The 230686-nt window shown below is 32.3% G+C and carries 184 protein-coding genes, 1 tRNA gene and 2 riboswitches (2 of these 187 only partly in view); of the genes, 117 read left to right on the top strand and 68 right to left on the bottom strand.

The window, feature by feature from the left end; translation table 11 throughout:
• Window positions 1-175, bottom strand: partial view of an App1 family protein gene (locus tag PQF96_RS16450; protein WP_271767428.1) — the start only. The gene continues 827 nt to the left of window position 1, outside the view; the window shows 175 of its 1002 coding nt (coding positions 1-175); its start codon is at window positions 173-175; its stop codon lies off the left edge, out of view.
• 78 nt (window positions 176-253) lie between these two features.
• Complete coding sequence (locus tag PQF96_RS16455) at window positions 254-2653, bottom strand: sodium-translocating pyrophosphatase (RefSeq protein ID WP_271767430.1); 2400 nt, start codon at window positions 2651-2653, stop codon at window positions 254-256.
• A gap of 184 nt (window positions 2654-2837) precedes the next feature.
• Between PQF96_RS16455 and PQF96_RS16460 the strand changes: the two genes are divergently transcribed.
• A complete protein-coding gene (locus PQF96_RS16460) occupies window positions 2838-3608 on the top strand; it encodes a hypothetical protein (RefSeq protein WP_271767432.1) in 771 nt (256 codons plus the stop codon).
• A 61-nt stretch (window positions 3609-3669) separates the two neighbouring features.
• Here PQF96_RS16460 and PQF96_RS16465 read toward each other — a convergent pair whose 3' ends face one another.
• The 3 genes from PQF96_RS16465 to PQF96_RS16475 all read right to left on the bottom strand — a co-directional run bounded on the left by PQF96_RS16465 (window position 3670) and on the right by PQF96_RS16475 (window position 7990).
• On the bottom strand, window positions 3670-4200 hold the full coding sequence (locus tag PQF96_RS16465; RefSeq protein WP_109435515.1) for an inorganic diphosphatase: 531 nt from the start codon (window positions 4198-4200) through the stop codon (window positions 3670-3672).
• A 199-nt stretch (window positions 4201-4399) separates the two neighbouring features.
• Window positions 4400-6895, bottom strand: a complete 2496-nt coding sequence (locus PQF96_RS16470; RefSeq protein WP_109435514.1) for a DUF5686 and carboxypeptidase-like regulatory domain-containing protein — start codon at window positions 6893-6895, stop codon at window positions 4400-4402.
• Between the two features lie 117 nt (window positions 6896-7012).
• Complete coding sequence (locus PQF96_RS16475) at window positions 7013-7990, bottom strand: pyruvate dehydrogenase complex E1 component subunit beta (protein WP_109435513.1); 978 nt, start codon at window positions 7988-7990, stop codon at window positions 7013-7015.
• A gap of 163 nt (window positions 7991-8153) precedes the next feature.
• On the opposite strand from PQF96_RS16475, the gene PQF96_RS16480 reads away from it, so the two are divergent.
• From PQF96_RS16480 to PQF96_RS16520, 9 genes are all read left to right on the top strand, one after another.
• Window positions 8154-8900: an electron transfer flavoprotein subunit beta/FixA family protein gene (locus PQF96_RS16480; protein WP_109435512.1), complete on the top strand. Its 747-nt coding sequence runs from the start codon at window positions 8154-8156 to the stop codon at window positions 8898-8900.
• Between the two features lie 64 nt (window positions 8901-8964).
• Window positions 8965-9933: an electron transfer flavoprotein subunit alpha/FixB family protein gene (locus PQF96_RS16485; protein ID WP_143917287.1), complete on the top strand. Its 969-nt coding sequence runs from the start codon at window positions 8965-8967 to the stop codon at window positions 9931-9933.
• A gap of 86 nt (window positions 9934-10019) precedes the next feature.
• Complete coding sequence (locus tag PQF96_RS16490; RefSeq protein WP_109435510.1) at window positions 10020-10637, top strand: bifunctional nuclease family protein; 618 nt, start codon at window positions 10020-10022, stop codon at window positions 10635-10637.
• A 56-nt stretch (window positions 10638-10693) separates the two neighbouring features.
• Window positions 10694-12397 carry a NupC/NupG family nucleoside CNT transporter gene (locus PQF96_RS16495; protein WP_271767434.1) on the top strand — a complete coding sequence of 568 codons (1704 nt, stop codon included), beginning with the start codon at window positions 10694-10696 and terminating at the stop codon, window positions 12395-12397.
• Between the two features lie 150 nt (window positions 12398-12547).
• Window positions 12548-13372, top strand: a complete 825-nt coding sequence (locus PQF96_RS16500; protein WP_109435508.1) for a thymidylate synthase — start codon at window positions 12548-12550, stop codon at window positions 13370-13372.
• Window positions 13373-13395: 23 nt separating this feature from the next.
• On the top strand, window positions 13396-13821 hold the full coding sequence (locus PQF96_RS16505; RefSeq protein WP_271767436.1) for an energy transducer TonB: 426 nt from the start codon (window positions 13396-13398) through the stop codon (window positions 13819-13821).
• A 102-nt stretch (window positions 13822-13923) separates the two neighbouring features.
• Window positions 13924-15090, top strand: a complete 1167-nt coding sequence (gene egtB, locus PQF96_RS16510; RefSeq protein WP_271767438.1) for an ergothioneine biosynthesis protein EgtB — start codon at window positions 13924-13926, stop codon at window positions 15088-15090.
• Between the two features lie 12 nt (window positions 15091-15102).
• Entirely contained in the window at window positions 15103-16077 is a 975-nt protein-coding gene (gene egtD, locus PQF96_RS16515) for an L-histidine N(alpha)-methyltransferase (RefSeq protein WP_271767440.1), read from the top strand.
• A 34-nt stretch (window positions 16078-16111) separates the two neighbouring features.
• A complete protein-coding gene (locus PQF96_RS16520; RefSeq protein ID WP_109435504.1) occupies window positions 16112-16393 on the top strand; it encodes a DUF427 domain-containing protein in 282 nt (93 codons plus the stop codon).
• 51 nt (window positions 16394-16444) lie between these two features.
• Here PQF96_RS16520 and PQF96_RS16525 read toward each other — a convergent pair whose 3' ends face one another.
• The 4 genes from PQF96_RS16525 to PQF96_RS16540 all read right to left on the bottom strand — a co-directional run bounded on the left by PQF96_RS16525 (window position 16445) and on the right by PQF96_RS16540 (window position 20450).
• Window positions 16445-17389 carry an NHL repeat-containing protein gene (locus PQF96_RS16525; RefSeq protein WP_271767442.1) on the bottom strand — a complete coding sequence of 315 codons (945 nt, stop codon included), beginning with the start codon at window positions 17387-17389 and terminating at the stop codon, window positions 16445-16447.
• A gap of 206 nt (window positions 17390-17595) precedes the next feature.
• Entirely contained in the window at window positions 17596-18309 is a 714-nt protein-coding gene (locus PQF96_RS16530) for a helix-turn-helix domain-containing protein (protein WP_271767444.1), read from the bottom strand.
• Window positions 18310-18970: 661 nt separating this feature from the next.
• On the bottom strand, window positions 18971-19267 hold the full coding sequence (locus PQF96_RS16535) for an isoamylase early set domain-containing protein (RefSeq protein WP_109435501.1): 297 nt from the start codon (window positions 19265-19267) through the stop codon (window positions 18971-18973).
• Between the two features lie 100 nt (window positions 19268-19367).
• Window positions 19368-20450: an aminotransferase class V-fold PLP-dependent enzyme gene (locus PQF96_RS16540; protein WP_271767446.1), complete on the bottom strand. Its 1083-nt coding sequence runs from the start codon at window positions 20448-20450 to the stop codon at window positions 19368-19370.
• Window positions 20451-20617: 167 nt separating this feature from the next.
• Between PQF96_RS16540 and PQF96_RS16545 the strand changes: the two genes are divergently transcribed.
• The 3 genes from PQF96_RS16545 to fabD all read left to right on the top strand — a co-directional run bounded on the left by PQF96_RS16545 (window position 20618) and on the right by fabD (window position 23474).
• A complete protein-coding gene (locus tag PQF96_RS16545) occupies window positions 20618-21556 on the top strand; it encodes a dihydrofolate reductase (protein WP_271767448.1) in 939 nt (312 codons plus the stop codon).
• Between the two features lie 89 nt (window positions 21557-21645).
• The gene (locus PQF96_RS16550; protein ID WP_271767450.1) at window positions 21646-22497 is read left to right on the top strand and encodes a fructosamine kinase family protein; all 852 of its coding nucleotides are present in this window, start codon (window positions 21646-21648) and stop codon (window positions 22495-22497) included.
• A gap of 95 nt (window positions 22498-22592) precedes the next feature.
• The gene (fabD, locus tag PQF96_RS16555) at window positions 22593-23474 is read left to right on the top strand and encodes an ACP S-malonyltransferase (protein ID WP_271767451.1); all 882 of its coding nucleotides are present in this window, start codon (window positions 22593-22595) and stop codon (window positions 23472-23474) included.
• Window positions 23475-24193: 719 nt separating this feature from the next.
• On the opposite strand, the gene PQF96_RS16560 is transcribed toward fabD, so the two are convergent.
• From PQF96_RS16560 to PQF96_RS16625, 14 genes are all read right to left on the bottom strand, one after another.
• Window positions 24194-25084, bottom strand: coding sequence for a haloalkane dehalogenase (locus tag PQF96_RS16560; protein WP_271767453.1), 891 nt, complete (start codon window positions 25082-25084; stop codon window positions 24194-24196).
• A 148-nt stretch (window positions 25085-25232) separates the two neighbouring features.
• Window positions 25233-26507 (bottom strand): alpha/beta hydrolase-fold protein, encoded by a 1275-nt coding sequence (locus PQF96_RS16565; RefSeq protein WP_271767455.1) that lies wholly within the window; start codon window positions 26505-26507, stop codon window positions 25233-25235.
• Window positions 26508-26512: 5 nt separating this feature from the next.
• Complete coding sequence (locus tag PQF96_RS16570; protein ID WP_271767457.1) at window positions 26513-27796, bottom strand: alpha/beta hydrolase-fold protein; 1284 nt, start codon at window positions 27794-27796, stop codon at window positions 26513-26515.
• A 40-nt stretch (window positions 27797-27836) separates the two neighbouring features.
• Complete coding sequence (locus PQF96_RS16575) at window positions 27837-29096, bottom strand: alpha/beta hydrolase-fold protein (protein ID WP_271767459.1); 1260 nt, start codon at window positions 29094-29096, stop codon at window positions 27837-27839.
• Between the two features lie 120 nt (window positions 29097-29216).
• Window positions 29217-29984, bottom strand: a complete 768-nt coding sequence (locus PQF96_RS16580; protein WP_271767461.1) for a LytR/AlgR family response regulator transcription factor — start codon at window positions 29982-29984, stop codon at window positions 29217-29219.
• 16 nt (window positions 29985-30000) lie between these two features.
• Window positions 30001-31008 carry a sensor histidine kinase gene (locus tag PQF96_RS16585; RefSeq protein WP_271767463.1) on the bottom strand — a complete coding sequence of 336 codons (1008 nt, stop codon included), beginning with the start codon at window positions 31006-31008 and terminating at the stop codon, window positions 30001-30003.
• Window positions 31009-31045: 37 nt separating this feature from the next.
• Complete coding sequence (locus tag PQF96_RS16590; RefSeq protein WP_271767465.1) at window positions 31046-31684, bottom strand: LysE family translocator; 639 nt, start codon at window positions 31682-31684, stop codon at window positions 31046-31048.
• 112 nt (window positions 31685-31796) lie between these two features.
• The gene (nudK, locus tag PQF96_RS16595) at window positions 31797-32378 is read right to left on the bottom strand and encodes a GDP-mannose pyrophosphatase NudK (protein WP_109435489.1); all 582 of its coding nucleotides are present in this window, start codon (window positions 32376-32378) and stop codon (window positions 31797-31799) included.
• Window positions 32371-32826, bottom strand: a complete 456-nt coding sequence (locus PQF96_RS16600; protein WP_143917275.1) for a DUF1801 domain-containing protein — start codon at window positions 32824-32826, stop codon at window positions 32371-32373. Before PQF96_RS16600 ends, nudK begins: the two co-directional genes overlap by 8 nt.
• A 116-nt stretch (window positions 32827-32942) precedes the next feature.
• Window positions 32943-33713, bottom strand: a complete 771-nt coding sequence (locus PQF96_RS16605) for a nuclear transport factor 2 family protein (protein WP_271767467.1) — start codon at window positions 33711-33713, stop codon at window positions 32943-32945.
• A 390-nt stretch (window positions 33714-34103) separates the two neighbouring features.
• Window positions 34104-35645 carry a serine hydrolase domain-containing protein gene (locus tag PQF96_RS16610; RefSeq protein WP_271767469.1) on the bottom strand — a complete coding sequence of 514 codons (1542 nt, stop codon included), beginning with the start codon at window positions 35643-35645 and terminating at the stop codon, window positions 34104-34106.
• Between the two features lie 61 nt (window positions 35646-35706).
• A complete protein-coding gene (locus tag PQF96_RS16615; protein ID WP_271767471.1) occupies window positions 35707-36465 on the bottom strand; it encodes an AraC family transcriptional regulator in 759 nt (252 codons plus the stop codon).
• Between the two features lie 137 nt (window positions 36466-36602).
• Window positions 36603-36887: a hypothetical protein gene (locus tag PQF96_RS16620; protein WP_271767472.1), complete on the bottom strand. Its 285-nt coding sequence runs from the start codon at window positions 36885-36887 to the stop codon at window positions 36603-36605.
• A gap of 41 nt (window positions 36888-36928) precedes the next feature.
• On the bottom strand, window positions 36929-38203 hold the full coding sequence (locus tag PQF96_RS16625; RefSeq protein ID WP_271767474.1) for a metal-dependent hydrolase family protein: 1275 nt from the start codon (window positions 38201-38203) through the stop codon (window positions 36929-36931).
• A 489-nt stretch (window positions 38204-38692) separates the two neighbouring features.
• On the opposite strand from PQF96_RS16625, the gene PQF96_RS16630 reads away from it, so the two are divergent.
• Complete coding sequence (locus tag PQF96_RS16630) at window positions 38693-40345, top strand: glycosyl hydrolase family 18 protein (protein ID WP_271767475.1); 1653 nt, start codon at window positions 38693-38695, stop codon at window positions 40343-40345.
• 288 nt (window positions 40346-40633) lie between these two features.
• On the opposite strand, the gene PQF96_RS16635 is transcribed toward PQF96_RS16630, so the two are convergent.
• From PQF96_RS16635 to PQF96_RS16645, 3 genes are all read right to left on the bottom strand, one after another.
• On the bottom strand, window positions 40634-43531 hold the full coding sequence (locus tag PQF96_RS16635; protein WP_271767477.1) for a DEAD/DEAH box helicase: 2898 nt from the start codon (window positions 43529-43531) through the stop codon (window positions 40634-40636).
• A 100-nt stretch (window positions 43532-43631) separates the two neighbouring features.
• On the bottom strand, window positions 43632-44801 hold the full coding sequence (locus PQF96_RS16640; RefSeq protein WP_109435481.1) for a DegT/DnrJ/EryC1/StrS family aminotransferase: 1170 nt from the start codon (window positions 44799-44801) through the stop codon (window positions 43632-43634).
• Window positions 44802-44950: 149 nt separating this feature from the next.
• Complete coding sequence (locus PQF96_RS16645) at window positions 44951-46756, bottom strand: T9SS type A sorting domain-containing protein (protein ID WP_271767479.1); 1806 nt, start codon at window positions 46754-46756, stop codon at window positions 44951-44953.
• Between the two features lie 190 nt (window positions 46757-46946).
• On the opposite strand from PQF96_RS16645, the gene PQF96_RS16650 reads away from it, so the two are divergent.
• On the top strand, window positions 46947-48188 hold the full coding sequence (locus tag PQF96_RS16650) for a 3-deoxy-D-manno-octulosonic acid transferase (protein ID WP_271767481.1): 1242 nt from the start codon (window positions 46947-46949) through the stop codon (window positions 48186-48188).
• Between the two features lie 35 nt (window positions 48189-48223).
• Here PQF96_RS16650 and PQF96_RS16655 read toward each other — a convergent pair whose 3' ends face one another.
• The 4 genes from PQF96_RS16655 to PQF96_RS16670 form a co-directional block, all read right to left on the bottom strand.
• Window positions 48224-48880, bottom strand: coding sequence for a DUF2461 domain-containing protein (locus PQF96_RS16655; protein ID WP_143917266.1), 657 nt, complete (start codon window positions 48878-48880; stop codon window positions 48224-48226).
• Between the two features lie 16 nt (window positions 48881-48896).
• A complete protein-coding gene (locus tag PQF96_RS16660; protein ID WP_109435477.1) occupies window positions 48897-49511 on the bottom strand; it encodes a deoxynucleoside kinase in 615 nt (204 codons plus the stop codon).
• 174 nt (window positions 49512-49685) lie between these two features.
• On the bottom strand, window positions 49686-50366 hold the full coding sequence (locus PQF96_RS16665; RefSeq protein ID WP_271767483.1) for a response regulator transcription factor: 681 nt from the start codon (window positions 50364-50366) through the stop codon (window positions 49686-49688).
• Entirely contained in the window at window positions 50359-51870 is a 1512-nt protein-coding gene (locus PQF96_RS16670; RefSeq protein WP_271767485.1) for a sensor histidine kinase, read from the bottom strand. Before PQF96_RS16670 ends, PQF96_RS16665 begins: the two co-directional genes overlap by 8 nt.
• A gap of 122 nt (window positions 51871-51992) precedes the next feature.
• Between PQF96_RS16670 and PQF96_RS16675 the strand changes: the two genes are divergently transcribed.
• From PQF96_RS16675 to PQF96_RS16685, 3 genes are all read left to right on the top strand, one after another.
• Window positions 51993-52820, top strand: a complete 828-nt coding sequence (locus PQF96_RS16675) for a GLPGLI family protein (protein ID WP_271767486.1) — start codon at window positions 51993-51995, stop codon at window positions 52818-52820.
• Between the two features lie 120 nt (window positions 52821-52940).
• Window positions 52941-55685: a carboxypeptidase-like regulatory domain-containing protein gene (locus tag PQF96_RS16680; RefSeq protein WP_271767488.1), complete on the top strand. Its 2745-nt coding sequence runs from the start codon at window positions 52941-52943 to the stop codon at window positions 55683-55685.
• A gap of 42 nt (window positions 55686-55727) precedes the next feature.
• A complete protein-coding gene (locus PQF96_RS16685) occupies window positions 55728-56249 on the top strand; it encodes a DUF302 domain-containing protein (protein WP_271767491.1) in 522 nt (173 codons plus the stop codon).
• A 107-nt stretch (window positions 56250-56356) separates the two neighbouring features.
• On the opposite strand, the gene PQF96_RS16690 is transcribed toward PQF96_RS16685, so the two are convergent.
• Entirely contained in the window at window positions 56357-56698 is a 342-nt protein-coding gene (locus PQF96_RS16690) for a hypothetical protein (RefSeq protein ID WP_109435471.1), read from the bottom strand.
• Window positions 56699-57100: 402 nt separating this feature from the next.
• Between PQF96_RS16690 and PQF96_RS16695 the strand changes: the two genes are divergently transcribed.
• Complete coding sequence (locus PQF96_RS16695) at window positions 57101-58285, top strand: heparan-alpha-glucosaminide N-acetyltransferase domain-containing protein (protein ID WP_271767493.1); 1185 nt, start codon at window positions 57101-57103, stop codon at window positions 58283-58285.
• A 79-nt stretch (window positions 58286-58364) separates the two neighbouring features.
• Window positions 58365-58787, top strand: coding sequence for a DoxX family protein (locus PQF96_RS16700; protein WP_109435469.1), 423 nt, complete (start codon window positions 58365-58367; stop codon window positions 58785-58787).
• Between the two features lie 55 nt (window positions 58788-58842).
• Here PQF96_RS16700 and PQF96_RS16705 read toward each other — a convergent pair whose 3' ends face one another.
• The 3 genes from PQF96_RS16705 to metK form a co-directional block, all read right to left on the bottom strand.
• Window positions 58843-59193: a hypothetical protein gene (locus tag PQF96_RS16705; RefSeq protein WP_143915867.1), complete on the bottom strand. Its 351-nt coding sequence runs from the start codon at window positions 59191-59193 to the stop codon at window positions 58843-58845.
• Window positions 59194-59692: 499 nt separating this feature from the next.
• Window positions 59693-60058, bottom strand: a complete 366-nt coding sequence (locus tag PQF96_RS16710; RefSeq protein ID WP_271767496.1) for a hypothetical protein — start codon at window positions 60056-60058, stop codon at window positions 59693-59695.
• Window positions 60059-60270: 212 nt separating this feature from the next.
• Complete coding sequence (metK, locus tag PQF96_RS16715) at window positions 60271-61527, bottom strand: methionine adenosyltransferase (RefSeq protein ID WP_271767498.1); 1257 nt, start codon at window positions 61525-61527, stop codon at window positions 60271-60273.
• Window positions 61528-61859: 332 nt separating this feature from the next.
• Window positions 61860-61968: riboswitch (SAM riboswitch) on the top strand.
• A 123-nt stretch (window positions 61969-62091) separates the two neighbouring features.
• On the opposite strand from metK, the gene PQF96_RS16720 reads away from it, so the two are divergent.
• From PQF96_RS16720 to PQF96_RS16745, 6 genes are read left to right on the top strand one after another with little or no spacing between them, the layout of a single operon-like run.
• Window positions 62092-63381, top strand: coding sequence for an O-acetylhomoserine aminocarboxypropyltransferase/cysteine synthase family protein (locus PQF96_RS16720; RefSeq protein ID WP_271767500.1), 1290 nt, complete (start codon window positions 62092-62094; stop codon window positions 63379-63381).
• 28 nt (window positions 63382-63409) lie between these two features.
• The gene (locus PQF96_RS16725; protein ID WP_271767501.1) at window positions 63410-64372 is read left to right on the top strand and encodes an alpha/beta fold hydrolase; all 963 of its coding nucleotides are present in this window, start codon (window positions 63410-63412) and stop codon (window positions 64370-64372) included.
• A 10-nt stretch (window positions 64373-64382) separates the two neighbouring features.
• Window positions 64383-66797, top strand: a complete 2415-nt coding sequence (gene thrA, locus PQF96_RS16730) for a bifunctional aspartate kinase/homoserine dehydrogenase I (RefSeq protein ID WP_271767502.1) — start codon at window positions 64383-64385, stop codon at window positions 66795-66797.
• Entirely contained in the window at window positions 66797-68008 is a 1212-nt protein-coding gene (locus PQF96_RS16735; RefSeq protein ID WP_271767504.1) for a cytochrome-c peroxidase, read from the top strand. The genes thrA and PQF96_RS16735 overlap by 1 nt, the downstream gene beginning before the upstream one ends.
• A 30-nt stretch (window positions 68009-68038) precedes the next feature.
• A complete protein-coding gene (locus tag PQF96_RS16740; protein ID WP_109438851.1) occupies window positions 68039-68464 on the top strand; it encodes an OsmC family protein in 426 nt (141 codons plus the stop codon).
• Window positions 68461-69639 carry a trans-sulfuration enzyme family protein gene (locus tag PQF96_RS16745; RefSeq protein WP_271767506.1) on the top strand — a complete coding sequence of 393 codons (1179 nt, stop codon included), beginning with the start codon at window positions 68461-68463 and terminating at the stop codon, window positions 69637-69639. Before PQF96_RS16740 ends, PQF96_RS16745 begins: the two co-directional genes overlap by 4 nt.
• 44 nt (window positions 69640-69683) lie before the next feature.
• Here the strand turns inward: PQF96_RS16745 and PQF96_RS16750 are convergent, their stop codons facing one another.
• Both PQF96_RS16750 and PQF96_RS16755 read right to left on the bottom strand, forming a co-directional pair.
• A complete protein-coding gene (locus tag PQF96_RS16750) occupies window positions 69684-71342 on the bottom strand; it encodes a hypothetical protein (RefSeq protein ID WP_271767508.1) in 1659 nt (552 codons plus the stop codon).
• 219 nt (window positions 71343-71561) lie between these two features.
• Complete coding sequence (locus PQF96_RS16755) at window positions 71562-72107, bottom strand: lipocalin family protein (protein ID WP_271767510.1); 546 nt, start codon at window positions 72105-72107, stop codon at window positions 71562-71564.
• Between the two features lie 319 nt (window positions 72108-72426).
• Here PQF96_RS16755 and PQF96_RS16760 point away from each other — a divergent pair, with 319 nt between their 5' ends.
• The 10 genes from PQF96_RS16760 (at window position 72427) to PQF96_RS16805 (ending at window position 82823) form a co-directional block, all read left to right on the top strand.
• Window positions 72427-72693, top strand: coding sequence for a DUF2061 domain-containing protein (locus tag PQF96_RS16760; RefSeq protein WP_109438848.1), 267 nt, complete (start codon window positions 72427-72429; stop codon window positions 72691-72693).
• A 15-nt stretch (window positions 72694-72708) separates the two neighbouring features.
• Window positions 72709-73335 (top strand): phosphoadenosine phosphosulfate reductase domain-containing protein, encoded by a 627-nt coding sequence (locus PQF96_RS16765; protein WP_109438847.1) that lies wholly within the window; start codon window positions 72709-72711, stop codon window positions 73333-73335.
• Window positions 73336-73356: 21 nt separating this feature from the next.
• Complete coding sequence (gene cysD, locus PQF96_RS16770) at window positions 73357-74316, top strand: sulfate adenylyltransferase subunit CysD (protein ID WP_271767512.1); 960 nt, start codon at window positions 73357-73359, stop codon at window positions 74314-74316.
• A 117-nt stretch (window positions 74317-74433) separates the two neighbouring features.
• Complete coding sequence (locus PQF96_RS16775) at window positions 74434-75681, top strand: sulfate adenylyltransferase subunit 1 (protein ID WP_109438845.1); 1248 nt, start codon at window positions 74434-74436, stop codon at window positions 75679-75681.
• Between the two features lie 122 nt (window positions 75682-75803).
• Window positions 75804-77894: a HEPN domain-containing protein gene (locus PQF96_RS16780; RefSeq protein WP_271767514.1), complete on the top strand. Its 2091-nt coding sequence runs from the start codon at window positions 75804-75806 to the stop codon at window positions 77892-77894.
• A 66-nt stretch (window positions 77895-77960) separates the two neighbouring features.
• The gene (gene cobA / locus PQF96_RS16785; protein WP_271767516.1) at window positions 77961-78728 is read left to right on the top strand and encodes a uroporphyrinogen-III C-methyltransferase; all 768 of its coding nucleotides are present in this window, start codon (window positions 77961-77963) and stop codon (window positions 78726-78728) included.
• A gap of 20 nt (window positions 78729-78748) precedes the next feature.
• Window positions 78749-79351 carry a precorrin-2 dehydrogenase/sirohydrochlorin ferrochelatase family protein gene (locus tag PQF96_RS16790; RefSeq protein WP_109438843.1) on the top strand — a complete coding sequence of 201 codons (603 nt, stop codon included), beginning with the start codon at window positions 78749-78751 and terminating at the stop codon, window positions 79349-79351.
• A complete protein-coding gene (locus PQF96_RS16795) occupies window positions 79338-80393 on the top strand; it encodes an NAD(P)/FAD-dependent oxidoreductase (RefSeq protein WP_109438842.1) in 1056 nt (351 codons plus the stop codon). Before PQF96_RS16790 ends, PQF96_RS16795 begins: the two co-directional genes overlap by 14 nt.
• A gap of 86 nt (window positions 80394-80479) precedes the next feature.
• Window positions 80480-80800 carry a 2Fe-2S iron-sulfur cluster-binding protein gene (locus PQF96_RS16800; protein ID WP_109438841.1) on the top strand — a complete coding sequence of 107 codons (321 nt, stop codon included), beginning with the start codon at window positions 80480-80482 and terminating at the stop codon, window positions 80798-80800.
• Window positions 80801-81293: 493 nt separating this feature from the next.
• The gene (locus tag PQF96_RS16805) at window positions 81294-82823 is read left to right on the top strand and encodes a T9SS type A sorting domain-containing protein (protein WP_271767519.1); all 1530 of its coding nucleotides are present in this window, start codon (window positions 81294-81296) and stop codon (window positions 82821-82823) included.
• A gap of 64 nt (window positions 82824-82887) precedes the next feature.
• On the opposite strand, the gene PQF96_RS16810 is transcribed toward PQF96_RS16805, so the two are convergent.
• Entirely contained in the window at window positions 82888-83319 is a 432-nt protein-coding gene (locus tag PQF96_RS16810; RefSeq protein ID WP_271767520.1) for a hypothetical protein, read from the bottom strand.
• Window positions 83320-83883: 564 nt separating this feature from the next.
• On the opposite strand from PQF96_RS16810, the gene PQF96_RS16815 reads away from it, so the two are divergent.
• The 7 genes from PQF96_RS16815 to metF all read left to right on the top strand — a co-directional run bounded on the left by PQF96_RS16815 (window position 83884) and on the right by metF (window position 93169).
• Window positions 83884-85437, top strand: a complete 1554-nt coding sequence (locus PQF96_RS16815) for a family 16 glycosylhydrolase (RefSeq protein ID WP_271767522.1) — start codon at window positions 83884-83886, stop codon at window positions 85435-85437.
• A 308-nt stretch (window positions 85438-85745) separates the two neighbouring features.
• A complete protein-coding gene (locus PQF96_RS16820; RefSeq protein ID WP_271767524.1) occupies window positions 85746-86594 on the top strand; it encodes a hypothetical protein in 849 nt (282 codons plus the stop codon).
• A 234-nt stretch (window positions 86595-86828) separates the two neighbouring features.
• Window positions 86829-87470: a hypothetical protein gene (locus tag PQF96_RS16825; RefSeq protein WP_271767526.1), complete on the top strand. Its 642-nt coding sequence runs from the start codon at window positions 86829-86831 to the stop codon at window positions 87468-87470.
• A gap of 108 nt (window positions 87471-87578) precedes the next feature.
• A riboswitch (SAM riboswitch) is annotated at window positions 87579-87682 on the top strand.
• 164 nt (window positions 87683-87846) lie between these two features.
• Window positions 87847-88848 carry a homocysteine S-methyltransferase family protein gene (locus tag PQF96_RS16830; RefSeq protein WP_271767528.1) on the top strand — a complete coding sequence of 334 codons (1002 nt, stop codon included), beginning with the start codon at window positions 87847-87849 and terminating at the stop codon, window positions 88846-88848.
• A 3-nt stretch (window positions 88849-88851) separates the two neighbouring features.
• Window positions 88852-91545 carry a methionine synthase gene (metH, locus tag PQF96_RS16835; protein WP_271767530.1) on the top strand — a complete coding sequence of 898 codons (2694 nt, stop codon included), beginning with the start codon at window positions 88852-88854 and terminating at the stop codon, window positions 91543-91545.
• Between the two features lie 21 nt (window positions 91546-91566).
• Window positions 91567-92037, top strand: coding sequence for a DinB family protein (locus tag PQF96_RS16840; RefSeq protein ID WP_271767532.1), 471 nt, complete (start codon window positions 91567-91569; stop codon window positions 92035-92037).
• 178 nt (window positions 92038-92215) lie between these two features.
• Window positions 92216-93169, top strand: a complete 954-nt coding sequence (gene metF / locus PQF96_RS16845) for a methylenetetrahydrofolate reductase [NAD(P)H] (protein WP_271767534.1) — start codon at window positions 92216-92218, stop codon at window positions 93167-93169.
• A 23-nt stretch (window positions 93170-93192) separates the two neighbouring features.
• On the opposite strand, the gene PQF96_RS16850 is transcribed toward metF, so the two are convergent.
• A complete protein-coding gene (locus PQF96_RS16850) occupies window positions 93193-93873 on the bottom strand; it encodes a haloacid dehalogenase type II (RefSeq protein ID WP_271767536.1) in 681 nt (226 codons plus the stop codon).
• 454 nt (window positions 93874-94327) lie between these two features.
• Here PQF96_RS16850 and PQF96_RS16855 point away from each other — a divergent pair, with 454 nt between their 5' ends.
• The 5 genes from PQF96_RS16855 (at window position 94328) to PQF96_RS16875 (ending at window position 100959) form a co-directional block, all read left to right on the top strand.
• Entirely contained in the window at window positions 94328-95269 is a 942-nt protein-coding gene (locus tag PQF96_RS16855) for a hypothetical protein (RefSeq protein WP_271767537.1), read from the top strand.
• A gap of 311 nt (window positions 95270-95580) precedes the next feature.
• On the top strand, window positions 95581-96678 hold the full coding sequence (locus PQF96_RS16860; RefSeq protein ID WP_271767539.1) for an acyloxyacyl hydrolase: 1098 nt from the start codon (window positions 95581-95583) through the stop codon (window positions 96676-96678).
• Between the two features lie 78 nt (window positions 96679-96756).
• Window positions 96757-97500, top strand: coding sequence for a head GIN domain-containing protein (locus tag PQF96_RS16865; RefSeq protein WP_271767541.1), 744 nt, complete (start codon window positions 96757-96759; stop codon window positions 97498-97500).
• Window positions 97501-97832: 332 nt separating this feature from the next.
• Entirely contained in the window at window positions 97833-100562 is a 2730-nt protein-coding gene (locus PQF96_RS16870; protein WP_271767543.1) for a PAS domain S-box protein, read from the top strand.
• Window positions 100549-100959 carry a response regulator gene (locus tag PQF96_RS16875; protein ID WP_109438826.1) on the top strand — a complete coding sequence of 137 codons (411 nt, stop codon included), beginning with the start codon at window positions 100549-100551 and terminating at the stop codon, window positions 100957-100959. Before PQF96_RS16870 ends, PQF96_RS16875 begins: the two co-directional genes overlap by 14 nt.
• A gap of 13 nt (window positions 100960-100972) precedes the next feature.
• Here PQF96_RS16875 and gldA read toward each other — a convergent pair whose 3' ends face one another.
• Window positions 100973-101869, bottom strand: coding sequence for a gliding motility-associated ABC transporter ATP-binding subunit GldA (gene gldA / locus PQF96_RS16880; protein ID WP_271767545.1), 897 nt, complete (start codon window positions 101867-101869; stop codon window positions 100973-100975).
• Between the two features lie 313 nt (window positions 101870-102182).
• Between gldA and PQF96_RS16885 the strand changes: the two genes are divergently transcribed.
• On the top strand, window positions 102183-103496 hold the full coding sequence (locus tag PQF96_RS16885) for a glycoside hydrolase family 1 protein (RefSeq protein WP_271767547.1): 1314 nt from the start codon (window positions 102183-102185) through the stop codon (window positions 103494-103496).
• Here PQF96_RS16885 and PQF96_RS16890 read toward each other — a convergent pair.
• Window positions 103479-103940: an Lrp/AsnC family transcriptional regulator gene (locus PQF96_RS16890; protein ID WP_109438823.1), complete on the bottom strand. Its 462-nt coding sequence runs from the start codon at window positions 103938-103940 to the stop codon at window positions 103479-103481. The two genes, PQF96_RS16885 and PQF96_RS16890, sit on opposite strands and share 18 nt — an antisense overlap.
• A gap of 180 nt (window positions 103941-104120) precedes the next feature.
• On the opposite strand from PQF96_RS16890, the gene PQF96_RS16895 reads away from it, so the two are divergent.
• From PQF96_RS16895 to PQF96_RS16920, 6 genes are all read left to right on the top strand, one after another.
• A complete protein-coding gene (locus tag PQF96_RS16895) occupies window positions 104121-105095 on the top strand; it encodes an NAD-dependent epimerase/dehydratase family protein (protein ID WP_271767549.1) in 975 nt (324 codons plus the stop codon).
• Window positions 105096-105158: 63 nt separating this feature from the next.
• Entirely contained in the window at window positions 105159-106346 is a 1188-nt protein-coding gene (gene kbl, locus PQF96_RS16900) for a glycine C-acetyltransferase (RefSeq protein ID WP_143915890.1), read from the top strand.
• Window positions 106347-106741: 395 nt separating this feature from the next.
• On the top strand, window positions 106742-107572 hold the full coding sequence (locus tag PQF96_RS16905) for a prephenate dehydratase (RefSeq protein WP_271767551.1): 831 nt from the start codon (window positions 106742-106744) through the stop codon (window positions 107570-107572).
• A complete protein-coding gene (locus tag PQF96_RS16910) occupies window positions 107569-108726 on the top strand; it encodes a pyridoxal phosphate-dependent aminotransferase (RefSeq protein WP_271767553.1) in 1158 nt (385 codons plus the stop codon). Before PQF96_RS16905 ends, PQF96_RS16910 begins: the two co-directional genes overlap by 4 nt.
• Entirely contained in the window at window positions 108723-109571 is an 849-nt protein-coding gene (locus PQF96_RS16915; RefSeq protein ID WP_271767555.1) for a prephenate dehydrogenase, read from the top strand. Before PQF96_RS16910 ends, PQF96_RS16915 begins: the two co-directional genes overlap by 4 nt.
• A 64-nt stretch (window positions 109572-109635) precedes the next feature.
• Window positions 109636-110718, top strand: a complete 1083-nt coding sequence (locus tag PQF96_RS16920) for a bifunctional 3-deoxy-7-phosphoheptulonate synthase/chorismate mutase type II (RefSeq protein ID WP_109438817.1) — start codon at window positions 109636-109638, stop codon at window positions 110716-110718.
• Window positions 110719-110773: 55 nt separating this feature from the next.
• On the opposite strand, the gene PQF96_RS16925 is transcribed toward PQF96_RS16920, so the two are convergent.
• Window positions 110774-111229, bottom strand: a complete 456-nt coding sequence (locus PQF96_RS16925) for a hypothetical protein (RefSeq protein WP_109438816.1) — start codon at window positions 111227-111229, stop codon at window positions 110774-110776.
• A 136-nt stretch (window positions 111230-111365) separates the two neighbouring features.
• Between PQF96_RS16925 and rsgA the strand changes: the two genes are divergently transcribed.
• The 17 genes from rsgA to dnaG all read left to right on the top strand — a co-directional run bounded on the left by rsgA (window position 111366) and on the right by dnaG (window position 132359).
• Window positions 111366-112316 carry a ribosome small subunit-dependent GTPase A gene (rsgA, locus tag PQF96_RS16930; RefSeq protein ID WP_109438815.1) on the top strand — a complete coding sequence of 317 codons (951 nt, stop codon included), beginning with the start codon at window positions 111366-111368 and terminating at the stop codon, window positions 112314-112316.
• Window positions 112317-112484: 168 nt separating this feature from the next.
• Entirely contained in the window at window positions 112485-112937 is a 453-nt protein-coding gene (gene dtd, locus PQF96_RS16935) for a D-aminoacyl-tRNA deacylase (RefSeq protein ID WP_143915893.1), read from the top strand.
• 26 nt (window positions 112938-112963) lie between these two features.
• Window positions 112964-114880: a DUF3857 domain-containing protein gene (locus PQF96_RS16940; RefSeq protein ID WP_271767557.1), complete on the top strand. Its 1917-nt coding sequence runs from the start codon at window positions 112964-112966 to the stop codon at window positions 114878-114880.
• Window positions 114881-114897: 17 nt separating this feature from the next.
• Entirely contained in the window at window positions 114898-116919 is a 2022-nt protein-coding gene (locus PQF96_RS16945) for a transglutaminase (RefSeq protein ID WP_271767559.1), read from the top strand.
• 2 nt (window positions 116920-116921) lie between these two features.
• Window positions 116922-117248, top strand: a complete 327-nt coding sequence (locus PQF96_RS16950) for a nucleotide pyrophosphohydrolase (protein WP_109438811.1) — start codon at window positions 116922-116924, stop codon at window positions 117246-117248.
• Window positions 117248-117502 (top strand): hypothetical protein, encoded by a 255-nt coding sequence (locus tag PQF96_RS16955; RefSeq protein WP_143915896.1) that lies wholly within the window; start codon window positions 117248-117250, stop codon window positions 117500-117502. Before PQF96_RS16950 ends, PQF96_RS16955 begins: the two co-directional genes overlap by 1 nt.
• 1 nt (window position 117503) lies before the next feature.
• Complete coding sequence (locus PQF96_RS16960; RefSeq protein ID WP_271767560.1) at window positions 117504-118730, top strand: 3-phosphoshikimate 1-carboxyvinyltransferase; 1227 nt, start codon at window positions 117504-117506, stop codon at window positions 118728-118730.
• Window positions 118731-118971: 241 nt separating this feature from the next.
• Window positions 118972-120021 (top strand): tRNA preQ1(34) S-adenosylmethionine ribosyltransferase-isomerase QueA, encoded by a 1050-nt coding sequence (queA, locus tag PQF96_RS16965; protein WP_109438808.1) that lies wholly within the window; start codon window positions 118972-118974, stop codon window positions 120019-120021.
• Between the two features lie 290 nt (window positions 120022-120311).
• Window positions 120312-121235 (top strand): chalcone isomerase family protein, encoded by a 924-nt coding sequence (locus PQF96_RS16970; RefSeq protein ID WP_271767562.1) that lies wholly within the window; start codon window positions 120312-120314, stop codon window positions 121233-121235.
• Window positions 121236-121359: 124 nt separating this feature from the next.
• Entirely contained in the window at window positions 121360-122400 is a 1041-nt protein-coding gene (gene rlmN, locus PQF96_RS16975; protein ID WP_271767564.1) for a 23S rRNA (adenine(2503)-C(2))-methyltransferase RlmN, read from the top strand.
• A 54-nt stretch (window positions 122401-122454) separates the two neighbouring features.
• Window positions 122455-122988, top strand: a complete 534-nt coding sequence (locus tag PQF96_RS16980) for an alpha/beta hydrolase (protein WP_271767565.1) — start codon at window positions 122455-122457, stop codon at window positions 122986-122988.
• A gap of 120 nt (window positions 122989-123108) precedes the next feature.
• Window positions 123109-124086, top strand: a complete 978-nt coding sequence (locus PQF96_RS16985; protein ID WP_109438804.1) for a polyprenyl synthetase family protein — start codon at window positions 123109-123111, stop codon at window positions 124084-124086.
• A 115-nt stretch (window positions 124087-124201) separates the two neighbouring features.
• Window positions 124202-124771: an RNA polymerase sigma factor gene (locus PQF96_RS16990; RefSeq protein WP_109438803.1), complete on the top strand. Its 570-nt coding sequence runs from the start codon at window positions 124202-124204 to the stop codon at window positions 124769-124771.
• On the top strand, window positions 124752-125588 hold the full coding sequence (locus PQF96_RS16995; protein ID WP_271767566.1) for a hypothetical protein: 837 nt from the start codon (window positions 124752-124754) through the stop codon (window positions 125586-125588). Before PQF96_RS16990 ends, PQF96_RS16995 begins: the two co-directional genes overlap by 20 nt.
• An 80-nt stretch (window positions 125589-125668) precedes the next feature.
• Window positions 125669-126736 carry a PorT family protein gene (locus tag PQF96_RS17000; RefSeq protein ID WP_143915900.1) on the top strand — a complete coding sequence of 356 codons (1068 nt, stop codon included), beginning with the start codon at window positions 125669-125671 and terminating at the stop codon, window positions 126734-126736.
• Window positions 126737-127244: 508 nt separating this feature from the next.
• Window positions 127245-130262, top strand: a complete 3018-nt coding sequence (locus tag PQF96_RS17005; protein WP_271767567.1) for a T9SS type A sorting domain-containing protein — start codon at window positions 127245-127247, stop codon at window positions 130260-130262.
• Window positions 130263-130394: 132 nt separating this feature from the next.
• Window positions 130395-132359: a DNA primase gene (gene dnaG / locus PQF96_RS17010; protein WP_109438799.1), complete on the top strand. Its 1965-nt coding sequence runs from the start codon at window positions 130395-130397 to the stop codon at window positions 132357-132359.
• Here the strand turns inward: dnaG and PQF96_RS17015 are convergent.
• Together PQF96_RS17015 and nadE are read right to left on the bottom strand one after the other, a co-directional pair.
• The gene (locus PQF96_RS17015) at window positions 132356-132988 is read right to left on the bottom strand and encodes a response regulator (RefSeq protein WP_109438798.1); all 633 of its coding nucleotides are present in this window, start codon (window positions 132986-132988) and stop codon (window positions 132356-132358) included. The two genes, dnaG and PQF96_RS17015, sit on opposite strands and share 4 nt — an antisense overlap.
• Window positions 132989-133132: 144 nt before the next feature.
• Complete coding sequence (gene nadE, locus PQF96_RS17020) at window positions 133133-133921, bottom strand: NAD(+) synthase (RefSeq protein ID WP_271767568.1); 789 nt, start codon at window positions 133919-133921, stop codon at window positions 133133-133135.
• Window positions 133922-134096: 175 nt separating this feature from the next.
• On the opposite strand from nadE, the gene gldB reads away from it, so the two are divergent.
• From gldB to PQF96_RS17035, 3 genes are all read left to right on the top strand, one after another.
• The gene (gene gldB / locus PQF96_RS17025) at window positions 134097-135068 is read left to right on the top strand and encodes a gliding motility lipoprotein GldB (RefSeq protein WP_109438796.1); all 972 of its coding nucleotides are present in this window, start codon (window positions 134097-134099) and stop codon (window positions 135066-135068) included.
• Window positions 135065-135403 carry a gliding motility protein GldC gene (gene gldC, locus PQF96_RS17030; RefSeq protein ID WP_109438795.1) on the top strand — a complete coding sequence of 113 codons (339 nt, stop codon included), beginning with the start codon at window positions 135065-135067 and terminating at the stop codon, window positions 135401-135403. Before gldB ends, gldC begins: the two co-directional genes overlap by 4 nt.
• Window positions 135404-135501: 98 nt before the next feature.
• Window positions 135502-135810 (top strand): GTPase, encoded by a 309-nt coding sequence (locus PQF96_RS17035; protein ID WP_143915903.1) that lies wholly within the window; start codon window positions 135502-135504, stop codon window positions 135808-135810.
• Window positions 135811-135821: 11 nt separating this feature from the next.
• Here the strand turns inward: PQF96_RS17035 and yihA are convergent, their stop codons facing one another.
• The gene (yihA, locus tag PQF96_RS17040; RefSeq protein WP_109438793.1) at window positions 135822-136427 is read right to left on the bottom strand and encodes a ribosome biogenesis GTP-binding protein YihA/YsxC; all 606 of its coding nucleotides are present in this window, start codon (window positions 136425-136427) and stop codon (window positions 135822-135824) included.
• Between the two features lie 13 nt (window positions 136428-136440).
• On the bottom strand, window positions 136441-137211 hold the full coding sequence (locus PQF96_RS17045) for an alpha/beta fold hydrolase (protein ID WP_109438792.1): 771 nt from the start codon (window positions 137209-137211) through the stop codon (window positions 136441-136443).
• 301 nt (window positions 137212-137512) lie between these two features.
• On the opposite strand from PQF96_RS17045, the gene mraZ reads away from it, so the two are divergent.
• The 23 genes from mraZ to PQF96_RS17160 all read left to right on the top strand — a co-directional run bounded on the left by mraZ (window position 137513) and on the right by PQF96_RS17160 (window position 176307).
• Window positions 137513-137980, top strand: a complete 468-nt coding sequence (gene mraZ, locus PQF96_RS17050) for a division/cell wall cluster transcriptional repressor MraZ (protein ID WP_109438791.1) — start codon at window positions 137513-137515, stop codon at window positions 137978-137980.
• Between the two features lie 89 nt (window positions 137981-138069).
• A complete protein-coding gene (gene rsmH, locus PQF96_RS17055) occupies window positions 138070-138966 on the top strand; it encodes a 16S rRNA (cytosine(1402)-N(4))-methyltransferase RsmH (RefSeq protein ID WP_109438866.1) in 897 nt (298 codons plus the stop codon).
• Window positions 138963-139274 (top strand): FtsL-like putative cell division protein, encoded by a 312-nt coding sequence (locus PQF96_RS17060; RefSeq protein ID WP_109438790.1) that lies wholly within the window; start codon window positions 138963-138965, stop codon window positions 139272-139274. Before rsmH ends, PQF96_RS17060 begins: the two co-directional genes overlap by 4 nt.
• 6 nt (window positions 139275-139280) lie before the next feature.
• On the top strand, window positions 139281-141275 hold the full coding sequence (locus PQF96_RS17065) for a penicillin-binding protein (protein ID WP_200825175.1): 1995 nt from the start codon (window positions 139281-139283) through the stop codon (window positions 141273-141275).
• On the top strand, window positions 141272-142735 hold the full coding sequence (locus PQF96_RS17070; protein WP_271767569.1) for a UDP-N-acetylmuramoyl-L-alanyl-D-glutamate--2,6-diaminopimelate ligase: 1464 nt from the start codon (window positions 141272-141274) through the stop codon (window positions 142733-142735). The genes PQF96_RS17065 and PQF96_RS17070 overlap by 4 nt, the downstream gene beginning before the upstream one ends.
• 43 nt (window positions 142736-142778) lie before the next feature.
• Window positions 142779-144008 carry a phospho-N-acetylmuramoyl-pentapeptide-transferase gene (gene mraY, locus PQF96_RS17075; protein WP_109438787.1) on the top strand — a complete coding sequence of 410 codons (1230 nt, stop codon included), beginning with the start codon at window positions 142779-142781 and terminating at the stop codon, window positions 144006-144008.
• 1 nt (window position 144009) lies between these two features.
• A complete protein-coding gene (gene murD, locus PQF96_RS17080; RefSeq protein WP_271767570.1) occupies window positions 144010-145344 on the top strand; it encodes a UDP-N-acetylmuramoyl-L-alanine--D-glutamate ligase in 1335 nt (444 codons plus the stop codon).
• Between the two features lie 59 nt (window positions 145345-145403).
• Window positions 145404-146609 (top strand): FtsW/RodA/SpoVE family cell cycle protein, encoded by a 1206-nt coding sequence (locus PQF96_RS17085; protein WP_271767571.1) that lies wholly within the window; start codon window positions 145404-145406, stop codon window positions 146607-146609.
• Window positions 146606-147718: an undecaprenyldiphospho-muramoylpentapeptide beta-N-acetylglucosaminyltransferase gene (murG, locus tag PQF96_RS17090; protein WP_143915906.1), complete on the top strand. Its 1113-nt coding sequence runs from the start codon at window positions 146606-146608 to the stop codon at window positions 147716-147718. Before PQF96_RS17085 ends, murG begins: the two co-directional genes overlap by 4 nt.
• Window positions 147719-147726: 8 nt before the next feature.
• Entirely contained in the window at window positions 147727-149073 is a 1347-nt protein-coding gene (gene murC, locus PQF96_RS17095) for a UDP-N-acetylmuramate--L-alanine ligase (protein WP_271767572.1), read from the top strand.
• On the top strand, window positions 149070-149789 hold the full coding sequence (locus tag PQF96_RS17100; RefSeq protein WP_271767573.1) for a cell division protein FtsQ/DivIB: 720 nt from the start codon (window positions 149070-149072) through the stop codon (window positions 149787-149789). Before murC ends, PQF96_RS17100 begins: the two co-directional genes overlap by 4 nt.
• 7 nt (window positions 149790-149796) lie before the next feature.
• Window positions 149797-151152: a cell division protein FtsA gene (gene ftsA, locus PQF96_RS17105; protein WP_109438781.1), complete on the top strand. Its 1356-nt coding sequence runs from the start codon at window positions 149797-149799 to the stop codon at window positions 151150-151152.
• Window positions 151153-151351: 199 nt separating this feature from the next.
• Complete coding sequence (ftsZ, locus tag PQF96_RS17110; RefSeq protein ID WP_271767574.1) at window positions 151352-153334, top strand: cell division protein FtsZ; 1983 nt, start codon at window positions 151352-151354, stop codon at window positions 153332-153334.
• 126 nt (window positions 153335-153460) lie between these two features.
• Window positions 153461-153910 carry a GatB/YqeY domain-containing protein gene (locus PQF96_RS17115; RefSeq protein WP_109438779.1) on the top strand — a complete coding sequence of 150 codons (450 nt, stop codon included), beginning with the start codon at window positions 153461-153463 and terminating at the stop codon, window positions 153908-153910.
• An 18-nt stretch (window positions 153911-153928) separates the two neighbouring features.
• Window positions 153929-154002, top strand: a tRNA-Arg gene (locus PQF96_RS17120).
• Between the two features lie 129 nt (window positions 154003-154131).
• Window positions 154132-154983 carry an alpha/beta fold hydrolase gene (locus tag PQF96_RS17125; RefSeq protein WP_271767575.1) on the top strand — a complete coding sequence of 284 codons (852 nt, stop codon included), beginning with the start codon at window positions 154132-154134 and terminating at the stop codon, window positions 154981-154983.
• A 1479-nt stretch (window positions 154984-156462) separates the two neighbouring features.
• Window positions 156463-157197, top strand: a complete 735-nt coding sequence (locus PQF96_RS17130; protein WP_271767576.1) for a thioesterase II family protein — start codon at window positions 156463-156465, stop codon at window positions 157195-157197.
• Window positions 157198-157202: 5 nt separating this feature from the next.
• The gene (locus PQF96_RS17135; RefSeq protein WP_271767577.1) at window positions 157203-162275 is read left to right on the top strand and encodes a non-ribosomal peptide synthetase; all 5073 of its coding nucleotides are present in this window, start codon (window positions 157203-157205) and stop codon (window positions 162273-162275) included.
• 31 nt (window positions 162276-162306) lie between these two features.
• Entirely contained in the window at window positions 162307-165231 is a 2925-nt protein-coding gene (locus PQF96_RS17140) for a beta-ketoacyl synthase N-terminal-like domain-containing protein (protein WP_271767578.1), read from the top strand.
• Window positions 165228-166481 carry an MFS transporter gene (locus PQF96_RS17145; protein WP_109438766.1) on the top strand — a complete coding sequence of 418 codons (1254 nt, stop codon included), beginning with the start codon at window positions 165228-165230 and terminating at the stop codon, window positions 166479-166481. Before PQF96_RS17140 ends, PQF96_RS17145 begins: the two co-directional genes overlap by 4 nt.
• Before the next feature lie 11 nt (window positions 166482-166492).
• Window positions 166493-168241, top strand: coding sequence for an acyl-CoA dehydrogenase family protein (locus tag PQF96_RS17150; protein ID WP_271767579.1), 1749 nt, complete (start codon window positions 166493-166495; stop codon window positions 168239-168241).
• Between the two features lie 562 nt (window positions 168242-168803).
• Window positions 168804-175388, top strand: coding sequence for a BspA family leucine-rich repeat surface protein (locus PQF96_RS17155; RefSeq protein ID WP_271767580.1), 6585 nt, complete (start codon window positions 168804-168806; stop codon window positions 175386-175388).
• A gap of 4 nt (window positions 175389-175392) precedes the next feature.
• Complete coding sequence (locus PQF96_RS17160; protein WP_271767581.1) at window positions 175393-176307, top strand: PorP/SprF family type IX secretion system membrane protein; 915 nt, start codon at window positions 175393-175395, stop codon at window positions 176305-176307.
• 273 nt (window positions 176308-176580) lie between these two features.
• Here PQF96_RS17160 and PQF96_RS17165 read toward each other — a convergent pair whose 3' ends face one another.
• Both PQF96_RS17165 and folE read right to left on the bottom strand, forming a co-directional pair.
• Window positions 176581-176751: a Lacal_2735 family protein gene (locus PQF96_RS17165; protein WP_109438762.1), complete on the bottom strand. Its 171-nt coding sequence runs from the start codon at window positions 176749-176751 to the stop codon at window positions 176581-176583.
• 103 nt (window positions 176752-176854) lie between these two features.
• On the bottom strand, window positions 176855-177553 hold the full coding sequence (gene folE, locus PQF96_RS17170) for a GTP cyclohydrolase I FolE (protein ID WP_271767582.1): 699 nt from the start codon (window positions 177551-177553) through the stop codon (window positions 176855-176857).
• Between the two features lie 287 nt (window positions 177554-177840).
• Here folE and PQF96_RS17175 point away from each other — a divergent pair, with 287 nt between their 5' ends.
• Window positions 177841-178335, top strand: a complete 495-nt coding sequence (locus PQF96_RS17175; protein WP_200825174.1) for a CIA30 family protein — start codon at window positions 177841-177843, stop codon at window positions 178333-178335.
• A 132-nt stretch (window positions 178336-178467) separates the two neighbouring features.
• On the opposite strand, the gene PQF96_RS17180 is transcribed toward PQF96_RS17175, so the two are convergent.
• Together PQF96_RS17180 and PQF96_RS17185 are read right to left on the bottom strand one after the other, a co-directional pair.
• On the bottom strand, window positions 178468-178899 hold the full coding sequence (locus tag PQF96_RS17180; RefSeq protein ID WP_109438759.1) for a hypothetical protein: 432 nt from the start codon (window positions 178897-178899) through the stop codon (window positions 178468-178470).
• Window positions 178900-178949: 50 nt separating this feature from the next.
• On the bottom strand, window positions 178950-179171 hold the full coding sequence (locus PQF96_RS17185; protein WP_109438758.1) for a hypothetical protein: 222 nt from the start codon (window positions 179169-179171) through the stop codon (window positions 178950-178952).
• 1275 nt (window positions 179172-180446) lie between these two features.
• On the opposite strand from PQF96_RS17185, the gene PQF96_RS17190 reads away from it, so the two are divergent.
• From PQF96_RS17190 to PQF96_RS17220, 7 genes are all read left to right on the top strand, one after another.
• Window positions 180447-181406, top strand: coding sequence for an FHA domain-containing protein (locus PQF96_RS17190; protein WP_143918422.1), 960 nt, complete (start codon window positions 180447-180449; stop codon window positions 181404-181406).
• Between the two features lie 54 nt (window positions 181407-181460).
• Window positions 181461-185549, top strand: a complete 4089-nt coding sequence (locus PQF96_RS17195) for a TOMM system kinase/cyclase fusion protein (protein ID WP_271767583.1) — start codon at window positions 181461-181463, stop codon at window positions 185547-185549.
• Between the two features lie 11 nt (window positions 185550-185560).
• On the top strand, window positions 185561-186427 hold the full coding sequence (locus PQF96_RS17200; RefSeq protein WP_271767584.1) for a hypothetical protein: 867 nt from the start codon (window positions 185561-185563) through the stop codon (window positions 186425-186427).
• Between the two features lie 262 nt (window positions 186428-186689).
• A complete protein-coding gene (locus PQF96_RS17205; RefSeq protein WP_271767585.1) occupies window positions 186690-187604 on the top strand; it encodes a hypothetical protein in 915 nt (304 codons plus the stop codon).
• 67 nt (window positions 187605-187671) lie between these two features.
• Window positions 187672-188229, top strand: coding sequence for a hypothetical protein (locus PQF96_RS17210; protein ID WP_271767586.1), 558 nt, complete (start codon window positions 187672-187674; stop codon window positions 188227-188229).
• Window positions 188230-188379: 150 nt separating this feature from the next.
• Window positions 188380-190638: a TOMM precursor leader peptide-binding protein gene (locus PQF96_RS17215; protein ID WP_271767587.1), complete on the top strand. Its 2259-nt coding sequence runs from the start codon at window positions 188380-188382 to the stop codon at window positions 190636-190638.
• A gap of 15 nt (window positions 190639-190653) precedes the next feature.
• The gene (locus tag PQF96_RS17220) at window positions 190654-191949 is read left to right on the top strand and encodes a KamA family radical SAM protein (RefSeq protein WP_271767588.1); all 1296 of its coding nucleotides are present in this window, start codon (window positions 190654-190656) and stop codon (window positions 191947-191949) included.
• A gap of 9 nt (window positions 191950-191958) precedes the next feature.
• Here PQF96_RS17220 and PQF96_RS17225 read toward each other — a convergent pair whose 3' ends face one another.
• Window positions 191959-192102 carry a hypothetical protein gene (locus tag PQF96_RS17225; RefSeq protein WP_271767589.1) on the bottom strand — a complete coding sequence of 48 codons (144 nt, stop codon included), beginning with the start codon at window positions 192100-192102 and terminating at the stop codon, window positions 191959-191961.
• 373 nt (window positions 192103-192475) lie between these two features.
• On the opposite strand from PQF96_RS17225, the gene PQF96_RS17230 reads away from it, so the two are divergent.
• The 4 genes from PQF96_RS17230 (at window position 192476) to PQF96_RS17245 (ending at window position 198023) form a co-directional block, all read left to right on the top strand.
• Window positions 192476-192835, top strand: a complete 360-nt coding sequence (locus tag PQF96_RS17230; protein ID WP_109438751.1) for a hypothetical protein — start codon at window positions 192476-192478, stop codon at window positions 192833-192835.
• Between the two features lie 442 nt (window positions 192836-193277).
• Window positions 193278-193859: an RNA polymerase sigma factor gene (locus PQF96_RS17235; RefSeq protein ID WP_271767590.1), complete on the top strand. Its 582-nt coding sequence runs from the start codon at window positions 193278-193280 to the stop codon at window positions 193857-193859.
• Between the two features lie 3 nt (window positions 193860-193862).
• On the top strand, window positions 193863-194603 hold the full coding sequence (locus PQF96_RS17240) for a tetratricopeptide repeat protein (RefSeq protein WP_271767591.1): 741 nt from the start codon (window positions 193863-193865) through the stop codon (window positions 194601-194603).
• Between the two features lie 189 nt (window positions 194604-194792).
• Window positions 194793-198023: a CHAT domain-containing protein gene (locus PQF96_RS17245; RefSeq protein ID WP_271767592.1), complete on the top strand. Its 3231-nt coding sequence runs from the start codon at window positions 194793-194795 to the stop codon at window positions 198021-198023.
• Between the two features lie 115 nt (window positions 198024-198138).
• Here the strand turns inward: PQF96_RS17245 and PQF96_RS17250 are convergent, their stop codons facing one another.
• The 4 genes from PQF96_RS17250 to PQF96_RS17265 form a co-directional block, all read right to left on the bottom strand.
• Window positions 198139-198291 carry a hypothetical protein gene (locus PQF96_RS17250; protein ID WP_271767593.1) on the bottom strand — a complete coding sequence of 51 codons (153 nt, stop codon included), beginning with the start codon at window positions 198289-198291 and terminating at the stop codon, window positions 198139-198141.
• A gap of 267 nt (window positions 198292-198558) precedes the next feature.
• Window positions 198559-199056: a hypothetical protein gene (locus tag PQF96_RS17255; protein WP_271767594.1), complete on the bottom strand. Its 498-nt coding sequence runs from the start codon at window positions 199054-199056 to the stop codon at window positions 198559-198561.
• Complete coding sequence (locus tag PQF96_RS17260) at window positions 199049-204982, bottom strand: Ig-like domain-containing protein (protein ID WP_271767595.1); 5934 nt, start codon at window positions 204980-204982, stop codon at window positions 199049-199051. The genes PQF96_RS17255 and PQF96_RS17260 overlap by 8 nt, the downstream gene beginning before the upstream one ends.
• Before the next feature lie 35 nt (window positions 204983-205017).
• The gene (locus PQF96_RS17265) at window positions 205018-208611 is read right to left on the bottom strand and encodes an RNA-binding protein (protein WP_271767596.1); all 3594 of its coding nucleotides are present in this window, start codon (window positions 208609-208611) and stop codon (window positions 205018-205020) included.
• Between the two features lie 530 nt (window positions 208612-209141).
• On the opposite strand from PQF96_RS17265, the gene PQF96_RS17270 reads away from it, so the two are divergent.
• From PQF96_RS17270 to PQF96_RS17280, 3 genes are all read left to right on the top strand, one after another.
• Window positions 209142-210047: a helix-turn-helix domain-containing protein gene (locus PQF96_RS17270; RefSeq protein WP_271767597.1), complete on the top strand. Its 906-nt coding sequence runs from the start codon at window positions 209142-209144 to the stop codon at window positions 210045-210047.
• Window positions 210048-210241: 194 nt separating this feature from the next.
• Window positions 210242-210808: a hypothetical protein gene (locus PQF96_RS17275; protein ID WP_271767598.1), complete on the top strand. Its 567-nt coding sequence runs from the start codon at window positions 210242-210244 to the stop codon at window positions 210806-210808.
• A 793-nt stretch (window positions 210809-211601) separates the two neighbouring features.
• Window positions 211602-212201: a Crp/Fnr family transcriptional regulator gene (locus PQF96_RS17280; protein WP_271767599.1), complete on the top strand. Its 600-nt coding sequence runs from the start codon at window positions 211602-211604 to the stop codon at window positions 212199-212201.
• A 2-nt stretch (window positions 212202-212203) separates the two neighbouring features.
• Here PQF96_RS17280 and PQF96_RS17285 read toward each other — a convergent pair whose 3' ends face one another.
• Window positions 212204-213082, bottom strand: a complete 879-nt coding sequence (locus PQF96_RS17285; RefSeq protein ID WP_271767600.1) for a sterol desaturase family protein — start codon at window positions 213080-213082, stop codon at window positions 212204-212206.
• A 119-nt stretch (window positions 213083-213201) separates the two neighbouring features.
• Here PQF96_RS17285 and PQF96_RS17290 point away from each other — a divergent pair, with 119 nt between their 5' ends.
• The 4 genes from PQF96_RS17290 (at window position 213202) to PQF96_RS17305 (ending at window position 216397) form a co-directional block, all read left to right on the top strand.
• A complete protein-coding gene (locus tag PQF96_RS17290; protein ID WP_109438864.1) occupies window positions 213202-213414 on the top strand; it encodes a YgaP family membrane protein in 213 nt (70 codons plus the stop codon).
• 65 nt (window positions 213415-213479) lie between these two features.
• Window positions 213480-214544 carry a YncE family protein gene (locus PQF96_RS17295; RefSeq protein WP_271767601.1) on the top strand — a complete coding sequence of 355 codons (1065 nt, stop codon included), beginning with the start codon at window positions 213480-213482 and terminating at the stop codon, window positions 214542-214544.
• Window positions 214545-214757: 213 nt separating this feature from the next.
• On the top strand, window positions 214758-215624 hold the full coding sequence (locus tag PQF96_RS17300; protein ID WP_160114358.1) for a zinc-dependent peptidase: 867 nt from the start codon (window positions 214758-214760) through the stop codon (window positions 215622-215624).
• 71 nt (window positions 215625-215695) lie between these two features.
• Complete coding sequence (locus PQF96_RS17305) at window positions 215696-216397, top strand: Bax inhibitor-1/YccA family protein (protein ID WP_109438739.1); 702 nt, start codon at window positions 215696-215698, stop codon at window positions 216395-216397.
• 83 nt (window positions 216398-216480) lie between these two features.
• On the opposite strand, the gene PQF96_RS17310 is transcribed toward PQF96_RS17305, so the two are convergent.
• The 13 genes from PQF96_RS17310 to PQF96_RS17370 all read right to left on the bottom strand — a co-directional run.
• Window positions 216481-217443 carry a YpdA family putative bacillithiol disulfide reductase gene (locus PQF96_RS17310; protein WP_271767602.1) on the bottom strand — a complete coding sequence of 321 codons (963 nt, stop codon included), beginning with the start codon at window positions 217441-217443 and terminating at the stop codon, window positions 216481-216483.
• Between the two features lie 123 nt (window positions 217444-217566).
• The gene (locus PQF96_RS17315; RefSeq protein ID WP_271767603.1) at window positions 217567-219336 is read right to left on the bottom strand and encodes an FG-GAP-like repeat-containing protein; all 1770 of its coding nucleotides are present in this window, start codon (window positions 219334-219336) and stop codon (window positions 217567-217569) included.
• A gap of 84 nt (window positions 219337-219420) precedes the next feature.
• The gene (locus PQF96_RS17320) at window positions 219421-220551 is read right to left on the bottom strand and encodes an AraC family transcriptional regulator (RefSeq protein ID WP_143918938.1); all 1131 of its coding nucleotides are present in this window, start codon (window positions 220549-220551) and stop codon (window positions 219421-219423) included.
• A gap of 9 nt (window positions 220552-220560) precedes the next feature.
• Complete coding sequence (gene rpe / locus PQF96_RS17325) at window positions 220561-221223, bottom strand: ribulose-phosphate 3-epimerase (RefSeq protein ID WP_109438735.1); 663 nt, start codon at window positions 221221-221223, stop codon at window positions 220561-220563.
• Window positions 221224-221273: 50 nt separating this feature from the next.
• Window positions 221274-221681, bottom strand: a complete 408-nt coding sequence (locus PQF96_RS17330; RefSeq protein WP_109438734.1) for a BLUF domain-containing protein — start codon at window positions 221679-221681, stop codon at window positions 221274-221276.
• A gap of 170 nt (window positions 221682-221851) precedes the next feature.
• Window positions 221852-223558 (bottom strand): GMC oxidoreductase, encoded by a 1707-nt coding sequence (locus tag PQF96_RS17335; protein WP_109438733.1) that lies wholly within the window; start codon window positions 223556-223558, stop codon window positions 221852-221854.
• Window positions 223555-224097 carry a gluconate 2-dehydrogenase subunit 3 family protein gene (locus tag PQF96_RS17340; RefSeq protein WP_271767604.1) on the bottom strand — a complete coding sequence of 181 codons (543 nt, stop codon included), beginning with the start codon at window positions 224095-224097 and terminating at the stop codon, window positions 223555-223557. The genes PQF96_RS17335 and PQF96_RS17340 overlap by 4 nt, the downstream gene beginning before the upstream one ends.
• 280 nt (window positions 224098-224377) lie before the next feature.
• Window positions 224378-225361 (bottom strand): aldo/keto reductase, encoded by a 984-nt coding sequence (locus PQF96_RS17345; protein ID WP_271767605.1) that lies wholly within the window; start codon window positions 225359-225361, stop codon window positions 224378-224380.
• 196 nt (window positions 225362-225557) lie between these two features.
• Window positions 225558-226421, bottom strand: coding sequence for a sigma-70 family RNA polymerase sigma factor (locus PQF96_RS17350; RefSeq protein WP_024772554.1), 864 nt, complete (start codon window positions 226419-226421; stop codon window positions 225558-225560).
• Window positions 226422-226880: 459 nt separating this feature from the next.
• Entirely contained in the window at window positions 226881-228326 is a 1446-nt protein-coding gene (locus PQF96_RS17355; protein WP_271767606.1) for a hypothetical protein, read from the bottom strand.
• Entirely contained in the window at window positions 228319-228873 is a 555-nt protein-coding gene (locus PQF96_RS17360; protein WP_271767607.1) for an RNA polymerase sigma factor, read from the bottom strand. The genes PQF96_RS17355 and PQF96_RS17360 overlap by 8 nt, the downstream gene beginning before the upstream one ends.
• A gap of 261 nt (window positions 228874-229134) precedes the next feature.
• Window positions 229135-230208, bottom strand: a complete 1074-nt coding sequence (locus PQF96_RS17365; protein WP_271767608.1) for a hypothetical protein — start codon at window positions 230206-230208, stop codon at window positions 229135-229137.
• A 181-nt stretch (window positions 230209-230389) separates the two neighbouring features.
• Window positions 230390-230686 carry the final stretch of a helix-turn-helix domain-containing protein gene (locus PQF96_RS17370; protein WP_109438728.1) on the bottom strand. Its footprint extends 672 nt past the window's final position, so 297 of the gene's 969 nt are visible here — the last part of the coding sequence; its start codon lies beyond the right edge, outside the window; the stop codon is at window positions 230390-230392.

Below are 230686 nucleotides of genomic sequence, written 5' to 3' on the forward strand. Positions count from 1 at the left end.
TTCTGATTTCGTCACTTTCAAATTGTCTATAAATATTACGTAATGTTTTGAAGACGCTCTGATTTGTACTAAAATCAACATTTTCATCTTCAAGGGCTCTTCCGGTGGCACGAAAAAGAGTGCTTGTGCCATACCCCAGATACGTATTAATTCGTAAAGCTTTTTTCTTGAACATGAAAAAATATAGATTTTAAATAAAAATAAACAACCTCGCCCAAAGAGCGAGGTTGTTTAGACATTAATTTTTATGTTTTTACTTCAAAGAAGCTCTTATTGCTGCGATTTCGGCTTTTATTTCTGATTCAGATCCTTGTAATTCTCTTACTTCACGTTTTATTTTTCCGTTTTCTGAAGTATTTATAGTTACTGTAGCTATTGCCAAATTATTTTCCACTTTCATAGTTACTTCCATTTTCTTTTCAGAAGTATTGTCCTTAGATTGTAGTACTTCAATTTGATCTTCAGCAACAGCAGTTTCTGAAGTATGACCTCCTAAAATAGGTGCAATTACGAGACCAATAAGACATGTCAATTTGATTAAAATGTTCATTGATGGACCAGATGTATCTTTAAATGGATCTCCAACAGTATCTCCGGTAACGGCTGCTTTATGAGCATCAGAACCTTTATATGTCATTTCTCCATTAATCTCAACACCAGCTTCAAACGATTTTTTAGCATTATCCCATGCACCACCTGCATTATTTTGGAAGATGGCCCATAATACACCACTTACGGTAACTCCTGCCATATATCCACCTAGCATTTCAGCAATTGCTAAGGTGTTCATTCCAAATAATAAAGGAACAAAAGCTATTACCAAAGGAAATCCGATGGTTAATAAACCGGGTAACATCATTTCTTTAAGAGAGGCTTTAGTAGAAATAGCAACACATTTATCATATTCTGGTTTTCCTGTACCTTCCATAATTCCGGGGATGTCCTTAAATTGGCGACGGACTTCCTGTACCATTTCCATAGCTGCTTTTCCTACTGCATTCATAGCTAAGGCAGAAAATACTACAGGTACCATACCTCCAACAAATAACATGGCTAAAACCGGTGCTTTAAAAATATTAATACCATCAATTCCTGTAAAGGTAACATAAGCAGCAAATAAGGCCAAGGATGTCAATGCCGCAGAGGCAATTGCAAATCCTTTTCCTGTCGCTGCTGTTGTATTACCAACAGAATCTAATATATCTGTACGTTCTCTTACTATAGGTTCTTGTTCGCTCATTTCTGCAATACCACCAGCATTGTCTGAGATAGGTCCAAAAGCATCAATGGCTAATTGCATTGCTGTAGTAGCCATCATTGCAGATGCTGCCAATGCAACTCCATAAAATCCTGCAAAAGCATAAGATGCCCAAATGGCTCCTGCAAACAATAATACAGAAGGGAATGTAGAAATCATACCTGTTGCTAAACCAGCAATAATATTGGTTCCAGCACCTGTACTTGATTGTTGTACAATTTTAAGGATAGGTGACTTCCCTAATCCTGTATAATATTCGGTTACTGATGAAATTACTGCTCCTACGATCAAACCAACTAAAGTTGCATAAAAAACTCTCATCGAAGAAATCTCTACAAGTCCTTCTCCAAAGAATTCCATTTTCATTGTTTCGGGTAGCATCCAGGTACACAGTGCAAAACAAGCTGCTGCAACTAAGATAATTGATGTCCAGTTCCCCACATTCAGCGCTCCCATTACTTGAGCTTCTTTGGCATCATTACTTTTTATTTTAACAAGCATTGTACCTATTACTGAGATAACGATACCAACACCTGCAATTGCCATAGGTAATAGAATCGGTCCAATACCTCCAAAAGCATCTGTAATAGAGCCTCCCATATCCTTAATTACATAATTTCCTAATACCATTGCTGCAAGAACAGTTGCTACATAAGATCCAAATAAATCAGCCCCCATACCAGCAACATCACCTACATTATCTCCTACATTATCTGCAATAGTAGCAGGGTTACGAGGATCATCTTCTGGGATACCTGCTTCTACTTTACCAACAAGGTCAGCTCCAACATCTGCAGCTTTTGTATAAATACCTCCACCTACACGAGCAAATAAAGCAATGGATTCTGCACCTAGAGAAAACCCGGCCAATGTTTCTAAAACTATGGTCATTTTATCTGTAGAAACCCATTCACCTCCCATAAAGACATGATAAAATATAATAAAGAATGCGGTTAAACCTAATACGGCTAATCCTGCAACTCCCAGTCCCATTACCGTACCTCCTCCAAAAGATATTTTAAGTGCATTTGGTAAACTAGTACGAGCTGCCTGGGTAGTTCTAACATTTGTTTTGGTAGCAATTTTCATTCCTATATTTCCTGCAAAAGCAGAAAATACAGCTCCAAAAACAAAAGCGATTACAATTAACCAGTGTGTTGTATCAACTACGATAGAAACAATAAATAATAATATACTGACTATTACGACAAATATTGCAAGAAGTTTATATTCTGCATTTAAGAAAGCCAAGGCACCTTCATAAATATGATCCGAAATTTCTTTCATCTTGCCATCACCGGCATCTTGTTTCATTACCCAAGATTTCTTAATAAGCATATAAATTAGCCCTAATAGTGCCAAAACAATTGGCACATAAATCATATTTGATTGCATAAATGTCTTTTTAGTTTAATTAGTCGCTAAATGTAGTAAAAATACCCTAAATACAAAAGTATAGTTAAATAGTAGAGAAAATGATAATCGAACGCTGGAAATATTGATAAAACTACGGTTTTCAGGGAGTTTTTCTATGGTAAAGATATTTTAATTTTATCAACATTTTTAAAATATGTTTAATATGCGTATACCTATTCAAAGAACTTTGTTTCTAATACTATTTTTCACTTTTTTTTCAGTAAGCTTTGTTGAAGCTCAGTATCCATTTGAGAGTTATTCGTCACCGAACTATACAATGCATAGAGATTGGAAAATTTATGATAGAATAGACACAAAAGGAAGGTATGATTGTACTTTATCTATAGATCATTTCTTTAGTAATGAAGATAAACTCACTATTCAATTAACTTGGTTAGAGAAGACGACAGCTATGGGAGAGATTAGGGTTTTTAGAAATAAAAGTCAAATTCAGAACATAAAACGACCGGGTTCTTTTTCGCCATTAACGATGAATGGGACACTTGTGATTGTTTCAGATATCAATGGAGATGGTCTTAAAGATGTGAAATTGGTGCATCAAGGTACAGGAAATGGTATAATGGGTATGCTGGTTAAGGTGATGTATTTATTTCAAAGGGAAGATGGTTTGTTTAAAAAAGTGTCTTTTTATGATATGATGATTGATGAAAACCGAGTAGAAAGAGATGTTGATAACGATGGAAATTATGAGATTGTAACGATGAATCTAGAACGTACTAATGCCCATAGTTATTGGGCTTTTAATGTTTTTGAATATGATGATGGAAATCTGATCAATGTAAACTACAAGATAAATTATCCAATACTTATCCAATATAAATATAAAAGAAATTATAATATTACAGAGCATATGAGTAGATCTCAAATGAAATTATATGAACGGGAGTTTCCAGATGAGTATGATGTAAAATAAAAGACGTGATATTTCATCTGAAATATCACGTCTTTTATTTTAAAGATTGTATATAGCTTACTTAAGAAATGCTAAATAATCCTTCTGGTCTATTTTCAATTTCGTCAAAGCGTTTAACACATGCTTTGATAATTTCTTTAGCTTCGTCAATATTACCCCATCCACCAACATCAACTTTTTTTCTTTCCAGATCTTTGTACACTTGGAAAAAATGCTCAATCTCTTTGATGAGGTGAGGGTTCATTTCCTTAAGATCAGCAAGTCTACTTGCTATTGGATCAGCAATTGGGACACATATAATTTTTTCATCAGGTCCTTTTTCGTCGGTCATGTGGAAAACACCAATAGGTTTTACTTCCATTACACAACCAGGGAATGTTGGTTCTGTAACAAGTACCAAAACATCCAGTGGATCTCCATCTAATGCCAGAGTTTCTGGAATAAATCCATAATCTGCTGGATACATCATAGATGAAAAAATCATACGATCATATCGTATTTTTTTTATATCAAAATCATATTCGTATTTATTTCGACTTCCTTTAGGAATCTCGATAAGTACATCAAAGCTTTCGCTGTTAGCTGCGCTCATAAGTTTATTCTCTTTTTATTGGGCGGCAAAGATAGGTATTACAAGGGGTTAGTTAAAATTTATAAGGAAAAATTATTATATTTCTTATGAAATCTTAACGTAGAGATAAACTATAACGTTTTCAGAAAAAAGAACCTATACTTTGCTAAGTAAAAACAATAGTTTATTATTTCTATATTATAATTTGATTCCCTTTGTTTTAGAAGTAAAAACCAAAAGACCCTGTAACTCCAAATTTACGTGCGTCAGGATTATCAAAATAGTTTCCTCTAAAATGAAAGTCTATTCTAAAAATTTTAAAAATATTTCCAACACCCAAACTATACTCCCAATAAGCCTCGTCTTCTGGAGCGATTAAGATTTCATTGGATGGAGCACTTAATAAAATATTGTCATTTGATAACTGGCCCCATGCTGCACGTACTCCAACTAACTCTCTAAGATTTAACTTTCTTAAGAATGGAATTCTTGAAAATATTCTTCCGTTGAAATTATGTTCTAAGTGTAACGTAGCATAAGTATCGGTTACAAATTCATAAAAATTAAGTAAAGGAAATGTATTGTAAATAGATAAGTAAGTTTGATTTCCAGGGATAACACTTAATAACCCAAGAGGCACATCTCCAAATGTTTTACCTACTTCTAAAGTACTATTTAATCGTCCAAAACCACCTATGTTCCAAGGTTGTTGATATAAGAATTGAATTTTTTGATATTCAAAATCACTATCGATAATACCTTGTAAACCTGCGCTGTAATTAAGGAATAAAGTAGCAAAATCACCTTCATTTACGGTTACTCTATCTACACCATACCCTGTAGTCTTTCGACCCGGGAAATACGCGAGTGACGTTGCTATTTCGGTCTGTTGTATTTCAGATTGAAGTTCATTAGTTTCTGGATCTACAAAATCGAGACTAAATAACGATCGATCTGCAGGTTTTAAATTTCGATATGAACCAGTGACTCCAAAAATAAGATTCTTTCTGGGTTCAATAGCCAACGAGAGCGCTGATAAATTGATAGAAGTTAACCTGTCATTATCACCAGTTGCTATAATAGATGATGAAGCAAGACTTCTACCCTCTACATCATTTGTGTTTGTTAAACTTGCTCCTAACTGTTCTACATCCCTTCGATTTCCTCCAGAAACAATAAGTCTGGACTTTCGATCAATAAGGTATTTACCAGAGATACCGTATTTAAATTTTTGGTCCTTAAATCCATATGCTCCATATCCTTCTATACGCCATCTGTCATTAGATGTAAAATAAGTTCTACCACCTGCTCTTAATCTAAATCCTTCAATATCATTATATCCAATAGTGGAAAATAGAGGACCAAAATCAAAACCATTAAATTCTACATATCCCGTAGCTAATATGGTTCCTATATTATAAAGACGTTTAAAAGCTTTTACAGTTCTAAGCGTGTCTAATAATTTATATACTTTTTGTTCATCCTTGTTCAATTCTTCCATTCTGGCATTTTCCCAGAAAGAATCTTCGCGATTATAAATATCCTGATCATAGGGATCTACCTGGGTTTGGTAAAATTTTCTATCCTTTTTTATGTCAAATTTATACTTGTCATATAGGGTCGTCCTTTTACCATAGACTCCACGAGATTTTTCTTTTTTACTAAAAGCAAAATCGGATTGGAAATAGTCTTTGGTGATTAAAAAAATTGAATCGTTTAATACATCAAACTCCTGTTCAATATAAAGGTCCTTTACCCAGTTAATATTTGCACTTTTTGTGATTTCCAGATTTATTTCTTTAATAGCCCATGTAGTATCATTTACCCAGAAATCTCCTTTAAAGGTTAGTTCATTTTTCCTTCTAGGGTAATATATGATGTTATAACACCATTTGTTACCAATATAAGCGCTATCTGAAAGGACATAATTATATACACCAACACCAGTTCTAGATAAAGGACTAGTAAAACTTTTATCAAAGAATTTTAGATAATTATCATAAATGTCGTAGTCTGAATACAAATCTTTAACAAAAGCAATTAATGTTTGGTTATCACTAAAACCTGCATTTTTATTTCCTGTTAGAACTTCTTTAGATTCATTAAGGATATTATCTCCATACACTTTTGAACTGGCTTCATTCAGGAAAATAGGTAAATAAGTCTTCCCTGTTATTCGAGAAGTATCTACATCATCAAAAATGAATTCCATACCATTAAAAATTCTGCTATTAATCAGAGAGCTATCTATGGTATTTAAATCAAATTCTAGTTTCTCGTATTTATCATAAGTGTATTGCTTAAACTTTTTTACACCATTTTCTCTTCGGTTATCCCAGATTTTCTTTAGAATATCTATTGCAGGATTATTTTTTTTAGAAGTTTTTCCTTTGTAAATAACAACCTCGTCTAATGTTGCAGCTTCCTCTTCAAGAAGGATTTCCATTTTGTATGTAACTGCTTTGGTGAGCTTGATAGTTTTGGTTTTAAAACCAATAAATGAAACCTTTATACTAGAATAGTTATTTTCAGATTCCATATAAAATCTACCATTCTCATCTGTAATCGTACCAATTGTAGAGTTTACAAATACGATATTGGCAAAGGGTACAGGTTGTTTATTACTATCGAATACCTGTCCGCCTATTTTAGTTTGTGAATGAATGAAAGTTGAGCAAAAAAAAGTGAGAAATACTCCTAAAATCAAATGTCTCATCTAAAGATGTTAAGATTAATACTTGTGATAATTAGTGGATCACCTCAATTTTTAGGCCATTTTTTACATTTGGTGATGTTCCTGAAATTGAAGAAACGCAAAATAAAGGAGTTCATTTTATTTATACATCACTTTTTTGACAGCTTTAACAACATCTTTACTATTTGGTAACCATTCTTCTAATAATACAGGAGAATAAGGTGTTGGTGTATCTGCGGTATTAATTTTTACAATTGGTGCATCTAGATAATCAAAAATATTTGCTTGAACCTGATAAGTAATTTCAGAAGAAATATTAGCAAGAGGCCATGCTTCTTCTAAAACAACTAAACGATTGGTTTTTTTTACAGAAGTAAATATAGCTTCAAGATCCAAAGGCCTAACAGTTCTTAAGTCGATAACTTCACAAGAAATATTTTCTTTTGCCAGTTCATCTGCAGCTTTGTAAGCTTCTTTAATAATTTTTCCAAAGGAAACGATGGTGACATCACTACCTTCTCTTTTAATTTCTGCTACTCCAAGAGGGATTGTATATTCTCCTTCAGGAACTTCTCCTTTATCCCCATACATTTGTTCGCTTTCCATAAAAATAACAGGATCGTTATCTCGAATTGCAGATTTTAGTAAACCTTTGGCGTCTTTAGGATTAGAAGGAACGACTACTTTAAGACCAGGTGTATTGGCAAACCAGTTTTCAAAAGCTTGAGAATGCGTAGCTCCCAATTGACCGGCAGAAGCTGTTGGACCTCTAAATACTATTGGGATATTAAATTGACCACCTGTCATTTGACGCATTTTTGCTGCATTGTTAATGATTTGGTCAATACCTACTAATGAAAAGTTGAAAGTCATAAATTCGATAATAGGCCTATTACCGTTCATTGCACTTCCTACACCAATTCCAGAAAACCCTAATTCAGATATAGGAGTGTCCAAAACACGATCAGGACCAAATTCATCCAACATTCCTTTACTGGCTTTGTATGCTCCGTTATATTCTGCAACTTCTTCACCCATTAAATATATGGATTCATCTCGTCGCATTTCTTCACTCATTGCTTCGCAAATTGCTTCTCTGAACTGTATCGTTTTCATTGACTTTATAATTATTTTGTGCTACACGAAAGGCAAAAGTAGCAATTAAAACCCTTTAGTAGGGGTGTAAAATTGAAAAATTTATTATGCACGCATAGTAAATTTGACTTTTTATTTGTACCTTCGCTTTTATTATTAAATTCTCAAAAAATACCTATATAAAATGAAGATATTAGTTTGTATTAGCCATGTGCCGGACACAACTTCCAAAATTAATTTTACGGATGGTGATACTAAATTCGATACTAATGGGGTACAATTTGTAATCAACCCTAATGATGAATTTGGATTAACAAGAGCAATGTGGTTTAAAGAAAAGCAAGGTGCGTCTGTAGATGTCGTAAATGTTGGTGGTCCAGAAACAGAACCTACTTTACGTAAAGCGTTGGCTATTGGTGCAGACAATGCAATTCGCGTTAATGCAGAAGCTACAGATGGTTTTTATGTGGCTAAACAATTGGCAAAAGTTGTACAAGATGGAGGATATGACCTTGTGATCGCAGGAAGAGAGTCTATAGATTATAATGGAGGAATGGTGCCTGGTATGGTAGCTGCGATAACAGATGCCAATTTTGTAAATACATGTATTGGATTAGAAATAGAAGGAGATACTGCAACTGCGATTCGTGAGATTGATGGAGGGAAAGAAACTTCTACTGCCAAATTACCTTTGGTTGTCGGAGGGCAAAAAGGATTAGTTGAGGAAAGTGATTTGCGTATTCCTAATATGCGTGGAATCATGATGGCTCGTAAAAAACCACTTACAGTAGTCGAACCTATCGAGGCAGGTCAGGAAACAAAGGCTGTCCAGTTTCAAAAACCAGCTCCCAAAGGAGATGTAACATTGGTAGATCCTGAAAATATTGATCAATTAGTTTCTTTATTACACAATGAAGCTAAAGTGATCTAATCCGGCTTAAAAACAAAATTTAAAATAAATACTGAGATCAGATCAGTAGCAAAAAATAAGAAATATGTCAGTTTTAGTATATACAGAAAGTGAAGGCGGAAAATTTAAAAAAACCGCTTTTGAAGTGGCTTCTTATGCAAAAGAAGTTGCTAATATGCTTGGTACAACGGTAACAGCAGTGAGTGTTAATGGTGGTGATAGTAATGAACTAGGTGCCTATGGAGTAGATAAGGTGTTAGAAATTAAAAATGATAAACTTACTGCTTTTAATGCAAAAGCATATGCAGATGCAATTAAGCAAGCAGCAGAAAAAGAAGAAACAAAAGTAATTGTGGTAAGTTCTACTGCGGATAGTAAGTTTTTAGCACCGTTATTAGCTGTGCATCTTGATGCAGGATATGCATCAAATGTAGTTGCATTACCAGAAAGTACTTCTCCTTTTAAGGTTAAACGTACGGCATTTACAAATAAAGCCTTTAATATCACCGAAATGACTACTGATGTTAAGGTAATAGGATTATCTAATAATGCTTTTGGACTTAAAGAAAATTCTGGAGCAGCAGCTGCAGAAGCATTTGAACCAACACTTTCTGATAATGACTTTACAGTAGAAATAACAGCAGTTGATAAAGCTACTGATAAAGTTTCTATTGCAGATGCAGAAATTGTTGTGTCTGGAGGTCGTGGATTAAAAGGGCCAGAGAATTGGGGGATGATAGAAGAACTTGCAGGTGTACTTGGCGCAGCTACTGCTTGTTCTAAACCAGTAAGTGATATGGGATGGAGACCACATGGAGAACATGTTGGCCAAACAGGAAAACCAGTCGCTTCAAACTTATATATAGCAATTGGAGTTTCTGGTGCTATTCAACATTTGGCAGGGATCAATGCTAGTAAAGTAAAAGTGGTAATTAATAATGATCCTGAAGCCCCTTTCTTCAAAGCGGCAGACTATGGAATAGTGGGAGATGCTTTTGAAGTAGTGCCAAAACTTATTGAAAAATTAAAAGAATTTAAAGCGAATAACGCATAATTTTCATAAATTGTGCCCAATTCAGGGCTGTTTGAACTGAGGTAAAAGTCCATATGTTCAAACAGCCTTTTTTTATTGAGAGCAATATGAGTTTAGTTCGTCTGAACATAAAAGGAATATCATACAGTCAAACCCAAAATGGTGCATACGCACTAATTTTAAGCGAGGTGGATGGAGAAAGGAAGTTACCAATTGTTATAGGAGCTTTTGAAGCACAGTCTATAGCTATTGCTTTAGAAAAGGAAATTAAGCCGCCTAGACCACTTACCCATGATCTTTTTAAAAACTTTGCAGATCGATTTGACATTGTTGTAAAACAAGTGATTATTCACAAGTTGGTAGATGGTGTTTTCTACTCTAGTATTATCTGTGAGCGTGATAAGATAGAAGAAATTATAGATGCAAGAACAAGTGATGCAATTGCTTTAGCATTGCGATTTCAAGCACCCATATTTACGTATAAGAATATCTTGGATCAAGCGGGGATATATCTTAAAGTAAACCCGAAGAAGGATGATGAAAATGATCCTGAAAGCTTATTAGTAGACGAACTTGTATCTGATGATATTGAAATGGTAGGCAAAGAAACTAGCTATAAAGATTTGTCTCTGGAAGAACTTAACCGAATGCTCGACCAAGCTGTTAATAATGAAGATTATGAATTAGCGGCAAGAATTCGAGATGAGATTTCTAAAAGAGGATAGTTTTATATGTCGATATAAAAAAATCTAATATGTTTTTTTAAATGATTTCAATATTTATGAAGAAAGGAGTACTTACTTTTCTGTTTTCACTATTTATTTTTACTGTATTATCTGCACAATCAATAGAGAAAAGATGGGTTTTAGAAAAAATTGATGGAGCTTCAGAAGAGGTTTCTAATGTTGGGAAAGATGATTATCTTCAATTAGAAAAAGGACAATTTTCATATTCTTTTAATGAAGCTTCAGAAATACTCCAGGGGGATTATATTCAACAAAATAATATCCTTTTGCTTTTTCCAGAGACTGCTCAGGATTCTCTAATTCGTTATAAAGTAACTACTTTAACAGATTCTACATTAGTAGTTATAAAAAAAGGAATTACATATACTCTTACTACTCAAAAAGAAATAACTGAAGTAGCGCCTGTAGTGGAGGTAAATCAACTGATATCTAACCAGGGTTTCTCTTTTAGTAGTTTATGGAGAGGTGTTTTGGGAATGATAGTACTTCTGATAATTGCATTTTTATTTAGCAGTAACCGAAAAGCTATTAATTGGAAAACAGTTGGATTAGGTGTTGGATTTCAATTAATAATTGCTATTGGAGTTTTAAAAGTACCGTTTGTTCAAACGATATTTGAATGGGTTGGAAGCCTATTTGTTAGTGTTTTAGACTTTACTAGAGCAGGAAGCAAATTTCTGTTTGAAGGTTTGGTTGTAGATATGGATACTTTTGGTTTTATATTCGCTTTTCAAGTATTACCAACTATTATATTCTTTTCAGCTTTAACTTCTTTATTATTCTATTTAGGTATTATTCAAAAAGTAGTAAAAGGTTTGGCTTGGTTGTTGACCAAAGCACTCAAGATATCTGGAGCAGAAAGTTTAAGTGTCGCTGGTAACATCTTTTTAGGCCAAACAGAAGCGCCTCTGTTGATTAAAGCGTATTTAGAAAAAATGAATAAATCCGAAATGTTATTGGTTATGATCGGTGGCATGGCAACTGTTGCTGGAGCTGTACTGGCGGCATATATTGGGTTTTTAGGAGGAGATGATCCGGTTTTACGATTACAATTTGCAAAACACCTATTAGCAGCATCAGTAATGGCAGCTCCCGGAGCAATTGTTATTTCTAAAATACTATTTCCGCAAACGGAAGAAATTAATATAGATGTACATGTTTCTTCAGAAAAAATAGGATCTAATATTTTAGACGCTATAGCAAATGGAACAACTGAAGGCTTAAAGCTAGCTGTAAATGTTGGTGCTATGTTATTAGTGTTTGTAGCTTTTATTGCTATGCTGAATGGTATATTGGGCTGGGTTGGAGATATCACTTCTATAAACACTTGGATAGCATCAAACACAGCTTATCCAAGCTTATCTCTTGAACTGATTTTAGGCTATCTTTTCTCACCATTAATGTGGCTGATTGGAGTCGCTAAAGAGGACATAGCCTTGATGGGTCAACTCTTAGGAATAAAACTAGCAGCTAGTGAGTTTGTTGGATATATACAATTAGCAGATTTAAAAGATGTAACAAATGCAACACATTTAACCTATAATAAATCGGTTATTATGGCAACATATATGTTGTGTGGTTTTGCAAATTTCGCCTCAATAGGAATTCAGATTGGAGGGATTGGCTCTCTTGCTCCAGGACAACGAAAAACCTTGTCCGAATTTGGTATGAAAGCATTACTTGGAGGTACTATAGCCTCTTTATTGTCAGCTACTATTGCTGGAATGATAATAGGGTAAAATACACTCATTTTTTTTATTGAAAATATAATTTATGAACTTGTTTAATAACTATTTCATAATCTATATTGTAAACAATATCTCAATACCTATTTTTTGTATATTTGACTTACATTAGAATAATTTTAACAAATATCGAAGGAGTAAAAAATGAAACAATATCTTGACCTGGTACATCATGTATTAGAAAATGGGAATGAAAAAGGAGATAGAACAGGGACGGGGACAAAAAGTGTTTTTGGATATCAAATGCGTTTTGATCTTAGCGAAGGCTTTCCTATGGTTACCACAAAAAAACTCCATCTCAAATCTATAGTTCACGAACTATTATGGTTTTTAAAAGGAGATACAAATGTTAGTTATCTACAAGAAAATGGTGTTCGTATATGGAATGAGTGGGCAGATGATAAAGGGGATTTAGGTCCGGTATATGGCCATCAATGGAGAAATTGGGATGGTAATGAGATTGATCAGATTCAGGAAATAGTAGATACCCTTAGAGAGAATCCTAATAGTCGACGTATGTTAGTGTCTGCTTGGAATCCAAGTGTCTTACCTGACACATCAAAATCTTTTTCAGAGAATGTAGCGAATGGTAAGGCGGCCTTGCCTCCATGCCATGCCTTTTTTCAGTTTTACGTTGCAGATGGCAAATTATCTTGTCAGTTGTATCAACGTAGTGCAGATATTTTTTTAGGAGTTCCTTTTAATATTGCATCTTATGCCTTATTTACTATGATGATGGCGCAGGTTTGTGGTTATGAAGCAGGTGAGTTTATTCATACTTTTGGAGATGCACACATATACAATAACCATAAAGAGCAATTAGAATTACAGCTATCAAGGGAACCTCGAAAATTGCCTAAAATGATAATCAATCCAGAGGTGAAAAATATTTTTGGCTTCGTTTTTGATGATTTCAAGTTAGTAGACTATGATCCTCACCCACATATTAAGGGAGCGGTCGCAGTTTAAGCCCAAATTTTAAATGAACTACAATGAAGAGACTATTACTAATATTAACAATTTTGTTTTCAACATTCTCCTTCTCTCAGGATGCGATAATTTTATCACAGGAGAATGCAAATGAAAAGGGAATTACGCCAATTTGGCCAAAGTGCGATAGATCAAGATTGGGACCTGCAAATTGCTTTGATCAGAAATTAAGAAATCATATCATTCAGAATTTTGAGTATCCTGATGCAGCTCTAAATGATGGTCTTAGTGGAACAGTTACTGTAGAATTTATCATAAACAATAAAGGTAAGGTAGAAGTACTTGAGGTTACAGGTGCTCATCGATATTTACAAAGAGAAGCTATTAGAATTATAAGAGCAATTCCTAAAATGCAACCCGGTAAATGGGGTAATAAACCTATAGCTATAGCGTATACTGTGCCAATTACTTTTAGAAAACCACAGTAATTATATGTTAATTTTAACATTGGATTAACCTTGTTAAAGGATCAGAAAAAATAAAAATCAGTAAATTTGAGTGTATTCGTAAGTCGGATACACTCTTTTTTTATGATCGTTACAGATAATTTACTCACTACCTTTTTAAAAACACGTTCTGATACTGAAGAAATATGTGCACCTCTTCAGATAGAAGATTATGTAATTCAACCCATAGTAGATGTTTCCCCACCAAAATGGCATATGGGGCATACAACATGGTTTTTTGAAGAATTTATTTTATCTAAATATGTTGAAGGCTACAGGCGTTTTCATCCAGAATATGCTTACGTTTTTAATAGTTATTATGAAAGCATTGGAAAACGAGTGGTACGGACTAATAGAGGTAATCTTTCTAGACCCACGGTAAGTGAAGTTTATGAGTATAGAGATTATGTTACCACACATTTACAAGCTTTTTTAGAAGAGAATGACGATCCAGAAATTTATAAACTTTTGGAAATTGGAATTCATCATGAAAAGCAACACCAGGAACTACTACTTACTGATATAAAATTTATATTGGGTAATAACCCATTGCTTCCAAAATACAATGATACATTTACAGAAAATCCTGTATCAGAGCAAATTTCAGAATATATAAGTATCGAAGAAGGGATTTATGAAATTGGATATACTGGAAATGAATTCTGTTATGATAATGAATTAGGTGTACATAAGGTATTCCTTAATAAATATGCAATTGCCAATACTCTTGTTACAAATAAAGAATATCTGGACTTTATTAATGATGGGGGTTATAAGAACAGCTTGTTTTGGCATGCCGAAGCCTGGGATTGGATACATACCGAAAAAGTGAAAGCTCCATTATATTGGCATGAAATAGATGGTAAATATCATCAATATAATCTTAGAGGATTAAAAGAATTGAGGATGGATTCTCCAATAACTCATATTTCATATTATGAGGCATTTGCTTTTGCTCAATGGAGAGGAGAACGTTTGCCTACAGAATTCGAATGGGAAGCTGCTCAATCCTTTTTTAAATGGGGAGCACGATGGGAATGGACAGAAAGTGCATATTTACCATATCCTAATTACAAAAAAGCTCCAGGAGCTCTTGGAGAATACAACGGAAAATTTATGGTCAATCAGAAAGTACTTCGAGGTGGTTCTGTTGCCACTCCACAAAATCATACAAGACCAACATATCGCAATTTTTTTCACCCTCACTTAAGATGGCAATTTACTGGATTGCGGTTGGTGAAAGATTTATAATCTATATTTTCAATGAATTCCAAAGATCAAAAAGTTTTAGTTTCCACTTTTGAAAAAGAAGTGTGTGAAGGCTTAACTGCTTTTCCAAAATATCTATCCTCAAAATTTTTTTATGACGAGGTAGGAGATGAGCTTTTTCAACAAATAATGGCTCTGCCAGAATATTATCTTACACGTGCAGAATATGAAATTTTTGAAACACATACATCAGATATTCTTCAAAGTTTTGATGCAACCAAACAAGGCTTTGATCTTATCGAATTGGGAGCAGGAGATGGAAAGAAAACCAAAGTGTTATTAAAAGAGTTGCTTCATCAGAAGTATGATTTTAATTATAAACCTATAGATATTAGCGAAAACGCTGTTGATGGATTAGTTAAAAATCTTAAAGAAGAAATGCCTAAAATTGTTGTGCAGGGGCAAATAGGAGAATATTTTGAGATTTTAGACCGTCTTAAACATATGAGTGATCGCAAAAAGGTTATTATGGTTTTGGGATCTAATATCGGTAATTTATTGCATTCTAGAGCAATTCAATTCCTTAAAAAATTATACAATGCAATGCATTCTGGAGACCTTCTTTTTATGGGATTTGATCAAAAGAAACACCCGCAGAAAGTTTTGGATGCTTATAACGACAAAACTGGTGTAACAGCAGCTTTTAATAAAAATGTTTTAGCCAGGATTAATAAAGAACTGGATGGTAATTTTGATTTAGATAAATTCATGCACTGGGAAACTTATGATCCCGAAAGTGGTACCGCCAAAAGTTATTTGGTAAGTAAAGAAAAACAGACCGTAGATATAAATAATTTGTCTTTACAGGTCCATTTTGAAGCTTGGGAAAGTATTCATACAGAGATTTCTCAAAAGTATGATGATGATACCGTAAAGTGGTTAGTAGAAGAATCAGGTTTAAGCATTGTTCAAACTTTTTCAGATCAAAACAATGATTATAAAGACTATTTGATTACAAAGACTAAATAGTAGAAAATATAAAAAGAATTTTAAAATATAGTATATGAAAGCAATATGGAATGGCCAGATAATAGCAGAAAGTAATGACACCAAAGTAATAGAAAATAACCACTATTTTCCGCCTGAGGCAATAAAAAAAGAATTTTTTAAATCAAGTGCAACTCATACAAATTGCCCTTGGAAAGGAATGGCTTCGTATTATACGGTTGAGGTAGATGGAAAAGAAAATCAGGATGCAGCATGGTATTATCCAGAAACTAGCGATTTAGCAAAACAGATCAAAGGATATGTTGCTTTTTGGAAAGGTGTTGAGGTTGTAGAATAGTATACAACCCCAACATTTTTTAATATGCTATAGCAGAGATGCTATTCTAAGTTATTTTCTTTTTAGAACTCGTATTACGGTAGGAGATAATTCGTTGCTGTTTCCAGAGTTAGCTACACAATTAATATATATGTGCTTACCGTTAGGGCTAAATGCTAAATCATTTGGTGTTCTTAATCCAGAAGTTTTGGCATTTCCATCAGTATTAACAGCACTACCATCTCCAGCAATTACTTCTACTGATTCACCATCCAAACTTACTTTGTAAATTTGACCTAAAGAAGCAGCTGTAAGATACAGTCCCCCCTGAAATGAAGTGATGTGCGCATTTCCGGTAGAATTTGGAATTGCTGCAAGTATAGAAACATCACCAGTAGGTGTAATCTGTAATACATTACCATCACTGAAATTTACGACATATAGATTACCAGTGTCTTTTACCCAGGTAATTCCGTTTGCGCAAGCAAAATCACTACTGCTTGCTAATACATTAGAGTCTCCATTTGGTGTAAATTTAGTAATTGTACCATTTTGACAACTTAAAATATAAATATTTCCTCTGTCATCTATAGTTATCCCGGTGGGCAAAGCTACTGCTTCAGTAAAAAGCTCAGAATTTCCATGGGGATCTATTTTAAATACTTTACTTGATCCAAAATTTGACTGGTACAGATTACCCTCAGTATCAAAATGATTGCCTGTAAGACCAGAAGGTTCTAAACTGGCAAAAACTTCTGAATTTCCAGTATAAGGATTTATTTTATAGATATCAGAACCATTAATGTTAGCTAGCCCTACTCCAAAATTTCCAGCGTAGATATTTCCATAGGAATCAACGTCTAGCCCTCCTGTTCCTATAGGCAATGTGGTAAGGGTGGATAAGGTATACTCGATGGGCGGTATAGAATCATCATCAGAAGGAATGAAATCGTCAACTCCGCATGAGTAAAGCGAGATTGATACGATCAATACTAATGTAGTTACTGTTTTCATCATGTTTGTTTTTTTAAATTTTCAATAAATGATTTGTATTGTTACAAACAAATGAATATAAAACTTGAAGATGATGTGTTACTTTTTAGAAGCGTTTTATACTTCCCGCTAAGGGTTTACATAATTAGTTTACAAGGTCATAAAATAAATAGATGTATTAATTAGGTCTTATATAATAAAAGAGGTTAAAGATTATTTTTTGAAGCCATTTATAAGGACTCTTTTGATTTGAGTAATTTGTATTCTGATGGTGTCATTTTGGTGAACTTTTTGAAAGCTTTGTAAAATGATACTCTATTGTTAAAACCACATGAATATAGTATTTCAGTCATATTTAGGTTATTGTCTTTGGTTAGCATATGTTTAGCTTGATCCACTCTATATGTATTGATGAAATCAAAAAAACTAAGATCAAAATGTTCATTAATAACTTGCGACATATGATGTTTTGAGATATTAAGTTTTTTGGCCAAATGACTTATTCTTATTTGGTTGTCTAAGTAAGGTTTGTCTTCTTTCATAAAATCGATCAGTATGGTTTTTAATTCTAAAGAATATTTTTTAGAAAGCCCTGTCTTTTGATACTTTTTAAATGGAAGCACTTTGTCCATTGATAAACCATCAAAAACTTGAGGTTGTAGAAAACCAAAATATGAAAGTAATCCAGTAAAAAAGATCATAGAAAAACCGATAAAATAATCAGATCCAGGGTTTAGTAAATTAAAATAAACCAAAACAAAATAAGAAGAAAAAGAGAGTACATAACCGCAAAAAGAATAGCTTAACCAATTTAACCACCTGGAATTATTAAAACTTTTAATAACAGGTCTAAACGAAAAAAATAGTAGTCCGCAATAAAAGAGCATTAATGCCACAATAATTGTAATAGAATATGGGGTGTAGAAATATATGTAATCTCCCATTTTACCGTTTATAAGTGTTTCGATTTTTTCATTTACAGTAAGAAAATAAAAAGGAGAATAATTTATCAAAGCATAGAATAGAGGTATAAAGTGAAGGATGTCAATAGGTCTAAATTTATTTTTGTAAATCACCCTTCTTATATAAAGAAACAAAATTGGACCATATAAAACCCATAGTATTCTATTGGTGTACGTTAGATGTATATATTGGAGTGAGTTGAGGAGGTTGGTCCAATATAATACATTGTATATAATGTTATAACTAAATAACAATATGTAGGTACCCAGCAATATATTAGCAATTCTATCACCTTTCTTTTTGAGGAAAAACAAAATTGAAAATACAAAAGCCTGAAAAGCAAAAAACAGAAAAATGGTTTCCAAAAAATTCATGACTTAAAACTAAGACTATTAATTTAGATTCTTAAAAAAAGTAATATCCATTGTATTAGCCTAGGTGTATGGTCAATACCTTTATTATGGTAGGGTAGTGCTTGTGAAAATGATAAGGAGGTGTTGTTTTATGGGTGTAAGGAAAGTAAACAGTAATAACCCTATGAGCTACTAAAAAAAGCATAAGGTTTATCAAAATATATCAATGATATATTTGTTTTGAGCAAGGTGCTGAGGGTATAAAATACCCCCAACATCTCCATTTTTTTTATAAAATCAATAAACTATTATCAGCTGCTGCAAAGTCATTCCACAAATACCCATCAGCTTCCTCTTCATTGGTCCATTCGCCATCAACAAGATATTTGAATTCAAAATTATTATCTTTTGGAAGATCAATCGTTCCTTTAAAATTCCCATTCTTTAGTTTTTTAAGAACAGTAGCTTCTGCGTTCCACTCGTTAAACTCTCCGGCTACACTAACATTAGTTGCTTCTTTTGCAGGAACAATAAAGGTAACTTTGCAAATAGGTTTAGATTTTAAATATTGTTTTGTAATCGCCATAATTTTAAATACTATTTATATTGGTTAATAAAAATCAGCATTAAATTAATACAAAACTTTATAATTAAAAAGAGAGAAGCATCAGATTGTCAGTTATTTATTAACGATAACGATGTAGTGTGTTAAATAATTTATCTAGATCTTCAATAGTGTTAAAAAAGTGAAGACTTATACGAATACCAGATCCTCTTAATGAGGTGATAATATGATCTTTTTGCAGTTGATTAAATAACCTATGATCGCCTTTTAAGTTAAAAATAGAACTATGTTTGGACCGTTTGATAACGTCCTCTTCTAAGAGTTGTAAGTTGGTAAGTTCTGATTTGGCATAATCACATAATTCATGAATATGTGTTTCGATATTTGGCAATCCTATTTTAGTGAGAAAATTGAGAGAATATTGTAAACTTCCAAAATTGAATGTATCCAGATGACCACATTCAAATCTTGCTTGTAAACTGGTGTAAGAGGAATCGTAGTCAGTATTGGATGCAGCATTTTTATAATCAGAAGGCGTGATGTTATCGAGGATGTTATTTTTGAATAACATAAAACCATTACCATAACCACCTAATAGCCATTTGTAACCACTACATCCCATAATATCAATTCCCGAGGTATCAAAGTTAAAGACCTTTGTTCCGCAAAATTGTGTAGCATCGGCAATAATGAGAATATCAGGGTATTTATTTTTTAAGGAAGCAAGAAATTCATGATCAATTGCAATACCATTAATATATTGTACTAAACTAAATGCAAAAATATCAGGCTTGTGTTTTTTTATGGCATTTTCAATGTTTTGTTCCAGAGTTGCATTCACTTTTGCATAACAAATTTTAAACCCTTTATTAGCAACCGCAAAATTAATTGATGGATAATCTTCATCTAATAAAAGTACTTTTTTACTCTTTTCAAGTCCGTTTAAGATCGTATTAAACCCGAGTGAAAAATTAGGAGTCAATATTGTATCACCTTCAGAATTCTTAAAAAAAGTAGCTATGGTTTTACGCACATTAGATAGAAAAGTAGCTTGAGGATCTCTAAATATGCTACCCGAAATCAGAAAATCTAAATCATGTTCTTGTCTAAAATCAAGGAGTGAGTCATATAGTAAACCAGAAGAAGCTGTGTTGAGATATGTATTCTGAGCTAAAATTGGAAATTCTTTTCTTAAATTCTTCATAAGTAACTTTAGGGCATTTTACTAAAAACTATATCTTTACTAAGTGAAACTTTATTTTGAAGATTTGCTGTAAGCAACGCATTCAAAATGATTAGTTGAACTTATCCCGCTATAGAGCGGGATCTGTTTTAATGTTGTTTATTTACAGATACTAAGTTAGCATTAATATGTTTTCAAAAAAGAAAGAAACTTTACAAATTGATCCTCAACAACGAGAACTTTATGAACATGCACGTAAACGTGTTATTCAGAAGAAAAGACTTTTTCAGCATTTTATAGTTTTTGCAGTAGGATCTGTTTTTTTTGCCATTTTAAACCTGGCATTTGGTTATGGAAAAGATATTACGTTTTTTGGTGTATCATGGTCTGTTGTAGCCATAATATGTTGGTTTTTTCTTTTAGCTATTCACTTTTGTAATGTATGGTTGTTTAGTACATTTATGGGACAAGAATGGTCTGATCGCCAGATGGAAAGATTGATTACCAAACAAAAAGAAGAGATAGCTTTAATCCAAAAAGATGTGGATTTAATGTATCCTAAAGAAGAACTCATAAAGAAAAAAGAAGAATTCATTAAGGGAAAGACATCTGAGATTGTGGGAGAACTAAAAGCAACTAAGAATATGGTTACAATGATTGCCGCTGCAGGAGAAAATAATGCCTTGGGAAAGGATAATGATTTGGTTTGGCATTTGCCAGATGATTTCAAAAGATTTAAGAGCCTCACTTCTGGGCATAATATTATTATGGGACGTAAAACCTTTGAGACTTTTCCAAAATTACTTCCAAACCGTGTGCATATTGTGATTACCCGAAATACATCATATCAAGCAGAAGGTGCAATTGTGGTTCACACCATAGAAGATGCTCTGGAGGTTGCTAAAGGAGATGCGCAACCTTTTATTATTGGTGGTGGAGAAATTTATACAATGGGAATGGATCACTCTGATTGTATCGAACTCACCCGAGTACATGAATCTTTTGATGCAGATGCTTTTTTTCCAGAAATTGATACCGAAATATGGAAACTAGAAAAAGAAGAGTTTCATGATATCGATGAGAAACATAAGTATCCTTTTACCTACTTAACGTATAAGAAAAGATAAATAATATCAACTTTTTGTCGTATTTAGTAGATTCCAGGTATAGTTGATCATAAAACCTCTAGATTTTACTGGAGACTAAAGAGTTCGTTATGATATCAATAGAATTCAAAAAGTATTTAGAAGATCTCCTTTCAGAAACCATTATATCTATACAGCCCTTATCTGGTGGCGATATTAATGATGTCTACTTATTGATAACGAAAACACAAAAGTGTGTAGTTAAACGTAATACTGCTTCAAAGTTTCCAGGGATGTTTGAAGCCGAAGCTTATGGATTAAAAATTCTTAAAAACTCTAATACGTTTACAGTTCCTGAAATTCTTGATTTTGGTAGGCATGATGACAATGGTTTTTTGATACTGTCCTATATTGAAACCGCACAACCAACTACTAATTTTTGGGAAGTATTCGGAAGAAAATTAGCTGCGTTACATCAATGTGATATGTCGTATTTTGGCTTAGAACAACATAATTATATAGGAAACTTACCTCAATATAATTCAAAATGTAATTCTGCGGCAGAATTTTACATCTCTCAACGTCTACAACCTCAATTTAAATTAGCAATCAAGAAGGGTTATGTTTTTTCAGGTTTGGATAAGCTTTATCAAACTATCGAAAGTGAAATTCCTAATGAACAACCTAGTTTAATTCATGGGGACTTATGGAGTGGTAATTATATAATAGATAAAAATGGAAGCCCTTGTCTTATCGATCCAGCAATTGCATATGCCCCAAGAGAAATGGATATCGGTATGATGCATCTTTTCGGAGGTTTTAATGCGAACCTGTTTGAAACGTATAATGAAGTTTTTCCGCTTGTTGATCATTGGAACAATAGATTACCTATCTGGCAATTGTATTACCTTTTAGTACACCTTAATGTATTCGGGAGTTCCTATTATAAAAGCATACAGAAGATTTTAAGTCGATATATATAGAATAGAAAACCTATGTTGTTTAGAGACTTTATATCTTTAACCATTTATGACTTTTAATCCTTACTTTTGTCAAAATTTTAAACACACAATTTCATATGAATGCATATGTATTTCCAGGTCAAGGTGCCCAATTTTCAGGAATGGGTCTTGATCTATACGAAAACTCAGAAATTGCCAAAGAACTTTTTCATAAAGCCAATGATATTTTAGGTTTTGAAATTACTAAAATCATGTTCGAAGGTTCTGCAGATGAGCTAAAGCAAACCAAAGTTACTCAACCAGCTATTTTTTTACATTCTGTTATTTTAAGTAAAGTATTAGGAGATAGTTTTAAACCAGATATGGTTGCTGGACATTCATTAGGAGAATTTTCTGCCTTAGTTGCAAATGGAACTCTTACTTTTGAAGATGCACTACAATTAGTATCCAAACGTGCGATGGCAATGCAAAAAGCATGTGAATTAAAACCATCTACAATGGCAGCTGTATTAGGGTTAGAGGATGAGGTTGTTGAAGAAACTTGTGCCGAAATTGATGGAGTAGTAGTAGCAGCAAATTATAATTGTCCAGGACAATTAGTGATTTCGGGTGAAGTTGAAGCAATCAATAAAGCTTGTGAAGTATTAAAAGAAAAAGGAGCTCGAAGAGCATTGGTATTACCTGTTGGTGGAGCATTTCACTCACCCTTGATGGAGCCTGCAAGGGAAGAATTGGCCGCAGCAATAGAGGCTACTACTTTTAGTACTCCAAACTGCCCGGTGTACCAGAATGTAACTACAAAAGCGGTTACAGATCCTTCTGAAATTAAAAAGAATTTAATTGCTCAACTTACTGCTCCAGTAAAATGGACGCAAAGTGTGCAAAATATGATTGAAGAAGGAGCAACAGTTTTTACAGAAGTTGGACCAGGAAAAGTATTATCTGGATTAGTGAAGAAAATAGATCGTTCTATGGAAACGATTTCAGCTTCAGTTTAAAATAATATTCAACTTAGGATAAGTTTATTGTCATAATATTTTACCCCTAAAGATTAAAAAACTTTAGGGGTTTTTTGACCCAAATTCTATGATGTAAAATGATGGTATATTATAGTATTAATACTACTATTGTTATTAATGAAGCGATACTGCATAATAGGCAAAAGCTTGCCAGAAACATATAATTCAATTTTATTTTGGTATCCATAATTGAAAATTTTAATAAAGTGTGTAGTTATCTATGAATAGCATGACTACAAGCTTTAGGAAGCTCTGACAATATATCCATGATAGCTTTTAAATTAAACCTGAATTTAGTTTTAAATGAGTTCATAGTATTTCTTTTTTATAGTTTATGATTTTAGCTATTATTAATTAATGAAACAAAACTATATCATATTCTCATAAAAAAATATTTCATCCTATTGTATGAGAAAACCATTTCGTTATTTTTGAAATGCACAATGGTTGTTTTTAAGAAATAAAAAAAGAGGTTTAAGTACTTGAAAATAAGAATTTTACAAATCTTTTTTGATGAGCTTATTTTGACTTTTTCTTTTCCCTAAAAATGCTAGATTTTCTACTTAAAACCATCATCAAAAATGAGTTAAGTGCTAAAATAGGTGCAGTTTAGTATGATTTATAATCAAATTATATAGCAATTTAGGAGTACAACAATTTGATTTTAATTAGGAATATAAAGGTAGGTTGGTGATCATTTAAGTTATAATTTTTAGCTCATCTTTCATGAACTGATCTATGTATTGTGCTATTTCTTCTCCTTTTTCTTCTTGTAAAAAATGCCCTGCATTTTTGATTATAATTTTTTGTTGTTCTGCGCTAGAAGGGATTAATCGATAAAAGAATTTCTCAAGTCCTCCCAGGATTTTATCCTTATCAGAAAACAATACTAATGCAGGTTTTTGCCATTTAGAAAGTACATCTCTCGCTTTTTGTATAGGTTTAACCGCGGGATCATTAACATTAGCAGGAACCAGTAAAGGAAAAGCTACTGCTCCTCCTTTATGTTTCTTATTCGGGAAGGGAGCGTTATAGGCTTGAAGCACTTTTTGAGATAATTTTTGATATGAACCATGTTTAAGAATACTCGGTATGGACAGTGATGGATGATATTTTGCATATGCTCTCCAGATTTTAAAAAAGAAAGACATCTTTTTACCTACTGGTAAAAAAGTATTTAGTATAACAACTCTTTTAAATTTTTCTGGATATTCTGCCAGAAGAGATAACCCTAATATCCCTCCCCAATCTTGCACTACTAATGTAATATCATTAAGGTCTAGTTTCTGAATTAGATTTTCAAGAGATTTAAAATGAAGATCGAAGCTATAGTTTTTATAACCAACAATTTTATCAGACTTCCCAAATCCAATAAGATCTGGAGCAATAAATCGATAGTTTTTTAAAATGGGTATAAACTTTCTATAAAGATAAGACCAGGTAGGTTCTCCATGAAGTGCCAGAATAGTTTCACCTTGCCCTTCATCAATATAATGCATTTGTAAATTATCAAAACGTATAAAATTCTCTTTATAAGGAAAATCTTCAATTGATTCAAAACGAGAAAAATCAGGTTGTACTATTTGCATGAGTTTGTATTATTAATGATGAACCCAAGGATTAAAGATATGTAAAAGTGATATTTTAATCCAATATGGTTTTTAGTCGTACATAATATAGTTACCTAATGAAAATAATAAGATTAATCGGTATTAAGCAAAATGCTAATGATCAATATCAGTTGTTTTTTAAACCAGATAAATCTTTTTCATATTCTTCTAATCTCCAGTCAGAATTTTTCTTTGCAAGGGTGATTGCTTGTTTGTAGTACGCTCTTGCTTTGTCTTTATTTTTTAAAGTTAGATAGACATCTCCCAATCCATTAATGGGTCTTGCCAACTCGGGAAACTTAGTACTAAAAAACAGATATAGCTCTTCGGCTTTCTTGGATTGATTATGTTTGAGGTAAAATTCTGCAAATACACATCCCCAGTTTGTTCTTAATTTTTCTAGAAACCCTTTTGATTTAAATTGGTTTATGAATGTGTTAAATGCCGTATAATCATCTTCATCTGAAGCCTTTTTAACAAGATTCCACATGGTGCCTTGTGCAATTCCTTCAGGAAAATCAAATTGTTTTGCTCTTTTTTTGTAGTACGTAATAATATTATCCATTCCTCCAGAGGACTCATACTCTTTTAAAGAATTAAACTGGAGTTCTGGATAGTAATGATAATAGCGTTTTAATCCATGATATAAAGTGTGATACGAGGTAGAACGATGTTCTTCATTTTGTAGATAAATATATTCCCAACGTAATGTTAGTGGAGCTTCAGATTCTAATTTCTTTTTAAGATATTCAGTACCTTCGGTAACCACACCTTCATTGTTGCTAGATGAGAAAAATAAAAAAGTATCAAACTTCTTTTTTACTCTAAGTATACTATCTAATGACTTCATTCGATTTGCAGATATCGGAAGGCCAGGGTCATGTATTGGAAAAGGACTGGCAGCCAAGTAGCCATTAAACAATTCAGGTTTTTTAATCATTGCTTCGATGGCAAAACCTCCTGCATATTCCCATCCAAATAATAGGCGTTCGCTAGAAGTTCTATATTCTTTATCTAGGTATGGGATAACTTCTGTAGAAAGGAAATTAAAAAAAGGCTTTGTACCCGAGCTAAAATGACCAAATCGTTGGGGGTATGAGTTACTTATACCTACTACGATAAACTCTGGAGTGAGTTTAAATTGTTTAAATGAGTGCAATAAACTTACCGTATGAAGGAAAAGTCGTTGTCCATCTAATACATAAATAACTGGATATTTTTTTGAAGAATCTTTGTAAGTATCAGGTAGAAAGATTTGTATTGTTCTTTCCTCTTTTAGAATTGAAGAATTGATAATTATGTTTTTTCCAACAATATTCTCTGTCGTTTTAATTTGTGTATACGCAGTATAATGGCCAAAACCATGTAGAAATAGAAATAGGAAAATGGTTTTGATATTCATAAATTTTATTTTTCTAGTTTATCTTTAAGTTTGGATAATTGTTTTTGATATTCAGATACATATTGGCTGTCATACTCTTTGGCTAATTCAACAGCTTTTTGTTGTGCTTCTATTGCGGCTTTGAGTTGATTATCTTTTTCTAATGCTTCTGATAAGCTATTATATGCCCATGGGGACTTAGGACGATATTCTACTCTTCTTTTAAAAACTTCTATAGATTCCTTAATTCTTCCATCTTTTAATAATTTTCCTCCTATAAACCGCAGAGAATTTACACTATTCCACCTTTCTGCTTTCGGAAGAATAGGAAAACCATACATGGTGGAAAGTTTTTGGTGAAAAACATCTATATTTTCTAAGGCATTTCCTGGTTGTTTTATGATATCTCTGAATTTTGGAGACCATTCTTCTATTGGAAAAATCATTTCTATTGAAGATAGCATCGCTTTTATAATACAATCATAATGTTCTTCGTTGGGTATAGTTTCAACCTTTAACATTAGGTTTTTTGATTGAAACGGGGCCAGACGTTTTTGTAGTTCATCAAGGTTGTTTTGGTATTGCTGCTTTTTGCCTTTAAGATCTGATGATGCTATCCCAAGATATAATTGCCCTTTACGATTAGGGTTTTTAATAAAACTTTCTTCAAAGGCATCTATAAATGTGGTATTGGGTCGATATCCCATGCCAATCATATCTGCAGAAGCAACAGTAATATGTGCCCGAAACAGATCAGGTTCTTTTGCAAACGTATGTAAAGGAAAAACACTACTTCCTGATACGCCAATAATCATTCTGTAGTCATTAGCACGATACTGTTTTTTTAAATAAGGAAATAACTCTTCTTTAAGATGTTTTACAAATTGATCAGGGTCTGCATTGAATTCTAGTTCCTCTGTGCTTCCCCACATACCATTAGTATACACATTTGGGGCATAATGTTTTTCTTCATCAAAACTAATAACGATGGCTTCAGGCATACGAGTGACAGAACTAAGATGTTTTACAACACCAGATATCATTTGAAAAAACTTAACCCCGTGAGAACCACTTATCATGATTATTGGGTATGTATGATCTTCAGAAGCGTCATGAAAACTTTCTGGGAGATATATGTTCATTACTCTCTTCTCATCAAGAATTTTAGAATGAAAAGTAATTTTTTCAGCATGCGAAATAGGTACAGTAGAGATTTGTGTTAATGGTGAGTTATTAGCTTGTTGAGCTCTTCCAGAAAAAACAGATGCTAATAGAAGAGTGATGATTATAAAGAGACTATTCGTTTTCATAATGTGATGAATTCTTGATTGTGATGTTAAATGATATATATTATTTTTTAATGTTCTGCTCTAATTCTTCTAGCGACTTTTTGTATGTAAGCAACTCAGGATTTGATTCTTGTTTTGCAATTTTAATAGCTTTTTGATAATGTTTTTTGGCTTGATATCTATTTCCTATTACTTTATAAATATCTGCTTTACCCTTATGTAAAAGAGAAGATTCTGGGAACTTTTCTAATCCAATGCTATATATTTCTTTGGCTTCATCAATATTATTGTGTTTGAGGTAATACTGCGCATATCGATGAAAGAGGAAGTGATTTTTGTGGTAATTTTTCCAAAATACTTTGGCGTCAAATTCTTTAACAAAAAAGGTAAAAAGGTTATAATTGTCCTCTTTTAAGGATTGTAAAAGGAGATAATGTTTGGTGTCGTTATGAATATCTGTTTGCAGATCATATCGTTCTCCTCTTTTTTGATAATGTTGTTGTAAAGGTATAATTCCACCAAAATCTTCAAATTCCTGAAGACTATAAAATCGGATAGGCTCAAAATCTTGAAAAATAGTTTTAAGTCCTTGATTTATTGTGATTAATGGGGTTGAGTAATGATTGTCATTTCCCAGTAATTTATACTTCCATTTCAATCCTTTTACTGTATGTTGTTCGAAGATTTTTGCAAGTGTATTTATTCCTTCGAAAGACCAGGATTCTACTGATCCAAGAGAGAAATAAATGGTGTGATTTAGTTGTTTTTTAGTTTTCAGAAGCTCTAGAACGCCATCTGTACGATTCTTGGTGATATAAGTAGGACTTGATAAAATAAAGGCATTAAATAGAGATGGTTGCTTAGCAAATATTTCTAGGCCAAGGGATGCAGCCATTTCCCATCCAAAATATACTCGTTCATTTAAAGTCCTGTAGTTGTTATCTACATGGGGAACTATTTCTTTCTCAATAAATCGAATGAATTTTTTAGACTCTTTATATAATAGTTCCCGTCTTCTTTTTCCCAACGTATTGGTTTTTATGCCGACTACAATAAAACTTGGAGAACTATTCTTATGAGCAAGGTTTTTTTGATAAGTAATTCCGTTTAAGAAATAACGTTGCCCATCCAAAACATATAAAACGGGGTATTTTTGTGTTGAGATATTATAATTTTCTGGGAGATAGATCTGAATTTCTGTTTTTTCTTCGAGTATTTCAGATTGAAAAATAAAAGTCTTACCGAATATGTTTTCTGTTTCGTTTTTTTGCCCATAAAATGATATATGGGATAGGAGTAGGATAAGAATATAATTTTTCATCTTAATGTTTGATATCTGCTAAATCATAAATATAGCTTGTAACCAAAACTCTAATTATAGAATACTGATGAATGAGGAGAAAAAAGAGGTAAAGCGTTTCTTTTTGTCGTTAAAGATAAATTAAAATTGCACCCACTTCCTGAAGGCCGGAGTTGTGTTAGAACTGGTGATAACTCCTTGTTCTATACCGTCAAGAATGATTAGTAGTCTATTTTTACTATGACTATCCATTACTTTAATATGATTAATATTTATTATTTGGCTTCTATTGATTCTAAAAAACATTTTAGGATCTAATTGATCACTCAAAGTACCAATGGTCTGTGATATACTATTGATATTTCCGTTATGATCAGTAATTTTACAAAAATCACCACAAGCATCAATTAGGGATATTGTTTCTGTATCAATTAACTTAATGCCATTTCCTTTTTTGACAACAAAACGTTTTAAGAACTGCTTATTTTCTGGAGTAATTAGTTCTTTAAGCTCTTTAAAAACTTCTTTATTTAACGATCGTGAGTGTTTGGGTAATGCAATGAGTGTTTCATATTTTCGAAGTGCCTCAGAAAGTTCTTCTTTTGAGTATGGTTTTAGGATGTAAGCAATCCCATTAGTTTTAAAAGCATCTAATAAAAATGTATCATAAGCAGTGCAGAAAATAATAGGAGAGGATATATTTATATGGTCAAAGAGGTCAAATGCAATACCATCTAATAATTGAATATCTGAAAGGATGAGGTCATATTGGTGCTCAGACAACAATACTTTTGCTTCTACTACAGATCTTGACCAGTCCTGCATAAAGTCAGTTCCAAAATACTCAGCAAGATATAGCGTAAGTTTTTCGTAAGCCGGAATCTCATCTTCTAAAATCAGGATATTCATGTATGTTGTATATTATTTAATGTTCCAAATTGAGAAGAGGCAATAGAATAGTAAAATGTGTATCATCTTCTTTTATAGCAACTTCTTTATCAGAAAGTAAAAGGTATCGTTTTTTTATGTTTTGTAATCCATTTCCCGAATAATGATCTGTTTCAGAACTTTTTGAGGTATTATTTTTAACTAATATATCGTTTTTACTAATGGTGATTTGTGTGGTAATAATTAGATCATTAGTTGGTTTGTTATGTTTTACAACATTTTCAATAACCGTTTGTAAAGCTCCTGTGGGTAAATATTTGTTTTTTGGAAGATCAACCTCTGATACGTTAAACTCATAGGAATGTCCAAATCGTGTTTTAATAAGAAAGAAATAATTTTGAGCTAATTTCATTTCTTCTTCCAAAGATGCCACTTCTTGATCTTTGGTTTGCATAAGATATCGATATAAATATGCTAATCGAGACAGGTATACTTTTGCTTTTTCCGGAGAGATATCTATAAGTGCGTCTAAAGTATTTAGACTATTGAACAAAAAATGAGGATCAAATTGTGAACGTAATACTTTAAGTTCTGTTTCTCGTTGTTCCTTTGCAATTTGATTGATCTGGATAGAATTTTCGTAGTATTTTTTACCAAGTAATAAACCAAGAGGTATGGCAACATCTACAGCAGAATTGTAATAGCTTTTGAATACTAAATTAGTAGTCATTTCTGATATCTTTAATGGGTTGCCAGACGACCAAAATTGAAGAAGAAGTGAGCCAAATCCTATGATAATAACACATCCTAAAGCAGTAATAAAAAACAAGTAGTATTTTTTGTTTTTAATCAATAATTCTATAATTAAATACCTAAAAACAATAAGGAGTAGTATCGTTTTTATCCAAAATAGTGGTATGTCCACGGTGTATTTTAGTATAGGTTTTTCTAAAATATAAAACTGAGCAGCATCCCAGACACTTGCTAACAAAAAGTAGAACCCTAGAAGTCTATAATCTGATGAGTTAAGTTTTAGATATGTCATACACTATTATCTAGTTTTTATCCAGGTAACTCATTTTTTATTTTGCTTTTGCGAAAGCAATTTTTACTGCCAAGCCACTTAATATAGAAGCCATGAACCACTTTTGAATTCTAACCCAGATTGGATTTTTGGCAAACCAGGAAGCCATTTTTGCTGCAGAAATAACAATGAGAAAATTAATACAAAAACTTATAATGATTTGAACGATTCCTAATTGAAAACTTTGTGAAAGGATTGAGCCGTATTCTGGTTTAATAAACTGAGGAAAAAAGGATAAATAAAATAGAGCCATTTTTGGATTGAGAATATTGGTTAGGAATCCAATATTAAATAGTTTAAAAGGATTGTCTTTTTTTAGGTTGTGATTTTTTGTGTCAAATATTTTATTACCATCAGACTTAACTGTATTGTATGCTAAATACAGGAGATAGCCCACACCCAAAAATTTCACAACTATAAACGCATAAGGTACAGCAAAGAATATAGCAGTTAATCCAAATGAAACCATGAGAATATGAAATAGAAATCCACAAATCACACCAAATAAAGAAATAATTCCTGCTTGTTTACCTTGTGATAAAGATCTTGATATCAAATAAATCATATTTGGTCCAGGAGATAATACCATAATAAGCGAGGCTAAAGCAAATACTAATAGTTCATGTAAGGGTATCATATACAAGTTTTATAAATTAACTGCTTAAAAGTATTATTTTTTTTAATGCTGAAAATCAAATTAACACGATCTTTAGATATGCAGACTCCTCAAACACTTAATTAAACACTATTTATATGATATTATGAATTTTTGCATGTTGTAATAACATAATGGTTTTGCCATCTTTTATTTCTCCTGAGTAAATCATCTTATATGCTGTGTCAAAGTCTAATTCTAGTACTTCTATATTTTCCTGTTCTTCTGATAATCCACCTCCATCACTTACTTTCATTTCTTTAGTATATTCTGCAATGAAAAAATATAATATTTCTGTAACTGATCCAGGAGACATATAAGATTCGAATATCTTTTTAACTTTGGAAATTTTATAACCTGTTTCTTCTTCAGTTTCTTTACGGATGCAGTCCTCTGCATTGTCCTGATCCAGTAATCCGGCACAAGCTTCTATCATCATACCATTTTTGTTTCCGTTTACATAGGTTGGTAATCTAAACTGTTTGGTAAGAATAACTTTTCGGGTATTAGCATTGTAAAGCAAAATAACAGCTCCATTTCCTCTATCATATGCCTCTCTCGAATGTGTTTCCCATTCACCATTTTTGTTTTGATACTCATAGGTAACTTTATTGAGGGTATACCAGTTATCTGATAATACTTCGGTTTTGGTAATTTTTATAGCGTCATTAGTCATTCCTTGGTAGTTGTTTTTTTATTTTTGAAATTGTTTTTCCACTAGATTTAGAAGGCTTGTTCATATCATTGATAGCAAAATTTATTGCTGATTTCACTAAGTTTTCTACATCGTCGTTTTGATAATCTCCTTTTTCTGTAATAGGTATATGCCGTATTAATTTCCCTGTTCCGGTAAGTAATGCATGAGGGTCATCGATTAAAACCCCTTTATTAAAACCAAGATTAAGATGGTTTGTGTATATAGGAATCATACAAAAAGCATCAGATAATTTCTCTGAAATTGAATATACAGTGGTTAAAGCATGTGTGTGGTAAAGTAGTTCGTTACTATCTGGATATATCGACAAGATATAGTTTCTTACATCCTTAAAGAGGTCAATTAAATCAGGTTCTTTTAATGCTAAGAAGTAAAGAAAATCAGGATGTATTTCTCTGTTCTTATTCATGTTTTCTTTTTGTATGAATGATATAAAGTCACATTTACTGATTTGTAAAGGTAAACATAAAGGGTGCGAAACACACCCTTTAATATTTTGTAATATGCTTTTATTAAGCTAAAAAATCAAAACATTCCATTGAGATGTGCCATCTCTTTAGGAATTTTTTGAGATACAGACCAATGCTCGGTTATTATTTTATCTTTTAACCTATAAATATCGTATACTACAAAAGGAACAGTTTCAAAGAAGACTTCGGATTGAGTAACAACAAAATTTCCTTCCCCTAATATTCGATAAACTTTTTTGACATCAATTTTTTTATAATATTGAATCAATGCTTCGCGACCATTCTCGATTTTTGGATTATGTTGAATCAAATTTGTTGATATATAATCCACCCACAAGTCTGAGGACTTATCCAGTAGTACATGTTTTGTATACTTATGAATGATGTTCTTGTTCTCCTCAGTTGAATTTATGTTCTCAATAGTTGTTGTTCCCTCAACAACAGGATTAGGGTTTGCACTGAATCCAGTTATATCTTCTGAAGCATCCCAATGTTCTGCAAGAAGACCATCTTTTAGCCTATACAAATCTAATACAGCTTTTTGTTGCCCCATAAATTTGATACTTAAATGAACAGCAACGAAATTTTCATCACTAATCAACCGCATAAAAGGTTTAACAGGGTTTTTGGGTTGAGGTAACTGTTTTAGAAAAGACATAAACTCTGTAAAGCCATCCTTTCCTGTTTTTACCGTTGGACTATGTTGTATATATTCGTTTGTAAGTATATCATCTATTAGACTTGTATCGCCTAGACCAAGTACTTTGTTATAAAAATCTAATACTACTGTTGTATTTGAATTAAATGGTTCTATTCTACTATCCATTTTTTATGTTTTTTTAGTTTTTAATTGCATGATATTATACATATCGTGCATATCAATGTTCGGATTGACGTCATATTCAATCTCATTTTGAATGATTAAAAAAATTTGAATTTAGATCAGAGTGGACACAACTATGCCATTACATTAAACTTAGCATAGTCTAATACAATATCTACCCCAAAAAAGAGGGAGTCTTTTGGAAAGACTTAAATGATATGTAAAAACGAATAATCAGATGATAAAAATACTAAATAAACATGAATGTTAGGATAGCTTTAACGATTAAGGTTGTATTTGTTTTTGAGATATAATTGTAATCATCATGGTATAAAGAAAAACTTTTCTTTCCTCTTTATACCATAATGATTTTAATGGAATGACTATGAAGTATTAGTTTATTACTCTAGTATATATTTGATCTTCCCAAATAGCCTGTTCTACTTTTCCTTCATTGACAATAAATTGGATGCCAGAACCAGACCCTGGAACCATCTCTACTCTTATCGAATTCGCATTTTTATAGGGTGTAGCATCAACAGATTTTAAATTTCCAGAACTGGCAATTAATCGATTTTCCCCAAGATGTTCGATTATTAATGTTCCAAATAAATCACTAGTATACTTTCCTGCATAAGAAGAAAAAGGTAATTCTAATTGCCATTGTCTTTCTGCTAGTTTTACATAGTGTTCTTTAACGTTCTCTTTGAATGTAGCTATAGTCTTGCTATATTCTTTTAATTTATTTTGATAATAAACATCAATATCTTTTCGTCCCGAAAAATAATCAATAGCATAAGATGTAAGTAAGAAACTGAGATATCTACCTGTGTCAGATTCGTTTGCCATGACTACAACTCCAACTTTTTTGGATGGCATAAATGAAACTTCAGAATGGAAACCTACATATCCCCCAAAATGATGAACTAAGGTATCTCCATGATTAGTGGTCCCTTGATTCCATCCGTATCCATATCCAAATCGTTTTAGCTCCATATATTTTCTATCTTGACGGACATGAGATAACACACTTTTTTTTATTAAATCGGTATCAAAGATTTGCTTATTACCTATTTTTCCGTTGTTAAGCTCCATAATCAACCATCGAGCCATATCGCGAGAGGTTGTAATCATACCTCCGGCAGCGTGCATTGTATTATCTTTTTTTTCTAATAAAAGTCGCTCTAACTTATTCTGATCATTTAACTGACTATGAGGCTTTGCAACTTCCCATCCATTCTGATCTGCGGTCGACATTCGTGCAGTTGTACGGTTCATTTGTAAAGGATTAAAAATTTCTTTTTCAAGTACAGATTGCCAATCCATATTCAGTTCTCGCTCCATAATCATACTTAAAATATTATACCCAAGATTTGAGTATTGAAATTTTCCGTGAGGTGCTTTTTGGTTAACTTTTGTAAGTTGAGATAATTGTTCTAATAGTTGATTTTGATCATGAATTCCTGTGTATGCTGTTGAATTTATGATTGGCCAGTTTTTTATACCTGAAGTATGTAAAAGTAAATCGTGTCCGGTAATATGATCTGCTTTGAGTTCTGGGGCAAAATTCACTTCGGGGAAGTATGCCGATAAAGATTTATCTAAATCTAGCTTACCTTTGTTTTCAAGAATCAATGCAGATAAGGCTGTAAATGATTTGGTAGCAGAAGCAATGTAAAATAAGGTATTCTCATCTACTTTTATGCCTTTATCTATGTTTGCAAGCCCATGATAGTGTTCAAAAATAACCTGGTCATCTTTGACTACAGCAAGAGATAATCCATGCTTTGTTCCTAATTCTTTTACTGCTGATTTCAGGAATTCTGAGTATGACGTATTGAACTCAGAATAATCAGGTTTTTTGGGTGTAGTACTACAGGATAAAAAAAATAGTGATAGCGTTAATAGGCTAATTGAAAAGATCTCTTTCTTCATTGATATAGAATTTACATTTCAAACAAAACTATATGCTGTAAATGTTAAAAAATAGAACAAATTAAACATTCAATAAGGAAGCAATTTTTTTTGGAGAAAAATCGGTTGATTTTTTAAACTCTCGTGAGAAATGACTTTGGTCTGCATATCCCGTCGAATGTGCTATTTGGGTGAGATTGTTATTTTGGGAAATCATTTGAGAAACAGCAAAATGCATGCGTAATTGCTTTTGATATGCTTTAATATCTACTTTGTAATAGTTTTTAAATGTTCTTCCTAAATGTACAGGGTGTACATTGACTTCTTTGGCTAGCTCCGAAATTTTGAGAGGCTCTAAAAATTGAGTATCAATAATGGTTCGAATATGTTTAACCCATTCGGGGATGCTTTCTTGTATATGTTTTGTATCCGCGATAGGTGATAGATTAGATTTTAATGCACTCAGGCTTTGTTTTTTATCTTTATCCTGAATAATTCTTAAGAAATATTTCAACAACATATGCTGTTGAATGATATTCCAGTTTTTATAATCAAATTTATAATACTCCCAATCATATATATTTAGTGATAAAATGGTGCAACTCTCTGTGAAAATATTACTATGTTCGAGTAGAGCAGGTTTGATCAAAATACTCCCTGGTTTTACGATTCTTGTCCCTTTTTCTGTATGTTCTATTAAACTACCAGACAACATTAGACTTACAGATAGGAAATCATGATCATGTGGAAGCATGTTATTTTCGAATTTCACGTAATTTTTACGAGTAATTCGTATAGAATTATCTTCGTAATACATAACATCTTGATCTCTTTTTTTCAATTGATTGAATGTTTTGGTAAACTATAAAGAGTACCACTATTGATTGAGGATTAAAGTTAGTGTTATTTTTAATTATAGATTAGAGGTTTGAATATGTTTTGTTACAATTTATTAGTTCAATGTAACATCCAGGTACTTTAACACCGCGGGGAAAAGAATATTTTTGTAAATTTTTTGATTGGACTTCGAGCAATTAGATCACTATACCCTGCGGTTCCAGTCCATACAATGCTATCACTTTTTCCGATCGCGATAGAAATTCCAGGAATACCTAAAGCAATACCATTGGTAAGTCCTTTTTTAAGAGGAGTATCGTCGGATTGAGATTGGATACTGTAGGGTATACATAAAAGAAGTGCAAAAAAATAGAGTGTCAATTTCCTTCTGCAAGGAATAGTAGTATATATTTTTTTGAGTTTCATTCTTTTTGCTGGATTAATAGAACGGACTAAATAGATGTTCCCTATTTTTTATACACCCTCCCGTCTTTCATTACAAAAACTATATTTTCCATAGTCTTTATTTTTTGAGTAGGATCATCATTTACGGCTACAATATCAGCCAAAAAACCTGGAGCAATTTGTCCAAGTTGATCATCCATATTCAAAATTTTAGCATTGGTAGTGGTTGCACTTTGTATAACTTCTATAGCTGGCATTCCCGCTTCGACCATATAGCCAAATTCTCTTGAATTTTGTCCGTGCTTATACACTCCGGCATCTGTACCAAATGCAATACCAACACCACGATCATACGCTTTTTTAAACGTATTTTGAATTTTTGGTCCGATCTCTAATGCTTTGGGAACGATAATAGAAGGGTAATATCCTTCTATTGCTGCTTTTTCTGTAACCTCTTTTCCTGCTGTTATAGTGGGTACAAGGTATGCATCATGTTGTTTCATGAGATCCATAGTTTTCTCGCTCATGAGTGTTCCGTGTTCAATGGTTTTTACTCCACCTAGGACTGCACGTTGCATTCCTTCATCTCCATGTGCATGAGCAGCTACATGAAAACCATAATCTTTAGCTGTTTCACATATAGCTTTAATCTCTTCTACAGTAAATTGCGGATTAGAACTGCTCTTTGCTACGCTAAGTACTCCTCCAGTAGCTGTAATTTTGATAAGGTCAGCACCATTTTTATAGCGTTGGCGTACAGCTTTTTTGGCATCTTCTATGCTATTGACAACTCCTTCTTTTGGACCTGGGTCACCTGCTAAAGCTTTTTTACTGCCATTAGTTGGATCACCATGACCACCCGTACTTGATATTATTTTTCCAGCAGTAAAAACTCTTGGGCCATCAATTTTATTTTGTGCAATAGCCTTTTTTAAGGCAATATTTACACCACTACCACCAAGATCTCTGACTGTAGTGAATCCAGCCATAAGTGTTTTTTTTGCAAGTCCAACAGAATTATATGCAACATCGGCTTCATTATCTGTATATCGCTCAAGGTAAGCTTTTGGGTTTGACTCACTTTCGATATGAACATGCATATCAATCAATCCAGGCATTACCGTTTTATCTTTCAGATCAATAGTGGTGTCATTTTTTTTACCAGTAACATAACCATTTTCAATTTTTAGAATTTTATTTCCAGAAACAACAATAGTTTTTTCAGTCAGTATTTTACCTGTTTTGGTATCTATAAGTTTACCACATTGAATATAGGTGTCTTGAGCAGAGATGGTTAAACATATTAATGTAATAAACAAAGTATAAAAATATTTCATGAGTGAGCTGTATTAAAAGATTGTATGAGTTACTTAATGGGATCAATTTAGTATAATTACTTGTATCCATTAATTGTATTAAGATTTTTTTTAGAATCTAAACGATGAAAATACTGTAATTCAGAATTGTTTCAGCGATTCTCATAATTCCTCATTAATGAAATCAGGGATGGTAGCTGTGTTTATTTAGAATTTAAAAGTCAAGATCGATATTTAAAAGAATTCTTAAACTAGTGCTTCAAAATTTTGTCGTTAAGCTACAAATTTTAACCGTTTAGCTAAAAAAAAGGTTATAGTGAGTCTTGCATATTACCTTTATGTGATTTGTACCAGTAAGCAATTATATGATGACCAATATGAATTTAAATATAACAAACTTACTATAGGTTGTTTTTGTTTGAGCCCACTAATGAGGGGATATTAGATCCCATTAATTGAGGTTTGTTATTCTTTTTCCTAATTAATATTAACTCTAAAAACCATATTATTATGAAAAAAATTTATTATCGTTTCCCGCTAATCTTTTTGATGACGTGGATGTTTGTCCAGCCAATCTATGCACAGAAAAGAGTTGGTTACATGCAGAGTTGGAAAGCTCAAATCACTGCTGATCAAGCTTCGAAATTAACACATGTTATTTATTCTTTTGCGACTATTCATCCTGATTTAGATGGTAAGTTAAATGCTATAGATGGTGCTTACCTTAGTACCATGACATCAATAGCTCATGCTCAAGGTGCTAAAGCTATTCTTGCAGTAGGAGGTTGGTTTCCTTGTAGCTATGCGAATCAGTCTGGTCCCTGTGCTGCTGATGCCAATCCAGAAGCATTCAATTCGGTCGCTCAAGGGAATTCAAAAACAAATTTTGTAAACAACCTTTACAATATGGTTGTGCAATACAACATGGATGGCATTGATGTGGATTGGGAATACCCTAGTGCCAGTAGTCAAGGACTGTATGTTGATCTACTGGCGGCACTTAGAGCTAAGATGAATACACACCCAACAAAACAATTAGAACTTTCTACAGCTGTTCCTGCGTCAGCATTTCGTGGTCAACATTTTTCATCTGCCGCTTTTCAATATCTTGATGGTATTCATATTATGGCTTATGATAATAGTCCTCGAATAAATCATTCGACGTATACTTTTGCTGCTGGAGGTATTGATTATTGGCAAAGTCGTGGAGTCACTAACTCTAAACTACAATTAGGTCTTCCTTTTTATGGCTGGAACTCTAGCGGAGCATCAATGGCATACAAAGATATTGTAGCTGCGGATAGCAGTGCTCCAAACAAAGTCTATCCGAACAATAATACTTGTGATCAATCAAACGGTTATGGTTACAATGCAAAGAAGTTGATTGAGGACAAAGTACAATTGACTTTAAATGAGAATATTGGAGGCGTTATGATCTGGGCCGTTGATCAAGATCACCCTAATCCTTCCTATTCTTTGCTTAATACAATTGATGCCAAATTAGACGGGGGAAGTGGCCCTGGCGGACCTGGTGGAGGTGGTTCTTGTACGCAATGGTCAGCTGGTACGCAATATTATGTAGGTGATATCGTAACATATCAAGGTAGTAATTATATCTGTGTAAACGACAATCCAGGTTATGATCCTGTAATTAGTCATTGGTTCTGGGATCCTTCTTCTCAAAATTGTGATGGCGGTTCTGGTGGTGATGGTGGAGCCTGCGCACCTTGGACTGCGGGCACTCAATATTATACAGGTGATATTGTATCCTATGGTGGGTCTAACTATATCTGTGAACATGATAATCCAGGTTATGATCCTGTAATTAGTCATTGGTTCTGGGAACCTACATCTGCTAGTTGTAGCAAAGCTACTCGTTTGAATACTGCCAGTCAAGCAAGCAAAAATATGAATGTACGTATTTATCCAAACCCATTGAGCAATAATGTTCTCAACTTAAGTGTTGAATCAAATAAAATCTCTCAAATTGACGTGAGGATTTTTGATATTCAAGGAAGAATGATCAAGGAAATAGATTTGGGGAAATTAAATATAGGAGGTAGTAATTTTCAGTTGGATGCTTCTGATTTGGGAAAAGGTTCTTATTTAATTTATATTATTTCTGATCAGGCCACAAAAATTAAACGATTTAACGTGATATAATTACCCATAAAATAAAAATAGATTGATATAAAGAAGGTGCTCTTTTCAGGCACCTTCTTTTCTGAAGATTAAAAATGCGAGTTTTATCCAAGAGAATTTGTGTTAGTCTAAATGGTTTTCTATCGAAAATTATATTGAAGACAAGGAATTTTCTCTTTCAAATAGTCATATCTCTATTGTGAGATTGATATTAAAAAACAAAAGCTTTTATCATTATTTCTGTATAAAAACAATGATAAAAAGACATATTGAATAAACCTTCTCGAATACTTGAAAAATTAGAAGACATTATGTTAATAATTCTTCCAAATCCTGTTCTACATACTGTGGGATGGCATTTACATCAATAATTTCATCAGATAAGTCTTTTTTCTTTTCTTGTAATTGTAATATCTTCTCTTCGATGGTATTTTTAGTAATAAATCGAGTAACCATAACATTACTGGTTTGTCCGATTCTATGTGATCTCGCAATGGCTTGTTTTTCTATAAACGGATTCCACCATGGGTCTAATAAAATTACATAAGAAGCTTTTGTAAGATTAAGACCAACTCCACCAGCTTTTAGAGATATAAAAAAGACAGATGTCGATTCGTTTTCCTGAAACTGATTAACAACTTGTTCTCGTTCATCCCCTTTTGTTTGCCCGGTTAAAGTAACGTATGTAATATTTTGAGTATCACACCATTTTGTATATAATTGTAAATGAGACACAAAAGAACTGAAGATCAATACTTTTTTATCCGCTTTAACCAATGTTGTGATATAATTGGTTACATCTTCGAATTTTCCTGATGAGCTATCAGTATCTGAGTTGATTAACTTAGGATGGTTTGCTAATTGTCTTAATTTGTTAAGCGTGTTAAGGATATGAATTTTATTACTGGTTTGACTATCAATTCCTAACAATAGATTTCGTGCTGCAGATTTTTCAGATACATATTGTTTTTCCTGACTAGAGTGCATTTCTGTATATATAATCTGTTCTGTAAGTTCAGGTAAGTCTTTGGCAACTTGTTCTTTGGTACGTCTAAGAATAAAGGGGTCAATAAGTGTTTTGAGCTCTTCTATTCTTTCCTGGTTTCTATGTTTTTCAATTGGAATTTTAAAATATTCTTTGAAAAAAGGAAAGCTACCTAATATACCAGGGTTTATAAATTGCATTTGGGACCATAGATCAGATAATGAATTCTCTATTGGAGTGCCACTTAAGGATATTTTATGTGCCGAATTAATTTTGTTTATAGCCGAGAATAATTTAGAATCTTTGTTTTTGATTTGTTGACTTTCATCTAAAATGAGGTAGTTGAAATTAATTTTTTCTAAGACACTTATATCTTTGGTTGCGGTAGTATACGTGGTAAGAATAACATCATAACTTTCTAAATAAGGAGCTATTTTTTTTCTATCAGAACCGGTATACTTTATAATACTGAAATGTGGCGCAAATTTTAGAATCTCTTGTGCCCAGTTAAAAATTAAAGAAGAAGGCAATATAATTAAAGCTTTAAGAAAGGTTTTTATTTCTAACGGATTACTAAATAAATCTAGCTTTATCTTTTCTACTTCATTTTCCTGTGGAGTAAGTTGGTCTTTGGTGAAAGCTAAAGTAGCAATAGTTTGTAATGTCTTCCCTAACCCCATATCATCTGCCAGACAAGCCCCTAAGTTATTGCTGTTATGTTGTACCAGCCATTGCACCCCTTTTTCCTGATACGGGCGTAATCTAGCTTTAAGTAATGGTGATTGGGTATATGAAGTTTCTGTTGGATTTTGTATGTCAATTTCTTCTGGAGTTAATACCTCCTGTAGTATAGTATAATTACTCTTGTTAATAATGATTTTTTCTTCTTCTACTTTTCCAAAACTAGCTAACTTTCTATATCGGGTCATCCAAGAATCCGGAATTAGAAAAATAGTATCGTCATCAACAGAAAAAAAACGATTATTCTCTTTGATATGATTTACAAATTTTGAAAACGGAATTTGTAAATCTCCAATAGTGATCACTCCTTTTATGTCAAACCAATCACTTTGTTGTTGATTATCAAACTGAATGGCATGAGGAGCTAGAAGAATATTTTTATTATCAATTTTAGGAATTATAGATTTAAAACCTTCTTCAGAAAGTTGTGACTCATGATTTGTGTACCATTGAAATATAGAAAAAGAATCTTCTGTTGCTGTTTCTAACAGTAAATTATCATTTAAAGACAATCCTTTACTTGTAAGTAAGTCAATAATCTTATTTTCTGCACCAGTATCTCTTCTAGTCTGAATAATCTGCAACTCCTCTTTTTTACCAAAATGTACATGAGAAGCAGTGCTCTTTTGGCTATAATGATCAAAAATATCAGTATCATACTCAAAAATAACTTTAGCTACATAATTTCCTTTGATAAAATCTTCAATAATTTCAATAGTATAACCGGTAATGCTATTTTTTATCTGGATATCAAAACCAACAGCAGAGATATCTATATTTTTGATCACCGGAATAATGATTTTTTCTACATACGTTTTAATATGTTTTTGAGCAATGGTAATTACTTCTTTGGTAAAAAAAGGTTTTAGCTTATTCGCATTAATATTATTAATTTGATATACTTTTTTGTTTAAAACAATCCATGCCGGATCATTTAACAGTATGGTTATTTCATTTTGCGAAGGAATATATTCTTTCTCGTGATCACTGAGAGAGAAAGAATATTCGATACCATCATTAGTTTTTTTAAAGGTTAATAATGGATCTAACGCAGTATTTGAAAAATGAATTTGAGATACTGAAACAGGATCTTTTCTATCTGCTCGAAAACAAAGGGGGTATTGATTTTCATAAACCAGATTATAAAACAAAGCTAATTTTCTATTGATGAAAGCAACTATAATTTCTTTAGTTTTTTTATCCTTTACTAATTCTGATAGCTTTAATTTTTTTCTACTTTTTTTAGGTTGAAATCTTTGCTCTAGATTTATAGATTTTAAAAGATTACATATACCTAGTATTTGTTCATGAGGTGATTCATAATAGCTGATATTAAAGCTTTCTAAGGTACTTGGAATCGCCTGTTTTTCTATATAGCCTAAATGGTTTTCTTTTATGGCTACTATATATGCCTCTGGCAGAGGAGGGAGTTCAATATTGGGATAAGAAACAAGGTTGTAACAGATGCAAAAAGAATCCATTTTTTGAGCAGGTTAGGGGAGAAATTCAGTTAATTTATAATGTTATGGTTTAGATAATATTATCTAAACCATAACATATGGTATATATTATGAGTATGATTTATTTTGTTACAAAATCAATAACAGTTTTAGTAATAAAATCTATTTGTTCATTATCTAGTTCTGTATGCATAGGTAAGGAAATAACTTCTGTAACCAGCTGATTCGTTACAGGAAAATCAGCTTCATTATATCGTGAGTCTTGATATGCCTTTTGACTGTGTAATGGGATAGGGTAGTAGACCCCACAAGGAATTGCATTATCATTAAGATGTTTGACTAAAGCATCACGATCAGTATTAATTACTCTAAGGGTATATTGATGAAATACATGACAATTACAAGTATTGCAAATTTTACCTTGGGACACATCACAAGTATTTCCTTTTGCTGATGGAGTTATGATATTTTTAATTCCTTCAAACGCTTTATTATATTTTCTTGCGGCTGTTCTTCTTGCATCATTGTAGCGATCTAAATTAGGTAATTTTGCCCTTAAAACTGCTGCCTGTATAGAGTCTAAACGAGAATTTACACCAACAACATCATGATGATATCGCTTGTACATTCCATGATTTACTACTCCTCGAATAATATGCGCTAGCTCATCATCATTAGTAAAGATCGCACCTCCATCACCATAGCATCCTAAGTTTTTAGAAGGAAAAAAAGAAGTTGACGCTACATGGCCAATAGTCCCTGTTTTTACAGATTTCCCATCTTCAAATGTATAACTTCCGCCAATACCCTGAGCATTATCTTCGATTACGTATAAATTATGGTCTTCTGCAATTGCCATTATTGCATCCATATTGGCTGCTTGACCAAACAGATGCACAGGCACAATAGCTTTGGTCTTTGGTGTAATTGCTTTTTTTATGGCTTCTGGATCAATATTAAAGGAATCAGGCTCTACATCTACTAATACTGGAGTAAGTTGAAGCAATGCGATTACTTCTACAGTTGCGGCAAATGTAAAATCTGCTGTAATCACTTCATCTCCTGGTTGAAGACCAAGTCCCATCATGGCAATCTGCAATGCATCTGTCCCATTCGCACAAGGAATTACATGTTTTACATTTAGATAATCCTCTAGTTCTTTTTGAAAACTATGAACCTCGGGTCCATTAATAAAAGCTGTGGAATGTATAACGTTAAGTACAGATGAATCTACTTGTTCTTGAATTTGCTCATATTGACCCTTAAGATCAACCATTTGTATTTTCTTCATGAATGTGTTTATTGTAACCTCACGAAAGTACAAAATATTGATACGATTGCCAATGTGAACTATAGTTTTGATATATTTTTTATTAACTGCAAATAATAAAGTGAAATGTATCTAGACATACATTTCACTTTACATATATATCAACTCACTTATTCTTTATTAAATTTTATAGTTTTAAAATCATCAACGTTAAGAAGATAAATGCCACTACTTAATGTTTGTAATTGTTCAGAGATATTATATTGTAAACTCTGATTTGTTCTTATCGTAAAGCTTTTAATATCTTTTCCTGTGATATCATATATCTTTACATTTAGCCAATTATTTAGAGTAGTGTGTCCTTTTATAAATAAAACGGCTTGGTCTTTAACCGAGTTTGGTGTAATCTGAATTGATTTCTCTGGTTTTTCTAAAGTATTTTCATTTTCTATAGTAGTTAAATTATTTTTGATATCTCCCACAACGAATCCCGAAATAATACTTCTTCTAAAATTTCCTTTATTTTCTGAATTTAGAAATAAACTATATACCCCTTCTTCCAGATTCCTGGTGTCGAAATAAAAACCATCTTTATCTTTCTCAAATATGATTACTTTAGAATCATTTTGTAAAGGTGTTCCATCAATTTTTGAAGTTTTGGTTATCACAGCTCGTACTTCAGTATTTAGAAGCGACAAAAAATCTTTTTTATCAGAATAAATCTTAACTTTTAATATTTGATGATTCTTTTCTATAATATGTTCTAAAGACATTTTTACTCCGCTATTTTGTTTTACAAAAGCTGCGAATCGAGAGTCACTTTTTAATGTTAAGTCATGTTGTGAAACCGGAATAGTAGTTTTATGACTTTCTGTACTAAAGCTTTTTGATAGATTTAATTTTTTATGATTTTTATCAAAAACCTTAAATTCTGCAGTTGGATTTTCATGAATAACTTCGGTTACTGCATAACTAGAGTTTTTATCTAATACGATGCGATCATATTCATTTTCAGATTGGATAATATAATAATTACTTTCTATCTTAGAATTATTATGGTTGGTATCAGGAGTGATGGTGTTTTTTGGAGCACGATTTTCGATATATGATTTTATATATGACCAACTAAACTGTCCCAGACTAACATCAAGGTGATCAAAAATAGCTCTCGAATCATTTTTTCTAAATACATACTCGGCACCGGGTCTAAGTGTACTCCTGTAAGGAGCCACACCATCATTTATTCCTTGGACTGGAAACAAAATCCCTCCTGTAAGTAAAAAAGCAGGAGCTGCAATAGTAGACCCTTTATAATAACCTGACGCTCCTAATACAACAAACTTTTCTGGTTCATTATTGGGATGATTATCTAAAAAAGGTCTTATAACATCTCTACAATAGTATGTTGTTGAGGTTCTGGCGCCTTCATTTAACCCAGTAAGTTTCCAAGCCCAATTTAACCAGGGCATCTGTGAAATATCTGCTAGATATGTACCCCAAAAAGGAGTGCCAAGAGCAAATGCTTGCGCTACTTTGTTCTTTTTTCCATAATGAAACATTGCGGCTTCTGAAGCTTTTCCGCCATTGCTATGTGCTATTAAATATAATTGGTCTACGTTGAATTTTTGAGTAACAATATCAATAGACTCGGCTAATAATTTTCCATTAATCCAAATTCCCTCTCCTCGCGTAGTCGCTACAAAAACAGCTTGGTACCCTTCATTGTAAGTTTCTTGATAAAAAGAATTGTCAAATAAGAATTGGGATTGGTTGAGATCAATATATCCATGATTAAATAGAATTACTTTACCATTAAAATTTGGAGGTGTAACTCCATAATGAATTGTAGACTTAAGTAGAGGGCCAATAAAAAAAGAGCTTAGGTTTTCAGGTTTAGGAAGTTGTACCTCGCGGAAGCTTTGAGAGCATAATATAGCACATGAGAATAGCGCAATTAAAGTAGTTTTTAATTTCATAAATATTGAGTTTGTGTGAATATTGATATCAAGTTATTTAATTTTTAAGACAAATAATAGATTATACGCATAATATTTAGATTTAAATTGTTGATTCTTTAAAAGAATTAAGAGGCTTCTTTTGAAATTTTCCATGTTGTTTTACAACAAAGAGCTGTATTTTAGCAATTCATAAAAAAAATCATCATTCTTGAGCGTTTTATACAACTTCTTTATTGCGATATTTGAAAATATACTTCCGATTATAGGAATGTTTAGTCCTAAACTAAAATTGTTTGTAGAAGGAAGGAAAAACGTTTTTCAAATAGTAGATGAAAAAATATTCGCCGAGGATCGTGTCCTCTGGTTTCATTGTGCATCTTTAGGTGAATATGAACAAGGAGTGCCTGTGATGGAAGAGTTAAAAAAAGAATATCCAAATCATAAGTTATTGGTTACTTTTTTTTCTCCTTCAGGATATGAAGCTAAGAAAAACAGTACGCTAGCTGATCTCATAGTATACCTTCCGATAGATACCAAACGCAATGCCAAGAAATTTATAGAATATGTACAACCAGAATTGGCAATTTTTGTAAAGTATGAATTTTGGCCTAATTACCTTAAAATGCTACAAACAAAAAATATTCCTGTGGTATTTATATCAACAACATTTAGAGAAGATCACTCTTTCTTTAAGTGGTACGGTGGTTTTATGCGTAAAACACTATTGATGGTGGATCATTTTTTTGTTCAGGATACAGAGTCCAAAAATTTGATCGAAGGGCTTGGTTTTAATAATGTTACATTAAGTGGAGATACGCGTTTTGATAGGGTATCGCATCAGATAGAGATGGATAATCATGTAGATTTTATTTCAGAATTTATTAATGATCGACTCTGCATTGTAATGGGGAGTTCCTGGCCTCAAGATGAAGAGGTGTTTATAGATTTCGTAAATGAAGCATCAGATAAAATTTGTTTTATTATCGCTCCTCACGAAATTAAAGACAGTAGTGTGAATGGATTGAGAGGGAAAATCAAAAAGAAAACTGTTGTATATTCAGAAAAAGAAGGTGTAGATCTAAAAAATCAACAGGTTTTTATTATGAATACAATAGGGTATTTATCAAGAGTATATAGTTATGGAGATATTGCATATGTAGGAGGCGCTATGGGAACTGGAGGATTGCATAATATTCTAGAGCCAGCTACTTTTGGAATTCCTATCATAATTGGTAAAAACTTCGAAAAGTTTAGAGAAGCAAAACAATTACAAAAACTAGCCGGACTATTTTCCATTACTAATGCTGTCGAATTTACCAATGTGATTCTGAAACTTGCAGAAGATAAAAAGTTTAGAGAGAAGACAGGAATGATTTCTGGACACTTTGTTAATAGCAATACAGGAGCGACAAATATAATTGTCGAATATTTATCTAAGAAAATAGATTAGATTTTTCAGAATTGTTGCTTTTTAACGGGGCTACGTTATACAGTTACCGCCTCATTAAAATATCGTCGAAAAGGAAGCATTTCTTTATAAACTTCTATGACTTTATCCATAAAATCATCGCTAAGAATATCTTTTTTGGTTAAGGGATGAATAACTGCAAAAGTTCGATGACGAAGTAAATCAATATGCTCATGATCTACAGTATAACCTTTTGGAGCTTTTTTTAGTTTATCTTCATCAGGAAGCATTCCGCCAAAAGTACGCTTGAAACTTTTTTTATTTATGATTTTCACTAATTCTTCTCCATTATAATCAATGGCTTCTCGAATACTATTTAAAATCTTATTATCAGGTTTCCAGTACCCACCAGCTAATAAACACTCTGAGATTCCGATATGAACATAAAAATCTCCTTGTTTGGTACGCTGATCGAGTCCTGCCCCAAAATGATCCTTATATACAGGCTTGTTTGGGTGAAAAAGTAAGTTATTATTGATGCGATTAATCCCTTTTTTTCCTGGAGTTGGAAAGTAGTTAGGGTCAATACCTGCTAATTTCGAATCCAGATCATCTAACCATTGAACAAATGAATTTCGAATGGTTTGATACTGTTTTCTATTAGCATCCATCCATTCTTTATGATTGTTGTTTTGTAAATCTTCAAGGAATTGAAAGAGCAAATTAAAATCCATATCGCTACTCAAAAGATTAAAATAATCCGTTTAACTCTGCATCGATACGATTAATAATACTTCCTAAATCTTCAGGGTTATCTACAAAATTGATATGGTCTACATCAACGATTAAAAGGTTTCCTTTATCATAATCATGCGCCCAGGCTTCATACCTCTCGTTAAGTCTACTTAGATAATCAATACTAATTGTATTTTCATATTCTCGACCACGTTTATGAATTTGGTTTACGAGATTAGGAATACTACTTCTCAAATAAATAAGAAGATCCGGACCTTCAACAACATTTTCCATAAGATCAAAAAGTGACCTGTAATTTTCAAAATCACGATTGGTCATCAATCCCATTGCATGTAAGTTAGGAGCAAAGATATAGGCATCTTCGTATATAGTTCTATCCTGTATAATATCTTTTCCGCTTTCGCGAATATCGAGTATTTGTCTAAAACGACTATTCAGGAAATAAATCTGAAGATTAAAAGACCAACGTTCCATTTTGTTATAGAAATCTTCTAAGTAAGGATTTTCTAATACATCTTCAAAATGGGCTTCCCATTTATAATGTTTAGCAAGTAATCGGGTCAATGTAGTCTTTCCGGCACCGATATTTCCAGCTATAGCTATATGCATATTCGATTATTTTTCTCGGGGTGTTCTTGTAAAAAACGTTGGTTCAAGTTTGGGCGTAAATATAATAGAATTTATGAGGAACATAAAAAGGATGGAAAAGAATTTCAATAAGATTTATGTTTTGAAACCTAGTTAATTACCTAATTGTGGATATAGAATCTAAGAGAATTAGCACTAACAGACGAGTTTATATCCATACCCTCTTACATTAATGATCTGTATAGAATCGTCGTTTTTTAATTTTTTGCGAAGTTTTGTTATAAAGACATCCATACTTCGTCCATTAAAAAAATCATCATCACCCCATAATTTTTTGAGTATCATGGATCTATCCAGTACCTGATTTTTGTTTTTTACCAAATGAAATAACAGATGTGCTTCTCTATGAGTAAGTTGTTGATTTAGTTCTTGATAAGTGAGTGTTTGTTTTGGGAAATCAAATATATAGGCCCCAATAGTAATTATCTCTGCACTTTGTTGTAGAGTGATACGGTGTAATAAATTATTGATTCTCACGATCAATTCTTCCATACTGAATGGTTTTTTAAGATAATCGTTTCCGCCAATAGTAAATCCTTCAACTACATCCTGAGTTTGTGACTTGGCTGTTAGAAATATAATAGGAATTGCATTATCCTCTTGTCTAATTTCTTTGGCTAGTGTAAAACCATCTTTTTTAGGCATCATTACATCCAGGACTAATAGTTTAGGAGCTTTTGCTTTGTATAATGTGTATGCTTCTTCGCCATTTTGGGCAAGATATACTTTGAAATTTCTAGTTTCTAGACTCTCTTTGATGATTTGACCTAAAGAAGGTTCATCTTCTGCAATTAATATTTTGATGATCTCAGCCATTAGGTAATATGATTTTGAAATTTGTTACTCCTTTATCTAAAGATAAATGTATGGTTCCGCCATGTTTTTCGATAATGGTTTTGGTATAGAATAATCCAATTCCAAAACCCTTAACATCATGAGTGTTTCCTTTAGGTACACGATAAAACTTTTCAAATATTTTCTCTTTATGTGCCTTAGTAAGCCCTTTTCCATTGTCTTCAATTTCTATCAAAATAGAAGAAACTATTGCGTTAATATTTACCTTAATCAAATTCCCTCCATATTTGATGGCGTTGTCAATTACATTATTAATAGCATTCTCAAAATGAAATACATCAATTTTTAATCGTATATCTTTTTGTGTACTGTTGAAGATGATTTTTTTTTCTGGTGAATTTACCTGATGTTTATCTGTAATCGTTTGGATATAATCTGTGAGATATATTTCTTCTGTGTTTAATTGTAGTTTATCACTGTCTAAAGTGGCAGTTTCAAGGATTTTTTCTACCATTATATTAAGCTTGCTCAATTGATTTGAGGATATCGTTGCATATTTTTTAGTCTTTCCTGGATCGTTTTCCTGATTAAAGTTTTGAATGCCTTCAATTGCAGCGCTTATGGTAGCAATGGGTGTCTTAAATTCGTGTGTGATATTACTAATTAGATCATTTTTTAGTTCTGCTAATTGCTTTTGGTGATTAATGATTCTTAGTAAAAAAAGCAGGCATCCAATTACAATACCCATTAATAAAAAAGATAAAAGAATACCTAACAGATTTTTTTTAAAAATAGTTAGTTTTTCATTAGTGAAGAATAATTCTAGAGAGCTTACTTTAGGGAGATATATGGATTCTGAAGAAGTGCTTAAGACAGCAGTATCTACAATTTTATTTTTAGTTTTTGTTTCCTTACCAAATGGGTCAATATATTTTAAACCGTAATCTACAGTAATGTTTTTTCTAAGAAATTCTTGTTGTATTAAAGTATCTATTTTTGGAAGTCTAAGAGAATCCTGAGTAATTGAAATCACAATTTTAGATGTTAATTGTTCGAATATCTCTTTTTGGTGTATACTGTCGTGTTTTCGTAATAGAGTCAATTTTGCTCTGTCAGATGAATTATTATTTGCTGTAATAAATAAGCGCTTAGGAGGGTTGGATATACTTTCTTTTGATAAACTTCTAATTATTGATATATCAGCCGTATCAATACTATCAGAAAAATTATAAGTTTTAAAATCAATACAATCAGAGTCCATATCTCTCATAAGATTTCTAAAATTCCCTTTTCTTAAAAATTTTCTAAGATTAGCAGAGTCTGAAGCAAAGCGTATTGTGTTTTCTTCTGCGAGTTCAGTGTAATATTGGTTTACTGCATTGTCCAAACTGATTTGTACTTCATTAATCAGTTGTTGTTTTCCAGATTCATAGTTTTTTAAATTCCAGTATATCTGAATATCAAGTGTAATAACAATTACAGCAATGATAAGATATAGTATATTCTTATAACTTTTTCTTCGCATAATTCAAAAGTAAGACTCTTATCTTATATAAAACGAATCGGTTAACACACGTTAACACTGGTTAACTGTTCTATTAATGTTTGGTTTACATATTTGTACAGTAATAATCAAAAACAATAGTTATGGTACGAATTTTAATATTGATATTCCTTTTTGTATTTGAAAGTTTGTTTGCTCAGGATTTTCAAGGTATAGCAACGTATAAGACAAATCGCAAGGTAGATCTTAATATGGATGATTCCAGAATGAATGCAGATATGCAAAAACAACTTCAGGAAATGCTCAAAAAACAATTTCAGAGAGAATATACTTTAAACTTTAATGGTACAGAATCTGTCTACAAAGAACTTCAAAGCTTAGAAGGGCCAAAACCTGCTAGCGGTGTACGGGTTATGATAGCGGGATCTGGGCCTTCTAATGTTTTATATAAAAATAGTAAAGAAGGAAGATATGTAAGTAAACAAGATATGATGGGTAAATTATTTCTGATAAAAGATAATCTAGAAGAGCTAGATTGGATATTAGAAGATGAAACCAAAACTATCGGAGCTTATACCTGTTATAAAGCAACTGCAAAACGTATGGGGCAACGTTTGAGAAATATAAGAATTGCTACTGATAATAATGAGGAGAATACTGATGAATCCGAAGAAGAAGAGATTACAATTACTGCATGGTATACTCCAGAAATCCCTGTATCTAATGGTCCAGGAAATTATTGGGGATTGCCAGGTTTGATATTAGAAGTCGGTGATGGTGATGAAAATATATTATGCTCTAAAATTGTTCTCAATCCCAAAAAGAAAATAGAAATCAATGAACCGATCAAAGGCAAAGTAGTTTCTGAACAAGAATTTGAAGAAATTATGGAGAAAAAAATGGAAGAAATGAGGGATCGTATGTCAAGAAGAGGTGATGGAGACGGTTTGAGAATTCGAATTGGAGGATAAGAATTTTAGGTAAAGCAATAATCTGATGAGCATATACATTAGATTATTGTTTTACAATAGGAACTCACAATGTTACGACTATGATTTCTGCACATAGAAACGGATAAAATCAATCATAGAATGAGTAAAAAAATACAAGTAATGGTATTCCTTTTCGGAATAGCACAGGTAGTTAATGCCCAAAAAAGTCAGATTATAGGATTTGTAAAAGATTCAATTGGCAATTCAATAGAAATGGCAAATGTAATTGCATATAAAAAATCTGATAATACAATGGTTGGATATGGGATTACTAACGCAGAAGGAAAGTATAAAATTTCGGTACCGCAAAATAATGTTTACCTTCTTAAAGTTAGTTTTATTGGACTTTCTACAGAAGTGAAGTCAATTGAGGTAAACGCTAATAATGTTACTGTGGATTTTGAGATGAAATCTCAGGAAAATAATTTGGATGAAGTAGAGATTGTATATGAAATACCTGTGGTTGTTAAAGGAGATACATTGGTTTATAATACAGATTCTTTTGTAAATGGAACAGAAAAAAAGTTGGGTGATGTTTTAGAAAAACTTCCAGGTGTTGATGTGAATGAAAATGGTGAAATTGAAATAGAAGGAAAAAGGGTCTCAAAAGTGATGGTAGAAGGAAAAGATTTTTTTGATGGAGATTCAAAATTGGCAACCAAGAACATTCCTGCTGATGCATTGGATAAGGTAGAAGTGCTTCGTAATTATGAAGATGTAGGACAGATGAGAGGTCTTCGCAATTCACAAGATCAGATTGCAATTAATATTAAGCTTAAGGAAGGAAAAAAGAATTTCTGGTTTGGTGACATTACTGCAGGATCCGGAGTTGGAGAAACAGAACGTTATATCATTAAACCCAAACTGTTTTATTATAGCCCGTCACATAGTTTAAATATTATTACTGATTTGAATGATATCGGTGAAGTTCCGTTTACAAGAAGAGATTATTTTAATTTTACAGGAGGATTTAGAAATTTGGGAAGAGGAGGAACGTCATTCACAATTTCTACAGATGATCTTGCTTTTGCAACACTACAGAATAATCGTGCAAATGAAATAGATACCAAATTTGGAGCTGCTAATTTTAGTGTTGTTGCCAACAAAAAATTAGACCTTAGCGGTTATGGTATTGTAAGTAATACCGAAACAGATTTAATTACGAATACACGCAGAGTTTATATTGATGATACTCCAGACGCTTCAGATAATACTGTTGAAGAAACTTTAGAAAATACGCAGCAAAAAAGCACTTTAGGATTACTGAAATTAAGCGCGAGTTATAGGCCCAATACCAATTTTAGATTAGATTATGATATTCTTGGAAAAGGTTCCAGGCAACAAGAAAATGATATTTTCCTTTCTAGAAGATCAACCATTTCTGAAGATATAAATGAAAGGCTCGAAAATACTCCGTTTTCTATACAGCAGAATGCAAATGCATATTATACGCTTAACACTAAAAATATATTTTCTCTTGAAGCACAGCATCTTTTTCAAGAAGAGGATCCCTTTTATAATGCGATTCGAACAGAAATTCCGTTTAGAGGTATTTTTACTCAAATTAATGATCCCTTAGATCCTGCCTCGGATATCTTTGATCCTTTAGAAGAATCAGATCAGTATAATATCAATCAGGAAAAAAACACGAAAACCAGCAAATTAGATGCAAAACTGGACTATTATTATGTGTTGAATAAAAAGAGTAATCTCAATTTTACCTTAGGAACTATACAGAGTGCACAAAACTTTAATTCTAATATTTTTCAAACTCTTAATAATGATAGACGTAATGATTTTGAAACCGAAGAATTTGGTAATCGAGTGAAGTATAATTTTAGTGATGTTTTTGCAAGTATGCATTATAAATTTATTACCGGTATTTTTACAATTAACCCTGGTGTCAGTCTTCATAATTATGACTTAAGAGACCGACAATTAGGAACTGTTATTCACCAAAATGAGTGGAAGATACTACCAGATTTCTTTGTTTTGGCTCAGTTAAAAAGTAGTGAAAGTTTTAGGTTGAATTATTCGATAACGGCAGAATATACAGATGTCAATAGATTGGCAAGGGGATATATATTTAATAATTATAACTCCTTAATACAAGGAAACCGTAATTTAGAAAATGCTTTGTATGATAATTTTTCTCTAAATTATTTTAGCTTCAATATGTTTAATTATACCAATGTTTTTGCTAGAATCAGTTATACTAACCGACGTAATCCAATTAAAAACACAAGTGTTATTAATGGAATTAATAGAGTGAATACTTCTGTGAATTCTAATTTGGCTGATCAGGTGTTTTCTGCTAATGGAAGGTTTAGTAGAACATTTGGTAAAATGAAAGGGAAATTAGATGTAAATATAAACTGGTCTAGCTTTAATAATATTATAAACACCCAGCCTAGCGAAAGTGTAAGTCTTACCCAAATGTATAGGACAGAATGGTCAACTAATTTTAAGAAAGGACCAAATTTTGATATAGGGTATAGTCTTACAATAAACGGCTATGATAATAATGGAGCAGAAACGACATTTTATACCAATCAACCCTTTGTTCGTTTAGACTGGTCATTTGCCAAAAGTTTCTTGATAAAATCTTCATATAATTATTATAATTATAAGGATACCCAAACTACACTTAATGAATATAGTTTTTGGGATATCGATATGTTGTATCAGCAATCCGATAGTAAATGGGAATATAAATTTTCTGTAACTAATGCATTAGATACAAAAAGTATTAATAGGGATAGTTTTAACGAATTGTATAATAGTACCTCTAGCTATGTTGTTCAGCCTAGATACTGGATATTAAGTATAAAATATAATTTGTAATTATCGTATAGGTTGTTACGACCAATAAAAAAACAAACCACCATGGCCATTTATAAAATATTTGGATTTCTTTTGATAGTATTAACAATTACTTCTTGTAATCAAAGTCAAAATGATACGTCTAAGTACAAAGAACAGAATCCTAAACAAGAAATGGAAATAGATAAAGCGCAAGGTGTAATTACAAAAGTAAGCTCTCAAAATTTTGAAGATACATATAATACATTAGTAGAAATTATTACTAATAATCCAAACCTTAAGATTGTAGCTCAATTGGATCATCAAGCAAATGCAGCATCTGTTGGTTTAGAGCTAAACCCTACGCGAGTGATTATGTTTGGTAACCCTAAGTTAGGTACTCCCTTGATGCAAAACTCGCAAATCACAGGGTTGGACCTTCCACAAAAAGTACTGGTATGGCAAGATGATGAAGGAGTTGTAAAGGTCTCTTATAATGATCCGGAGTTTTTAAGGCTTCGTCACGATATTAATGGAAATGAAAATATATTACAAACAATTACGAAAGCTTTGGATAATATTTCAAAAGGAGCTGCGGCTTTGTAGTATAAGATAATAACAATTTAGTTGAGTTAGCCTATATTTTTCTGATGTTATTATCAGGTTTTAAGTATCCTCTTGAAATAGCTAATATTTTAGCTTTTTCAAGAGGATTAATTTTGAATTTTCACTTTGATAGGTCCTCCACTAGATACATAACTACCCCCTATTTCATCAATATTAATATTTAGTTCCTTGTCTGTATTGATATCTGTCAAATCTACTTTGAGTTTATCATAAGTGTCAATGCTTTTGATGTTTACATCAATTTCATCTGTATTACTTAAACGAACAGTGATAGTGCCGTCGTCATTAATTGGTAAAATACCATATTTTGACTCAGAGCTATTATTGGCATGAGCTTTTGGAATGATATCCATATCTCTAACTACTATAATAACTAGGCAAATAGCAATTATACTCATTATAAATTTTGTATAAGAATCAGTTTTCATATTATGTTGTTTTTATTTATAAAAATGCACCAATAAAGATGCCAAAATAGAAAAACATACTTGGTTTGATTTTATTAATTAGTTATTATTCTTCAAATGTTGATATTTGATTTTGAGAACTCTATCAGTATAGCGTGACATTATCAATCAATAATTCTGAAAATTCTTCCTTGTCAGAATGTTTTTAATATAATGTACATCGATAAGTTTTTGAAGTATATCCGAATTCTTTGAAATTCAAATTTTTAGGACATTCAATTCTTTAGTCCTGCTAGATTTGTATGATTAAGTACAGAAAACAACAGAAATGCACTGTGAATTAAATGGTTTACCCTTTTTTTTAAGTAATATTATCATTCAAAACCCGTTTTGAGGGAAACAAACTAACCAAACATTTCAATCATGACTAAACAAAGTAGTCGGTTGCATTTTCTTGATGCAATACGAGCATTCGCTATTATTATGATGCTTCAAGGGCATTTTGTACATACTCTTTTAGGAGATACATATCGAGATAGAAACAATTTAATATATTCAATTTGGGAATACTTTAGAGGAATGACCGCTCCTACATTCTTTACCATTACAGGTTTTATTTTCACGTATTTGTTACTCAAACAAAACTTAACCGGATTAGAAAACCCTAGGGTGTTAAAAGGAATAAAACGGGCAATTAAAGTGATTTTTTGGGGATATTTATTACGTCTGAGTTTTTATGCGATCTTTAAAGGAACGGTAAACCCTTCATTTTTCTTTGTTGATGTATTGCAGTGTATGGGAACGTCTTTGTTGCTGTTGATAGGAATGTATCTTTTATTATATCGAACAAATAATGCTTGGTTTCAAAATACTGTATTAGGTATGGGAATCATTATCTTTCTATTGCAACCAATATATGGAAGTTGTATTTTAGAATTTTTACCAAAAACTGTAGCAAACTATTTTACGAGTAAAAATGGATCAGTTTTTACATTGTTCCCATGGTTTGGTTATGTATGTTTTGGTAGTTTTATAGCTAGTCTTTTTCTTAAGTATGGAAAGCATAAAGTATTTTATCCATTTGCCATTACGTTACTTTTTTCTTTAGGAGCAATATTAGTTTTTTATTCTTCAAGCATATTAATGTTGTTTTATGACTTGAGTGGTATTACTGTATTTAAATCTGTCGCATATAATAATTTTTTATTTATTAGATTGGGTAATGTGTGTATGCTTTTCTCTGTATTTATTCTTATGAGAAATTATTTTACAGGTAAAATAATGACCAAAATAGGAGGTAGAACACTCTCTATCTATATTATTCACTTTTTTGTGCTTTATGGAAGCTGGTTTGGGTTAGGGCTTAACAGTTTCTTTTACCGCACATTAACTCCACTACAAGCTTTTATAGGTGCATTATTATTTGTTTTTGGTATTTGCGCATTGGTTTTGTATTATTATAAATATGAAGAACAATTAAAGCTTCGTTTGCATTATATAGTGGATTTAATTACCAAAAAAGTAATAATGTCTCTACCAGAAATACTTCTTTTACTTAAAAATGATATTATTCGTCTTTACAGAAGTATTCGATATGCGAGGCGTTAGTGTTGTTTGATTTTATTACTTTTTTTTATTAGGTTATAAATCAGTATCTTATAGAGGTGTAATCAATATATGTATTATTATGCCAACAATAAAATCATTAAATAAATGGGCTAATGCACATACGTATTATCCATTAGATTTATTAAGAGTTGCTCTTGGGGTATTTTTATTCATAAAAGGAATAAATTTTATTAGCAATAGCCAAATTCTTGTTGACCTTATCAAACCTGTTCAGAATCTTGCAGGTTCTATGATTATTATTCATTATGTTGCTCCCGCTCATTTAATAGGAGGGATACTTATCGCATTCGGTTTACTCACTAGGTGGTCGGTAATGGCTCAACTTCCTTTACTTTTTGGAGCTGTTATTATTAATTTCATAGGAGAAATGAATACAGCAAATTTAATTGTTGCCAGTACAATTTTACTGTTATGTGTATTTTTTCTGTTCTATGGATCAGGTAAACATTCTGTAGATTATTATTTAAAAATGGAGCAGTAGTGTATATAAAAAGGCTACTCATTATGAGTAGCCTTTTTATATATGTTATTAAATTTTATAAGCCTGATAAACGGGGTTTTCTATTGTTAGATGGAATATCTATATATATAGTATCTATTATTCTTGAGGTGTAAACACTGTTTTTGTTATGAGAAGCTCTTTTCTTATTTCTTTTGATCTGTCTTTTAATTTTTTTCCATTCTCTTTCTCTGTTTAAACTTATTTTTTTGTCTTCGTCATTATTCTTATCATTAGGTGTTGATATTTCTGAAGGTCTGTTTACTTTTGTAATAGATTCTTGTTGAGAATTGGATTTGATAGGTTGGTAACTTGTTTGTTGTCCAGTTAATAAAAATGATATACATAACAATACAGTAGTAGTAATAATTCTCATTCTAATTTTCATTTTTTTTTTGGTTTTTGCGCATTAATAATTTTGATTCTAGGTATAGTAGGGGCGATTTATAATGGTATGGATATGACCAGTTTTATAATTAAGATAAATTATTAAGTGGTTGATATCCAGTTACTAATATAGTAATACTATTTGGTTTTGTATTACGGAAAAACCACAGTGCTATATGGGGATTTTTCCCCCTGTAAAAGCTGAGAGCTGTTGTTATTACAAGAGTTTTTTTTCGATATAATGGAGTAGAATTTTTTTTATTTTTTTTAGATGAAAAAAGCATAAAAAACTGAGAAATCAATAATACAGGCTTGTCTGAGGGATTTTGATAAATTAGTTAAAAGCACAAAATCTATAGAAAAAGAGCTCTTTTTCTATAGATTTTGTGCTTTTTTATTTTAAAAAATATTAAAAAACGTCAGTTTTGAAAAAATAACTAAAGTTAATTGATAAAATTAAAGATAGATATAACCTAACTTTCTGTTTTAAAATATTCTAGTTACCACCCTGATAGGCGAGATTCATTATTATTATTATTATTTACAGGAATATTTAAATATATAGTATCAATAGTTCTGGATGTATAGATACTATTTTTGGTATTAGAAACTCTTTTTTTATTTCTACTTAGTTGTTTTTTGATTTTTCTCCATTCCTTTTTGCTATAAAAACGTTTATCTTTCTTCTTTATAGGAGTTTTTACAACTAACCGATCCGACATGGCAATTTTATCTGTACTATATTGTTCCTCTTGGATTTGAGTGTCAATAGTTTTTACAGAAGAAAAGTCATTTTTAAAGTCCTGACCAAAAGACATACCGCAGACCAATAAGAAAGCGATATTTAATGTGAATTTTAATTTCATTTCCCTAAATTTTAATGTATTGATTAATACTGATACACTGAAATTCTCAAAAAAACATATCAAAATTATTTTCCCTTAAAAAAGATATGTTGTGTGTCTTAATATAAACAGGATAAAAGTAACGATTATACTCGATTTTAGTATACGGTAAAACCTCATTTTTTAAGGGTTTAGCCTATTTTTCGATAAAGTACTATAAAACCCAGATGAAATTATATCCCAAAGGCTTTTTGTACCGTTTCTACATAGTCTAATTTCTCCCAAGTAAATAACTCTACTTCTTTTTCAATTTTACCAGAATAAGGGCTTTCAAAAACTTTAGTGATAATTTGTGGTTCCTTACCCATATGTCCATAAGCTGCAGTTTCCTGATAAATAGGGTTACGTAATTTAAGACGCTTTTCTATTGCAGCAGGACGCATATCAAATATTGCACTTACTTTTTCTGCAATTTCACCATCGGTTAAACCTAATGAACTGGTTCCATAAGTATCTACAAAAATTGAAGTAGGTTCAACTACACCAATAGCATAGGATACTTGCACCAATGCTTCACTAGCTACTCCAGCGGCAACAAGATTTTTTGCAATATGTCTCGACGCATAAGCGGCAGATCTGTCTACTTTACTAGGGTCTTTACCAGAAAAAGCGCCTCCGCCATGTGCTCCTTTTCCACCATAGGTGTCTACGATGATTTTTCTTCCTGTAAGACCAGTATCTCCATGAGGTCCACCGATAACGAATTTTCCGGTTGGATTAATATGATATGTGATTTGATCATTAAATAATTGCTGAACGTATTCTGGTAACTGAGCAATTACTCTCGGTATTAAGATTGAAACAATATCATTCTTTATTTTAGAAAGCATTCTATCATCATCAGTATCAAAATCATCATGTTGTGTGGACACAACAATCGCAACAATACGCTGAGGTATGTTGTCATCACTATATTCTATAGTTACCTGGCTCTTAGAATCTGGACGTAAATAAGGAATTTCATTGCCTTCTCGTCTTAATTTTGCCAATTCTATTAATATTTTATGAGAAATATCAAGAGCCAAAGGCATGTAGTTAGAAGTTTCTTTAGTAGCGTATCCGAACATCATTCCCTGGTCACCAGCTCCCTGCTCTTCTTTAGTTTCACGATCTACACCTTGATTAATATCCTGAGATTGTTCATGAATTAAAGAAATTACTCCACAAGAATCTCCACTAAATTGATATGCTCCTTTGGTATATCCAATAGTGTTAATTACATCTCTTGCTATGTGTTGCACATCGAGGTATGTTTTGGATTTTACTTCTCCAGCAAGAACTACTTGACCTGTTGTAACTAGTGTTTCACAAGCTACTTTAGAATCTGCGTCAAAAGCCAAAAAGTTATCTAATAATGCATCACTGATCTGATCTGCTACTTTATCCGGATGTCCTTCAGATACACTCTCTGAAGTAAATAAATATGCCATTCGTTGTTGTTTTATCGAGAATGATTAGACGAGACTGAGATGTGAAGCTTTCGATAAATTATTTATAAATCGAACTGCTTTAGCATTTTTAACACTGTTAACATTTAGAACAGTGTTTTGGGTTGCAATCAGTCAAATCTTTCCCTGAAAAATATTTCGGCAAAGGTAAAAAAAATGATAATACTTGAAAGCATTTAACGTATCATTAATTTTTTGCTAATTAAAAAGCTTTTTAAAGCGTTTTTTTTTGAACAAAATAATTTTCCAATAAAAAATGATACAGTTTAAAAATAATTACTAGCTTTGTTGCGAAGTTTCTTATACATATTAGTAAGTTATTAAGAAAGGTGGAGGGAATAGACCCTGTGAAACCTTAGCAACCCTTTAAATTTATTTAAAGAAGGTGCTAAATTCTATTCGCTTAGGCGAAAAAGATAACTCGATACAATTGCTTTCTCGCAATTGACGTTTTCCTTTCTTTTTAATTTTCTATAACCAAACATAATCATAGATGTTTGATGTATTTGGATTTTATTTTGTTATTAAAATTTAAAATAGAAAATTATGAGTGCACAAAAATTTGCAACAGAAGCTTTACATGCTGGGCATGATGTATCTGCTAATGGAGGAACCAGAGCAGTACCTATTTATCAAACCACTTCATATGTTTTTAAGGATGCTGATCATGCGGCAAACGTATTTAACTTATCAGAATCGGGGTACATCTATACCCGATTAAACAATCCTACAAATGATGTTTTAGAGCAACGACTAGCAACATTAGAAGGAGGTATTGCTGCAGTTGTAACCGCATCAGGTACAGCAGCAATTAATACTACATTACTCACTTTACTTAAAGCAGGCGATCATATTGTTGCTTCCAGTAGTTTGTATGGAGGAACCTATAATCTTTTAGGAGTTACTTTACCAAGGTTTGGGATTACTACCACATTTGTAGATCCTTCAAATCCTGAAAATTTCAAAAATGCTGTACAAGAGAATACACGTGCTTTTTTTGTAGAATCTTTAGGTAATCCAAAATTGGATGTACTTGATCTAAAAGCAATTTCATTAGAAGCCAAAGCTTATAAAGTTCCTTTAATTGTGGATAATACTGTTGCTACTCCAGCATTGCTAAACCCTATTGAGTATGGTGCTAATATTGTGATTCATTCTCTTACCAAATATATAAGCGGGAATGGAACTTCTCTCGGAGGTGTAATAATAGATGCAGGAACTTTTGATTGGTCTAGTGGTAAATTTCCTGAATTTACAGAACCTTCCCCAGGATACCATGGATTAGTATATCATGAAGCATTAGGAGCTGCAGCGTTTATAGCCAAAGCGAGAATAGAAGGGTTAAGAGATCATGGTGCTGCACTTAGTCCATTCAATGCATTTCAAATTTTACAAGGTTTGGAAACCTTAGAAATTAGAATCAAAAAACATAGCGAGAATGCGTTGACTTTGGCGAAATGGCTACAAAAACAAGATGAAGTGACATGGATAAAATATCCCGGACTTGAAGGAGATTCGTACTATAAATTAGCTCAGGAATATTTACCTAAAGGGCAGAGTGGTATAATAACCTTTGGGGTAAAAGGAGGGTTTGATTCAGCCAAAACTGTAGCTAACGAGACAAAGATTTTTTCTTTATTGGCTAATATTGGGGATACAAAATCCTTGATAATTCATCCTGCAAGTACTACACATCAACAATTGGATGCTGTACAACAAGAATCAACGGGAGTAACCCAGGATTTGATAAGGTTATCTGTTGGATTAGAGGATATTGAAGACTTAAAAGGAGATTTAGAGGTAGCTCTTGCCAAAATAACCGAAACTGTCAAATAAAAATTAAAGAGTTATATATACTTTTCCTATGCTTCAAAAACTTGACATTTCTAATTTTATTACAGTAAAAGCTAAGTGTATAGATCATATACCTTTGACGTACCAAGTATTTGGAAAACCTTTGTTTCAGGCTCCAATTGTATTGGTGAACCACGCACTTACCGGTAATTCTATGGTGTGTGGCTCAGGTGGATGGTGGAGTGGTTTGATAGGGGAAGGTAAATGTATTGATACTGATAGGTATACCATTTTATCGTTTAATATTCCTGGGAATGGTTATGACGGAATTAAGGAGAATTTAATTGAAGACCATAAGACTTTTAATGCAAGAGATATTGCTGCTATATTTTCTGAGGGTTTAAAATTATTGAAAATAGATGAATTATATGCTGTGATTGGTGGTTCTGTAGGAGGTGGAATAGCATGGGAATTGGCTGCTTTGCAACCTGAATTAGTAAAACACCTTATTCCTGTTGCGACAGATTGGAAATCTACAGATTGGCTAAAAGCAAATTGTTTGGTACAAGAACAGATTTTATTAAATTCTAATAATCCGGTTCATGACGCAAGATTACATGCAATGCTTATCTATAGGTCTCCAGAGTCATTTAAACAAAAATTTGATAGAACTTTTAATGAAGAAAGAGGTGTGTATAATGTAGAAAGTTGGCTTTTATATCATGGTGAACGATTGGATAGAAGATTTACACTTTCTGCTTATAAAGAATTAAATCATATTCTGGGCAATATTGATATCACAGAAAAAAGAGGGAGTTTTAAAGAAGTAGCCAGATCTATACAATCCAATATTCATATTATTAGCGTGGATTCTGATATCTTTTTTACTGCAGCAGAAGATAAAATTACATTTAAGGAGTTACAAGAAGTTAAGCATAATGTTACCCACGCAATTATTAATTCTGCACACGGTCATGATGCTTTTTTAATAGAGTTTGAACAATTAAGCAAATTGTTAAAAGATATTTTTTAAATAAAAAGAAATGAAGGTCTTAAAATTTGGAGGAAAGTCATTAGCTAACGGAAAAGGAATTCGTACGGTAATTGAAATAATTGAAGACAAGGTTAAGAAAGATGAGAAAATAACAGTCGTGCTTTCTGCCAGAGGCAATACTACTGATGAACTAGAAGGAATTCTTGAAAAAGCATCAAAAAGTAAACCTTATCAAGAGCAATTGGATGCATTTAAAAAGTATCAATTAGATGGTTTTAAAAGTATAGATTTTACTCAGGAATTCGAAACACTAGATAAGCTTTTTGAAGGGGTATCTCTTTTAGGAGATTATAGTAAAAGAATAAAAGATCAGGTATTGTCTCAAGGTGAGGTGATTTCTGCCAAATTGGTAACACAACTTCTTCAGGAAAAAAATATTAAAGCCAATTTTACAGATAGTAGATCACTTATAATTACAGATGCTCAGTTTGGAGGTGCTCAACCTCTGGATAAATTATCCAAGAAAAATGTAATTAGCCATTTTAATAAACATAATGGATCTACAGTAAACGTGGTTACTGGTTTTATAGCGTCTAATACCAACAATGAAACTACTACTTTAGGTAGAAACGGAAGTAATTATACTGCCTCGTTATTAGCAAATTATCTAGAGGCTGAAGAATTACAAAATTTTACTCATGTCAATGGAATTTATACAGCAAATCCTGATTTAGTACCAGATGCGAGGAAAATAGAAAAATTGTCATTTGCAGAAGCTAATGAATTAGCATATTTTGGAGCTAATATTCTTCATGCAAAAACAATAATTCCGCTAATAGAAAAGAATATTCCCCTTAGGATATTAAATACTTTTGACTATAAAAATAAAGGTACCTTAATAACAGCTACATCAAACGAAAAAGGAATTAAATCCCTGTCGGTCTTAGAACATGTAGCTTTGATTAATCTCGAAGGGAGAGGACTTTTGGGTAAAGTTGGTGTAGATGCAAGAATTTTTAGAGCATTAGCACATAAAAATATTAGTGTTAGTATTATTTCTCAAGGTTCTTCAGAACGAGGAATAGGATTTGTTGTAGAAGCTAATAAAGCAAAAGAAGCTAAAACAGTATTAGAACAAGAATTCGAATCTGATTTTCACAAACGAGATGTAAGTGGTATTTCAATAGAAGAAAATGTATCTGTGATTTCAATTATTGGTCAGGATTTAAGTACATTTCATAAACCGTATAATGCATTAATTAAAAACCAGGTAATCCCTTTGCTTTTTAATAATACGGTTACTGGTGCTACCATAAGTCTGGTAGTGAAAAAAGAACAATTACATCGTGCATTGAATGTGATTCATGGAGAGATTTTTGAAATTGCTAAAAAAATTAACCTTGCAATATTTGGTCACGGATTGGTAGGAGGTACCTTAATAGAACAAATCCTGAAATCCTCTGAGCAGATCGAAAAACGAAAGAAAATAAACCTTAATATTTTTGCAGTTGCAAACTCTAAAAAAGTACTTTTAAATAAAAATGGTATTAATGAACATTGGAAAAACAGTATTGATGAAAAAGGAATTTCTTATACCATAGAAGATATAGTTCGATATGCAGATGAACATCATCTAGAGAATTTAATTGCTATTGATAACACAGCTAGTGAAGCATTCACAGCAAATTATATGCATCTGGTAGAACATGGTTTTGATCTGGTATCTTCTAATAAAGTAGCAAATACATTAAGTTTTGATTTTTATAAAGAATTACGAAAGAAACTAGAGGATAATCAAAAACAGTATTTGTATGAAACTAATGTAGGAGCAGGATTACCGCTTATTGATACGATTAAGTTATTGCATTTGTCAGGAGAGAATATCACAAGAATTAAAGGAGTTTTTTCTGGGTCATTAAGTTACTTGTTTAATACATATTCTAATGAAAATCGATTATTTAGTGAAGTCTTACAAGAAGCTATAGATAAAGGATTCACAGAACCAGACCCTCGTGAAGATCTTTGTGGAAATGATGTTGGTAGGAAATTATTGATTTTGGCAAGAGAGCTTGATTTAAGTAATGAATTTGAGGATGTGAATATTCATAATTTGATTCCTGAAGGACTTAGACAAGGAGGAGCTCAGGAATTTTTGGAGAAATTAGATAACCTGAACTTGGTATATCAAAAAGTTAAAGAAGAGCAAAAACCTAATCATGTATTGAGATATATTGGTGATCTTTGGGGAGATTTATCCAAAGAGAAAGGAAATCTTGATGTAAAATTGGTTTCCGTTCCTCAAAGTAGCGCGTTAGGACAGGTAAAAGGTTCCGACTCTATATTTGAGATTTATACAGAATCTTATGGGGATCAACCGATAGTAATTCAAGGAGCAGGAGCAGGAGCAGCAGTTACAGCAAGAGGTGTCTTTGGAGATATATTGCGATTAACAGAAAAAGGATAATGAAGATTATAATTGGAGATACGGTTATTTGGCAAAACAAGAACGTATTGTTTTTATTGAATTTGGTACTTTTTGTTATTGCAGGTTGTTTTAATTCAGAAAAAACTGATTACAAAACAATAGCTAAAGAGGATGTGCTAGTACAATATACAGCGCTCCCTAAAACTGTAAAATCACCCAAAGATAATCCTAGTTCTCCTGAAAAAGCTGCCTTGGGAAAATTACTTTTTTTTGATCCGATATTGTCAGGAAATAAAGATGTAGCTTGTGCTACTTGTCATCATCCTAAGAATGGTTATGCTGAGTTTCGGGATATTTCTATTGGAGTAAATGGAAAAGGTTTTGGAAGTACTCGGGTGTTTAATACGCCAAATGATATTCCTTTTGTAAAAAGAAATGCTCATACCATTTTAAATACAGCATATAATGGTATTGATACAAATAATGAATATGACCCTGAGAAAGCACCAATGTTTTGGGATTCGCGAGTAGAAAGTTTAGAAAAACAAGCATTAGAGCCGATCAAAGCACTCGAAGAAATGAGAGGGCGTAAGTATGCTGAAAAGGATATCCTGGATGTGGTTATCGCCAGACTGAAAGCAATTCCCGAATATCAAATATTATTTGAGGAAGCGTTTGGAGAGAAAGATGCAATCAATAGCATTAATTTATCCAAAGCGATAGCGGTTTTTGAAAGGACTTTGGTAACGAATAATTCTCGTTTTGATCAATATGTAGCAGGAGACGAAAATGCAATTTCTCTTTCAGAAAAAGAAGGTTTTAAATTGTTTAAAAAAGTAGGTTGCGCGAATTGTCATAAAGGACCTATGTTTTCTGATTATAAAATGCATGTGTTGAGTTTGCAGGAAAACAATAAATTAAAAATAATAGATAGTGGTTTTGGTCAACAATTTTCCTTTAGAACTCCAAGCTTACGAAATTTACAATTTACTGCACCTTATATGCATAATGGTAAGATGAAAAATTTACAAAAAGTTTTAGAGTTTTATGAAGATATAGCTTCAGGAAGGTCTCAAAATCCAAATATTGAAGATGATCAATTAGATTCTTTAGTTAAAAAAATACGAATTAAGGTTATGGATATGGCACCAATCATTTCTTTTTTAAATACGTTAAATGAAACTGATTTTGATAAAGAGGTAGTTGATGCAGTGCCAAGTGGTCTTCCGGTTGGAGGAGATATTAATTAAGAGATAATACTAAATTGAAAAATAGAAATAATGAAAATACAGCTCAAAAGAATAGATAACGATTACCATTTCGAATTAAAAAACGAAAGAGGACATGTGACCCATATTGATAGTAAAGCAGAGGTTGGAGGACATGATTTAGCTCCGAGTCCAATGGAGTATGTGTTAATGGGAGTCGCGGGATGTAGTGCTATTGACGTAATATCAATTTTAAAGAAACAACGACAAGAAATTACAGACTATAGAGCAGAAGTGGATGGTAGTCGTGAAGAAATTGATGGAGCAAAGCCTTTTAAAAATATAGTAGTAACTGTATTTCTTGAAGGGGAAATAGCTCCCGAAAAAGCAAAAAGAGCTGCTCAATTGTCGTTCGAAAAATATTGTTCAGTATCCAAAACTTTAGAACCTACTGCTACCATAGCATATAAAGTAGTAGTAAATAATAAAGAAGTATGAGTCTAGATAGTACAAATTTTGAAACACAAGCGGTCAGAACACAGACCGAAAAAACACAGTTTTTAGAGCATTCTTCACCCATGTATTTGACTTCGGGATTTGTTTTTGAAGATTCTGAAGAAATGAGAGCAGCTTTTGCTGAAGAGAAAGATCGGAACCTGTATAGCCGTTTTAGTAATCCTAATACTACAGAATTTGTAGATAAAATTTGTAAGTTAGAAGGAGCAGAAGATGGGTATGCATTTGCAACAGGTATGGCTGCAGTGTTCTCTACATTTGCAGCTTTATTAGATGCAGGTGATCATATCATATCAGCACGATCTGTTTTTGGATCTACACATTCATTGTTTACTAAGTATTTTCCTAAATGGAATATAGAAACAAGTTATTTTAGGATAGATGAGACGGAAAAAATAGAAAGTTTAATTCGACCTAATACAAAAATTCTATATGCAGAATCTCCTACGAATCCGGGAGTAGATATTCTGGATTTAGAGGTATTGGGCAAAATTGCTAAAAAACATAATCTACTTTTGATTATTGATAACTGTTTTGCAACTCCATATTTACAAAACCCTATTCAGTTTGGAGCAGATCTTGTTATACATTCGGCTACCAAGTTGATAGACGGTCAAGGAAGAGTATTAGGAGGAGTAACCGTGGGCAAAAAAGAGTTAATCAGAGAGATTTATTTGTTTTCTCGAAATACAGGACCTGCATTATCACCTTTCAATGCCTGGGTGTTGTCTAAAAGTTTAGAAACATTAGCCGTTCGTGTAGACCGTCATTGTGAAAATGCATATAAACTTGCTGAGTTTTTAGAAGCACATCCCAAAGTAAATTGGGTAAAGTATCCTTTTTTGAAATCTCATCCGCAATATGAAATTGCTAAACGACAAATGAAATCAGGTGGCAATATTGTTGCTTTTGAAGTAAGTGGAGGAGTACAGGCAGGGAAAACTTTTTTTGATGCTATTAAAATGTGTTCTTTGTCTGCAAATCTTGGAGATACTAGAACTATAGTAACGCATCCTGCGTCTACAACACATAGTAAGTTAGCTGATGAGGATAAAGAAGTTGTTGGAATTACCAATGGCATGGTACGGTGTTCTGTAGGGCTAGAACATATTGACGATATTATCCAGGATATAAAACAAGCATTAGGGCAATTATAAAACATATCTAATTTAAAATTAGATATGTTTTATAACTTATTTTGTTAAAAAACTATTTTTCCATTGCAACGATTTCCAGTTGATGTGTTTTTTAAAGAATACAGAAGGATTGAGTTTTTTAGATTGTGGTTCTTAAGTGATATTAGATTCTCTTTATTAGAAAGTGATTTTTTGATTATCTTTTGTCCAGAAAGACTATAGATTTCAATAGTATAAGGACCATTTGTAAATACAGGCAATAGTAAGGTGTTATTTTTAACGTAGATATTGATGTCATTACAATCTAATGGTGTTGTTAATGGAGTGTTACTTTCTTTTGATAATGTAAAATTTAGGGGCTTAAGGCATGATATTTCATTGTCTGAACAGGTTAAATTTAATTCCCATCGTTTTATTTTATCATACGCCGTAGTTTTGCTAAATAAGATATAAAACTTATCCCTGTCAATAACGGTATTTGATTTTCCATATTTATCCATAAATATTGGATAATGTAAATCACTTTTACTCCATGCTTGGCCATCTTTGTCATCTGCAAAATAAATGTCATATCCTTCGCTCCAATTTATGAGATCAAATGATTTGTGTAAAGAAATATGATAAGTTTCGTTTTCGTTATTACGGTATTCTCTCACTCCAATAAAGTAATTAGTGTTTCGAACTTTTGCGACGCTAAATCGATGACTAGATCCTAAGATAGAAGTACTTTTTGGACCTTTGACTTGAAGGAAGTCGGCTAGTTTTTCTTTACTGAAATTTTCAGGTAATGATTTATACCAACCACCATTGTAATAAATTTTATAGGCATTTGGATTTGTAGCTAAGGATTCTGCAACTCTTAAGACTTTGATGCCTGAAGCTGATATCATTCTTGGGCTTGATTCTGAAAAGAATACATAAATATACCCATTGTGTTTAATAGACGAAGGATGCCGTAACCCACTAGTTAACTTTTCTCCTCCTCTGTAGTATGGTGAAAATGTCGGGGCGGTTGAGTTGTTGTCATAGTTAATTTTGGTAGCATTCTTTAAATATCCTGTACTTGGCCAGGCGATGGGTCCCATATCATTATATTTTTGATGACCCCATCCATTTTCTCTATTGCTTTTTAACCATGCCATGCTTAAAAATGCATAATAATTTTCTAATGGAGCTGACCAAGTAGCAGTAGTGTCGTAACTTCTAAAGTTATTTTGGTATTTATGACTATAATTTGCACCATTTTCACCATGAACAAAGCCAATATTGGTTATTTTTCCTAATTGATTAATGGTTTCTGCAGCATATATTCCGGCATAATTTCTTATATGATCAGTTGATCTAGTTTGCCAATTTGCGTGATGGATTTCACTAACGGTATAACTTGGGATTCCAACAGAGATATTGAAATCTGTTCTTTTTGGGATGCAAGCTTCTCTGAAAGTATCACATGATCCGGCTTCAGTATTATCTACCATGTTCTTTGGGGTAGTTATAAAAAGTGTCTTTCTGCCAACTTCATTATAAAAATATCCTCTCCAGCATCCCATAATTATCCATGGTGGAACTTCGGTAATAATACTTTCTGTAGAATTTTCTGCTGCAATTGCAATTTCTGTACCTCTCGTATCTGGATTAATTCTTTTCACACAGGTAAAAGGAGCTATTTGTGAAATACACAAAGTGCTAATAAAAAATGCCAGTAAAAATGTGATGTGTTTCATGTTTCTTTAATTCGATAAATGTCTATTTTAAAGATACAATGATAAAAGAATACTATCTCAATTTTTGAGACGATGTAATAAAAAGCTTCAAAAAAGTAAAAGTGAATATATAAACGATTGATTTTAAGTAGTGTAGTGCTTATTGTGGTATGGTCTAATGCATACATAAAAAAGCGGCAAATCAAATTTGCCGCTTTTTTATGTACAACTTAATTTTTATTATTGCTTAGTCAGTACAAAAAACTGATCACCTGTTACGGCAAAAGTGATTCCCTGACGTTCTATGTCTTCATTAATGGTTATCTTAAGTGTCATAGTTTCAGCAGTCAAAGAAACAATTTCAAACGACTCTTCTTCTCCAGCAACAGTAGTAGTTAGAATATTGCCTTCTGTTTTCCATTCTCCAGTTCCTATAAAATCAGGAATTGGTTCTTCATATTCAATTGGGTCTTGAGTGGGGATGCTTATAGTAGCAACTGCTGTAAAACCTCCAGAACTCACAAAAGTATTGGGTTCATCTGTCGCAGAAGTTTCTGTAAAAGTTGCTTTAGCGGTATAATCCTTTCCGGTAAGTGTAAAATCACCACTTACAGGAATATTTTGGATAGTAGCAGAAACTTTACCATTTTCTGACTTGATTTCTGTTAGATTCCATTCTCCGGGAATTAAATTTTGATCGACTTCAGTGGGTGCATCATCATCGCTACTACAAGAAAAAAATAACGAGGTACTTGCTAAAAATAAAAGCATTGCAAATTTTTTCATTTTGATCATATATTTTGAGTTACTACTTAATTTTCAACGAGAGGCTGATTATCATATTGTTCCTTTTGTTTAATTGACTCTTTTTTATGGGGTTTTTAAGGGTAATTAGTAAAAGTTTAGTAAATCATTATTCGTTATTATATACAATGATCCTATCAACGCTTTAATAATCTACTAAACTAGTGGGGTTTTTATTAAAGATATCATAATTCATTGAGTTTTAGTAAGATTTTTTTAATCTTTTGGACTAATACACAAATTTTATATATACATTTGTTTAATAATCTACTAATCCGATAGGGTAATAGAATTTAAAAAAATGATTGTAGATCAAATGATATTAGATAAAGTATCCACACAGAAAACAACATATCAGGATGATAAAACTTCTGAGAAACCTTTGCGTAGTATTGCAAAAGCAGTGAGCTGGAGAGTGGTGGGTACATTAGATACATTAATTGTATCCTATATTTTAACTGGAGAAATAGCGCTTGCTACTTCTATAGCGTCTATTGATTTTGTAACCAAAATGATTTTGTACTTCTTTCATGAAAGAATTTGGAATCGAATTAAATGGGGGAAGTAGAAAAGAAAGAGAATTATGAGCTTAACAGAAAAAGAAATAGCAAATCTTAATAAATCACTAAGGGATAAGACACCTTTAGAAATTACACAATGGGCGATTTTAAATGCAAAAAAACCTGTAGTTACTACTAATTTTAGACCATATGAAGCGGCTATTCTTGCAGTTTGCTCAGAAGCACTGCCTGATATTCCGGTGATTTGGTGTGATTCAGGGTACAATACACCAAATACATATAAGCATGCAGAGAATGTCATTGATTTACTGAGCTTAAACGTCAAATTGTATGTTCCAAAGCAAACTACAGCGCACAGAGATGTAGTGATGGGAATTCCAGATATTGACGATCCTAAACATAAGATTTTTACAGAACAGGTAAAGCTAGAACCTTTTAAAAGAGCAATGTCAGATTTTGCTCCTGATGTCTGGTTTACAAATCTTCGAAAAGGACAAACCGCATTGCGGGATTCTTTGGATATTTTAAGTGTTGGAAAAGATGGTGTTTTAAAAGTAAGCCCTTTTTATTACTACAGTGATGAAGAATTAGATGTGTATTTAGAGGAAAACAAATTACCAAACGAATTCAAATATTTTGACCCTACAAAAGTATTAGAAAATAGAGAGTGTGGGTTACATACTAACTAATAAATTACGAAAAAGATAAGAATGGAAATACTAGAAAAGAAAGTAGAACAATTAAATGGATCAGCGGGTAACTTAGCTGGGACATCTGTTCTTAAGGTAAATCCTTTGGAGAGTGAAGCAATTTATATTTTTAGAGAAGTAGTTGCACAGTTCGAAAAACCAGTATTGCTTTTTTCTGGAGGAAAAGATTCTATTACTTTGGTGCGATTGGCTCAGAAAGCATTTTACCCAGGAAAAATTCCTTTCCCATTATTACATATTGACACAGGACATAATTTTCCCGAAACTATAGAATTTAGAGATCGATTAGTCAAAGAACTAGGAGTAGAACTAATCGTTAGAAATGTTCAGGATTCCATTGATCAAGGTAAAGTTATAGAAGAAAAAGGAAAATATGCAAGTCGTAATAGTTTACAAACTACAACGCTTTTGGATGCTTTAGAAGAATTTAAGTTTGATGCAGCTATAGGTGGAGCAAGAAGAGATGAGGAAAAGGCAAGAGCCAAAGAACGTATATTTTCAGTTAGAGATGATTTTGGACAGTGGGATGAAAAAAATCAACGCCCAGAATTATTTGATCATCTTAACGGGAAGATAGATTTAGGTCAAAATGTGCGGGTGTTTCCAATTAGTAACTGGACAGAATTAGATGTATGGAGTTATATTCAAAAAGAAGCTATTGAAATCCCATCAATATATTTTGCACATAAACGTAAAATATTTATTCGGGATGGTATGATTTGGTCAGCAGAAGATGATGTGGTATATAGAGAAGATGATGAGGTGGTAGAGGAACGAATGGTTAGGTTTCGTACGGTAGGAGATATGTCTTGTACAGCTGCAGTGCTATCAGATGCAATCACAATTGACAAAGTTGTTGATGAAATTAGACAATCAACAATCTCAGAACGAGGAGCTCGTATAGATGATAAACGATCTGAAGCAGCTATGGAAAAACGTAAACAACAAGGATATTTTTAAAAGTTGTTTTTGTTATTCCGGTTTGGCACATTGAGCTCGTCGAAATGAAGACTGGAATTTAAATATTGATCATAAATAATAAAGAATACTACTCCCAAAGGAGAAATAATAATAGCTATGGACGTATTAAAAATAGCAACAGCAGGAAGTGTAGATGATGGTAAAAGTACCTTAATTGGTCGTATCTTATATGATACAAAATCATTAACTACAGATAAATTAGAAGCAATCGAAACCAGGAGTAAAGCTAATGGATTTGATTATCTGGATTTTTCATTGGCGACAGATGGTTTAGTGGCAGAACGAGAACAAGGAATAACGATCGATGTAGCACATATTTATTTTTCTACAAAAGAGAAAAGTTACATTATTGCTGATACACCGGGCCATATAGAATATACCAGAAATATGGTGACTGGAGCATCAACTTCTCAGGCTTCGATTATTTTGGTAGATGCTCGTAAAGGAGTTATAGAGCAGACATATCGTCACTTTTTTATTAATAATTTATTGAGAGTTAAGGATGTTATAGTGGCTATTAATAAAATGGATTTGGTAGATTTTTCTCAAGAAAAATTTGAAGCAATTAAAAAAGATTTTGAGATACTAATAGCAAAAAGCGATTATAAAGAACAAAATATAACTTTTATTCCTGTAAGTGCTCTACAAGGAGATAATGTAGTAGATAAATCAGAAAGAACACCTTGGTATTCTGGTCAAACATTATTAGAACATTTAGAAGAACTGGACGCACAAGATGTTTATGAAAAAGCACAGGTACGTTTCCCAATTCAAACAGTAATTCGTCCTAAAAAAGATGAATTTCATGATTTTAGAGGGTATGCAGGAAAATTGTACGGTGGAGACCTTTCTATAGGAGATGAAGTCACTATTTTACCTTCATTGACTACATCAAAAGTAAAAGAAATTTACTTTTTTGATCAAAAATTTGATACTGCCGGTAGAGGAAGTTCATGCACAATTACACTAGAGGATGATGTAAATGTTAGTCGTGGAGATATGATTGTAAAATCATCAGAAAAACCAAGAGTAGAAAAACTTTTGACAGCTACGGTCTGTTGGATGGATAGTAAGGATCTTAACCCTGGAACTAATTATTTTCTACAAAGCGGAAGCAGTCGAATCCTGGCAAAAGTAAAAAGTATAAGTGGGACTATTGCTACCGATTTTTCTGGTGAAGATATTTCAAAAAATTCCTTGAGCTTAAATGAAATAGGGAAAGTTCAGATACAATTGAGTAAACCTTTAGCGGTTGATTCTTATAGTAAGAATAAAGCGTCAGGGTCATTTATATTAATAGATTCACAAACCAATAATACTTCTGGAGTAGGCTTTATAGAATAATAAATAAAAAGCTTTTTCTCTATTATAAGAAGAAGAAAAAAACAAGATTTTTTAATAGATAAAACCATCATACAAAAGTCATAACTATGTCCTTTTTTAAGGATAGAAATACGAAAAAAAAGATGCAAAGTTTTAGAACCGAAATAGAAAACCCGATTGTTCAGAAAGACATTATAGAATTAGCTAATAAAATAGAGCAATTCCATAAGGGTAAGATAGATGAAGAAAAATTTCGAAGCCTTCGTTTAGCACGTGGAGTATATGGTCAGCGTCAGGAAGGAGTGCAAATGATTCGTATTAAATTACCTTATGGTAAGGTGTTGAGTAACCAATTAAGGCGTATCTGTGAAGTGTCTGATGAATATTCTAGAGGAAGATTACATATTACAACACGTCAAGATATCCAGATTCATTATGTGGATTTGAATAGAACCCCAGAGCTTTGGTCAGAGCTAGAAAGAGATGATGTTACATTAAGAGAAGCATGTGGTAATACGGTACGTAATGTAACTGCTTCAGAGACTGCAGGGATTGATCCCAAAGAACCTTTTGATGTATCTCCATATGCAGATGCATTGTTTCGTTTCTTTTTAAGAAACCCGATCTGTCAGGAGATGGGACGTAAGTTTAAAGTGTCCTTTTCTGGAACAGAAGAAGATACAGGTTTATCTTACATGCATGATTTAGGTTTTATAGCTAAAATTGAAAATGGAGTTCGAGGATTTAAAGTGATGTTGGGTGGAGGATTAGGCTCTCAACCTAGACACGCTGATGAATTATATAGTTTTTTGCCAACAGATAAGATTATTCCTCTAATGGAGGGGGTATTGAGAATATTCGATCGCCACGGAGAACGTAAGAGTAGAGCTAAAGCTAGAATGAAATTTTTACTAAAAGATATTGGTTTAGAAGCATTCAAAGAATTAGTAGAAGCAGAACAAAATGCAATCGAACAAAAAACAGTTGCAATTGATACTGATGCTTATGAAGTTTCTGTTCCTGTAGCGGTTGAAGTTCCACATGTAGATATTAAAAATCAAAAAGCTTTTGAGTTATGGAAAGCCACTAATGTGATCTCTCAAAAACAACAAGGATATGTTGCAATAGGGATAAAAGTATTATTGGGAGATTTTTATACCGATAAAGCTCGATTGTTGGCTGATCTTGTAGAGAAATATGCGGCTGGAGAGATTCGTCTATCCTTACGTCAGAATATTTTGATTCCTTTTGTAAAGGAAGATTTATTACCATTTTTCTATCAGGAACTAGAAAAATTAGGATTCGTAGAATCTGGATATAATAAAGCTGTGGATATTACCGCTTGTCCTGGTACAGATACGTGTAATTTAGGTATCGCGAGTAGTACAGGTATTGCAGAAGAGTTAGAACGAGTAATCAAAACTGAATACCCTCAATACCTTGAGAAAGAAGATTTGGTTATCAAAATTAGTGGATGTATGAATGCTTGTGGACAGCATAATATGGCAAATATTGGCTTCCAGGGAATGTCTATACGTACCAAAGATAAACTAGTAGCTCCAGCATTACAAGTGTTGTTAGGAGGAGGTAATCTAGGTGATGGAAAAGGAAAGTTTGCTGATAAAGTAGTAAAAATTCCTAGCAGAAGAGGGCCAGAGGCATTAAGAAGAATATTAAATGACTTTGAAGCAAATGCAAATGGAAAGCCATTTGTAGCATATTATGCTGATAAAGGGGAGAAATATTTCTATGATTTACTTACTGACCTATCCAATGCTGATAACCTTACTCAAGAAGATTTTATTGATTGGGGGACAGAGGAAAATTATGTTAAAGCGATTGGGATTGGAGAATGTGCAGGAGTTGTTATTGATTTAATTGCTACTTTGTTTTTAGAAAGTGAAGAGAAAATTGAAAATGCAAAACTCTCTTTTGAAAATGAAATATATTCTGATGCCGTTTATCATGCATATAGTTCTTTAGTAAATTCAGCAAAAGCATTGTTATTGGCAGAGAATAAGAAAACAAATACTCATGCTAGTATTATAAACCAATTTGATGATGAATTTGTAGCCAATGGAAAGATAAATTTGGATGGTACGTTTGCAGATTTAATATATCAAATTCAGAAAAATGCACCAAGTAAGGATTTTGCAGTGGATTATATCAAAAAAGCAGAGCAATTTTTACAGAAAGTGCAAGAATTTAGAACACTTGAAGTAGAAAACGCATAAAGCTGTAAATTTGATCGACTTCTTAGGAATAATTTCAATGAGGTCAAATGATTAAAATCATAAATAATGAGTAATAAAATACCAAAATTGACCGTAGTAGGAGCAGGTCCGGGAGATCCTGATTTGATTACGCTTAAAGCTATTAAAGCTTTAGAATCAGCAGATGTGGTGTTATACGATGCTCTTATAAATGAAACGTTGCTAAAACATGCACCAAAAGCAGAACAGATTTTTGTAGGGAAACGAAAAGGGTGCTATGCTTATCAGCAAGAACAGATTAATGAATTAATTGTAAATAGAGCAAAAAACTATGGCCATGTAGTGAGATTGAAAGGAGGGGATCCATTTATTTTTGGTAGAGGAGCAGAGGAGATTGATTATGTACAGCAATTTGATATAGAAACTGATATGGTTCCTGGGATATCATCATCATTTGCAGTGCCGGCTTATCAAGGAATTCCATTGACCAAAAGAGGAGTTTCAGAGAGTTTTTGGGTGATTACAGGAACAACAAAATCACATAAATTATCGCAAGATGTATATCTGGCAGCAAAATCAAATGCAACTGTGGTAATTTTAATGGGAATGGGTAAGCTGAGTGAAATAGTTAGTATCTTTGCCGCAGAAAAAAAACAAGACACCTCAGTAGCGATTATTCAGAATGGAACCACTGAAAATGAGAAGTTTGGATTAGGTACTATAGATACAATTGAAAAGATAGTTGTAGAAGGAAAACTATCATCACCTGCAATAATTGTAATAGGTGATGTGGTAAGTCAAAGAGCAAAACTAGCTTCAATTTATAAAGAGATAGGAGAAGAAGTTGTATCTTAATAGTTTGGGTTAGGAATAAAATGGAAGAAATAAATAATTTATACCCGGTTTTTTTAAAGGTTAAAAACCTCGAAGTACTTATTGTAGGAGGAGGAAATGTAGCTGAAGAAAAACTTACGTTCTTATTAAAATCCAGTCCGGATGCACAGGTAACTATAGTATCACCAATGTTTAGAGAAGGTACAATAGCATTAGCAGAAAGATTTGGAATAGAAATGATACAAAAAAAATATCATAAACGGTTTTTGAAAAGAAAACACATTGTGATAGCTACTACTGATGTTCCTAAGGTTAATATCCAAGTGTATAGAGACTGTAGGAAGAAAAGTAAATTGGTTAATGTAGCAGATAATCCTCCGTATTGTGATTTTTATATGGGAGGAATTGTAACCAAAGGTAATGTCAAAGTGGCTATTTCGACTAACGGAAAGTCACCCACTACCGCAAAACGATTACGTCAGTTTTTTGAAGAAATAATTCCAGAAAACATTGATGACTTAGTTAAGAATTTAAACGAATATAGAAAAACAATAAAAGGTGATTTCGAAGAAAAGGTGGAAACACTAAACGAATTTACCAAAGGATTAATAGGAAAAAAAGAAGTTGAAAATGATCAAGACTGATATTTTAATAATCGGAGCTGGCCCAACGGGATTATTCACTGTATTTGAAGCAGGATTACTGAAGTTAAAAACGCATCTTATAGATGCTTTACCACAACCAGGTGGGCAATGTTCAGAGATATATCCTAAAAAACCAATATATGATATTCCAGGATTCCCTGAAATTCTTGCAGGAGAATTGGTAGATAATCTTATGGAACAGATTAAACCTTTTAATCCTGGTTTTACCTTAGGAGAGAGAGCAGAAACTATCGAGAAGTTAGAAGATGATACATTTTTGGTTACTACCAATAAAGGAACACAGCATAATGCTCCGGTAGTAGCTATTGCAGGAGGATTAGGTTCTTTCGAACCACGCAAGCCACCTATCCCTAATATCGTAGATTTTGAGGATAAAGGAGTAGCATACATCATTCGGGATCCAGAAGTGTATAGAGATAAACGAGTTGTAATTTCTGGAGGTGGTGATTCTGCATTAGATTGGACTATTTTCTTAGCAGATGTAGCAAGTGAAGTAACTTTAGTACATAGACGTAATGAGTTTAGAGGCGCATTAGATTCTGTAGAGAGAGTTGCAGAATTGACCAAGCTAGGAAAAGTAAACCTAATTACCGAAGCTGAGGTTAAAGAACTAAAAGGAGAAGATCATATTACAGGCGTAGGAATTAAGCATAAAACACAAGGAGATATTCATGTAGATACAGACTATTTTATCCCGTTATTTGGTCTTTCACCAAAACTAGGCCCTATAGGAGATTGGGGATTAGAAATTGAAAAAAATGCAATTAAAGTAGATAATTCTTATGATTATCAAACTAATATCCCGGGTATTTATGCTATTGGAGATGTGAATACATATAAAGGAAAACTTAAATTGATCCTTTCTGGTTTTCATGAAGCGGCAATTATGTGTCAAAGTGCGTATCAGAGAATTTTCCCTGATAAGAAATATGTAATGAAATATACTACTGTAGGCGGTGTAGAAGGATTTGATGGTACCAAAAAAGAAGCCAAAAAAGAAGTGGTAAAAGCAATAGTATAAAAGATAATATTTTATTTTTGAACCTCATAGTTTGTCATAGCAAATTATGAGGTTTTTAAGTATATTTTGTATAGAAATAAGCAGTTATGTCAGATATTACTATAAAGATAACAGATAGAGAAGGAACAGTGCACGAAGTATTAGCACCAACTGATATGGCTATGAACCTAATGGAGGTTTGTAAAGCATATGAACTTCCTGTAGAGGGTACTTGTGGAGGTATGGCAATGTGTGCATCTTGTCAATGTTATGTTTTGTCAGATCACGAATTACCAGAAATGGGACAAGATGAGGATTTGATGTTAGCAGAGGCGTTTTATGTAGAAGATAATAGTAGATTGGGGTGTCAGATTCCGATTACTCCAGAACTTGATGGATTGGAGATAGAACTTGCACCAGAATCATAAATAGGCTCCCTGAGAAGGTTGTGAAACTCTTCACTTTCTTGTCTAGAAAAAGAATTAAAACATCTTCAAAAAAGATTAAAGGTCATTTTTACACCTTTAATACAATTTTATTTTAAGAAATACATATTAATTTAACTTAATTATTATTTTTATTTCTGTAATGATGTTAATATATAGTGTTTTTTTATTGTGGATAGTAAAAACTGCAATTATTTAAAAAAGAATCATTTGTTGTATAACTTTTTTTATTTTTTTGAATTGTCGTTTTACTTGTATCATCCATTATAGTTTCAATTTAAACAGTTTTGGTTTTATTAAACGAGGTAATATGGTGTCTGTAAATTAAGTGTAGTTTTATAGCTGATATTAAGATGATGTTACGCTTCTAATCATATGTTTTAGTGAGCTTAAATCATTTGTGGTATTGGTCTGATTATGAAATGGTTAAATTGTGGTAAGATTTTTTAATCACTAACAAAAACCAACATGAATTATGAAAACTACACAATTTATTAGATTATTATTATGTATTCTGGGCTTGTTTATATTTTCTATAGGATATGCGCAACCACCCGGTGAAAATGCAAGCGACTGGACAGTAGTAAATGAGCTAACTGATGAGTTTAATGGTTCAAATTTAAATACTGGAAAATGGAAATATGGGCATCCATGGTGGGGAGGACGATCTCCAGCACTTTTTGGTGGCGCAAATAACGCATTTTTATCAGGTAATGGTCTTTTAGTAATAAGGGCTACTTGGGTTGGAGGATCAACCAATTACATGAGAACTGGATCAATACATAGTACTGGCAAGGCTATGAAAGTAGGGATGTATTCAGAATGTCAATTTAGGGCTAATAGTTTACGAATGGGTTCTGCTTTTTGGTTTGCAAATAATGACCTAGATGCTAATAATCGAGGAGATGAGATTGATGTTCAGGAAGCCTTTGGGGGGTTGACGAATGGTCAAGAAAGAGAAATGCACACTAATATCCATAATCCCCAACCTAATTTTACAAATGATCAACCTCAACCCAATAAGTTTATATTATCTAGCGGGACAGTTAGTGACTCTTACCATACTTATGGTGTTTGGATAGTAAATTCTAACACCGTCCGCTTTTATCTGGATGGAGTATTTCAAAAACAAGTTATAACCAATAGTCCCCAGGATCCTCAATATATGATGATTGATGCCGAAACATATAATTGGATGAAACCCTGGCCTACTCAAGCAGAGGTAACTAATGGTGCTAAAAGAGATATGTATGTAAGTTATGTACGTACCTGGAGAAAAACCGGAAATTCAAATCCTAACCCTGGTGGTGGGTCCAAAGTTTCTCTTAAAGGGAATAATGGCAAATATGTAAGCTCAGAAAATGGAAATAAAGCGATGACCTGTAATCGTTCTTCAGTACAAGGTTGGGAAAAATTTACAATGAATGTGTTAGGTAGTATTAACGGAAACGATCAAGTATCACTACAAGGAAATAATGGAAAATATGTAAGTTCTGAAAATGGTTTAAAAGATGTGTTTTGTAACCGAGGAAGTGTTGGAGCTTGGGAAAAGTTTGAATTGATCCACCATGGCAATAACGTCTATAGTTTTAAGGGAAGTAATGGTAAGTACCTGAGTTCTGAAAATGGAAGTGGAGGAATGACTTGTAGTCGATCTAGTTTAGGATCCTGGGAAAAATTTACAATTGCATTTGGGGTTAAAAATAATCAACTTAATACAAAAGATGTCAAGGATATCAAAAATGAAATCGCAATGTACCCTAATCCAATAGAGATAAATAACCCATTAAATATGGCCTTTAAATTAGGAGAAAAAACCGAAATTTCTATTGATCTGTATGATGCGGTTGGCCATAAAGTATTATCTAATAAACTAGGAACTTTTGACGCAGGTAATCATGATTTGGAATTATTTACAAGATCAAACAAATTAAGTTCAGGAATATACATTTTAAAAACAAAAATGAATGATGTAGTTACGGTCGATCGCCTAATGTTTAATTAAATTCTCAGCAAACAAAAAAGGGTGTAATATAATTACACCCTTTTTATCTACTTAAAAAACGTTGTTATCTTTCTAAAATTTTGATAGTTTCTTTTATTGGCTTTTTAATTCTTATAGTAATTTTTTGATACTCCCAATCTTGCCCATTTTGATAGGCAATGATATCTAGTTTTGCTTTTTTACCATTAATACTTCTGATGCCTACAGTTATAGCTATCCCATTATTATGATCCAGATATTGAACCTCTCCTTCTAATAGACGAAAAAAATCATGAGGCAATAATTCACCTAGTTTTTCAATAACTAGATCATTTTCTTTAGCGATCTCTATGGCATTATTTACAAGAGAAGGCTGCACGTATACAGATCCATATCTAAAAATGGCATCTCCAGTCATAATGAAGAATATGAAGATAAAAGTTAATATTGCTGTAGTTGGGAGTATCCATTTCCAATTTCGATACCACCAGCTTTTTTTATGTGTTATTTCACTCATTGACATATATGTAAATATTATTTATAATGTAAATGTTGAGATTTGATGTAATACTCTCTGGTTTTAATAAAGACATACTTTGCAATTTAATTGTTACGGATATAGTATTAAATCAATTTTCTAAAAAAAGTAACATCTTTTTTTTGCCGAAAAACAAAAAAATAAACAAATGGTTTTCAGTAATTCAGGATTTAATTAAGGAAAGAGAGTGAGGTGTAAAAGAAAGAGAATCTTTAAGAAAATCAAAGTTTTAATTAGCATTGGATAAAAATGTATACCGTATGTATCCTTTTTTGAATAGAATGTACCTCTTATGTAGTCTAAAAAATTTGGTAATTAATAATATAGATATGAAGTTATGGTATAATCAAATCTAATAATACTCAACGATTTTTGTGAAATTTTGAGTAATTTTTTTGTTCAATGTTCATTTTTAGTGTTAATATTTTGTAGAAATAATAAATTACATGTTGTTGTTTTCTGATCATATGTTGTGGTTGGTTAGAGGTGTTGATTAGTAACTTTATTACAACTTAAACATATTTAACACAAAAACTAACAGTTATGAAAAATCTAAAACACAAAATTTTATTAATTCTATGCATTGTTGGATTTCTACAAGCAATAGCTCAACCAACACCTCCAAACGGAAAAAAGTGGGAAAAAATAGAAGCTATGTCTGACGAATTTAATGGTTCTTCTTTGAACAATTCGAAATGGGCGGTAAACGATCCACAATGGGAAGGTAGACGACCAGCTAGATTTGAAACTTCCTCAGTATCTGTTTCAAACGGAAATCTTAAAATTTCAGCTTCAAAAAAATCGAATCCTTTTGGCGGATGGACTCATAGTGGCGGCTTGGTAAGATCAAAGATGAGAAATCAATATGGGTACTATGAAACCCGAATGAAAGCTAATAAAACTTTTATGTCTTCAACTTTTTGGCTTATTAATAAAAGGAATGAATTTACGGGTTGTGATTACAGAACAACAGAATTAGATGTGACCGAAAATGTTGGACGTAATACCGGTGGACAATCTTGGATCAATAGGAATATTGTTACTTTAAATGCAAATACCCATAGTAGAGGTACTTCATGTAATAGCACTCCGGTTGGTATTAGAGGAAATAAAGCAGATATCGGTGAGCCAGCTTATGCAGGATTTCATACTTATGGGGTATGGTGGAAAAATGCAAAAGAATGTTTGTTTTATTTAGATGGTAAATTTGTATTTAAAATTACACCTGCTGCAGACTTTAACCTTCCAATGTATTTAAGAATGGTTGTAGAAACATATGATTGGAACCCTCCAAAAGCAGGTAACGATGGTATGAATGATTCAGCGGCTAATCGTACAACCTACTATGACTGGGTACGTTCTTATAAGCTAGTTAATGGAAATAGCGGACCTGTAAATCCAGGGCCTTCTAATGGAACTGTAACTATAAAGGGGCAATCTATTAACAAGTTTGTTAGTTCAGAAAACGGAAATAGATCTATGCGGGCTGCTAGTAATTCAGCAGGAGCGCAAGAAAAGTTTATAGTTAAATCTGAAGGTAATGGTACCGTAAGTATTAAAGGTAATAATGGAAAATACGTAAGTTCAGAGAACGGAAATAAAACTATGAATTGTAATCGTAATGCTGTAGGAGCATGGGAGAAATTTACATTAGTTCCTCAAGGAGGTAATGTGTATGCAATCAAGGGTAATAATGGAAAATATGTGAGCCACGAAAATGGAAGTAATAATGGAATTAATTGTAATAGAAATGCAATAGGTGCATGGGAAAAATTTGTTATCGATGGCTTAAGTAAATCTAATAGTTCTGGTAGTAGCGAAACTAATTTTAAAGGTGATATTTCAACTTATCCTAATCCAATAAATGCCAATAGTGCATTAAATATGGCTTTTAAATTAATCGAAGAAACTAAAATTTCAGTTGCATTATATGATGTAGCGGGACGTGAATTATTAAAGAGTGATTTAGGAACTTTTAAAGCAGGGAACCATGATTTGAAAGTGTTTGAAAGACCCAAAAACCTGAGTAATGGTAATTATTTTTTAAGAATAAACATGAATGGAAACGAAACAATCGAACGTCTAAATTTTAGATAAAAAATAAAAGTTTTAAGACTAAAACCAATGTTTTTAATCTTAAAGTATTGTGTGCTTATGATGTAAATGAAATCTAAGTACTATTATGTTAAATTTTTAAAAGGGTATATAGCTTATTTACAATAAGTTGTATGCCCTTTTTTGATTCCGGTAATACACGAATAAAAAAAGGGTTTTTATCTCTAACATGCTTGATTTGAGTGTGATACATTTGAGTCTGGATAATTTATTTCCAGAGCTTCAATAAAAATGATGAAGCAAAATATCTAATCATATCAAAATTCAACCAATCTTAAAATCAAAAGACAATGAAGGCAATTTTTTTTAAATCTAAATTTTATATTTCAATCTTATTACTCGGAAGTATTCTTGTGTTTACAAATTGTGAAAAAGAATCACTTTTTGAAGAAGAGTTAAATGAATCAAGCACGATACAAGAAGAGTTCCTAGCCAAAGAGAAAGAAAATTATTTGAAAGAAAAAGGGATCAGTATTGATGTTATTGGTATTGATTGGTGTTCAATAATACCAAATTTATCAGGGTATTACTACGCTAACGATGGGGGACATTATTATGTACGGCATATTGGTAACACTATATATTGGTTTGGAGAACATCCATCGGGTAGTTGGGCCAATGTTTTCAAAGGTAATATAAGTGGAAAAACAATTACTGGAAGTTTTTATGATGTTCCAAAAGGAGGAATCGCGGGAAGCGGAAGTTTAACATTGTCTATAGGTTGTTTTGGAAGCGGCTTTACTAAGGTGTCAGGTAATAATTTTGGAGGATCTTCTTGGACCAAAACTACTCGGCCTTCTTATTTACCACCACCACGTCCTGCTGGATTTGGTGTTGTAAATAATAGTAATGATATCACAGGTCGTTGGGTTGGAAATGATGGAGGGATTTATTATATAAGACAGGTAGGTAACCAGGTGGTTTGGTTTGGAGAACGTAATTTTGTAAACGGTCGACCTACATGGTCCAATATAGCTTGGGGAAGCCGTTTCTATAGTCAGTTATGGTTAGATTGGGCAGATGTTCCTAAAGGAAATGCAAATAGTACTGGGATTTTAAGAGGGTTCGTAGAAGGTCCAAATTACATAACTCTAGGACATAATACAGGAGGTTTTGGAGGCTCAAAACTCTGGCGATAAGATAAAATAATTAGTCAGTCAATGTCTTTTTGTTAAAAACCTTCAACGATAAAGAGATAAATGTAGATGTTAAAAAATACGCAATAACTTTTTCACTGAAAATAGGGTGAAAAAGTTATTGCGTATTTTTTAATTTTAAAATTATTATTAGAAGAGTTGAATACTCGTTTTTTGATGAGGATAATAACCTTATATTATATTGAATTTATTTAAAACTTTTTAAAATAAACTATTTTGAAGAACCAGGAATCATTAAATTGGGGAGAAATTAAATCAAACCTAGAAGGATATACCCCCGAGGAATTAGAAGTATACAAAAAACATAGAGACGGTATTATAGAATACATTAACAACTATGAAGGAGAAGCAAGAGAATTTATTAAAGAGAGATTAGAAATTCTTGATACTTCTATGAATGATTTCCTGTCTAACAAATCTATTATTAATTTATTTACAAGTTTAAATCATAAAGGAAAGACATTTTCAAGCGCTATTCAGTTGTTTGATATTTATCTTAATGAAGTTTATGGATCTTATACATTATACGGATTTACAGACTACAATGAGCCTGATGAGGTCTTTAGAGAGCATCAAAACATTATTATAGAAGGATATGCAGATGTAAGTGAACCTATTTTTGATAAAGGATATATAGAAGAAGAATACGGTATTGACGAGGATGTTTTATATGATATAGAATCGATGTTATCCTATAAAGCATCAATTTATCTTAAAAAAATGCTAGAAAAAGCGGACATAATTTCTTTGCTTACTAACGTGAGATTGAAGTATCCCGTCTATCTATGCCTTGATACCTCAGATCAAGAAGTAGATGAGGCAGGAAAAGGCCAAGCCTTATTAAAGATTGAGAAATAGTTTTACGGACATGTTATTTTACTTTTTTCTTGGAAAAGATGCAGCTATATCTTTTCTTTGTGTTTGATTAAAACAACAGTTAGTTGTTTAGTTCATAAATTTATTTAAATGTTATCAAGAAAGGTGGAGGGAATAGACCCTATGAAACCTTAGCAACCCTTTATCTGTTAAAGAAGGTGCTACATTCTATCCGTTTAAGGACTAGATAACGAAGATGCATAGCCTCGCTATATTTTTTCCATTATTTTCTTGATATATTTTACTTGTTTTGAACGAGTACTATTTGATTACGCTAAACCTATTTATAGTGTTTTATAATAGGATTATAAAATAGTATTCTAGCAGTAGTTGGAATTTAAAAAATGAATATTGAGAAATGAGAGACATACAAAAAATATTAGAAGAAAGAATTCTTGTGCTTGATGGAGCTATGGGAACTATGTTACAGCGTCATAAATTTACAGAAGAAGATTTTAGAGGAGAACGATTTAAAGATTGGCCAGTCCCTGTACAAGGAAATAATGATTTACTTAGTATAACTCAACCAGAGGCAATAAAAGAAGTGCATAGATTGTATTTTGAAGCAGGAGCTGATATTGTTGAAACGAATACATTCTCGGGGACAACCATTGCTATGGCAGATTATGAAATGGAAGAATTAGTTTATGAATTAAATTATCAATCTGCAAAAATAGCAAAAGAAGTAGCTGGTGAATTTACAAAAGAAGAACCTCATAAACCCCGTTTTGTAGCAGGATCTATTGGTCCAACAAACAGAACAGCAAGTATGTCTCCTGATGTTAATGACCCCGGATTTAGGGCAGTAACTTTTGATGAACTAAGAATAGCATATAAACAACAGGTAGAAGGATTATTGGATGGGGGAGCTGATATCTTATTAGTAGAAACTGTTTTTGATACCTTAAATGCCAAAGCAGCACTTTTTGCTATAGAAGAAGTTAAAGATGAAAGGAATATAGAGGTGCCAATTATGGTAAGTGGCACAATAACTGATGCCAGTGGCCGAACATTATCAGGTCAAACAGCAGAGGCTTTTTTGATTTCAGTTTCACATATTCCTATGTTAACAGTAGGATTTAATTGTGCATTAGGTGCGAATCAATTAACTCCGCATTTAGAAGTATTGGCGCAAAAAACGAATTTTGGAGTATCCGCTCATCCAAATGCCGGTTTACCAAATGCCTTTGGAGAGTATGATGAATCTCCAGAGCAGATGGCAGCACAGATAAAAGAATACATGGATAAAAATTTGGTAAATATTATTGGAGGTTGCTGTGGGACAACCCCAGAACATATAAAAGCAATTGCAGATTTAGCTAAAAATTATACTCCGAGAACTATTGGAGCTGTAGTATAGGATATGAGTAAGCAGGAAAAAAGGAAATATTTGAAACTTTCTGGTTTAGAACCAATGATTGTTTCTGCCAATACTAATTTTATCAATGTAGGCGAACGTACAAATGTGGCAGGATCACGCAAGTTTTTACGTTTGGTGAAAGAAGAAAAATTTGATGAGGCTTTAGATATTGCCAGGCATCAAGTAGAAGGAGGAGCGCAGGTTATCGATATTAACATGGATGACGGATTGATTGATGGTAAAGAAGCGATGATACGATTTTTAAATCTTATTATGGCAGAACCAGATATTGCCAGAGTACCTATCATGATCGATAGCTCTAAATGGGAAATCATTGAGGCTGGATTACAGGTAGTACAAGGAAAATGTGTAGTGAATTCAATTAGCCTTAAGGAAGGTGAAGAAGAATTTATAGCACACGCAAAAGCGGTCAAAAGATATGGCGCTGCAGTCATTGTTATGGCGTTTGATGAGGTCGGACAAGCTGATAATTATGAAAGGCGTTTAGAGATTTCTAAACGATCCTATGATATCCTTGTTAATCAAGTAAAGTTTCCGCCAGAAGATATCATTTTTGATCTTAATATTTTTCCAGTTGCTACGGGTATGGATGAACATCGTAGAAATGCGATTGATTTTATCGAAGCAACACGATGGGTACGAGAAAATCTTGCACATTGTAGTGTTAGCGGAGGAGTAAGTAATGTTTCTTTTTCTTTTAGAGGAAATAATACGGTTAGAGAAGCTATGCATTCAGTTTTTCTATATCATGCTATCAAGGCAGGAATGAATATGGGTATTGTCAACCCCGCCATGTTAGAGATTTATGATGATATTCCTAAAGACCTGTTAGAATATGTAGAAGATGTAATTTTAGACAGAAGAGATGATGCTACAGAACGTTTATTAGATTTTGCAGAAACGGTAGTAGGAACAAGTAAAGAAAAAACTGTAGATCTTTCATGGAGGCTAGAACCATTACAAGATAGAATTACCAGAGCGTTGGTAAAAGGTATAGATCAATATATTGTTGAAGATGTTGAAGAAGCAAGACAAAATGCAGATAAACCTATCGAAGTAATAGAAGGAAACCTGATGACAGGAATGAATGTAGTAGGAGATTTATTTGGATCAGGGAAAATGTTCTTGCCTCAAGTTGTTAAATCTGCTCGGGTTATGAAGAGAGCGGTAGCTCATTTACTTCCTTATATTGAAGAAGAAAAAAAGAAAAACCCAACATCTTCTAATGGTCAGGAAAATGCAGGTAAAGTATTAATGGCTACTGTAAAAGGGGATGTACATGATATCGGTAAAAATATTGTTTCAGTAGTTCTAGGATGTAATAATTATGAGATTGTTGATATGGGTGTTATGGTACCACCAGAAAAAATTATCCAAACAGCAATAGATGAACAGGTAGATATTATTGGTTTAAGTGGTTTAATTACACCTTCATTAGATGAAATGGTATATCTGGCAAAGGAAATGGAGCGTAAGAATTTTAATATCCCTTTGCTCATTGGAGGAGCAACCACATCCAAAGCACATACTGCAGTCAAAATTGATCCGCAATACAAGAATGCTGTAGTGCATGTAAATGATGCTTCGAGAGCAGTAACAGTTGTAGGAGACTTATTAAACAAAAGAAGTAAACAAAAATATGTAGGAGACCTAAAAGAAGACTATGAAAAATTTAGAGAAGGATTCCTAAAGAGAACAAAACAAAAAGAATACCTAAGTATCCACGATGCTAGAAAAAATAAATATAGCATAGACTGGCAAACTTCTGAAATTGTAGCGCCAAATGAATTGGGAATTAAAACAATTGAAGATCAAAACCTTCAAGCATTAGAGCCATATATTGATTGGACTCCATTTTTTAGATCTTGGGATCTGCACGGTAAATACCCTGCTATTTTAACAGATGAAATAGTTGGCGAACAAGCAACTTCCTTGTTTAATGACGCGCAGGAATTGTTACAAAAAGTATTTGATGAAAAATTATTAGGAGCCAAAGCTGTGTATGGAATATTTAAAGCTAATAGTATAAATGATGATGATATAGATATTTCTTCAGAAGAAGGAGATGTTACATTTAGAACATTACGTCAGCAATTAAAAAAACATGCACAAAAACCCAATTTTGCTTTGTCTGATTTTATAGCTCCAAAAGAAAGTGGTGTTCAGGATTACATGGGATGTTTTTGTGTAACTACAGGATTTGGAACAAAAGAACTTGCAACTGCTTTTGAGGCTGATCACGATGATTATAATTCTATAATGATTAAAGCATTAGCAGATCGTTTAGCAGAAGCGTTTGCAGAATATTTACATCAAAAAGTTCGTAAAGAAGATTGGGGATATGCAGATAATGAAGTATTGAGTAATGAAGAACTCATCAAAGAAGCATATAAAGGTATTCGTCCTGCTCCAGGATATCCTGCATGTCCTGATCATTTGGAGAAGATAACAATTTGGGAATTGCTAAAAGTTAAAGAACGCATAGGAGTAGAATTAACAGAAAGCCTTGCTATGTGGCCGGCAGCATCAGTATCTGGGTACTATTTTGCGAATCCCGAAGCTCGATATTTTGGATTAGGAAAAATAAAAGAAGATCAGGTAAAAGATTTTGCAGTCCGAAAAAATATAGATTTTGAGTATGCTAAGAAATGGTTGAATCCTAATCTTATCGAATAAGGATTTGTAAATCTTAATACAATGGATATAGAAGATAGTATAACACAATTAGAAGAGGTTTTTGAAGGACAGCCATGGTTTGGCCCTTCTATACTAAAATCTTTAAAAGATATTCCAGTTGAGTTTTGGGATAAAAAACCAGAGTATGTATCACATTCGATCACAGAACTTGTCTATCATATGATGGATTGGAGAGTATTTGTTATAGAAAAATTAAAAGATAACGAATCGTTTGGTATCGAATTAAATTCTGAAAAAGATTGGAGAAGAGATGTGTTAGTGCAGACAGAAGTTCAAAAAGAGACTATACTTAATGAACTCATTAAAACACAGGAATTGATATGTGAATTGTTAACAACAAAACCCGATTCATGGATGTATGAAAATAGTCTAGGGAACGCATATAAAAACGACTATATGATAAGAGGGATGATACAACATGATGTATATCATTTGGGACAGATTAACAGTATATACAGTCAATTAAATTGAAAAAGTAAAGAATTGCGTTAGGGATAGAAGCGACATCCTTTTTTTATAAAGTACCTCGAGGTTTTGCACTGAGCTTGTCGAAGTGCTCTCGAAGGGTGATGTATTGAAAAAAGATATAGCGAATAGCCCGCTCGAACGCCAGAAGAAATCAACTAAAAAACTAAGAATTTAAAAATAAATGAAAGTAACAGATCACATAAAAAAAGCAGAGGGTAAGACTTTATTCTCTTTTGAATTAATACCACCACAAAAAGGAAGAAGTATCCAGGAGTTGTATAACAATATTGATCCGTTGATGGAATTTAATCCTCCTTTTATTGATGTTACTACCTCCAGAGAAGAATTTATATATATTGATCGCGAAGGGTTATTAGATAAAAAACTAACAAGAATGCGACCTGGTACAGTGGGAATCTGTGCTTCGATTACTCATAAATATAATGTAGATACAATTCCGCATGTATTATGCGGAGGATTTACCAAAGAAGAAACAGAATATTTATTGGTGGATTGTCATTATCTGGGGATTGATAATGTAATGGCGTTACGAGGTGACGCTATGAAGGAAGAAAAGTATTTCACACCAACAAAAGGAGGACATGGTTATGCAAACGAATTGGTTACTCAGATTGTAAATATGAACAAAGGGCAATTCTTGCATGAAGTAATAGAAACAGATAATAAGTCTGATTTTTGTATTGGAGTTGCAGGTTATCCTGAAAAGCATATGGAAGCTCCTTCTATGGACTCAGATATACGAAGGTTAAAAGAAAAGGTAGATGCTGGAGCAGATTATGTAGTAACTCAAATGTTTTTTGATAATAAAAGATATTTCTCATTTGTAGAAAAAGCAAGAGCAGCAGGAATAGATGTGCCGATTATTCCGGGAATTAAACCAGCAGCGGTAAAAAGACATTTGCAACTTTTACCTCAGGTTTTTAAGCTAGATATGCCAGACGAGCTTGTAAGAGCAATAGAGGGTTGCAAAAATAATGCAGCGGTGAGAGAGGTAGGAGTAGAATTTGCAATACAACAATCCAAAGAATTAATGGAGTATGGAGTTCCGGTATTGCATTATTATTCGATGGGAAAATCAGATAATATCAAAAAGATTGCTTCAGAAATATTCTAAGCTTTGGTGAGAACTATTGTGTTCTATTCAGTATTTTTTAAAACCTTATTAAGATCCTTGATACTGGTAATGGTTGCTGTTGGGCTGATGTTCCACGGATCAAATATTGATGTCGAAGAACGTTGAACCCATACAGATCTCATACCATATGAAATTGCTCCAATAACATCAAAAGAGTTACTGGAAATAAGCCATGAATTATCGGGAGTAGAATTTGTTTGTGTATTAAAATGCCTGTAAACCACAGGACTTGGTTTGAATGTTTTTGTAGCTTCAACACTCACGATACCATCAAAAAAAGTTGCTATTTGTGCAGTATCAATAAGATTCTTAATTGCTAAAGAACTACCGTTAGAGAAAGCATATACTTTATACCCTGTTTCTTTTAATAGTTGTAATCCATCCAATACATCTGGGAATATAGGGAGTGTCGTGTATTCCTTCATCAAACTAATCTTTTGATTAAGGGTTAATTTGATATCTAGATCCAAACAGGTATATTCGAGAGCTTCTCTTGTACAAATAGAAAAATCAACATAGTCATCCATTAACCCTCTTCTAAACGAATATTCTAATTGTTTAAGGCGCCAGGTGTTCATAAATACCTTAGTTGCCTTACCCACCATCTTTTCTAAAGAATGGAAAATACCCGAAGTGTCAATCAAGGTTCCGTAGACATCAAAAGCCAAAGTATATGTTGTCATTTGTTTTTTTGAATGTTTTAATAAAATATAATAGTGTATTAAAGATAAAACTCCTGGCATGGATAAAATCATATGAAAAGTTAAAAAAAGTAATGGAGTTACTTGATTTTTAATACTTGATGAGACATTAAACGAAATTTTAAATACTCATGTATTGCAAAAAATATAAATGATGCTTGAAGATTAGAGTTGATAATAAAATTATCACGGAAAACAGGGTGTTTTGATGTAATCTCATGATGTTTCTTTGAAATGGTGTATCTCCCAATGCTATATGGTTTGATTTTTCATGAAGTATACTATAGGTGAGTGAAATAGCTTTTAAACATATTCCCAAAAAGGTAAAGTAACTAAACAAGGTATTAGAAAAAGAGAAAACTATATAGGATAAGAACTATTCACCAAAAACAATTGGCCTGTCACATACAAATAACTTAAAACCTAAATTAAAATTATGACAAAAATAAAAATGGTATTTAGAACCATGTCTCTTATTGTATTCATGGGATTTTTATCTTGTGAAAAAGATGAAATCACATCTACTGAGCTATCTACAACATTTGACCCAATAAGTACTGAAAATGTTGCTAAAGAATTACATGACCCATTTGCAAATTGGAGAGTAAAGGGGCCTAGTAAATTTACAAGAAATAAAGATCAGGTTCTTGAAAAGATAGATGAAAAACCCCATCCTGCATATGTAAATCTTGAGAATGAGTTAAATAAAAAAAAGACTGTTCTAGGGATTTGTTTGCTTAATAATGATTTAGACAGACTTAAATGCCCTAAAGAAGAGGAAGAATACCAAAAAGCAAAAGCCGCTGTAGAAGATTATATAGCTGCAGGATTACCACAAGTGATTCCTGGGGCTATTTTTCAATTTATAGTTACTAGAGAAGATAATAATTTTGTTTACATAAAGGATGCTTCTCGAGGTGTAGAAATAGCATTACCAGTGGACAAGCCTAATGAATTTACGGATGCTAGAATATTGGTAAACGGAGAATATGAAGTTTGGAGGCAAGCTTTATATCGAGAATCGGGTATTATAACAGGAACTATAAACAGGACTACCGGAGAATATCGAGACATTCCAGGCCGACGTATAAAAGTTGATTATTTTGCATCTCCAGGAGCTCCATGTTATGAAGATGAGAACCTAGAGATTCGTATTACTGGTGATGGAGTTCGTGTTTCTGTAGATGTGGATTTTGGAGGAAGAACCGCTACTTCTACACAAGGTACAAGAACATTTATAATGCCAGCCAGTGGTGTTGTGAAAATTAGAGCAGCTATAAATGCTAATAATGGATGTTCAACGGCTAGTATTACATTCAACGATGCAAATACAATTGCGTTAGGTACAGGCGGCTATGGAGAAAGGAAATTTCCATAAAATAATGTGGGAATAAAAATTTTATAGTACTAATAATTCAAAAAAGATTAGGCCAATTCTTTTTTTACCACCCATGGGAATTAAGACTTATGGGTGGTATTATTATATTTCAAAATTAACCGTTTTATCTTATTTAGATATAAATAGATAGTTCTTACTATTTTGTTATATTTCGATTATAAATAGAAAATTCACCAAGAGGTTTGCTTATGTTGTTGGGTAAAGATAAAATCATATAAAAAGTTAAAATAGTTTTAAGAGCTATTTTAAAACGCTATAGCTATTTAAAAAGGTATTATTACATTTGCCGGATGATAAAGCAAATTTGTTTAGTGATAAGTATTCTTCATTTTGGGGTCTATGCCCAGGTTGAATCAAAAGCTAAGTATACTTTGGATGTAAATAACTTTTATGGTTCTATCCTAAAGCATAATCCAGATATCTCTCATTTGATAACAGGCCACCCATCGGGTTTGATTCTATCTTTTCAACGCAAAACTTTTGGAGATAAAGAATGGCAGCGTTTATATAATAATCCTGATTATGGAGTGTCATTTTTGTATCAAAATTTGGATAATGAATACTTAGGAGAGCACTATGGGGTATTTTTACATTATAACTTTTATTTTTTTAATCGTCTTTTAATGTTTAGGATAGGGCAAGGAGCGTCTTATAATACAACTCCTTATGACGAGGATGATAATTTTAGAAATGTGGCCTACGGTACGCATTTGGTAAGTGGGTCGTATGCGCTGTTAAATTTGAAAAAAGTAAATATATTTAAAGGATTAGGATTGCAGGCAGGATTGGGGATTGTTCATTACTCTAATGGAAATTCGAAAGCACCTAATAAGAGTACAAATACATTGTTTTTAAATGCCGGTGTCACCTATACATTTGATCAGGATACTCCAGCATATGCAGAAAAAGAAAAAGGGCTGTTAAAAGGAGCAGAGCCCATTGGTTATGGATTTGTTTTTAGAAGTGGAGTTAATGAAAGCGATGTTGTAGGTTCAGGGAGGTTCCCATTTTATACATTTGCTGCTTTCGCCGATAAGAGGTTCAATAAGAAAAGTGCTATCCAGTTAGGAGCCGAAGTGTTTTTTTCTAAAGCGTTAGAAAGATTTATAGATTTTAGAGCAAGTGGTGGTTTTAATGATGGAACAACAGGAGATGAAGATGCTAAACGAGCAGGTGTTTTTCTCGGACACGAATTACGTGTAAGCAGAACTTCTTTAATAACTCAATTTGGATACTATTTTTATTACCCATACGATTTTGAAGGGCAAACATATCTTAGAGCTGGGCTTCAATATTATTTTACTAAAAATATATTTGGTTCACTTACCGTTAGGTCCCATGCGGCAAAGGCAGAAACCATGGAGTTTTCTATAGGATATAGATTATGATTTTTGTTGTTAAGAGTATAGTTTTTAAGAAATTAAAATTTTGATAATTTATTGTCGAAATTTATTTAATGATGAGACGTGAATAGATTTATTTTAATATTTGGATTATTGTTTATCGGTTGTGATTCTGAAAATGCTTCAGACTGTTTTCAACGCACAGGGACTATCATTACAAAAGATATTGAAACACCTGATTTTACCAGAATTTTGGTAAATCCAAATGTAGAACTGGTTCTGAAAGAAGGAGAAACTACTGCAGTTACTATTGAAACCGGAGATAATTTAATAGAGGAAGTTTCTGCTGTGGTCGAAGGTGATCGTTTGGTACTAAGCAACACTAATGATTGTACTTTTTTTAGAGACCTTAATCAAACCAGGATCTTTGTTACAGCTCCCAATATAACTGAGATCAGAAGTGGTACTCAATTTGATATTTCTTCGGATGGTATATTAACGTATCAATCATTAGGACTAATATCTGAGGACTTTGGAGAAAATACAGAAACTACTACAGGAAGATTTAATTTACAAGTAGATTGCAAAAGTATTAGTGTCGTAGGAAATAATATAGCTTCATTTTTTATTTCTGGAAAGGTTGAAAACTTGAATGTAGGTCTTTTCTCTGGTACAGGAAGGTTCGAAGGTGCTAATTTAATAGCTGAAGATGTTCAGATTTTTCATAGAGGAACAAATAAAATGATCATAAATCCCCGAGAATCTATTCGGGGAGAAATACGCAGTACTGGAGATGTAATTTCTGTAAATCGTCCCGGGGTTGTTGAAGTTTCAACATTTTTTACTGGTAGATTGATATTTCAGTAATGTAAGCAAAATGTTTTTGGGAGTTTACGGGGATATTTCCCCTTTTTTTGCGTGCCGTAATATTCTGTGATTTCTTTTTTTTAATCTTTGGATTACAGTAAGTCTTACCAATTGTACTTATATACTTTTTTTTAGAATGGTTTAAAAATCTGATTTTTAGTATTTTATGTTTCTGTGAGATGTCATGTTTTTTTGTTTTAAAAGAAGTGTAATAGTGCAATGCCAGAAAGGTATTACCACAAAAAGTTTGTGGAATTTGGGTTCTAGGTAATTGAAATTAATAGCTAACTTTATAAGATACCAAATTTTCACCCCAAAGTTTATATTCAAAAATGATTAGAAACAGGTCTAGTAGTACACAAAATATTGACAATCTTGATGAGAATTATCTTAAAAAAGAATTATACTCACTTATAAAAAGAGATGATTCTATTTTTGATTTTATACAAAAATCAAGTTTGGATGGGCTTTGGTTTTGGGATTTAGATAATCCTGAAAATGAATGGATGAATCCCAAATTTTGGACAACATTAGGGTATGATCCAGATGAGATGCCTCATAATGTTTCTGCATGGCAGGATCTTATTAATAAAGAAGATTTAAAAGTTGTATTTAGTAATTTTACTAAGCACTGTAAAGACCCTTCGCATCCTTATGATCAGATTGTACGATACACACATAAATTAGGGCATACAGTTTGGATTCAGTGTAGAGGACTAGCAATACGGGATGATAAAGGGAAGCCGATACGAATGTTGGGCGCCCATACAGATATTACTAAATTAAAAAAAACAGAAATACGATTACAACGACAGGTAGATCGTTATCAACATATTATTGAAGGTACACACCTTGGGACTTGGGAATGGAATGTAAAAACAGGAGAGACAATTTTTAATGAAAGGTGGGCCAGTATTGCAGGATATACCCTTTTAGAACTGGGTCCTGTTTCAATTGATACATGGGCGAAGTTATCACATCCTGACGATCTGGAAAAATCAAATCTACTTTTACAAGATCATTTTGCTGGAAAATCATCAGTGTATGAATGCGAAGCAAGAATGAAGCATAAAAATGGAGAATGGATTTGGGTTTTGGATAAAGGAAGAGTGGTGAGTTGGGATGCTGAAGGTAATCCAGAATGGATGATTGGGTCACATCAGGAAATTACAAAAAGCAAGAAAGATCTGGAAAAAAATAAATTATTTATAGAACAGACACCAAGTGCAATAGCTATGTTTGATACTGATATGAGGTATTTGGCAGCCTCCCAGAAATGGTATCAGGATTATAATATTAACGACGATAATATTATAGGCAAATCACATTATGAGGTCTTTCCGGAAATTAGTGAAGAATGGAAAGCTGATCATAAAGAATGTTTAAGCGGAAAAGTGCTAAAAAGCGATGAAAGCCGTTTTAAAAGACTCGATGGGTCGGTACAATGGCTTACCTGGGAAATACGACCTTGGTATACCGATGAAAATAAAATTGGAGGTATATTAATGCACACAGCAGATATCACTAGAGCCAGAGAAGCCGAAATTCGTTTACGTATTAGCGAAGATATCTTCAGAAGAAACTTTGAAAATGCAGCGATTGGAATGGTGATGGTAGATAAAAACGGATATTTTACAAAAGTAAATGATAAATTATGTGAAACTCTTGGTTATACGAATCAAGAATTAGTCAAATTATCATTCAAAGATATTATTCATCAGGATGATTTAAAAGGTAGTAACATATGGTTTGAAAAATTATTTAATGGAAAGACATTAAATGCTAATATGGAAGAAAGATGTTTTCGTAAAAATGGAGATATCATATATGTTAACCTTTCTGTTTCTGTTATTAAAAATGAATACAATGAACCTTCATACTTTGTAGCACAGGTTGCTGATATTAGCCATAGGATTTTTGCGAGACAAAAACTTAATGAAGCTATTGCCAAACTAGAAAATATAATTGATGATATTACTCAAGTGAGTATCATTGGTACAGATCAAAATGGTCTGATTACAACGTTTAACCGAGGGGCAGAGAATTTGTTGGGATATAGTAAGGAAGAAGTAATGTTTAAAAAACATGCTATAATACTTCATAAAAGGGAGGAAGTCCAAAAAAGAGAAGAAGAATTATCGTTAATATTTAATCGAGAAATTAAAGGATTGGAAGCTTTTACTGCTTCACTCGGTAAAGAAGGGTATAGTACTAGAGAATGGACTCATGTGAGAAAAGATGGTACACATTTTCCTGTGCAGCTAACAATGTCAGTAATCAAAGAAAACAATGAGGTTATAGGTTATTTAGGTGTAGCTGTAGATATAAGTGAGATTAAGAAGGTGGAACAAGATTTAAAATCTTGGTTATCAGTTGCAGAAGATCAAAATAAAAGATTGAGAAATTTTGCACACATAGTTTCTCATAACTTAAAATCACATTCAGGTAATTTTCAAATGTTATTAGATTTGTTGATCCAGGAGAACCCTGAGCTAGAAGATAATGAGATCATAAAACTTTTTAAAACCGCCTCAGAAAATCTTACTGAAACCATTGTACACTTAAATGAGGTCGTATTAATGAATACATCGGTAGATGAGAATTTGACTGGATTAAACTTGCATGAATCAATTAACAAATCAATAGAAAGTGTTTCTGCTATTGCAATAGAAACCAACGTGATTATTAATAATATCTCAGAACCAGATATTGGAATCTTGGGAATTCCGGCTTATTTGGATAGTATTCTGCTCAACTTTATAACAAACGGGATAAAATATAGCTCAAATGAACGAGATAGTTATGTTACTCTAAGTACTAGAATAGAAGGTGATTTTGTAGTGTTAAGTATCGAAGATAACGGATTAGGGATTGACTTAAAAAAACATCAGGCTAAACTTTTTGGAATGTATAAGACCTTTCATAATAATAAAGAGGCTAGAGGGATAGGGCTATTTATTACAAAAAATCAAGTTGAAGCAATGGGAGGTAAGATTGAAGTCGAAAGTATAGTAAATAAAGGAACAATTTTTAAAATATATATGAAGCATGAGAAAAATTGATATAGCTTGTATTATTGATGATGACCCAATTTTTGTATTTGGTATAAAAAAAATAATGGAACTTGTTGATTTTTGTAACGGTTTTATGGTTTTTCGCAATGGCGAAGAGGCATTAAATAATTTGAAAGCCATCATTTCCGCAAATGAAAAATTGCCAGACGTTATTTTATTAGATTTGAATATGCCAGTTCTTGATGGATTACAGTTTTTGGAAGAATTTATTAAGGTCCCTTGCGCAAAGAAAATTATCATTTATGTAGTTTCCTCGTCAGTGGATCCAGAAGATATTCTTAGAGCCAAATCCTATGAAAGTGTAAGTGATTATATTGTAAAGCCCATTTCTGTTGAAAAACTCAAAGAAATTTTGCATAATATAGAGAAAACAACGCAGGATTAATTCGAACTCTTTTTTAAGGATTGGTTAATTCTCTAAAAATACTTTCTAGATTTTTGTTCTTTCTGGATAGTTGTAATATTTTCAGTTTGTTGTCATGAGCAAAATCAAAGACGGTAGGACGCATATCTTTTTTGGTGTCAAAGGTAATTTGATAAGAAAAACCATGTATGTTTTTTACTTCACTGGCATTCGACAACTTTGATAAGAAAGCTTCTTCTATACGGTAATCAAATTCTACCTCTATGATTTGTTGAGTTTCATCAGATATTTCATTGAGATTTTTGTCAGCAACAATTTCTCCTTTGTTGATGATAATAACTCGATCACACATAGCCTCAACCTCTTGCATAATATGAGTAGATAAAAATACTGTTTTAGCAGTACCAATGGATTTTATAAGTTCTCTAATTTCGACTAACTGATTTGGATCTAATCCTGTCGTAGGCTCATCGAGAATTAATACCTGGGGATCATGGAGAAGAGCACAAGCCAAACCAACTCGTTGTCGGTATCCTTTAGAGAGTTGATCAATTTTTTTGTTAGCCTCAGGGGTTAAACCTGTTAATTTAATCACTTCTTCAATTCTGGATTTAGAAATTTTATAAATCCGAGCATTAAATGCAAGATATTCTCTTACATACATTTCCAGATATAAAGGATTGTGTTCTGGAAGATATCCAATACTGCGTTGTACCTTTATAGATTGAGAATGAATGTCAAAATTATTAACCATAGCACTACCCTCAGAAGGATCAAGGTACGTAGTGAGAATCTTCATCATAGTGGATTTTCCTGCTCCATTTGGACCTAGAAAACCGACAATTTCACCTTCTTTTACTTCAAAAGAAATATCATTTAATGCTTTTTGATCACCATAAAGTTTAGAAATATTGGATACTGAAATTGACATATAGAATGTTTATAAAATCTGCTTACATTCAAAAGTACACAATTCAATATTTATTGTATGATAAACTCATAAAAAATGATCTTAACACTAAGATAACGTTAACATAAAATAATCTATTAATTGATGTGGTATCTTTATAAGATAAAGATTATCAGTATGTTATTTTATAATTTTAAAAGAATAATCCGCAGTTTATTTCATAAGCTAATGTACTTAGTTCAACGCATTATTTTCTTTATAATTTTTCCTTTTCTCAAAAAAGAAATATTTAGATAATACTATCCATGTTTTGTCCCCTAGATTTTTATAGATAATGAATGAATTTAGGCATCTAGAATGGGGAGTTACCATTGCAGCTGCTCAAACTGAAGGTGCCCATGATAAAGATGGTAAAGGTCCTTCTATCTGGGATACATTCACCCAAAAATCTCGTAAGATTAAAGATGGTTCTGATATTAAAGAAGCAACAGATTTTTATCATAGATTTAAGGAGGATATAGATTTGACTATAGATATTGGGTTAAAGATTTTTCGTTTTTCTATTTCCTGGCCAAGAATACTTCCCGAAGGAACAGGAAAGATTAACCAAAAAGGGATTGAATTTTACAATCAAGTGATCGATTATTGTCTTTTGGTGGGAGTAGAGCCATGGATTACAACATATCATTGGGATTTACCTCAAAAATTAGAAGATAAAGGAGGGTGGACGAATAGGGGAATTATCGACTGGTATAAGGAATATGTGCAAGTATTGAGAGACCATTTTGCTGACCGTGTTAAAAATTGGATACTGATTAATGAAGGAATAGTATGTCTTGGAGGGGGGTATTTTCTTGGTGTACATGCCCCTGGCAGAAGGGGGATTCGAAATTTTGTTTCGAGTACACATCATCTTTTACTAGCTCAAGCAGAAGGATTCAGGGTATTGAAGAAAAAAAATGGGCTTCAGGTAGGCACTGCAATAAGTTGTACTAAAATAGAGCCTTATAGAAATACGTCTGCAGATCATAAAGCAGCCAATAGAATTGATACACTAATGAATCGTTTGTTTATAGAGCCTCATTTGGGATTAGGATATCCAGATGATGATTTACCCATTTTAAAACGTATTTCAAGATATTATAAAATAGGAGATATAGAAGCTCTTAAAACTGACTTTGATTTTTGGGGTATTCAGACCTATACTCGAGAAGTAATAAAGGCAGCTTGGTATATTCCGTATATGGGAGCATTGCCAATAAAACCAAAAAAGAGAAAAATTCAGGTATCAATAATGGGATGGGAAACATATCCCCAGGGCACACAATATTTTTTAGAAAGATTCTCTGCATACGATCCAGAAAAACCGTTATGGTTGTCTGAGTGTGGAATGGCTCTATCAGAGAAGGAAGATGATCAGGCGCGAATCGAATATTATCAAAATGTAATAGAAGGGATGAAGCTAGTTTTAAAAAAAGGAGTAAATCTTAAAGGTATTTTACTTTGGACATTGGTGGATAACTTTGAATGGGCAGAAGGTTTTGTTCCAAAATTTGGCATTATAAGCCTCAATAGAAAAACAATGCAACGCAAAATGAAAAAATCTGCTTTTTGGCTAAAAAAATACTTATCAAATATAAAACTCTGAAGTGTGCTTAATTTCTTTGAGTACAAAAGTGCTGTTTAATACACCAATATTCTCGATTTTTGACAGTTTTGTTTTTACAAAATCATGATATTCTTCTAAGCTTTTAGTATGAATTTTCAAAATAAAATCCACCTGACCCGCCATATGGTAACATTCTTGTACTTCTTGTAAATTTTGAATTTGCTTTTCAAACTTTTCTATAAATGCTTCATTATGATATCGCATTGAGACCTGGCAAATTGTGGTGATAGATCGATCTATTAGTTTTTTATCTAAGATGGCCACATATTTTTTGATGAACCCTTGTTTTTCTAACCTTCGAATGCGTTCATATATAGGAGATGGAGTGAGATTAAGGATTTTAGCAATTTCTTTTGCGGTTTTTTTGGCATCTTCTTGTAAAATTCTAAGAATAGTAATGTCGGTGTGATCTAATTGTTCCATTTCGTATCAAAAAAATTACTTTAAAAGTAAAACTTAAACTTTATTAAAAGTAAATATAGCTGAAAAAACAATAATAAAAAGTAATAATTACTTAATTATTAAGTATTGATGGATGTAATATCTATGTTTTGTATTTTGGCTAGGAAATAACACGGTAAGGTGTTAAAATTTTAAGATACTATGGAAACAGTTATTTTAGTAATAGGCGCTAATGGTCAATTGGGATCTGTTTTGACAGAGTCTTTAAAGCATAAATTTGGAAACAGTAATGTAATTGCTTCTGACTTAAGACCTAGAGAAGGGTATGAAGGTATTTTTGAAATAATTGATGCAACCGATATGAATAGGATTCATGACGTGGTTACTCAATATAATGTGACGCAGATATACCATCTTGCAGCTATTTTATCAGCAAAAGGAGAGCAAACCCCATTAACTACCTGGGATATTAATATGAAAACGTTATTTAATGTACTTGAGGTTGCGAGGCATCATAAAATAGATAAAGTTTTTTTTCCTAGCTCTATTGCCGTTTTTGGTGAAGGCGCTCCTCTTAATAATACACCAAATAATGCTTACCTGGACCCAGCTACAGTGTATGGCATAAGTAAAGCAGCCGGAGAGAATTGGGCACAATATTATTTTATGCGATATGGATTGGATGTAAGATCAATCCGTTATCCTGGTGTGATTGGATATCAATCATTACCAGGAGGAGGAACAACAGATTATGCAGTTGATATATATCATAAGGCAGTACTTAAAGAAGAATTTAATTGCTTCCTGAAAGAAGATGCAACACTTCCCATGATTTTTATGGATGATGCTATTCGTGCTACTTTAGAATTAATGGATGCCCCTAAAGAAGATATTACTATCCGTACTTCTTATAATATTGCAGGAATTAGCTTTTCTCCTGCCGAAGTAGCGTCAGAAATTCGTAAATTATATCCTGATTTTAAAATCTCTTATGAGCCGGATTTTAGACAGGAAATAGCTTCCAGATGGCCAAAGTCAATAGATGATTCTGCTGCAAGAAAAGATTGGAACTGGAAACCAAAATTTGATCTCGAATCGATTACAGGTACAATGATAGAAAAACTAAAAGAAAACTATAAAACAGGATCAAGAAATTTGGAAACTTTGATGTTTTAGTTCCTAAATAGGTTAGATAAAATATTTGACACTAATAAAAAATAACAATAAAGGATAATTATTATGTTCTCTACTATAAAAGAAGATTTACAAAAAGAGCTGGACGAAATCACAGCGGCAGGATTGTATAAAACCGAAAGAATAATAACTACGCCACAAGGAGCAAAGATAGATACAACCAATACCAAAGATGTTCTTAACTTTTGTGCAAACAATTATTTAGGGCTTTCTTCTCACCCTGATGTGATAGAGGCGGGTAAAAATGCTATTGATTCGCATGGGTATGGACTGTCATCGGTGCGATTTATTTGTGGAACTCAAGATATTCATAAAGAATTAGAGCGTAAAACGGCAGAGTTTTTAGGGATGGAAGATTGTATTCTTTATGCAGCTGCTTTTGATGCTAATGGAGGGGTGTTCGAACCTATTCTAGGACCAGAAGATGCTATTATTTCAGATGCTTTAAATCATGCTTCTATTATCGACGGAGTAAGACTATGTAAGGCAAAACGCTTTAGGTATGAACATAATAATATGGTTGACCTGGAAAAACAGCTGAAATCTGCAGAAGGGTCCAGACGTATACTTATAGTAACGGATGGTTCTTTTTCAATGGATGGGACCATTGCACAATTAGATAAAATCTGTGATTTGGCAGATCAATATAATGCGATGGTAATGATCGATGAATGTCATTCTACAGGTTTTTTAGGTAAAACAGGCCGCGGAACACATGAGTATCGTAATGTTATGGGTAGAGTAGATATCATTACGGGTACTTATGGTAAGGCACTTGGAGGAGCTTCAGGAGGTTTTACTGCAGCTAGAAAAGAAATTGTAGAGATGTTAAGACAACGTTCTAGACCTTACTTATTTTCTAATACAGTAGCACCATCTATTGTTGGAGCATCGATAAAAGTATTAGACTTATTAAGCTCTTCTACGGCCCTTAGAGATAAATTAGAAGAAAATACAAAATATTTCAGGTCAGAAATGACCGCTGCCGGATTTGATATTCTCTCTGGAGATCACCCTATTGTTCCTGTAATGTTATACGAAGCTAAACTAGCTCAAGAGTTTGCTGCAAAATTATTAGAAGAAGGAATTTATGTAATTGGATTTTTCTATCCTGTTGTTCCAAAAGGAAAAGCAAGAATTAGAGTTCAGTTATCAGCAGGTCATGAACGTCATCATCTGGAAAAAGCGGTTAAAGCTTTTACAAAAGTTGGTAAAGAGTTGAATGTAATATAGATACGAACGTTTGTTAGTGAATTAAAACATAGAAGATTCATAAGATACATTAAGTTTTAATTGAAATATTTCATAAATTCTGGTTAAAATTTTCAGATTTGATGATAATGGACTTCAAGTGATGAAAAAAAACGAAAAATATTTTGAATCGTAATAGTTTTAGCTACTTTAGCAACGTAATAATGAAACAATAATGGATACTTTATTTACTTGGAACCGATTCTATTTTTTCTTCTTTTATTTTAAAAGTAAGAACGGGATCGCTATGTAAAATAAATAAAGCAAAAATTTATAAAACTAGAATCCCGATGAAAAATCGGGATTTTTTTTTGAAACGAAATGAAAAAAAGAGTATTGGATCATAAAGAATGTACCAATACGAACCAAATTAGTTTATGAAACAAAAGGTTGCTATACAAGGAATAAAAGGGTCCTATCATCACGGGGTTGCTCAGGCATATTTTGGAGAAGATGTAGTTGTTGATGAATGTATGTCATTTCAGGAATTGATACACAGTTTAGAGCAAAATAAAAGTACAGATGCAGTTATGGCAATAGAGAACTCAATTGCAGGGTCGATTATTCCTAATTATGCATATATAGATGAGCATAATATTACTATTAGCGGAGAATATTTTCAACCGATCCATCATTGTCTGATGGCTTTAAAAGGTCAGAAAATTTCAGATATCAAAGAAGTGTATTCTCATCCCATGGCATTATTACAATGTAAAGAATTTTTTAGAGGATTGCCACATATTAAATTAGTAGAGGATGCGGATACTGCAGATGTAGCTAAGCGTATTCATGATCAACAATTAGAAGGAATTGCAGCTGTAGCAGGAGAAACAGCAGCAAATATCTATCAACTAAATATTTTAGCCAAAGAGATTCAAACCATAAAGTCAAATAGTACTAGGTTTTTTATTCTAAATACCAGAAAAGATTCAAAAGTAGCAAAAGAAGAAATTAACAAGGCATCTTTAAAATTTCTGACAGATCATAAAAGAGGAAGCTTGGCGACAGTGCTTAATGTAATGAGTGATTGTGGACTTAATTTAACCAAAATTCAATCATTACCTATTATCAGTATGCCTTGGAAATATTCGTTTTTTGTTGACGTTACCTTTACATCATACAAAGATTATGAGAAAGCAATGTCTATTTTAGAAATTATGGCGTTAGAATTAAAAGTACTTGGAGAATATAAAAATCAAAACGGATGAACATTGAAACCGCAAAAAGATTAGAGACAGTAGAAGAATATTATTTTTCCAGCAAGCTACGAGAAGTAAGAGGTTTAGTTGCAGCCGGTAAACCTGTTCTCAATATGGCTATTGGGAGTCCAGATTTAGACCCTCCCAAAACTGTTGTGCAGGCAATACAAGATGCGGTGACTGTAAACGGAGCACATAAATACCAAAGTTATCAGGGATTGCCAGAATTAAGAGAAGCTATTTCTGAATTTTATAGCAAAAAATATCAAGTGTCTTTAAATCCTGAAAATGAAATTCTTCCTTTGATGGGGTCTAAGGAAGGAATTATGCATATTTCTTTGGCATACCTAAATGAAGGAGATGAGGTATTAGTACCTAATCCAGGATATCCTACATATACTTCAGTTACCAATTTGGTTGGAGCAACCCCCGTGTTTTATGATCTGATAGAAAATAATGGCTGGGAACCTGATTTTCATAGCCTTTCAAAAATGGATTTAAGTAAGGTGAAAATTATGTGGGTGAACTACCCTAATATGCCTACAGGGGCTTCAGGAAGTGTGAAGCTCTATGAAAAGATGATTGATTTTGCTAAAAAACATAGTATTCTATTGGTTAAGGATAACCCATATAGTTTTATTCTAAATGATAGTCCTATAAGTATATTATCTATTAAAGGAGCAAAAGAAGTAGCATTAGAGTTAAACTCTTTGAGTAAAACGTTTAATATGGCAGGTTGGCGTGTGGGAATGGTAAGTGGAAGTGCTGATAAGATTGAAGCTATTTTGAAGGTGAAAAGTAATATGGATAGTGGCATGTTTCAGGGCATACAACGAGGAGCAATAGCAGCATTACGAATTTCAGATGATTGGTATGATAAAATGAATGCAATTTATAAAGAAAGAAGAGTTTTAATATGGCAATTAGCTTCACTATTAGGTTGTAGTTATGATCAAACTGCAAAGGGAATGTTTGTTTGGGCAAAATTACCTAAAGGAATTGATGCGATAGAATTTATAGATAACATATTGTATAAAAATGATGTATTCATTGCTCCAGGAGATATTTTTGGAAGTAATGGAAAAGGATATATACGTTTTTCACTTTGTGTATCCAAGGAGAATATTAAGGAAGCGATAAAAAGATTACAAGTAACAGCATGAAAGTATTCATTATAGGAATAGGATTAATTGGTGGCTCTTTTGCTATAGACATTAAAGCGACATTTAATGAAGCAAAGGTGTATGGTATAGATAAGAATGATGAGAATCTTGAGAAAGCGCTAGGATTAGGATTAATTGATCATAAGTCGAGTTTTGATGAACTAGATAAGGCTGATGTTGTCATTGTTGCGATACCTGTAGATACAACAGTAGAAATATTACCTATGATTTTGGATAGTATCCACGATGATTGCCTGGTTTTTGATGCAGGTTCAACCAAGGGGAAATTATGTGATACGATTTCACAACATCCTAAGCGTAGAAACTATTTGGCGGCACATCCAATTGCTGGAACAGAATTTTCTGGGCCGCAAGCAGCAATTGCGAATTTGTATCGAGGAAAAACTAATATCATTTGCGAGGTTGAAAAAACAGCATTTAAATTGCAAGAAAGGGGAATGGAGATTTTTTCTAGATTAGGAATGAGAATTCGATATATGGACCCTTCTTCACATGATAAACATATTGCTTATGTATCTCATTTATCACATATTAGTTCTTTTATGTTAGGTAAAACTGTAATTGAGAAAGAGAAGAATGAAAGGGATATTTTTGATATGGCAGGTAGTGGATTTGCTTCAACTGTTCGTTTGGCAAAAAGTTCACCAGCGATGTGGACCCCTATTTTTAAACATAATAAGGATAATGTAATCGAAACCTTGGAAGAATATATTGCAAATTTAGAGCAGTTTAAAAAATTAATGAAAGAAGATAATTTTGATGAAATTTATAAAGAAATGGAAGATACAAATCATATTAAAGCAATTTTGAAAGGAATAACTTAAAAATGCGATAACTTACGTAAACACAATAAAAAAATAACAATAACAACAAAGATTAAAAATAAAGATGGAGAATAAGAAAGAACTTAGAAATTGGCTTGATGCATACAACTTGGATCATCCATTAGTTATCGGCGGACCTTGTAGCGCAGAAACTGAAGATCAGGTGTTGAAAATTGCACACCAACTTAAAGATTCTGATGCAACTGTAATGCGTGCAGGTATCTGGAAACCAAGAACCAGACCAGGTAATTTTGAAGGTGTTGGAGCTTTAGGTTTAAAATGGTTGCAACGAGCCAAAGAAGAAACAGGGATGAAAATTGCTACAGAAGTAGCAAGTCCTCATCATGTAGAATTAGCTTTAGAACATGGTGTGGATGTTCTTTGGATAGGTGCAAGAAGTACAGTTTCACCTTTTATCGTGCAGGATATTGCAGATGCTTGCAAGGGAATAGACAATCCTGTATTGATAAAGAATCCAATTAACCCTGATTTATCGCTTTGGTTGGGAGCTGTAGAACGTTTTTATACTGCCGATGTTAAAAACCTGGGGGTAATTCATAGAGGGTTCTCAACATACGAAAAAACAAAATATCGTAACATTCCAGAATGGCAAATACCAATCGATTTACAAAATCGTTTTCCGGATTTACCATTGATTCTTGATCCTTCTCATATTGCTGGAAGAAGAGATTTAATTTTTGATTTATCTCAAACAGCTTTGGACTTAAATTTTGATGGGTTAATTGTAGAAACTCATTATGATCCAGATAATGCATGGAGTGACGCAAAACAACAAATTACACCAGAAACACTAATTCAGCATATGAAAGATTTAAAAATTCGTAAAGAAGTTGGGGTGGATGAAGCATATCAGAAAGCATTAGGAGAACTTCGTGCTAAAATTGATATAGCAGATAATCAATTGTTAGAGACTTTGTCAAAAAGAATGAAAATTTCTGATGAGATAGGAGCGGTAAAAGCAAAACAAAATGTTGCTATTTTACAATCTAAACGTTGGAATGAGATATTAGGGAAAATGATTCTTGAAGGTGAAGAAAAAGGATTAAGTGAAGAATTTATATTAAGAATTTATAAAGCGATCCATCAGGAATCAATTAATCATCAGGAAAAAGTGGCAAGAGGATAAAAAAAACACCCTCCTGTTATGCATAAATAGCAGGAGGGTATATATTTATAAAATATTATTTTTTTCTTTTGAAAGTGTAGCGAGTAACGTATATACCATTACCATCACCTTTACCACCATAACTTTCTACTCCACTGTTCACAAAAGCTAATTCCCAGCCTTCAGAAGACATAGTGTTAAGTTTAGAAGTTACAATAGCATCATTGGCAACAATGTTTTGAAAACGGATTCCGCCAAGGTTATAAAAGTTCAAAAGCTTAGTTTCATCAAAACCTTTAACACGAATTTCTCCACGGTCTGATTTGTTTCTTTTGTCTTTTTCACCTGTACGAGTAGAAGTGAATTCTTTGTAATCTCTGGTTTCGTTTGTAGTAAGCATTCTTGATCTACCTAAACCATTAGGAACAATCGATTCGATTACGGTAACAATTTGAAATTCATAAACATCTTGTGCAAAAGTAGATTGTAAGCCAAGAATAACTAAAGCAAAAAGTAATAGTTGTTTTTTCATAATTAATTGAATTTTAGATTAACTCCAGGCACATAATCAATAGTTATGCCAAAAAAAAGAAAGATAAGATTACGTTTTTTTTAATTAAGAAAAAAATAAGCCCTTTGAAAATATTAATATTTGCATCTTTGTATTTATGACAGGTACTGTTTATAAATCTACAGGAAGTTGGTATACCGTTAAAACAGATAATGGTAAAGTATACGAATGCCGGATAAAGGGCAAGTTTAGGATAAAAGGTATTAAAAGCACAAATCCGGTAGCTGTTGGTGACCTGGTAGATTTTAAATTAGAAACTAACAATGATCAGGAGACTGGAGTAATTGAAAATATTCACGAAAGACAGAATTATATTATCAGAAAATCTGTGAATTTGTCAAAACAAACTCACATAATTGCATCAAATATTGATGTTGTGTTTTTGTTAGTTACATTAAATAACCCTACGACATTTACCACATTTATTGATCGGTTTTTGGTGACAGCAGAAGCCTACGGAATCAGAGCTGTCTTGCTTTTTAATAAGATTGACACCTATAATGATGATGAACTTGTAGAGGTTAAATATTTAGCTGCGTTGTATAGAAAAATAGGATATGAATGTATAGGAATATCAGCAAAGACGGCTAAGAATGTAGATAAAGTAAAATCAATTATGGAAGGCAAAGTAAGTATGTTTTCGGGACATAGTGGAGTTGGAAAATCTACCTTAATAAATACCATAGAACAAGGGTTTTCATTAAAAACAGCCGAGATTAGTAATCAACATCAACAAGGTCAGCATACAACGACTTTTGCAGAAATGTTTGATTTGAGTTTTGAGGCTAAAATTATTGATACCCCAGGGATAAAAGGTTTTGGAGTTGTTGATATGGATAAAGAAGAACTTGGAGACTATTTTCCTGAGTTTTTTGAACTAAAATCTGAATGTAAATTTAATAACTGCTTACATATCAATGAGCCTAAATGTGCTGTTAAAGCGGCTTTAGAAAATGAAGAAATAGCTTGGTCCAGATATAAAAGTTATCTGCAGATCCTTGAAGGAGAAGAAGAACACTACAGGAAAAATAATTATGATGAAGATTGATTTTTTATCATATTATAACTAGACGATTAGAGTAAATCAATTATCATTAATTTTTTTTAAAAAAAGTTCTCAGTTTCAAAAAATGAAACTCGTACTGTGTATACTTGCACTATAAATTAAATGTGTATTTAAATTAAAGCTTAGCTTTTTTAATTATTAATAGAATAAATGAGAGCAGTAATTCAAAGAGTTTCTGAGGCATCAGTAACCGTAGAAAGTAAGGTTGTGTCAAAAATATATCAAGGATTACTTATTCTAATCGGAATTGAAGAAGATGACTCAGAGGAAGACGTACAGTGGTTGTCGGGAAAAATATCAAGACTTAGAATATTTGCAGATAGTGAAGGAATCATGAATAAAAGTATACAGGAGATAAATGGAGAAGCAATAGTTGTAAGTCAATTTACATTACACGCTAGTACAAAAAAAGGAAATAGGCCGAGTTACATAAAAGCGGCAAGGCCAGAAACGGCAATTCCTTTATATGAAAGCTTTGTGAAACAATTAGAAATGGATTTGGAAAAGAAAGTAGGTACGGGTATATTTGGAGCCGATATGAAAGTATCATTACTTAACGATGGGCCAGTTACCATAATTGTAGACACAAAAAATAAAGAATAAGAATACCCCTTAAAAAAACATTTTTTATGCTGCAAAAAATACTACTGGTTTCGGTTGTATTGACACTATTTGGGATAGAGCAAGTTACTGCTCAGGATAATGTAAAATTACAAACGATACTCCTTGATTCTACACTGACCAAAAATGCTAATGCTATTGTTAGGTCTGAAGATGTGACTATTGAAATCAATTCTATTACTTCTGTTGTTATCAAAACAAAAAGAACCGTTACTGTTTTAAATAAGTACGGTAATGGGTATGCTGATTCATACGAGGGATATAGTCCATCAAGGAAAATTAGAAAATTAGAGGCTGTTATTTATAATGCGCTTGGGAAAGAAATAAAAAAATATAAAAAGAAAGACTTTCAGGACCGTAGTGCAGTTAGTGGAGGAAGTTTAATGGAAGATACTCGCATTAAATATTTTGAATATACTCCAATAAGTTACCCTTACACCCTTACTTTTGAAAGTGAAATTGAGAGCTCTTCCTCGGCATTTATACAACGATGGAAACCTATCTTAGCATATCGATTGAGTATAGAAGAATCTAAATATAAGATATTAAATCCCAAAAAAATACCTCTTCGGCTTAAAGAAACAAATTTTGAAAACTATTCAATTGATAAAAATAAAAATGATGAAGAGGTAACATATGCTATATCTAATGTCTCCTCTCAGCTTCCAGAAAGATATGGTCCTTCACATAACGATATAGTGCCAATAGTACATGTCGCATTAAACAATTTTTCCTTAGAAGGTGTCAAAGGTTCTGCAACAGATTGGAAAACATTTGGAAAATGGCAGTATGATAAACTGATCTCAGGAAGAAATAAATTACCAGCAGAAACTATTAAGAAAATAGAAACATTAGTAGCTAATGCAAAAACACCTAAAGAAAAAGCAAAATTAATATATGAATATGTACAGGGTAAAACTAGGTATATAAGTGTGCAATTAGGAATAGGAGGGTGGATGCCTTTTCTTGCAGAAGACGTAGATCGATTAGGGTATGGAGACTGTAAGGCACTTACCAATTATACTAAAGCCTTACTTGATAGTCAGAATATACCAGCATATTATACCATAGTGTATGGAGATAGAGGTAGAAGAGATATAGATGACGAATTTGCTTCTATGCAGGGAAACCATGTGATATTGAACATACCTGATGAGGAAGAAGATATATGGTTAGAATGTACTAGTCAAACGTTACCTTTTGATTTTATTGGTGATTTTACAGATAATAGAAATGTCTTAGTAATTAAACCAGAAGGAGGAGAAATTAAAAAGACAAAGAAATATATTCCTGAAGAGAATTTACTTCATACTACTGCGACAGTTAATCTTGGAGTGGATAAAACTATGTCTGCAACTCTTAAAAAAGTATCGCAAGGTTTAGAATATAATTGGAATTATGATATTCAGTTTGAAACACCTAAAGATCAAAAATTATATTATAAAGAATATTGGGGGTATATCAATAACTTAGAAATAAAAGGAATAGAACTTAAAGATGATAAAGATACTGTAGAATTTACAGAAGATATAGAAGTTTTCTGTTCATCCTATGCAAAAAAAGTAGGAAGTCGCTTATTGATATCACCAAACATATTTAGTTGGGATCAAAGCAATCTACCTAAATATGATAATAGAAAAACTCCTTTAGTAATATCTAGAGGGTATGTAAATACCGATGAATATATTATTAACCTTCCAGAAGGCTTTATAATGGGAAACTTACCTAAAAAAAAATCTATAGAAACCGCTTTTGGTAAGTATAGTTATGAGTTGGAAAAACTCAGTGAAACTCAAATTAAATTTAAAAGATTCTTAAAAATTATTGACGGGACTTTCCCAAAGGAGAAATATGAAGAGTATAGAAAATTTAGATCTCAAATAAAAAAAATAGACAAATCAAGAATAGCACTAAAACAACAATAAATAACCAATTAATTAATATGAAAAACTTAGAAAAGCTAGTTTTAGGTTTCATCCTAATGGTATCAATAAGCAGTTTTGCACAAGAATATAAGTTTGGACAAGTTTCTAAAGAAGAATTATTAGCCTCTACCTCAGAGATAGATAGTACAGCAGATGCTGAGGTGCTTTATGAAAATAAAAAAATTTATTTTCGATATGATGAAAATGATGGATTCAAATTAATAACAGAGGTGTTTAAAAGAATCAAACTATATGATAAAAATGGATTTGATTACGGTACAGATAAAGTACTCCTGTACAAAAGAGGAAATGATGATGAGAAAATTACAGGCTTAAAAGGTGTTACATATACACTAAAAGATGGTAGTGTCATAGAAACAAAATTAAAGAAGGATGGAATATTCGAAAATGAATACTCAGAATTTTATGACCAGGTAAAGTTTACCATGCCTTCTTTACAAGAAGGATCTGTTATAGAATATAAATATAGAATAACTTCTCCTTTTGTGTTTAATATTGATAGAATTCATTTGCAGCGTAGGATTCCAATCAAAAAATTAGATGTTTATGTCGAATCTCCCGAATATTTCAATTTTAAAAAACTAAGTACTGGATATCTTCCTGTTAATTTGAAGGAATCTTCGAAGAATGATAAAATACGATATACTTCCAAATCAAGAACGGGTAATGGACTTACTTCGGCAAGAGCAACATTTTCAAATAGAGAGATAGATTATACAGTAAATACATATACGATTACATCTCAGGATGTTCCCGCATTTAAGGAAGAACCATATTCAGGTAACCCATATAATTATATATCTTCTATTATTTTTGAATTACAATATACAAAATACCCTAGCGGAGAAACTAGAAATTATTCTACTACCTGGGAAAGTGTCGCAAACAGAATTTATAATAATGATAATTTTGGAGGAGAGTTAAAGAAAAGTAATTATTATAAAGAAGACATGGATCAATTACTCAAAGGAATAGTTGACCCCTCAGAGAGAATGCTTTTGATTTACAGGTTTGTTAAAGACAGAATGAATTGGAATAAGAAATATTCTGTGTACACCAGAGATGGAGTAAGAAAGGCTTATAAAGAGAATACAGGTAACGTTGCAGAAATTAACCTAATGCTTACTTCAATGTTGAGATATGCAAAGATAGATGTGAATCCTATTTTAGTTAGTTCTAGTAATAAACCTGCGGCATTATTTCCAACTTTAGATGGATTTAATTATGTAATTTCTAGAGTTAAATTACCAAATGGGAACGTTTATTATCTGGATGCTACAGATAAATATGCTTTACCTAATATTTTACCTGATCGGGTAATTAGAGGTTCAGGAAGAGTAATTGCAAAAAATGGAACTTCTCAAAGAATTGATCTTAGACCTACAGAACCATCAACTAATAGGTATATGATACAATGTCAAATGGATAAGGAAGGTATGATAGACGGGAAATTTAATGTTCGTCATATGGAATATTTTGCACATGACTTTAGAGTAATAAATGGAGCAAAAGATGATGAAAGCAAAATAGAACGTTTTAAAAAAAGGTTTGGTATTGATGAAATAGAAGAATATACTGTTAAAGGAGTAAAAGAATACGGTAAAGGTGTGAGTGAAAGTTTTAATTTTAAATCTTACGACCAGATAGAATTGATTGACAATGAGATGTATTTTTCTCCGTTATTATTTTTAAGAGATAAAGAGAATGTTTTTAAATCTGATGAAAGAGCGTATCCAATAGATTTTGGTCATGGTTTTACTAATACGTATATGGTAAGTATTAAGATTCCAGAAGGATACGAAGTGGCCGAAATGCCAAAAGCAGGAGGTTTTAAAATGCCCGAAAACGTTGGTGCTTTTTCTTTTAAATCCAATGTATCGAATGGTACAATACAAGTTATCGTTAATGAAACAGTCAATACGCCTTTTCTTAATGCAGAGTATTATTTGGTGTTAAAACAGTTTTATAATCAGCTTATCGAAAAAGAAAATGAACAAATAGTGCTTAAAAAAATATAATTATGGATATCCAAAATGCACAAGAAGCCGTAGATGATTGGATCAAAAATCACGGAGTTAGATATTTTAATGAACTTACTAATATGGCACAACTTACAGAAGAAGTAGGTGAAGTTGCTAGGATTATTGCTCGACGATATGGAGAGCAAAGTGAGAAAGAAAGTGATAAAAATAAAGATCTGGGAGAGGAATTGGCAGATGTTGTATTTGTAGTATTATGTTTGGCTAATCAAACAGGAGTGAATTTGCAGGAAGCCTTTAATAAGAAATTAGACATAAAAACAAAAAGAGATCACGATCGTCACCATAATAACGAAAAATTAAAATAATGTTTAAAGAAATAATTTCTTCTAAAAAATATTGGAAAACTGTTGTTTTTATAGGAGTAGGCTTTATTATTGTTTTTAGTGTGATTGAGCATTTAATGCAATATGGAGGCTTGTCTCTGGATATATTTATTGAAGAAAGAATTAGTCAAGGAAGATGGATGAGATATTTTTTATCTCGTGTGGCAGGAGGATTGATGTATGGGATGATTATGGGGTATTATTTTGAATTAAGAAAACGAAAATCAAATAGATAGTATGAATTTGAAATTAGAGCATATTTCGAATATTAGAAATAACACATTACAAATCACAGGGTCAAAAAGTGAAACTAATAGACTACTCATACTTCAGGCATTATATCCGAATATAAGTATTGAGAATGTGTCGAATAGTGACGACTCAGAATTAATGCAAAAAGCATTACAAAGTGATGAACTAGTCGTAGATATTCATCATGCAGGAACGGCGATGCGATTTCTTACAGCATATTTTGCAGTTAAAGAAGGAAGAGAAACTGTGTTGACTGGAAGTAAAAGAATGAAAGAAAGGCCGGTCAAAATATTAGTAGAAGCTTTGCAGCAATTAGGTTGCGAAATTAGTTATGAGAATGAACATGGATATCCACCTATTCGAATTCAAGGAAAACAACCTAGTACAAATCATGTCGCTTTACAAGCAAATGTAAGTAGTCAGTATATTTCTGCATTAATGCTTATTGCTCCTTCATTGCCAGACGGATTAGAAATAGTATTAGAAGGAAAGGTAACTTCGGTACCTTATATTAATATGACGTTAAGTTTGTTGAAGGATGTAGGTATAGAAGGCACCTTTCAAAACAATAGAATTACTATTGGCTCATATCAAGAGGTTACTTCAAAAAGTGTAGTTGTAGAATCAGATTGGAGTTCTGCTTCCTATTTCTATAGTATTGTTGCACTATCTAACGATAAATCAGTAACTATTGGTAGTTATAAGAAAGAAAGTTATCAGGGAGATTCATCTTTATCAGAGATATATAAATACTTAGGAGTAGAAACAACATTCGGTAAGAATACAATTACATTAAAAAAAGTTTCAGATTCGGTTTTAGCGCTTCCTGAAGGACTAGACTTATCTAATTCACCTGATATTGCTCAAACAATTGCTGTAACGTGTTTTGGATTAGGAGTAGGGTGTTATCTCACAGGTCTTCATACGCTTAAGATTAAGGAAACTGATCGCTTAGAAGCATTAAAAACAGAAATCGAGAAGTTAGGGGGGCAAGTCCATATCACAGAGGATACCTTACGCTTAGAACCTTCTGATACAATAAGTAAAGATGTATCTATAGCAACCTATAATGACCATCGTATGGCAATGGCTTTTGCACCACTAGCATTAAAGACTTCATTGTTTATCGAAGATGCTAATGTAGTTTCGAAGTCTTATCCTGATTTTTGGTTAGATTTAAAAAAGTTGGGTTTTGAAGATTCTAATGTTTAGTGTGTTAGAGTCTGTTATGAGTAATACAAATTACCCTTGCTTTTAAAAGATTATATTGGGTGGATTGAGGTGAAAACTTTAAAAAATAGCATTAAAAGAAACATGAATAGTATTGTTTTTTGAATTTAGATAATGGGTTTGGTCTGTTATACAGTAAAATAAACGTAGAAAATATATCTTGATTTACTTGACAACCCCTATCGCAAGATTGTATATTTGCACCTTCAAAAAATAAACACGAATGAAGCTATCACATTTCAATTTTGACCTTCCACAAGAGTTATTAGCCGAGTACCCTGCAGAAAACAGAGATGAATCTCGTTTGATGGTTCTTAATAGAAAGGAACAGACAATAGAGCATAAGCAGTTTAAAGATCTTATAGATTATTTTGAACCTAATGATGTTATGGTTGTCAATAATACTAAAGTTTTTCCTGCCAGATTGTATGGAAATAAAGAGAAGACAGGTGCTAGAATTGAAGTGTTCTTACTACGGGAGTTAAATTCTGAAACTCGTCTTTGGGATGTTTTGGTTGACCCAGCTAGAAAAATACGTATAGGAAATAAACTATACTTTGGAGATGATGAAAGTTTAGTCGCAGAAGTAATAGATAATACTACATCTAGAGGACGTACTTTACGTTTTTTATATGATGGTTCATATGATGAATTTAGACAGAAACTTAATGATTTAGGTGAGACTCCACTTCCAAAATATATCAAAAGAGAGGCTGAGCCAGAAGATGAAGAACGATATCAAACGATATATGCCAAAAATGAAGGAGCTGTAGCGGCACCAACTGCAGGGCTTCACTTTTCTAAGCACTTAATGAAGCGTTTAGAAATCAAAGGAGTAGATTTTTCAGAAATTACATTACATGTTGGATTGGGAACGTTTAACCCTGTAGAAGTAGAAGATCTATCTAAGCATAAAATGGATAGTGAAGAAGCTTATGTAACCGCAAAGGCCGCTGAGACAATTAATAACGGTATTACTAACAAAAGAAGAATTTGTGCTGTGGGAACTACAGTAATGAGAGCTTTAGAAAGTTCTGTGTCTTCAGATAGAACATTAAATGAATTTAGAGGATGGACCAATAAATTTATCTTTCCTCCTTATGATTTTAGTATTGCAAATTGTATGATAACTAATTTTCATACACCAAAATCAACATTATTAATGATGGTTTCGGCATTTGCAGGGCATGATTTTATCAAAGAAGCTTATGAAGAAGCTGTTAAGGAGAAATATAAATTCTATTCGTATGGTGATGCGATGTTAATTATCTAAGAATTTAAAGTTTTGAATAAAACCCTGCTAAACCCCGAATTTGGTAGGGTTTTTTCATATGTTTCTAGAAATTAGCATGTTAAATTGTTTTTTTCGCAAAAAAAGTGTTATTTTCGATGCCTTTAAAAATTACGGCTTTACCGTAATTTTTACTGTGTATAGAAAAATAATTATATCAATTCTATCGAAAAGTATGTTTTATGAGGCTTATAAATGTACTTTTTATAGATTTGCATTGTTTTTTTGTATGTTCCAAATTTATGATACAAGAATTTAACCTATATAGTATAATGAAAAAAGTAATTTATTACATAGCCTTCTTTTGTGCTGTTTTTTCTTTTGCCCAAACCAAAGTTGGAGATGTCCATTTTAATGATGTCGATGTTTTTGATAAATCAGAACTCATGCTTAATGGAGCAGGAGTAAGAGAGAAAATGTATGCGATCGCTTTATACCTGGATTTTGAAGTAGATGGTGTAGAGGATGGTGTAATGGTAGCCGAAAAAGACAAAACCATGGCGATGACAATTAAAATTACATCATCAATTGAAGATAGTGATTTTAAAAATATTGTGAGAAATGGTTTAGAAAGAGCTACAGATGGAAATAGTTATTTGTTAGAAAATCAAATAAGAGATTTCCTTAATCTTCTTCCCAATAAGATTAACAAGTTTGACATCTTTAGAATTCTTTACGTTAAGGGAGGTAGTCTGTCTCTATTCAAAAATAAAGAACTCTTAGGGACAATAAATAGTAAGGAGTTTAAAAAGGCTCTATTTAAAATTTGGTTAGGAGAGAATCCTGTTGATATGGAGCTAAAAGAAGATTTATTAGCTTCATATGAACCCAATCCTATCTTGGGAAGATGGAAAACATATGATAAGAAGAGTGGAGTTGCTATAAATATAGTTCAACTGTACATTATAGAAAATAAGGTATACGGATCTATTCAAAGAATGTTACGAATTTCAGAAAGAGATGCTATCTGTTATGAATGCCAAGGTGATGACAAGAATCAAAATGTTGAAGGATTAGTGATTATAAAAGGTTTAAAATTGAAAGGTGATAAATATGTGAATGGAAAATTTACTGATATTAAAAACGGTAACGTTGCAGAATGTCAAATGTGGATCGATGAAGATGACTCTAATATCCTTAATGTAAAATATAAAGGTGGTGGAGGTGTTCATCAGTGGAAAAAGGTAAAAGAATAGAATCACGTAATAGTAAAAAAAGAAGACCCTTGATAGCAATGTCAAGGGTTTTTTTTGATAACCTTAATAAAGAGTAGAGTTGTTGCCTTGAGTACCATTTTATCTTTTTACTTTTGCAAAACGTATGAATGTGAAGAAAAAAGACATAAGAGCATTAACAAAGGACCAGTTGAGAGTATTCTTTCAAGAAAATGGAGATCAATCCTTTAGAGGTAATCAAGTCTATGAGTGGTTGTGGAGCAAGGGAGCACATAGCTTTGATGATATGACTAATATTTCAAAAGCAACAAGGCAAATGCTTGAAGAAAACTTTGTAATTAATCATATTAGAGTTGACCAAATGCAACGCAGTACCGATGGTACTATAAAAAATGCAGTGAGATTACATGATGGATTAATTGTAGAATCAGTATTGATACCTACCCCGACCAGAACAACAGCCTGTGTGTCATCTCAAGTGGGATGTAGTTTGGATTGTAAATTTTGCGCTACAGCTAGGTTAAAAAGGATGAGGAATCTTAATGCAGATGAGATTTATGATCAAGTAATGGCTATTGATAAAGAAAGTAGATTATATCATAATCGACCCTTGTCAAATATTGTTTTTATGGGAATGGGAGAGCCATTGATGAACTACAATAATGTAATTAAAGCAATTGATAAAATTACTTCTAGTGAAGGACTAGGAATGTCACCAAAAAGAATTACATTATCCACTTCTGGAGTGCCAAAAATGATTAAGAAAATGGCAGATGATGAAGTGAAGTTTAAGTTAGCAGTCTCCTTACACTCTGCAATTGATGATGTTAGAACCTCAATAATGCCATTTAATGAAACGTTTCCTCTTTCAGATCTTAGAGAAGCTCTTGAGTATTGGTATAAAAAAACAAATAGTAGAATAACTTATGAATATGTAGTCTGGGATGGTATTAATGACAGACGAGAAGACATAGATGCTTTAGTAAAATTTTGCTCTTATGTTCCTTGTAAAGTAAATTTGATAGAATATAACCCAATCGATGATGACGGGTTTCAACAGGCATCAACCAAAGCCATTGATAATTATATTAATGCCCTTGAAGCTCGTAGGATTGTTGTTAATGTGCGTCGCAGTAGAGGTAAGGATATTGATGCTGCTTGTGGTCAACTTGCAAATAAATCATAAGAAAATGTGTTGTTCATCATTTATAGAGAACACTATTAGAAAACTAATTTTTTTATGAAACCAAGGTTAATAGTTTTGTCTGATATATGGGGAATTGAAAAATCAGATTGGGTTGTAAATTATGTAAAGATTTTAGAAACTGAATTTGATATAAAGTATTATGATTCTTGCAAATTAGGAAAGGTGAGTAAGAACTTATATGAAGAAAGTAGTCTTCACTCTCAATTTCTTGAAAGAGGAATTAGTACAGCAACAGATAGATTATTAGAGTTGGAAAAAGGAAAGGTTACTATTCTTGCTTTTAGTATAGGAGGAACAATTGCATGGAAAGCAGCGTTGAAAGGTTTGGATGTTAATAAATTTTATGCAATTTCTTCAACAAGACTAAGATATGAAACTACAAAACCAGAAGGATGTATAAAGCTTTTTTTTGGGGAACATGATGATTTTAAACCAGAAGCAAACTGGTTTGAGCAATTAAGAGTAGAATACGAAATTAGTAGAGGAAAAAAACATGAGATGTATACTGATAAAAATTATGCAATAAAGATCTCTAATGAAATAAAAAGGAGGGTAAATATTCAATGATCATAAAAGAATTGATGATATAAAAAGTTAATATTTCTATATATAACACTATCTGTTTCAAAGAAAAACTATTTACAGTATCTTCGCATTACATAAGGAAACAGAATCAAGTACGACGTATTGAAAGTTGTAGAACAAATAAAATTACCAATCATTGATGAAATGGAGCTTTTTGAACAAAAGTTTTCAGAATCAATGTCTTCCAAAGTTGCTTTACTCAATAGAATAACTCACTATATTGTAAACCGAAAAGGAAAGCAAATGCGACCAATGTTTGTTTTCCTGGTTTCAAAAATGGTTTCTGGAGGTGAAATTAATGAACGGACCTATAGAGGAGCTTCGGTAATAGAATTAATTCATACAGCTACTTTGGTTCATGATGATGTTGTCGATGATTCTAATCAAAGACGAGGTTTCTTTTCTATTAATGCTCTTTGGAAAAATAAGATAGCAGTTTTGGTAGGTGATTATTTATTATCTAAAGGCCTGTTGTTATCTATTGATTATGGAGATTTTGATCTTTTAAAAATTATTTCGGTAGCAGTACGGGAAATGAGCGAAGGAGAATTGTTGCAAATCGAAAAAGCCAGAAATCTTGATATTACAGAAGAAGTTTATTATGAAATTATCCGTCAGAAAACAGCAACATTAATCGCAGCTTGCTGTAGTTTGGGAGCATGTTCTGTAGCCCCCGATTCTGATCATGTTCAGAAAATGAAAATGTTTGGGGAACTTATAGGAATGGCTTTTCAAATTAAGGATGACTTATTTGATTATGGCGATGATGTTATAGGAAAACCTACAGGAATTGATATTAAAGAACAAAAAATGACGCTTCCTCTGATTTATACATTAAATCATTGTACTCCAGAAAAAAAGAAATGGCTCATTAATTCTGTAAAAAATCATAATAAAGATAAAAAGAGAGTCAAAGAAGTAATAAATTTTGTGAAAACAAGTGGCGGATTAGAGTATGCCATTACAATAATGCATGAGTTTAAAAATAAAGCTCTTTCTATTTTATCAGAATACCCAGATTCTAATTATAAGACATCATTGGAGCTTATGGTTACTTATGTAATTGATCGCAAAAAGTAGTATAAAACTGCTGATTTATAACATAAAATTAAAAAATTTAAACTTCAGGCAACCTTTTTCTTTTTATTCTCGTCTATGTAAATAGATGATCTAATTAATTAATTGATTTTTCAATTTGAAAGTTATTCAATTTTATAAAAGCGAGACACAACTCATTAAGAAAGCTGCAAAACAGCATCGTGATGCGCAACATCAGTTGTACAATCAACATGCACCCAAAATGCTAAGTATATGTCGTCGATATATAAGAGATATACAATTTGCAGAAGAGGTAATGTTAAGTGGATTTCTAAAAGTTTTTATGAATCTCGAAAAATTTAAATTCGAGGGAAGCTTTGAGGGTTGGATACGAAGAATAATGGTAAATGAATCTATTTCCTTTCTCAGAAAAGAAAAGCAAATCTTTTTTACAGAAGAAATAACAGGGTATACTGAAGAATCCTGGAATAATATAAATTCAGAATTAGAAGTAGATCAAATTCAGGAACTAATCGATAGTTTACCAGAAGGATATAGAATGGTGTTTGTACTATATGCCGTAGAAGGGTACAAACATAGCGAGATAGCCAAAATGTTAGAGATTTCAGAAAGTACATCAAAATCTCAGCTCTTTAAAGCTAGAAAAATGCTACAGCAAAAGTTAAACGAACAAAATAAGATTAGTAATGGCGCCATTGAAATTTGAAGAAAAGATAAAGGAAAAGCTAGAGCAACGCGCTATAAAACCTTCAGATACTTCTTGGGAACAATTAGCAGCTCAATTAGATGATATTCAACATCAAAAAAAAGGAAGTAAAAGGGTTTGGTGGTATACGATTGCAGCAATTTTTGTTGGAGTTTTAGTAATGACCTCAATTGTAATGAATCAGGATCCCACATCAAAACAAAGAGATAATCAATTTGTTGATAATAGTGAAGAGATTATAAAAAATGATAATGTACAAGTTGTTTTAGATAATAATACATCAGAAAAATCTATTAAAAATAATGATAAAACAGTTATAGAGAATGTTGATGAGGAAGTTATTAAAGAAAATATCAAAAAAGAAGATATAGTGGTAGTGAATCATTCTGCCATTAAGAATACTTCAAAGAGTGTAGAACCAATAAAATCGATGTCTAAAGCGATTGACGATAATCCACAATATGATGTAGTTAAGTTAGCAGAAAATGATAAAGGAACTACAACAATAAGGGAAGAGGTTTTACCTATTGATTCTTTAATAATAGAGGATAAAGTGGCAAATGTTATAGCCCAAATACAGGAACTCCAAAAAAATAACACTCAAGTAACCGATGAAGAAATTGATCAATTGTTACTTAAGGCTCAACGGGAAATTACAACAAAAAAAATATTTCAATCTTCTAATGAAGTAAGTGCATCAGCTCTTTTACAAGATGTAGAGAATGAGTTGGATGAAACTTTTAAACAACGTGTTTTTGAAGCGCTTAAAACAGGTTTCGAAAAAGTTAAAACTGCTGTAGTAGAAAGAGATAATTAAAAATGTATTCATCAATCAAATCAGATTTGCGATCTTCCTTCTTTAAGGAAGGGAGGTTGCAATAGTAAAATTCAAAAAAAATGAAGACAATAGTTACTATTGCCACATTTGTGGCCATGACATTATTTGCTCAATTGTTAAGTGCTCAGGAAACAGATAAAAGTGATGCTGTTAAGGAATTAACAGAGCAAAAAGAGCGTATTATTAATACCGAAAAAGAAGCTCTCAAAAAGGAAGTAGAAGTTATAAATGAAAGACTAATTAATAATGAAATTACTAGAGATGAGGCTCAGAAATTGAAAGAAGATGCGGCTGAAAACCATGCACTTAATATCGAAAATAGATTAGCTATTATCGATAATAAAATTGCATTGTTAGAGCGTAACGGATTAAAGAATGTAAATACCGAAGATCCTAAAATCTTTATAGGCCTAAATACCCAGGAAGAAAATGCAGACGTGATATTGGGGTTAAAAATAAATACCGGAAAGGAAAGAAAAATAAAATATGATATACGAACAAGGTCGAACCTTGTAATTGCGTTTGGACTTAACAATGCGATTGTAGATGGACAGTCCTTGGATGACTCTGATTATAAAATTGCAGGAAGTAGGTTTTTTGAAATAGGATGGGCCTGGAAAACCAGAGTGTTTAAAAATAGTAATTTTTTAAGATTTAAATACGGAATTTCGTATACCACAAATGGTTTGAAACCTACTGATAACAGATATTTCGTCGAAAATGGGGATCAGACCGAATTAGAGGAGTTTAGAGTAGAGCTGAAGAAATCAAAATTTAGAATGGATAACTTGGTGATTCCTATACATTTTGAATTTGGGCCATCAAAAGTAGTAGAGACAGAAAAAAAGATCAGATACTACACTTCCAATAGATTTAGGATTGGTATAGGTGGATATGCAGGAGTGAATGTAAGCACTCGTCAGAAATTAAAGTATCGGGAGAATGGGGATCGAGTTAAGGATAAAATTAAAAGAGATTACAATACTAGTGACTTAATTTATGGTTTGAGTACGTATATAGGATTTGGAGATATGTCACTATATCTAAAGTATGATTTGCAACCAATTTTCAGAAATGCGACTGTGGATCAAAATAATGTGTCATTAGGATTGCGTTTTGATCTTTAATATCATCGATGAAATGTTAAATCTTTTTTATAATCTTTACAATTTAACAAAAAATTAAGAAGATGATTTTTAATTGATTTTTTTAGTGTTACTATATCTTTTTAAAACAAAAGAGCTGTGTTTATTCTCAGCTCTTTTGTTGTTTTTATAATTATAGATTTTTTTAATAAAATATGATTTCCTGCCAATATGATGGATACCCCATAAAAATGATATACTAAAAATGTAAAATAATATTTTGTTAAATAATTTACTAAAATAGAATAATTGTTATATAAAAAAATGAAGTAGAAATCCATAGATTAATTATGGTTTAAACGTAACCTTTTGATTGTAAGTATTTTATGACATTTATTTTTTTTGTTTCTTATTGAAATGCTCTATATTTAATCAGTCATAATTGAGATAATTCCTTCCTTAATTTAAGCAAAAAAGCTTATGCTTTTCTGCTATTTAAAACTTGAAACTATATACTAATTATATATACTATTAACCAAATTTCACACAAATGAAAACAAAATTCTTTTATTTCACATTGTTCATGTTTTGCAGCTTTGCGCTGCTGGCTCAAACGGGCCCTTCTATGAAAGCTAGTTCTGTAGGTAAAGCTGTCTACATGAAAAAAATCCCCGCGCTTTCTCAAATGGATAACATTATTTCTGCTAAAGGTTTAGCACATGATGCTCCGGCAAAACGTAGGGGTAGTAATACGTATGTCCCAGGAAAAGGATATCCACAAGGAAATGATCCTTTCTTTAATGAAGCATCACAAAAATCGGCTTCAAAAATGGCGACTAGTGCTCCTGTTGCTTCTTTTGATGCGCACATAGGTACTGTATTAAATGATGCTACAGGTGCTATAGGGCCAAACCACTATGTTTATGCTTTTAACTCAGGTTTTGGTATTTTGGATAGAAGTGGTAATGTTTTATTGCCAGAAGCTTCATTAGCAACATTGTTTCCTGGAGAAACTTTGGGAGATCCAATAGTGGTGTATGATAACTTTGCAGATAGATTTATTGTTATGCAATTTAGTAATACCCCAAATGGATTTCTGATTGCTGTTGGTCAAGGACCAGATCCTGTTAATGACGGATGGTTTACATACCGATTTAACACAGGTACATTTCCAGATTACGAGAAGCTTTCAATCTGGAGTGATGGGTATTATATCACTGCAAATAAGGATCAAAATGCTCCTGATGTTAATGATGTTGTATTCGTAGTAGAAAGAGATCAAATGCTTGTAGGAGATCCGGGAGCACAATTAATTGGTTTCCCTCTTCCAGGGGCAGAAACTAATGGTTTTTATAGCCCGGGTGGTTTTAATGCAACAGGTACAACATTACCACCGGTAGGTACAGGTTGTTCTATAGTGTATTTACAAGATGATAGCTGGTCAGGTGTTTCTCAGGATGAATTAAAGATTTGGACAACGACTGTAGACTGGACAACTCCAGCCAATTCGTCTATTTCTGCTCCGCAAAGTATACCTACAACTCCATTCGATAGTGTGTTTGATGGTGGATCTTTTCAGAATCTTGATGAGCCAGGTACAGGTCCAGATATAGATGCATTACAAGCAACAATGATGTACATGACCCAATACAGGCGTTTTGGAACTCATAATTCTGTTGTTATGAATTTTGTAGTAGATCTTGATGGTACAGATAGTTTAGCGGGTATTCGTTGGTATGAATTAAGACAAACTGGTGATGGTGCTCCTTGGACAATCTATCAGGAAGGAACCTATGTTCAGCCAGATGGTCTTAGTGCTTTTTGCGGTAGTATCGCCCAAGATGCTCAAGGTAATATAGGATTAGCGTATACTGTTGTAAGTAGTAGTGTATTTACTTCACTACGTTATACAGGAAGATTGGCAAGTGATCCTCTTAATACAATGACTGCCGTAGAACAAGTTTCAGCAGATGGTGATGCTCAAAATAATAGAGGTGATGGTAGATATGGAGATTACGGTCAAATGACTATTGATCCAACAGATGATATGACCTTCTGGCATATTAGCGAGTATATGAAAGGGCCATCTCCAAATGTAAGAAGAAGTCATGTTGTTGCTTTTAAAATCGAACCAGCGGTTATCGATAATGAAGCACCATCAACTCCAGCAAATTTGGTAGCTTCTGGTACAACTGCTAGACAGACTACATTAAACTGGGATGCCTCTACAGATAATGTGGGAGTTACAGGATACGATATTTATCAAGACGGAGTAGTTGTTGCTACAGCTCCTGATGCAACATTTATAGTAACCGGATTAGCGCCTCTTACGACATATACATTCTCTGTAATTGCAAAAGATGCTTCGGGTAACGAATCAGGTGCAAGTAATACAGTAAGTGTTACTACGCTAGAAAGTACAACAGGACCAGGTTGTTTAAATGGATTATTAGCACCTTATAACGAAAGTTTTGAAAGTGGTTTAGGAGCTTGGACTCAGGCTTCCGGAGATGATATTGATTGGACAGTAGATTCTGCGGGTACTCCATCTAATAATACAGGACCTTCAAGTGCCGATGATGGTTCCAATTATATTTATGTAGAAGCATCTGGTAATGGTACAGGTTTCCCAAATAAACGAGCAATTCTAAACTCGCCTTGTTTTGATCTTAACGATGCTACAGCAGCAGTATTTTCTTTTAGATACCATATGTTTGGATCTTCTAATTTTGGATCATTGGATGTTGAAGCAAGTAATGATGAAGGAGTAACTTGGACAAGTATTTGGACAAGAAGTGGTAACCAAGGAAACTCTTGGCAGACTGCTACAATAGATTTAGCAGCGTACTTAGGTTCTGGGTTACAATTACGATTTAATCGTCTTACTGGAGGTACTTGGCAAGCTGATGCAGCTATAGATGCAATATCTCTTACTGCTGGTGGTGGTCCTGGAGGAAACTGTGCTACAGGTGATTTAAGCTTAAGTATTACATTTGATAATTACCCTCAAGAAACATCTTGGACATTAGTTGATGCAGGCGGAACTACTGTAGCTTCAGAAAGTTACTCTACTGCGAATCCTGATGGATCAACTATTACAGAAACGATAACAGGATTAACTTCTGGTAGTTACACATTTACAATTTCTGATTCTTTTGGTGATGGTATTTGCTGTGGATTTGGTAATGGATCTTATACCTTGTCAAGTAGTGCAGGTACAATTGTATCAGGAGGTGAGTTTGGAAGTTCTGATGTAACAGATTTCTGTGTTCAGGGATCAGCTAGATTAGATACATATGAATTGACAGATGTTCAGAAAAATGACCAGAATTTTGTTTTATCACCAAATCCTGTTAATAACGGAATCTTAAATATATCAGTAGGTAAAACGGCAATTCAGAACCTTGAGATCTTCTCTATGTTTGGTCAATTAGTTCTTAGTGTTAACGATCAGGGAACTAAGCAAAAAGTTGATGTAAGTAATCTTCCGGCAGGAACATATTTTGCTAGAATTACAGGAAAAGAAATCATAGAAACAAAACAATTCGTTATTGCGAATAGAAAATAGTTTTTTATAAATGATTGTTTAATTTCTGGGGCTGCCTTTTTAGGTAGCCCTTTTTTTATTAAATACATAAGAGGATTTGGGTCTCGGGAATTATATTATTTTTGTTGCGTATAATTTATTGCTATATTATTTATGATTCATAAGTCCACTGTAGATGCTGTATTTGAAACCGCTAGATTAGAGGAGGTTATAGGGGATTTTGTGCAATTAAAAAAGGCAGGGAGTAATTTTAAAGGGTTAAGTCCTTTTAGTGATGAGAGAACTCCATCATTTATGGTTTCTCCCGTAAAACAGATCTGGAAAGACTTTTCTAGTGGTAAGGGAGGTAATGTAGTTGCTTTTTTGATGGAACATGAGCATTTCACTTATCCAGAAGCTATAAAATACCTTGCGAAGAAATACAATATAGAAATAGAAGAAACAGAACAGACTGATGAACAGAAGCAACAAGCTGATGAACGGGAAAGTATGTATCTGGTTAGCGAGTTTGCAAATACATTCTTTCAAAATTCATTACTTAAAACAGAACAAGGTAAAGCAATAGGGTTATCATATTTTAAAGAAAGAGGGTTTACCGATGAAACCATAAAAAAGTTTGATCTGGGGTACTCTCCAGATTCTTGGGATGCCTTTACTTCTGAAGCTATTAAAAAAGGATATCAATTAAATTACCTTGAGAAAACAGGTTTAACTATAGTAAAAGAAGAAAAGCAGTTTGATCGCTTTAAAGGAAGAGTGATGTTTCCTATTCAATCCATGTCTGGCCGTGTACTGGGTTTTGGAGGTAGGATATTAACAAATGATAAAAAGGCTGCTAAGTACCTTAATTCACCCGAGAGTGATATCTATCATAAAAGTAAGGTGCTTTACGGAATTTATCATGCTAAGCAATCTATAGCCAAAGAAGATAACTGTTATCTTGTAGAAGGATATACAGATGTTATTCAGTTTAATCAAACGGGAGTGAAAAATGTGGTCTCTTCTTCAGGAACCGCATTAACACCAGATCAAATACGACTAATTAGTAGATTGACAAAAAACATCACTGTGCTATTTGATAGTGACGCAGCCGGAATGAGAGCTTCTATACGAGGGATTGATTTGATCTTGGAACAGGGGATGAATGTAAAAGTATGTAGTTTTCCTGAAGGAGAGGACCCTGATAGTTTCGCAAAACAAAATACTTTAGAGGAGCTTAGCTCGTATCTGGAAGATAATATTCAAGATTTTATAAGTTTTAAAGCTTCATTGTTACAACAGGAGTCAAAAAATGATCCGATAAAGAAAGCAGAATTAGTTAGAGATATGGTAACCAGTATTTCTAAAATTCCTGATGTGATCAAAAGAGAGATTTATGTACAGGAGTGTTCTAGAATTATGGATATTTCTGAAGATGTGTTATTTGATACCTTGGCACAAATACGTAATGTAGATGCAAAAGATCAGCGCAAACAACAAAAGCAAGAACATAAATCATTAGAGGTAGTAAAAACCGAAGTGCAGAAACAGCCTAAGGTAAATAGGCAGTATATATTAGAACGTCATATTATAAAGGCGCTGTTGTTATATGGTGTACAGGAAGAGGAATTTGAAGATTTGATAATGAAGGAGAACGAAGAAGGAGAGCTTGTTTTAGAACCTGAAATACACACCGCAAAGGTTTTTGAAAAAATATTTTTGGATTTACAAGATGATGAAATCGAATTCACTGATCAAATGTTCAAAGATATATATGCGATTTTGATTGAAGAACTAAATTTGGATACTGAGTTTAAGATCGAAAGTTTTATAAATAAAATTCCACCAGAGATAGCCTCAGAAATTACAGAAATAATGATGACCGAAGATCGCTATGAACTCCATAGGTGGGTGGATGTGGAGATTCATGTAAAACAAAAAACCGATTCTGTATCAGAATATGTGAATAATATTATACTGGGCTTAAGAGGGTTCTTGATAGATCAAAAAATAAATGAGCTTTCACAAGAAGTGAAAGCTCAGAATATTGAAAATAATAATATGAGTGTTTTAGAGGATATTCGAGATTATCAAACTCTTAAAAAATTATTATATAGAAAACTAAATCGAGTGATTTAGCTAATATGTAATAATCTGGACTGATGAATTAGATCGGCAAGATTATCCACTTTTAATTTTTTTAGTAATCTGGTTTTATATGTGCTTACTGTTTTCTCATTAATAGATAGTGTAGTAGCGATGTCTTTATTACGTTTCCCCGAGGAAAGTAAATTAAGAACTTCGATCTCTCGAGAAGAAAGCTTTTTATACTTCACTACCATGTTGTTTTCATTGGCATTTCCGTTAGCTAACTGTTGGGTTAGGTTGTCATTTAAATAAATACCCCCTCGAGCAACACGTTCTATTGCTTTTTTAAGTGTTTTTGTCGGAACTGTTTTTGCTAAATATGCCGAAGCTCCAGCTTTAATGGCACTTAATGCATACATTTCTTCAGGATGAGAACTAAAAATAATTACTTTTATTCCAGAAAATTCTTTCTTGATTGTTCTCAATGCCATAATTCCATTGATCTGAGGTAGGTCTAGCTCCATGATGAGGACATCAGGAGTGTTAGATTTCAAAACATCATACATCTCGTTACCGTTACTTACTTTTCCAATGATCTCATAATCTTCTGAGTGGCGAAATAAAGAAACGATCCCCTTCCTTGTAATTGGATGATGATCTGCGATTAATACGGTTGTCATTCTTGTTTACGATTGTTAATGTTAGTTTAAATTTAAGAGTTTAACATTCCTTAAGGCTAGGGGTAACTTTGTAATCTTTGTGCAAAATTACTAAGAACTAGTCCTCGTAAACTTTTTTTTATGGATTTATCGATAAAATGCCTCTTATTTTAGATTAAAGGGTATTTTACAGACCGGAATCGGTGTCATTTTATGTTGATTTACGGTATTTAGTCGTGTAAAAATAGCAAAGACCTCTTGTTCTCGTTCCTTAAAATCGTTCACATTTTTGCCATCTTCTTTCATTTTCATAGCCCATTCTAATTCATCATAACTTGCTCCAATTTGATCTTCATCACTTCTGCTGTCACCAAATAATCCATCTGTAGGAGCAGCAATTTGTATTGAGTTTGGTACATCTAAAGCTTTACCGAGATCATAAACTTCACTTTTTAACAGATCAGCTATAGGACTTAGATCTACACCGCCGTCACCATATTTAGTATAGAAACCAACACCAAAATCTTCAACTTTATTTCCTGTGCCAGCCACCAGATATTTGTGCAATCCAGCAAAATAATATAATGTAGACATTCTTAATCGGGCCCTAGTGTTTGCAAGAGACAAATCAAGTTGTGCGCTTTGTTCTGTTTTGGGAACAGCAGATTTAAACTCTTCAAAAACAGGAGTAAGATCAACTCTTACATCAGAAACATTAGAAAATCGTTCTTTTAATTGGGCGATATGTTCTTGAGCTCTAGTTACTTGACTTTGAGCTTGGTGAATTGGCATTTCTACACAAATTGTTTTTAGACCAGTTCTTGCGCACAAAGAAGAAGTAACCGCACTATCAATTCCTCCACTCACTCCGACAACAAAACCACCTATGTTTGCTTTGGTCGCATAATCCTTTAGCCAGTTTACTATATGATCAATTACTTTTTCTGTTTGCATGTTTTATGATTTATTATTATTCATTTATTATGTGCTAAGCTAAAACAAATATATCTATCAATTTTAATCTCGTAATTGGTAATTTGATATATTACCTTTGCAATTATAAAATTAATAAAAAAACATGGCGTTCTTAAGTAATAGAAATTATTTAAGGACATATTATAATTTGAGAATGAATAGTATTAAATTTTTAAAATTCACTATCGTTTTTTGTATATTATTTTCTTGCTCACATGAAAGCAAAGTTGAAAAAGAGATAGTTAAAATTCCTGTAAATATTAAAATAGAACGTTTTGATCAATCATTTGCAGAATTAACAAGAGAAAACCTACCTGATTTAAAAGAAAACTATCCTTTTCTGTTTTCAGAAAAATATGCAGATAGTGTATGGATTAATAAATCAAAAGATACCATTCAATTAGAAATAAATGATGAAATAAAGAAAATTTTTAATGACCTTTCTGAGGAGGAAGAACAATTAAAATCACTTTTTCAACATGTTAAATATTATTTCCCCGAAATTAAAGAGCCAAGGGTTATAACGATTACATCTGATGTAGATTATAGAAATAAAGTAGTGCTTTCAAAAGGTTTGTTAATTATAGCTTTGGATACGTATTTAGGAACAGATCATCATTTTTATGAAGGGATACAGAAATATCTGAAACAAAATTTTGAAAGGAATCAAATAGTGTCTGATGCAGCTTCTATGTATGCTAAAAATAGAGTTGGACCAATACGAGATAGAACATTTTTGGGAAATCTGGTGTCTTTTGGTAAAGAGTTGTATTTAAAGGATTTGTTTTTGCCTAATAGTAGTGATGCAAGAAAAATGGGGTATAGTGAAGAACAATATGCCTGGGTAGTAGCAAACGAAGAAGAGATATGGAGGTATTTTATAGATAAGCAGCTGTTATATAGTACAGATGGCGAATTAATGCCTAGATTTTTATATCCAGCTCCTTTTTCAAAGTTTTATTTAGAAGAAATAGATAATGAAGCGCCTGATAGAGTGGGGCAATTTATAGGTTGGAAGATTGTGGCTTCATATATGAAAAATAACGATGTATCTTTGCGGCAATTATTGTTAGAAGATGCAGAGACGATTTTTAACAAATCAAAATATAAACCCAAAAGACAATGACAAAGGGACATAAATCAGAGATTAAAATAGATATAGAATTAGATGAAAATCGTATTCCTGAACAATTAAAATGGACGGCCAAAGATGGTGGGGTAGAAAATGAAGAGACCAAAGCTTTATTGCTATCTGTTTGGGATAGTAAAAGTAAAGAAAGTCTTCGTATTGATTTGTGGACTAAAGATATGCCAGTAGATGAAATGAAAATCTTTTTTCATCAAACATTAGTTGCAATGAGTGATACCTTTCATCGTGCTACACAAGATGAAAAAATGACTGCTACCATGAAAGATTTTTGTGATTATTTTGCAGAAAAATTAGAATTAAAACAACAATAAACCTTATGGGTTGGTTTTGTGAATCCTTCTAACTTATTTCCAAAATTGAAGCTTTGAAAGGAATCTTGATTTTTGTGTATAATGCAAAATCCGATTTTTTGAATAAATATGTAGATGTGCTCCATAAGATTGTGAGTCCTGATACATATTCTTGTGATCTTTGTAATTTGACTCATGGTAATTTTACAGAGAAAAAAAGGTGGAAAAATTATAGAGAAAATAGTAACTCAGAGTTTGTGTTTATGTATAAGGATCAATTCTTAGATACATACTTGGATTTAAATATTGAAAATTTAACGTTTCCTGCAGTTTTTAAAAAAGAAGGTTCGGTAATAGAAATTCTGTTTGATTCAAAAGTGATATCATCTCTGTCTTCGGTGGAAGATTTAATTGATCTTTTACAATAATATGAGAGGGGCTAAGAATTTTTTAGCTGTGTATTAATTTCGGAGATATAGCTAAGTATTTCGTCTTTGCCTAATCCAGAAGAGGATGATGTTATAAAATAATTAGGCATCTCTTCCCAATATTTTAGCATTTCTTTTATATATTCATCTATTTGAATAGGTAGTTTGGTTTTAGTAAGCTTATCTGCCTTCGTAAAAATAATAGAGAATGGTATTTGGTGCTCGCCTAGCCATTGCATAAATTCAAGATCTATTTTTTGAGGCTCATGCCTACAATCCACTAAAACAAATGCACTTACGAGTTGAGTGCGTTTTGAAAAATACGCTGTAATAAATTTTTGAAATACTTTTTTTGAAGATTTAGATACTCTCGCGTACCCATATCCAGGTAAATCGACCAAGAACCAACTCTTATTAATGATAAAATGATTAATCAATTGAGTTTTTCCGGGTCGTCCAGATGTTTTAGCAAGGCTTTTTCGGTTGGTAAGCATATTAATTAATGAAGACTTGCCAACATTAGATCTCCCGATAAAAGCATACTCTGCAAGTCTGTCTTTAGGGCATTTGGCAACATCGCTATTACTCATTACAAATTCAGCGCTGCTAATCTTCATCGCATTAATAAAATTAGAAGTTACGTTCTAGTAACCAATTGTGAAATAAACGGTTAAACTCTTCTGGATGTTCCATCATAGCTGCATGACCACACTTGTCTATCCAATATAAGTCAGAATCAGGTAATAACCTGTTGAAATCGTCTGCAACTTCTGGGGGGGTGACATTGTCATTCTTCCCCCATATAACACATGTTGGTGTGTTCATATTAGGTAAATCTTTTGCCATATTATGACGAATAGCACTTTTGGCAATTGCAAGAGTTCGTATTAATTTGTTTCGATCATTTACAGTAGAGTAAACCTCGTCTACAATTTCTTTTGTTGCTATTTTTGGGTCATAAAATACACTTTCAGCTTTGGCTTTAATGTATTCGTAGTCACCACGTTTAGGGTAGCTTTCACCCATTGCGCTTTCATAAAGTCCAGAGCTTCCTGTGATAACAAGTCCTTTTATTTTCTCAGGAAACATTTTAGTGCATAGAAGTGCAATATGACCACCCAGAGAATTCCCAAGAAGAATCACCTCTTTGTCACCATAACCCAAATGATCTATAAAATCTTTGAGGTACTTTGCATATGTTATAACCTTAGTTTTTAGTAAAGGTAATGTGTAAATTGGAAGTTCAGGAGTTAGTACTTTATATCCATGTTTAGGAAAGTGAGAATTCACACCTTCAAAGTTACTCAAACCACCCATCAATCCGTGTAAAATGATGATCGGTGTACCTTCCCCTAAATCTAGATAACTAAATTTTCCGTCTTTTTTTAATTCGTGCTTCATTAATATTTCTTACAAGAATTAAAAGCAAATATAGCATTTTCATAATTAGTTTTATGTTTTTTTTATTAATACTGCAAAATGAATTTTTATATTTTTTTTGACGGTTGTTTTTTCCTCCTCGGATTGATTAAAGCTACGAATTCATAAGCTTGCTCTAGTGTCTTGATAGACAAAATTTTAAAGTTTTTAATGCCTTCCTGTGTGCTATTTTAAGTACAACTTATCAACAATGTGGTAAAATGTGGTAAAATGTGGTAAAATTTTCAATATATTTGACTAATTAAACGTTTAGGGAAATAAAGTGGTAAATCTAATCGGCACATACGAATGTAAGGCAGACGCTAAGGGACGTCTGATGATGCCTGTTGCTTTCAAAAAGCAACTTTCGCCTGTGTTGCAAGATGGATTTGTAGTGAAAAGAGCTGTGTTTCAGTCTTGTTTGGAGTTGTATCCAATGGCAGAATGGAACCTTTTAATGCAAAAACTAAACAAATTAAACCGCTTTAAAAAGAAGAATAATGATTTCATCCGAAGGTTTACAGCTGGAGTGAAAATAGTAGAAATTGATTCGGCAGGTCGTCTTTTGATTCCAAAGGATTTGATAAGTTTTGCCGGTATTACTAAAGATCTGGTATTATCATCGGCTGTTAATATTATCGAAATATGGGATAAAGATCAATATGAAAAAGCAATAGATGATGTAGCTGATGATTTTGGAGATTTGGCTGAGGAAGTGATGGGATTTGATGATGAAATAAACCTTGATTAATTAAAGGATAATGTTTGAAAATACCTGATTCAAAAAATATTGAAGATTGGGTGTTTGTGTGATTATTTAAAAAGATAGAAATGGAACAGATGGAATATCATAATCCTGTTTTACTTAAGGAAACCGTTGGTGGTTTGGCGATCAAGCCAGATGGGGTTTATGTTGATGTTACGTTTGGAGGAGGAGGTCATTCTAATGAAATATTAAAACAATTAGGTCCAGAGGGAAAACTATATGCATTTGATCAAGATCAAGACGCTTTGAGTAATGCAATTGATGATGACAGGTTCACTTTGATCAATGAAAATTTTAGGTTTATTAAAAGATTTTTAAGGTTTTATGGAATCAGAAAAGTAGATGGTATTCTTGGGGATTTTGGAGTTTCTTCTCATCAATTTGATGTTGCAGACAGAGGTTTTTCTACAAGATTCGAAGCCGATTTGGATATGAGAATGAATCAAAATGGAGAAGTGTCGGCTTATCATATAATTAACGAATATGATGAGTCAGATTTAAAAGTAATGTTTTTGCAATATGGTGAGTTACGCAATGCGCCTAAACTGGCAAGAGCAATAGTTGGAGCAAGAAAAGAAAGTCCTATTAAAACGAGCGTGGAGTTAAAAGAGGTGTTGAAGCCATTTTTACCAAAACATAAGGAGCATAAGATTTTAGCCCAGATTTATCAAGCAATTCGTATTGAGGTAAATCAAGAAATTGAAGTGTTAAAGGAGTTTTTAGAACAAACTACAGAATTGTTGGATGAAGGAGGGAGAATTAGTTTAATCTCATATCATTCTTTAGAAGATAGATTGGTAAAACGATTTATTCGCAATGGGATGTTTGAAGGTGAACCAGAAAAAGATTTATATGGTAATGTGTCAGTACCATTTAAAAAAATAGGAGGATTAATTGTTCCTGATAGTGAAGAGGTTAAAGTGAATAATAGAGCACGAAGTGCTAAACTTAGAATAGCAGAAAGAATTTGAAACAGACAATCTATGACATATTAAAAGGAAAATTTTTGATTGCAGATGATGCAATGAAAAATTGGAGAATGTTATTGTTTCTTTCTTTTTTGGCGATAGTAATGATTGCCAGTTCTCATAATGCAGAGAGCAAAGTACACGAAATTGCCAGATTGAATAATGAAGTAAGAGAATTAAGAACACAATTTGTGGATGGAAAGACTGAATTAATGAGATTGAAAATGGAATCATCTATAATCAAAAAGATGACACAAAAAGGATTAAAACGCCCGGCAAGGCCTCCAAGAAAAATAATAGTAAAAAATTAAGTTGTTTTGGCAATAAAAGAGAAAAACATATTAAATAGGTTGTACTTCATAGCAGCATGTATGTTTGTTTTTGCCATTGCGGTATTGGCAAAACTGGTAAATATACAGTTTGTAGAAGGAGATATGTATCGTAAAAAAGCTCAAGAAAGAGTTTTTAAAACTTTTGATATACCAGCCAATAGAGGTAATCTTTATGATAGTAAGGGTAATTTGCTAGCTACATCAGTTCCTAAATATGATATAAGATTTGATGCACTTACTGTAAACGAAAAAGATTTTAGAAAATATATTAAACCACTTTGTGAAGCATTATCCAAAGAATTTGGAAAACCTGTTTCATATTATGATAAAATTATTAGAGTAGCTAGAGATAATAAAAACAGATACTTGTTGCTTCGAAGAAATTTAGGGTATTCTCAATATATGAGAGTTAAAAAATTTCCTTTGTTTGAGTTCGGTGCAAATAGAGGAGGATTAATTGTTGAGCAGCGTACAATAAGAGAGCATCCTATTGGGAAAATTGCAGAACGCACGGTTGGGTATGAAAGAAGAGATGAGCAAGGATATTATACTAGAGTAGGTTTAGAAGGTGCGTATGGCCCTTTTTTAAGAGGAAAAGAAGGAAAAAGAAAGAAACAAAAGATAGCAAAAAATCAATGGAAACCTATAGGCGATGATAATGAGGTAGAGCCTCAGGATGGATTTGATGTGGTTTCAACTATTGATGTAAATATTCAGGATATATCACATCATGTACTATTAGGACAACTTGAAAAATTCGAAGCAGAACATGGTACTGTTGTAGTAATGGAAACAAAAACCGGAGAGATAAAAGCAATATCTAACCTTGGGCGTACCAAAGCAGGGAAATATTATGAGAAACTAAATTACGCAGTAGGAGAGTCTCATGAGCCAGGGTCTACCTTTAAATTAATGACTATGGTAGCAGCTTTAGAAGATAGGGTTATTGATTCGAGTTATGTTGTGGATACAGAAAATGGTCGTGTAAAGTTTTATGATAGGGTTGTAAAAGATTCTAAGTGGGGAGGATATGGAAAAATATCAGCTGCAAGAGCATTCGAGCTGTCTTCAAATACAGCTTTTGCAAAAATGATTAATGAAAATTATAAAGATAACCCAAGAAAGTTTGTTGATCGATTGATTAATATGGGATTAGGAGAAACACTCGGACTAGCAATTAAAGGAGAAGGAAAACCAAAGATTCCTTATCCAGGAGATGATGATTGGTATGGCACTACTTTGCCGTGGATGGCGCATGGATATGGCGTTGCAATTACTCCTTTACAAACTTTAGCTTTTTATAATGCTATTGCAAATGATGGTGAAATGGTAAAGCCAAGGTTTATCAAAGAAGTAAAAACCTGGGATAAGACGAGAGAAAGATTTGATAAAGAGGTTTTAAACCCTACGATATGTTCTAAGACAACAGCAAAAATAGCACAAGAAATGATGAAGAATGTTGTGAAGAGAGGTACGGCAGACAATATTCTTACAGATAATTTTGGAATAGCCGGTAAAACAGGTACATGTTGGGGCAATTATGGTAGAGATAAAGAACGAGAATATATCTCATCTTTTGCAGGATATTTTCCAGCAGATGACCCTATTTATTCTTGCATTGTTGTAATTCATAAACCGAATAAGAAAAAAGGATATTACGGAAGTGAAGTGGCAGCTCCTGTTTTTAAGACTATAGCAACAAAAATATATAATGATATACCAGTGATTGACGAGGTATCATATGCAGCGATTGAGAGTAATTCAGTTGTGAATAGTTATGAGAAATATTACGAGAATGCTCGAAAATATAAAACCATAATGCCTAATGTAAAAGGGATGCCCGCAATGGATGTTATTTCACTTTTAGAAAATATGGGGCTTAAAGTGGAGCTAAAAGGATCAGGAACTGTAAAGAAGCAGTCTATAGAGCCGGGAACCAAAGTAAAAATAAATCAAAAAATAAGATTAGAGCTATCGTGACAGAGTTAAAAGATATTCTATATAAAGTAGCGATTAATGCTGTTGTAGGTGATACAAAAACTAGCGTTAATAAAATCGAATTCGATTCTAGAAAAATAGGGCAGGATGATGTGTTTGTGGCTATCAGAGGATCGGTCTCAGATGGGCATGACTTTATTGAAAAAGCTATTAATCAGGGAGCATTAGCGGTGATTTGTGAAAAAATACCGGATGTTACGGTTAATGGAGTTACTTATGTAGAAGTAGAAGATACACAGTCTGCATTAGCAATAATGGCTTCTAATTATTTTGACACTCCTTCAGAAAACCTAAAATTAGTTGGAGTAACAGGGACTAATGGAAAAACAACGATTGCAACATTGTTATATCAACTTTTTAAGAAAGCTGGTTTTAAAGTAGGATTGTTATCAACGGTAAAAGTTATGGTTGATGTAGAAGAATATAAGGCAACACATACTACTCCTGATTCTTTGGCTATCAATTATTATCTAAAGGAGATGAATGAAGCAGGTGTTGAATATTGCTTTATGGAAGTAAGTTCTCATGGGATTCATCAAAAACGTACTGAAGGACTTGAGTTTGCTGGAGGAATTTTTACGAATTTGTCTCACGATCATTTGGATTATCACAATACATTCAAAGAATATCGCGATGTGAAAAAAGTATTCTTTGATGGTTTATCTGCAAAAGCTTTTGCTTTAGTAAATAAAGATGATAAAAATGGAGCTTTTATGCTTCAGAATACCCATGCAAAACAATATACCTATGCTTTAAAATCATATGCCGATTATAGAGGTCAAATCTTAGAAAATAGTCTAGAGGGATTGTTGCTTAAGCTTAATGATAATGAGGTTTGGGCAAAACTTATAGGTAGTTTTAATGCGTATAACTTATTGGCAATTTTTGGAGCGGCAGAGTTACTAGGACTCAAGACTTTAGAAACACTTCAATTATTAAGTGAATTACAAAGTGTGAGTGGTAGATTTCAATATTTGATTTCAGAGCAGAAGATTACAGCAATAGTGGATTATGCACATACTCCGGATGCATTAAAAAATGTACTGGAAACCATTAATGATATTCGAACAAATAATGAAGCTCTGATTACGGTTGTTGGATGTGGAGGGGATAGAGATAAGATGAAACGCCCTGTGATGGGTAACATTGCTGCGAGACTTAGTAACAAAGCGATTTTTACTAGTGATAATCCCAGAACAGAAAATCCAGAGCAAATTATTGCAGATATAGAAAAAGGAGTAGAACCACAAGATTATAAAAAAACACTTTCTATTACAGATAGAAAGCAAGCGATTAAAACCGCCTGTCAATTGGCAGAAAAAGATGATATAATTCTTATTGCAGGAAAAGGGCATGAAACATATCAGGAAATTAATGGAGAACGAAATGATTTTAATGATTTTGAAATTGTCAGAGAAGAACTAAAAAAACTAAACAAATAAATCCTTTTGTGTTTGTAGAAAGAATATAAAAAGGTAATGACTTATGCTATACTATTTATTTGAATATTTGGAAAGCGAATACCAGTTCCCCGGGGCAACGCTGTTTCAGTTTATAACTTTTAGAGCTGCAATGGCGATTATACTGTCGTTATTAATCTCTACAATTTATGGTAAGCGCATTATAGGTTTTCTTCAAAGAAAACAAATGGGAGAGAGTATTCGTGAGTTGGGATTAGATGGTCAGGCAGAAAAGGCAGGAACTCCAACTATGGGAGGTATCATTATTATTTTGGCAACTCTTGTTCCTGTATTGTTATTTGCTAAACTGGATAATATATATGTCATACTGTTAATTGTTACCACGTTATGGATGGGAGTGATTGGTTTCACAGATGATTATTTAAAAATTAAAAGAAAAGATAAGGAAGGGCTTGCTGGAAAATTTAAGGTTATTGGTCAAGTAGGATTAGGACTTATCGTAGGGTGTACTATGTATTTTCATAGTGATATTACCATTAAAGAAGAAAAAGCTAATTCTGATGTAGAGCAGGTTGCTAGTTCTGAAGAGAGCTCAGATTTTAATCCAGCTATTAAGTCTACAAAAACAACAATACCATTCCTCAAAAATAATGAATTCGAATATTCAAGTTTGATTACCTGGATCAGTCCAGATCTCGTTAAATATGCTTGGTTAATATTTATACCTATTGTGATTTTTATTGTCACTGCGGTTTCAAATGGAGCCAACCTTACTGATGGGATTGATGGATTGGCTGCAGGTTCGTCAGCAATAATGGTATTGACATTAGCACTGTTTGCATGGGTTTCGGGTAATATCATATTTTCAGATTATCTCAATGTAATGTATATACCTAATTCTGGAGAGATGACCATATTTATAGCAGCATTTGCAGGGGCTTTGGTAGGTTTTTTATGGTACAATACGTATCCTGCGCAGGTTTTTATGGGGGATACAGGAAGTTTGACTATAGGAGGAATTATAGCAGTTATTGCAATTGCAATACGTAAAGAATTTTTGATCCCTATCATATGCGGAATCTTTTTTATAGAAACCTTATCAGTAATGATGCAGGTAAGCTGGTTTAAGTATACTAAAAAAAAGCATGGAGAAGGAAGGAGAATATTTTTGATGTCCCCTTTGCATCATCACTATCAGAAGAAAGGAATACATGAAAGTAAGATCGTTTCCAGGTTTTGGATTGTTGGGATTTTTCTGGCAATTATTGCTGTGATTACGCTTAAGGTGAGATAGTATGAAAAGGTTAGTGGTATTAGGTGCAGGAGAGAGTGGAGTTGGAACCGCAATTTTGGGTAAAAAGAAAGGATTCGATGTTTTTGTTTCTGATAAGGGAACAATTACAGATTATTATAAAGAAGTTCTTAGAAATTTTGAAATCGAATGGGAGGAACAACAACATACAGTATCTAGGATTATAAATGCAGATGTGGTTATGAAGAGTCCGGGGATTCCTGATAAAGTAGCACTGGTACAGCAACTACTTGAAAAAGGAATTCACGTAGTATCTGAAATAGAGTTTGCTTTTGGATTTACTGCTGCGCAGATTGTGGGTATTACAGGAAGCAATGGAAAGACAACAACAACTATGCTTACTCATTATATACTCCAGCAGGGAGGGTTGGATGTAAATATGGCAGGCAATATTGGAGATAGTTTCGCAAAACAAGTGGCAGAGAAAGATGCTCCTTTTTATGTGTTAGAATTAAGTAGCTTTCAGCTGGATGGTATTAAAGAGTTTGCGCCTCATATTGCGATTCTTACCAATATCACTCCAGATCATTTGGATCGATATGACTATAAATTTGAAAATTATATCGCTTCAAAATTTAGAATTGCAATGAATCAAAAAGAAGATGATTACTTTATTTATGATGCAGATGATAAGGTAATTGTAGAGTATTTAGAGAAGTATCCCATTCGCTCAAAATTACTACCATTTTCTTTGACAAAAAGAGTGGAAAACGGAGCTTATTTAGAAAAAAATAATATAACAATAACAATAGACAACAACAAAATCATCATGCCAACAGAAAACTTAGCATTAAAAGGAAATCACAATGTGAAAAATGCCATGGCCGCCGCTACGGTATCACAATTGTTGAAAATTAGAAAGACCACCATTCGAGAGTGTTTAGAGAACTTTCATGGAGTAGAACATAGGTTGGAAAATGTATTGAAAATTAATAATGTACAATATATTAATGATTCAAAAGCAACCAATGTAAATGCAACTTTCTATGCATTAGATGCTATGAAATCTGCAACAGTATGGATTGTAGGAGGAGTAGATAAAGGTAATGATTATACAGAGTTGTTTTCTTTGGTTAATGAGAAAGTGAAAGCAATTATTTGTTTAGGAGTGGATAATTCTAAAATCATAAATGCATTTGGCAATTGTGTTGATGATATCGTAGAAACACAATCAATGAAAGAAGCGGTAAAAATGGCATATAAAATAGCTGAGAGAAATGAAAATGTTCTATTATCTCCTGCGTGTGCAAGTTTTGACCTGTTTAAAAATTATGAAGAAAGAGGTCGACAGTTTAAAGAAGCTGTTAGAGAATTATAGTCCGGTAAAAATACGATGAAGTATAGATTTAAAATTGAAGAATGAAATAATACATAATAATGACTAAAGTATTAGCAAATATAAAAGGAGATAAAATGATATGGGCAATCGCTGCTTTGCTGGCATTGTTTTCATTTCTACCTGTGTATAGCGCTAGTAGTAATTTGGCATACCTGTATGGTGGAGATGGAGATACCTTTAGTTTTTTGGTAAAACACTTTGTTCATCTCGTTTTAGGGTTTTTGATTATATATGGAGTACATAAAATACCATATCATTATTTTAAAGGACTTTCTATAATCATGATACCAATGGTAATCGTGTTGTTGTTGGTTACATTAGCACAGAATACTTCAGGAGGGGGGACAAATGCAAGTAGATGGATTCGTTTACCTTTTGTAGGAGTTGGTTTTCAGCCTTCTACTCTGGCAGCAGTAGTTTTGATGTCTTATGTAGCTAGATATCTTTCAAAAATTAAAAATGAATACGTTTCTTTTAAGGAAACATTATTGCCACTTTGGGTGCCAGTTTTTCTGGTGCTTATGTTGATTTTACCAGCAAACTTTTCTACTGCAGCGATTATATTTTCTATGGTTATTATGTTGGTGTTTTTGGGAGGATATCCATTAAAATACATTTCGGTCATTTTAGGATCGGGGCTTTTGATACTTACTTTTTTTATTCTTTTTGCAAAGGCATTTCCAGGTGTTTTTCCAAATAGAGTTGATACTTGGGTAAGTAGAATAGAAAATTTTACTGATGATAAAGATACACAGGAGGATTATCAAATCGAGCGTGCAAAAATAGCTATCGCCAGAGGAGGAGTGATAGGAACAGGGCCTGGTAAAAGTGTACAGAGAAACTTTTTACCACAGTCATCATCAGATTTTATTTATGCCATAATAGTTGAGGAATGGGGATTTGTAGGAGGTGTTTTTTTAATGCTGTTATATATATTGTTATTACTTAGGTTGGTCATTGTAGCTCATAAAAGTGTAGATGTTTTTGGGAAATTATTGGTTATCGGAGTTGGACTTCCCATTGTCTTTCAGGCACTAATAAATATGGGAGTAGCTGTAGAATTATTTCCGGTTACTGGGCAAACGCTTCCACTTATTAGTAGTGGAGGGACATCAATTTGGATGACGTGCCTAGCTATTGGTATTGTACTAAGTGTAAGTAGTAAAAGAGAAGCAATTATAAAAGAAGAGCAAATAAAAGAAAAGGAAGAAAATCCATTAGAAGTATTGAGTGAAGTTTTATGAGTAAAGGATTGAAGGTTATATTATCTGGAGGAGGAACAGGAGGGCATATCTATCCTGCAATTGCTATTGCAAATGAAATACGCAATAGATATCCTGATACTTCTGTTTTGTTTGTAGGAGCTAAAGACCGCATGGAAATGCAAAAAATACCTCAGGCAGGTTATGAAATTGTAGGGCTATGGATTAGTGGCATTCAAAGAAGGTTAACATTAAGTAATCTTTTGTTTCCTATTAAATTGATAAGTAGTCTTTGGAAATCTAAAAGAATAATTAAAAAATTTAACCCTGATATCGTTATTGGTACAGGAGGATTTGCAAGCGGACCATTGTTGAAAATGTCGAATTCGAGAAAAATTCCTACTGTGCTTCAGGAACAAAATTCTTTTCCCGGAATAACGAATAAATGGTTGTCAAAAGGAGCAAATAAAATTTGCGTTGCTTATGATGATATGGAACGTTTTTTTCCGAAAGAGAAAATAATAAAAACTGGTAATCCAGTACGTCAGGATTTGTTGCAGATAGAGGGTAAAAGAGAAGAAGCAATCAAAAAGTATGATCTAAGCAATGATAAGAAAACCATTTTAGTCTTGGGGGGCAGTTTGGGTGCAAGAAGAATTAATCAGTTAATCGAGAAAGAACTTGATTTTTTTGGTGAGAAAGAAGTACAGGTGCTTTGGCAGTGTGGGAAGTTATATTATTCAGAATATAAAACATATAATGATCATAAGGATGTGCAAGTACATCAGTTTTTAGATACTATGGATTTGGCATATGCTGCAGCTGATATTATTATATCAAGAGCGGGAGCGAGCTCGGTTTCAGAATTATGTATTGTAGCAAAACCAACAGTGTTTATCCCATCTCCTAATGTAGCCGAGGATCATCAGACTAAAAATGCACAAGCTATTGTAGATCAAAATGGTGCAATAATGCTAAAAGAGAGTGAGTTGGATGTGAATTTTGAATCTGAAATTTCAGAATTGTTAACATCAAAAGATAAGCAGATAAAGCTTTCTAAAGCTATAAAAGAGTTAGCGTTGCCTAAAGCAACGTCTAGTATAGTAGATGAGATTGAAAAATTAATTGAAGATAAAATTACCAGGAATTAAAAGTGTAAATGAATACTAGTTTAGACAACATACAAAATATATATTTTATCGGTATTGGCGGTATTGGTATGAGTGCACTTGCTCGATATTTTAAATTCCTTGGTAAAAATGTAGGAGGATATGATAAAACGCCTACTCAGATTACTGTTGATTTACAGAAACTAGGTGTTGATATTCATTTCGAAGATAATATTGATCTTATTCCTAAAGTATTTTTAAATAAAGAAAATACATTGATTGTATATACTCCGGCTATTCCTAAGGATCATAAAGAATTTGTTTATGTGCAGGATAATAGATTTCTGATTCAAAAGAGAGCAGAGGTTCTGGGGATAATTACCAAAGATGTGTATACACTTGCGGTAGCTGGTACTCATGGTAAGACAACCACTACTGCAATTCTTGCTCATTTGCTTAAAGAAAGTGGGGCTAAGGTGACTGCATTTTTAGGAGGTATAAGCGAAAACTACAATTCTAATCTGGTATTAGAAGGAAATGAAGTTGTGGTGGTAGAGGCAGATGAATTTGATAGATCATTTTTGCAATTATACCCTGATATTGCTGCAATCACTTCGATGGATGCAGATCATTTGGATATTTATGAGGAAGAAAATGCATTAGAAGAATCATTTATAGAATTTTCATCCAAAGCAAAGGATCATCTTTTAGTGTGCAATGGATTGCCACTTTCGGGAATTACTTTCGGAATCGAAGATGACTCAGATTATTGTGCTCAGGATATAAAAATAGATAATGGAACATATATTTTTGATTTAAAAACTCCTCACGAACTCATTAGGGATTTGCATTTAAACCTGCCAGGTAGACACAACTTGTTAAATGCTATTACGGCCTTTGCTATAGCAACGCTTTACGGCTCCCCGACCGGGCCTTTGGCAAAGGCTTTATTTTCCTTTAAGGGGGTTCAAAGAAGGTTTAGTTATCAAATTAAAACAGATAATTTGGTGTATGTAGATGATTATGCACATCATCCAACAGAAATTAATGCCTTGCATCAGGCGGTACGAGAAATGCATCCTGATAAAAAGGTATTAGCGGTTTTTCAACCACATTTATATAGTAGAACAAGAGATTTTGCAGAAGATTTTGCAACAAGCCTAAGTCAGTTTGATCAATTGTTGCTTTTAGATATATATCCAGCCAGAGAATTGCCTATAGCAGGAGTAACCTCTGATTGGTTATTGGATATGATAAATATTGAGAATAAAAAAATAATAAAAAAAGAACATCTAATAAAAGAAATAACAGGAAGTAATGCCGAGGTTGTGTTAACAATAGGAGCAGGAGATATAGGAGAAGAAGTGAATGGCATAAAAGAAGCTTTGTTGGTATGAGGAATAAAATTTTGACATATTTAAAATTTGGAGGTCTGTTGATTTTGATTACTGTTCTTTTTGCATTTGCAAGTAAGCGAAATGAGCGCAGAAAGATTAAAGAAGTGCTTATAGAATTTATAGAAGAACAGGATCCATACATAAATGAATTGACGGTTAATAAATTGTTAATACAAAATCAGGAAAGAGTTACGAGCGTGGGTAAAGAAATTTTAGTTTTGAATACTGTAGAGCAAGAACTTGATACACATGAAATGATTGAGCATTCTGATGTGTATCTTACTGTAAATGGAGAACTTAGGGCAAGAATCAAGCAACGCACCCCAATTGCTAGGGTTAACGCGGTTACTCCTTTTTATGTTGATGTTACGGGAAATACGATGCCTTTATCTGATAGTTATTCGGCTCATGTGCCGATTATACATAATGTATCAGAGAGAGAAGTCGCTCAGATTTTTCCTTTACTAAGAAAAATTCAGGAAGATGAGTTTTTAAAAAAGCATGTTGTAGGTGTTTATCTTGGTGCTGATGGAAATTATGAGTTAGAGTTACGTGTGTACAGGTTTAAGTTGATCGTTGGGAAAATAGAGAATTTAAATAATAAGATTAAAAATTTTAAGGCGTTTTATCAAAAAGCATTGCGAGATAAAAGCCTTGAGTCATATAAAAAAGTCAGTTTACAGTTTAGTAATCAAGTGGTGTGTACAATAAAATGATACCAATATGGAACGAGAAGTGAATGAAATAGCGGTAGGACTAGATATAGGAACAACTAAGATTGTTGCCATGGTAGGACGGTATAATGAATACGGGAAGATGGAGGTATTGGGAGTTGGTAAATCCAAAAGTTTAGGAGTGCACCGAGGTGTTGTAAATAATATAACACAAACAATTCAATCTATTCAACAAGCAATTCAGGAAGCAGAAAGTGTTTCGGGATTAAAAATTAATGATGTAACTGTTGGAATTGCTGGTCAGCATATTCGTAGTCTACAACATAGTGATTATATCACCAGACCTAATGCAGATGCTGTAATTGATGAAGATGATATAGAAAAATTGTGTAATCAAGTGCACAAGTTAGTAATGCTGCCAGGAGAGGAAATCTTACATGTATTACCTCAGGAGTATAAAGTAGATGGTCAAGCAGAGATAAAAGAACCAGTGGGGATGTATGGGGGAAGACTCGAAGCCAATTTTCATGTGGTAGTAGGGCAGGTGACTTCTATTCGCAATATAGGTAGATGTGTTAAAAGTTCAGGGTTAGAATTGTCTGATGTTACTTTAGAGCCTTTAGCTTCAGCAAATGCTGTATTAAGTCAGGAAGAGAAAGAAGCTGGTGTTGCTCTTATTGATATTGGAGGAGGAACAACAGATTTAGCCATTTTTAAAGATGGAATTATTCGTCATACAGCAGTAATTCCTTTTGGAGGAAATGTAATTACAGAGGATATCAAAGAAGGATGTTCTATCATCGAGAAACAAGCAGAGTTATTAAAAATAAAATTTGGATCTGCATGGCCAGGAGAAAATAAAGATAATGAGATTGTATCAATTCCTGGGTTAAGAGGTAGAGAGCCAAAAGAGATAACGTTAAAGAACTTGTCCAAAATTATTCATGCCAGAGTAGTGGAAATTATAGAACAGGTTTTTTTAGAAATCAAGAACTATGGACATGAATCTCCTAAGAAAAAATTAATTGCAGGAATTGTATTGACAGGAGGAGGGTCACAACTTAAGCATTTAAAACAGCTTGTAGAATATATTACAGGTATGGATACACGAATCGGATATCCTAATGAACATTTAGCCGGGAATAGTGATTCTGAAACTACAAGCCCTATGTATGCGACTGCCGTAGGGTTAGTAATGGATGGACTGATTCATATTAAAAAACACAAAAAAACAGTTAAAAAAGAAACCTTGGCAAGTGCAGAAACTGCATCGCAACCTGAAGCAGCAGTAAATGAAAAAACAGTAGTTGAGGAAGAAAATCATAGGGTTGATTTAAAACCAAGAAAGAATATTTTAGAGAAGTGGACAGAAAAATTCAAGGAATTCCTTGATAATGCGGAATAGGACCGAGCGTAAAGAAATTGTCCTGAGGACAATTTTAGTGAGGTGCCAGCATTGAGGGGCAAGGGCGCGTAAAGAAATTGTCCTGAGGATAATTTTAGTGAGGTGCCAGCACTGAGGAGCAGGGGTAAATGAAGTTCCTCATAGAATAAAGAATAAAAATATATAAAGAATAAGTAGGAGAACCAGAAAATTAGCAATTATGAGTAAAAATGAGGAGTTTGAAAATATTTCGTTTGATTTGCCCAAAAATCAATCAAATGTAATTAAAGTGATTGGAGTAGGAGGAGGTGGTAGTAATGCCATCAATCATATGTTCTTACAAGGGATAAAAGGAGTTGACTTTGTGATTTGTAATACAGATGCACAGGCGTTAGAAAATAGCTCGATCCCTAATAAGATACAGTTAGGAGTTTCGCTTACAGAAGGATTAGGTGCTGGTGCCAATCCAGAGGTAGGAGAACAATCTGCTGTTGAGAGTTATGAAGAGATAAAAACAATGTTGGACACGAATACCAAGATGATTTTTATCACCGCAGGTATGGGTGGTGGAACTGGTACAGGTGCTGCTCCTATTATTGCCAAAATGGCTAAGGAGTTAGATATTCTAACAGTAGGTATTGTAACGATTCCTTTTCAATTTGAAGGACGTATGCGTAATGAACAAGCTCAGTTGGGAGTAGAGCGACTTCGTGCACATGTGGATTCTTTAATCGTGATTAATAACAATAAATTGCGAGAAGTATATGGTAACTTAGGATTTAAAGCTGGTTTCTCCAAAGCCGATGAAGTTCTTGCTACTGCATCTCGAGGTATAGCCGAAGTAATTACACATCACTATACACAAAATATAGATTTACGTGATGCTAAAACGGTTCTAAGTAATAGTGGTACAGCAATTATGGGGTCTGCTAGTGCCTCTGGTAATAAACGCGCTCATGATGCTATTGTAAAAGCATTAGATTCACCATTACTTAACGATAATAAAATTACCGGGGCTAAAAATGTATTACTGCTAATCGTATCTGGTAAAGAAGAAATTACAATTGATGAAATTGGAGAGATCAATGATCATATCCAACAGGAAGCTGGTCATGGAGCCAATATTATTATGGGAGTTGGAGAAGATGAATCTTTAGAAGAAGCAATTTCGGTAACTATTATTGCTACCGGATTTGATGTAGAGCAGCAGGATGAAATTGTGAATACTGAAACTAAGAAAATAATCCATACGTTAGAAGACGAACAAAGAGCAGCAACACAAAACTTGTCCCCAAAATCAACAAGTAGCGCTGTTACTCCTTTGAGATCTCCTGTGCCAAAGAAAGAAGAAGAAAAAAAAGAACCTTTGATCATTAAGCACGAATTGATAGAAGATGAAGAAGTAGATGAAGATAATCCATTAATACCGACTTCAGATTTGTTGAAAAATATAGATGTGTCGTATGAGGTTGTTGATGCGTTCTCTTCAGAAAATGATTTTGTGATCATTAATGCACAGGATATTATTAAGCAAATAGAAGTTAATGATGAAGAGGAAATAAGTGCAGCAGAAGATAAAGAAGATCAGTTTGCTTTAGCATTTGATATGCCTGTTGGAGGAAACAAAGAAGAACGCGAGCAAGAACCAATTGCTCCGATAGAGGTTCATGAAGAAAAGAAAAATGAAGAGGAAGAACAACCAATAATTTTTGATTTGAGTGATGATATTCTAGATTTAGAAGTTAAAGATCCAATAGAGGTTGTTCCGACGGGAGAGGCAATATCTGGTGGAGGCCGTAGATATAGTCTAGAAGAATATATGGAAGAGGAAAAACGACTATCAGAAGCAAAACCTGCAGAGGTAATAGAGGAAGAGGAAATCGTTTTAGAAAAGAAAACTGTAGCTCCTTCTCCAGAAACAGAAATACAGGAAAATGTAGACCCTGTTGATCAACCTATTTCTGAAACCTTAAAAGCTAGAGCCGCAGAACGTAGAGCAAAAATGAAAGAGTTTAATTATAAATTCAGAAATAGCTCTAATATAGATGATATTGAGAAGGAACCCGCTTATAAAAGAGCTGGAATTGATGTAGATGCTAAGCCTGATGATGCTGGATTATCCAGAACCTCATTGGGTACTGATAGTAATGACGATATACAATTGCGCAAAAACAATTCTTTTCTACATGATAATGTAGATTAAAAGATGTTTTAATTGATATCTGGTGCAAGCTAGAATCCATAAAAAGTTATAGATAACCGATGATCTACTCTTTGATTATCGGTTTATTTTTTATCTTCGCAATCCAAAAGATCAAAATCAAATAAGATGAGTTTAGAGCAAAAAGTAATGACCGCAATGAAAGAAGCTATGAAAGCTAAAGATACTAATGCATTAACATCATTACGTGCTATAAAATCTGCTATTTTGTTAGCTAAGACAGAAAGTGGAGTACAAGAAGAGCTTTCTGAAGAGCAAGAATTGAAATTATTGCAAAAGCAAGTGAAACAACGTAAAGATAGTGCAGGAATTTTTACAGAACAAGGTAGAACTGATTTGGCAGAACCAGAATTGGCACAGGCAGCGGTAATAGAGCAATTCTTACCTGAGCAATTAGGAGAAGAAGAGATTGAAAAAGTAGTCGTTGATATTATTGCGAAGACTGGCGCAGAAGGTATGAAGGATATGGGTAAAGTAATGGGGATGGCTAATGCAGAACTTACAGGAAAAGCAGACGGAAAAACAATATCTACCATAGTAAAAAGTAAATTATCATAAGAAATTAAAAATTAAACAGGCCCAGTGGCGCAACTGAATAGCGCATCAGATTTCGGCTCTGAGGGTTGGGGGTTTGAATCCCTCCTGGGTCACTTTTAAGACAATTTTTACCGAAGCGAGACAATATTGTCTCGCTTTTTTGTTGGATATTATTACATTTATATTCTAGAAATAATAGAATTTGCTATTATAACATTGTTAGCAACAATTAAAACCAAACAATGAGAAAAACATTCATGAGTAAAGTAATATTTCTTCTTTCTGTATTTATTTTATGCACTTCCAATGCACAACAAAAATTTGACATTCCTTATGGGAATAATGATAGAGCTGGAAAATATGCAAAAATAAACGGAATAAAAATGTATTATGAGGTTTACGGAAAAGGCGAGCCTCTTCTTCTTATACACGGAAATGGTGCAGATATCAAGTCAATGTCTCATCAAATTGACTACTTTAAGACCAAGTATAAAATAATTGTTGCTGATAGCAGAGGGCACGGAAAATCAGAACTGAAAACCGACTCATTGACTTATAAGCAGATTACAAAAGATTGGGAAGAGTTATCAAGTCATTTAAAATTAGATTCAGTAAACATTCTAGGATGGAGTGACGGAGGTATCATTGGTTTAAAAATGGGTATTAGCAATAATACTAAAATAAAAAATATAGTAGCGATGGGAGCAAACTTAAGGCCAGATACCACAGCTGTTAATAGTTATGCTCCTGAATACGTCAGAAAGAGTATTGAAAAATCTAAAAAGATGATAGAAAAAGGAGATACTTCTAAGAATTGGAAACTTGAATTACAACTTGATGAAATGCTGGTTTTTCAGCCTAATATTAAAAACTCTGACTTGAAAAACATTAATGCTCCCGTTTTAATAATGGTAGGAGATAGAGATATAATCAAAAACGAACACGCGATAGAAATGTTCAATGACCTTCCCAAAGGACAACTTTGTATCATGCCTGGAATTAATCACGGAGCTCCAAGGAATAATCCTTATATTTTTAATCAAATTGTTTACCGATTCTTAACAGAACCGTTTAAGTATACTTTGCGAAAATAACTGTAGCTAACAAAGATTTTTTAATTTCTTCAAAAGTTATAAAAAGATTAAAGTATTTTATTATGGAATAATGTTAACAAGCAATCAGTAAGGCTTGATGATCTTTCGCATACTCTGAAATTTCTTCCAAATATTTTGTTAAAAAGTTTGAACCGTGAATGCTCGAGGTCACATCAAGCAAGAAACCACGCCATTTGGCGTGGTTCTTTATTTTATGGAAAAGCCAAACGTAGTTTGAAGCTTTGGAATAAAATAAAGAACTAGAGCGATAGCTCGTGGTTTCTTATTTGCAGTAGTGAGTGTAATGGGATCAACGCTAGTTAATCTCTCGTGAGTCACTTTTAAGGCAATTTTTACCAAAGCGAGACAATGTTGTCCTGCTTTTTTACATCATACAATATTCTTTAAGAGATTATATGATGTAAACAGGAAATATAAAACAATTTGTTCAGATAGCATTTTTAGTATTTCTAATCAATAAATATTTTATTTTAATTCTAAAAAGCCTGGCAATACGAGAGATTTTAAAACCTAATTTGAGAAAAATTGGTTTAATAGAATGTACATTAATCTCTCTAAAAGTAATAAGTTAATTAAAAATCCAAAATTGTACTACTCAGGTTTCTTTTTAGAAATGAAGTCATTGTAATGTGTTGATTTTTATTTTTTTAAAAATAAAATGCATATCAAATTACAACATGGAATTTATAAATTTCAGGAAAGTTTTCTTGCCGAGGTATTACCATTAAAATATCTTTAAATGGGATTTAAAAATTACTTGATGATATCTGTTGTTTGATGTTATAGTCATTTTTTGAGTTTACAATATGTTAATATTCATATGATTAACTTATTAATGACAAGTGTTAATATTGGGTAATTCTATCATTATAAAAAAGAGTATTAAAACTTGAAAAAAGTACAGTAACTATTTTGGAAAACAAACCTTTAAGTATTGAAGGAGGTTATATACCTCTTGCTAGTAGACGTATAATATGTAATGTGACCAATATAAAGACATCAAAAATTTTATGTTATAATATTACAGATTATCAATAATTATTAATCCAAAAATGTTTTTTGTTTACAACACTTACTTTCCAACCCTATTTAAAGTTGTAAAAGAGTTAAAATATTTTTGCTGTAATAGTTTTAGGGTACAATTAATAGGGCTTCATGCCTTAAAACCCCTTCTAATTTTTTGATAGAAACTTTAAATGTTTAACGCTATAGATTATATCAAGTAAAAAACTTGTGACTACCTCATTAGTAAATATTGGATTGTATACCGTCTGAGGTGGTTGAGGGAGGTAATCGTTGATAAATATGTTGTAATGGAGCTTTTTGTTGTAAAGAAAGCTCTGGAAAAAAATAAAAATAAGTAAAAAAATCAGGTAACATTTTTTTACAAGATACATTAATAGAATATCAGGCAATAATGAATTATTAATACATTTTATGTAATACTATTTTTTGTTTATGAGCAATATCTTTTTAAAAGGGGCTAAAGAAAATCAAGGGGATAAATCTAAAATTTTTTTCTTTCCACATAGTGGAAGCGGTCCTGGATTATATATGAACTGGGGGAAATATTTAGAGGGATTTGAAGTAATAGGCGTTCAATATCCGGGCAGAGGTTCGAGAATAGCAGAAGAGTTTAGTAAAACTCTGGAGGAGCTTGTGACATCAATTTTTAATAGTTTGGATTGGAAATCAATTTCTGGAAATTTCTTTTTTTTTGGTCACAGTCTTGGGGCTCTTATAGCGTATGAACTTGCTAAAAAAATTGAAAAAAATAATTTACCAACTCCAAAATCTATCATAGTATCTGCGCTACCATCTCCTATTTCTAATTCTTATAAAGATAGAGTGAAAATTGTAGATGAAGTAGAATTAATTGATATGATGTACAGTTTATCTGAAGAACTTGCTGAAGAGTTTACTAAAGATGAAGACCTGATAGCACTCTATGTGGAGATCGTTAATGCAGATATTGCTCTTTTAGGAACTCATACTCCATCTGCAAATGATACATTAGATACAGATATTCATGTTTTTGGAGGAACCGAAGATTCTATAGCGATTAATGCTTTAGAAACTTGGCAGGAGCATACTTTATCAAATTTCTCACTGCATCTTTTTAATGGAGGGCATTTTTATTATCAAAAAAACTTTGATGTATTTATCAATACACTTAAAACTATTCTAAAATGAACATTATGGAAGAAAAGTCAGCAACATCTTTTTTAAAGAAGATTATTAAGAATGCTATTGAAATTCCTAACCAGATAGCATTAACTTCAAATAACATTAATTATTCTTATAGTGAGCTTATTAATAGAGCTATCACCGTATCGTCAATACTTAAAGAGAAAGATATTAAGGAACAGGAAGTGATTGCACTTTTTCTTCCTTCTGGATATGACCTGATAGCTTCGCAATTAGGGGTTTTACTGAATAAACAAATTTTTGTTACCATAGAGCCAAATACACCCAAGAAAAGAGTAGAGGCTATTTTATCAGATTTGGATATTAGGCTATTAATCACTTTTAAAGAAACCAATTTTGATAAAAGGTTTAAAACCTTAAATATTAATAATGTAAAAAATGAAGATATACCTCTCAATGCATTAGAATTTGAGGATTTTAATACTTTCAAATCTGATGCATCAGTGTATATTATTTCTACATCCGGTTCTACAGGTAGACCCAAAAATGTCGAAATCTCGTATGCAGGTTTAGACAATTTCTGTAAATGGCAAGCTAATTATTATAGACTTGATCAGGAATCAAGAGTATCATCGATTGCTGCTTCAGGTTTTGATGCTTCTATAGGTGAAATATGGCCTGCCTTAATGGTAGGAGCAACTATTGTTTTTCCTGATCCGGAGAAAAAAACGTTACCCTCCTATTTAGTAGAATGGATTTCAAGTTGTCGAATTCATCATTGCTTTATCCCTACTCCGTTAGCAGAAATAATGCTCACATTAGAGTGGCCAAAAGAAAGTCAATTAAGAACAATGATTGTTGCAGGTGACAAAATGTACAGTTTTCCAGATAAAAATATACCGTTTAAAATATACAATAATTATGGTCCTAGTGAATATACGGTATGCACAACTGCAGGACAAGTATTATCAGATCATAGAGATACCTATAAAACTCCTACTATTGGAAGACCTATAAAAAATACAGAAGTGTACATACTTAATGAGTATCAGGAAAAAGTAAATGATGGAGAAATAGGACAGTTGTTTATAAGCGGAGAAGGATTAGCTAAAGGGTATTATGGTGATCCTGAATTGACCAAAGAAAAATTTATCAAAAATCCTTTTGGAACATCTGTAAATACAATTATGTATAAAACTGGGGATTTGGGTAAATGGACTAAGGATGGGGATATCGAATTCTGTGGACGAGTCGATAATCAGGTTAAGATTCTTGGAAATAGAGTTGAGATTGAGGAAATAACTGTCAGCCTCAGAAAACATCCCGATATAAAAGAAGCCTATACCAAAGTTTTTTTTGAAGATAATCAACAAAATAAAACTCCCTATTTGGTCTCATATTTTAGTCCTAAAATATATAGACAAGCTCCTGGAGAGCAAGAAATTTATACGCACTTAGAAGCACTATTACCCAAATACATGCTTCCTACAAAATTGATACTTATTCATGATTTTGCTTTGAATAAAAATGGTAAAATTGATGCTAAACAACTCCCAAACCCTGAAATTCAACAATTAGATAATAGAAAAATAGACCCACCCTCTAATCCTTTAGAGGAAAATCTGGTTTGTTTTTGGTGTGAAATACTTAAGAGAAAAAATATAGGAATCCATGAAGACTTTTTTAATTTGGGTGGTAATTCATTGGCAGCAATTCAAATTTTAGAAAGAATTCGTTCAACTTATAAAATAGAAATTACGATTAAAGATTTCTGGAAGAATGCAACGATTCATCAATTAGTAAAAATAATAGAAAGTTCAAATAAGGTTTCAGAATCTGCAAATATTCAGGAAATAAGAAAAGAAGGAGAAATCCCATTGTCTGTTCAGCAAGAACAGGTTTGGTTTCTTCAACAATATGCTCCCAATAGTAATGCTTATAACGCTCAGACTAGCCTTAGAATAAAGGGAGCCATTAACATCCCAATTCTGGAACAGACATTACAGGAAATTTTTAACAGACATGAACTTTTAAGAACTACCTATGAAGAGAAGGATGGGAAACCTAAACAAAAAGTACATCCTAATTTTATTTTTTCTATTGACCATATAGATATAAGATCATATGAAAATGAAGAAAAAGAGCATGAAAGAAGTAAAATTAAGCATCAAGAACTTGCTCATATTTTTAACCTAAAACAGCTGCCGTTATGTAGATTCACTTTGATTCAAATTGAGGATGAATTATTTGACCTTTTACTTATTGAGCATCATATCGTTCATGATGGAGTCTCATATTCATTATTAATGAACGAATTACATACCATTTATAATGATTTAGTTAATGGAAATAAGATTTCATTAACACCTCTGGCTATTCAATATGCAGATTATTCCATTTGGCAACGCAATAAGATTAATTCTGGTGCAATGGATAAGCATTTGAATTTTTGGAAAAATAAATTACAAGATGCACCAAGACTTACACCATTACCAGTAGATTTTGCCAGGCCCAAAATTCAAAGTTTTAAAGGAGACCAAATACGATTTGACCTCCCATTATCCTTGTCTGAAAAAATTAAGGGTTTTAGTAAAAACAATCGAGTTACTTTGTTTTCAACAATGTTTACAGCTTTTGCATTGCTCTTACATAAATATACTTTAGAAGACGATATTAATATAGGTTCTGCGGTAGCCAATCGCCAACCTCATGAAACTGAAAGAGTAATCGGCATGTTTGTTAATGCAATCGTGATTCGATGCCTAATGGATAAAAAAAGCTCATTTCTCGAATTAGCAAAGTATATACAAGATGAAATTATGGAGGCTCATACACATCAATCTTGTCCGTTTCCTAATATCGTGAAAGAACTAAATATCAAGAGAGACTTAAGTTATAATCCTATTTTTCAAACCATGTTTAGCTTTCATGATGCCCCTGTTGTAGAACCAGTATTAGGGAATGCTAAATGTACAATTCATGAAGAAGGCAATAGCTCGGCAAAGCAAGATATCGATGTAGTAATTATTCCAAAATCAGAAAGGTATCAAGGGAATTCACGTTTTGTAGATAACAGAATCAATATTATTTGGGAATATAATAAAGGACTGTTTGAGCGGGATAGCATGGTTAGAATGGTAAATAACTATCAATTTTTGCTAGAAAACTTAGTTGATCATTATGATAAAGCTGTAGAGGAAATACCATCTGTATGTAATACAGAACTTAAAATGATGGCCTCTCATTTTAATACAAAAGATGATCAAAATTCAACTCAATCAAAAATTAATTCTTATGAACAGCTATTAAAAACTTTTAAATCGAATGACAAAACAGTGGCTTTACATTCTCAAGAGGGTATGACTACGTATAAGGATTTATATGATCAAGTAAAATGCATCATAAAACATCTATCTTCCTTAGATTTAAAAGAAAACGATATTGTAGGATTACATCTGGATAAAGGTGTATCTATGATTGCTTCTCAAATTGCATGTTTAGTATATGGAGTTGCATTTGTTCCTATTACACCAGATACTCCATCTGAAAGGAAAAGATATATTCTAACAAATGCCAATTGTAAAGGGGTTATAACAAATCAAGATATAGAAAAAGAGGTAGTTATGGACGTTATGATTTCTATAATCAACTTGTCCTCTTTAATTTCGGAAAATGAATATCTATCTTTAGAAGATCTACAATTATTAAATGTTACTGGTAGCAATCTGGCCTATGTAATTTATACTTCTGGTTCTACAGGAAAACCTAAAGGAGTTATGATTCCAAGAAAAGCATTGCTCAATTATATAAATTGGCATATCGAAGAGTTTTCTTTAACCTCTAAAGATAAATCTACTTTGCTATACTCATCTGGATTTGATGCTTCATTAGCTGAAATTTGGCCGCCAATAGCCGTGGGAGGAACACTATATAATGTGCAAAAGGAGGATATACTAAACCCTACTTCATTACAAAAATTTATTATAGAAAATGAGATAACGGTTTGTGATGTTCCTACCCCTTTGGTAGAAAGATTACTACAATTAAAATGGCCGTCAAAATCAGATTTACGAATTATGTTGACTGGAGGACAGAAGCTCACCGTGAGACCTTCAAAAGATATAAATTGGAAACTGTATAATCAATATGGCCCAACAGAAACTACTATAACTGCAACATCATCAGAAGTTACTTCATATTGTAAAATTTCTTCATTGCCAAGTATTGGTAAACCCATTAAAAATACGACTATTTATGTCTTAGATGATCAACTAAATAGGGTTCCCATTGGAGGTGTAGGAGAATTATATATTGGAGGAGATGGTCTCGCTAGTGGTTATTTAGGAGATGAAGAATTATCTAAAAATACGTTTATATCTAACCCATATTCAAATCATAAAGAAGATAAAATATACAGAACGGGGGATATGGTACGTGTTCTAATAAGCGGAGAGTTATATTTTATTGGTAGAAGAGATACACAAGTAAAAATTAGAGGATTTAGAATAGAGTTAGAGGAAATAACTAAAAATGTACAGGAGATTGAGGAAGTAAAAAAGGCGCACACCTTTGTACGTGTTTATAATAATGATGAACATTTGATTTGTTGTTATACAAGCAATGAGAAAATAAAAAATAGGAATAGTGAAGTAATTAAAGCGAATCTTAGGAAGAAATTACCTGAATATATGATTCCAACTTATATTGTTGAATTAGATAACATGCCGTTGACTTCTAATGGTAAAATCGATGAGAAGAAATTACCAATTCCGACTTTGGAAAGTAAAAAAGACCCTGTAGATATCAGACCTAGCAGCGAGTTAGAAAAACATCTTATAGATATTTGGAATCAGATTTTGGGGCATTCTAATTTTTCTGTAACCGATAAGTTTTTTGATCTGGGAGGGCATTCCTTAAAAATTGTAGAAATGCAATCGCTAATACAAGAAAAAATAGGTGTGAACATTCCTATAATGACATTTTTTGAATATTCAACTATTGTCGACATTTCAAAATATATCAATGGAAATGATCAAAAGACAGATACCGTATTAGAAAACAATAATAGAGCTTCACTTAGGAAAAAAGCTATGAGTAGAGGAGTTAGAATAAAAAATGTATAAAAATTATTATTGATAGATCACGAACGAAATAATGACAGCAAACAATAATTTAGAAGGAAAAATTGCAATTATAGGAATGTCCGGGAAGTTCCCAGGAGCTTCAGATGTTTTTTCTTTTTGGAACAATCTATTAGAGAATCTTGAAGGCATTAGTCATTTTTCCAAAGAACAAATAGCATCTCATTTCAATATAAAAAAAGAAAATATCTCCAAGGATTTAATTACATCTTTTGGAGTCCTTGGAGAAGAAACATCATTTGATGCAGATTTTTTTAAGTTTTCTGATAATGAAGCTGTTATCACGTCACCTCAACAGCGATTGTTTCTTACTTGTGCTTATGAAGCTTTAGAGCAAGGAGGTGTAATGATTGAAGATTTTAATGGATTAATTGGCATTTATGCAGGATCTAGTGAAACAGATTATCTAAGAACTCTGGAAGAAAATAAAGAAGTTAGAAGTAAAACAACATCGTGGCAACTTAGGCTGGCAAATGGAATTGATTTTTTATCTAGTAGAGTTGCCTATAAATTGGGACTAAGAGGCCCTGCAATCACTGTTCAAACTGCTTGTTCGACCTCTCTGGTTGCAGTACATCAAGCTTGTAATAGCCTTTTGTTAGGAGATTGTGATATTGCTTTGGCTGGAGGTTCTAGTGTTCATGCCAGCCCAATATTTAGTGAATATATGGAAGGTGGAGTTCTATCTCAAGATGGAAAGTGTAGAGCTTTTGATCAAAAGGCTAATGGAACGGTTGCGAGTAATGGAGTAGGTGTTGTGGTGTTAAAAAGACTTGAAGAAGCTGTCTTAAATAAGGATAATATCATTGCTGTGATACGAGGAACCTCTGTAAATAATGACGGTAATCTTAAAATCGGATTTACAGCGCCAAGTATTCAGGGACAAGTAGATGTATTTAATACAGCTCTTGAAATATCAGACACTATTCCCGGAGATGTACAATATATTGAGACTCATGGTACCGCAACAGAATTAGGAGATCCTATCGAGGTCACAGCACTAAATAAAGTGTATAACTCTCTTACTACAAATCATAAAGATAAATGTTGGATAGGGTCTGTAAAATCAAATATTGGACATACCGATGCCGCAGCAGGGATTTGTGGGTTAATAAAGACGTCATTAACGGTTAGTAACGGGATAATTCCGGCAAGCCTTCATTTTAACACACCAAACTCTAAAATTGATTTTACCAACAGTCGTCTCGAAGTAGTTTCAGAAAACAAGAACTGGAAATCAAATCGAAGAGTAGCGGCAGTTAGTTCTTTAGGAATTGGAGGAACCAATGCTCATGCAATTTTAGAAAATTTTGTAAAAGAGAAACAAGAGATATACGTTAATAAAAAATTCGTTTTTCCGATTTCAGCAAAAACAACAAATGCACTCTTAAGACTAATAAACAAATATTCAAAATTTGATTATAAAGATGTCTATCTTGAGGAGGTAGCCTGGACCATGCAAACGGGTCGTTCACCATTGCCATATAAAACCTATGTTGTTGCGTCATCTTTTAAAGAACTGATAAATGAATTACATATCAAGTCTCAATTTGATTTTGGACAAATACCTCTAACGACGAATAAGGATTCCTTTGTTTTTGTTTTTTCAGGTCAGGGTGGGCAATATAATCAAATGGGGAAGCAGTTGTATGATCAGGAGCCTGTTTTTAAAGGTTTTTTAGATGAGTGTTTCGATATATTTGAGAGTTTTGGGATACCCTTAAAAACCATTCTTTTTTCGGAAGAAGGAGATCAAATTCATGAAATGACTTATGCGCAGGCAGCAATATTTTCGATAGAATATGCATTGTCACAATATTACATGACCCTTCTTGAATTAAAACCCGCTATGGTTTTAGGTCATAGTTTAGGTGCTTATGCAGCGGCAGTGGTTTCAGGGATATTTTCATTAGAAACTGCTATAAAAATCATAGTCAAAAGATCAGGAATTCTAGAACGTATAGATCAAGGTGCAATGATTGCAGTTCTAGGAGAAGTCAATGAGGATATAGAAAGATATGGCGTTTCGATCGCGGCTAGAAATTCCTCTAATCAAACTGTGCTATCTGGTAAGAAAAAAGATCTTGAAACATATATAACTAAACTTGAAGCACAAAATATTGAATATAGATGGCTTCATATTAAGAGCGCTGCGCATTCTCATCTATTGGATCCATTCTTAAAGGATTTTTCAGAGTACATGCATACATTACAATTCTTCCCTCCTAAAATTATGATGATATCTGATCATTATGGAAGAGCGTTGGAGGCTAACGAAGCAACAAATCCTCAATACTGGGTAGATCATTTGAGAAATACTATTGATTTTAAAAAATGTTGTGATTTTATCCTCAAAAAGGGAGATTATTCTTTTCTGGAACTTGGGCCAGGGCAAACGTTATCTACGTTAATCAATCAGAATTCTTATTTTGAAGAAAGTAAGATATTTGGAAGTATTCCACACATTAAAGATGAGGTTTCAGAATACATTGGTTTTTTGGAAAGCATAGGAGAACTATGGAAAGCTGGTGTAACGGTACGTTGGAAGTTTTTTTATTCATTAGAAAAACCTTGGCGAGTAGCATTGCCGGGATATGCTTTTGATAATAAAAATTATTCTGTAACCGATACTCATTTAGATTCTGATAAAAATAAAATAGAAAAATTGTCTTCAAAACCTCATCCTATCAAACCAGGTAATGAAGAACAAATACGAAAACAAATCGAATTACTTTTCATTAGAATTCTTGGAAATAAAGAAATAAAGGGTGACTCTAATTTTTTTAATAATGGAGGAGATTCTCTAATGGCACTTAAACTTTTTAAAGAGGTAAAGTCCACATTTGCTGTAAAGTTATCTGTGCGCGAAATTTTTAAAACACCCACTCCATCTGCTTTGGCATCAAAGATTATTAATTTAATTGATAAGAAACATTGAAAGCGCACAAGAAAAGCTTATTCGGGCATAGTAATTTTAAAAAGCTATGGGTCGCACAGATTTTAAGTCTTGTTGGGACACAAGTGACTGTAGTGGCTCTCCCAATTATCGCAATTAAATTGTTAAATGCCTCTACATTACAAGTTGGTTTATTGACAGCGATGTCTTATCTCCCTTTTTTACTATTTGGACTTCCAGCGGGAGCCTGGGTTGATAGATTATCTATTAAAAGGTTAATGATCGTTTGTGATATGTGCAGAGGAGCAATTTTAATATTAGTTCCTATACTTTATAGTATGGATTTTCTAACTATTCCACTATTGTTCATCATCGCTTTTTGTAATGGGATTTTTACTGTTTTTTTTGATATCAGTAATCAATCTTTCTTACCAGAAATTTTACCTAAAGAACAATTAACAGAAGGTAATAGTAAATTGGGGACTTCTTATACAACATCGCAGATGGTTGGACCAACCATAGCAGGATTCATGATCAAAATATTTTCTGCACCCATTGCAATTCTAATAGATTCGATAAGTTATTTTTTGTCCGGTATTTTTATTTATAATATAAAAATACCTAAGCAAAAAACAGTTTTAGACAAAAAAAAACCTGGAATTTTCAGTGAAATTAGAGAAGGATTAAGGTTCGTTGTTAAAAATAAGTATTTGAAACCCATAGCTATTTCTATGAGTATTGCCAATATGTTCGATTTATTTGGTATGATTCAGGCTATCTTACCAATATATATATTATCAACCTTAAAGCTATCTCCCTTTGAATATGGAATTATTCTATCCATGGGTAATATAGGAGCTATCCTAGGGACGTTTATAAATAAAATCATAGTCAATAAATTTTACCTGGGTAAGGTTTTAGCGATATCTTCTATTCTTCCCGGAATTTCGTTATTGATTTTACCTTTTGTACAAGGGGAGTACGCTATGTATATTATAGGTTTGTCACTTTCCTTGGCAGGATTAAATATTGCGGTTTTCAATATAAATCAAATCAGTCTTAGACAAGCTATTACACCATTAAATTTAATGGGAAGAATGAATGCAACTATTCGATTTATAATTTGGGGAACTGTTCCTCTTGGAGCTTTTCTTGGAGGTTTATTGGGAGAACAAATTGGAGTTAGAAACACTTTGTTGGTGGCAGCAATAGGAAGTATTTTATCATCAATACCTATATTATTTTCAAAAAACACATCACTTAAATCACTTAAAGAAATATATACTCATTAAAAAAATGTATTATGAATTACCTTTGGTCAAAAAATATTGAAAAAAGCTTTCTTGCTAACGTTTATCTAGGAATTTTTAAATGGGATATGGTCAAAGCATTTCCAGAACAATCGGCATCAGAGAAAGAGATTGGTGACAAGTTTTGTGAAAGAATTGATCAAATTCTTAATGAAAATGTAAAAAAAGAAGATATTGAGGATACAGGTATGTTACCTGCTAGATATTTAAAATTAATAACTGAGGAAGGCTTTACTCGTCTTCAATTGCCTAAAGAATATGATGGGCACGAATTATCTCATTATAATACTTTTAGAATTTTGCAAACAGCTATTCGTAATTGTTTTCCTGCCGGATTTACTCTAGCCACACATAATGCATTTGGTGCGGGTTCTATTCTCAGCGCTTTACCCGAAGGATATCTTAAAGATTATATATCAGAAGAATTAAGAAATGGAGGTTTTTCTGGTTGGGCTGATACAGAACCAACAGGTGCTGCAAATCGATTAGTAAGTACTACGGCAACACTATGCGAAGATGGTGAACATTATATCATTAATGGTAGAAAGGTATATATAGCTAATGGATCGATTGCAGATATTCTTATCGTTTCTACAACGGTAACAAAAGAAGATGGTACTGATGAAGGTTGCTTGTTTATTGTAGATACTAAAAATCAGGGGTTCTCTGTGGATAAGGTTCATGATCTCATGGGACTAAGAGGGTTTCCTATAGCAGCGCTTAATTTTAATAATGTAAAAGTTCATAAAAATAAAATGGTGTCTATGAAAGAGGGGCATTGGAGAGATACATTTTTATTAGAGCCTATTAGTGCTTTGGGAAGAATGTTTTCTCTTACTTCTGCATCGTTAGCTGTTTCTAAAAAATGCCTGACATGGATGAAGGATTTCTGTAATAGGAAAAAAATTAATGGAATTTCTTTGGGTGAATATGAAGAAATACAAAGAAAAATATCTCAAACAGCAGCAGAAATATTTGCTATGGAATCTGTTATAAAATGGGGAATAATCAATATAGATTTTGAAAATCTGGCGGATAGATGGTGGGAACTGTTTTCTACAAAAAATATAACTACATTATTTGCAAATCATATCGCAGATAGGACGATAGCTGTTTTTGGAGCAGAAGGGTACGAAAAAGCACAAAGCAAAAAGGAAATAGGGTATTCTGCAATAGAGTTAGAACAAGTGTTTAGAGATATAAGAGGGTTAAGAATTTCGGGAGGGGTTGATTTTCAGATAGATAATCGTTCCACGCAACTTTGGTTAGAAGCATTTTATTATAATAGTGATTTTGATATCGATGTAGTTAAAAATAATTTTGGTGTAGCAGAAGAGATTGTTAAAGAAGCACAGAATTTATCATCACTAAATAAAGAGCATCTTATAAAAGTAAATGATGAAGTCGTTAAGTTAGGAAATCATATTAAATATCTGGTGAAGTCATTTGATAAAGAAGAACTATTTGCCAAGCAAAGAATCATGATTTTGACAAACAAAATTGTTAGAGAAATATATCTTATATCCTGCTGTTTGTCTAGAACTAACGCTGCAAATAAAGAATTAGCTAATGATTATAATATGCTGACAGAAACCTATTGTATAGATTCATTGCAGAAAATTCAATCATATTGGCATCAATTGGATTGTGAATTACAACAAGAAAATAAAAACCCTTTTAATATACTTGGGAATCGTATTTTGGATGGAGATTTGGATACCATAGTTTTGGAAAATATCTAGGGAGAAGTGATCAAAGTATTTAACACTTGAAGTAAGCCGAGTAAAATGAGTTTATGACTCTAAAACTCGGCTTCTTTTTAAGGTTCTCCTGTAGTATTGATCTTCCAAACTCTTCATATTGGATTCCAATTATATACTTTTAGAAAAGTTCTTTTTTGATTAAAATTTGTTTTATCAGGTAAGGTTATATACTTCTATATAATAAATCAAATTAATGGGGTAATAAAAACTTCAAATTATCAAGAACACATCTTCTGTTTATCTGCTATGAAATAGATTTAAAAGTAAAATTTCTTTTAATAAAGTATTCCAAAACATAGTAGCTGTCACACCTTCGATACATAGAAAAAGGAGTATTTAAGCCACATTTTCAGGTTCCACATTATAACTTGAAACGCCTTCGCTAAGATTTATCTATAGTTTTGATGATAATAAAAACAAGGATTATCAGACTTTACTTAAATATTGTTGACACTCATTTTGCGTACACAATAAATTCAGTCAGATGTGAACTGTTTTTAATTCAAAAGTAAAGAGAAAATTGACCTTTTAAATCGTACTTATGATAAAAAATATACACCTACGTACGCTATTATATTTTGTAATATGTTATCTGTTTATTTTACCCACTTGCTATAGTTTTTGTTTAAAATCAGATAACGAAGAATTGGAGTTCTCTAGTTTTATAGGTGAATTTACTTCGATATGGGATACAACGCAACCAGGTAGTTCTGCAAACAATGAAATTACAATACCTACTAACCCGGCTTTTACTTATAATTATACTGTTGATTGGGGTGATGGAAGTAGTAACACAGGGGTAACAGGTGATATAACGCATACGTACGCCACAGCAGGAAGTTATACCGTGAAAATAAGTGGTGCTTTTCCTGCTATTTATTTTAATGACACAGGGGATAAGGAGAAAATCATCGAGATTCTAGAATGGGGTATTATCGAGTGGCAGACTATGGAGAATGCTTTTTATGGATGTGAAAACTTAAACTTTGATGCTATAGATTCTCCAGACTTATCTCGAGTAACCAGTCTTAAAAATATGTTTCGAGATTGTGACGTATTCAATGGAATTGTGAATAATTGGGATATAAGTACAGTAACAGACATTTCTGGAATGTTTTCAAATACTCGTTTTAATAGACCTTTGGCTAATTGGAATACAAGTAGGGTAACAGATATGTCAGAAACGTTTCAAAGCTCCAATTTTAATGAACCTTTGGATAGTTGGAATACATCATCTGTAACGAATATGAGCAGGATGTTTAATTCAGCCACAAGTTTTAACCAAAATATTAATGCTTGGAATGTGAGTAATGTGACCAATATGTCGAGGATGTTCGAAGTCGCTTTGCGATACAATAACCCCATGGATAATTGGAATGTAGCGAACGTAACCACTATGTTTAGAATGTTTTATAGAGCACGTGAGTTTGATCAACCCCTCAATAGTTGGAATGTTGGCAAAGTGACGAATATGTCAGAGATGTTCGCTGGCTTTTTAGACATGATTTTTAATCAACCACTCAATAATTGGAATGTAGAAAATGTTGAAACTATGAGTGCGATGTTCTTTAGATGTGCATCATTTAATCAACCATTGGATAATTGGAATGTACAGAATGTTACAGATATGAGTAGAATGTTTGAGAGAGCCAGAGCTTTTGATCAATCGCTCAACGATTGGGATGTTAGTAATGTTACCAATATGAAAGGAATGTTTTCTGGCGATAACCGAATCATGATTTTTAATCAACCTCTAAGTAACTGGGTGGTAAGTAAAGTTACCGATATGAGCGAAATGTTTAAAAATTGTACAGCCTTTGATCAGCCGCTAACTACCTGGAATGTAAGCTCGGTTACCAATATGGAGCAAATGTTTTTTAATGCTTCTCAGTTTAATCAATCAATTAATAATTGGACTACAACTAGCTTGAACAATATTACATCTATGTTCTTTAGAGCAACTCTATTTAACCAACCATTAGACAATTGGGATGTAGACGATGTAACTGCTATGAACAACACATTTAACCAGGCTACAGCTTTTAATCAAAATTTAGCGTCTTGGAATGTAACCAGTGTAGAGGGTATGGCTAATATGTTGAATAATACAGGTATGACTCAAGAGAACTATGATAATACACTCATAGGTTGGGCTTCTCAAAATGTGATGAATGACGTGTCCTTGGGAGCTTTAAATTTAACCTATTGTAATGCATTAACTGCAAGACAAGAACTCATAGATGATCATAATTGGACTATTAGCGGCGATGCTGTTAATTGCTCTTTTGTATTATGTACTTCAATTATATCACCCGTAAATGGAGATACCAACGTACCTGCTAATTCTGATATTAGATGGAATCCGGCGCCTAATGCCACAGGATATTTTATAAGTATACGAAGAGAAAATGATGCAGGAGATATAATACAAGTAATTTATGATAATGAAGATGTTGGTAATGTAGTTGGAGTAGACTTTACCAATGAATTTTTTCCTGGGGACAATGTTTTTGTAACCGTTATACCTTATAACGATGAAGGGCCTGCTGTAGGATGTGAAGAAATACAATTTAAAACAGTAGAAAGTTGGGTAAATAGTCCGGATGCCTTTAAATTCACTGTAGATACCAGGAATTTAGATAGAAGTTCAAGTGCAGCAAACCAATTGATCATTGAAACCGTAAGAGGTTATGATTTCAATTTCTCTATTGATTGGGGAGATAATCAATATGATAATAATGTTACGAATGAAATTACACATACCTATTTAATCCCGGGGATTTATACCATTGCAATTATAGGGGATTATCCTGCGCATTCTTACGGGAGAACAGATAGAGATAATAAAAAACTAATCTCTGTAGATCAATGGGGGACACAACCCTGGCAAACTATGCAGCAAGCTTTTTGGTTTTGTGATAATATGGAATATAACGCAATCGATGTACCAGATTTATCCAATGTGATTAGCATGGCTCGCATGTTTAGAAGGAACAAATTATTTAATGGTAATATTAATAATTGGGATGTAAGTAACGTGACAAACATGGCAAATTTATTTTATCAGGCCGAAATATTTAATCAACCATTAGATAATTGGGATGTAAGTAATGTGACTACCATGACTAATATGTTTAACACCGCAAAAGCCTTTAACCAACCATTAAATACTTGGGATGTAGGAAATGTTACTAATATGAGTGATATGTTTAACGATAGTGAAGCCTTTGATCAGCCTTTAAATAGGTGGAATGTTGCTAAAGTGACTACTACAAAAAGAATGTTTGCCAATGCTAGAAGTTTTAATCAGTCACTTAATAATTGGGACGTAAGCAATGTTGAAGAGATGGAAGAAATGTTTAGTTCTGCAGAGGTTTTTAATGGAGAGCTAAATAGTTGGACTATGGGAAAAGTGACTACAATGAGAAGAATGTTTTACAATGCAAAACAGTTTAATCAGCCCTTAGACTTATGGGATGTGAGTACAGTAATTGATATGCAAAATATGTTCAACATTACGAGTTCATTTAACCAACCTTTAAATACTTGGGATGTGAGTAATGTAACCAATATGTCCAGTATGTTTAGAAGTGCAAACTCATTTAATCAACCTTTAGATCAATGGCAGGTAACTTCTGTGGTAAACATGTCTAGTATGTTTTCGTATGCTTCTAGTTTCAATCAAAATATTAATAATTGGGCGGTTACTAATGTTAGATTTATGGGAGGTATGTTTGAGTTTGCTATTGCTTATAATCAACCACTTTCTAACTGGGATGTAAACTCTGTAGTAACCATGAATAATATGTTTAGAGGGGCTACTGTTTTTAACCAACCCATTGGTAATTGGAATGTAAGTGCAGTAGCATCTATGAATTCTATGTTCGAAGATGCTATAGCTTTTAATCAACCATTAAATACCTGGGATGTAAGTTCTGTTACTCTAATGCAATACATGTTTAAAGGGACATCAATATTTGATAATCCAATAAGTAATTGGGAAGTAGCTTCTGTTACGAATATGGAAGGTATGTTTAAAGATGCAATTCTGTTTAATCAACCATTAGAAAATTGGAATACAGAAGAAGTACTAAATATGAAAGAAATGTTTAGTGGAGCAACTGTGTTTAATCAAAATCTAGATTCTTGGAACGTCTCATTTGTTACAACAATGGAAGAAATGTTTAGAAATGCTACTGCTTATAATCAAGCGATGGACTCTTGGAATGTCGCCTCGGTAACAACTATGAAAGGTATGTTTCAAGGTGCAACTACTTTTAATGAAGTTATTAATAATTGGAATGTAAGAGGTGTACTTACGATGTCTAGTATGTTTAATGGTGCGTCTGCTTTTAATCAGTCCCTTAATGGATGGAGAATAAATGGAGTTCAAAACATGGATTTTATGTTTGTTGGCGCTCTTGCTTATAATCAAGCGATGGACACTTGGAATATTGGTAATGTTAGTATGAGATCAATGTTCCAGGGAGCATCCACTTTTAATCAATCTTTGGATAGCTGGAATGTGAGTAACGTTAGTAATATGCGTGATATGCTGGATAACACAGCACTTACTCGAGAAAACTATGATAATACACTCATTGCCTGGTCTACACAAGCTTTAACTTCAGGGATTAATTTTGGTGCAGAAACCTTGCCTTATTGTGATAGTATAGAAGAAAGACAATCTATGATTGATACCTATGGATGGGTTTTTACAGGAGATATTCGGGATTGTCCTATTCCAGAATGTACACAGTTGATCTCACCAGAAAATGGAGCTGTTGATATTCCTGTAAATACTAACCTTGTTTGGAGTCCAGCACTATACGCAACAGAATATGACTTAACAATCACTTTATTACCAAGTAATGTAGTAATTAACCAAACTGTAAGCACTGAGTTTTATGAATTTGCAGTCAATACGCTTGTGGGTTCTACAGGTGTACGGGTTCTTATTGAACCTAAAAATGATGAAGGTATTGCTACAGGATGTGTTGCAGAAACTTTTAGTTTGTCGATGAATTCTGCTTCAGTTCCTGGTTGTACAATGCTTACCAGACCTTCTGCAAATAGTACAGATGTTGAAGTAGATGTTGATCTTTTTTGGGGAGCAATTGCAAATGCAGATGGATACTTTTTAACGATAGGGACTTCTGCTGGTAGTAGCGATATTCTAAATAATGAAGATGTCGGTAATGTAACGACTTTTGATTTGTCTAATGATTTACCAGAAGATACTGAAATATTTGTAACCCTAACTTCCTATAACGAACAGGGTAATGCTACAGGGTGTACAGAAGAAAGTTTTACAACAGAACTGATTCCTGTTGCACCTCTGTGTACCACTATTTCTAATCCGCTAAATGATGCCATTAATGTACCTGTAAATACCAATTTAAGTTGGAATAGTTCTGATGGAGCTACTGGATACTTGGTTAGAGTAGGAACTACACCTGGAGGTATTGAAATTGCAAATAATATTGATGTTAAAAATGTAACTACCTATGATTTCCCAAGTGATCTTAGTGAAAATAGAACTTTTTATGTGACAATTACACCATATAATGGCGTTGGAGATGCAATCGGATGTTTAGAAGAAAACTTTAGAACAGGTGGATCAACATTAAATACTCCGCCAATTTGCACAACACTTATTACTCCTTTAAATGGAGCGGTAGATATAGGAATAGATACTAATTTAACCTGGAATGGAAGTGCTAATGCAGATGGGTATAAAGTAACGGTTGGAACGACTGCTGGAGGAACTGATATCTTAAATAATTTTGATGTAAATAATGTTACTACATACGACTTAATGAATGATTTACCAGAAGGGGAAGAAATCTTTGTAACCATAACCCCATATAATAGTTTTGGAGATGCCACAAGATGTAATGAAGAAAGTTTTACAACAGAAACTACAGCTATACTTCCAGATTGTACTACCTTGACTACGCCAACTAATGGAGCTAGAAATATAGCATTAGATACTAATCTAGCTTGGAATACGATAACTGATGCTTTAGGATATCGAATTTCTGCAGGGACTACTTCGGGAGGTGTTGATATTGTAGACAATCAGGATGTAAGCAATATGACTACTTTTGATTTCCCAAATGATCTACCCGAAAATACAGAGATATTCGTAACAATTACACCTTATAATGCTGTGGGTAATGCTACAGGGTGTATAGAAGAAAGTTTTAGTACAGAAACCTTATCTACTGGTCTTGGTTGTACTACTTTGACTTCACCAACTAATGGAGCTAGAAATGTATCGACAGATACTAATCTAGGTTGGGATGAGGTTGTCGATGCTACGGGATATCGAATTTCTGCAGGGACTACTTCAGGAGGTAATGATATTGTAAACAATCAGAATGTGAGCGGTATGACTATTTTTGATTTCCCAAATGATCTACCCGAAAATACAGAGATATTCGTAACAATTACACCTTATAATGCTGTGGGTAACGCTTCAGGGTGTATAGAAGAAAGTTTTACTACAGAAAATATGACTATAATTCTTGGTTGTACTACTTTGAATACACCAACTAATGGAGCTAGAAATGTATCGATAGATACTAATCTAGCTTGGGATGAGGTAGCCGATGCTACGGGATATCGAATTACTGTAGGGACTTCTTCAGGAGGTAATGATGTTGTAGACAATCAGGATGTAAGCAATATGACGACTTTTGATTTACGAAATGATTTACCAGAAAACACAGAAATATTTGTAGCGATTACACCCTATAATGCTGCAAGTGATGCTACTGGGTGTATTGAAGAAAGTTTTACTACAGAAAATCCAATAATAGTTGTAGAAGATAATACCAAATACGGATTTTCACCAGATGGCGATGGAATTAATGAATTCTGGGAAATTGACGGAATAGAGAATTACCCGGATAATACTGTTTCTATTTACAATCGTTGGGGTGATATGGTATTTAAAATTTCAGGTTACAATAATACTTCAAGAGTCTTTAGAGGAGATGCCAATCGTCTAACTAATCTGGGGGGAGGTCAATTACCAGAAGGTACTTATTTCTTTAATATTAATATTCCTCAAAGTAATACTCTAAAAAAACTAAAAGGTTTTTTAGTTTTAAAACGATAACCTTATGACAAAATTTAGATATCGTATACTGGCAATACTTCTTTTGTCTTTATATAATAATACTATAGAGGCTCAGCAAACACCTGTGTTTTCTGATTATTATTACAATCAAGTATTAATTAATCCTGCTCACTCTGGTTATCATCAAAACACTGAGGTGAGTATAAGTAACTTCGGATATTTAAGTGAATTTGAAGGAAACCCAAGAACATTTTCGGGTATTTTTAGTACAAATGTTTTTAAAGAAAATGTTGGAATTAGCGGAGGTTTTATAAGTGATCAAATCGGTGTAACTTCTGTAAGAACAGTCTTCGCTTCGTATGCGTATAAAATATCTTTTGATCATAATTATGATCGAGCTCGTTGGTGGAACTATAACCCTAATGTTTTATCTTTTGGACTTACTACGGGGATGCTTTTTTTAAATGAAGATTTATCACACTTAAATATACAGGGGGATCCAAATTTTGAAAACGATGTAAATGTAACGGTTCCAACTTTTGGTTTGGGAGTACTCTATAATCATGATAAACTTTATATTGGTTTTTCAGCACAAAATATAGGGGCTAATAGTATAAATTCTGATCAAAATGTAAATATCCAAACACCTTATTATTTGTATGGAGGATATAGGTTATATTTTAGTAGGTTTGAAGAAATACGTGTCCAACCAAGTGTATTGGCCAAGTTTGAACCAGATGCTCCCGCTCAGTTTGATTTTAATGTATCTGTTAATTATAAAAACAAAATAGAAATAGGAGCAGGTTATCGAAGTAGTTCTTCATTGAATGCTCTTATCGGACTTTATTTGTTTAAAAATTGGCGCTTTGCTTACACCTATACTGCTTTTGACAGAAATACTCCTTTTAACGACACCAATGGTTTTATACTAACCTATAAATCTGGCAAAGGATTTTAGTTTTGTTAATCTCATTCATTTGATAAACAATTACCAAAGTCAGACCATTTTTCAAGTTTTAAGTGATTTATTTTTTATAGCTATAGTGATACATGATACCATTGTTGAATCTATTTTTACCATAGGATATAATATAAAACCAATTTATTTAAGGATTTTACTTTCATTTTCTAATAATCTTACTTGGAGATGAAATAAGGATACAGTATAAAATGAAAGATACAAGTTTTTTTAATTATTTAGGCTTACAGCTTAAGAACCATAGCTTTTATGTTATGCCTTTTTGATGTCTTCTATTTGTTCAAGAATGGCTTGAGCTTCTGCGTATTTCTTATCACTTTCAGTTCTGTTAATACTTGATAATTCATGCCATTGACTCATCAGTTTTTTATATTTCTTCTGCAAAACTTCGGTTTCACTTTTTTTCTTAAATAATCCAAACATAGTTAGTTTTTAAATATTATTGTAGTACACATTTGATGCCTCATGATTTTTACATTAAGAAATTCATAATTTTCTATTATTAGTTTCTCTTTCTTATCAATTTTTAAGTATTGAGATAGTTCTGTAATTCTGCTATCTTGTTAGGTGTGTTAAATACTCCTCCATAATAACAGGTTACTGTTGCAGATGTATCATCTTTAATTCCTCGCGAGGATACGCACAAATGTTTAGCATCAATAATAACCGCAACATCTTCTGTGTTTAATACTTGTTTTAGTTCTATTGCGATTTGATTTGTTAATCGTTCTTGTACTTGAGGCCGCTTTGCAAAATATTGTACAACTCTATTCAATTTTGATAACCCAATCACTTTACCTGATGAAATGTATGCAATATGTGCTTTACCAATGATAGGCACAAAATGATGTTCGCAGTTAGAATAAAATGTGATATTTTTTTCAACTAACATTTGCTGATACTTATATTTATTATCAAACAATGCAATCTTCGGTTTATTCTGTGGATCCAATCCCGAAAAGATTTCATCAATATACATTTTTGCAACTCTTTTTGGAGTTCCTTTAAGAGAGTCATCTGATAAATCTAACCCCATAACGTCCATAATTTCTGCAAACAAATGAGTGATACGTTCTTTTTTTTCATTATTTGATAACTCAAAAGCATTTTCTTTCATCGGGGTTTCTATTCCGGTACTGATATGATCATCTCCTATTTCATCTATAGAAAAACCATTTAAATTGTAACCATTAGGCTTTAATAAAGTTTCGGTTTTTAGTTTCATTTATGTTTTTTTAGAACTGTAATTGATAAAAATTAACTGTCATCATTAAATACAGAAAGATTGTAAAAAAAGATTTCTCTGTTTTGAAAATTTATTGATGCATTACGTATTCAAATTTACAATATTGTTTAATATTTCTTTGTATTTGTTAAACAAAAATTAACATAGTGCTATAAGTTTTATTGATTGAAGCATCGTAAATTTGTTGACATTCAGTTTTTTGGAAAACTTTTTTATACACTTGATTTATGAATTCTTTGTTCCTGTTCTGTTGTTTTTTAATGCTTATGAATAACCCATTACTCATTTTTGATTTTAATAAAGATACCGATAGTACTAGTTGGAAAATAGTTGATGATAAAGTTATGGGAGGTCGTTCTGGGGGTAACTTCTATATTAATAATGAAGGTTCTGGAGTTTTTGAAGGATATGTATCCTTAGAAAATAATGGTGGCTTTTCTTCGGTGAGATATAATTTTGAGTCCAGAAATGTTGATAATTATAGCAAAATTGTTGTTCGTTTGCGAGGAGACGGAAAACGTTACCAGTTAAGAGTTAAGTCAAATAAAAGTGATTCACATGCTTATATCAATTATATCTTGACAACAAAAAATTGGCAAGTGATCGAGATACCTTTATCTGAAATGTATCCTACTTTTAGGGGGAGGAAGTTGGATATTCCTAATTATCCAGGTACAACTCTTGAAGAAATAGCTTTTCTTATTGGAAATAAAACAGCTGAGCAATTTAAATTGGAGATCGATAGCATATCATTGCATTAATCCTGTCTATTTATGATAAAATAATTTTGAGATTAGTATAATCTACTAAAGGGCAATACATAAAGAGGAAAAATATAATATAGATATTAATTTCTTTTTTAACCCATTGATCAAAAATTTTACTCTAAAGAATTAAATTGAATCTACGTGAGGAAATCTTAGATCATAATCTGCTTTTAAGTGTATTAATTTTTCAAAAAAAGAAGCATTTTCTTTATGGGTTCTATTGTTTTTGAAATGAATAAACCTACCCTGAGCATGAATACTAATTCCATTAGTTTTATATAAATAAAATTGGTAATAAGGTATAACCCAAGTGTAATTTTTTAGCCCTTTATTTATCCCTATTAAAATTCCATTAGGTCTTAATTCAATATTGCCATAATTGAGGTCAGAAACAGTGTTTAAGTAAGATTTCAAATTAGGACTCACTTCTTGTATTATCATACGTTTTGAACCTATACCATTTAATTTTAAACGTTGTAAAAAGGAAAATGGTTTTCCAATCAAATTGTTGATTGTTTTTCTGGTATCTTTATTCGTATAAGTAGTTTCTAAAACCATTTTTTTCAAAATGTTATTTATAAGTAAGTTTTTGTGGTTAAATAACCAATTTAAACAACAGGTGTCCCTTTAAGTCGTTTTTCTATTTTCTTCTTCTTAGCAGTTACGCGTTTCATAATATCCATAAGTTTGGTATCCTTGGTTTTTTTATAAATTTCATTTATTGCCAAAATAATTGATTTGGCTTCTCTTGAAGCTACGACCCGATCACTTGTACTCATGTTACTCATTTTCATCCCTTCAAATTCTAAGGCTCTTTTTATTAGTTCCATAATTAAATTTTTATTTAAAGATACAAATTGTTTAATAATAGATCGAAAACTTTAAACAAAATTAACATTACATAGAATTTGAGTTAAAAATTTGATTTCATTAAAGATGTTTTTAGTTAGATAATAGATTAGATTTTTTAAAAAGTTATAATCTAAGATAAGTGGTTCATAATGTATACTAGCATCTTTTTCGAATTTATGCTAAGAAGACAGTGTTTTTCTGGTGAGTAAATGCTTGGATGAATGACTTAAAAATATTAATTAAATATAATAGTAATACATTCCATTTGTATGAGCATTCCTTATTTAAGATAGAAATTAAAAGCAAATATTTGGAGAATCAAATTGGATGAAAATAAAAAAGTGACACTGCAAATAGATATATTCCCCCAAAATACCCGATTTTTTTTGTGTCACTTTTTTGATACGCCCAACTTACATTAAGTTTTCCAAAAAAAATATTTCATCTTATTTCATCAAAGTAATAAAGCTGAGTTTTTTTGGCTTTTTTAAGTGTAACAAATTCATTGTAAATGTTTTAATAAAAGATTAAAAACAATGTTTAAATTTTGTGCAAAATCCAATATACTTTATTGACTTATTAAAAGTACGGTAAAACCATAAACAATTGTATATCAGACATTTAATTTTGTTTTTTTTCTTAAAAAAATGATAATCTTTTTTATATTTGATAAGTACTAAATAACCTTTAAAATGTGAAGCTATTGGGATGAAATATTCTTTTTTATACCCCAAAAAAGAGTGTATTGAGCTTGTGATTATAAATGTTATGGATGATTAGGTATTCATGATTTTTTTAAACTGAAATTTAAAATTATATAAATTTATTATAACACATAAAATCTAAATACTTAGTAAACATATCAATTAGTCATAATTAACTCCAATCGTACTCCTTTTTCGTTGCTAAAGTATTTATAATAGGTGCTCTGATATAGATATAAATTGTTTTTATATTAATAGTAGGTAGTAATGGATTTATGTGTTTTCAAGTATTATTTAGTTAGACAATTATGACAATACCATAGGTTTTGATTGTTATAAAAGTTTATAAACAGGGGTTTTAGAGATCTGTTTTGTTAATTATAATGTCTTGATATATTAATGCTTCTTAGGTGTTATAGGGAGATTTATGGTAAAGATATTTTGATCATATGATGTATTCAGCATTTATTTTATGCTGTAAAATCAGAAAATAACAGAACCGAATTTAAATAGTGTAAGAATTTTATAACAGAAAAAGGTTCGCTCGCAATGGGAATTATAAAAAATAACCGTACACAAGAAATTATATACCTTAATACTCAACATACGTTTGGGAGAAATCGACATACTTCCAATACTTATCTTTCTGAACAAGATATATCACAGTCTCATGCATTAATATCTTGGAAAGGTAGTCATTGGTATATCCAAGATCATAGCAGAAATGGTACTCTGGTGAATGGAGAATATATTAATCATGCGACCGTGAAACTTTCTAAAGGATCCAAAATCCAGTTTGGAGAGCAGGAAACTACACAGTGGGAAATGATAAATTTAGATTCTCCTTCAAGTTATCTGAAGTCATTAGAGAATCCAAGTAAAATAATTGAGTTAACCTCTTGTCATGCCTTTCCAGATGATGAAAAACCAGAAGTTCTTATTTATCCTGGAGATACAACCTGGAAATTAGAAAAAAATGGAGAAGCTCTTGATTTAATTCAGGATGAGGTGTATGGTATTGATAATGAGAAATATGTGTTTGTAGAGAATAACATATTAGAAGATACTATGGATAATGGGCATGTCGTAAATAATGCCTATTTCCAATTTATATTGAGTTCTGATGAAGAACATATTCGAATTAAAATTATTACTCAAAGTCAAGAATTAGATTTAGGAGAACGAGTACATAATTATATTTTATTGGCCTTGGCAAGAAAAAGATTAACAGATGTTAATAGAGGTCATGTTTTGGGGGATCAAGGTTGGATTACCATTGATGATTTACTAAAAGATATGAGTAGAGAATTCGGTAAAGAATTAGATGTATATTACTTAAATCTTAAGATTTATCGCCTTAGAAAATTATTGCTAGAAACAAAACCATACGGATATCTTTTTTCTAATATAATAGAAAGAAGGTACGGAGAAATACGGCTTGCACATCGTTACTTTCAAATACTTAAGGAAGAAGAATGTATTGGAGAAGTATTGGCTGTCGAAAGTTGAAACACGTTTCAAAACAATAAAGAAGTTTATGCAAATCACTAATACTACTTGACCATGAAAAATGTTTCGACAACCCACAAATCAGATGTCGATATTGACCTTAAAAACTATAGAATACAAGAAAAAATAGGAGAAGGAGGGTATGGTAAAGTTTTTAAGGCAGAGCAAATAAGCACAGGTCAGACGGTGGCTATCAAAATGCTTAAATTTAAAGATACGCTCAGCGAACAATCAAAAAAGCAACATATTGCTCGTTTTGAAAGAGAAACACAATTGTGTGTGCAAATTAACCACCCTAATATCGTTACACTTTTAGATAAGGGGTATACTATTGATGAAGAACCTTATGCTGTTTTCGAATATATTTCAGGAGAAACATTAAAAGACCTTATCAATCGTACTAATGGTTTGTCTGCAGAAGAAACCGGAGTGTTGATGGAACAGGTTTTAGATGCTCTTGAATGTGCTCATGCCAAAGGAATTATTCACCGTGACCTAAAACCACATAATATCATGGTCACCAAAAGAAAAACCAAATCCTATGTAAAAATATTGGATTTTGGGATGGGAACGTTTTCTTACGATTTTAAATCTGATGATTATAAAGATTTAACATTAACTCAAGAAGTTATAGGTACACCTGCCTACAGTGCACCAGAACAATTAAGAGGAGAACCTCCTACTGTAAAATCAGATTTATATGCCTGGGGATTAATATTCTTAGAATGTCTTACGGGCCAGCCGGTAATGAAGGGTACAAGTGTTGCCGAAATATTTCAACAGCAATTAAATGCTGTTAATGTTCCTTTACCACCATCGATTATGGATCATCCTATTGCCAAAATACTAAAAGATGTATTGCATAAGGATCCTCGTCAACGTATTCATAATGCAGAGATGATTTCTGAAGCATTTGCAGAAATAAATTTGAGCACAATTGTAGGGCAAATACAACCGCAAAATACAATTGTACAACCTGCTGAAGATGCCACTCAAATTAATCAATTTGCCTGGCTTAGTAATCATAGTGAGAAACGACAACTTACTGTACTTTGTGCAAAACTTAACTTATCGATATCAGGTAAATCTGCCTTGGATATAGAAACCCTTGAAGCTATTCAAAAAGATCAACTACACCTTTGTAAGGATATGGGAGTACGTTTTGGAGCTCATATTTCTGGTACCATGGCTGATACCATTATTATGTATTTTGGATATCCACAGGTAAGTGACAATGATGCCAGACGAGCTGGTAGAACAGCATTAGAATTGATAAGTCAATTACAAAAAAGAAGTGCATTACTCTATGCTCAGCACAGAATAAAAATTGATATACGAGTTGCGATCAATTCTGGTACAGTACTTATCAAACATAAAAGTGCCCCAGAAGGATTGGTAACCAATACAGCATTTAATCTTTTATACGAAACCCAACCAGGGCATATTCTGGTAGGAGAGACTACCAAAAAATTATTGGATCCTTATTTAGAGTTCGAACCTCATAGTAGTCAGGGGTTTTCTGGAAGTGGTCATGCAACATCTACATTCTTACTTACTGGCGAGCGTCCTGCAGAAGCACTGTCAAATCTTAGTTTACGTAGTGCCGAACAAAAAATGATCGGTCGGGAAACAGAACAACAACAGGTTCTAGAGGCGTGGGAGTCGATTGTATCTGCAAACGGAAAAACTGTATTGATTAAAGGTCAAGCCGGAATAGGAAAGTCTAAACTTATTTATGAAACTAAAAAACAAATCATTAATGAAGAGTTTTTAGTTAGAGAATGTCGTTGTCTTCCCGAATACCAGAATAATGCATTGTATCCTATTTTTGAGATGCTTAAAAAAGATGCAGAAATACATGAAGATATTACCGATAGCATCCCGCAACTTCAAAAAGTATTACAAAAAGCGGGTTGTGATCCTGCTGTTGCTATCCCTGTACTATGTTCCTGGTTTTCTATTCCTTTGGGAGATTCATATCCAACCTCAGATGCTTCTCCTTTAGAACAAAAAGAAATATTATTTGACACGTTAGAAAAATGGATTTTGAGTATTGATACTCAACAAAAATTCATGTTGATTGTAGAAGATTTACATTGGATAGATCCAACAAGTCTTGAGTTTCTAAATATATTGGTCACAAAAAATTCTGCGCAAAACTATTTTTTACTGCTTACTGCTCGGCCAGAGTTCACTACCGATTGGACAGAGGAACAGGTAACTACTATAGTCTTAGATATACTTAACAAGACCTATACAGAATCATTGATCAAAGATCTTATTCATCAAAAACCTATTGAAACCAAAGCGCTAGGTTATATTGTAGAACGATCTGATGGAATTCCTTTATTTATTGAAGATCTAACCGGTATGTTGCTTGAACAAGATTACTTGGTTTTAGATAACGGAACCTACCAACTGGCAGAAAAATTTGATACGTCCTCAGTACCAGTAACTTTAAAAGGTTTACTCAATACAAGATTAGGACGTACCGGTTTTGCAAAAGAAACGGCACAATTGGCAGCAGCTATTGGTCGTGAGTTCACCTATGATCTCTTGGTAAAAGCATCCATGCATGATGAAGCTATGGTACAAGGTAATCTTAATGTACTACAGGAAGCTAATCTTATCTATCGTCAACGTCGAGTACATAATGAGATTTATATTTTTCGTCATGCATTAATTCGAGATGCGGCATATGAGAGTATGGTGTCTCAGTTAAAAAAAGAGGTACATAGCAGAATTGCAGAGGCTATAGAAAATAATTTTAAAGAAATTATTAAGGAAAATCCATTTGAATTGGCTAGGCATCAGGCTGAAGCTGGGCAATATGAAAAAGCTTCGCAATTGGGATTAGAAGCCGTCAGAAAAGATATTAAAAACTCAGCTAATGAAGAAGCGTTGAGTTTACATCTTGTAATAAAAGAATGGATAGATCGCATTGAGGATGAAAGCCAAAAGATAGAAACAGAATTAGTGTTAAATGATTTAATTCTGCCTGCTCAAATGGCAATTAGCGGGTATGGTGGTAGAGAAGTAATTGAAATAAATAAAAGAAACGAGTTATTGATTAGTAAAGCTCAAGCTGATAATAATATTATTTCAAATAAAATAATAAATGAAATAGCTCATAAAATTGAATGGGGTTTGTTTTTGAATTATCATTTTCATTCAAAACGAAAAGATGCTGCAAAAGTAGCTGATAGTATTTTGTATAAACTTAAAAAGTATCCCAATAGGGAAATTGAATTAGGTGTTTTACCGCTCATTTCTCAAGCTCTTCATGCGGATGGTAAAACTAAAGAGGCTATAAAATTGTGTGAAAGAGTTATTGGACAGTATAACCCAGAAACTGACATATCCATTGGAATCACTTATAATCTAGAGCCTTACAGTTCTGCATATTTCCTAATGTCTAGTATGATACTAATTCAAGGAGATCCAAAAAAAGCATTAGAATACTTATTGAAGGCAATAGAGTGGTCAGAAAAAATTAACCATCAGGTCTCTATTACTTTATCTTATCTTTATTATGCGCTTTATGCTTATTTTTTAGATGATAAAAAAATGATTATTGGAATCATTGAAGAACATGATTCAAAGTATCAGAATAAATCAGATGAAAACTGGGTGACTACACATTTAAAAATGATAGGAGAATGGGGGTATGGAAATATTGAGTACCCTGAAAAATATGTAAATGATATACTTGACTCTAAACAACATTATGCATTATCATGGTATGAACCATCATTAGCAGAAACATATTTAGAAAAAAACCTTGTTAATGAGGCAATTAATTTATTAGAGAATTCATTAGCTCGCAGTTTAAAAGAGGAGGAATATTGGACTCTACCTCTAGTAAGGCGAGTGCTAGCAAAATCTTACTATGCCAAATACAAATGTCTAAACAAAAAGATTGAATTTCAATTGATAACAGCAATAAAAGAAGCACAAGGTCATGGTGCGGAATGGTTAGAGTTATCAGTTTTGGTATATTATCTTGAATTAGTAAGTAAAGAAAGAGAATTACCCTCCAAAGATTTGTTAAACCTAAAAAATATAATTATAAGAAATACAACGATACAAGATACTAAACTCTTTAAAAGGGCTGAAAAGCTAATTAATAATAATCATTTTTAAAACCAAATAATATGTCTTTAACACATTCGTCTTCAACAGTACAATCGTTACCACATTTACCTCCATTTATACACAAGAATCACGAAACAGTCCAAGAATTTTTAGATAATTTACAAGAGGGACATTTAATTGCAGAAAATATAGCATATGAAGCAATTATAAAGAAATTGACTGATAAAAATTTAAGTAAGGAAAGTTTTATAATTTCTATGGTCTGTGATACGTATAATCTCATGACTATTTATTTTGACCTGATACCAATTTATAATGACGTTTTTTTATTTAATGAAACCTCAAGAAGAGCATTGGTTACTTATGGATGTCTTTTTTATTATACAAAAAATAATACTTTAAAAGTAATTCCTATGACAGATGACATTACTACGATAAAGAATGATCTTAGTAAAATATTAAATGATATAGGAGATGAATCTTCTCTTCATTTTTGGAAAGGGTGCGGTATGCGAATTCCTGAAGAATGTAGTATAACAATTAGTTTTACTAAAGTGTATCCAAATTTGTATATAAAAAGTAAAACATCAGATGATAAAATTTTTCTGGAAGAACAACCTTGGAATGTTTCTTTAGTCTATAATGGTGATGATGGAGATAATGAAAGCTTTTTAGATATACCTAATTCACTAAACCCTATTTCACATCAAATTGTTACACCAAATTCGGATATGAAAAATACTAACATTCCAAAAGGTAACGGAGAAAGCAATGCGATTAAAAAAAATAGTTTAACGGTTAATAAAGAAATGCAAGATTGTGATATGGTAGTAGAATTACCTTATATGCCACCAACAGCAGATTCTTTAATTTCAATAGGTTTTAAAAATGATAATACTACAGAAATTATTCTTACAACTTCTTAGATATTATCAAAAACTATTAAAAAAATCATAAATAAACCTGATTTTTATGTTGAAGGTTTAATTTATAGTATCTTTTTATAAGGGTTTAATCATCAAAAATTAAACCCTTATTTTAGCAAAGGTTAAGCCGCACATTTGTCTCTTTTGTTGTATTAAAGTATGAATATAATCTTCTATATTGCTTTGATTCAACCCGAAATTACCCCCATTTATTTTAATAGGAAGAATTTAAATTATTTAATAACTCTTAAAACTTTAAACCATGCTTACAAAAGAATTAAAAACTTCCGCAGTAAAGAAAGAACTGGATTTACGAGAATTTGTTCGAAATGAAGTAAAATCATTATTTGATATGAAGCCAAATAATGATCCTTTGTATCAAGTCTATGATACTATAGATAAAGCAATATCTGCAAAATTTAAAATACCTGATAATAAAGAAGATACTACAAAGATTGATATATTAAGAATTGTAGAGTTCTTTAATACATTCCATTTTTTTGAATCTATTAATGATTTTATTCGAGATGCTTATGTAAATTATAATCATTTAAGACATGGTTTTCTAACCAATGGTGTTTTATTAAGAACAGAAAAGGTAGAAGATGAGTTAAAAGTTAAAAATGGATATACGATACAAGAACTGGTAAAATTACATATAGAAAAACCAGAGATGTATAAAAATATACTTAATGAGATAAAGGGAGAGCTAGAAGGGTTTATTGTTACAGATTCTGGAGAAAAATGGTATTTCTGGCCAGGTTGTGAGATGAAAATTCCAGCTAGAACAAATATTGTTTTAGATACCTCTATTTCAAAATCTAAATTTGTAATTACAGAAAAAACGGGAGATACAAATCATAATAAATCTCAAATTGTTATAGAGGAAAAACCGTATCAACTTGAACTTTCGATTTTAAAGGATACTGACTTTTTTTATAAAAAGACAGATAATGATAAACAAAAATTAAACCCTGGTTTTTTTAATATTAATAAGTCATCAGAAAATTATGCTAATCTAGATTTTAGTGAAATTGAGCTTGAACTACAAAAAGGAGAGAAGTATGATTATACGCTTTATATACCTTATGCCAGCCCAAGATTGGATGTGAAAACTAATATGAAAATTTTTAATTCAGATGAAACGGTAGAAGAGTTTATTGCTACTTGTTCTTGATTTGATTCTAATAGATTTCTAAAATACGATTAGTAATACCATATTAACTCTTAAAACTTTAAACCAAATGGAAACAATCACAGTAGATTCAAATCCAACTCAAGAACAGATATATCATATTTGTGAACGATATTTTGAACTTAGTCTTAAATGTGTTAAGAATAAAAACTTAATGGATGCGTTTCAAGATCCTGCAAAAACTGTTGCCTTTTTAACAGATGGGAAATTAGATAACACGTATGTATGGATAGATGAAGGACAACCATGGGAAGGCTGTGGTATGAGACTACCACAAAATACAAGGGTGATTTTGGATTATGAAACAACATGGCCAACACTATACTTTACAAAAAAAGGAGAAAGTAAAGAAACGATTACCATAAAAGAATCGCCTTTATTTGTACAGGTATTTAGCAATGGCCGTGAAGGTATAAAAACACTAAAAAGAGAGCTTTTATCAGAAAATGAAGAATCAAAAGTGATTTTGCCCTTTAATACTAAAGAATTAGAAAATTATGATGCAATCCTCATGATGCCGTGTTTTATACCTAATAAAGATATGCTGGCAAAAGTGTTTTGTAGAGATAATAAAGAAGTAGCTGAAATAGTTCTCAGTACTTCATAGAAAAATGACTTATATGAATTGATAAAGCTTATGAATTATATAAGTAAGTTTTAAACTTAAATGATCAATGTTGTTATCTAATAAAGACAACATTGATCATTATTTATAATTAAAGATATTTTTAAATCTTCTTAAAGGAGTTCCTAGATAATGTCCAATACATTTTACAGAATTAAAGAAAATTATGCCAAAGTAAAGGTAGATGATCACTATACTATAATGTCTTCAGAGCAAGATAGTGTAGTACTACAATCTCCTTTAGCGATTCAACTTTTGGATGTGATTACTACCAATACAATAACAAAAGACGATATCATAGCTAACTATAATCAATATGGCAGTAATCTTAGTGAAGTATTGATTACACTTCACCAATTAGAAACCGAGGGGTATATCACACATACTAAACCGATATTTAGTCCAGAACAAACAGCCTATTGGGAAGAATTGGGGTATCATACACAGAAGTTGTCTGCTGTATTCAGTACCAAAACTATTGCTGTCAAAACTCTGGGTTCTATAGATGATGCTGTTTTTAGAGAATCATGTATTGCGACAGGCTTACAATGGTCAGATACTCCATATGTGACAATTGTATTGACTACAGATTATTTGCACCCTGATCTGGAGCAAATTAATACCGAGATGATCGAGCAGAATAAGCCCTGGCTATTGATAAAATTGGAGGGTACGACTCCATATGTTGGGCCACTTATGGTCCCTGATGCAGAAGATGCAGCTTGTTGGAAGTGTTTACAACATCGATTAATGCTACATGATCAGGAAAATAAATTGTATCAGGCATTGGCCAAGACTAATGATACCATTGCTCGTCCTTTGGTGAGTCACCCTATATCAAAGCAATTAGCAGCCAGTGTGGCCATTTCAGAACTGGTTTCATGGTTATATCATGAGCAAAATGAATCGTTATGTAATACCTTAATTTCATTAGAGACCAAAACTGGTGAACGTAAAATAAACCACGTCGTAAAACGGCCACAATGCCCATCTTGTGGTGATATAGAAATAGTAAAACAACATCCTATCCCCATCCAATTACAATCACAGGATACTATTGCTGATTATCCAGGAGGATATCGCACGGTTTCGCCAGAAGAAACTTTACAAAGATATAAACATCATGTGAGTGCCATAACTGGGGTTGTCCCGTATGTAAAAGAATACCACCCTGTTGATGATGTACCCATCTACAATTTTGGCTCTGGAAAAAATCTGGCATTACAAAGTTCATCACTATTCTGGTTAAACTTACATCTAAGAAGTGCTAATGGAGGTAAAGGAAAAACAGCAATACAAGCCAAAACTGGAGCTTTATGTGAAGCTATAGAACGATATAGCTTGATGTATCAGGGAGAAACCTATACGGTTTCAGCTTCTTATGCTACTTTAGAAAAGGCAATTCATCCAAATACCTGTATGCTATATAGTGATGATCAATATCAAGATCGTGAACGTATTAATACTAAAAGTACAAAGTTCTATTCATTGATTCCAATTCCGTTTGATGTTAATGAAATAATGGATTGGACACCAGTATATAGTCTTACAAAAAAAGAATTTAAATATCTCCCTTCTTGTTATTGTTATGCACAATATCCTTCAGTAGATGAAAAACGGTTATATGCATATCCTGATTCTAATGGCTGTGCGGCCGGAAATACTATAGAAGAGGCTATTTTACAAGGGTTTCTGGAATTGGTAGAGCGTGATGCTGCTGCTATCTGGTGGTATAATCGTGTGCAATATCCAGCAATAGCTTTAGAAACAGCTCAGAATCCATATATCAATCAGATGATTACATATTATAAAAGTATACATAGAAGTTTGTATGTTTTGGATATTACCACAGATATTGGTATTCCAGTTTTCGTAGCGATCAGCCATAGTTTGAAGGAGAATGATAAAGATAAAATTTTATATGCTTTTGGAGCTCATGTAGATGCTAATATTGCTTTGGAAAGAGCTATCATAGAATTGAATCAATTGCTCCCTGTGGTGATCAATAAAAATGGATCTTATCTAACCACTGATCAGGTATTTATTGATTGGTTGGATACAGCTACGCTTCAGAATAATTCATATTTGATACCTGATGAAGGAGAAGATAAGAATATACAAATAGATTATCCACAACTATGCAATGCCACGGTGTATGACAGCGTACAATTTTGTATACAGAGGGCAAAGCAACTTGAACTCGAAACATTGGTTATTGATCTTACACAACCCGACGTTGGGCTTCCTGTGGCAAAAGTGATTGTGCCGGGATTACGACATTTTTGGAGACGTACAGCTCCTGGTAGATTATATGATGTACCAGTAAGAATGGGGAAATTAGAACATCCTCATACCGAGTCAGCATTAAACCCTTTGAGTATTTTTATTTAAAAACGAAAATCAGCCATGAAATTTATATCTTATAATAACACTTCATTTAAAAAAACAACGTACTATAAAAGATTACCCGAAAATGAAAGAGAAGTATTTGATATTTTATCTAGTGTTTTTCATTTTAAGGTAAATAATTATGTTCTAGAGCATCTTATTGATTGGGAAACAGTGCCCAATGATCCTATTTATAAATTGATTTTTCCGAGGAAAGAGATGTTGCAACCTACAGATTATAAGACATTACTATTATTACATCAAAGCGGGCTTGATGAAAAAACATTATTTCAGTTTGTTCAAAAGGTAAAGAAGAAAATGTATCCAGAGGTAAAGCATGCTGAAACAAGTATCCCAAAGGTAAACGGAGTGAGGATTAGAGGAATGTATAGTAATTTTGAAACTATCGTAAGCCTATTTCCTGATCCTATGGCTAAAACATGCCATTCCTATTGTTCGTATTGTTTCAGATGGATTATGTTTAACAATAAAGAAGCACAACAAAACTCTTCATATACAGACCCTAATGAACCTGTTGAATATTTAAGAGCACATCCCGAAATTACTGACGTATTATTTACAGGAGCAGATCCACTAGTATTAAAAGCTAAAACATTACAGAAATATATCGATCCGGTTTTGGATATAGAATCTGTAAAAGTAATTCGTATTAGTTCAAAATCATTAGCGTGGTGGCCATTTCGATTTACAACAGATAAGGACGCTGATGAATTATTGAAATTATTTAAATACATTCAATCCAGGGGAAAACATCTTAATTTTTGTGCTCATTTCACTCATGTTAGAGAACTAGAAAATGATGTAGTCAAAGAAGCAATACAAAGAATAAGAGATACGGGGACCGTAATTCGATGTCAGGGACCTATTGTTGAAGGTATTAATGATACTCCCGAGGATTGGAGCGCATTATGGAATACTCAGATAGTATTAGGAATGGTTCCTTATTATATGTTTATAGAAGCTGATCATAACTCTGAGTCCTGTTTTAGAATTCCGTTAGCAAAAGCATTACAAATTTTTCAGGAAGCACAGAAAAAGACTACAGGTTTAGCAAGAACAGTTAGAGGTCCTGTCTTTATGAATGATTTGCATAGAACATTATTAGATGGTATTGTGACTGTTAATGATCAACGATATTTTGCATTAAAATCGTTACAAGCACCTCCTAATATGATTGGTGAAGGTACAATCAAATTAATTCCGTATAGCGAAACGACCAAGGATGCAGGAGATTTGATTGCCTTGTTTAGTAAAGAACAAGAAGCTAGATCTACTACTGTTGATATTCTATAGCATCAAATGTCAAAATAGAAACTCTTCATTATAATTTAATTTCTTCCCTTTGGGTATCTTAATGGTATTTCCGCCATTTTTATACTTCATATCTATACTCATGAAATATTGTGAAATATTTTTTTGAGACGTCCCAATATATATTTGTCTCATCAAAATAAGTATAAAAAGCAAGATCAAAAATGATAACTCAGAATACTCAAAATCAATACAGAAAAAGCATAGTATGCTGGGTGATTAAAATACTTTTTGTACTTCATAGATAAAATAATTCATGTTCTTTAAAAATAACATCAAATAAGGAAAATAGTTGGATACATCTATTGGGGGAAATTATTTGATGTTAAGAAAAGCCAAGTAGACAGTTGAAATAATTGCGCTGTAGAGTTATTGGGGGAAAATTCTACAGCTCCTTGGCGTTTAATTAGGTTTTAAGAACAATAGAAATAACAATGAAATATCGTGAAATATGTTTTAGAAACCGTAATATTTAATTTCACATTATAATTAAAGAAATAAAGGGGCTATGGGACATTCATTAATTGACAAAAAAACGCAAGAGGTTAGATTTGGATACTGGCCGTTTCAGGATCGAGTAAAGACAACGCTTACATTGATCAGTTTGGAGAATGGGAGCTTTGATATCCACTACTTAGGCCAGTTTAATAAATTGAAAATAGGAAAAGTGGAAAACATAACAATTCCTGAACATGGCAATGTTACAAAAAGAATCAATGATTATCCTGAAATAAAATTTGAGATTTGTAAATACAATGTTGCCAATAATTATGCGGCTATGCAGGTTAAAATAGATGCAGAAGTTCCTGGTTTAGGTTGTCAAACTATTTATGATCAAACTTTATTAGATCATAAAATTGCATCCTAGAAACAACAAAAATAGAATCAAATGTTTAAAGCAATACATATAGAATCGAATGGTTGGGGAGTATCTCCATATTAACCTAACAAGATTGTTAAGAAAGTATATAAAAGTTTAGTCAGTACATTACGAATAGGGGGCTATTTAATAATGACAATGTTTATTTTCCAAGACTAATATATAAGGTTTGGCTATTTTGCCAAACCTTTTTTATTTTTAAATTCATGTGATAAAATTGGCTAAAGGCTATTAAGATGAGATAAGTACAGAAGTTGGTTTTAATTTTTAATTATTGAAAAACAGGGATTTATGATTTTTTTCTAAAATATTATTGATTAGAAATAGTTATTTTATCAGGTATATTAAAATTTAAAAATATCTTTACAAATGAATTACAATTTCAAAAATAGTATATTAAGATTAGAAAAGATTTAGCGATATATCGTTGATGGGCAAGGAAAACAATAACAAAATTATAACAGCATTCATTCAGAATGATGATAAAATTCTTAAAGAGTTTTATGTAAAGCATTTACCTATGGTAATTAGGTATGTTAACAAAAACTCTGGAAATGAATATGATGCAAAGGATGTTTTTCAGGATGCGATGGTTATTGTGTATGAAAAGGTTAAAAATAATACATTGGATATAAGTTGTTCTTTGGGGACATATGTATATGGTATCAGCAAAAACTTATGGCGTAATAGATTACGAAAGAATAATAAGATAATAATTACAGAAGATATTACCACAAATGATGACGAAGGAGTAGAAACTATTATCGAAAATATAGATAGATTAGATAAAATATCATTGATCCAAAAGTACCTTTTAGAACTTGGAGAAGGGTGTAAAGAAATCTTATTGTTGTTTTTTGCAGGATATAGTTTACGTGAGATTGCAGAGAAAAGAAAGCTCACAGAAGCATATGCTAGAAAGAGAAAGTTCATCTGTCAAAAACAGTTGATGGAAAAGGCAGAGAAAGATCCGATTTTTAAAGAATTAAAAGAGTCATCTAATTACAAGTAAATCATGAAAAAGAATCAGGAATTATTTGAAAATATAGATGCGTACTTAAATGGTAATTTAGTAGGTGCAGATTTAGAGTTGTTTGAAAACACTTTAAAGTTAGATACTGAGCTACAGGAAGAGGTTGAGAAGTATCGTTTGATAAAAGAAGCTTTAAAAGATAAAGATATCATTAATTTTAGGGAGAAACTTAAGGATATCGATCGTGAAATAGAGGAAGAAAAGGTAAGAGAAATTCAACCCAAAAAATCATTTAAGACCTATTATAGAATAGCAGCTGTTTTTATAGCAATAGTGGGTATATCTTCTTTGTTTTGGATATATCAGGAACCAGATTTGTATGCACAGTATTATGTTCCTTATCCTATGAATGAGCTTACTCGTAGTAGCGAGGAGTCTACAATAGAAGGGTTAAAAGAAGTATCACTACAGTATAAAAGAAAAGAGTATCAAAAGACGATTCCTGTTCTGGAACGTCTTATCCAGGAATATCCTAATGATGATCGATTAAAATTATACCTGGGGAATAGCTACCTCAATACTGATCAAGAAGAAAAAGCTATTACCTTATTTCAGAATATTGTGAAGAATGATACTCTTCGTAACGATGCATTATGGTTTTTGTCATTAGCTCATGTGAAGACAGAAAATAATGGTAAGGCAATTACTTTTCTTAAAGAACTAACTTCTTACGAAAACTTATATAAAAAGAGCGCTATAGATTTGCTTGAAGAATTAGAATAACAATACTTTTTTTGGATTATAAATTCACTTTATAGTTTCGTTGTTTTCGTTGTTTAAAACGATAACTAACCTCAAATATCATATTTTTAGTTACATTACGATTTAATATTTATTAACCTTTATATGATAATTACCCCATACTTTCGTCTAATACAAGTATTCTTTTTTTGCACTTTCCTTTTTTCTTTTATGGGTGCAATTGCACAAATTAATATTGATACAACAAGAGCTTCGCAGTATTACAAAGAAGCAGATTCTCTGTTGATTCAAAAAAAATATGAAGAATCTATTGCGCTTTTTAATAAAGCACTTCCTGAATATAAAAAAGCAAAAGCGTGGGAAAAAGTAGCAAGTTGTTATAATAAGATTTCTGAAAATCAGTGGTATAAAGGAGATGAGTCTCTTTTAAGCGCAAAAAAAGCATTAGAAATAAGTACAGATTACCTTATGGAAGGCAACAAGTTTGAGGCTGATTCTTATGATAATATAGGTTTTTATCATAAAAGAGTTCCGAATTATGATGAAGCTCTACAATATTATGAAAAGGCACTGAAAATAAGAGAAAAGATTTTTCCTAATGAACATCTTGATATCGCTAAATCCTATAGTAATTTAGGATCAGTTTACTGGAGCACATCTAAATATAAGGAGGCTCTAGAGTTTCATAAAAAGGCATTAGCTATTAATTTGAAAATTTTAGGTCCAGATCATTCAAAAACTGGACGAAACTATAATAATATTGGTCTTGTTTATGATAACTTGGGAAAACTTGATATCGCTTTAGAATATTATAAAAAGTTTTTGAACAATACTATAAGAAATTCTGGAAGCGATGATATTTATGTAGGGTATAGTTATGTTAATATGGGGGTAACTTACCTTAACCTTAAACAGAATAATAATGCATTAAGTTATTTTCAAAAAGCATTGCCCATTTTACTTAAAGAAAATAGATTAAATGGACTACAAGCTGTATATCAAAATATTGGTATTGTTTATGATGTAAAAGGAGAATATGATAAAGCATTAGAATATCAAAAAAAAAGTTTAGAGATTGCTTCAAAAATATTTGGAGAACAGCATCCATCTATTGGTGTTATATATGCAAATATTAGTGTAACATTTCATAAAAAAGGTGATGAAAAAAAAGAAATAGAGTACTACAAAAAAGCTTTAGAAATTTATACTGCTTCCTTAGGAGAAAACCATTATTTGGTCGCTCGGACGTATCATAATATGGGGAATACATATTCTATTAATAAAGAATATGATAAAGCATGGGAGTGTTTTAATAAAGCTTTAAATATACGTAATACAATTTTTGATAAGAATAATCCTAATATTTCGGAGTCATATAGAGGTATTGCCAATCTCTATTTTCGACAAAAAATGTATGATGAATCATTGAAATATCATAAAAAGGGTTTAATAATTTTACAAAACTCATATGGAGAACAACATCCTCGCATAATAAGTTTATATAATAATATTGCATTCGTTTATCAGATACAAAAAAAGCATGCAAAAGCAATTTCTAATTTTGATAAAGCATTGCTTTCAAATACTAAAAAGGAGAATCAAAAAGGGATAGAAAATACTTTCGATCCTAACCACTATTCTGATTGGAGATTATTATTAGAAACCTTTAAAGGAAAAGCTAAGACTCTTACGGACTTGTATAAGGAAAGCAATGACAGGCAGTTTTTTAATCAATGTCTAGTTATTTATAAAAATGCAGATATACTTATCAATCATATACGAAAAACCTATCAAAATTATCAGGATAAGGTTGTTTTTGCTAAACAAGTAAAGGAAATCTATACAGAAGCTATTAATACGTATTTATTAGAATATAGAGAAACAAAAAAACAATCATCTCTGGTACAAGTGTTTTATTATTTAGAGAGAAGTAGAAGTAATATACTAAAAGAACTCTTAAATGATTCTTATGCAAAAAGTTATACAGGATTGCCAAATGAACTATTGACAACAGAAAAAATAATAAGAACAAATCAAGCTTTTTATACCTCGCAGATTTTAAAAGAAGAATCTAAAAAATCAATTGATACTTTAAAAATTAAGGGGTATGAAAACAAATTATTTGATATCAATAGACAACAAGATTCGTTGACTAAAGTCTTAGAAAAAGACTATCCTAAATATTTTAAGCTTAAATATCAGAATGATATTATTGAGATTACCGATCTCCAACATCAAATAGATAACAAAACAACCTTACTGGAGTTTTTTATAGGAGATAGTACCACCTATGCGTTTACCATTTCAAAAAATAGTGTCGATATACAGGAATTGAGCACTCCAAAACTTACAAAACGAATTGAACAATTTCGTAAAAGTATTACAAGTAAAAACACCCAAGAATTTAAAAAACAATCACATTTACTATATAATACACTTATAACTCCGATAAAAGAACAACTTAAAGGAGATCAACTTATCATTGTACCCGATGGTCCATTATGGCATCTTAATTTTGAATTGTTACTGACTCAAAATGATACATCAGAAGATCCTGGAGAACTTTCGTATTTACTGAAAGATTATGCTATTACTTATGCCAATTCTGCGAATCTGTTGTTTAATCCTTTTAAAAAGGTAACATCGGAAGATGAGAAGGAAGGATGTCTTGCATTTTCTTTTTCAGATTCGACCAATATTGTAACCTCAAAAAACATGAGTTTGGCTACATTAAGAGATACTGGAGATGACTTACCGGGAACACGCAAAGAAATTAGAGCGATTGCTGATATTATCGATGGACAATACTATTTTGGAGCGGAAGCAAATGAAGCTAACTTTAAGAAAAATGCAGATCAATATAAGATTTTGCACCTGGCCTTACATGGAGAGGTAGATAATGAAAGACCAGAGAATTCTAAGTTGTTTTTTACAAAGTCTAAAGACACTATAGAAGATAATTTATTGTATGCTCATGAGCTATTTGCTTTGGATATTCCATCAGAACTTACGGTATTAAGTGCTTGTAATACAGGAACAGGTAAAATTGCCAAAGGCGAAGGAATCATGAGCTTGGGTAATGCTTTTCAATACGCAGGCACCAAAAGTTTATTGTTAAGTAGTTGGGAAGTGCCCGATAATACTGCACCAGAACTCATGCAGTATTTCTATACCAATCTTAAAGCAGGGATGCATAAAGGGAGAGCTTTACAGCAAGCAAAATTAGAATACCTCAAAACAGCAGACCGATATCATAAGAACCCGTTTTATTGGGGTGGATTTTATTTGGTAGGGGATAGTGCTCCCATACAATTTAGGTATACTGATTCCTGGTATTGGATTCTTGGATTAGGGGTTTTGGGGATGATATTAATGGGATTGTTTTTATATAAACGGAAAAACTATGGAAGAGTTATTATACAAAAAGTCCTATCATTGTAAACCAATAATAGGACTAAAAATAAGTTGTAAATCTATTTTAGGATTAATGTAAAATATGTAAACTTTTTTAGGACGAGACAGGCACGAGCGACACGCTCGCTCTAGCTAGGGGAATCTACGTAAAATCTTCTTGACCATTGGCATCAAAAATCCGATCACATTCACCGTTTCCACTTTCGTCCCCTGAACAATGACCTCCCTTAACTTGGATTAATACTGTTCTTTCTAAGGTTTGCACTCCTTCTAAATTTAAAATGTTTTGTAACATACTATTAAAATATTTAATGATTTGTATATCTCTTGATCATTTTATAGACATTCAAAAGTTCTGTCTTGTTTTTATCCATAGAATGCGCTATCATATCCGAGTGATCGGGATTATACTTTTTGGTTTTAATTATTTTACTTTAAGCTATAAAAGAAACAGTCACCTTGTTTATGACTGTCTCTTAACTTTTATTTGATTACTCATATAGAAGTCTGAGTTACAAATTCGAACTAGCACGTACTATAACCCAGCTAGGGGAGTTTTTTCTTATTTAAATATTAAGTCATCGCCTTTGTTGAACAATGTCTTTATCCTAGTGATGGAATCATTATATTTCACATCAATTTTAAGGGAATCTAGCATATTCATGATATATTTATCACCTGTAGATTTAGAAATTTTTATCTTACCCTTAAAATTTTTAAACTCAATCCTACCTCTGTTATCAACTAATTGGCCATAAAGTTTAATTAAATTAGAGGGGATTTCTATTTCTTCATTATTCAGCAAATCATAATTAAACTCAAATAATACTCTTTCCCAATATTCTTCATCGATCATATTTTTATTATCAAAAGATAGTATATATTCCAATACCATAGTATCTCTAGAATTATCTAATGAATAATTAACAAGGTTTTCATATGTTATAATTGTTCTCACCTTGGAATTTTCAAATAAATTATATTGCTCTTGCTTTTCTTTTTTACATCCAAAAAGAAGAAGAAATAATACTCCACTAAAAATCTTAATATATTTAATCATTTAATTCTTTTTTATTAAATAGTTTATCTAAAATTGGTGTGGCTCCATCAAAGTTTTCTCCTTCAATAATATTTCCGCCATAATTCACTCTATCAAGGTGTCCTCCAAATTGCTTAACAGCAGCTCTAAAATCGGTTTCTAACTTTTCAGTTATTTTTCCTCCATTCAAAATAGCATCAAAATATTTCGTAATCTTAGTGTTAATTTCTCTACCACGTTTTCCGGAAAAAATCAATACTCTTTTATCTAAGCTTGTTGATCCACTACGTCCCAAAGCATTATTTATTTCATCAATGTCACCTCTTTTATTTTCATCTAATCTTTGATATACCAAAAATGAAGTAAAAACTTTTGCTTCTGCTTCTCGAGCAAAAAAATCTTTTAATCCTCCAAATTGATCTTGAGCTGCATGCAAAAATTCTTCAGCAATAGAAGAATTGTTGAATCCTGAACCAATATTATCATTTCTTAATCCAATCCGTGTATCATCTGATGTTAGAAATGTTGAAATTATAGGAGAGCTTGTAAAAGCAGCTGCACGACCATAACGCCGTGTGTCTTCAGGAGTGAACTCTGAAACAATAAAGTTATCATAATCTCGATCTAATGAATTATACACATTAGAGAAGTAACTATTGTTCTTAAGATTATTTATTATGTTATCATATAATCCCCTGTTCTTCGGGTTCTTAAAAGCAGGGGTCACCGTATTGCCATCAGGATCTATAAAATAGATGGGGCTATTAAGGGCATAATTATAAGTAGAAACCAAATAAAAAGACTCTGCTAATGGATCAATATTCATCCATCTACCTAAACTGGTGTCATAATTTCTAGCACCAAAGTCCATCCAACTCATACCTAGCTCATTTTGCTCTTCTTTCCCTCCAAATTTCAGCAATTGTGCTGTAGAATTTCCTAAAGAAGATACAACACTATTATACCCTTTATGTGTTAACCCAAAAGGATAATAATTACTTTCTTCAATAATCTCTACATTTCCTGTAGCTTCATTTTTGGTATAACTTAAACGGGTATTGCCAAGGTGATCTTTATACTGGTACACATATCGATATCCACTACCTTCTGGTGTAGCATATCCTTCGGGGGTACTCATATATTCTAAAGTACCATTCTTATAGATGTAATTACCAGCATATTCTGTTGTTATTAAAGAACTTCCACTTGGTGCTATTTTTTTCAACTTGGCACCAGTAGCAGAGTAAATATAACTAATATCTCCTGTTCCTTCGTTATTACTAATAGAAACTGTTTCTGGTAGATTTAAATGATTGTAGGTAATATTGGTAATACCTTTATTTTTATCAACAGTCATATTACCATTTTTATCATAGTCATAATCATTACCAGAGGTGTTTCTATCGTTAAAACCTTTGATATTACCCGTATCACTAACTGATAATAACTTATTACCCCAATCATACTTATAGGTAAGATTATCCATTACATTGCTATATCCACCAGTATCAAAGCGATATAAATCTTTAATGTTTCCATTTTTGTCATAACTAGCTCCCATGTCATATTGTGCGGATCCAGAAGCACCTCCTATAAAAGAACTATATTTTAGTCTGTTGAGATTATCATAGTTATAGCCATACCCTCTTTTGATATCATCATTGGCTGTTTTCCAATGGGTTTCACTTATGTTTCCATTATATAGGAGTTTGATATTAAGAGTCTCAGTTGTATTATAATTAATCTTAAAGGCAAATAAATCAGTACCCAGATCCTGTGTTGGATCGTTTATTTGTTTTAGCCATCCTCTTATATTATAGGTATAATTGATTTCCTGTAATCTACTTGAGTAGAGTGCACCTCCAACTTCTTTGGTTGCTAACTGTCCTAATCGATCATAGGTGTTATTTACAATAACCTCTTCTGCTTGTGTATTAATTTTTTGGGTTTGTTGTAATAGTCGCCCAGTATGGTCATAGGTAAAGGTATCTACTGTTACAATAGCCGTATTACTACCTTTGGTATGTGTAGTTTTGGTTTCTTCGGCTCTGCCTATAAAATCTAACTTATTTTCTACAATATCTGTAGTGTTGAGATACTCATTTTTGCTTGCAATATAAATTACTCTTCCTTTTTTGTCATAGTAGGTAGCAGATGTGATCCATTTGTCTGTCCCAAGTACTTTTATTTGGCTTCCTGTGGGTAATGATTGAGTGCGATCTGTGGATACCGTTCCTGGACCTGATAACCCATTGATATCAAAGTCATAATCATCAAAATAGTTAACTGTAAGTATTTCTATGTCTGTAGTTGGAAAAGCATCATTACTATAGTATAGCATAGTTCCTCCTATTGTAGCTGCAGGTTTTCGTGTCTCCCAGAATGTGTTTACTCCTCCCATAGCCAATAGTATGGTTCCTATGTTACGTGTACTTTTATATATACCGGTATAGGCAACTCTTCCAAAAGCATCGTATTTGGTGAATAACCATTCTCCTTTTGCTTTTTGATTGGCATCTTGTGTGAGTATGGGTTGATCGAGTTTATCATATATAATAGATTCCCAATCTGTAAATCCTCCCTTGCCAGGAATTTTCTTTTCTATCAGTCGGTTTCTGTTGTCATACTTATATTGATAACAGAGTTCATTTAATTCAACAGAATTCACACCATCACCAGTATTTACTTTTGGCGGAATTACATAGGTTAAATTGCCGAAATCATCATATACATAATAGGTGTCATGTGCGACTCCTTCATTAAATGTTTGTTTTAAAACTATTCTACCTCTTTTGTCCTTATATTCCTTGGTCGTATGATCATTTGGATGAGTTTGACCGGGTTGCCAGTTTTCATCTTTGGTAATAGTTGTCTGCAATTGGTTAGCTGTATAAAAGCCATCTTTTTCAAGCTTTGGTTTTTTGCTATTATCTCTTTCAAAAGTAACTTTAAAGTGTATTACTTCATCGGTAGTATTAGTACTCCAATCAAATTTGATAGTATGGTCATCATTGTTAGCTGGATGTACTTTCCAGGCGGTTCCTGGAGCCGCTTGTTTTAATATACGACCTAACGAAGAAGACTCGAGTATACGCTCAGAATAGGCATTAAAATCTTTGTCAGATGCTGGTACATCAGGAAAATTATTAGGATACTTATTTTTATAATACTCATTAATATGAGTATTTATATCTACAACGCTATAACTTCCTACAGGGCTCGTTGATCGAAAAGGTAAATATTCTTTAGTTTGTCTGCCAAAAACGTCATATTCTACGTGGGTAACAATGTCTTTTTCTTGAGGAGATGCTTTTATGGCTCTGAGTTGTTTTTCACGTCCTATATTATCATAGTATATGACATTCTCAATAACATCTTTATTATATTTGATCTCGCTAGAGGTGTTCATAGGTTCTTGATAAACCCTGGTGAATATATAGTTTTCTGTATCAGATAATGTTAGATCGTGTATTGATGCTACACATCCTTGATTCGTCCCGTATTCATCAGGACATCGGTCTCTATTATTAGCAACATAACCTGTAGGTTGTGTACATGCGCTTAGCATAGTATTAGGATCTCCCAAATTATCGCCGTCTGTGTCTGCATACCATATGATAATAGGGTTGATTTTTGCTTGTACAGGTGTTTTGGTACTAGCATAACATTGTGTTGCCGAGTTATAGGTTTCTGCATAGTAGGCAGTGGTGGTACTAATAGTAGGTGTAATAAATTCATTGCCAGTACTAATTAGTGTTCCTCCCGAATCGTACCATCTAATACTATTTCCATTAGTACCAGGGGTTGCAGTAAGTGTAATTGTTCCAGAACCACAGCGACTCACATCGGTTCCAGAAGCTGTTTGAGGTATTGGGTTAATTACTGCTCTAATTACTTTTCGGTTTGAAGAACCTGCGTTGCAACCTGTATCAGTATTATAACTTTCTGCATAATACGTGGTCGTCGTACTGATAGTTGGAGTGATAAATTGATTTCCAGTTTTTAATAATGTTCCTGCTTCATTATACCATCGTATGCTATTGGCGTAGGTTCCTGGAGTTGCGTTAAGCGTCACTGTTCCCGAACCACAGTGATTTACGTCTGCTCCAGAAGCTATTTCCGGTACTAGGTTAATTACTGCTCTAATTGCTTTTCTGTTAGAAGAACCTGCGCTACAACCTGTATCTGTATTATAACTTTCTGCATAGTAGGTAGTGGTGGTACTAAGAGTAGGCGTGATAAATTGATTTCCGGTACTAACTATTGTACCTCCCGAATCGTACCATCTAATACTATTTCCATTAGTACCTGGAGTTGCGTTAAGTGTAACCGTTCCTGAACCGCAATTACCTGCATCTGCTCCAGAAGCTCTTTGTGGTATTGGGTTAATTACCGCTCTAATTGCTTTTCTGTTAGAAGAACCTGAGCTACAACCTGTATCTGTATTATAACTTTCTGCGTAATACGTGTTGGTAGTACCGATAGAAGGTGTGATAAATTGATTTCCAGTTTTTAATAATGTCCCTGCTTCATTATACCACCGTATACTATTAGCATCGGCCCCCGGAGTTGCATTTAGCGTAACTGCCCCAGAACCGCATCGACTTACATCTGTTCCCGAAGCTTTTTTTGGTATTGGATTAACTATATAATCAATTCTTGTAGCTGTACTCCAACATCCTCCCTTATGATATGCTTTAAGGTAATGTACACCACTTTCTGTAAAAGAAATAGATTCACTATTATTATCAAAACTTTCTCCTTCAGAAGTAGTTTGCCAGTACCATATGGTACTAATGTTGGGTGGATTATTTCTTCTTAGTATAGTACTACCACAATTTTGAATTGGACTCTTTACGGTAGGTTTATCTGGTATCGGATTAACCGTGTATTGTACTTCTGTTGCTGGCCCCCAACAATCATTTGATTTGTTTCTGGCTCTTAAATAATAAATACCACTAGTGTTAAATGTTTTTGTATTTCCTCCTTCCAGAAGACTTGTATCAAATTGATTTTTTTGCCAATACCAATCTACTCCACCTGGCGGTTTTCCTGAAAAAGATAGTGTTGTACTACCACAATCTTTTTTAATTTTAGGTTCTTGAGGTTTTGAGGGTAGTTTTTTGAGGTTATACGTTATTTGAGTTGCAGTACTCCAGCATCTCGTAATATTGTTTTGTGCTCTTATATAATGTACATTCCCTGTAGCATTACCTTCTGTAAAACTTATTAAAGATTGAGAATTAGAGCTGTCAGTCTCAGACTCGGAGCTCTGCCAATACCAAGTAACACCATTAGGGACATTACTAGAGTTAAAACTTAAGGTCGTACTACCACAAAGCTCTGTAATAGAGGGAATAGAAGGAGGTGTTACTGGTGGTGGTATAGTAACATATACAGAACCAGAGTTCTCACTCCAACCACCATTATAATCATAGGCTCTAATGTAATAACGCCCAGAACCTTCATTAGCCGTATATGTTGCGTCATTTCCCAAATTAAAATTTTCACCATCAGGATTTTTCCCTTGCCAATACCAAATAACATTAGGATCGGGATCTCCCGTTCTGTTTAATGTTGCACTATTACACCCCAAAATAACAGTGGGATTTGGAGGAGCAACAACATTTGGAAATACCGTAACATTATAATCATAAGTATAAATTTGATCATTATTTGAAAAGCTAACGATGCATGTTATAGTTACAGTACCAGAATCTACAAAGCTTATATCTGCTTTATTAGTTATTTGTGAAACTAAAATTCCACCTGATATTTGCCATTCGTAACTAGGAGTACCCTGAAAATTCCCAGTTAATATAATCTCATACCTCTTAGTCTCTCCAATGTTCGAAATAGTAGGTCCACTAATATTTCCCTGAACTTGTGCTAATACGGTATTCGATTTTAATGCTATGAAAATCAACATTAGAACTAATGTGATCATCTTATTTTTTATTATTATATTCTTTATCATCATCATTAGTTTTTGTAATTATATTTGTTTTCTGAAATTAGATTTTCGTCATCATCCTTCACATACTCTAAACGATTAAAATCATCATATTCATAATACATTGTATAGCCTCTTGGATCTGTTATACTAGTAATTCCAATTAATGGATCATAAGTATAGGTAGTTACCATGCTCTTGGGTAATGCACTTCTAAGATTTTGCAAAGCCTCTCTTAATATTTGTTCTGTACAGGTGGTTTCTCTACAGTGATCTACATCATTTTTGGATTTGATTTGCAAACTTGTAACATACTCAGATATATCTTCATAAGTAGCATTTTCTATTTTTGCTATAGGGTAATTAGCATCATATCCCCATATGTATGCAGTATGGATACCTGCTCTGTTAGAAGTTTCAAGGATATTACTCTTATGATCATATTTATGATATGTGATCACGGTATTAAAATTGTCGCTTTCTTTTGCTTGTTTAAAAGTTTCGGGAACTAATAATCCATTTTCTTGTTTGTAAACAATATGTTGTGTCGTTATTTTTTTTGTAGCTATATAGTTTTCTGTACGAATACGTTCGTTTACTCTATTTGCTTGGATTAAGGATATTGCGGTTTGCTTTTCCTGATCGCTTACATCATTAAGAAATTGAACACTCTCGGGATAATAGTAGATAGAACTATGTCTTTTTCCATCACTATTAGATGTTTCCATACTTATAGGTTGTCTATGCAATTTTGTGATATCATTATTGTATATATAAGTAATTTTATTAGTAATAGAATCTAAAGATGATCCAGAATTGTACCTTGTGCTCTCCACACTTGTTAGTGGTATCCATTTACTTGGTATTTGATATTGAGTAACCCCTATTTCTCCAGAGAAATAAGCTACTGGAGAATAATTTGCAGCTCTAATTTCTTCGGTATATTTAGTCGAATATTTATTTCGTATAGATTCTACAAGTTTTTCTTCATTATAATGATATGTACCTAATAAATATCCATTTGTAATGACTGGAGTATTAGGGACATCAAAGTCTATTACTCTTTCGAAATCATTGGAGAAAACATAACTTGAGGTTATATTGTTACCATTCCCAATAATATTTTCTTTAACTACAGAATACCCAACAATATTTCCGGTAATAGTTCCTGTAGCAGGGATGTTACTAGTAGACTGTCTTTTTAATAATGTATATATAACAGTACCCAGATTACTACTTCTTTGTATACTGTAGACTTGAGAAAAATTAGGAGAACTAATTAATTTTCCTGAAGAAATACCTTTGGAAATTGTGTAATCGTATGTTCTGGTATTTTTTGGTGAAACAATCTTTTGTATCCTGAGACCTCCTGTTTTAAGTTTAGTAACAAATTCAGAAAAAATCTCATCATATTCTATAGTACCATTTAAAATTTCAACATTTGGATTTGTACTTAATATATAAGGAGAAACTTCAAACTTTAGTTTGTATTCTCCAGGATCTAGATCAACAAAATACTTAGCTTTAAATGTTTTTATAAACTCTTGTTGTGGCCAATTTGCAATGTCATCCTGAAATGCTGTATGAGAAAATTTTCTTATCACAGTTTCATTGGTTCCTTCTAATTTTACTAGTTGAAGATTGATATCATCACTTAATAAATTGGTCACGCCACCAAAATTCTCATATCGAATGTCATAAGATAATTCTATTGACTCTACATTACCAGTGATAATAATAGGCAAACTGCTTGGAACTCCAGTGTTATTTTGTTGAACTCCATTTCGAGCGATAAATTCTATATTATGGGATGAGTCACTAGTTTTATTTAATGGTTTTAAGGGTAGATGTTCATTAAGTTCATAGTCATAAGAAACTTTACCAGAACTTGGATAAGTAATCTCTTTAAGTGTGGCTGTTTTACTATATTTTAATACCGATTTTCTGTCAGCACCAGTTAATTCTAATAATCTTAAATCTGCAGTATTTTTAGTAAAAGGAATTTTAATAACATCGATATCATCTTCTGATGAAATGGAATTTAAAAACCCTATACCTGATCTTAAATCACCTAACCCTATTCTATCTAAAGAAGCTGCTATCATTTTGAAAATGTTTCTTTTTTCAATAGAAATATCAACGCTAGACAAGGAATTATAAAATTCTTCAAATTCTTCAAGGTTAATTACTTCTGTAGGGAGAAATTTAGGTATTAAGTTATCTTGTCCATTGTTCAATCCATTATAATATCCCCAATAGTCATGACTATTAGAATATTTAGAAGGTAAATTGTATTCTTCATGATATGTAAATTTATAAGGAGGTATAGCCTTAGTTTGGGCTATATTAAATTCTTCAAGCTTTAGCAGCTTTAGCCTTAAGTTTTGTTTTCTCTGTTCGTGATTCCGATTTTTATATTCTGGATTAAAATAATCATGTGTGAATGTGTAGGTTTTTATAGGATTTGTGTTTTGAGTATTATAAATCTCAATATTAGAAAGTCTTTGTGGATTCCCTTTTCCTAAATCTAGCCTTGTATCTGTATTAAAAATTATTTTACCTTCATCCCATTGTATTTCACTAAGTATATATTTATCAAAATATCGGGTGTATGAAATAGATTTTTCAAGTTTTTCATAATCAGGTAAACAATTGGTGGGTCTATTGGTATAAGAAGCATCTGCAGATCCAATAATTCGTCGATCTGTGATTGTAGTATTTATTAGGCTCTCCTGTCCATAATCTCCATCATTTTTATATAGAAAATTAATTTCAGAATTGTTTGTAAGAATAATTTTTGTTAATAACCAGGAGTTTGTCATTGACCTGGTATTACTAAATTCGGTTGACACAGGTTCTGTACTTTTAAACCAGGTTTCAGATTCTTCTTTTTCAGAAAATTCATATATAATACCATCGGGAGCGGTAATCTTGAAATTGCGATTATTAGTAGGATTATACTCTATTTTCAGGTTGTTTTTTTGATCGATCATAATTCCTTTACCAGGCGTACGTGATCCTACTTTAGGAAGAGATTGTACGACAAACTTTCCGGAGTATCCCCCAAAATTATATAAGAACAAATCTGGTTCTGCATCATAATGAACTCTACAACTTTGATATGTGCTTCCGAATACTGGAGTTTCTTGAGCAGAAGGTGTAATTTCACAATCAGTTGGAGTGGTTTGAGTGTAACAGGTAAGTAAATTTGCTGTAGGAACATTATATTCAGGGTTAAAAAAATACCCTTGTCCTCCATTTTCATTAATACCAAAATCATCAATACCACGGATTTGTCGGGTAATCATTCCTCCGGCATTAAGGCTCCATCCCAGGCCTGCCCAACTAGCTTCTTGTTTAACTTTTATACCAGAGGCATGATAACTTAAACTTATAGGTAATGTATACCCATTGGTGTTAATTTGATATAATGGGATATTGATTTGTGGTACTCCAGAATAATAACTAACAGGAGTATCTGCATACTTAGCTAATGCAGCCACAGTCGGAGTAGCAGAAAACTCTACAACAGGTGGATTTAACTGATCATTTGATTGCCCTATTAATACTGAATTAATAGAGATTTGTATCAAACAAAAAAGTAATGTTTTTTTTAATTTCATAATAAAAAATTCAATAAATGAGTTATTTACGTGATTAATAAAACTCACTCTTTATTCATTTTTAAATTAAAAGAGAGATTGTTTTCACCCTTTAGTGTTACCACAAAAAAAAATGATACCCTGTTTTTTTAGATTTTTTTAAGAATTATATTCTTTACATTAAAAAAGTTGAATTATGAAATGTTGTATTTGTACTCAACTTGTAACTTTATTATAGCTTTATGAGTCTATAGAATAAGATTCTGTATAGGGATAAAAACAGTTGTTTTATCGACTAGATTTAAATAGTATAATACCCAAAAATGTAATTAATGGACTTAATTTTGGATTTTATTTTTGTTGGGGGGATAATCATAATCTCTATAATTTTATGGCTGTTAATAAAATCAAAAAAGAAACAGCTATCGCAAAAAATATTGATTGTGTTTTTTGTACTTCTATTTTTTATTACACTATATTTTTATGCCCAGCTACATCATATTATTTGGCTGATACGAATTTGTTTTGTGCCAAATGATATCAGTGTGTTAATGATAGGACCACTATTATTCCTGTATATAAAATCGTTATTTTTAAAAGAAGAAAACCTGATAAAGAATTCATTGTCACATTTTGTTCCAGCTGCCTTATTTGCTGTTTTTATAGCAATTCCAACAATTGTATATGATATTATACCTCTGGGTTGGTTATCATATGTACATTCAGATTTTATACGTATTATTCTTAAAACCGAGGATATATATATGATAGGATATCTCTTGATTTCGTTGCGATTATTATCAAAATATAGAGCATTGTTAAAATTTAAATATTCTAATTTAACACTGTATGATTTTAATTGGATTAAGATGATGTTGATTGGGGCATTGTGTATTATTAGTTTCAATTTTAGTGTTTTGACATATGAATTCTTTTTTGGAGATTTTAAAATGAATATAGAATTTATTGCAGTGGCAACAATGGTCATATGGATTGCGTATTTGGGGTATTATGGAGTGTATCAATCAAAAGTATTACTGCCCGATTTTCTGTTAGATAGTGATGAACTAAATATTGAGGTTCATGTTAATTCACTATCAGATGTTAAAAAAGAAGAGTTTGAAGTATTAAAAAATAGGCTTTACGATATCATAGAAAATAGTAAGCCTTATTTAGACGAAAATCTGACATTAAACACATTAGCACAACAACTTTCTACTACCGATAAAAAACTATCTACGTTGCTCAATCAATATATGAATACGAACTTCTATGACTTTATTAATACATATAGAGTAGAGGAAATAAAACAAAAACTACAATCAGAGCAATATGAAAATTATACCCTTTTAGGAATTTCTTATGAGTGTGGTTTTAAATCTAAAACTAGTTTTAATAGAGTCTTTAAAAAAGAAACAGGGCTTTCGCCTTCTGCCTACAAGAAAAGCCTGTCATAGATTTCTTCAATTTTTATGATCAAAAAAAGACCAATGCTTCTATTGGGACGATTAGCCTGTTTTATTTTTATTGATTTGTCTTCAAGTCTTTAATCAGGCAATGGATAAGATATAGTAAAGTAACTTTTTATTATATGGACTAAAATTTCATTGTTTTTAAGGTAATGACATTGTTTAATTTAAAAAATCAAAAAATGAAGAAAAATCTATTGACATTAATTTTCCTTTGGATAACCTTAATTGTTACCTCTCAAGAAGCAAGTGTGGAAAAATCGGTTTTCGGAATCCAAGCGGGATTTTCGGGAATATGGGCGCATACAGAGTTAAAATTATCAAATCAAATTGCACTACGGGGAGAGTTAGGTTTTGATGGTATTTGGGATCATGAATTTTATGAAGAAACTGATTTTTTATTAGTAACAGTGCTTACCGTAGAACCTAGATGGTATTACAATTTAAATATCCGAACAAACAAATCCAAAAGAATAGATTATAATAGCGGTAATTTCTTTTCGATAAAAACGAGTTTACGGCATTCTGATTTACTGATTGTTTTAGATAATGAAGAAGATACCAAAATTGTAACCAATCTATCCATAATTCCTACTTGGGGAATTCGACGTAATCTAGGGAAGCATTTTAATTATGAAACCGGAATAGGAATTGGCTATATCCATTATTTTGGAAAGGACGCAGGTTTTCCTAAAAATAAAGATGAAACCGCAATTAATTTACATTTACGAATTGGATATAGGTTTTAGAATTTTAAACAAAATACATTAAGATATAAATGATCTACTCAGGGTTTTGTTTTTTTAGCTCGAGAACACCATTCTCAAAAGACTAACAATTATAAAATAATTGATAACAGATATTTGAAAGTTTAGACGCAAAAGTTTTTTAATTCACATTCAGCAGCTTTTAATAGTTTTTTTAATTTTCTCTTTTTAAATCTACACTTAGTATTTGATATGTCATCTTTGATTCGGTAAATAAGGGATTCACAGTATTTAATTCGATTTGAAACGGGTAACTTCAAGATTACATTTTTGTATAATTGATCTAGATGGACCAATGAGTTTGGGGAATTTTTATAAAATAAAAACATTTGGGTTATAGTTTTATCTCGTTATATATTTTGGTTTTAAGATTAAACACTGACTGTTTTAATTGCATCAAACTTCATTCCCAAGTCCTAGTAAAATAGTTAAAGTATTACTAAGAATAGTTGTGGTTTTATACGATTAATACTATGTTATAACACCCTTTTAAAAGCAAGAGTTTGATGGTAAGAGAAATAGTTTATTTTACTAGTGAGTTGTTTTTCTTAAATATTTTTTACACAATCAGAGAGTTAACAAATACTATTTTAAAACGAAAAGAGGAACGAAGTAAAGATTATATGAAAATTTGTAAATATTCTATTTTTTAATCGTCTATCTTAGAGTACCTAATAGCAGTATACTATTCAGGTAATACTTAGAAACAAAAGTAATAAAAGATAAAACGTTGATAGCTGAAGCTCTAGATACCTATTTCCCTAAACTAGCTACTATGCCAGAACTCAAAGCAGAATTGGTAGCGATAAGCAGTGTACATAAATTTAATTCGGGAACAGTAATTTTAAGACAAGGATCATATATAAAAGTAATACCCTTAGTGATTTCTGGTTTGATAAAAATTTTTAAAGAAGAACCAATACATGGAAATGAAGTTCTGTTATATTATATAAAACCTGGAGAGAGTTGTGTGATGTCTGTAACTACTTTGGTTAGAAATGAAACAAGTAGGGTAAAAGCGGTGATTGAAGAAGACTCAGAAGTAGTTATTATTCCCGCAGATAAAGCATTGAAAATTGCTAAGGCATACCCAAAATGGAATGAATTTATCTATGACCTCTTTAATTTTAAATTCGAAGAACTTGTTAATGTTATCGAGATACTAACGTTTTCGAATAAAGATAAACGGCTCCTAGAATATTTGAAAAAAGAAGCACAAGTGAAAGGGGATAATATCCTTCGTACCACTCATAAGGATATAGCTTATGATTTAGGTTCTTCTAGAGAAGTGATTTCCAGATTGCTTAAAAAATTAGAACAAAATGGCGTAATACGTTTAAAACAAGGAGTTATCGAGCTTTTACAAATAAACTAATGTTATTTTGCTTTTTTGTTCCAGAAACCATGTACAATTTGACCAAGAAAGCTTTTAGGAAATTGCTCTTCACCTTCAAACCCTAATTCAATTGTACCACTATCCTCTGGAATATAATTTGTTTTAAAAATATAGTCCCATAAACTCAAGCTAATACCAAAATTTACTCCAAATCTGCCTTCGGGTAATTTATATGAATGATGATACAAATGCATCACAGGGTTATTAATAAGGTATTTAAGCGGACCCCATGTAATTTTTATATTAGAATGATTAAAATGCCCGATAGTAATTGCTAAAAAATGTACGATATAAGCCTGTTCGGGTTCAAACCCACCCAAAATCATAACTGCAAACGTCTTTAATGGTTTGTAGAGGATATTTTCCATCCAATGATAACGTAAATGCGCAGCAAATCCCATTTCTTTTGTACTATGATGTACTTGATGATATTTCCATAAAAATGAATATTTATGTAATAAAATATGAGTAAACCATTGCACAAAATCTAATAATATAAAGAAAATAAGTAGTTGTGTCCATAATGGCCAATCTGATATTTCTATTATAGCTAAACTTTTGGAGGTAATATGAATATCATTAAATAGAACTTCCAATAATTTATAAAAACCACTTATGGCTATAGAAAAAATAAAGAAATTGAAAAACATATAAAAGCCATCAATCCAAAAGTCTTTTCTAAATATCGATTGATTTTTCCTCCAGGGAAATATTATTTCTAATCCCCAGACTAAAAGTGATATGATAATAATCCCCCAGAAATAATTTGTATACCAAGGAACCTCAAGAAGTATTGAATTCCAAGTCCACTGTATTGTTCCTAAAAATGCATCGATAAATGCATTCATATACTTCTCCATAAAAATCCTTTTGCATAACAAAGATACCAATATCCTATTTTGGAACTTGTAACAAATGTCACAGTATTTCTTTTTTGTACAGATTAGTTTTGATTCTCAGAATTTTAAAAAAAAATAAGATGAAAAAAAATATGAGTAACCTGGATCGCATTATTAGATTAGTGATTATAGCAGTAATTGCTATTCTTTATTATACAGGAACTGTTCAAGGAGTTTTTGCATTTATTTTATTAGGTATTGCAGGAATCCTATTACTTACCAGTTTTGTTAATTTTTGTCCTTTATATCGATTACTCGGAATTAATACATGTAGGATAAAAACACCAAACTAATGACAATTAAATAGTAATGTATAAACAAGTATACATTTTTTAGTCCAACTTAAATATTCACACAAATGAAAAAAATCTTTTTAGTATTAGTATTCAGTGCTTTTATATTCAATTCTTGCGAGAAGGAAGTGATTGAAACAGAAAGTAATGCATTAGAGAATTTAGATACAGAAGCCAACGGGAAATTTGGTTATTATGGTAATAATAACTATTTCCTTGTGGCCAATAGAGGAGCATCTACGATAAGTATTTTTAATGGAAGAACTACAGAGTTTGTTGAAGAAATTACGCTTCCTGATGAAGGAGCTCAACCTACTTATCTAGCATATAGTAGATATAATAACAGCTTTTATGTTGGGGATTTTGCCAATAGAAAGCTTGTGTATTATGATGCAAGTTCTTTTGAATTTCAAGGAGAGATAGAGATAGAAGAAGGAGCATTTCATATGTGGATTAATGATTATGCCGGACAATTATGGGTTAATAATATAGTTTCTAAAAGTACTTCGGTTATTGACCTTAGAACCAATACAGTTTTGCAAAATCTTCCGCTACCAAATGATGAAATTCCTGAGTTAACAGAAAATGCAGTACAACATGATGTTACGATCTCTCCAAGTGGGTATGCTGCCTATGTAACTGTTCTTGATGGGCCTGATAAAAGTTACGTGGTCATGTATAACACCCGAACTCTAGAATATATAAAGCATGAAGTAGTTGGAGGAGATGCTCATTTATTACCTGTGGGTGGAAAACTTTATGTTCCTGCTCAAAATGCAAATACACTAACTGTATTTAGTAGATTCAACTTACGTAAATTAGGAGAAATACCATTTTCATCTACACATGGAATTTCAAATAATAGAAGATTTGTATTTACCACTGGTATTGCAGACAATAAAATAGGGGTAATTGATCGTTTTAGGAATAAAGTAATTTCAGAAATCGATACAGATTTTAATACTCCGCATAATTTAGCAGTAAATAGGAGAGGAGATATTTTGTTTTTGGCACATTCTGGAGGTTCTGCAACCAAAGTTGTTTTTTACAAAATAAGAAGAAACGGAATGCTAAAAAAACTCTCAGATTTTGATTCTGGTCTAAATCCATTTGGAGTGCTGTCTTATTAGCTCTTTACAAGAAAAGCTCATTAATAGAGTTTATAAACATAAAAAACTTACATCTCTCCCTAATTTTTTAAAATTAAGGAGAGGTGTAGAAAATTATAAGATAAAGGGTTAGCAGTAAGTTTATTAAGTGTAATTAGTGTTAAATATTCATTTTAATAACATTTTTGTTTCTAAAACGTTATTTTTAGTAGACTTAACCTAGATCGCCCTTTTTTGAATTTATATATAACGACTTTATTATCCTTTGAAGAAGTACCTACTAATTCTATACTCCAAAATGTAATTGGAGTATTCTTAACGGCTACTATTGTTTCTATTTGTATATATTATGTCCTTCGATATCTAGAATCGATTTATGTAAAATATAAGAAGAAACCATATTTTATTCATTTTTATCCTACCCTTAAAAAGTTGCCTGCCAATTTGCAAGCATTTCTCGATGAGAATGATTTTTATACTTCTTTGGGTAAAAAAAGAAAACGATATTTTTCTCATAGAACATTTAGATTTCTTGAGAAGACACATTTTGTAGGTAGAGAAGGATTAGTTGTTGACGATTTCATGCGTATGCAGGTATCGATAATGGTAATACAACTTACTTTTGGAATGCGCCATTATTTATTAGAACATCTAAATACCATCGTATTGTACCCAACATCATTTTATTCAATTCTCAATCAAACAGAAAATATAGGAGAATTTAATCCCAGATCTAAAGCACTAGCACTATCCTGGAAAGATTTTCAAAAAGGAAATATGCATCAAGATAAAGGAAAAAGCCTTGGGATTCATGAAATCACACATGCAATCCACTATAATTCTATTAAGAATAATAACATTAGTTGTGAAATTTTTTATGATACTTTTTTAGAACTTGAACAATATTTGGGTGATGAAGAAATAAGAAAAAATATTGTAGATACTAGAATATTAAGAGATTATGCATATACAGATAAGTTTGAATTTATAGCTGTTTTGGTAGAAGTTTTTATGGAATCCCCTATGGAATTAAAAGAAAAGTTTCCCGAGATTTACTACTACGTAGTGCAAATGCTAAATTTTAAGTATTTTGAGAAGTAGTTAGGTTAATGATTCTTAAGAAACGAGTATCTTTATCTAATTAAAATTGTTAACAATTTATAGTTATATCTATGGAAGAATTTAAACAAATACTGCCCGTTAGTGCACTTAGTGATGACAAAAGGGTTGCATTTTATAGAAAAACATATACTCATCTGGCTATGGCTGTTCTACTTTTTGTTATTGTAGAATGGGTATTTTTTCAAATTGAACCTATTGTAAATTTAGCATTTTCATTGACAGAAGGATGGAGATGGTTTATTATGTTAGGAGGTTTTATGCTGATCACAAATTATGCAGAAAAAATGGCACATAAGAACCATAACATTAATCAGCAGTATTTAGGCTTACTATTGTATGTGGTTGCAGAAGCTTTTATTTTCATTCCGCTTATTGGTATCGCAATGATGATTGCAGAAAGTGGAGGAGCTAATATTCTTAATCAAGCTGCAATTTTAACTTTGTCTTTGTTTACGGGACTTTCTGCTATAGTTTTGATTACTAAGAAAGATTTTTCATTCTTAAAATCGATGCTAACTATTGGATTTTTTATCGCTTTAGGATTGATCGTCGCCGGATTGATATTTGGATTTAATCTTGGGCTTTGGTTTAGCGTTGGGATGGTTATACTCGCATCAGGATCTATTCTTTATCAAACTTCAAATATGGTTCATAAGTATTCTGAAGATCAATATGTAGGAGCTTCATTAGGATTATTTGCTTCACTAATGTTGTTGTTCTGGTATATCTTAAGTATTCTGTCAAGAGAATAAACATAAAAATGATACATAAAAAAAAGCCGAACATCGTTCGGCTTTTTTACGTGATGGTAGTAATCTATACTGTGAAATTGATGCTATTTTTTTGTAATCGATTTAAATATTGTTTTTGCATGTATTCGGGAGTTTTCGATAAACCATACATGAGTATCCATTCCACCACATATTACTCCAGCCAAATATAAATTTTCAATATTGGTTTCCATAGTGTCTTCATTATATTGAGGATACAATTTTTGGTCATCAGAAAGTTTAATTCCAATTTTTTTAAGAAAATCAAAATTGGGTTTATATCCTGTTAACGCCAGTACATAATCATTTTCAATACTAAATTCGCCATCTAAGGTCTCTATATTGATTTTATTAGGTAATATTTCTTTTATAGTAACATTATAAAATGCTTTTATATTACCTTCTTCAATACGATTTTCTATATCTGGTTTCACCCAGTATTTTACACGTCTGCCTATTTCTGGACCTCGAACTAACATGGTGACTTCAGCACCTTTTCGATAGCATTCTAGAGCAGCATCTACTGCAGAATTACTAGCGCCAATAACTGCTAATTTTTGTTTAGCAAAAAAATGAGGATCTTTATAATAGTGTGATACTTTTTGTAAATTTTCTCCAGGTACATCTATAGTATTTGGAAGATCATAAAAACCCGTAGCAATAATGATATAAAGTGCTGTGTATTCTTCTTTATCTGTTTTTACATAAAATGTGTCTTCCTTTTTGGATACAGAACTTACTTTCTCGAATAAATTAATATTTAGATCATTAGAAGTCACAATTCTACGATAGTATTCTAGTGCTTCATTGCGTTTTGGTTTTGCTTCGTTACTAATAAAAGGAATATTATCGATCTCAAGTTTTTCTGAAGAAGAAAAAAATTGCATGTTAATCGGATAATTATATAATGAATTGGTGATAGTGCCTTTTTCGATAATACAATAGTCAAGTCCTTTTTTCTTAGCCTCAAGACCACAGGCAATGCCAATGGGACCACCACCAACAATTATTACATCTATATGTTTCATTAGAAAAGGAGTATTGAAAAGATTTATTACTCTTGTAAAACTAATAAATTTTGTGCGTTCTAATGCAAAAAAAGTTAAGCTTCTATAGTGAAACTTACCTTTTTATAATTAGTAACTAACTACTTATTTAATTACTACTTTTTTTACGATGTTTTTTTGAGCTACACTTATATTTAAAAAATAGTTTCCACTGGATAGAGAAGTTGTGTTTAGAATGATATCTTCCTGGGTTCTAAAGCGGTTTTTAGAAATAAGCAATCCATTATTATCTAGAATCTTGACTATTATCGGAGATTTGCTTTCTAAGGTATTGATTTTAATTTTTATTCTTTTTTTAGAAGGGTTGGGATATACAATTACATTGAGTTTTTTTGCATTTATTTCTTTAATGGGAGGGCTAATTGGTTTTTTTTTACCTTCTTCTAGAGTGTAAAATTTATTCACTCTTAAGTTTTCGAAAGTATCGACATTGCCCGAAGGCCAATAGATAGCTAGTTTATCAATTTTGGTAGCTTTACCTAACCCAAAATGAGCTCGTAAGCTATTATGGCCCATAAAAGTATTAGATGCCGAAATTTCTCTTTTCTGAGTCACTATTTTACCCCTTATTTTTGTGGTTAGTTCTAGCCTTGCTCCTAATCCTGCTTTGTTCGAAGGATTACCTATAAGTTTAATATTAACATAATGATTTTTAAGAGTTAAATCGTTTCTAAAAAGCCCTTTTATACCCTGACCAACAACAAAAAAATCCAAATCACCATCATTATCATAATCTCCTACCGTGATTCCTGTTGAATTTCCAGAAGTTGTAGTATTGATAAGGTTGACACTACTCTCTGCAAATGTTCCATCACCATTATTAATAAAGTACCCACTCCCGGTTTCACTTGAAGCGGTAACAATGACATCCAGGTCACCATCATTATCAAAATCTCCCCAGGTATTGGATAAGTTTTGATGATTAGAAGCTGTAAATGGGGTTTCTGTACTTATGTAATTGCCCGAATCATTTTTATAAAATTTGTTTTTTACACCAGAATAATTGGTAAGACAAATATCAAGATCTCCATCATTATCAACATCAATAGCATTATAGCATTGGCCATCCTGTGGATCTTCTGCGAATGAGAGTGATGTACTGGTTAATTTTTCAAATCCTTCGTTTCCTGTCTCTACTTGTAAGTTTTTATATAAAAAATCAGGCTTGGCTCCAGTAGGACCAGCTGCTGGACCACTGGCGATAAATAAATCGGTATCTCCATCTTGATCATAGTCGGTCCAATTCGATACTGTATAAGCCGCTTTTTCTGTTAAAAATTCATACGGTTCTGTTACTTCAGTAAAGCTACCATCACTATTTCCTCTGTATAAACGATTAGGAAATCGATTTGATCCCAGGAATAAATCTGCAAATGTGAGAATGAAATCAACATAACTATCATTATTATAATCACACCATTGTACACTCCATGTTGCAGAGTTAATAGTATTAAGAACAGAATTTACCTCAGAAAATTGACCTTTTCCATCATTAGCATAAATTCTGGTTTGTAGTGTAGATGGAAAGGTGAACCTTGAATAAATCAGATCTAAATCTCCATCATTTTCATAGTCTGCCCAACTAGCGCTGTTTAGAGATGTTGCATTAGGAATGTTTGCACTACTTTCTGTAACTTCAAAGTTTCCGTTTCCTAGATTTTTAAAAATGCTTCCGGCGTAGAATAAATCAATATTACCGTCATTATTGATATCTGTCCATGCAGTTCCAAAGTATATACCTGCAATGGCTGGCTCAGAAATTATTGGATTAATACTATCAGTTATTAATGTGAATTTCTGTGCAGAAATAATACCGGTAAGGCTACAAAAAAAAAGTAAAAATAAAGTTCTCATAAGCTCGAAGATTTTAAGAGTTATAAGAATAAAGTTCAATAAAGAAGTGCTGAAACTAGTTTAGAATTATAATTTCTTACCTTTTTAGTTATTTTGAACTTCAAGATTTTTTCTTTTATACTCTGAAGGGGTGCAATTAAATTTATTCTTAAAAGCGGTATTAAATGTAGCTTTATTGTTAAATCCAACATCATAATAAATAGTCTTAATACTTGCCTCAGAATTTTCCAGAAGTAATTTTTTAGCTTCTTCTAATCTATACTCATTGATAAATTGATTAAAGTTTTTTCTGGATTTTTCATTAATGAGTTTTGAAAGAACATGACTAGAAAAACCAATCTCATCTGCTAATTGAACTAATCGTAAATCATTATTCAGGTATGGTTTATTTGCTTTGATATACGATAACAATTGAGTGTAGAATTCATTTTTTGTAGTTTCGGTAAGTTCGGTATTTTGCTCTTCTGTTAGGAATAATTTTGATAGTAATTCTCCATTAAAAATTGAAGGCTCTTTGTATACCATATATCCAATGCTATATATGGCAATGGTCATAGAAAAAGAAATCGCATAATCCCAATGAATATTAAAGAACGAAAATTTTACTAAAACATAGTAACTAACATAGGCTATAATAAAGATCAGAAATAAATGAATAAGAAAAGTAGACCATTTTTTTCTGATGATTTCATATTGATGTTTTTGATCATTCTTTTGAAATGTAATAAAATCTTTTATGATGATGAGGTAAATTGATAATGATAGTGCTGCTAACCATGGAGATCGAAGTGATCTAAAAAGATAAAGAGAAAAGCTGCCTTTATAATTTTCGAAATTTTGAAAACCACTTGAAATAATAAGATAATATGCATTAATGATAAAAGATAAAACTGAAGGAACAAAATGATACCATTTTATCTTAAATGATTTTTGATAAAATTTTGTGATATATGCGTACAATAATGGACCAAATGCAAGATACCAACTAGAATCAAAAAAATATAAATATGAGTAGACAGAGGAATAATTTGTCCAGAAAAAGACATATTGTAATAGAATAAATGAAAACCCCATAATTAATAAAATTATGGGGAGGTTATTGATCCGTCCAGTTTTATGAATACTAAGAATAATACTTAAAAAGAATCCCATTGCACTTACGATTAGGAAAACTGATGTCCATGTATCAAAAGATGGGATAGGATTCTGCTCCATTGTTGTGATCTAGATATTGGTAATCTCCTTCAATTCTCTGATGGTTTGAGTTGGATTTTCACTTTTAAAAACAAAACTACCAGCAACCAAGACATCTGCTCCTGCTTCTACTAATTGTTTGGCATTTTTACTGGTAACACCTCCATCAATTTCAATTAAAGTGTTGGCATTGTTTTTAACAATAATTTCTCGTAATTGTTTAACTTTCTTATACGTGTTTTCTATAAAGGATTGTCCACCAAATCCAGGGTTTACGCTCATAATACATACCAAATCAATGTCATTTATAACATCTTCCAATAAATTTACATTGGTATGAGGGTTTATGGCTACACCTGCTTTCATTCCTTCGGCTTTAATAGCTTGTAATGTTCTGTGTAAATGGGTACAAGCTTCATAATGTACAGTAAGAATATTACTTCCAAGATCAGCAAATGTCTTGATGTACCTATCAGGATCTACAATCATTAAATGTACATCGATAGTTTTGTTAGCATGTTTTACGATATCTCTTAAAACGGGCATCCCAAAAGAAATATTAGGAACAAAGACACCATCCATGATATCTATATGAAACCAGTCGGCCTCACTATTGTTAATCATTTCTACATCGCGCTGTAAGTTCGCGAAATCTGCAGCTAATACCGATGGGGCAATTCTTTTTGAAGACATAAAGTTGTGTTATTTGCGGCAAAAATACTACTTAAGTTTTAAATAATATACTAACCGAGCTTCATAAATTTTTGAGTCAGATAAGAGATACTTTTATAATGTTCTGGGTTATTTATTTTTTCTTTTTGTAAAAATAGTTGTAATTCTTCTTGGCTAGAACCATTTGATATTACTGTAAAAGAAGAGTGGTATTCTGTAAAAGAAGTCTTCTTTATTTCTTTATCTAACATTTTAATGATATTGTAATGCCTGGAGTCTTTTTTAATTCTTTCGAACATCATTTTAACGAGTTCTTCTTTACCTTCCAGAATTTGAAAGAAATTCCCTTCAGAATAAATAAGAATACCCGTGATATTTATAGCGTTGTTATGAGAGCTAACATAATCCATAAGTTCGGAGATATCAGAATTTGATATATCAGGATTAACCGTACTAACATAACTAATAATATATCTCATAAATAAAATAATAAGGGAGATGTCACTTAAAGATACAATTTTTGAGATAACTTAATTGAGAAATTAATTTTTAAAGTTATCAGAAGTACGTCTTAAAGCTTAAATAATTTAGTAATCTTTGAGATATATGAATTACAGCTAACGTTTTTAGTTAAACAGAGTATCGGTTGTCATAATTTTCCTTCTTTGATTTGCTTATCTGCATAATCAACTGCTCTAGCGGTTAATGCCAGATAAGTAATACTTGGATTCTGGGTTCCCGAACTTGTCATACAAGCTCCATCTGTAACAAATACATTAGATACCTCATGCATTTGATTCCATTTATTTAATACACTTGTCTTAGGGTCATTTCCCATACGGGCGGTTCCCATTTCATGGATACAAGCACCGGGAGCGGTCTCACTATTGTAGGAACTAATATTTTCGCATCCAGCTGCTTCAAGCATTTCAATAGCGCATTTTACTGCATCTTTTCGCATTTCCAATTCATTCTCTCTTAATTCGGCATCAAAAGTTATGGTTGGCATACCATATTTGTCTTTTTTTTCAAAATTAAGAAACATCTTGTTTTCATGATTTGGTAATATTTCCCCAAAAGCTGTCATATTTAACCAATATGGACCAGGCTTGAGAATTGCATCTTTTAATTCTTCTCCATAAGCATCCTCGGGATTATTTGTAACACGGGATATTCCGCCTTGATAACCAAAACCTCTTAAATAGGTCTCTTTCTTTGTTTTTTCATTTATATTCGTAAATCTTGGAATGTAAAACCCAACGGGTTTTCTTCCTTTATAGTACTTGTCTTCGAATCCAGATATTTTTCCACGAACTCCCATGCCGTAATGATGATCCATTAAATTATGACCTAATTCTCCGCTTCCATTGCCTAATCCATTTGGGAAGGTTTCGGATCTACTATTCAATAAAATTGCTGTTGTGCCTATGGTACTAGCGTTACAAAATATAATACGTGAAAAAAAGATAATTTCTTCCTTGGTTTCGGCATCTATAATTTTTACACCAGATGCTTTTTTTGAAATTTTATCATATACTATTTCAGATACAATACTATTTGATCTGATGGTTAAATTACCTGTCTCTTCTGCTACTGGTAAAGTTGCTGAAACACTACTAAAATAAGCACCAAAAGGACAACCTCTCCAACACCTGTTTCTATTTTGGCATTGACTACGGTATCCTTTATGTACTTCAGGTTTATATTCTGAAAGATTTGCAACTCTTCCCGGAGTAACTACTCTTTCTGGATATGCTTTTGAAACTTCTTCTCTGAAATATTGTTCAGCGCAATTTAAGGGGAAAGGTTTTAAAAATTTTCCATCAGGAATTTGAGCTAAGCCTTCTGCTTGTCCGCTTACACCAACAAAAGTTTCAACTTTATCATACCAGGGAGCAATGTCTTTATAACGAATTGGCCAATCAACTCCTATTCCTTCCTTTTTGTTTGCTTCAAAATCCAAATCACTCCAGCGATAACAATGTCTACCCCACATAATCGAACGACCGCCAACGTGATGTCCACGTATCCAATCAAATCTTTTTACCTCGTCATAGGAATAATCACTGTCTTTATTGATCCAATGTTTATTATCTTGATTTACCCACCAACCCAGCCTTTTTTGTTGAAAATAATCTTTTTCTTTTTCTTCATGTGAAACCACATTTTGACTAGGTAATTCCCAGATGTCTTTGTTAGCGGTTGGATACTCTCCATGGGTTACCATTCTACCTCTTTCTAATACAAGGGTTTTATATCCTTTAGAACAAAGTTCCATCGCAGCATAACCGCCACTAATACCTGAACCTATTACAATTGCGTCATAGGTGTTTTTTTCTGAATTGTTTATACTCATAATGCCCAAGCTTTTCCACCAATCGATTCTAAAGAAATACAGGCTTCGTACTCTCCAGGGATAGGTAAATAATTTAAATAATTAGTTGCGATTTCTTTTGTTGACAGATAATATGTAACTGCTTGTTGCTTTATATCCAGTAATGCTGTTTTTGCTAGTTTATTTTGTTTATTATCAGACTCTAATAAAAGTTTAACCTTGTCTAATTGCGCTTCGTAGCCCATAAATTCGGTTAAAGCTGTGAATCGATCTGTAAATCTTTTTTGCTGCGCCGGATTATAGATAGTCCCGATCATAGTATCCATGATTTGGTGTACACCAACATCAGTTGCTGATGGGCTATCTGATTTAGGAAGAAGTATGCCTAGCAAATTCTGAACGAAAGAAAACTCCTTTTTATTAAAAAAATAAAGCTTATAATCCGAATCTTTTACATGCTCTATTTTTTTGCAAGCAGTTAATAATGAGCTTGATAAAGGTATTGAAATAACACCACCTGTTGCCAGAGTTATTAATTTAATAAGTTCTCTCCTTTCCATTTATTAAATTTTTATTTTTTGCAAATATCCGTATGCAATTAAATATATGGCATTTAAGGCAGACCACAATTGATTATTTTTCGGATTTACGAAAAGTCAAATCTTTTTTTTCGCTTTTTGTTTTTAAAGCTGAATGAAAAGATTTGACAACCAGCAAACACGTTGTTTTTTGATTAATCACGCTATCTAGTTACAGAACTATGTTGTAGAGGTCAAATAGGAGTTATGGATGTTTTTAGCTACTGTTATCTTCTTTATTTTAATCTAAATCTAACATTGTCTAGTAAACTCCTCGAATATGGTTATGAATATTTTTTTTATAAAACTCTTCTAAATCAGTTATTAGTTTTTCTGATAGAGGTGGTAAATTACTAGTTTTTGAATTTCCTTGAATTTGCGCAGGAGAGCTTGCCCCAGGAATAATGGTCGATACTTCTTTGTGATCCAATATCCATCTAAGAGCCATTTCTACCATTGTCATATTTTGAGGACATAACATTTTCAATTCATCCAACAATTTTAACCCTTTGTCAAACGGAAGTCCTGCAAAAGTTTCTCCCACATTAAAAGCTTCTCCATCGCGGTTAAAGTTTCGGTGATCATTTTTTGAAAATTGCGTTTTTTCAGAGAATTTCCCTGTGAGTAGACCACTTGCCAAAGGTAAGCGAACAATAATCCCCACACCTTTTGTGTATGCTTGAGGTAATAATTCTTGGGTTAATTTTTGTCTAAAAACATTATAAATAACCTGAAGTGATTGAAGTCCTTCTTGTTCAAGACATAATAAACCCTGTGTTACGCTTTCTACACTGGCTCCAAAATGAGTGATTTTTCCTTCTTTTTTTAAGGTTCTTAACCAATTAAAAATTTCCCCTTTTTTTAATACTTCTGTTGGTATGCAATGTAACTGCAATAAATCAATGCAATCTATATTTAAGCGTTTTCTTGAAGCATCCACACTATTTCTTAAAGCCTGCTCGGTATAATTATCAGGGAATATATTTGAGCTACGCCCAAATTTTGTTGCAATTTTAATCTTAGCATGAGTGTTGTTTAAAAACTCACCGATTAATTCTTCACTTCTTCCATTACCATATACATCTGCAGTGTCAAAAAATGTAACTCCATTATTAACAGCTTCGTCAAGAATTTCGAAAGTTTTTTCCTTGTTGATTTCATTCCCCCAATCTCCACCAATCTGCCAACAACCTAAACCAACCTCGCTTATTTCAAATCCATTCTTTCCTAAGTTTCTTTTTTTCATTTTTTGATTAGATCTACATTAAAATTAGTTCGTACAAGTTATAAATTTATCTTCCAATAGCACATTACTAATTTTAAATATAATTGTTTTAAAAACCATATAAATGAAAAACCTCCGGTAATCAGCCGGAGGTCATTCATCAATCAAAAAACGAACAGTTATGTTATAAAACTGTTTGTAACCGCAATTTAGGAATTTATCCTAAATAAGTCTTCAATATTTTACTTCTAGATGTATGTTTTAATCTACGAATTGCTTTTTCTTTAATTTGACGTACACGTTCACGTGTTAAATCAAATGTTTCTCCAATTTCTTCTAAAGTCATTGGATGTTGATCTCCAAGACCAAAATATAAACGAATAACATCAGCTTCTCTTGGTGTAAGGGTTTCTAAAGCACGTTCTATTTCTGTACGTAAAGATTCATGTAATAATGTTCTGTCAGGATTTGGAGATTCTCCAGAGTTTAAAACATCATAAAGGTTAGAATCTTCTCCTTCAACAAGAGGTGCATCCATACTGACGTGACGTCCAGAGTTTTTCATAGACTCTTTCACATCATTAATAGTCATATCAAGTTCTTTAGCAATTTCTTCGGCACTTGGTGGGCGCTCATGAGATTGCTCTAAGAAAGCATATGTTTTATTAATTTTATTTATAGAACCAATTTTATTTAATGGTAAACGTACAATACGAGATTGTTCTGCTAGTGCCTGTAGAATCGATTGACGAATCCACCATACAGCATACGAAATGAATTTAAAACCTCTTGTTTCATCAAAACGTTTTGCTGCTTTTATTAATCCTAGGTTACCTTCATTAATTAAATCAGGAAGTGTAAGTCCTTGGTTTTGATATTGTTTTGCAACAGATACCACGAATCTAAGGTTTGCTTTCGTTAGTTTTTCAAGGGCTCTCTCGTCACCAGCTTTTATTCGTTGAGCTAATTCCACCTCTTCATCTGCAGTAATAAGATCGACTTTTCCTATTTCTTGCAAATACTTATCTAGCGATGCAGTCTCACGATTCGTTACCTGCTTCGTAATTTTAAGTTGTCTCATCTATGTTCTCCTTGAAGTTTAATTTTGTGAATTTTTAGGGCCTTTTATTAATAATACGTATAATGTTATAAAAATGTTACAAAAAGGTTGATTTTATTTTATGATTTATCAATTTATAACAAAATATTAGTCGCTTTTTCAATGAAAAGATTACAGAATTTTTTCTTGTTTTTTTAAGATTTAATATTCTTTGTTACATTGTGCGAAAGGATTTAACGTTTTTAAAATCAGTATATTATGTTTTGTGAGGTAATACATGAAGGCAAATTCAAATAGAATTACTATGAAAGCAACAGTTATTTTTAGTAATAAAAATTTTCTTGAGAAAAAAAATATTAATTTATTTGAGTTAAGCCTAAATATATATACTTTTTACAAGTTCCTTATTTAAGTATAGAAGGAAGATAGGTTTACCTAAAAAAGTAATCAAAATAAAAACAATTTGAAAAAATATTTATTTCAAAACTCATAAGAAAATCCAGTTTGGATAGTAAAATGTAATGGACTATAACTATTAGAATTTTCACTAGCATTTTTTAATTGATAGTTGATAAGGGGCTCTACATTAAACATAATTTTTTTTGAAAGCTCATATCTGAAATTTGCCCCCATGTGAATGCTAAAATTGGTCTTAAGCAGATTTTCATTACTCCCTACCCTAAAATCATTTGATGCAGTGTTAATTTTAATATTATTTTTGTCAAAAAACAGAAAGCTTAGCCCTCCAATTAGGGATGTATTTATTTTTTTGTCTATGATACTATATTGCATTCCTATAGAAAGTTCATGCAGTTTTGTTTTTTGGGTCAAATCTACATCTTCAGAATTTTGAATAGTATCATTACTAGAAAAGAATATTCCAGCATCACTTAATGCAGCAGATAATTGAGTTGCAGGAACGTTTTTTATAGTATTGCTTAACTTTAATCTATTATATCCGATTCTTAAAGCAGTTTTTTCATTAAAATATGTCTTAAAAACAATGCCGTAATTAAGGCTTATTTTACCATTGTTTTTGTTTTCTGATAAGCGATCACTTATTAAAGATCCACTTAAAGGAATTAAGTATGTTGGAGCAACATGTAATGCCAGACTAAACTTCTGAAATGGTTTTTTCTTTAAAGGATTCATGTATATTAAGGTATCCTTTGGCTTACGCATAGTGATTAAAGTTTCTTTTTTATGAATTGAATCATTTTCCAAAGACCTTTCTTCATTTTCAGTAAAGTTCTTATCTCTAGTATGAATTGATGATTTTTTTGAATTTGATATTTCTGCACCTAATTTTTCTGATTTTATTTGATATTTAGGGTACTCTTTGTTTTTATCTATACTAGGATTAGTATATGAATTCTCTTTTTTTCCTAATGAAAGATTGTTTTTTTGTGTAGTATTTGATGAATTGCTTTTATCTCTAAATGTAGAACGAACTGTAGTAGTAGTTTTAAATTTAGAATTTGAATTGCTCGTATTTGTTGATGAATTGCGTTTGTAGTTGGATGTATTATATGGTAGAGATAGTATATTTAATATTGCATTATCAGTATTTACTTCTGATGCTTTTAAAGCAGATACAATAGATTTGTTTTCAATATTGTTTACAATAATTTGATTATTTTGATGCGTATCGATTTCTTCACAGTGGTCTATAGTGCTATGATTTTGCTGAATCGAATTATTTGATAAAATGGAAGTGTTGCTATCAGGGTAAGTATCTGATGTAGATAAAATTAACAAAAGGAGCAATAAAGATATACCAACACCTTTTGCCCAGTATGAAAGGGCATTTTCTCTTTTTTTAGGTAACTTAGGTTCTATATCTTCCCACGTCAATGTACTGTGGGCTTGATCAAAACCTTTAAGTTTTTCTTTAAAAGCTTTTCCTATATCTTTTGGGTCAGCCATTACTTATTGCAATTTTTTTTAAATAATTATTACTCGATAGTATTTTGGTCTTTAGTATAACTTTGGCCCTGTGCAAATTAGATTTAGAAGTTCCTTCAGAAATATGTAGCATATTGGCTATTTCTTTATGAGAATAATTATCTAGTTCATATAGATTAAAAATCAATCTATATCTATCAGGTAGTTCTTGTATAAATGCTAATAATTCATCTAACGGAAAATTTAATGTTTCAGGATCAACTCTGGTATCAGCAATTTTTTCTTCATCGATGCTTACATCCAACAAAGGTGCTTTTTTATATTTGTCAATGGCTTTATTGATGGTTATTCTTTTCATCCAACCTTCAAAAGATCCCTTGAAATTATATTGATTTATTTTTTTAAAAATAGTGATAAATGAATCCTGTAAATTATCTTCTGCTTCGCTATAATTTTTACAATACTTTAGACTCAGGGCAAAAAGTATATCCTTATATAGATGAAACAATTCACTCTGCGCTTTGCGGTTATTTCTTTGGCACTTCTTAATTAATTTTCTTGTGTCCAATTGGTTTTAAGCTTTATAAAGACCATTATCTGTATTTGAACTCTATATGATTCATAAAAAGCGTTTAAATTTTTAATGCTAAGCATGTGGTATTTAAAAATAATACATTAATCATCATGTTCATTCTTTTAGACTGTATTGTTTTAAAAGGTTGCGTTAATTATTAGTTTTTTTATTTATAATCAATTCATATGAAAAATAACTACAATTAAAAAAAGTAACCTTACCCCAGAAAGAGGTAAGGATACTGAACAAAATAGATTAGTTCTCTTCAGGACTATTGCAGGCTTCAGCAAATAATACAATTCTAATGATTTTTGATTCTGTAGTGTCTTCGTTTTTAACGTTAACAAAAACTATTTGTGGATTAGTGGTATTGAGATAAGAAGAGGAGTTTAATCTATTTATTTCTTGTTCTGCTTGTTCCTGAGTCTCATAAAATGATAATGAAAGTACAGCAGTAGTGTTTTCCTGGAATGAAAGAATACAATCTGTATAATTATCAAAAACAAATGCTGCAGTATGCTCTGAGTTGGGTATTTCACATTCTCTAAATTCAACATAATCACAAGCATTATCTACGTCACATTCTTTCTTAATCCTGTATTTTTTATCTCCATTGGATAGTTCTATAGTATCTTCATCTATTATCATTGCTTTCCAATCAAAATTCCAATCTTCTGAAACTTCAGAATCTCCTTCAAGATGAATGTTGACATGTAATTCTTCTTCTAAAATTAATGATATCCAAGAAGTTCTATAGGCATTTCCGTTATCATAAAAAATTCCGGTACCATCTTCATAAAAATCTAGTAGAGAACTATTATACCTGGAGTTTTCTGTCAATGATGTTATTTTCCAAACACAATTTTTCTCTTCTAATACTCTATTACAATAATTGATGATTTCTGATTCGATACACTTTTCTATGGTTTCTTTTAATTCTTCATTGTTGTGTATACTAAATGTGCTACCATCGGCTAGAATGGTAGTAATAGGATAACTTAATCCTATACCTCCCGTGTCATTTTCAACATTTCCAAGAAGTTCTACAAATTCCAAATTGTTATTTACTATCCGGCTATCTTCAATTTCTGAATCATCATTAAATAAGTATACATTAAAAGGGTATATAAAAGTGACACAAATAGGTTCGGCAACATCATTCTCATTTTGAGATATGCTTTTTAATGAATTAAATAATGTTGATTCTGTATCAATTTTCTGAATATTATCAGGGAATAAATCAAAGGTTTCATTAGTACAAGAAATTATCGTGGCTAATGAGGTTATGGTTAATAAAACCAGTATTAAAAAAAATTTAAACTTTATCATAATCAAACTATTTTGGATCTATGTTGTATAGACTAACAAGTGCCAAAAGGTTGCGTGACCTTATAAAATGATTCTTGTAATAATTTGCTCTGATAGTATGTAAAATGCTTATGCCGCAAGACGATAAGTCTTTAGAATAATAACTTTAATATGCCGAAATAAGACTAGATTTGCGCTGAGATTACTCAAAATCAAGTACATCATGAGCTTCAATTAGTGATCGTAGTGCATTAATCTTTTTTTGGACTTTATTAAAAAAGAGATTTCTTTCTTTTTCTCCGGCAGTACTTAATAATTTGGAACCTTCTATCTGGGTTTTTATAAACTCTTCTGCCTGATCACACGTGATTACATCATTAGTTCTGTAATATGAAAGAATGGTGAAAGGGACATATAAGGACCTTTCTGAAGGGGTTTTTACTAAAACCGTATTATTCATCAGTAATAATTCATTATAATAAAACTTAAAAGTATCTTT

Source organism: Aquimarina algiphila, from assembly GCF_947494415.1.
GTDB lineage: Bacteria > Bacteroidota > Bacteroidia > Flavobacteriales > Flavobacteriaceae > Aquimarina > Aquimarina algiphila.

Bases quoted from the DNA above. Each gene is read 5' to 3' on its own strand.
- PQF96_RS16695 (WP_271767493.1), top strand. From the start codon at position 57,101: ATGACTAAACAAAGTAGTCGGTTGCATTTTCTTGATGCAATACGAGCA.
- PQF96_RS16665 (WP_271767483.1), bottom strand. From the start codon at position 50,366: ATGGCTGAGATCATCAAAATATTAATTGCAGAAGATGAACCTTCTTTA.
- PQF96_RS16635 (WP_271767477.1), bottom strand. From the start codon at position 43,531: ATGGATTCTTTTTGCATCTGTTACAACCTTGTTTCTTATCCCAATATT.
- PQF96_RS17100 (WP_271767573.1), top strand. From the start codon at position 149,070: ATGAGGAATAAAATTTTGACATATTTAAAATTTGGAGGTCTGTTGATT.
- PQF96_RS16850 (WP_271767536.1), bottom strand. From the start codon at position 93,873: ATGACAACATATACTTTGGCTTTTGATGTCTACGGAACCTTGATTGAC.
- PQF96_RS17245 (WP_271767592.1), top strand. From the start codon at position 194,793: ATGGGTGCAATTGCACAAATTAATATTGATACAACAAGAGCTTCGCAG.
- gldA (WP_271767545.1), bottom strand. From the start codon at position 101,869: ATGTCAATTTCAGTATCCAATATTTCTAAACTTTATGGTGATCAAAAA.
- PQF96_RS17165 (WP_109438762.1), bottom strand. From the start codon at position 176,751: ATGTTTGGATTATTTAAGAAAAAAAGTGAAACCGAAGTTTTGCAGAAG.
- PQF96_RS16495 (WP_271767434.1), top strand. From the start codon at position 10,694: ATGAAGAAAGGAGTACTTACTTTTCTGTTTTCACTATTTATTTTTACT.
- PQF96_RS16815 (WP_271767522.1), top strand. From the start codon at position 83,884: ATGAAAAATCTAAAACACAAAATTTTATTAATTCTATGCATTGTTGGA.
- queA (WP_109438808.1), top strand. From the start codon at position 118,972: ATGAAGCTATCACATTTCAATTTTGACCTTCCACAAGAGTTATTAGCC.
- PQF96_RS17160 (WP_271767581.1), top strand. From the start codon at position 175,393: ATGACAAAATTTAGATATCGTATACTGGCAATACTTCTTTTGTCTTTA.
- PQF96_RS16475 (WP_109435513.1), bottom strand. From the start codon at position 7,990: ATGAAAACGATACAGTTCAGAGAAGCAATTTGCGAAGCAATGAGTGAA.
- PQF96_RS16745 (WP_271767506.1), top strand. From the start codon at position 68,461: ATGAGTCTAGATAGTACAAATTTTGAAACACAAGCGGTCAGAACACAG.
- PQF96_RS16795 (WP_109438842.1), top strand. From the start codon at position 79,338: ATGATCAAGACTGATATTTTAATAATCGGAGCTGGCCCAACGGGATTA.
- PQF96_RS17210 (WP_271767586.1), top strand. From the start codon at position 187,672: ATGGAAACAATCACAGTAGATTCAAATCCAACTCAAGAACAGATATAT.
- fabD (WP_271767451.1), top strand. From the start codon at position 22,593: ATGAATGCATATGTATTTCCAGGTCAAGGTGCCCAATTTTCAGGAATG.
- cobA (WP_271767516.1), top strand. From the start codon at position 77,961: ATGAGTAATAAAATACCAAAATTGACCGTAGTAGGAGCAGGTCCGGGA.
- PQF96_RS16630 (WP_271767475.1), top strand. From the start codon at position 38,693: ATGAAAAAAATTTATTATCGTTTCCCGCTAATCTTTTTGATGACGTGG.
- PQF96_RS17280 (WP_271767599.1), top strand. From the start codon at position 211,602: ATGCCAGAACTCAAAGCAGAATTGGTAGCGATAAGCAGTGTACATAAA.
- PQF96_RS17350 (WP_024772554.1), bottom strand. From the start codon at position 226,421: ATGAGACAACTTAAAATTACGAAGCAGGTAACGAATCGTGAGACTGCA.
- PQF96_RS16645 (WP_271767479.1), bottom strand. From the start codon at position 46,756: ATGAAATTAAAAACTACTTTAATTGCGCTATTCTCATGTGCTATATTA.
- PQF96_RS17130 (WP_271767576.1), top strand. From the start codon at position 156,463: ATGAGCAATATCTTTTTAAAAGGGGCTAAAGAAAATCAAGGGGATAAA.
- PQF96_RS16660 (WP_109435477.1), bottom strand. From the start codon at position 49,511: ATGCATATAGCTATAGCTGGAAATATCGGTGCCGGAAAGACTACATTG.
- PQF96_RS16790 (WP_109438843.1), top strand. From the start codon at position 78,749: ATGGAAGAAATAAATAATTTATACCCGGTTTTTTTAAAGGTTAAAAAC.
- PQF96_RS16780 (WP_271767514.1), top strand. From the start codon at position 75,804: ATGCAAAGTTTTAGAACCGAAATAGAAAACCCGATTGTTCAGAAAGAC.
- PQF96_RS17200 (WP_271767584.1), top strand. From the start codon at position 185,561: ATGTCTTTAACACATTCGTCTTCAACAGTACAATCGTTACCACATTTA.
- PQF96_RS16855 (WP_271767537.1), top strand. From the start codon at position 94,328: ATGACAAAAATAAAAATGGTATTTAGAACCATGTCTCTTATTGTATTC.
- gldB (WP_109438796.1), top strand. From the start codon at position 134,097: ATGAATAGTATTAAATTTTTAAAATTCACTATCGTTTTTTGTATATTA.
- PQF96_RS16620 (WP_271767472.1), bottom strand. From the start codon at position 36,887: ATGAAACTCAAAAAAATATATACTACTATTCCTTGCAGAAGGAAATTG.
- PQF96_RS17270 (WP_271767597.1), top strand. From the start codon at position 209,142: ATGATAGGACCACTATTATTCCTGTATATAAAATCGTTATTTTTAAAA.
- rsmH (WP_109438866.1), top strand. From the start codon at position 138,070: ATGGAATATCATAATCCTGTTTTACTTAAGGAAACCGTTGGTGGTTTG.
- PQF96_RS16465 (WP_109435515.1), bottom strand. From the start codon at position 4,200: ATGAGCGCAGCTAACAGCGAAAGCTTTGATGTACTTATCGAGATTCCT.
- dtd (WP_143915893.1), top strand. From the start codon at position 112,485: ATGAGAGCAGTAATTCAAAGAGTTTCTGAGGCATCAGTAACCGTAGAA.
- PQF96_RS16860 (WP_271767539.1), top strand. From the start codon at position 95,581: ATGATAAAGCAAATTTGTTTAGTGATAAGTATTCTTCATTTTGGGGTC.
- PQF96_RS16875 (WP_109438826.1), top strand. From the start codon at position 100,549: ATGAGAAAAATTGATATAGCTTGTATTATTGATGATGACCCAATTTTT.
- PQF96_RS16575 (WP_271767459.1), bottom strand. From the start codon at position 29,096: ATGAAAAATTATATTCTTATCCTACTCCTATCCCATATATCATTTTAT.
- PQF96_RS16690 (WP_109435471.1), bottom strand. From the start codon at position 56,698: ATGAAAACTGATTCTTATACAAAATTTATAATGAGTATAATTGCTATT.
- PQF96_RS17190 (WP_143918422.1), top strand. From the start codon at position 180,447: ATGGGAATTATAAAAAATAACCGTACACAAGAAATTATATACCTTAAT.
- PQF96_RS16950 (WP_109438811.1), top strand. From the start codon at position 116,922: ATGGATATCCAAAATGCACAAGAAGCCGTAGATGATTGGATCAAAAAT.
- yihA (WP_109438793.1), bottom strand. From the start codon at position 136,427: ATGAAGATTAGCAGCGCTGAATTTGTAATGAGTAATAGCGATGTTGCC.
- PQF96_RS17085 (WP_271767571.1), top strand. From the start codon at position 145,404: ATGACTAAAGTATTAGCAAATATAAAAGGAGATAAAATGATATGGGCA.
- PQF96_RS16955 (WP_143915896.1), top strand. From the start codon at position 117,248: ATGTTTAAAGAAATAATTTCTTCTAAAAAATATTGGAAAACTGTTGTT.
- PQF96_RS17150 (WP_271767579.1), top strand. From the start codon at position 166,493: ATGAATTACCTTTGGTCAAAAAATATTGAAAAAAGCTTTCTTGCTAAC.
- PQF96_RS16580 (WP_271767461.1), bottom strand. From the start codon at position 29,984: ATGAATATCCTGATTTTAGAAGATGAGATTCCGGCTTACGAAAAACTT.
- PQF96_RS16755 (WP_271767510.1), bottom strand. From the start codon at position 72,107: ATGAAAAAATTTGCAATGCTTTTATTTTTAGCAAGTACCTCGTTATTT.
- PQF96_RS16905 (WP_271767551.1), top strand. From the start codon at position 106,742: ATGAAACAAAAGGTTGCTATACAAGGAATAAAAGGGTCCTATCATCAC.
- PQF96_RS16675 (WP_271767486.1), top strand. From the start codon at position 51,993: ATGGTACGAATTTTAATATTGATATTCCTTTTTGTATTTGAAAGTTTG.
- PQF96_RS16600 (WP_143917275.1), bottom strand. From the start codon at position 32,826: ATGAATAAGAACAGAGAAATACATCCTGATTTTCTTTACTTCTTAGCA.
- PQF96_RS16525 (WP_271767442.1), bottom strand. From the start codon at position 17,389: ATGATGAAAACAGTAACTACATTAGTATTGATCGTATCAATCTCGCTT.
- PQF96_RS16995 (WP_271767566.1), top strand. From the start codon at position 124,752: ATGGCGCCATTGAAATTTGAAGAAAAGATAAAGGAAAAGCTAGAGCAA.
- PQF96_RS16710 (WP_271767496.1), bottom strand. From the start codon at position 60,058: ATGAAATTAAAATTCACATTAAATATCGCTTTCTTATTGGTCTGCGGT.
- gldC (WP_109438795.1), top strand. From the start codon at position 135,065: ATGACAAAGGGACATAAATCAGAGATTAAAATAGATATAGAATTAGAT.
- PQF96_RS17195 (WP_271767583.1), top strand. From the start codon at position 181,461: ATGAAAAATGTTTCGACAACCCACAAATCAGATGTCGATATTGACCTT.
- PQF96_RS17330 (WP_109438734.1), bottom strand. From the start codon at position 221,681: ATGAGATATATTATTAGTTATGTTAGTACGGTTAATCCTGATATATCA.
- rpe (WP_109438735.1), bottom strand. From the start codon at position 221,223: ATGTCTTCAAAAAGAATTGCCCCATCGGTATTAGCTGCAGATTTCGCG.
- PQF96_RS17015 (WP_109438798.1), bottom strand. From the start codon at position 132,988: ATGACAACCGTATTAATCGCAGATCATCATCCAATTACAAGGAAGGGG.
- PQF96_RS16500 (WP_109435508.1), top strand. From the start codon at position 12,548: ATGAAACAATATCTTGACCTGGTACATCATGTATTAGAAAATGGGAAT.
- PQF96_RS16535 (WP_109435501.1), bottom strand. From the start codon at position 19,267: ATGGCGATTACAAAACAATATTTAAAATCTAAACCTATTTGCAAAGTT.
- PQF96_RS16585 (WP_271767463.1), bottom strand. From the start codon at position 31,008: ATGACATATCTAAAACTTAACTCATCAGATTATAGACTTCTAGGGTTC.
- PQF96_RS16560 (WP_271767453.1), bottom strand. From the start codon at position 25,084: ATGCAAATAGTACAACCTGATTTTTCTCGTTTTGAATCAATTGAAGAT.
- thrA (WP_271767502.1), top strand. From the start codon at position 64,383: ATGAAGGTCTTAAAATTTGGAGGAAAGTCATTAGCTAACGGAAAAGGA.
- PQF96_RS17320 (WP_143918938.1), bottom strand. From the start codon at position 220,551: ATGGAGCAGAATCCTATCCCATCTTTTGATACATGGACATCAGTTTTC.
- PQF96_RS17365 (WP_271767608.1), bottom strand. From the start codon at position 230,208: ATGATAAAGTTTAAATTTTTTTTAATACTGGTTTTATTAACCATAACC.
- PQF96_RS17180 (WP_109438759.1), bottom strand. From the start codon at position 178,899: ATGGTTTTAGAAACTACTTATACGAATAAAGATACCAGAAAAACAATC.
- PQF96_RS17045 (WP_109438792.1), bottom strand. From the start codon at position 137,211: ATGAAGCACGAATTAAAAAAAGACGGAAAATTTAGTTATCTAGATTTA.
- egtD (WP_271767440.1), top strand. From the start codon at position 15,103: ATGAATTCCAAAGATCAAAAAGTTTTAGTTTCCACTTTTGAAAAAGAA.
- PQF96_RS16725 (WP_271767501.1), top strand. From the start codon at position 63,410: ATGCTTCAAAAACTTGACATTTCTAATTTTATTACAGTAAAAGCTAAG.
- PQF96_RS16980 (WP_271767565.1), top strand. From the start codon at position 122,455: ATGAAACCAAGGTTAATAGTTTTGTCTGATATATGGGGAATTGAAAAA.
- PQF96_RS16610 (WP_271767469.1), bottom strand. From the start codon at position 35,645: ATGAAGAAAGAGATCTTTTCAATTAGCCTATTAACGCTATCACTATTT.
- PQF96_RS16960 (WP_271767560.1), top strand. From the start codon at position 117,504: ATGAATTTGAAATTAGAGCATATTTCGAATATTAGAAATAACACATTA.
- PQF96_RS16895 (WP_271767549.1), top strand. From the start codon at position 104,121: ATGGAAACAGTTATTTTAGTAATAGGCGCTAATGGTCAATTGGGATCT.
- PQF96_RS17005 (WP_271767567.1), top strand. From the start codon at position 127,245: ATGAAAACAAAATTCTTTTATTTCACATTGTTCATGTTTTGCAGCTTT.
- PQF96_RS17260 (WP_271767595.1), bottom strand. From the start codon at position 204,982: ATGATCACATTAGTTCTAATGTTGATTTTCATAGCATTAAAATCGAAT.
- dnaG (WP_109438799.1), top strand. From the start codon at position 130,395: ATGATTCATAAGTCCACTGTAGATGCTGTATTTGAAACCGCTAGATTA.
- PQF96_RS16455 (WP_271767430.1), bottom strand. From the start codon at position 2,653: ATGCAATCAAATATGATTTATGTGCCAATTGTTTTGGCACTATTAGGG.
- nadE (WP_271767568.1), bottom strand. From the start codon at position 133,921: ATGCAAACAGAAAAAGTAATTGATCATATAGTAAACTGGCTAAAGGAT.
- PQF96_RS16590 (WP_271767465.1), bottom strand. From the start codon at position 31,684: ATGATACCCTTACATGAACTATTAGTATTTGCTTTAGCCTCGCTTATT.
- rlmN (WP_271767564.1), top strand. From the start codon at position 121,360: ATGAATGTGAAGAAAAAAGACATAAGAGCATTAACAAAGGACCAGTTG.
- murG (WP_143915906.1), top strand. From the start codon at position 146,606: ATGAGTAAAGGATTGAAGGTTATATTATCTGGAGGAGGAACAGGAGGG.
- PQF96_RS17215 (WP_271767587.1), top strand. From the start codon at position 188,380: ATGTCCAATACATTTTACAGAATTAAAGAAAATTATGCCAAAGTAAAG.
- PQF96_RS16720 (WP_271767500.1), top strand. From the start codon at position 62,092: ATGAGTGCACAAAAATTTGCAACAGAAGCTTTACATGCTGGGCATGAT.
- PQF96_RS16945 (WP_271767559.1), top strand. From the start codon at position 114,898: ATGAAAAACTTAGAAAAGCTAGTTTTAGGTTTCATCCTAATGGTATCA.
- PQF96_RS16915 (WP_271767555.1), top strand. From the start codon at position 108,723: ATGAAAGTATTCATTATAGGAATAGGATTAATTGGTGGCTCTTTTGCT.
- PQF96_RS17345 (WP_271767605.1), bottom strand. From the start codon at position 225,361: ATGAAAAAAAGAAACTTAGGAAAGAATGGATTTGAAATAAGCGAGGTT.
- PQF96_RS17240 (WP_271767591.1), top strand. From the start codon at position 193,863: ATGAAAAAGAATCAGGAATTATTTGAAAATATAGATGCGTACTTAAAT.
- PQF96_RS17275 (WP_271767598.1), top strand. From the start codon at position 210,242: ATGAAGAAAAATCTATTGACATTAATTTTCCTTTGGATAACCTTAATT.
- PQF96_RS17205 (WP_271767585.1), top strand. From the start codon at position 186,690: ATGCTTACAAAAGAATTAAAAACTTCCGCAGTAAAGAAAGAACTGGAT.
- PQF96_RS16550 (WP_271767450.1), top strand. From the start codon at position 21,646: ATGATATCAATAGAATTCAAAAAGTATTTAGAAGATCTCCTTTCAGAA.
- PQF96_RS17315 (WP_271767603.1), bottom strand. From the start codon at position 219,336: ATGAGAACTTTATTTTTACTTTTTTTTTGTAGCCTTACCGGTATTATT.
- PQF96_RS17115 (WP_109438779.1), top strand. From the start codon at position 153,461: ATGAGTTTAGAGCAAAAAGTAATGACCGCAATGAAAGAAGCTATGAAA.
- PQF96_RS16775 (WP_109438845.1), top strand. From the start codon at position 74,434: ATGGACGTATTAAAAATAGCAACAGCAGGAAGTGTAGATGATGGTAAA.
- murD (WP_271767570.1), top strand. From the start codon at position 144,010: ATGAAAAGGTTAGTGGTATTAGGTGCAGGAGAGAGTGGAGTTGGAACC.
- PQF96_RS17235 (WP_271767590.1), top strand. From the start codon at position 193,278: ATGGGCAAGGAAAACAATAACAAAATTATAACAGCATTCATTCAGAAT.
- folE (WP_271767582.1), bottom strand. From the start codon at position 177,553: ATGAAACTAAAAACCGAAACTTTATTAAAGCCTAATGGTTACAATTTA.
- PQF96_RS16530 (WP_271767444.1), bottom strand. From the start codon at position 18,309: ATGGGAGATTACATATATTTCTACACCCCATATTCTATTACAATTATT.
- PQF96_RS17295 (WP_271767601.1), top strand. From the start codon at position 213,480: ATGAAAAAAATCTTTTTAGTATTAGTATTCAGTGCTTTTATATTCAAT.
- PQF96_RS16805 (WP_271767519.1), top strand. From the start codon at position 81,294: ATGAAAACTACACAATTTATTAGATTATTATTATGTATTCTGGGCTTG.
- PQF96_RS17155 (WP_271767580.1), top strand. From the start codon at position 168,804: ATGATAAAAAATATACACCTACGTACGCTATTATATTTTGTAATATGT.
- PQF96_RS16470 (WP_109435514.1), bottom strand. From the start codon at position 6,895: ATGAGACATTTGATTTTAGGAGTATTTCTCACTTTTTTTTGCTCAACT.
- rsgA (WP_109438815.1), top strand. From the start codon at position 111,366: ATGACAGGTACTGTTTATAAATCTACAGGAAGTTGGTATACCGTTAAA.
- PQF96_RS17355 (WP_271767606.1), bottom strand. From the start codon at position 228,326: ATGGCTGACCCAAAAGATATAGGAAAAGCTTTTAAAGAAAAACTTAAA.
- PQF96_RS16485 (WP_143917287.1), top strand. From the start codon at position 8,965: ATGTCAGTTTTAGTATATACAGAAAGTGAAGGCGGAAAATTTAAAAAA.
- PQF96_RS16885 (WP_271767547.1), top strand. From the start codon at position 102,183: ATGAATGAATTTAGGCATCTAGAATGGGGAGTTACCATTGCAGCTGCT.
- mraY (WP_109438787.1), top strand. From the start codon at position 142,779: ATGCTATACTATTTATTTGAATATTTGGAAAGCGAATACCAGTTCCCC.
- PQF96_RS17340 (WP_271767604.1), bottom strand. From the start codon at position 224,097: ATGGAAAGGAGAGAACTTATTAAATTAATAACTCTGGCAACAGGTGGT.
- murC (WP_271767572.1), top strand. From the start codon at position 147,727: ATGAATACTAGTTTAGACAACATACAAAATATATATTTTATCGGTATT.
- PQF96_RS16830 (WP_271767528.1), top strand. From the start codon at position 87,847: ATGAGAGACATACAAAAAATATTAGAAGAAAGAATTCTTGTGCTTGAT.
- PQF96_RS16540 (WP_271767446.1), bottom strand. From the start codon at position 20,450: ATGAAGAATTTAAGAAAAGAATTTCCAATTTTAGCTCAGAATACATAT.
- PQF96_RS17250 (WP_271767593.1), bottom strand. From the start codon at position 198,291: ATGTTACAAAACATTTTAAATTTAGAAGGAGTGCAAACCTTAGAAAGA.
- PQF96_RS16705 (WP_143915867.1), bottom strand. From the start codon at position 59,193: ATGAAAATTAGAATGAGAATTATTACTACTACTGTATTGTTATGTATA.
- PQF96_RS17285 (WP_271767600.1), bottom strand. From the start codon at position 213,082: ATGGAGAAGTATATGAATGCATTTATCGATGCATTTTTAGGAACAATA.
- PQF96_RS16765 (WP_109438847.1), top strand. From the start codon at position 72,709: ATGAGCTTAACAGAAAAAGAAATAGCAAATCTTAATAAATCACTAAGG.
- PQF96_RS16970 (WP_271767562.1), top strand. From the start codon at position 120,312: ATGAAAAAAGTAATTTATTACATAGCCTTCTTTTGTGCTGTTTTTTCT.
- PQF96_RS16520 (WP_109435504.1), top strand. From the start codon at position 16,112: ATGAAAGCAATATGGAATGGCCAGATAATAGCAGAAAGTAATGACACC.
- PQF96_RS16640 (WP_109435481.1), bottom strand. From the start codon at position 44,801: ATGAAGAAAATACAAATGGTTGATCTTAAGGGTCAATATGAGCAAATT.
- ftsZ (WP_271767574.1), top strand. From the start codon at position 151,352: ATGAGTAAAAATGAGGAGTTTGAAAATATTTCGTTTGATTTGCCCAAA.
- PQF96_RS16655 (WP_143917266.1), bottom strand. From the start codon at position 48,880: ATGGATTTTAATTTGCTCTTTCAATTCCTTGAAGATTTACAAAACAAC.
- egtB (WP_271767438.1), top strand. From the start codon at position 13,924: ATGATCGTTACAGATAATTTACTCACTACCTTTTTAAAAACACGTTCT.
- metH (WP_271767530.1), top strand. From the start codon at position 88,852: ATGAGTAAGCAGGAAAAAAGGAAATATTTGAAACTTTCTGGTTTAGAA.
- PQF96_RS17305 (WP_109438739.1), top strand. From the start codon at position 215,696: ATGGAAGAATTTAAACAAATACTGCCCGTTAGTGCACTTAGTGATGAC.
- PQF96_RS16740 (WP_109438851.1), top strand. From the start codon at position 68,039: ATGAAAATACAGCTCAAAAGAATAGATAACGATTACCATTTCGAATTA.
- PQF96_RS16940 (WP_271767557.1), top strand. From the start codon at position 112,964: ATGCTGCAAAAAATACTACTGGTTTCGGTTGTATTGACACTATTTGGG.
- PQF96_RS16750 (WP_271767508.1), bottom strand. From the start codon at position 71,342: ATGAAACACATCACATTTTTACTGGCATTTTTTATTAGCACTTTGTGT.
- PQF96_RS17000 (WP_143915900.1), top strand. From the start codon at position 125,669: ATGAAGACAATAGTTACTATTGCCACATTTGTGGCCATGACATTATTT.
- PQF96_RS16890 (WP_109438823.1), bottom strand. From the start codon at position 103,940: ATGGAACAATTAGATCACACCGACATTACTATTCTTAGAATTTTACAA.
- PQF96_RS16545 (WP_271767448.1), top strand. From the start codon at position 20,618: ATGTTTTCAAAAAAGAAAGAAACTTTACAAATTGATCCTCAACAACGA.
- PQF96_RS17175 (WP_200825174.1), top strand. From the start codon at position 177,841: ATGAATAACCCATTACTCATTTTTGATTTTAATAAAGATACCGATAGT.
- PQF96_RS16760 (WP_109438848.1), top strand. From the start codon at position 72,427: ATGATTGTAGATCAAATGATATTAGATAAAGTATCCACACAGAAAACA.
- PQF96_RS17265 (WP_271767596.1), bottom strand. From the start codon at position 208,611: ATGAAATTAAAAAAAACATTACTTTTTTGTTTGATACAAATCTCTATT.
- PQF96_RS16800 (WP_109438841.1), top strand. From the start codon at position 80,480: ATGTCAGATATTACTATAAAGATAACAGATAGAGAAGGAACAGTGCAC.
- PQF96_RS17230 (WP_109438751.1), top strand. From the start codon at position 192,476: ATGGGACATTCATTAATTGACAAAAAAACGCAAGAGGTTAGATTTGGA.
- PQF96_RS16700 (WP_109435469.1), top strand. From the start codon at position 58,365: ATGCCAACAATAAAATCATTAAATAAATGGGCTAATGCACATACGTAT.
- PQF96_RS16565 (WP_271767455.1), bottom strand. From the start codon at position 26,507: ATGAATATCAAAACCATTTTCCTATTTCTATTTCTACATGGTTTTGGC.
- PQF96_RS17225 (WP_271767589.1), bottom strand. From the start codon at position 192,102: ATGAGACAAATATATATTGGGACGTCTCAAAAAAATATTTCACAATAT.
- nudK (WP_109435489.1), bottom strand. From the start codon at position 32,378: ATGACTAATGACGCTATAAAAATTACCAAAACCGAAGTATTATCAGAT.
- PQF96_RS17220 (WP_271767588.1), top strand. From the start codon at position 190,654: ATGAAATTTATATCTTATAATAACACTTCATTTAAAAAAACAACGTAC.
- PQF96_RS16920 (WP_109438817.1), top strand. From the start codon at position 109,636: ATGGAGAATAAGAAAGAACTTAGAAATTGGCTTGATGCATACAACTTG.
- PQF96_RS16605 (WP_271767467.1), bottom strand. From the start codon at position 33,713: ATGGATAGTAGAATAGAACCATTTAATTCAAATACAACAGTAGTATTA.
- PQF96_RS17335 (WP_109438733.1), bottom strand. From the start codon at position 223,558: ATGAGTATAAACAATTCAGAAAAAAACACCTATGACGCAATTGTAATA.
- PQF96_RS16625 (WP_271767474.1), bottom strand. From the start codon at position 38,203: ATGAAATATTTTTATACTTTGTTTATTACATTAATATGTTTAACCATC.
- PQF96_RS16735 (WP_271767504.1), top strand. From the start codon at position 66,797: ATGAAGATTATAATTGGAGATACGGTTATTTGGCAAAACAAGAACGTA.
- metK (WP_271767498.1), bottom strand. From the start codon at position 61,527: ATGGCATATTTATTTACTTCAGAGAGTGTATCTGAAGGACATCCGGAT.
- PQF96_RS17125 (WP_271767575.1), top strand. From the start codon at position 154,132: ATGAGAAAAACATTCATGAGTAAAGTAATATTTCTTCTTTCTGTATTT.
- ftsA (WP_109438781.1), top strand. From the start codon at position 149,797: ATGGAACGAGAAGTGAATGAAATAGCGGTAGGACTAGATATAGGAACA.
- PQF96_RS17185 (WP_109438758.1), bottom strand. From the start codon at position 179,171: ATGGAACTAATAAAAAGAGCCTTAGAATTTGAAGGGATGAAAATGAGT.
- PQF96_RS16570 (WP_271767457.1), bottom strand. From the start codon at position 27,796: ATGAAAACGAATAGTCTCTTTATAATCATCACTCTTCTATTAGCATCT.
- PQF96_RS16820 (WP_271767524.1), top strand. From the start codon at position 85,746: ATGAAGGCAATTTTTTTTAAATCTAAATTTTATATTTCAATCTTATTA.
- PQF96_RS16490 (WP_109435510.1), top strand. From the start codon at position 10,020: ATGAGTTTAGTTCGTCTGAACATAAAAGGAATATCATACAGTCAAACC.
- PQF96_RS16910 (WP_271767553.1), top strand. From the start codon at position 107,569: ATGAACATTGAAACCGCAAAAAGATTAGAGACAGTAGAAGAATATTAT.
- PQF96_RS16840 (WP_271767532.1), top strand. From the start codon at position 91,567: ATGGATATAGAAGATAGTATAACACAATTAGAAGAGGTTTTTGAAGGA.
- metF (WP_271767534.1), top strand. From the start codon at position 92,216: ATGAAAGTAACAGATCACATAAAAAAAGCAGAGGGTAAGACTTTATTC.
- PQF96_RS17135 (WP_271767577.1), top strand. From the start codon at position 157,203: ATGGAAGAAAAGTCAGCAACATCTTTTTTAAAGAAGATTATTAAGAAT.
- PQF96_RS16680 (WP_271767488.1), top strand. From the start codon at position 52,941: ATGAGTAAAAAAATACAAGTAATGGTATTCCTTTTCGGAATAGCACAG.
- PQF96_RS17310 (WP_271767602.1), bottom strand. From the start codon at position 217,443: ATGAAACATATAGATGTAATAATTGTTGGTGGTGGTCCCATTGGCATT.
- PQF96_RS16505 (WP_271767436.1), top strand. From the start codon at position 13,396: ATGAAGAGACTATTACTAATATTAACAATTTTGTTTTCAACATTCTCC.
- PQF96_RS17140 (WP_271767578.1), top strand. From the start codon at position 162,307: ATGACAGCAAACAATAATTTAGAAGGAAAAATTGCAATTATAGGAATG.
- PQF96_RS16925 (WP_109438816.1), bottom strand. From the start codon at position 111,229: ATGAAAAAACAACTATTACTTTTTGCTTTAGTTATTCTTGGCTTACAA.
- kbl (WP_143915890.1), top strand. From the start codon at position 105,159: ATGTTCTCTACTATAAAAGAAGATTTACAAAAAGAGCTGGACGAAATC.
- PQF96_RS17255 (WP_271767594.1), bottom strand. From the start codon at position 199,056: ATGATTAAATATATTAAGATTTTTAGTGGAGTATTATTTCTTCTTCTT.
- PQF96_RS16685 (WP_271767491.1), top strand. From the start codon at position 55,728: ATGGCCATTTATAAAATATTTGGATTTCTTTTGATAGTATTAACAATT.
- cysD (WP_271767512.1), top strand. From the start codon at position 73,357: ATGGAAATACTAGAAAAGAAAGTAGAACAATTAAATGGATCAGCGGGT.
- PQF96_RS16460 (WP_271767432.1), top strand. From the start codon at position 2,838: ATGCGTATACCTATTCAAAGAACTTTGTTTCTAATACTATTTTTCACT.
- PQF96_RS17290 (WP_109438864.1), top strand. From the start codon at position 213,202: ATGAAAAAAAATATGAGTAACCTGGATCGCATTATTAGATTAGTGATT.
- PQF96_RS16480 (WP_109435512.1), top strand. From the start codon at position 8,154: ATGAAGATATTAGTTTGTATTAGCCATGTGCCGGACACAACTTCCAAA.
- PQF96_RS16870 (WP_271767543.1), top strand. From the start codon at position 97,833: ATGATTAGAAACAGGTCTAGTAGTACACAAAATATTGACAATCTTGAT.
- PQF96_RS16810 (WP_271767520.1), bottom strand. From the start codon at position 83,319: ATGAGTGAAATAACACATAAAAAAAGCTGGTGGTATCGAAATTGGAAA.
- PQF96_RS16670 (WP_271767485.1), bottom strand. From the start codon at position 51,870: ATGCGAAGAAAAAGTTATAAGAATATACTATATCTTATCATTGCTGTA.